At 59.8% G+C, this 230,686-nt stretch carries 193 protein-coding genes and 2 pseudogenes (2 of these 195 running past the window's edge); 75 read left to right on the top strand and 120 right to left on the bottom strand.

Annotated features, from left to right (window positions below):
- The 3 genes from xdhB to guaD all read left to right on the top strand — a co-directional run.
- A protein-coding gene (xdhB, locus tag AC3I65_RS08420) for a xanthine dehydrogenase molybdopterin binding subunit (RefSeq protein WP_419417326.1) crosses the window boundary here: on the top strand, positions 1–2,250 show its 3' portion. Its footprint begins 144 nt before the window's first position; 2,250 of the gene's 2,394 nt are visible here — the last part of the coding sequence; its start codon lies off the left edge, out of view; the stop codon is at positions 2,248–2,250.
- A 128-nt stretch (positions 2,251–2,378) separates the two neighbouring features.
- The gene (gene xdhC, locus AC3I65_RS08415) at positions 2,379–3,221 is read left to right on the top strand and encodes a xanthine dehydrogenase accessory protein XdhC (protein ID WP_139050735.1); all 843 of its coding nucleotides are present in this window, start codon (positions 2,379–2,381) and stop codon (positions 3,219–3,221) included.
- Positions 3,222–3,240: 19 nt separating this feature from the next.
- Positions 3,241–4,545, top strand: coding sequence for a guanine deaminase (gene guaD, locus AC3I65_RS08410; RefSeq protein WP_488523623.1), 1,305 nt, complete (start codon positions 3,241–3,243; stop codon positions 4,543–4,545).
- 131 nt (positions 4,546–4,676) lie between these two features.
- On the opposite strand, the gene AC3I65_RS08405 is transcribed toward guaD, so the two are convergent.
- A complete protein-coding gene (locus AC3I65_RS08405; RefSeq protein ID WP_003183531.1) occupies positions 4,677–5,441 on the bottom strand; it encodes a GntR family transcriptional regulator in 765 nt (254 codons plus the stop codon).
- Positions 5,442–5,681: 240 nt separating this feature from the next.
- Here AC3I65_RS08405 and AC3I65_RS08400 point away from each other — a divergent pair, with 240 nt between their 5' ends.
- Positions 5,682–6,872, top strand: coding sequence for a benzoate/H(+) symporter BenE family transporter (locus tag AC3I65_RS08400; RefSeq protein WP_488523622.1), 1,191 nt, complete (start codon positions 5,682–5,684; stop codon positions 6,870–6,872).
- Positions 6,873–7,031: 159 nt separating this feature from the next.
- On the opposite strand, the gene AC3I65_RS08395 is transcribed toward AC3I65_RS08400, so the two are convergent.
- Complete coding sequence (locus AC3I65_RS08395; RefSeq protein WP_047227158.1) at positions 7,032–7,376, bottom strand: YggL family protein; 345 nt, start codon at positions 7,374–7,376, stop codon at positions 7,032–7,034.
- Positions 7,377–7,608: 232 nt separating this feature from the next.
- On the opposite strand from AC3I65_RS08395, the gene dacB reads away from it, so the two are divergent.
- Positions 7,609–9,075, top strand: coding sequence for a D-alanyl-D-alanine carboxypeptidase/D-alanyl-D-alanine endopeptidase (gene dacB / locus AC3I65_RS08390; RefSeq protein WP_076385650.1), 1,467 nt, complete (start codon positions 7,609–7,611; stop codon positions 9,073–9,075).
- Between the two features lie 125 nt (positions 9,076–9,200).
- On the opposite strand, the gene AC3I65_RS08385 is transcribed toward dacB, so the two are convergent.
- Both AC3I65_RS08385 and rlmKL read right to left on the bottom strand, forming a co-directional pair.
- A complete protein-coding gene (locus tag AC3I65_RS08385) occupies positions 9,201–11,585 on the bottom strand; it encodes a sensor domain-containing diguanylate cyclase (RefSeq protein ID WP_076385652.1) in 2,385 nt (794 codons plus the stop codon).
- A gap of 143 nt (positions 11,586–11,728) precedes the next feature.
- Positions 11,729–13,999: a bifunctional 23S rRNA (guanine(2069)-N(7))-methyltransferase RlmK/23S rRNA (guanine(2445)-N(2))-methyltransferase RlmL gene (rlmKL, locus tag AC3I65_RS08380; RefSeq protein ID WP_139050738.1), complete on the bottom strand. Its 2,271-nt coding sequence runs from the start codon at positions 13,997–13,999 to the stop codon at positions 11,729–11,731.
- A 531-nt stretch (positions 14,000–14,530) separates the two neighbouring features.
- Between rlmKL and rmf the strand changes: the two genes are divergently transcribed.
- Entirely contained in the window at positions 14,531–14,746 is a 216-nt protein-coding gene (gene rmf / locus AC3I65_RS08375) for a ribosome modulation factor (RefSeq protein ID WP_003223300.1), read from the top strand.
- 307 nt (positions 14,747–15,053) lie between these two features.
- Here the strand turns inward: rmf and AC3I65_RS08370 are convergent, their stop codons facing one another.
- The gene (locus tag AC3I65_RS08370; protein WP_047227154.1) at positions 15,054–16,073 is read right to left on the bottom strand and encodes a quinone-dependent dihydroorotate dehydrogenase; all 1,020 of its coding nucleotides are present in this window, start codon (positions 16,071–16,073) and stop codon (positions 15,054–15,056) included.
- Positions 16,074–16,311: 238 nt separating this feature from the next.
- Here AC3I65_RS08370 and AC3I65_RS08365 point away from each other — a divergent pair, with 238 nt between their 5' ends.
- The 8 genes from AC3I65_RS08365 (at position 16,312) to cobA (ending at position 28,068) form a co-directional block, all read left to right on the top strand.
- Positions 16,312–17,523 (top strand): CmpA/NrtA family ABC transporter substrate-binding protein, encoded by a 1,212-nt coding sequence (locus AC3I65_RS08365; RefSeq protein ID WP_047227153.1) that lies wholly within the window; start codon positions 16,312–16,314, stop codon positions 17,521–17,523.
- 14 nt (positions 17,524–17,537) lie between these two features.
- Positions 17,538–18,113, top strand: coding sequence for an ANTAR domain-containing response regulator (locus tag AC3I65_RS08360; RefSeq protein ID WP_025212689.1), 576 nt, complete (start codon positions 17,538–17,540; stop codon positions 18,111–18,113).
- Between the two features lie 387 nt (positions 18,114–18,500).
- Entirely contained in the window at positions 18,501–19,712 is a 1,212-nt protein-coding gene (locus AC3I65_RS08355; RefSeq protein WP_047227151.1) for a nitrate/nitrite transporter, read from the top strand.
- Between the two features lie 9 nt (positions 19,713–19,721).
- A complete protein-coding gene (locus tag AC3I65_RS08350) occupies positions 19,722–21,392 on the top strand; it encodes a bifunctional protein-serine/threonine kinase/phosphatase (protein ID WP_445577670.1) in 1,671 nt (556 codons plus the stop codon).
- A gap of 425 nt (positions 21,393–21,817) precedes the next feature.
- The gene (gene nirB, locus AC3I65_RS08345; RefSeq protein ID WP_160891977.1) at positions 21,818–24,271 is read left to right on the top strand and encodes a nitrite reductase large subunit NirB; all 2,454 of its coding nucleotides are present in this window, start codon (positions 21,818–21,820) and stop codon (positions 24,269–24,271) included.
- Positions 24,268–24,585, top strand: coding sequence for a nitrite reductase small subunit NirD (gene nirD / locus AC3I65_RS08340; protein WP_047227148.1), 318 nt, complete (start codon positions 24,268–24,270; stop codon positions 24,583–24,585). Before nirB ends, nirD begins: the two co-directional genes overlap by 4 nt.
- Complete coding sequence (locus AC3I65_RS08335; RefSeq protein WP_076385659.1) at positions 24,585–27,302, top strand: nitrate reductase; 2,718 nt, start codon at positions 24,585–24,587, stop codon at positions 27,300–27,302. Before nirD ends, AC3I65_RS08335 begins: the two co-directional genes overlap by 1 nt.
- Before the next feature lie 10 nt (positions 27,303–27,312).
- Positions 27,313–28,068 carry a uroporphyrinogen-III C-methyltransferase gene (cobA, locus tag AC3I65_RS08330; RefSeq protein ID WP_047227146.1) on the top strand — a complete coding sequence of 252 codons (756 nt, stop codon included), beginning with the start codon at positions 27,313–27,315 and terminating at the stop codon, positions 28,066–28,068.
- Between the two features lie 203 nt (positions 28,069–28,271).
- Here the strand turns inward: cobA and AC3I65_RS08325 are convergent, their stop codons facing one another.
- The 8 genes from AC3I65_RS08325 to ppsA form a co-directional block, all read right to left on the bottom strand.
- Complete coding sequence (locus AC3I65_RS08325) at positions 28,272–29,306, bottom strand: OmpA family protein (protein WP_047227145.1); 1,035 nt, start codon at positions 29,304–29,306, stop codon at positions 28,272–28,274.
- A 107-nt stretch (positions 29,307–29,413) separates the two neighbouring features.
- Positions 29,414–30,004 (bottom strand): RNA polymerase sigma factor SigX, encoded by a 591-nt coding sequence (sigX, locus tag AC3I65_RS08320; protein ID WP_042729583.1) that lies wholly within the window; start codon positions 30,002–30,004, stop codon positions 29,414–29,416.
- Positions 30,005–30,095: 91 nt separating this feature from the next.
- On the bottom strand, positions 30,096–30,920 hold the full coding sequence (locus AC3I65_RS08315; RefSeq protein WP_047227144.1) for a mechanosensitive ion channel family protein: 825 nt from the start codon (positions 30,918–30,920) through the stop codon (positions 30,096–30,098).
- Between the two features lie 2 nt (positions 30,921–30,922).
- Complete coding sequence (locus AC3I65_RS08310) at positions 30,923–31,168, bottom strand: hypothetical protein (RefSeq protein ID WP_014337331.1); 246 nt, start codon at positions 31,166–31,168, stop codon at positions 30,923–30,925.
- Between the two features lie 63 nt (positions 31,169–31,231).
- On the bottom strand, positions 31,232–32,227 hold the full coding sequence (locus AC3I65_RS08305) for a zinc transporter ZntB (protein WP_047227143.1): 996 nt from the start codon (positions 32,225–32,227) through the stop codon (positions 31,232–31,234).
- Positions 32,228–32,252: 25 nt separating this feature from the next.
- Positions 32,253–32,744: a ribonuclease E activity regulator RraA gene (gene rraA, locus AC3I65_RS08300; protein WP_047227142.1), complete on the bottom strand. Its 492-nt coding sequence runs from the start codon at positions 32,742–32,744 to the stop codon at positions 32,253–32,255.
- Between the two features lie 127 nt (positions 32,745–32,871).
- Complete coding sequence (locus AC3I65_RS08295) at positions 32,872–33,861, bottom strand: alpha/beta fold hydrolase (RefSeq protein ID WP_419417329.1); 990 nt, start codon at positions 33,859–33,861, stop codon at positions 32,872–32,874.
- Between the two features lie 158 nt (positions 33,862–34,019).
- The gene (gene ppsA, locus AC3I65_RS08290; RefSeq protein WP_047227140.1) at positions 34,020–36,395 is read right to left on the bottom strand and encodes a phosphoenolpyruvate synthase; all 2,376 of its coding nucleotides are present in this window, start codon (positions 36,393–36,395) and stop codon (positions 34,020–34,022) included.
- Positions 36,396–36,574: 179 nt separating this feature from the next.
- Here ppsA and ppsR point away from each other — a divergent pair, with 179 nt between their 5' ends.
- Complete coding sequence (ppsR, locus tag AC3I65_RS08285; RefSeq protein ID WP_003199510.1) at positions 36,575–37,393, top strand: posphoenolpyruvate synthetase regulatory kinase/phosphorylase PpsR; 819 nt, start codon at positions 36,575–36,577, stop codon at positions 37,391–37,393.
- Positions 37,394–37,531: 138 nt separating this feature from the next.
- Here ppsR and AC3I65_RS08280 read toward each other — a convergent pair whose 3' ends face one another.
- The 5 genes from AC3I65_RS08280 to AC3I65_RS08260 all read right to left on the bottom strand — a co-directional run bounded on the left by AC3I65_RS08280 (position 37,532) and on the right by AC3I65_RS08260 (position 42,000).
- A complete protein-coding gene (locus tag AC3I65_RS08280; protein ID WP_047227138.1) occupies positions 37,532–37,759 on the bottom strand; it encodes an MbtH family protein in 228 nt (75 codons plus the stop codon).
- A gap of 84 nt (positions 37,760–37,843) precedes the next feature.
- Positions 37,844–39,256, bottom strand: coding sequence for an aspartate aminotransferase family protein (locus AC3I65_RS08275; protein WP_047227280.1), 1,413 nt, complete (start codon positions 39,254–39,256; stop codon positions 37,844–37,846).
- Between the two features lie 118 nt (positions 39,257–39,374).
- Positions 39,375–39,881 (bottom strand): GNAT family N-acetyltransferase, encoded by a 507-nt coding sequence (locus AC3I65_RS08270; protein WP_139050744.1) that lies wholly within the window; start codon positions 39,879–39,881, stop codon positions 39,375–39,377.
- Between the two features lie 116 nt (positions 39,882–39,997).
- The gene (locus AC3I65_RS08265) at positions 39,998–41,323 is read right to left on the bottom strand and encodes an ATP-binding protein (RefSeq protein ID WP_488523621.1); all 1,326 of its coding nucleotides are present in this window, start codon (positions 41,321–41,323) and stop codon (positions 39,998–40,000) included.
- Positions 41,320–42,000: a response regulator gene (locus AC3I65_RS08260; RefSeq protein ID WP_047227135.1), complete on the bottom strand. Its 681-nt coding sequence runs from the start codon at positions 41,998–42,000 to the stop codon at positions 41,320–41,322. The genes AC3I65_RS08265 and AC3I65_RS08260 overlap by 4 nt, the downstream gene beginning before the upstream one ends.
- A 175-nt stretch (positions 42,001–42,175) precedes the next feature.
- On the opposite strand from AC3I65_RS08260, the gene dsbD reads away from it, so the two are divergent.
- From dsbD to dsbG, 3 genes are read left to right on the top strand one after another with little or no spacing between them, the layout of a single operon-like run.
- The gene (dsbD, locus tag AC3I65_RS08255; protein WP_488523620.1) at positions 42,176–43,903 is read left to right on the top strand and encodes a protein-disulfide reductase DsbD; all 1,728 of its coding nucleotides are present in this window, start codon (positions 42,176–42,178) and stop codon (positions 43,901–43,903) included.
- Positions 43,903–44,772: a prolipoprotein diacylglyceryl transferase family protein gene (locus AC3I65_RS08250; protein WP_310662783.1), complete on the top strand. Its 870-nt coding sequence runs from the start codon at positions 43,903–43,905 to the stop codon at positions 44,770–44,772. Before dsbD ends, AC3I65_RS08250 begins: the two co-directional genes overlap by 1 nt.
- Positions 44,748–45,515 (top strand): thiol:disulfide interchange protein DsbG, encoded by a 768-nt coding sequence (gene dsbG, locus AC3I65_RS08245; protein WP_488523619.1) that lies wholly within the window; start codon positions 44,748–44,750, stop codon positions 45,513–45,515. Before AC3I65_RS08250 ends, dsbG begins: the two co-directional genes overlap by 25 nt.
- 122 nt (positions 45,516–45,637) lie before the next feature.
- On the opposite strand, the gene AC3I65_RS08240 is transcribed toward dsbG, so the two are convergent.
- Both AC3I65_RS08240 and AC3I65_RS08235 read right to left on the bottom strand, forming a co-directional pair.
- The gene (locus tag AC3I65_RS08240; protein ID WP_488523618.1) at positions 45,638–46,444 is read right to left on the bottom strand and encodes an alpha/beta fold hydrolase; all 807 of its coding nucleotides are present in this window, start codon (positions 46,442–46,444) and stop codon (positions 45,638–45,640) included.
- 199 nt (positions 46,445–46,643) lie between these two features.
- On the bottom strand, positions 46,644–59,630 hold the full coding sequence (locus AC3I65_RS08235; RefSeq protein ID WP_488523617.1) for a non-ribosomal peptide synthetase: 12,987 nt from the start codon (positions 59,628–59,630) through the stop codon (positions 46,644–46,646).
- Positions 59,631–59,955: 325 nt separating this feature from the next.
- Between AC3I65_RS08235 and AC3I65_RS08230 the strand changes: the two genes are divergently transcribed.
- Positions 59,956–60,504, top strand: a complete 549-nt coding sequence (locus AC3I65_RS08230) for an RNA polymerase factor sigma-70 (protein ID WP_025212663.1) — start codon at positions 59,956–59,958, stop codon at positions 60,502–60,504.
- A gap of 136 nt (positions 60,505–60,640) precedes the next feature.
- On the opposite strand, the gene AC3I65_RS08225 is transcribed toward AC3I65_RS08230, so the two are convergent.
- The 3 genes from AC3I65_RS08225 to AC3I65_RS08215 all read right to left on the bottom strand — a co-directional run bounded on the left by AC3I65_RS08225 (position 60,641) and on the right by AC3I65_RS08215 (position 63,254).
- Complete coding sequence (locus tag AC3I65_RS08225; RefSeq protein WP_488523616.1) at positions 60,641–61,654, bottom strand: GNAT family N-acetyltransferase; 1,014 nt, start codon at positions 61,652–61,654, stop codon at positions 60,641–60,643.
- Positions 61,655–61,724: 70 nt separating this feature from the next.
- Complete coding sequence (locus AC3I65_RS08220) at positions 61,725–62,507, bottom strand: substrate-binding periplasmic protein (protein WP_172833829.1); 783 nt, start codon at positions 62,505–62,507, stop codon at positions 61,725–61,727.
- A gap of 123 nt (positions 62,508–62,630) precedes the next feature.
- Complete coding sequence (locus tag AC3I65_RS08215) at positions 62,631–63,254, bottom strand: TetR/AcrR family transcriptional regulator (protein ID WP_047226408.1); 624 nt, start codon at positions 63,252–63,254, stop codon at positions 62,631–62,633.
- 181 nt (positions 63,255–63,435) lie between these two features.
- Here AC3I65_RS08215 and AC3I65_RS08210 point away from each other — a divergent pair, with 181 nt between their 5' ends.
- The 6 genes from AC3I65_RS08210 (at position 63,436) to ppnP (ending at position 71,125) form a co-directional block, all read left to right on the top strand.
- On the top strand, positions 63,436–65,226 hold the full coding sequence (locus tag AC3I65_RS08210) for an acyclic terpene utilization AtuA family protein (protein WP_288912856.1): 1,791 nt from the start codon (positions 63,436–63,438) through the stop codon (positions 65,224–65,226).
- A 43-nt stretch (positions 65,227–65,269) separates the two neighbouring features.
- Positions 65,270–66,886: a geranyl-CoA carboxylase subunit beta gene (gene atuC, locus AC3I65_RS08205; protein WP_076385681.1), complete on the top strand. Its 1,617-nt coding sequence runs from the start codon at positions 65,270–65,272 to the stop codon at positions 66,884–66,886.
- Positions 66,887–66,930: 44 nt separating this feature from the next.
- Positions 66,931–68,088: a citronellyl-CoA dehydrogenase gene (gene atuD, locus AC3I65_RS08200; protein WP_107322182.1), complete on the top strand. Its 1,158-nt coding sequence runs from the start codon at positions 66,931–66,933 to the stop codon at positions 68,086–68,088.
- An 81-nt stretch (positions 68,089–68,169) separates the two neighbouring features.
- Positions 68,170–70,140 (top strand): acetyl/propionyl/methylcrotonyl-CoA carboxylase subunit alpha, encoded by a 1,971-nt coding sequence (locus AC3I65_RS08195; RefSeq protein WP_488523615.1) that lies wholly within the window; start codon positions 68,170–68,172, stop codon positions 70,138–70,140.
- A 62-nt stretch (positions 70,141–70,202) separates the two neighbouring features.
- A complete protein-coding gene (locus AC3I65_RS08190; RefSeq protein ID WP_047226403.1) occupies positions 70,203–70,745 on the top strand; it encodes a 3'-5' exonuclease in 543 nt (180 codons plus the stop codon).
- Positions 70,746–70,840: 95 nt separating this feature from the next.
- Positions 70,841–71,125, top strand: coding sequence for a pyrimidine/purine nucleoside phosphorylase (gene ppnP, locus AC3I65_RS08185; protein ID WP_488523614.1), 285 nt, complete (start codon positions 70,841–70,843; stop codon positions 71,123–71,125).
- Positions 71,126–71,251: 126 nt separating this feature from the next.
- Here ppnP and AC3I65_RS08180 read toward each other — a convergent pair whose 3' ends face one another.
- Both AC3I65_RS08180 and AC3I65_RS08175 read right to left on the bottom strand, forming a co-directional pair.
- Entirely contained in the window at positions 71,252–72,061 is an 810-nt protein-coding gene (locus tag AC3I65_RS08180) for an MOSC domain-containing protein (RefSeq protein ID WP_076385687.1), read from the bottom strand.
- Positions 72,062–72,132: 71 nt separating this feature from the next.
- Complete coding sequence (locus AC3I65_RS08175; RefSeq protein ID WP_076385689.1) at positions 72,133–73,056, bottom strand: chemotaxis protein CheV; 924 nt, start codon at positions 73,054–73,056, stop codon at positions 72,133–72,135.
- Between the two features lie 480 nt (positions 73,057–73,536).
- Between AC3I65_RS08175 and AC3I65_RS08170 the strand changes: the two genes are divergently transcribed.
- From AC3I65_RS08170 to AC3I65_RS08160, 3 genes are all read left to right on the top strand, one after another.
- Positions 73,537–74,007, top strand: a complete 471-nt coding sequence (locus AC3I65_RS08170) for a hypothetical protein (protein WP_047226399.1) — start codon at positions 73,537–73,539, stop codon at positions 74,005–74,007.
- 233 nt (positions 74,008–74,240) lie between these two features.
- Positions 74,241–75,134 (top strand): sensor histidine kinase, encoded by an 894-nt coding sequence (locus tag AC3I65_RS08165; RefSeq protein WP_288912906.1) that lies wholly within the window; start codon positions 74,241–74,243, stop codon positions 75,132–75,134.
- Positions 75,131–75,790, top strand: a complete 660-nt coding sequence (locus AC3I65_RS08160) for a response regulator (RefSeq protein WP_047226397.1) — start codon at positions 75,131–75,133, stop codon at positions 75,788–75,790. The genes AC3I65_RS08165 and AC3I65_RS08160 overlap by 4 nt, the downstream gene beginning before the upstream one ends.
- Here AC3I65_RS08160 and yegS read toward each other — a convergent pair.
- Complete coding sequence (gene yegS / locus AC3I65_RS08155; RefSeq protein ID WP_047226396.1) at positions 75,774–76,691, bottom strand: lipid kinase YegS; 918 nt, start codon at positions 76,689–76,691, stop codon at positions 75,774–75,776. The genes AC3I65_RS08160 and yegS overlap by 17 nt on opposite strands.
- 343 nt (positions 76,692–77,034) lie before the next feature.
- Between yegS and AC3I65_RS08150 the strand changes: the two genes are divergently transcribed.
- Complete coding sequence (locus AC3I65_RS08150) at positions 77,035–77,343, top strand: hypothetical protein (protein ID WP_223194406.1); 309 nt, start codon at positions 77,035–77,037, stop codon at positions 77,341–77,343.
- Between the two features lie 62 nt (positions 77,344–77,405).
- Here the strand turns inward: AC3I65_RS08150 and AC3I65_RS08145 are convergent, their stop codons facing one another.
- Both AC3I65_RS08145 and moaB read right to left on the bottom strand, forming a co-directional pair.
- Positions 77,406–78,593 (bottom strand): molybdopterin molybdotransferase MoeA, encoded by a 1,188-nt coding sequence (locus tag AC3I65_RS08145; RefSeq protein ID WP_177513941.1) that lies wholly within the window; start codon positions 78,591–78,593, stop codon positions 77,406–77,408.
- A gap of 22 nt (positions 78,594–78,615) precedes the next feature.
- Complete coding sequence (gene moaB, locus AC3I65_RS08140) at positions 78,616–79,155, bottom strand: molybdenum cofactor biosynthesis protein B (RefSeq protein WP_047226393.1); 540 nt, start codon at positions 79,153–79,155, stop codon at positions 78,616–78,618.
- A 78-nt stretch (positions 79,156–79,233) separates the two neighbouring features.
- On the opposite strand from moaB, the gene mobA reads away from it, so the two are divergent.
- Positions 79,234–79,836, top strand: a complete 603-nt coding sequence (gene mobA, locus AC3I65_RS08135; RefSeq protein WP_047226392.1) for a molybdenum cofactor guanylyltransferase MobA — start codon at positions 79,234–79,236, stop codon at positions 79,834–79,836.
- 76 nt (positions 79,837–79,912) lie between these two features.
- Positions 79,913–80,134: a YgdI/YgdR family lipoprotein gene (locus AC3I65_RS08130; protein ID WP_047226391.1), complete on the top strand. Its 222-nt coding sequence runs from the start codon at positions 79,913–79,915 to the stop codon at positions 80,132–80,134.
- A gap of 79 nt (positions 80,135–80,213) precedes the next feature.
- Here AC3I65_RS08130 and AC3I65_RS08125 read toward each other — a convergent pair whose 3' ends face one another.
- The 3 genes from AC3I65_RS08125 to AC3I65_RS08115 all read right to left on the bottom strand — a co-directional run bounded on the left by AC3I65_RS08125 (position 80,214) and on the right by AC3I65_RS08115 (position 81,827).
- A complete protein-coding gene (locus tag AC3I65_RS08125; protein ID WP_488523613.1) occupies positions 80,214–81,104 on the bottom strand; it encodes a pseudouridine synthase in 891 nt (296 codons plus the stop codon).
- Between the two features lie 70 nt (positions 81,105–81,174).
- Positions 81,175–81,495 (bottom strand): transcriptional regulator, encoded by a 321-nt coding sequence (locus AC3I65_RS08120; protein ID WP_488523612.1) that lies wholly within the window; start codon positions 81,493–81,495, stop codon positions 81,175–81,177.
- Positions 81,496–81,587: 92 nt separating this feature from the next.
- Positions 81,588–81,827, bottom strand: a complete 240-nt coding sequence (locus AC3I65_RS08115) for a glutaredoxin family protein (protein WP_047226388.1) — start codon at positions 81,825–81,827, stop codon at positions 81,588–81,590.
- A 191-nt stretch (positions 81,828–82,018) separates the two neighbouring features.
- Between AC3I65_RS08115 and AC3I65_RS08110 the strand changes: the two genes are divergently transcribed.
- Positions 82,019–83,731, top strand: a complete 1,713-nt coding sequence (locus AC3I65_RS08110; RefSeq protein ID WP_305467882.1) for a cation:proton antiporter — start codon at positions 82,019–82,021, stop codon at positions 83,729–83,731.
- Between the two features lie 2 nt (positions 83,732–83,733).
- On the opposite strand, the gene AC3I65_RS08105 is transcribed toward AC3I65_RS08110, so the two are convergent.
- On the bottom strand, positions 83,734–84,942 hold the full coding sequence (locus tag AC3I65_RS08105; protein ID WP_274090268.1) for an ammonium transporter: 1,209 nt from the start codon (positions 84,940–84,942) through the stop codon (positions 83,734–83,736).
- 337 nt (positions 84,943–85,279) lie between these two features.
- Here AC3I65_RS08105 and AC3I65_RS08100 point away from each other — a divergent pair, with 337 nt between their 5' ends.
- The 7 genes from AC3I65_RS08100 (at position 85,280) to AC3I65_RS08070 (ending at position 95,434) form a co-directional block, all read left to right on the top strand.
- Entirely contained in the window at positions 85,280–85,594 is a 315-nt protein-coding gene (locus AC3I65_RS08100) for an ElaB/YgaM/YqjD family protein (RefSeq protein WP_047226385.1), read from the top strand.
- A 2-nt stretch (positions 85,595–85,596) separates the two neighbouring features.
- Positions 85,597–85,986 carry a phage holin family protein gene (locus AC3I65_RS08095; RefSeq protein ID WP_047226384.1) on the top strand — a complete coding sequence of 130 codons (390 nt, stop codon included), beginning with the start codon at positions 85,597–85,599 and terminating at the stop codon, positions 85,984–85,986.
- Positions 85,983–86,318 (top strand): hypothetical protein, encoded by a 336-nt coding sequence (locus AC3I65_RS08090; RefSeq protein WP_047226383.1) that lies wholly within the window; start codon positions 85,983–85,985, stop codon positions 86,316–86,318. Before AC3I65_RS08095 ends, AC3I65_RS08090 begins: the two co-directional genes overlap by 4 nt.
- A gap of 84 nt (positions 86,319–86,402) precedes the next feature.
- A complete protein-coding gene (locus AC3I65_RS08085) occupies positions 86,403–87,731 on the top strand; it encodes a deoxyguanosinetriphosphate triphosphohydrolase (RefSeq protein ID WP_047226382.1) in 1,329 nt (442 codons plus the stop codon).
- Between the two features lie 378 nt (positions 87,732–88,109).
- A complete protein-coding gene (locus AC3I65_RS08080) occupies positions 88,110–88,736 on the top strand; it encodes a response regulator transcription factor (RefSeq protein WP_047226381.1) in 627 nt (208 codons plus the stop codon).
- Between the two features lie 74 nt (positions 88,737–88,810).
- Positions 88,811–92,368, top strand: a complete 3,558-nt coding sequence (locus AC3I65_RS08075; protein WP_488523611.1) for a transporter substrate-binding domain-containing protein — start codon at positions 88,811–88,813, stop codon at positions 92,366–92,368.
- 117 nt (positions 92,369–92,485) lie between these two features.
- A complete protein-coding gene (locus tag AC3I65_RS08070; RefSeq protein ID WP_488523610.1) occupies positions 92,486–95,434 on the top strand; it encodes an HD domain-containing phosphohydrolase in 2,949 nt (982 codons plus the stop codon).
- Positions 95,435–95,503: 69 nt separating this feature from the next.
- Here the strand turns inward: AC3I65_RS08070 and AC3I65_RS08065 are convergent, their stop codons facing one another.
- Together AC3I65_RS08065 and AC3I65_RS08060 are read right to left on the bottom strand one after the other, a co-directional pair.
- Positions 95,504–95,986, bottom strand: coding sequence for a GAF domain-containing protein (locus AC3I65_RS08065; RefSeq protein ID WP_047226378.1), 483 nt, complete (start codon positions 95,984–95,986; stop codon positions 95,504–95,506).
- The gene (locus AC3I65_RS08060; protein ID WP_047226377.1) at positions 95,983–96,873 is read right to left on the bottom strand and encodes an ATP-binding protein; all 891 of its coding nucleotides are present in this window, start codon (positions 96,871–96,873) and stop codon (positions 95,983–95,985) included. The genes AC3I65_RS08065 and AC3I65_RS08060 overlap by 4 nt, the downstream gene beginning before the upstream one ends.
- A 163-nt stretch (positions 96,874–97,036) precedes the next feature.
- Between AC3I65_RS08060 and AC3I65_RS08055 the strand changes: the two genes are divergently transcribed.
- Positions 97,037–99,358, top strand: coding sequence for a hybrid sensor histidine kinase/response regulator (locus AC3I65_RS08055; RefSeq protein ID WP_288912843.1), 2,322 nt, complete (start codon positions 97,037–97,039; stop codon positions 99,356–99,358).
- Here the strand turns inward: AC3I65_RS08055 and AC3I65_RS08050 are convergent.
- The 3 genes from AC3I65_RS08050 to msrB all read right to left on the bottom strand — a co-directional run bounded on the left by AC3I65_RS08050 (position 99,342) and on the right by msrB (position 100,865).
- Positions 99,342–99,803, bottom strand: a complete 462-nt coding sequence (locus AC3I65_RS08050; RefSeq protein ID WP_047226375.1) for a MarR family winged helix-turn-helix transcriptional regulator — start codon at positions 99,801–99,803, stop codon at positions 99,342–99,344. The two genes, AC3I65_RS08055 and AC3I65_RS08050, sit on opposite strands and share 17 nt — an antisense overlap.
- Complete coding sequence (locus AC3I65_RS08045; RefSeq protein ID WP_488523609.1) at positions 99,800–100,285, bottom strand: glutathione peroxidase; 486 nt, start codon at positions 100,283–100,285, stop codon at positions 99,800–99,802. Before AC3I65_RS08045 ends, AC3I65_RS08050 begins: the two co-directional genes overlap by 4 nt.
- Before the next feature lie 184 nt (positions 100,286–100,469).
- On the bottom strand, positions 100,470–100,865 hold the full coding sequence (gene msrB, locus AC3I65_RS08040; protein ID WP_047226373.1) for a peptide-methionine (R)-S-oxide reductase MsrB: 396 nt from the start codon (positions 100,863–100,865) through the stop codon (positions 100,470–100,472).
- A 220-nt stretch (positions 100,866–101,085) separates the two neighbouring features.
- Between msrB and AC3I65_RS08035 the strand changes: the two genes are divergently transcribed.
- On the top strand, positions 101,086–102,297 hold the full coding sequence (locus AC3I65_RS08035; RefSeq protein ID WP_047226372.1) for a pyridoxal phosphate-dependent aminotransferase: 1,212 nt from the start codon (positions 101,086–101,088) through the stop codon (positions 102,295–102,297).
- 299 nt (positions 102,298–102,596) lie between these two features.
- Positions 102,597–103,484 (top strand): protease HtpX, encoded by an 888-nt coding sequence (htpX, locus tag AC3I65_RS08030; protein WP_047226371.1) that lies wholly within the window; start codon positions 102,597–102,599, stop codon positions 103,482–103,484.
- Between the two features lie 193 nt (positions 103,485–103,677).
- Here htpX and AC3I65_RS08025 read toward each other — a convergent pair whose 3' ends face one another.
- The gene (locus AC3I65_RS08025; protein ID WP_188251187.1) at positions 103,678–104,331 is read right to left on the bottom strand and encodes a thiopurine S-methyltransferase; all 654 of its coding nucleotides are present in this window, start codon (positions 104,329–104,331) and stop codon (positions 103,678–103,680) included.
- A 104-nt stretch (positions 104,332–104,435) separates the two neighbouring features.
- Between AC3I65_RS08025 and AC3I65_RS08020 the strand changes: the two genes are divergently transcribed.
- On the top strand, positions 104,436–105,203 hold the full coding sequence (locus AC3I65_RS08020) for a DODA-type extradiol aromatic ring-opening family dioxygenase (RefSeq protein ID WP_274090271.1): 768 nt from the start codon (positions 104,436–104,438) through the stop codon (positions 105,201–105,203).
- 184 nt (positions 105,204–105,387) lie between these two features.
- Here the strand turns inward: AC3I65_RS08020 and AC3I65_RS08015 are convergent, their stop codons facing one another.
- Complete coding sequence (locus AC3I65_RS08015) at positions 105,388–107,061, bottom strand: DEAD/DEAH box helicase (protein WP_047226368.1); 1,674 nt, start codon at positions 107,059–107,061, stop codon at positions 105,388–105,390.
- 338 nt (positions 107,062–107,399) lie between these two features.
- Positions 107,400–108,155 (bottom strand): spermidine synthase, encoded by a 756-nt coding sequence (locus AC3I65_RS08010; protein WP_047226367.1) that lies wholly within the window; start codon positions 108,153–108,155, stop codon positions 107,400–107,402.
- Between the two features lie 135 nt (positions 108,156–108,290).
- Between AC3I65_RS08010 and AC3I65_RS08005 the strand changes: the two genes are divergently transcribed.
- Positions 108,291–109,637, top strand: a complete 1,347-nt coding sequence (locus AC3I65_RS08005) for a class II 3-deoxy-7-phosphoheptulonate synthase (protein ID WP_047226366.1) — start codon at positions 108,291–108,293, stop codon at positions 109,635–109,637.
- Positions 109,638–109,770: 133 nt separating this feature from the next.
- On the opposite strand, the gene AC3I65_RS08000 is transcribed toward AC3I65_RS08005, so the two are convergent.
- The gene (locus AC3I65_RS08000) at positions 109,771–111,000 is read right to left on the bottom strand and encodes a winged helix-turn-helix domain-containing protein (RefSeq protein ID WP_281459418.1); all 1,230 of its coding nucleotides are present in this window, start codon (positions 110,998–111,000) and stop codon (positions 109,771–109,773) included.
- Between the two features lie 64 nt (positions 111,001–111,064).
- Positions 111,065–111,286 (bottom strand): DUF1127 domain-containing protein, encoded by a 222-nt coding sequence (locus tag AC3I65_RS07995; protein ID WP_047226364.1) that lies wholly within the window; start codon positions 111,284–111,286, stop codon positions 111,065–111,067.
- A gap of 97 nt (positions 111,287–111,383) precedes the next feature.
- On the opposite strand from AC3I65_RS07995, the gene AC3I65_RS07990 reads away from it, so the two are divergent.
- Positions 111,384–112,238 (top strand): LysR substrate-binding domain-containing protein, encoded by an 855-nt coding sequence (locus tag AC3I65_RS07990; RefSeq protein ID WP_171061402.1) that lies wholly within the window; start codon positions 111,384–111,386, stop codon positions 112,236–112,238.
- Here the strand turns inward: AC3I65_RS07990 and AC3I65_RS07985 are convergent.
- Positions 112,228–112,962: a sulfite exporter TauE/SafE family protein gene (locus AC3I65_RS07985; protein ID WP_047226362.1), complete on the bottom strand. Its 735-nt coding sequence runs from the start codon at positions 112,960–112,962 to the stop codon at positions 112,228–112,230. The two genes, AC3I65_RS07990 and AC3I65_RS07985, sit on opposite strands and share 11 nt — an antisense overlap.
- A 161-nt stretch (positions 112,963–113,123) precedes the next feature.
- Between AC3I65_RS07985 and AC3I65_RS07980 the strand changes: the two genes are divergently transcribed.
- The 3 genes from AC3I65_RS07980 to AC3I65_RS07970 all read left to right on the top strand — a co-directional run bounded on the left by AC3I65_RS07980 (position 113,124) and on the right by AC3I65_RS07970 (position 115,409).
- Positions 113,124–113,585 carry a MarR family winged helix-turn-helix transcriptional regulator gene (locus tag AC3I65_RS07980; RefSeq protein ID WP_316912816.1) on the top strand — a complete coding sequence of 154 codons (462 nt, stop codon included), beginning with the start codon at positions 113,124–113,126 and terminating at the stop codon, positions 113,583–113,585.
- 355 nt (positions 113,586–113,940) lie between these two features.
- Positions 113,941–114,360, top strand: a complete 420-nt coding sequence (locus tag AC3I65_RS07975) for an organic hydroperoxide resistance protein (RefSeq protein ID WP_047226360.1) — start codon at positions 113,941–113,943, stop codon at positions 114,358–114,360.
- Positions 114,361–114,395: 35 nt separating this feature from the next.
- Entirely contained in the window at positions 114,396–115,409 is a 1,014-nt protein-coding gene (locus AC3I65_RS07970; RefSeq protein WP_076385714.1) for an alpha/beta hydrolase, read from the top strand.
- A gap of 208 nt (positions 115,410–115,617) precedes the next feature.
- On the opposite strand, the gene AC3I65_RS07965 is transcribed toward AC3I65_RS07970, so the two are convergent.
- The gene (locus tag AC3I65_RS07965; protein WP_003199385.1) at positions 115,618–116,187 is read right to left on the bottom strand and encodes an elongation factor P; all 570 of its coding nucleotides are present in this window, start codon (positions 116,185–116,187) and stop codon (positions 115,618–115,620) included.
- A 48-nt stretch (positions 116,188–116,235) separates the two neighbouring features.
- Positions 116,236–117,369, bottom strand: a complete 1,134-nt coding sequence (earP, locus tag AC3I65_RS07960; RefSeq protein ID WP_281459419.1) for an elongation factor P maturation arginine rhamnosyltransferase EarP — start codon at positions 117,367–117,369, stop codon at positions 116,236–116,238.
- 124 nt (positions 117,370–117,493) lie between these two features.
- On the opposite strand from earP, the gene AC3I65_RS07955 reads away from it, so the two are divergent.
- Both AC3I65_RS07955 and AC3I65_RS07950 read left to right on the top strand, forming a co-directional pair.
- Entirely contained in the window at positions 117,494–117,880 is a 387-nt protein-coding gene (locus AC3I65_RS07955) for a hypothetical protein (RefSeq protein ID WP_488523608.1), read from the top strand.
- A 2-nt stretch (positions 117,881–117,882) separates the two neighbouring features.
- Complete coding sequence (locus AC3I65_RS07950; RefSeq protein WP_047226356.1) at positions 117,883–118,365, top strand: GreA/GreB family elongation factor; 483 nt, start codon at positions 117,883–117,885, stop codon at positions 118,363–118,365.
- A gap of 10 nt (positions 118,366–118,375) precedes the next feature.
- Here the strand turns inward: AC3I65_RS07950 and cysB are convergent, their stop codons facing one another.
- The 4 genes from cysB to AC3I65_RS07930 form a co-directional block, all read right to left on the bottom strand.
- Entirely contained in the window at positions 118,376–119,350 is a 975-nt protein-coding gene (cysB, locus tag AC3I65_RS07945) for an HTH-type transcriptional regulator CysB (RefSeq protein WP_018603112.1), read from the bottom strand.
- Positions 119,351–119,461: 111 nt separating this feature from the next.
- Positions 119,462–119,962, bottom strand: coding sequence for a universal stress protein (locus AC3I65_RS07940; protein ID WP_047226355.1), 501 nt, complete (start codon positions 119,960–119,962; stop codon positions 119,462–119,464).
- 96 nt (positions 119,963–120,058) lie between these two features.
- On the bottom strand, positions 120,059–120,964 hold the full coding sequence (locus tag AC3I65_RS07935; protein ID WP_047226354.1) for a 5'-nucleotidase: 906 nt from the start codon (positions 120,962–120,964) through the stop codon (positions 120,059–120,061).
- 21 nt (positions 120,965–120,985) lie between these two features.
- A complete protein-coding gene (locus AC3I65_RS07930; RefSeq protein WP_047226421.1) occupies positions 120,986–121,939 on the bottom strand; it encodes a putative 2-dehydropantoate 2-reductase in 954 nt (317 codons plus the stop codon).
- 293 nt (positions 121,940–122,232) lie between these two features.
- On the opposite strand from AC3I65_RS07930, the gene AC3I65_RS07925 reads away from it, so the two are divergent.
- Complete coding sequence (locus AC3I65_RS07925) at positions 122,233–123,309, top strand: 3-deoxy-7-phosphoheptulonate synthase (protein ID WP_003199364.1); 1,077 nt, start codon at positions 122,233–122,235, stop codon at positions 123,307–123,309.
- Positions 123,310–123,446: 137 nt separating this feature from the next.
- Here AC3I65_RS07925 and AC3I65_RS07920 read toward each other — a convergent pair whose 3' ends face one another.
- On the bottom strand, positions 123,447–123,728 hold the full coding sequence (locus AC3I65_RS07920) for a GNAT family N-acetyltransferase (protein WP_047226353.1): 282 nt from the start codon (positions 123,726–123,728) through the stop codon (positions 123,447–123,449).
- Between the two features lie 632 nt (positions 123,729–124,360).
- Between AC3I65_RS07920 and oprI the strand changes: the two genes are divergently transcribed.
- A complete protein-coding gene (gene oprI, locus AC3I65_RS07915; RefSeq protein ID WP_011335311.1) occupies positions 124,361–124,612 on the top strand; it encodes an outer membrane lipoprotei OprI in 252 nt (83 codons plus the stop codon).
- Positions 124,613–124,738: 126 nt separating this feature from the next.
- Here oprI and AC3I65_RS07910 read toward each other — a convergent pair whose 3' ends face one another.
- From AC3I65_RS07910 to AC3I65_RS07900, 3 genes are all read right to left on the bottom strand, one after another.
- Entirely contained in the window at positions 124,739–125,710 is a 972-nt protein-coding gene (locus AC3I65_RS07910; protein WP_047226352.1) for a L,D-transpeptidase family protein, read from the bottom strand.
- A gap of 243 nt (positions 125,711–125,953) precedes the next feature.
- Entirely contained in the window at positions 125,954–126,247 is a 294-nt protein-coding gene (locus AC3I65_RS07905; RefSeq protein WP_047226351.1) for a hypothetical protein, read from the bottom strand.
- A 56-nt stretch (positions 126,248–126,303) separates the two neighbouring features.
- Positions 126,304–126,909, bottom strand: coding sequence for an arylesterase (locus AC3I65_RS07900; protein WP_047226350.1), 606 nt, complete (start codon positions 126,907–126,909; stop codon positions 126,304–126,306).
- A gap of 10 nt (positions 126,910–126,919) precedes the next feature.
- Between AC3I65_RS07900 and AC3I65_RS07895 the strand changes: the two genes are divergently transcribed.
- Genes AC3I65_RS07895 through greB form a run of 3 tightly spaced genes read left to right on the top strand, consistent with a single transcriptional unit; the run spans position 126,920 to position 130,639 of the window.
- On the top strand, positions 126,920–127,603 hold the full coding sequence (locus AC3I65_RS07895; protein WP_092397715.1) for an ABC transporter ATP-binding protein: 684 nt from the start codon (positions 126,920–126,922) through the stop codon (positions 127,601–127,603).
- The gene (locus AC3I65_RS07890; protein WP_076385720.1) at positions 127,603–130,107 is read left to right on the top strand and encodes an ABC transporter permease; all 2,505 of its coding nucleotides are present in this window, start codon (positions 127,603–127,605) and stop codon (positions 130,105–130,107) included. Before AC3I65_RS07895 ends, AC3I65_RS07890 begins: the two co-directional genes overlap by 1 nt.
- 34 nt (positions 130,108–130,141) lie before the next feature.
- A complete protein-coding gene (greB, locus tag AC3I65_RS07885) occupies positions 130,142–130,639 on the top strand; it encodes a transcription elongation factor GreB (RefSeq protein WP_047226347.1) in 498 nt (165 codons plus the stop codon).
- A 47-nt stretch (positions 130,640–130,686) separates the two neighbouring features.
- On the opposite strand, the gene AC3I65_RS07880 is transcribed toward greB, so the two are convergent.
- From AC3I65_RS07880 to AC3I65_RS07870, 3 genes are all read right to left on the bottom strand, one after another.
- The gene (locus AC3I65_RS07880; protein ID WP_047226346.1) at positions 130,687–130,995 is read right to left on the bottom strand and encodes a hypothetical protein; all 309 of its coding nucleotides are present in this window, start codon (positions 130,993–130,995) and stop codon (positions 130,687–130,689) included.
- Positions 130,996–131,247: 252 nt separating this feature from the next.
- On the bottom strand, positions 131,248–131,682 hold the full coding sequence (locus AC3I65_RS07875; protein ID WP_047226345.1) for a DoxX family protein: 435 nt from the start codon (positions 131,680–131,682) through the stop codon (positions 131,248–131,250).
- A 99-nt stretch (positions 131,683–131,781) separates the two neighbouring features.
- Positions 131,782–133,203 carry an MltF family protein gene (locus AC3I65_RS07870; RefSeq protein ID WP_047226344.1) on the bottom strand — a complete coding sequence of 474 codons (1,422 nt, stop codon included), beginning with the start codon at positions 133,201–133,203 and terminating at the stop codon, positions 131,782–131,784.
- Positions 133,204–133,438: 235 nt separating this feature from the next.
- On the opposite strand from AC3I65_RS07870, the gene AC3I65_RS07865 reads away from it, so the two are divergent.
- From AC3I65_RS07865 to AC3I65_RS07855, 3 genes and pseudogenes are all read left to right on the top strand, one after another.
- Positions 133,439–134,245: a TatD family hydrolase gene (locus AC3I65_RS07865; RefSeq protein ID WP_076385724.1), complete on the top strand. Its 807-nt coding sequence runs from the start codon at positions 133,439–133,441 to the stop codon at positions 134,243–134,245.
- Between the two features lie 209 nt (positions 134,246–134,454).
- On the top strand, positions 134,455–135,936 hold the full coding sequence (locus AC3I65_RS07860) for a methyl-accepting chemotaxis protein (protein WP_047226342.1): 1,482 nt from the start codon (positions 134,455–134,457) through the stop codon (positions 135,934–135,936).
- Positions 135,937–136,173: 237 nt separating this feature from the next.
- A pseudogene (locus tag AC3I65_RS07855) lies at positions 136,174–136,392 on the top strand (terminase); the annotation flags it as partial.
- A gap of 8 nt (positions 136,393–136,400) precedes the next feature.
- On the opposite strand, the gene AC3I65_RS07850 reads toward AC3I65_RS07855, so the two are convergent.
- The 3 genes from AC3I65_RS07850 to AC3I65_RS07840 all read right to left on the bottom strand — a co-directional run bounded on the left by AC3I65_RS07850 (position 136,401) and on the right by AC3I65_RS07840 (position 138,589).
- Positions 136,401–137,198: an acyl-CoA thioesterase gene (locus tag AC3I65_RS07850; RefSeq protein ID WP_488523607.1), complete on the bottom strand. Its 798-nt coding sequence runs from the start codon at positions 137,196–137,198 to the stop codon at positions 136,401–136,403.
- A gap of 232 nt (positions 137,199–137,430) precedes the next feature.
- Positions 137,431–138,192 carry a CHAD domain-containing protein gene (locus tag AC3I65_RS07845; protein WP_076385730.1) on the bottom strand — a complete coding sequence of 254 codons (762 nt, stop codon included), beginning with the start codon at positions 138,190–138,192 and terminating at the stop codon, positions 137,431–137,433.
- 106 nt (positions 138,193–138,298) lie between these two features.
- Positions 138,299–138,589, bottom strand: coding sequence for a hypothetical protein (locus AC3I65_RS07840; protein ID WP_039588883.1), 291 nt, complete (start codon positions 138,587–138,589; stop codon positions 138,299–138,301).
- Between the two features lie 208 nt (positions 138,590–138,797).
- Here AC3I65_RS07840 and AC3I65_RS07835 point away from each other — a divergent pair, with 208 nt between their 5' ends.
- The gene (locus AC3I65_RS07835) at positions 138,798–139,835 is read left to right on the top strand and encodes a patatin-like phospholipase family protein (RefSeq protein WP_047226339.1); all 1,038 of its coding nucleotides are present in this window, start codon (positions 138,798–138,800) and stop codon (positions 139,833–139,835) included.
- Positions 139,836–139,955: 120 nt separating this feature from the next.
- Here the strand turns inward: AC3I65_RS07835 and AC3I65_RS07830 are convergent, their stop codons facing one another.
- The 6 genes from AC3I65_RS07830 to kdpF all read right to left on the bottom strand — a co-directional run bounded on the left by AC3I65_RS07830 (position 139,956) and on the right by kdpF (position 148,018).
- On the bottom strand, positions 139,956–140,654 hold the full coding sequence (locus AC3I65_RS07830) for a response regulator (RefSeq protein WP_047226338.1): 699 nt from the start codon (positions 140,652–140,654) through the stop codon (positions 139,956–139,958).
- 48 nt (positions 140,655–140,702) lie between these two features.
- Positions 140,703–143,354: a sensor histidine kinase gene (locus tag AC3I65_RS07825; RefSeq protein WP_047226337.1), complete on the bottom strand. Its 2,652-nt coding sequence runs from the start codon at positions 143,352–143,354 to the stop codon at positions 140,703–140,705.
- A 98-nt stretch (positions 143,355–143,452) separates the two neighbouring features.
- Entirely contained in the window at positions 143,453–143,998 is a 546-nt protein-coding gene (kdpC, locus tag AC3I65_RS07820) for a potassium-transporting ATPase subunit KdpC (RefSeq protein WP_047226336.1), read from the bottom strand.
- Between the two features lie 162 nt (positions 143,999–144,160).
- On the bottom strand, positions 144,161–146,215 hold the full coding sequence (gene kdpB / locus AC3I65_RS07815) for a potassium-transporting ATPase subunit KdpB (protein WP_076385736.1): 2,055 nt from the start codon (positions 146,213–146,215) through the stop codon (positions 144,161–144,163).
- A 10-nt stretch (positions 146,216–146,225) separates the two neighbouring features.
- A complete protein-coding gene (gene kdpA / locus AC3I65_RS07810; RefSeq protein WP_322834909.1) occupies positions 146,226–147,920 on the bottom strand; it encodes a potassium-transporting ATPase subunit KdpA in 1,695 nt (564 codons plus the stop codon).
- Positions 147,921–147,928: 8 nt separating this feature from the next.
- Positions 147,929–148,018, bottom strand: a complete 90-nt coding sequence (gene kdpF, locus AC3I65_RS07805; protein WP_047226333.1) for a K(+)-transporting ATPase subunit F — start codon at positions 148,016–148,018, stop codon at positions 147,929–147,931.
- 405 nt (positions 148,019–148,423) lie between these two features.
- Here kdpF and eat point away from each other — a divergent pair, with 405 nt between their 5' ends.
- Both eat and AC3I65_RS07795 read left to right on the top strand, forming a co-directional pair.
- Entirely contained in the window at positions 148,424–149,788 is a 1,365-nt protein-coding gene (gene eat, locus AC3I65_RS07800) for an ethanolamine permease (RefSeq protein WP_047226332.1), read from the top strand.
- Between the two features lie 119 nt (positions 149,789–149,907).
- Positions 149,908–150,075, top strand: coding sequence for a DUF2897 family protein (locus tag AC3I65_RS07795; RefSeq protein WP_014337248.1), 168 nt, complete (start codon positions 149,908–149,910; stop codon positions 150,073–150,075).
- A 93-nt stretch (positions 150,076–150,168) separates the two neighbouring features.
- Here the strand turns inward: AC3I65_RS07795 and AC3I65_RS07790 are convergent.
- The 34 genes and pseudogenes from AC3I65_RS07790 to mtnA form a co-directional block, all read right to left on the bottom strand.
- Positions 150,169–151,019, bottom strand: a pseudogene (locus AC3I65_RS07790) (urea carboxylase-associated family protein).
- Positions 151,020–151,179: 160 nt separating this feature from the next.
- A complete protein-coding gene (locus tag AC3I65_RS07785) occupies positions 151,180–151,515 on the bottom strand; it encodes a ComEA family DNA-binding protein (protein WP_076385744.1) in 336 nt (111 codons plus the stop codon).
- 114 nt (positions 151,516–151,629) lie between these two features.
- Positions 151,630–153,624, bottom strand: a complete 1,995-nt coding sequence (locus AC3I65_RS07780; RefSeq protein WP_488524301.1) for a polysaccharide biosynthesis protein — start codon at positions 153,622–153,624, stop codon at positions 151,630–151,632.
- 89 nt (positions 153,625–153,713) lie between these two features.
- Positions 153,714–154,763: an MraY family glycosyltransferase gene (locus AC3I65_RS07775; RefSeq protein WP_305467851.1), complete on the bottom strand. Its 1,050-nt coding sequence runs from the start codon at positions 154,761–154,763 to the stop codon at positions 153,714–153,716.
- Positions 154,764–154,871: 108 nt separating this feature from the next.
- A complete protein-coding gene (locus AC3I65_RS07770) occupies positions 154,872–156,050 on the bottom strand; it encodes a DegT/DnrJ/EryC1/StrS family aminotransferase (RefSeq protein ID WP_305467849.1) in 1,179 nt (392 codons plus the stop codon).
- Between the two features lie 110 nt (positions 156,051–156,160).
- A complete protein-coding gene (locus tag AC3I65_RS07765) occupies positions 156,161–156,802 on the bottom strand; it encodes an acetyltransferase (RefSeq protein ID WP_305467848.1) in 642 nt (213 codons plus the stop codon).
- 46 nt (positions 156,803–156,848) lie between these two features.
- Positions 156,849–157,442: a sugar transferase gene (locus tag AC3I65_RS07760; RefSeq protein ID WP_488523606.1), complete on the bottom strand. Its 594-nt coding sequence runs from the start codon at positions 157,440–157,442 to the stop codon at positions 156,849–156,851.
- Positions 157,442–158,656, bottom strand: a complete 1,215-nt coding sequence (locus AC3I65_RS07755; protein WP_488523605.1) for a glycosyltransferase family 4 protein — start codon at positions 158,654–158,656, stop codon at positions 157,442–157,444. Before AC3I65_RS07755 ends, AC3I65_RS07760 begins: the two co-directional genes overlap by 1 nt.
- A 421-nt stretch (positions 158,657–159,077) precedes the next feature.
- Positions 159,078–160,301, bottom strand: a complete 1,224-nt coding sequence (locus AC3I65_RS07750) for an oligosaccharide flippase family protein (protein ID WP_305467842.1) — start codon at positions 160,299–160,301, stop codon at positions 159,078–159,080.
- The gene (locus tag AC3I65_RS07745) at positions 160,285–160,782 is read right to left on the bottom strand and encodes an acyltransferase (RefSeq protein ID WP_305467840.1); all 498 of its coding nucleotides are present in this window, start codon (positions 160,780–160,782) and stop codon (positions 160,285–160,287) included. Before AC3I65_RS07745 ends, AC3I65_RS07750 begins: the two co-directional genes overlap by 17 nt.
- Positions 160,775–161,764: an O-antigen ligase family protein gene (locus AC3I65_RS07740; RefSeq protein WP_305467838.1), complete on the bottom strand. Its 990-nt coding sequence runs from the start codon at positions 161,762–161,764 to the stop codon at positions 160,775–160,777. Before AC3I65_RS07740 ends, AC3I65_RS07745 begins: the two co-directional genes overlap by 8 nt.
- A 229-nt stretch (positions 161,765–161,993) precedes the next feature.
- A complete protein-coding gene (locus AC3I65_RS07735; protein ID WP_488523604.1) occupies positions 161,994–162,563 on the bottom strand; it encodes a hypothetical protein in 570 nt (189 codons plus the stop codon).
- A gap of 17 nt (positions 162,564–162,580) precedes the next feature.
- Complete coding sequence (locus AC3I65_RS07730; RefSeq protein WP_488523603.1) at positions 162,581–162,910, bottom strand: hypothetical protein; 330 nt, start codon at positions 162,908–162,910, stop codon at positions 162,581–162,583.
- A 31-nt stretch (positions 162,911–162,941) separates the two neighbouring features.
- On the bottom strand, positions 162,942–164,003 hold the full coding sequence (gene pseI, locus AC3I65_RS07725) for a pseudaminic acid synthase (protein ID WP_305467834.1): 1,062 nt from the start codon (positions 164,001–164,003) through the stop codon (positions 162,942–162,944).
- Between the two features lie 11 nt (positions 164,004–164,014).
- Entirely contained in the window at positions 164,015–164,497 is a 483-nt protein-coding gene (gene pseH, locus AC3I65_RS07720; protein ID WP_305467832.1) for a UDP-4-amino-4,6-dideoxy-N-acetyl-beta-L-altrosamine N-acetyltransferase, read from the bottom strand.
- A 40-nt stretch (positions 164,498–164,537) separates the two neighbouring features.
- Complete coding sequence (gene pseG, locus AC3I65_RS07715; protein ID WP_488523602.1) at positions 164,538–165,650, bottom strand: UDP-2,4-diacetamido-2,4,6-trideoxy-beta-L-altropyranose hydrolase; 1,113 nt, start codon at positions 165,648–165,650, stop codon at positions 164,538–164,540.
- A complete protein-coding gene (gene pseF / locus AC3I65_RS07710) occupies positions 165,647–166,354 on the bottom strand; it encodes a pseudaminic acid cytidylyltransferase (protein WP_305467830.1) in 708 nt (235 codons plus the stop codon). Before pseF ends, pseG begins: the two co-directional genes overlap by 4 nt.
- Positions 166,351–167,511, bottom strand: a complete 1,161-nt coding sequence (pseC, locus tag AC3I65_RS07705) for a UDP-4-amino-4,6-dideoxy-N-acetyl-beta-L-altrosamine transaminase (protein WP_305467828.1) — start codon at positions 167,509–167,511, stop codon at positions 166,351–166,353. The genes pseF and pseC overlap by 4 nt, the downstream gene beginning before the upstream one ends.
- A 3-nt stretch (positions 167,512–167,514) precedes the next feature.
- Complete coding sequence (gene pseB, locus AC3I65_RS07700; protein ID WP_305467826.1) at positions 167,515–168,513, bottom strand: UDP-N-acetylglucosamine 4,6-dehydratase (inverting); 999 nt, start codon at positions 168,511–168,513, stop codon at positions 167,515–167,517.
- A gap of 83 nt (positions 168,514–168,596) precedes the next feature.
- On the bottom strand, positions 168,597–169,868 hold the full coding sequence (gene wecC / locus AC3I65_RS07695) for a UDP-N-acetyl-D-mannosamine dehydrogenase (protein WP_305467824.1): 1,272 nt from the start codon (positions 169,866–169,868) through the stop codon (positions 168,597–168,599).
- A 96-nt stretch (positions 169,869–169,964) separates the two neighbouring features.
- Positions 169,965–171,086, bottom strand: coding sequence for a non-hydrolyzing UDP-N-acetylglucosamine 2-epimerase (gene wecB / locus AC3I65_RS07690; RefSeq protein WP_305467823.1), 1,122 nt, complete (start codon positions 171,084–171,086; stop codon positions 169,965–169,967).
- Between the two features lie 573 nt (positions 171,087–171,659).
- The gene (gene rfaH, locus AC3I65_RS07685) at positions 171,660–172,142 is read right to left on the bottom strand and encodes a transcription/translation regulatory transformer protein RfaH (protein ID WP_305467822.1); all 483 of its coding nucleotides are present in this window, start codon (positions 172,140–172,142) and stop codon (positions 171,660–171,662) included.
- A gap of 1,483 nt (positions 172,143–173,625) precedes the next feature.
- The gene (locus AC3I65_RS07680) at positions 173,626–174,696 is read right to left on the bottom strand and encodes an LPS O-antigen chain length determinant protein WzzB (protein WP_305467820.1); all 1,071 of its coding nucleotides are present in this window, start codon (positions 174,694–174,696) and stop codon (positions 173,626–173,628) included.
- Positions 174,697–174,891: 195 nt separating this feature from the next.
- Positions 174,892–175,116: a LapA family protein gene (locus AC3I65_RS07675; protein ID WP_047226314.1), complete on the bottom strand. Its 225-nt coding sequence runs from the start codon at positions 175,114–175,116 to the stop codon at positions 174,892–174,894.
- A 26-nt stretch (positions 175,117–175,142) separates the two neighbouring features.
- Complete coding sequence (gene ihfB / locus AC3I65_RS07670) at positions 175,143–175,439, bottom strand: integration host factor subunit beta (protein ID WP_047226313.1); 297 nt, start codon at positions 175,437–175,439, stop codon at positions 175,143–175,145.
- Between the two features lie 146 nt (positions 175,440–175,585).
- On the bottom strand, positions 175,586–175,873 hold the full coding sequence (locus AC3I65_RS07665) for a hypothetical protein (RefSeq protein ID WP_488523601.1): 288 nt from the start codon (positions 175,871–175,873) through the stop codon (positions 175,586–175,588).
- Between the two features lie 275 nt (positions 175,874–176,148).
- On the bottom strand, positions 176,149–177,843 hold the full coding sequence (gene rpsA / locus AC3I65_RS07660) for a 30S ribosomal protein S1 (RefSeq protein WP_014337228.1): 1,695 nt from the start codon (positions 177,841–177,843) through the stop codon (positions 176,149–176,151).
- 120 nt (positions 177,844–177,963) lie between these two features.
- Positions 177,964–178,653: a (d)CMP kinase gene (gene cmk, locus AC3I65_RS07655; RefSeq protein ID WP_047226311.1), complete on the bottom strand. Its 690-nt coding sequence runs from the start codon at positions 178,651–178,653 to the stop codon at positions 177,964–177,966.
- On the bottom strand, positions 178,650–180,857 hold the full coding sequence (locus AC3I65_RS07650; protein ID WP_047226310.1) for a bifunctional prephenate dehydrogenase/3-phosphoshikimate 1-carboxyvinyltransferase: 2,208 nt from the start codon (positions 180,855–180,857) through the stop codon (positions 178,650–178,652). Before AC3I65_RS07650 ends, cmk begins: the two co-directional genes overlap by 4 nt.
- A 28-nt stretch (positions 180,858–180,885) precedes the next feature.
- Positions 180,886–181,998: a histidinol-phosphate transaminase gene (gene hisC, locus AC3I65_RS07645; protein ID WP_107322147.1), complete on the bottom strand. Its 1,113-nt coding sequence runs from the start codon at positions 181,996–181,998 to the stop codon at positions 180,886–180,888.
- Between the two features lie 13 nt (positions 181,999–182,011).
- The gene (pheA, locus tag AC3I65_RS07640) at positions 182,012–183,106 is read right to left on the bottom strand and encodes a prephenate dehydratase (RefSeq protein ID WP_003199233.1); all 1,095 of its coding nucleotides are present in this window, start codon (positions 183,104–183,106) and stop codon (positions 182,012–182,014) included.
- Positions 183,106–184,191, bottom strand: coding sequence for a 3-phosphoserine/phosphohydroxythreonine transaminase (gene serC, locus AC3I65_RS07635; RefSeq protein ID WP_076385786.1), 1,086 nt, complete (start codon positions 184,189–184,191; stop codon positions 183,106–183,108). The genes pheA and serC overlap by 1 nt, the downstream gene beginning before the upstream one ends.
- A gap of 233 nt (positions 184,192–184,424) precedes the next feature.
- Positions 184,425–187,088, bottom strand: a complete 2,664-nt coding sequence (gene gyrA, locus AC3I65_RS07630) for a DNA gyrase subunit A (protein ID WP_047226307.1) — start codon at positions 187,086–187,088, stop codon at positions 184,425–184,427.
- A 447-nt stretch (positions 187,089–187,535) separates the two neighbouring features.
- On the bottom strand, positions 187,536–188,612 hold the full coding sequence (gene mtnA, locus AC3I65_RS07625) for an S-methyl-5-thioribose-1-phosphate isomerase (protein ID WP_047226306.1): 1,077 nt from the start codon (positions 188,610–188,612) through the stop codon (positions 187,536–187,538).
- 106 nt (positions 188,613–188,718) lie between these two features.
- Between mtnA and AC3I65_RS07620 the strand changes: the two genes are divergently transcribed.
- The 5 genes from AC3I65_RS07620 to AC3I65_RS07600 all read left to right on the top strand — a co-directional run bounded on the left by AC3I65_RS07620 (position 188,719) and on the right by AC3I65_RS07600 (position 193,724).
- Positions 188,719–190,050, top strand: coding sequence for a TRZ/ATZ family hydrolase (locus AC3I65_RS07620; RefSeq protein WP_047226305.1), 1,332 nt, complete (start codon positions 188,719–188,721; stop codon positions 190,048–190,050).
- A 61-nt stretch (positions 190,051–190,111) separates the two neighbouring features.
- Positions 190,112–190,810, top strand: coding sequence for a bifunctional 2-polyprenyl-6-hydroxyphenol methylase/3-demethylubiquinol 3-O-methyltransferase UbiG (ubiG, locus tag AC3I65_RS07615; protein ID WP_047226304.1), 699 nt, complete (start codon positions 190,112–190,114; stop codon positions 190,808–190,810).
- A gap of 4 nt (positions 190,811–190,814) precedes the next feature.
- On the top strand, positions 190,815–191,486 hold the full coding sequence (gene mupP, locus AC3I65_RS07610; RefSeq protein ID WP_047226303.1) for an N-acetylmuramic acid 6-phosphate phosphatase MupP: 672 nt from the start codon (positions 190,815–190,817) through the stop codon (positions 191,484–191,486).
- 208 nt (positions 191,487–191,694) lie between these two features.
- On the top strand, positions 191,695–192,435 hold the full coding sequence (locus tag AC3I65_RS07605) for a YciK family oxidoreductase (protein ID WP_488523600.1): 741 nt from the start codon (positions 191,695–191,697) through the stop codon (positions 192,433–192,435).
- A gap of 362 nt (positions 192,436–192,797) precedes the next feature.
- A complete protein-coding gene (locus AC3I65_RS07600) occupies positions 192,798–193,724 on the top strand; it encodes a GGDEF domain-containing protein (protein ID WP_047226301.1) in 927 nt (308 codons plus the stop codon).
- A 147-nt stretch (positions 193,725–193,871) separates the two neighbouring features.
- On the opposite strand, the gene AC3I65_RS07595 is transcribed toward AC3I65_RS07600, so the two are convergent.
- Both AC3I65_RS07595 and AC3I65_RS07590 read right to left on the bottom strand, forming a co-directional pair.
- Entirely contained in the window at positions 193,872–194,642 is a 771-nt protein-coding gene (locus AC3I65_RS07595) for an iron-containing redox enzyme family protein (protein ID WP_370695177.1), read from the bottom strand.
- A 79-nt stretch (positions 194,643–194,721) separates the two neighbouring features.
- The gene (locus tag AC3I65_RS07590) at positions 194,722–197,181 is read right to left on the bottom strand and encodes an EAL domain-containing protein (RefSeq protein ID WP_274090367.1); all 2,460 of its coding nucleotides are present in this window, start codon (positions 197,179–197,181) and stop codon (positions 194,722–194,724) included.
- A 301-nt stretch (positions 197,182–197,482) separates the two neighbouring features.
- Here AC3I65_RS07590 and AC3I65_RS07585 point away from each other — a divergent pair, with 301 nt between their 5' ends.
- Entirely contained in the window at positions 197,483–202,147 is a 4,665-nt protein-coding gene (locus AC3I65_RS07585) for a hypothetical protein (RefSeq protein WP_488523599.1), read from the top strand.
- A gap of 10 nt (positions 202,148–202,157) precedes the next feature.
- Here AC3I65_RS07585 and AC3I65_RS07580 read toward each other — a convergent pair whose 3' ends face one another.
- The 5 genes from AC3I65_RS07580 to AC3I65_RS07560 form a co-directional block, all read right to left on the bottom strand.
- Positions 202,158–203,975: an ABC transporter ATP-binding protein gene (locus AC3I65_RS07580; RefSeq protein WP_047226298.1), complete on the bottom strand. Its 1,818-nt coding sequence runs from the start codon at positions 203,973–203,975 to the stop codon at positions 202,158–202,160.
- A complete protein-coding gene (locus AC3I65_RS07575; protein ID WP_171061403.1) occupies positions 203,968–204,570 on the bottom strand; it encodes a DsbA family protein in 603 nt (200 codons plus the stop codon). The genes AC3I65_RS07580 and AC3I65_RS07575 overlap by 8 nt, the downstream gene beginning before the upstream one ends.
- Positions 204,571–204,606: 36 nt before the next feature.
- A complete protein-coding gene (gene trhO / locus AC3I65_RS07570; protein WP_092397619.1) occupies positions 204,607–205,548 on the bottom strand; it encodes an oxygen-dependent tRNA uridine(34) hydroxylase TrhO in 942 nt (313 codons plus the stop codon).
- 150 nt (positions 205,549–205,698) lie between these two features.
- On the bottom strand, positions 205,699–205,998 hold the full coding sequence (locus tag AC3I65_RS07565; RefSeq protein WP_047226295.1) for a BolA family protein: 300 nt from the start codon (positions 205,996–205,998) through the stop codon (positions 205,699–205,701).
- A 12-nt stretch (positions 205,999–206,010) separates the two neighbouring features.
- A complete protein-coding gene (locus AC3I65_RS07560; protein ID WP_047226294.1) occupies positions 206,011–206,529 on the bottom strand; it encodes a DUF2059 domain-containing protein in 519 nt (172 codons plus the stop codon).
- A 190-nt stretch (positions 206,530–206,719) separates the two neighbouring features.
- Here AC3I65_RS07560 and AC3I65_RS07555 point away from each other — a divergent pair, with 190 nt between their 5' ends.
- Positions 206,720–208,114 carry a class II fumarate hydratase gene (locus AC3I65_RS07555; protein ID WP_047226293.1) on the top strand — a complete coding sequence of 465 codons (1,395 nt, stop codon included), beginning with the start codon at positions 206,720–206,722 and terminating at the stop codon, positions 208,112–208,114.
- A 161-nt stretch (positions 208,115–208,275) separates the two neighbouring features.
- On the opposite strand, the gene AC3I65_RS07550 is transcribed toward AC3I65_RS07555, so the two are convergent.
- Positions 208,276–209,238: a DMT family transporter gene (locus tag AC3I65_RS07550; protein ID WP_047226292.1), complete on the bottom strand. Its 963-nt coding sequence runs from the start codon at positions 209,236–209,238 to the stop codon at positions 208,276–208,278.
- A gap of 188 nt (positions 209,239–209,426) precedes the next feature.
- On the opposite strand from AC3I65_RS07550, the gene AC3I65_RS07545 reads away from it, so the two are divergent.
- The gene (locus AC3I65_RS07545; protein WP_488523598.1) at positions 209,427–209,624 is read left to right on the top strand and encodes a DUF6316 family protein; all 198 of its coding nucleotides are present in this window, start codon (positions 209,427–209,429) and stop codon (positions 209,622–209,624) included.
- A 185-nt stretch (positions 209,625–209,809) separates the two neighbouring features.
- On the opposite strand, the gene AC3I65_RS07540 is transcribed toward AC3I65_RS07545, so the two are convergent.
- Both AC3I65_RS07540 and pap read right to left on the bottom strand, forming a co-directional pair.
- A complete protein-coding gene (locus AC3I65_RS07540; protein ID WP_488523597.1) occupies positions 209,810–210,994 on the bottom strand; it encodes a thiolase family protein in 1,185 nt (394 codons plus the stop codon).
- A gap of 106 nt (positions 210,995–211,100) precedes the next feature.
- Positions 211,101–212,621: a polyphosphate:AMP phosphotransferase gene (gene pap, locus AC3I65_RS07535; RefSeq protein WP_047226290.1), complete on the bottom strand. Its 1,521-nt coding sequence runs from the start codon at positions 212,619–212,621 to the stop codon at positions 211,101–211,103.
- A 151-nt stretch (positions 212,622–212,772) separates the two neighbouring features.
- On the opposite strand from pap, the gene mnmC reads away from it, so the two are divergent.
- The 5 genes from mnmC (at position 212,773) to AC3I65_RS07510 (ending at position 220,380) form a co-directional block, all read left to right on the top strand.
- Entirely contained in the window at positions 212,773–214,755 is a 1,983-nt protein-coding gene (mnmC, locus tag AC3I65_RS07530; protein WP_488523596.1) for a bifunctional tRNA (5-methylaminomethyl-2-thiouridine)(34)-methyltransferase MnmC2/FAD-dependent 5-carboxymethylaminomethyl-2-thiouridine(34) oxidoreductase MnmC1, read from the top strand.
- A 282-nt stretch (positions 214,756–215,037) separates the two neighbouring features.
- Positions 215,038–216,810, top strand: a complete 1,773-nt coding sequence (locus AC3I65_RS07525) for an N-acetylglutaminylglutamine amidotransferase (protein ID WP_047226288.1) — start codon at positions 215,038–215,040, stop codon at positions 216,808–216,810.
- A 3-nt stretch (positions 216,811–216,813) separates the two neighbouring features.
- On the top strand, positions 216,814–218,550 hold the full coding sequence (gene ngg, locus AC3I65_RS07520; RefSeq protein ID WP_139050805.1) for an N-acetylglutaminylglutamine synthetase: 1,737 nt from the start codon (positions 216,814–216,816) through the stop codon (positions 218,548–218,550).
- 189 nt (positions 218,551–218,739) lie between these two features.
- Positions 218,740–219,930 carry an osmoprotectant NAGGN system M42 family peptidase gene (locus tag AC3I65_RS07515; RefSeq protein WP_076385802.1) on the top strand — a complete coding sequence of 397 codons (1,191 nt, stop codon included), beginning with the start codon at positions 218,740–218,742 and terminating at the stop codon, positions 219,928–219,930.
- Positions 219,931–220,152: 222 nt separating this feature from the next.
- The gene (locus AC3I65_RS07510) at positions 220,153–220,380 is read left to right on the top strand and encodes a YheU family protein (RefSeq protein WP_047226285.1); all 228 of its coding nucleotides are present in this window, start codon (positions 220,153–220,155) and stop codon (positions 220,378–220,380) included.
- Here the strand turns inward: AC3I65_RS07510 and csrA are convergent.
- From csrA to AC3I65_RS07495, 3 genes are all read right to left on the bottom strand, one after another.
- Complete coding sequence (gene csrA / locus AC3I65_RS07505) at positions 220,369–220,569, bottom strand: carbon storage regulator CsrA (RefSeq protein WP_047226284.1); 201 nt, start codon at positions 220,567–220,569, stop codon at positions 220,369–220,371. The two genes, AC3I65_RS07510 and csrA, sit on opposite strands and share 12 nt — an antisense overlap.
- Before the next feature lie 151 nt (positions 220,570–220,720).
- The gene (locus AC3I65_RS07500) at positions 220,721–221,053 is read right to left on the bottom strand and encodes a YnfA family protein (RefSeq protein ID WP_047226283.1); all 333 of its coding nucleotides are present in this window, start codon (positions 221,051–221,053) and stop codon (positions 220,721–220,723) included.
- 57 nt (positions 221,054–221,110) lie between these two features.
- Complete coding sequence (locus tag AC3I65_RS07495; protein WP_047226282.1) at positions 221,111–221,926, bottom strand: SDR family oxidoreductase; 816 nt, start codon at positions 221,924–221,926, stop codon at positions 221,111–221,113.
- Positions 221,927–222,293: 367 nt separating this feature from the next.
- Between AC3I65_RS07495 and AC3I65_RS07490 the strand changes: the two genes are divergently transcribed.
- Positions 222,294–222,446: a DUF3309 family protein gene (locus tag AC3I65_RS07490; protein ID WP_018606531.1), complete on the top strand. Its 153-nt coding sequence runs from the start codon at positions 222,294–222,296 to the stop codon at positions 222,444–222,446.
- 58 nt (positions 222,447–222,504) lie between these two features.
- On the opposite strand, the gene AC3I65_RS07485 is transcribed toward AC3I65_RS07490, so the two are convergent.
- The 8 genes from AC3I65_RS07485 to ccmE all read right to left on the bottom strand — a co-directional run.
- Entirely contained in the window at positions 222,505–224,598 is a 2,094-nt protein-coding gene (locus tag AC3I65_RS07485; protein WP_047226281.1) for an LTA synthase family protein, read from the bottom strand.
- A gap of 290 nt (positions 224,599–224,888) precedes the next feature.
- Entirely contained in the window at positions 224,889–225,764 is an 876-nt protein-coding gene (speE, locus tag AC3I65_RS07480; RefSeq protein WP_076385812.1) for a polyamine aminopropyltransferase, read from the bottom strand.
- Positions 225,765–225,931: 167 nt separating this feature from the next.
- The gene (locus AC3I65_RS07475) at positions 225,932–226,339 is read right to left on the bottom strand and encodes a lipoprotein (RefSeq protein WP_047226279.1); all 408 of its coding nucleotides are present in this window, start codon (positions 226,337–226,339) and stop codon (positions 225,932–225,934) included.
- Positions 226,340–226,353: 14 nt separating this feature from the next.
- Positions 226,354–227,556 carry a c-type cytochrome biogenesis protein CcmI gene (gene ccmI / locus AC3I65_RS07470; RefSeq protein ID WP_288913607.1) on the bottom strand — a complete coding sequence of 401 codons (1,203 nt, stop codon included), beginning with the start codon at positions 227,554–227,556 and terminating at the stop codon, positions 226,354–226,356.
- Positions 227,549–228,022 carry a cytochrome c-type biogenesis protein gene (locus AC3I65_RS07465; protein ID WP_047226277.1) on the bottom strand — a complete coding sequence of 158 codons (474 nt, stop codon included), beginning with the start codon at positions 228,020–228,022 and terminating at the stop codon, positions 227,549–227,551. Before AC3I65_RS07465 ends, ccmI begins: the two co-directional genes overlap by 8 nt.
- Complete coding sequence (locus AC3I65_RS07460) at positions 228,019–228,555, bottom strand: DsbE family thiol:disulfide interchange protein (protein WP_047226276.1); 537 nt, start codon at positions 228,553–228,555, stop codon at positions 228,019–228,021. Before AC3I65_RS07460 ends, AC3I65_RS07465 begins: the two co-directional genes overlap by 4 nt.
- Complete coding sequence (locus AC3I65_RS07455; protein ID WP_047226275.1) at positions 228,552–230,537, bottom strand: heme lyase CcmF/NrfE family subunit; 1,986 nt, start codon at positions 230,535–230,537, stop codon at positions 228,552–228,554. The genes AC3I65_RS07460 and AC3I65_RS07455 overlap by 4 nt, the downstream gene beginning before the upstream one ends.
- A gap of 3 nt (positions 230,538–230,540) precedes the next feature.
- Positions 230,541–230,686, bottom strand: partial view of a cytochrome c maturation protein CcmE gene (gene ccmE / locus AC3I65_RS07450; RefSeq protein WP_047226274.1) — the 3' portion only. The gene runs 310 nt beyond the window's last position; the window shows 146 of its 456 coding nt (coding positions 311–456); its start codon lies off the right edge, out of view; it ends in the stop codon at positions 230,541–230,543.

Genomic DNA, 230,686 nt, shown 5'->3' with positions numbered 1-230,686 from the left:
CGCCTGGAATTTCCGAACCAGTTGCACGTTTACGCCCGCCTGTCGGACCGCGCCCACGCCCGGATCTTGCGCATCGATACCGCGCCTTGCTACGCCTTCGAAGGCGTGCGCATCGCCATCACGCATGCAGACGTGCCGGGTCTCAAGGACATCGGCCCGCTGCTGCCCGGTGACCCGTTATTGGCCATCGATGACGTGCAGTTCGTCGGCCAACCGGTGCTGGCCGTTGCCGCCAGGGACCTGGAAACCGCGCGCAAGGCAGCGATGGCGGCCATCATCGAATACGAAGATCTGGAACCGGTGCTGGACGTGGTCGAGGCCCTGCGCAAGCGGCATTTCGTGCTGGATAGCCACACCCACCAGCGCGGAGATTCGGCGGCGGCACTGGCCAGCGCCGAGCACCGCATCCAGGGCTCGCTGCACATTGGCGGCCAGGAACACTTTTACCTGGAAACCCAGATTTCCTCGGTGATGCCCACCGAAGACGGCGGCATGATCGTCTACTGCTCCACACAGAACCCCACCGAAGTGCAGAAACTGGTGGCCGAAGTGCTGGACGTTTCGATGAACAAAGTCGTGGTGGACATGCGCCGCATGGGCGGCGGCTTTGGTGGCAAGGAAACCCAGGCCGCCAGCCCGGCGTGCCTGTGCGCGGTCATCGCCCACCTCACCGGCCAACCGACCAAGATGCGCCTGCCCCGGGTCGAAGACATGCTGATGACCGGCAAGCGCCACCCTTTCTACATCGAATACGACGTCGGTTTCGACAGCACCGGGCGTTTGCACGGTATTGCCCTGGAGCTGGCCGGCAACTGCGGTTGCTCGCCGGACCTGTCGGCCTCGATTGTCGACCGGGCGATGTTCCATGCCGACAACGCCTACTACCTGGGCGATGCAACCATCAACGGCCATCGTTGCAAGACCAATACCGCGTCGAACACCGCTTACCGTGGCTTCGGCGGGCCGCAAGGCATGGTCGCCATCGAAGAGGTGATGGACGCCATCGCCCGGCATCTGGGGCTGGATCCGCTGGCGGTGCGCAAGGCCAACTACTACGGCAAGACCGAGCGTAACGTCACCCACTACTACCAGACCGTCGAGCACAACATGCTCGAGGAGATGACCGCCGAACTCGAGCAAAGCAGCCAGTATGCCGAGCGCCGCGAAGCGATCCGCCGCTACAACGCCAATAGCCCGATCCTGAAAAAAGGCCTGGCGCTGACCCCGGTGAAATTTGGTATTTCCTTCACCGCCAGCTTCCTCAACCAGGCCGGGGCGCTGATTCATGTCTATACCGACGGCAGCATCCACCTGAACCATGGCGGTACGGAAATGGGCCAGGGCTTGAACACCAAAGTCGCGCAAGTGGTGGCCGAAGTGTTCCAGGTGGAAATGGACCGGGTACAGATCACCGCGACCAACACCGACAAGGTGCCGAACACCTCGCCCACCGCTGCCTCCAGCGGTGCCGACCTCAATGGCAAGGCTGCGCAGAATGCCGCCGAAACCATCAAGCAGCGCCTGGTGGAGTTCGCCGCGCGGCAGTACAAGGTCAGCGAAGAAGACGTGGCGTTCCACAACGGCCATGTGCGGGTGCGCGATCACATCCTGACGTTCGAGGCGCTGGTGCAGCAGGCGTATTTCGCCCAGGTCTCGCTGTCGAGCACCGGTTTCTACAAGACCCCGAAAATCTATTACGACCGCAGCCAGGCCCGGGGCCGGCCGTTCTACTACTACGCCTACGGCGCGGCGTGCGCCGAGGTGATCGTCGACACCCTAACCGGCGAATACAAGATGCTGCGCACCGACATCCTCCACGACGTCGGCGCCTCGCTGAACCCGGCCATCGACATCGGCCAGGTCGAGGGCGGTTTCATCCAGGGCATGGGCTGGCTGACCATGGAAGAGCTGGTATGGAACGACAAAGGCAAGCTACAGACCTGCGGCCCGGCCAGCTACAAGATTCCGGCGGTGGCCGACATGCCGTTGGATCTGCGGGTCAAGCTGGTGGAAAACCGCAAGAACCCGGAAGACACGGTGTTCCATTCCAAAGCCGTGGGCGAACCGCCGTTCATGCTCGGTATCGCCGCGTGGTGCGCCATCAAGGATGCCGTGGCGAGCCTGGGAAATTACCAGCACCAGCCGAAAATCGATGCACCCGCGACCCCGGAGCGGGTGTTGTGGGGGTGTGAGCAGATGCGTGGGTTGCGGGTGGCTAAGGTTAAGGAAGCCGAGCCCGAAGCCATTTGATGATCGTTCCCACGCTCTGCGTGGGAATGCAACCCCCGACGCTCTGCGTCGAAGTTTGAAGAGCGGACGCGGAGCGTCCAAAGATGCATTCCCACGCAGAGCGTGGGAACGATCAGTTGAGGTGAAATATGTACAACTGGATCAGCGCCCTCGCCGACCTGCAAGATCGCGGTGAACCCTGCGTGCTGGTGACGATCATCGAAGAGCTCGGCTCGACCCCGCGCAATGCCGGTTCGAAAATGGTGATCAGCGCCAGCCAGACGTTCGACACCATCGGTGGCGGCCACCTGGAATACAAGGCCATGGAGATCGCCCGGCAGATGCTCGCCAGCGGCCAGCAAAGCACCCATCTGGAGCGCTTCAGCCTCGGTGCCAGCCTGGGCCAGTGCTGCGGCGGCGTGACCGTGTTGCTGTTCGAACCCATGGGCCAGGTCCAGGCGCAGATCGCCGTATTCGGCGCCGGCCACGTCGGCCGCGCCCTGGTGCCGCTGCTGGCGAGCCTGCCCTGCAAGGTGCGCTGGATCGACTCCCGGGAAGCGGAGTTTCCTGAACACCTGCCCCACGGCGTGCGCAAGATCGTCAGCGAAGAGCCGCTGGATGAAATCGACGAACTGCCCGCCGGCAGCTACTGCATCGTCATGACCCACAACCATCAGCTCGACCTGGAACTGAGCGCCGCGATCCTCAAGCGCAACGACTTCGCTTACTTCGGCCTGATCGGTTCGAAAACCAAACGGGTCAAGTTCGAACATCGCCTGCGCGATCGCGGCTTCGACAGCAGCACCTTGCAGCGCATGCGCTGCCCGATGGGCATTGGCGACGTCAAAGGCAAGTTGCCTGTGGAAATCGCCATCTCCATCGCCGGTGAAATCATCGCCACCTATAACGCGGATTTCGGCCAGCACACCACGCGCGCCGAACCGATTGCCAAGCTGTTGCCGGCCTCGCGCCGCAGCCAGGCGAACCGTTGAACAATCGTTGAGAATTCCCATGCCCCTGACACGTAAAGCCTACCGCGCCGCCCTGCTCCACAGCCTCGCCGACCCTGCCGAAGTCGGCATTGAAGCGTCCTATGAATATTTTGAAGACGGCCTGCTGGTGGTGGAAAACGGCCAGATCAGCGCCATCGGCCACGCCAGCGAGTTGCTGCCGAGCCTGGCGGCCGACATCGAGATCACTCATTACCAGGACGCGCTGATCACGCCCGGCTTCATCGACACCCACATCCACCTGCCGCAGACCGGCATGGTCGGGGCTTACGGCGAGCAATTGCTGGACTGGCTCAACACCTACACCTTCCCCTGCGAAAGTCAGTTCGCCGACAAGGCTCATGCCGACGCCGTCGCCGATATTTTCGTCAAGGAACTGCTGCGCAACGGCACCACCACCGCGCTGGTGTTTGGCAGTGTGCACCCGCAATCGGTGAACGCGTTTTTCGAGGTGGCCGAGAAACTCGACCTGCGGATGATCGCCGGCAAAGTGATGATGGATCGCAACGCCCCGGACTACCTGATCGACACCGCCGAATCCAGCTACACCCAAAGCAAAGCGCTGATCGAGCGCTGGCATGGCAAGGGCCGCCTGCATTACGCCGTGACCCCGCGTTTTGCGCCGACCAGCACGCCGGAACAACTGGCCCTGGCGGGTCAGTTGCTGGGGGAATATCCCGACCTGTACATGCAGACTCACATCAGTGAGAACCTGCAGGAAGTGCAATGGGTCAAGGAACTGTTCCCCGAGCGCAAAGGTTATCTGGACGTCTACGACCACTACCAACTGCTCGGCGAACGCTCGGTGTTCGCCCACGGCGTGCACCTGTGTGACGACGAATGCGCGCGCCTGGCCGAGACCGGTTCGGCCATCGCGTTCTGCCCGACCTCGAACTTTTTCCTCGGCAGCGGCCTGTTCAACCTGCCAATGGCCGAGAAGCACAAAGTGAACGTGGGGTTGGGTACGGATGTGGGGGGCGGCACCAGTTTTTCGCTGCTGCAAACCCTGAACGAAGCCTACAAGGTGATGCAGTTGCAGGGCGCCCGCCTGAGCCCGTTCAAGTCGCTGTACCTGGCCACGCTTGGCGGCGCCCGGGCCTTGCGCCTGGAAGACCGGATCGGGACCTTGCAGCCGGGCAGCGATGCGGACTTTCTGGTGTTGGACTACAACGCCACGCCGCTGTTGAGCTATCGTCTCAAGCAGGCCCGGGACATTGCCGAGAAGTTGTTTGTGTTGATGACGCTGGGGGATGACCGGACGGTGGCGCAGACCTTTGCGGCGGGCCGGTTGGTGCATCAGCGCTAGATTTCTAGCGCCTGTCAGACTGCCAATCGCGAGCAGGCTCGCTCCCACAGTGGATTTGTGTCAATCACATAACCCTTGTGGGAGCGAGCCTGCTCGCGATGAAGGCAACTCGGTATGACTGATTCAACTCATCAAAGCTTGGCCGTCGACCGCCCTGGCTTCTTGCTCTGCAACAAATGCGAAAACACCGCATGCAAATCATCCGACGCGCTTTCTTCGTCGAGGTTGAGCTTGCTGTCGATGTGGTCCATGTGGTGCATCATCAGGTCCACCGCCAGGGTGGCATCGCGGGCCTCGATGGCGTCGATCAATTGGGTGTGTTCGTCGTAGGAACAGTGGGAGCGGTTGCCGCTTTCATACTGGGCGATGATCAGCGAGGTCTGCGATACCAGGCTGCGCTGGAAGCTGATCAGCGGGGCGTTCTTCGCCGCCTCGGCCAGCTTGAGGTGGAACTCGCCTGACAGGCGGATGCCGGCGCCACGGTCACCACGGGAAAAACTGTCGCGCTCGTCGCTGACCATCTGCCGCAGCTCGGCAAGCTGCTCGGCGGTGGCGTGCTGCACGGCCAGTTCGGTGATTGCCCGCTCCACCAGACGCCGGGCCATGAATACCTGGCGGGCCTCTTCAACACTCGGGCTGGCCACCACGGCGCCGCGATTGGGCCGCAACAGCACCACACCTTCATGGGCCAAGCGCGACAACGCGCGGCGAATGATGGTGCGACTGACCCCGAAAATCTCCCCCAACGCCTCTTCGCTCAACTTTGTACCGGGCGCCAGACGCTGTTCGAGGATGGCCTCGAAAATATGCGCATAGACAATATCGTCCTGGGTTCCGCTGCGGCCGGCTTTGCCTGCTCGCGGTTGTTTCTTGAGGGGCTGCAACTGTTCGTTCATGGGCACTCGAGTCGGAGAACTGCGGCGAATTGACCGTGACTGTAATACGCCTCAGCGGGTCGCTGACAAGTATCACGTAAATAATACGTCGATTGTACACAACCTCTGATGGCAACACGACTGTACGGCTGTTTACGGACGTGGCTGTATTGCAATCGGCAACGGGGTTGAGTTTAGGCTTAAACCCCGAACCTGTGGCCCCCGCCCTCCTGCAATTTATAACAAGGACCACCGCCCACCATGACCGAAGTCACGACCACGCCACTTCGTCCGTTGGCCGATACATCGCCATCGGCGATCGTCGCCGGTTTCATCGCCATGATGACCGGCTACACCAGTTCGCTGGTGTTGATGTTCCAGGCCGGACAGGCGGCAGGGCTGACCAGCGGGCAGATTTCTTCGTGGATCTGGGCGATTTCCATCGGCATGGCCGTGTGCTCCATTGGCCTGTCGTTGCGGTATCGCACACCGATCACCATCGCCTGGTCGACACCCGGCGCGGCGCTGCTGATCACCAGCCTGGGCGGGGTCAGTTATGGCGAGGCCATCGGCGCCTACATCACCTGCGCGGTGCTGGTAACGATCTGTGGCCTGACCGGCAGCTTCGAGCGCCTGGTCAAGCGCATTCCGGCCTCGCTGGCGGCGGCGTTGCTGGCGGGGATCCTGTTCAAGATCGGCAGCGAGATTTTCGTCGCCGCCCAGCATCGAACCGGTCTGGTGCTGGGGATGTTTTTCACCTACCTGATCGTCAAGCGCCTGTCGCCGCGCTACGCGGTGCTGGCGGCGTTACTGATCGGTACAGCTCTGTCAGGCTTGATGGGGCTGCTGGACTTCAGCAGCTTTACCCTGGAAGTGGCCACACCGGTATGGACCACGCCGCACTTCTCCCTGGCGGCCACCATCAGCATCGGCATTCCATTGTTCGTGGTGGCGATGACTTCGCAAAACATGCCTGGCATCGCGGTGCTGCGGGCCGACGGTTACAACGTACCGGCCTCGCCGCTGATCACCAGCACCGGCATCGCCTCGCTGCTGCTGGCACCGTTCGGCTCCCACGGCATTAACCTGGCGGCCATCAGTGCGGCCATCTGCACTGGGCCCCACGCCCATGAGGATCGTAACAAACGCTATACGGCAGCAGTCTGGTGCGGGGTTTTCTATGGGCTTGCCGGGGTGTTCGGCGCGACACTGGCGGCGTTGTTCGCGGCGCTGCCCAAGGAGTTGGTACTGTCCATCGCGGCGCTGGCGCTGTTCGGCTCAATCATCAATGGCTTGAGCATCGCCATGAGCGAAGCCCGGGAACGGGAGGCAGCACTGATCACCTTCATGGTCACGGCATCGGGGTTGACGCTGTTTTCCATCGGTTCGGCGTTCTGGGGGATTGTGGCGGGGGTGTTGACCTTAGTGATCCTGAACTGGCGTAACGCCTGAAGGCATCGCGAGCAGGCTCGCTCCCACAGAAGGATCTGTGTCGTTCACAACAATCCTGTGGGAGCGAGCCTGCTCGCGATGGCAGCCTGAAGGGCAACACCTACCCAACCGACAGGCACAAAAAAACCGGCACCCAAACGGGCTGCCGGTTTCAGACCATCAAGCGACCGGATTGATCGGCTTTTCCGGGTACCAGACGTCCATCAGCGGGCTGACTTCAACGCTGGTCAGCTCAGGACGCGCCTTGAGCCAGGCTTCAACGGCCGCACGCTGCTCTTCGGACACCGAGCCACGCTTCTGCAGGCAAACCAGACCGTAGTCGTCGCCGCCAACATAGCCCAGGCCATTGGCTTCCATGGCTTCTTTCAGGAAAGCGTCGAGGAAAGCGTCAACGGCCTCATCGGCCAGATCTTCTTTGAAATCCAGGTTCAGTTCGAAACCCAGCTCTTGAAATTCATCCACGCACAGTTTTTTGCGCAGACGCTGGGAACGGTTAGTCGCCATTGGAACAATCCTCATAAGTAATAACGGCCGGCACTCTACCAGTTTGGTGCACTGTTTGCCCGCCTGATCGGGTGTGTGGGCCTACCGTCGGTAAAAAATAGCGCCCCGAAGGGCTCAGGCACGGCACAAGCCGTTGCACCTTGGGGCATAATGCCGACACTTTCATGACGTTGAGGGCGTTCATTTTCATGTCCTCGTTTTTTCCCCCCTCGCCCGTAGGGTTTTATTTCAAATGATCAGATCTTTGCGTCCACTGCTTTTGGCCAGCCTTCTTCTTCCCCTGGCCCTGCCCGCATCCACCAGCGCCGCCACTATCAACACGGCCCTGACGCCCAATGTGCAAAAGGCCCTCAAGAACAGCAAGCTGCAAAACAACGCCTTGTCCCTGGTGATGATCCCGCTCAACGGCCCTGGCACCCCGACCCTGTACAACGCCGACGTCTCGGTGAACCCGGCCTCCACCATGAAGCTGGTGACCACCTATGCCGCCCTGGAGATGCTGGGGCCCAATCACCAGTGGAAAACCGAGTTCTACACCGACGGCACCCTCAGCGGCGGGATTCTCAACGGCAACCTGTACCTCAAGGGTGGCGGCGACCCCAAGCTGAACATGGAAAAACTCTGGCTGCTGATGCGCGACCTGCGGGCCAATGGCGTGCAACAGGTGACCGGGGACCTGGTGCTGGACCGTGGTTTCTTCATCAAACCGCAGTTGCCTGAATTCAACGACGACGGCAACGACAAGAACAAACCGTTCCTGGTCAAGCCCGACTCCTTGCTGGTCAACCTCAAGGCCCTGCGTTTTGTCGCCCGCAATGACGCCGGCCGGGTGCTGGTGTCGGTGGAGCCGCCGATTGCCAGCATTCGCATCGAAAACCAGGTCAAGGCACTCAACTCCAAGCAATGCACCGGTGGCGTGCGCTACAACCCGGTGCCCCAGGCAGACGGCAGCGTGACCGTGACCGTCGGCGGCCAGCTCGGTGACGGTTGCAGCTCCCAGACTTACCTGGCGCTGCTGGACCACCCCACCTACACCGCCGGAGCGGTGCGGGCGATCTGGAAGGAACTGGGCGGCAGCATTCAGGGCAAGGACCGCCTGGCGGCGACCCCGAGCAGCGCCAAGGTGCTGGCCCGGGCGTTCTCGCCGGACCTGGCGGAGATCATTCGCGACATCAACAAATACAGTAACAACACCATGGCCCAGCAATTATTCCTGAGCCTGGGCGCAGAGTTCCGCAACGAAGCCGACGGTGACGACGCCAAAGCGGCACAGCGGGTGGTACGCCAGTGGCTGGCCAGGAAAGGCATCACCGCGCCGCACCTGGTCATGGAAAACGGCTCCGGCCTGTCCCGCGCCGAAAGGGTGAGTGCCCGGGAAATGGCGGCAATGCTGCAAGCCGCGTGGCGCAGCCCGTACTCCGCCGAATTCATCAGTTCGATGCCCATCGCCGGCACCGACGGCACCATGCGCAAACGTCTCAAGACCACCGCCATGGCCGGCGAAGCGCACGTCAAGACCGGCACCCTGAACACCGTTCGCGCCATCGCGGGCTACAGCCGTGACATCAACGGCAACACCTGGGCCGTCGTGGCGATTCTCAACGATCCGCGGCCATGGGGCGCTTCGTCGGTGCTGGACCAGGTACTGCTGGACCTGTACCGCCAGCCGAAACTGCCGCAGACGGCTTCGGTGCTCTAAACCCGTACCAAATTGAATGTGGGAGCGAGTCTGCTCGCGATGCGTCAGCCAGTGAACAGCGATGTTGAATGGCACACCGTTATCGCGAGCAGGCTCGCTCCCACATCGATCACCGGCGCGAACGCCTACCCCAACTGCACCTCAACCCGATCCCGTCCGGCCTGCTTGGCCGCGTACACCCCCGAGTCGGCCCGCAGCAGCAGCGCATCCGCCCCCTCCCCGACCCGCCAGGTGGCGATACCGAAGCTGGCCGTGATGACACCCACGTCCTCGATCGGCGCGCTGCGCAGCCCTTCCCACAACCCTGTGGCCAAGGCCTGGGCACTTTCGCCGTCGGTGTCCGGGCATAACACCACGAACTCTTCACCGCCCAGCCGACAGAACACGTCGGTACGTCGCAGCCGCTGGGTGATGCGCTGGCAAACCGCCTGCAACACCCGATCGCCCACTGCATGACCATGCTGATCGTTGATGCGCTTGAAGTGATCGATGTCGAGCATGATGACCGCCAACTCGCCGGTGCCCCGCTCCACCCGCGCCATCTCCGTGGTCAGGCGCTCCTGGAAATAGCGCCGGTTGCGAATACCCGTCAGGGCGTCGGTCACTGACAAGGCTCGCAGTTCTTCTTCCACCCGCTTGAGATCGGAAATGTCGGAAATATAACCGTGCCACAACACCCCGCCGCCTGGCAGCTCCTCAGGCGTGGCCTCGCCGCGCACCCAACGCAACCCCCGCTGCGGCAGCTGCAGGCGATACTCCTCGCGCCATGGGCTCAGGGTGTCGGCCGAAGTGCGGATCGATCTGCGCACGCGCGCACTGTCCAGCGGATGGATGCGCGAGAAAATCGATTCGGCGTTGCGCACCAGTGTCTCGGGCTCCAGTTCATAGATATCGCGAATGCCATCACTGGCATAAATCACGCTGAAACGCCCATTGAAATCCATCTTGAACTGGTAGATGCCCCCAGGCACGTGGGCACTGAGCTTTTTCAGCAACAGGTCCCGGGCGGCCAAGGCCTCATGAACGCGCTTGCGTTCGGTGATGTCGATGCAGATCGCCAGATGCCCGACCCACAGCCCCTGATCATCGAGCATCGGTGTCGCCAGCATGTTCACGGTCAGATGGCTGCCATCGCGGCGCACCAGAGTCCATTCCCGGGCCTGCTGGCCACCCTGTTCGCCGCCCTCGACCAACATTGCGTGGCACGTGGGAATCGGTTTGCCATAACGCGCAGCAAGTTGTACGGCCCGGGCCTGGAGCTCGCGCGGCAAGTGAAGGCTTTCGAGGGTCATGCAGTGCAGAACCTCGCCGCTGTCGTAGCCAAGCATCTGCTCGGCGCCCGCATTGAACGTGGTGATCACCCCGCGAAGATCCGTGGCGATGATCGCAACCTGGGTCGCGGCATTCAGCACACCACGCAACTGACCATGAGTGCCCCGCAGTTCCTGCTCACGCTCGCGCAGCTCTCGGGTCCGCAGCTCGACCAACTGCAGGGCCCGCTGTCGCTGGCTGACCAGCACATACAGCAGCGCACTGAGGAGCAGGCTGAGCAAGCCCCCCAATACCACCAGGCTGGCCACCGAGGAAGGGTTGGTGGACAGGAACATGTGACTGGGCCGCAACTCTATCCGATAGTCACGATCGGCCAGGCGCAACAGGCGGGTCGCCGACAAGTCACTTTCGCCCGGTGGATCGAGTGACTCGAACAGCACTTCCTCCCGATCGTCCGTGGACAGGTCCATGACCCGCATCGAAAGGTTGTCCTGACCGGGCGCCGGCAGGCCATCACCCACCAGTTGGCGCATGCTGACGGCAGCCACGACGTAACCGAAAGGTTCCTTGGACCACGCCTTGGAGACCGGCGCGACCAGCAACACCCCGCGGGTGGCGGTGGCGGCCTCTCCCGCCAGGTCCAAAGGTTGCGATACCACTATGGTCTCCCGGTGGCGAGCGCGCTCAAGGGTGGCACGGCGCAAGGGATGGGCGAGCAGGTCCAAGCCCCGTGGAGCCTTGAAGGAAGGTTGATTCTGGAGGTACAACACCGGCACGTATTCGTCCCGTTCGGCGGCCAGACGCAAGCCACCGGAGTCGTCCGGCTCACGGATGGAAAACGTATCGCCCCCCTCGGTGCGGGCTTGTTGTTCGAACGATGATCGTTCGTCGCGCAGCACCCGAGGCGCCCAGGCGAACGCCTGAGTGCGCCGCAGCAACGCTTCGGCATAGCCATGGAATTCCCTCTCGGAAACCCCGGCCGAGTTGGCAAAGAAACGCCTCAGGCTGTCGAGACGTTGCTCCTGGTCCTGAAAACGTTCCTCGATGCGGCTAAAGCGTTCATCGGCTTGCAGTTCAAAGCGCTGGCGCAATTGCTGGTCAAACAGATTGGCCATCGCCCAGGTCAGCAAACCGGTCAGGAACGCACCGGCCAGCAGCACCAGCGAAGCCACCAGCCAGGCCGACACATCTTCGCTGATAAAACCCAGGATTCTGGGGCGTACCTGATGCAATGCCATAAATACAACTCAGAAAGGGGCAGGCAGTAGGTACTGCCCTGTCCACAGGCTTAAGTTATAGCTATTAGCCATCACTTTGACCAGCACAAAAACGCCTGAAAGCCTTGAGTTTCAAGGCTTCCATGGATCCAATCGGCTATAGGTCAGCGGGCCATGATTTTCCAGGCACGGTGAATCTTGCCATTGCGGGCAAAATCCGGATCGATGGTCTTGGCGGTGATTTCCTCCACCGCGTAACGCTCCGCCAGATTGTCCTCGAGCTGGAACTTGCGGAAGTTGTTGGAGAAGTACAGCACACCACCCGGCGCCAGGCGGGCCATGGCCAGGTCCAGCAGTTGGACGTGGTCGCGCTGCACGTCAAACACCCCTTCCATGCGCTTGGAATTGGAGAATGTCGGCGGATCGATGAAGATCAGGTCGTATTCGTCACGACTGGCTTCAAGCCAAGCCATCACGTCGCCCTGCTCCAGGCGATTCTTATCCGAAAAACCATTGAGCGACAGGTTGCGCCGCGCCCAGTCCAGGTAGGTTTTCGACAGGTCGACACTGGTGGTGCTGCGCGCACCGCCCTTGGCAGCGTGGACACTGGCGGTCGCGGTGTAGCAGAACAGATTGAGGAAGCGCTTGCCGGCCGCCTCTTTCTGGATCCGCAGGCGCATCGGCCGGTGGTCGAGAAACAGCCCAGTGTCCAGGTAGTCGGTGAGGTTGACCAGCAGCTTCACGCCGCCTTCGTTGACCTCGGTGAACTTGCCTTGGGTGCTCTGGCGCTCGTACTGCTTGGTGCCGCTCTGCCGCTCGCGACGCTTGATCACCACTCGGCTCTTGTCGACGTTCAGTGCCTGGGGAATCGCCGCCAGGGCGTCGAACAGCCGGGCCGAGGCCTTTTCCGGGTCGATGGATTTTGGCGCGACGTATTCCTGGACGTGAACCCAATCGTGGTACAGGTCGATGGCCATGGAGTATTCCGGCATGTCGGCATCGTAGACCCGGTAGCAGTCCACGCCTTCACGCTTGGCCCATTTACTCAGCAGCTTGAGGTTTTTTTGCAGGCGATTGGCGAACATCTGCCCGCCTTCGCTCAAACGGGCCTGCTCGACCACAGGAGCCGGAGCCGGAGCCGGCTTGATCGGGTTACCGTTCTTGTTGTACTGGCGCTCTTGCGGTACTTCCGGCGCCTGATCGTACTCAGCCAGCTCACGCTCGGCCTGGCGCTGTTCCGGGGTACGACGCTCGCCGGTGACGAACTGATCGGGCAGGACCTTGATCAGCAGCAATTTGCACGGCAAGGCGCCGTTCCAGAACGAATACTGCTTGTGACTGCGAATGCCCATGCGCTTGCCCAGGTCCGGCGCGCCGGTGAACACTGCGGCCTCCCAGTTCAGGCAGGCCTGGCGCAGGCGCTCGCCGAGGTTCTGATAGAGATAGAGCAAGCTGGCTTCGTCGCCCAGACGCTCGCCGTACGGCGGGTTGCAGATCACCAGGCCTTTCTGGTTCTGGTCCGGGCGGGGTTCGAACGTGGCGACTTCCCCCTGATAAATCTTGATCCACTCGCTCAGGCCCGCCCGCTCAACGTTGTTGCGGCCCGGCTGGATCAGCCGTGGGTCGGCTTCGTAGCCGCGAATCCACAATGGTGGCTTGGCCAGGCCGGCAGCGGCACGCTCGGTGGCTTCTTCGTGGAGCTTCTTCCACAACGCCGGCACATGGCCGAGCCAGGCGGTAAAACCCCACTGCTGGCGACGCAGGTTCGGCGCCATGTCGGCGGCGATCATGCCGGCTTCCACCAGGAAGGTACCGACGCCGCACATCGGGTCAGCCAACGCCCCGCCTTCAGCGGCAATACGCGGCCAGCCGGCACGGATCAGGATGGCCGCGGCGAGGTTTTCTTTCAGGGGCGCGGCGCCTTGCTGCAGGCGATAGCCGCGCTGGTGCAGGCTGTGGCCAGAAAGGTCCAGGGAAAGGATCGCTTCGCCGCGGTCCAGGCGCAGGTGGATGCGCAGGTCCGGGTTGAGCTTGTCGATGGATGGCCGCTCGCCTGTCGGGGTACGCAGCTTGTCGACAATGGCGTCCTTGACCTTCAAGGCGCCGAAGTGGGTGTTGTCGATACCCGAGCCGTGGCCGCTGAACTCCACCGCCAGGGTGCCATCGGCGAGCATGTGGTCTTGCCAATCCACATCCAGCACGCCGTGGTACAAGTCTTCGGCATCCTTCATCGGGAAGCGCTTGAGCACCAGCAATACGCGGTTGGCCAGGCGCGACCACAGGCACAGGCGATAAGCCGTTTCCATGTCGGCCATGCCGCGCACGGCCGAGGTGTGCTCACGCGCCTCTTCAAGGCCAAGCCCGACGGCTTCCTCGATCAGCAGGCCTTCAAGACCTTTGGGGCAAGTGAGGAAGAGTTCGAAACGATCGGACATGGGATTTCCAGAGCCTTTGGCTAAGTGGACCGGGCAACGCATTGCCGGGCCGGGTTCAATCAGGTGCTTTTCTCAAGAGCACCCGTGTGGCACGAAAGTGTGCCGTGCCGCCCTCGCCGCTCAGGTTAAAAGAGCTTAGAGGCGAGGGCAGATAAAAAATTCTGTGCAACAAATTGTGAAAACTCGACCCTTTCGTCGAATAGTACCCGAGTGCAACGGGGGGACATTCTCATTCGCCTGAGGGCTGCACCCTTCGATGCAGGGCCGATCATACAGGGGTCTTGCCTGAAAGCGGGTGACGAACATCATGTTACTTATCGCCCTAACATCTTTATTGTTACGTGCTTATGACAAAACGATCATTCCATCCATGTGACGCTTTGGTTAGAACTCAACACAGGTTGACGTCGCAACGGCGTCAACACCTCGGCTCGTCACGCCGGCAACGAGCCACCAACGGCAGAATGATTCTGCCCCGGCCTCAATAGAGGTCGACGCTAAGCAACAGTCAACAAGTGAGGGCAACACCCTATGAGAAGACTTAAGCGTGATCCGTTGGAAAGAGCATTTTTACGCGGTTACCAATATGGCGTTGGTGGTAAATCCCGTGAGCTTTGCCCCTTTACTCTACCGTCGGTACGTCAAGCCTGGATCAATGGCTGGCGAGAAGGACGCGGCGACAATTGGGACGGTATGACCGGCACTGCGGGTATCCATAGACTCAACGAACTTCACGCCGTCGGCTGACACAGGGCTTAACACTCAAGAACTCGACAATTTGATACTCACATCGATTTAACCACGCACGTCCCATCCGGACGGCGGGCTTCGGCCCAGGGGGCTCCTTCGAGGAGCCCTTTTTAATGCCTGGGTTTCATGAACACTGCAAAAAGCTGGGCTGTGAATACAGTTGTGGCGAGGGGATTTATCCCCGCTGGGCTGCGCAGCAGCCCCTCAGAGTGTCAGGTTTAACGAGTGAGCTGTTTGGGGCCGCTTCGCGCCCCAGCGGGGATAAATCCCCTCGCCACAGTTGAATCGCGTTGCACCTTGAGAATCAACGCAGTGCAGCAATCGCATCCACCGATTCCCGAATCAACGCCGGCCCCTTATAGATAAAGCCCGAATAAATCTGCACCAGGCTCGCGCCTGCGCTGATTTTTTCGGCAGCATGCTTGCCCTCGGTGATGCCACCCGCCGCGATGATCGGCAAGCGCCCCGCCAGTTCGGCGGCCAGCACTTTCACGGTATGGGTGCTCTTGTCCCGCACCGGCGCACCGGACAGCCCGCCCGCCTCGTCGGCGTGTTCCACCCCTTCGACGCCTTCGCGACCCAGCGTCGTGTTGGTGGCAATCACCGCGTCCATTCCGGTGTCGATCAGGGCCTGGGCCACCTGTGCGGTCTCTTCGTCGGTCATGTCCGGGGCGATCTTGATGGCCAGTGGCACATGCTTGCCATGGATCACCGCCAATTCGGCGCGACGTCGAGCCAGGTCAGCCAGCAGTTGCTTGAGCGAATCACCAAATTGCAGGCTGCGCAGCCCCGGAGTGTTCGGGGAACTGACGTTGACGGTCACATAACTGGCGTGGGCGTAGACCTTGTCCAGGCAGATCAGATAATCGTCAACCGCGCGCTCCACCGGTGTGTCGAAGTTCTTGCCGATGTTGATGCCCAGCACGCCCTTGTACTTGGCGGCAGCCACACGCCCCAGCAAATGGTCGACGCCCAGGTTGTTAAAGCCCATGCGGTTGATGATCGCCTCGGCTTGCGGCAGGCGGAAAATCCGTGGCTTGGGGTTGCCCGGCTGGGCACGCGGGGTAACGGTGCCGATTTCCACGAAACCGAACCCCAACTGGGCAAAACCGTCGATGGCCGCGCCATTCTTGTCCAGGCCCGCCGCCAGCCCGACCGGGTTGGGGAACTCAAGCCCCATCACATTCACCGGCAATTTAGCCGGCGCCTTGCACAGCAGACCATTGAGGCCCAAACGTCCACCCGCACCGATCAGGTCCAGGGACAGATCGTGGGAGGTTTCCGGGGAAAGTTTGAACAGCAGTTCACGGGCCAGGGTGTACATGGGCGGCTTGGACTCAGGCGACGAAATGAGGCGGCGATTATAGCCGGGCTACGACGACGCACGCGAGGCGCCTGCACAAAACAGCGGCGATGGCATATGCCTTGCACCACTTGCGTTCATCGGCACCCATGCCAACGACGGAATGAGTGCCACACTGTATTTGAAGGACAACGGCGTCGTCATCCGGCCTTGCAAACGTCCGGATACGGCGCCTTTTTTTGTGGAAAGGTGATGCGCGATGAATGAAGTTCCAGCCAACCCCCTGGCCTGGGTCAACGGCAGCGATGCCCCGGAAAAGAGCGCGATCAATCTTGGCTTCATGGCCTTGAGCGACTGCGCGCCGCTGGTGGTGGCCGCCACCCAGGGCTTTGCCCAGCCTTACGGGCTGACTTTGAACCTCAAGCGCCAAGCGTCCTGGGCCAACCTGCGGGACAAGCTGGTCAGTGGTGAAATCGATGCCGCCCACAGCCTGTATGGCCTGATCTACGCGGTGCACCTGGGCATCGGCGGGGTCGCGCCGACCGACATGGCGGTGTTGATGGGGCTGAACCAGAACGGCCAGAGCATCAACCTTTCCCATGGCTTGCAGGCCCAAGGCGTGACCAGTCCTGAGGCACTGGAACAGCATGTGCACCAAACTCGCCCGAAACTGACTTTCGCCCAGACCTTCCCCACTGGCACCCACGCCATGTGGCTCTATTACTGGCTCGCCGCTCAAGGCATCCATCCGCTGTCGGATGTCGACAGTGTGGTGGTACCGCCGCCGCAAATGATCGCCCACCTGCAGGCCGGACGGATCGACGGGTTCTGCGTGGGCGAGCCGTGGTGCGCCAGTGCGGTCAAACAGAACCTGGGCTTCACCCTGGCGACGACTCAAACCATCTGGCCCGATCACCCGGAAAAAGTCCTCGGCTGCACCCGTGCATTCGTCGAGCAATACCCCAATACCGCCCGCGCACTGGTGATGGCGATCCTGCAAGCCAGTCGCTTCATTGAGCAAAGCACCGAGAACCGCCGCAGCACCGCACAACTATTGAGTGCCCCCGAATACCTGGACGCACCGCTGGATTGCATCGAGCCGCGCCTGTTAGGGATTTACGCCGACGGGCTGGGCAACAGCTGGCAGGACCCTCACGCGATGCGTTTCCACGGCAACGGCGAAGTGAACCTGCCCTACCTGTCCGATGGCATGTGGTTCATGACCCAGTTCCGCCGCTGGGGCCTGTTGCGTGAAGACCCGGATTATCTGGCCGTGGCACAGCAAGTCCAGCAGCTCACGCTATACCGTCAAGCCTGCGCGGCACTGGACATCGCCGCCCCCCGCCAGGACATGCGCAGCAGCCAATTGATCGACGGCACCATCTGGGACGGCTCGGATCCGGCCGCTTATGCCAAAAGCTTCAAACTGCACGCTTTGAGCGATGCGGCTCCCCTCTTCGCCAGCCGCTGACAGGAGCCACGACCATGCTGCGTATCCTGCTGATCAACGACACCGCGAAAAAAGTCGGCCGTCTCAAAGCGGCCCTGATTGAGGCCGGGTTCGAAGTCATCGATGAATCCGGATTGACCATCGACCTGCCGGCACGCGTCGAAACAGTGCGTCCGGACGTGATCCTGATCGATACCGAGTCACCCGGACGCGATGTCATGGAGCAAGTGGTGCTGGTCAGCCGCGACCAGCCACGACCGATCGTCATGTTTACCGACGAGCACGACCCGGATGTAATGCGCCAGGCGATCAAATCGGGCGTGAGCGCCTACATCGTCGAAGGCATCCACGCCGCGCGCCTGCAACCGATCCTCGACGTGGCCATGGCCCGCTTCGAAAGCGACCAGGCCCTGCGCGCCCAGCTCCTGGCCCGGGACCAGCAACTGGCCGAACGCAAACGCATCGAACTGGCCAAGGGCATGCTGATGAAGATGAAAGAATGCAACGAAGAACAGGCCTACACCCTGATGCGCCGCCAGGCCATGAGTCGCCAGCAGAAGCTGATCCAGGTGGCCGAGCAGATCATTGCGATGAATGAGCTGCTCGGCTGAAAGCCTTGCAGCGCCTGGCCCGGCGCTATCGCGAGCAGGCTCGCTCCCACAGATCCTGTGGCCACTGGAACTCCAATGTGGGAGCAGGCCCGCTCCCACAGGTTTCATGGCCACTGAAGATCCACTGTGGGAGCGAGCCTGCTCGCGATAGGTCTCACACTGCTCCCCTGTTGGCACAGTTCTCGCTTTAGCAAAGCCACAGGTAACCAACGGCGGTTGCCCCACCTACGACAAAGACGTCGCACACCCTCCTCGCCCCCTGGCGATTCGGGTTGCGGCGTTTTTTTGTTTTGATCCCACAGTCCGGGGTCGGTGGTGCAGCCACAGGCGGCGCACTGCTTCAAGGCACTGACTCATTTCTCGAGACTTTTACAGCTGAGGTGCGCGATGAATTCAAGCTTCTGGAAATCCGGCCACACCCCGACACTGTTCGCGGCCTTCCTCTATTTCGACCTGAGTTTCATGGTCTGGTACCTGCTCGGTCCACTGGCGGTGCAGATCTCTGCCGACCTGCACCTGACCACCCAGCAACGCGGCCTGATGGTGGCTACGCCGATCCTGGCCGGTGCCGTACTGCGCTTGTTCATGGGCCTGCTGGCCGACCGGATTTCACCGAAAACCGCCGGTATGGTCGGTCAGGTGATTGTGATCGGTGCACTGTTCTGTGCCTGGAAACTGGGCATCCACAGCTACGAACAAGCCTTGCTGCTGGGGCTGTTCCTGGGCGTGGCCGGTGCGTCATTCGCCGTGGCCCTGCCGCTGGCCTCCCAGTGGTATCCGCCACAGCACCAGGGCAAGGCCATGGGCATTGCCGGCGCTGGTAACTCGGGCACCGTACTGGCTGCGCTGATCGCACCGGTAATGGCAGTGGCATTCGGCTGGAGCAACGTGTTCGGTTTCGCGCTGATCCCGCTGATCGTGACCCTGATCCTCTTTGCCTGGCTGGCCAAGAACGCTCCCGAGCGACCAAAAGCCAAATCCATGGGCGACTACCTCAAGGCCCTGGGCGACCGGGACAGCTGGTGGTTCATGTTCTTCTACAGTGTGACCTTCGGCGGCTTCATCGGCCTGGCCAGCGCACTGCCCGGCTACTTCAACGACCAGTACGGCCTGAGCCCGGTGACCGCCGGTTACTACACCGCCGCTTGCGTCTTCGGGGGCAGCCTGATGCGTCCACTGGGCGGCGCCCTGGCGGATCGTTTCGGTGGCATTCGCACCCTGTTGGGCATGTACACCGTGGCCGCTGTCTGCATCGCGGCAGTGGGCTTCAACCTGCCAAGCTCCTACGCGGCCCTGGCCTTGTTCGTCTGCACCATGCTCGGTTTGGGTGCGGGCAACGGCGCGGTATTCCAACTGGTGCCACAACGCTTCCGTCGCGAGATCGGCGTGATGACCGGATTGATCGGCATGGCCGGCGGCATCGGCGGTTTCGCCCTGGCGGCAGGCATGGGCGCGATCAAGCAAAGCACCGGCAGCTATCAACTGGCACTGTGGTTGTTCGCCAGCCTCGGCGTCCTGGCCTGGTTCGGCCTGTACGGCGTCAAGCGTCGCTGGAGGACCACCTGGGGTTCGGCCGCTGTCACCGCGGCTCGGGTATAAATAGCCTCCATGAGCCTGCAACTGAGTTTTGCCGAAGCCAGTGCCATTGGCCCTCGGGAAGAAAACCAGGACGCCCTGCGCCTGGTGACCCCGGCGCCGGCCCTGGCCGCGAGCAAGGGGTACCTGTTCGCCATCGCCGACGGTGTGAGCCAATGCGCCGATGGCGGGCTGGCCGCCCGTTCGACCTTGCAGGCCCTGGCCCTGGACTACTATTCCACGCCGCAAACCTGGGGTGTGGCCCAAGCGCTGGACCGGCTGTTACTGGCCCAGAATCGCTGGCTGCAAGCCAACGGGGGCGGGCAACCGCTGCTCACCACCGTCAGCGCGCTGGTCCTTCGGGGCCGGCGCTTCACCCTGGCCCACGTGGGCGATTGCCGGGTCTACCGCTGGCACGACAATCATCTGCAGCGGGTCAGTGAGGATCACGTCTGGGAACAACAGGGCATGCAGCACGTGCTCAAGCGTGCCCTGGGGCTGGATCAGCACCTGATCCTGGACTTCCTCGATGGCGAACTGCGCACCGACGAGACCTTCGTACTGCTCAGCGATGGCGTCTGGGCGGTTCTGGGGGACACGGCCATCGCCGGTATCCTTCGCGACCAGCCGGACCTGGACATTGCCGCGCAAACCCTGGTCAACGCTGCGCACCTGGCCGGCAGCCAGGACAACGCCAGCGCACTGCTGGTGCGGGTCGATGCGGTGGGCGAAGCGAGCATTGGCGATGCGCTGGCCCAGTTGCAGCAATGGCCCCTTCCCCCGGCATTGAAACCGGGGCAAGTGTTCGAGGGCTGGCAGATCGAAAACCTGCTCGGTCAGAGCCAGCAATCGCTGCTCTACCGCGTACACGATGGCCAGGGCCAACCATGGTTGCTGAAAACCTTGCCGGGGCATCTACGGGACGATACTCAGGCCGGGCAGTCGTTGCTGTCGGAAGAGTGGTTCCTCAGGCGGGTCGCCGGGAGGCAGTTTCCGGAAGTCCACGGCGTTGCCCAGCGTCAGCATTTGTACTACGTCATGCGGGAATATTCGGGCAAGACCCTGGCCGAGCTGTTCAACCAGGGCGGCCCGTTGCCTCTGCCCCAGTGGCAGGATCTGGCGCAGCGGCTGGTGCACGCGGTGGGCCTGTTGCATCGAAGACAGATCTTTCACCGCGATATCAAGCCGGAGAACCTGCACCTGGGCGAGGATGGGGAACTGCGCTTGCTGGATTTCGGCCTGGCGTACTGCCCGGGATTGTCCGAAGACCAGGCCAACGTGCTGCCCGGCACGCCCAGCTATATCGCCCCGGAAGCCTTCGGGGGTGCGCCGCCGACGGCGCAACAAGACTTGTATGCGGTCGGCGTGACTTTGTATTTCCTGCTCACCGGACACTATCCCTACGGCGAAATCGAGGCGTTCCAGCGACCGCGCTTTGGCATACCGGTCAGTGCCCATCGCTATCGACCGGACCTGGCCGAATGGCTTGGGCAAAGCCTGGAGCGTGCCGTGGCGGCGGATCCTGGGCAACGGTTTGAAACCGCCGAGGAATGGCTGTTACTGCTGGAACAGGGTGAACGGCGCAGCTTGAGCGTCAGGCCTCGGCCGCTACTGGAAAGGGAGCCGCTGAAGGTCTGGCGCACATTGGCGCTGGTGTCTTTGGTGGTGAATCTGGTGCTGCTGTATTTAGCGTTTCATGGCTGAAACCCAGTCGCGTCTATCGCGAGCAGGCTCGCTCCCACAGGTTTTGTGTCCATCGCAGATCCAATGTGGGAGCGAGCCTGCTCGCGATGGCGGCCTGATGGTCCCTGCAACTGCGCCTGCGGACGCTCCATTACCGGGCAACACGCTTTGATTCGGTGCAATAAATCCCGCTCCAATCCGCACAACCCGCCTCCCCTCCAATAAATCCGCGCCCTCAAGCCAGTTGGCACAACCACTGCATAACCTCTCTCACCATACATAAAGCAACGCCTCCAACGATGAGGGCGGTGCTTCCCGAGAGAACGGGACAAGGACAAAGGCGTCCTCGCTAGGCAACTAGCGGGACGCCTTTTTTTGTTTTCGTAAAAGTATCGAGCCAGTCCGAGCACCGTGATGAACCGGGCCTGAGCTTGTGGAGAACCCTGATGAAGAAACTCAAACTGGTGATGATCGGCAACGGCATGGCCGGGGTTCGAACCCTCGAAGAACTGCTCAAGCTGAGCAATGAGCTATACGACATCACGGTGTTCGGCGCCGAGCCTCATACCAACTACAACCGCATCCTGCTCTCGCCCGTGCTCGCCGGCGAGCAGACGTTTGAAGAGATCGTGCTCAACGACCTGAGCTGGTACCTGGACAACAACATCAAGCTGCTGCTCAACCGCAAGGTCGTGGAGATCGACCGAGTCAAGCGCCGGGTCATCGCCGAGGACGGCAGCGAAGCCGAATACGACCGTCTGCTGATCGCCACAGGCTCCACGCCATTCATCCTGCCGATTCCCGGCAACACCCTGGAGGGCGTCATTGGCTACCGCGACATCGCCGACACCCAGGCGATGATCAACACCGCCAAGACCCACAAACACGCCGTGGTGATCGGCGGCGGGTTGCTCGGCCTGGAAGCCGCCAACGGCTTGAAACTGCGGGGCATGGACGTGACAGTGGTGCACCTGGGTGAATGGCTACTGGAGCGGCAGCTGGACAAGACCAGCGGTCAGTTGCTGCAAACCGCCCTGGAAAATCGCGGGCTGAAATTCCGCCTGAGCGAACAAACGCAAGCCCTGCACGACGCCGGCAATGGCCGGGTCGGCTCGGTGCAATTCAAGAACGGTGACATCATCCCGGCCGATCTGGTGGTGATGGCCGCCGGTATCCGCCCCAATACCGAACTGGCGGAAAAGTCCGGCATCCCTTGCAACCGCGGGATTCTGGTCAACGACACGATGCAAACCTACGACCCGCGCATCTATGCCATCGGTGAATGCGCCAGCCACCGTGGAACCGCCTACGGCCTGGTGGCACCGCTGTTCGAGCAAGCCAAGGTCTGTGCCAACCACCTCGCGCAACTGGGCTTCGCCACCTACAAGGGGTCAGTGACCTCGACCAAACTCAAAGTCACCGGCATCGACCTGTTCTCCGCCGGGGACTTCATGGGCGGCGAAGGCACCGAGACCATCACCCTTTCCGACCCGATTGGTGGCGTCTACAAAAAACTGGTGATCAAGGATGACGTGCTGGTCGGCGCCTGTCTGTACGGCGATACGGCAGACGGTGGCTGGTATTTCCGTCAGATCCGTGAGAACCACACCATCAGCGAGATCCGCGATCACCTGATGTTTGGGGAAAACGCCCTGGGAGACGTAGGACACCAGGGCCAGGACAAAGCCATGAACATGGCCGACACCGCCGAAGTCTGCGGCTGCAACGGCGTGTGCAAGGGCACCATTGTCAAGGCGATCCAGGAGCATGGGCTGTTCAGCGTCGATGATGTGAAAAAACACACCAAGGCCGCCAGTTCCTGTGGCTCCTGCGCCGGTTTGGTGGAGCAGATCCTGATCAACACCGTGGGCGGCGCGGCGGACGTCAAACCGAAAAGCGAAAAAGCCATCTGCGGTTGCAGCGATCTCAACCACGGGCAGATTCGCCAGGCGATCCGCGACCAGCATCTGCTGACCATCGCTGCAACCATGAGCTACCTGAACTGGCGCACCCCAAACGGCTGCGCCACCTGCCGCCCGGCGCTCAACTACTACCTGATTTCCACCTGGCCCGGCGAAGCGCACGACGATCCGCAGTCGCGCCTGATCAACGAGCGTGCCCACGCCAACATCCAGAAAGATGGCACTTACTCCGTCGTCCCGCGGATGTGGGGTGGCGTGACCAATCCGTCTGAGTTGCGGCGCATTGCCGATGTGGCCGACAAATACAACGTGCCGATGGTCAAGGTCACCGGCGGCCAGCGTATCGACTTGCTAGGGATCAAAAAGCAGGATCTACCCGGAGTCTGGAAAGACCTGGACATGCCGTCCGGCCACGCTTATGGCAAATCCATCCGCACCGTAAAAACCTGCGTAGGCAGCGAATTCTGCCGTTTTGGCACGCAGAACTCCACCCAATTGGGAATCGAGCTGGAGCACGACCTCTTCAACATGTGGTCGCCCCACAAAGTGAAGCTGGCCGTTTCCGGTTGCCCCCGCAACTGCTCGGAAGCGGGCATCAAAGATGTCGGCATTATCGGCGTCGATTCCGGCTGGGAGATGTACATCGGCGGTAACGGCGGGATCAAGACTGAGGTCGCCGAATTCTTCGTCAAACTCAAGACCGCCGAAGAAGTGCGCGAATACAACGGCGCATTCCTGCAGTTGTACCGCGAAGAAGCCTTCTACCTCGAACGCACCGTGCACTACATGCAACGGGTCGGCATGGAGCACATCAAGAAAGCGGTACTTGAAGATCCGCAACGACGCAAAGCCTTGCATGACCGCCTGAAGTTCTCCCTGTCGTTGGAACAGGACCCATGGAAAGAACGCCTGGAACAGCCCCAGCTGAAGAAAGAGTTTGAAGTCATCACCGTGAAAAACCTGGAGGTACCGGCATGAACTGGCTGGATATCTGCGCACTGGAAGAGATCAACGCCCTGGGCTCGCGCATCATCAATGGCCCGAAAGGCGATATCGCGATTTTTCGTACCAGCGACGATGAGGTTTTCGCACTCGATGACCGCTGCCCGCACAAGGGTGGCCCGCTGTCCCAGGGGTTGATCTATGGCAAGCGCGTGGCCTGCCCGCTGCACAACTGGCAGATCGACCTGGAAACCGGCCAGGCCCAGGCCCCGGATGTGGGTTGCGCTCATCATCATGCGGCGCGGGTCGAAAACGGCCGGGTGATGCTGGCATTGCGGGAAGCAAGCTGATGAGCCGTCAAACCACCGCCTCGACCTGCTGTTATTGCGGGGTCGGTTGCGGCGTGCTGATCGAACATGACGACGAGCGTATCCTCGGCGTCAGTGGCGATCCCGCCCACCCGGCCAACTTCGGCAAACTGTGCAGCAAAGGTTCGACCCTGCACCTGACCGGCGACCTCGCCGCGCGCGCCTTGTATCCCGAACTGCGCCTGGGCAAGGGCCTGTCCCGCGCCCGCACAGATTGGGACAGCGCGCTGGATCACGCGGCCAGCATCTTCGCCGATACCATCGCCGAACACGGCCCCGACAGCGTGGCGTTCTACATCTCCGGGCAACTGCTGACCGAGGACTACTACGCCTTCAACAAACTCGCCCGGGCACTGGTGGGCACCAACAACATCGACAGCAATTCCCGGCTGTGCATGTCCTCGGCGGTGGTGGGTTACAAGCGCAGCCTCGGTGCCGACGCCCCGCCCTGCAGCTATGAAGACCTGGAGCTGAGCGACTGTGTGATGATTGTCGGCAGTAACATGGCCTACGCCCATCCGATCCTGTTTCGCCGCCTCGAGGACGCCAAGTCCCGCCGACCACAGATGAAAATCATCGTCATCGACCCACGGCGTACCGACACCTGCGACCTTGCCGACCTGCATCTGGCGATCCTGCCGGGCACCGATGTCGCCTTGTTCCATGGGATTTTGCACCTGTTGTTGTGGGAAGACTGGGTCGACCGCGGCTTCATCAAGGCCCACACCGAAGGCCTGGCGGACCTCAAGAACCTGGTGCGCGACTACACCCCGGCCATGGTCGCCCAGATCTGCGGCATCAGCGTCGAGCAACTGCACCAGTGCGCCGAATGGGTCGGCACGTCGCCCAGCTTCCTGTCGTTGTGGTGCATGGGCTTGAATCAGTCCACCGCCGGCAGTGCGAAGAACAGCGCGTTGATCAACCTGCACCTGGCCACCGGGCAAATCGGCCGGCCGGGCGCCGGGCCCTTCTCGCTGACCGGTCAGCCCAATGCCATGGGCGGTCGGGAAACCGGTAGCTTGTCGAACCTGCTGCCGGGTCATCGCGACGCCGCCAACGCCGAACATCGCGCCGAAGTCGCCCGCTACTGGGGTGTTGAGCAATTGCCCGCGACCACGGGTTTGAGCGCCATCGAACTGTTCGAACAGGTTCGCAGTGGCAAGATCAAGGCACTGTGGATTGCCTGCACCAACCCCGCGCAGTCGATGCCTGACCAGACGGCGGTCCGGGAAGCCCTGCAAGCTTGTCCATTCGTGGTGCTGCAAGAGGCCTTCCGGACCACCGAAACCGCCGCGTTTGCCGACCTGCTGCTGCCAGCGGCCAGTTGGGGCGAGAAAGAAGGGGCGGTGACCAATTCTGAACGGCGTATTTCCCACGTCCGCCGGGCGATTGCCGCACCGGGTGAGGCACGGCCGGACTGGGCAATTACCGTGGATTTCGCCCAACGCCTGGAGAAACGCCTGCGCCCGGGTCAACCCAGCCTGTTCGCCTTTGAAACCCCGGCCCAGTTGTTCGATGAATACAAACAACTGACCCGTGGCCGCGACCTGGACTTGTCCGGTATCAGCCATGCCCTGATCGATCAACTCGGTCCTCAGCAATGGCCCTTCCCGCAAGGCGCCAGCAGCGGAACACCGCGCCTGTATCTGGACGGGATTTTTCCTACCGACAATGGCCGCGCGCGGTTTGTCGCAGAACCGTATCGCGCCGCCAAAGAGTTGCGCGACGCCCGCTACCCATTGACCCTCAACACGGGTCGCCTGCGGGACCAATGGCATGGCATGAGCCGCACCGGCACCGCCGCGCAATTGTTCGGTCATGTGAACGAAGCCGTGCTCAGCCTGCACCCTGACGAACTGCTTCGCCATCGGCTGCAAGCCGGTGACCTGGTCAGCCTCAAGAGCCGTCGTGGCGCCGTGATCGTGGCGGTGGACAGCGACGACAGCGTGCGCCCCGGGCAGGCGTTTCTGCCCATGCACTGGGGCGATCGCTTTCTCAAGGGTGGGGTCAATACCCTGACTCAACCGGCCTTCGACCCCCTGTCAAAACAGCCGGAACTCAAACACAGCGGCGTGCGCCTGGAACCGGTGAACCTGCCCTGGCAGCTTTTCGCCCTGGTCGAAGGCGATGTTCAACAGCACTTGGAGACTTTGCGACCACTGTGTGAGGCGTTTGCCTACGTCAGCCTGAGCCTGACTGGGCGCGAACGTCCCGCGTTGCTGATTCGCGCGGCCAGCGCCGTCGCCCCCGAACCGCAGTTGCTGCAGGCGATCGACGAGCAATTGGGGCTGATCGAAGGGCCGGTGCTGGCCTATGACGACCCGCGTCGTTCCATCGGTAAACGGGTGCGAATCGAGAACGGTCGCATCACCGCCATTCGCCTGGCCGGCGAAACCCTGGCCCGCCACTGGCTGCAAAACCTCTGGCTGGAAGGCCGCGCCGATGAGCAATTGCGGCGCTGGCTGCTGGCGCCTTTGAGCGCCCCACCAGGCAATGCCGGCGCCGCCGTTGGCGGCAGCAAAACACTGTGCAACTGCATGAACGTCAGCCAGCGTGCGATCTGCGCCGGCATTGAACGTGGCCTGGACTTGCAGGGGCTGAAACAGGAACTGGGCTGCGGCACGCAATGCGGCTCCTGTGTACCGGAAATCAAACGCCTGCTGGTTGCCACCGCGCAACCGGTGGCCGCTGTCTCGTGAGGAAAACACTATGAACGCAAAAGTCTGGCTGGTGGGTGCAGGTCCTGGCGACCCTGAATTGCTGACCCTCAAAGCCGTGCGCGCCTTGGGCGAAGCCGACGTGGTGTTGATCGACGATCTGGTCAACGATGCGGTGCTGGAGCACTGCCCTGGCGCGCGGATCATCGCCGTCGGCAAGCGCGGCGGATGCCGTTCCACGCCACAGGCTTTTATCCATCGGCTGATGCTGCGTTATGCCCGTCAGGGCAAATGCGTGGTACGCCTCAAGGGCGGCGACCCGTGCATCTTCGGCCGGGGCGGCGAAGAGGCGCAGTGGCTGCGCGAGCATGGCGTCGAAGTGGAACTGGTCAATGGCATTACGGCCGGCCTCGCGGGTGCGACGCAATGTGATATTCCGCTGACGCTGCGTGGGATTGCCCGGGGCGTGACGCTGGTCACCGCCCACACCCAGGACGGTAGCAGCCTGAACTGGCAAGCCCTGGCACAAAGCGGGACCACCTTGGTGGTGTACATGGGGGTGGCGAAACTGAGCGAGATCCGCGAGCAACTGCTGGCCGGAGGCCTGGCGGCGGACACGCCGGTGGCGATGATTGAAAATGCCTCTCTGCCCCATCAGCGCGACTGTCGCAGTGACCTGACCTCGATGGAGGCCGATGCAGGCGCATTTCAACTCAAGAGCCCGGCGATCCTGGTGATTGGCGAGGTGGCCAGAGCTGCTGAGCTGGCAGGCGCGCAACCGGCCTGGGTCCAGGCTTCGGCGCTATAGCACAGACACCAGCAAACCTGTGGGAGCGAGCCTGCTCGCGATGGCGGTGGATCAGCAACATTGATGCTGACTGACACACCGCCATCGCGAGCAGGCTCGCTCCCACAGTTTTTTGTGTTTCTCCAGCCCCGCCCCTGATTTTCATAAATCGCAGGCAAAGAAAAGCCCGGCCTAAGCCGGGCTTTTCCAAAGCTGTGGGCTAATTACTTAGCTTCGGCTTCAACCTGCGCTTCTACGCGACGGTTAACAGCACGGCCAGCGTCAGTAGCGTTGTCGGCAACTGGGCGGGATTCGCCGTAGCCAACAGACTGAACGCGGGACGATTCAACACCGTACTGGTTGGTCAGGACTTGCTTAACGGCGTTTGCACGACGCTCGGACAGAGCCTGGTTGTAAGCGTCAGGACCGACGGAGTCAGTGTGACCTTCAACAGTAGTGGTGGTGGATGGGTACTGCTTCATGAAATCAGCCAGGTTCTTGATGTCGCCGTAGCTGTTATCTTTAACGACCGCCTTGTCGAAGTCGAACTTGACGTCCAGCTCAACACGTACGACTTCAGCAACAGCTGGGCAGCCATCAGCGTCAACGGTTACGTTGGCTGGGGTGTCAGGGCACTTGTCGACGTTGTCGCACACGCCATCGTTGTCGCTGTCGGAGCAGACTTCAGCCGGAGCTGGAACTGGAGCAGCAGCAGGCTTGGAGCCGCCACCGAAGTTCACACCGATACCGACGCTTGGAGCCCACTCGGTGTCGCCCTGGTCGATGTTGTACTGAGCTTCAACGCCGGCACGGGCGTAGAAGTTGTCAGTGAAGTACAGCTTGGCACCGCCGCCAACGTTGGCGAAGGTGGAGCCGTTGCGACCGCTACGGCCGTTCTGACCGATGCTCTGATCGGAGAAACCAGCCGATACGTAAGGACGCAGCATGTCGCCTGGGTTGTTGAAGTGGTACAGAGCGTCCAGAGCGGTGTTGGAGCCCTTGATGTTACGACCGTCTTCGGCACGTGCGTTGTGCACTTCGTCGTAGGCCAGACGCAGTTCTACGTCGTCGGTCAGGAAGTAACCAATCGAGCCGCCGAACAGGTTGCCGTTGTTCTTGAAGTCGCGAGCGCTGTCGAACATTTCTTTCTTGGCGAAGCCTTCGATTTCAACTGCGCCTTGGCCTTGTGCCAGAGCGCCGAACGAAGTGGCAGCAATCAAAGAACCAATGGCAAAGCCCAAGGTGTTTTTCAGTTTCATCCGTTAAATCCCCATCTGGTGATTGTAAAGCAGTCCCGCAAACCGGGGGACAACTCGGCGACAAGTCTATCAGAACTTGCCTACACGTAAGAGATATTTGCGCCGAACTAAGTTTCAGCAATACCCGCAAATTTCTCACGCAATTTATCAAGAGCGCGCTTGTAACGCATTTTTGTCGCGCTCAACCCCATGTGCATTATGTCTGCGATCTCTTGGAATTCCAGCTCTGCGACAAATCGTAGCACCAGAATTTCCCGGTCGATCGGGTTCACATGGACAAGCCAGCGATCCAGCCCACCCTTTTCCTCTGGTTTGGGCGCCTTTTCTTCAGACGCTTCCTCCAGAGGATCCAGGCTCAAAGCATCCATCAAGCGACGCTTTCGCCGTTCCTTGCGGTACTGCGTGATGCATTCGTTGTACGTGATGCTATAGAGCCATGTCTTGAACTTCGATTTCCCCTCGAAGTTCTTCAGGCCATACAGCACCTTCAACATCACCTCCTGACAGACATCGTCAGCATCACGATCGTTCCCCAGATAACGCGCACAAACGTTAAATAATGTTCTCTGGTAACGGCGCATCAATTCTTCGTAAGCACGCGTTACGTGGAAAAGTTCCGTATGCGCGCGCGCGACCAACTCCTCATCGGAGAGATCACGGGGGTCGTAGCGCGTGGATAGCGATTGGGGTTTGTTCAAAACAAGTCGGGCCGACAGTCTAGGTCAATGTGCGCCGCAGCCTGCGTTAACGGGCATTTTGCGGCGGCATACATTAGCAGGGTTTGCCGGGTTAGCGGCTACTCACATGCTGTTCCAGTAGGATCCGATTGGAGAGCGATACCAATTCACCCTCCTCGGTCAGCAATGTGGTCTTCACCGTGCCGATCTCTTCGATCTGGCCTTCGACCTCGCCAACACGCACTTGTTGCCCAACCTCATACAATTCACGCACATAGATTCCCGCAAGAATCTGGCCGGCGATTTCCCGGCTTCCCAACCCCATTGCCAGCGCAACCGCCAGACCAACGGTAATCAATACGATGACGATCACATGGTTGAGCAGGTCAGTCTTGACCTCCAACTGGCTGATCGCGACCGAAATACTGATGATGATCACCAGGCCCTGGGCAATTCGCCCCAAGCCCTGGGCGTAGTCAAGCCCGACACCTTCGGCCGCGCCGCGCACCAGCCCGTTGGCCAATTGCGCCAGCAGAACGCCCACCAGCAATACCAGCGCGGCACCGAAAACCTTCGGCAAATACAGCGCAAGCATATCGAGCGTAGCTGAAACTCGCTCAAGGCCCAGGGATTCAGCGGCAGAAACCAGGAAAATCAGCAGAACGAACCAGTAGACGATCTTGCCGACCAAGGTCGAGATCGGAACCTGAATGCCACCGCGCGACAGCAGCTTGGTCAGGCCGGTGCCGCCCATCAGGCGGTCGAGCCCCAATTTGGCGAGCAGTTTTGAAAGCAGGGTGTCCAGCAGCTTGGCCACCACGAACCCCAACAACAGCACCACCAGGGCGCCGAAGAGGTTGGGGATGAAATTAGCCACCTTGGTCCACAACGCGGTCATTGCCGTGACGAGGCTCTGGGTCCAGAGATCAAGTTCCATATTCAATCAGCCTTATCAGCGGTGCGAGTAACAGGTTTACGACGGGAAACCGGCGAAACGTGGGCCGACCCGTTATTCAGGGCGATCATCAGCGCGGGCAACCAGCGGCCCAGCAGGCTGAACAGATCGCCGGCGCCAACCTGGCGGTTGGCGGTTTTCAGTACACGTCCCAGGCATGCATCGTCGTCCCGGCTGGACGGCGAAGCCTTGAGCATGTCGCGCAAAGACTGTTCAAACGGATCGTGCATACGCACCTCTCGTGATGTCTGTGAAAGACGCGATCAAATTTCGGCAGGTCACATGGCGCCCCGTCAAACCCAGCGCAAACGGCGGAACAGCCACCACTGACCGAGGGCCACGCCGACCATCAACAGGCATGCAACCAGGAAGCCATAAGGGCTTTCGGAGAACGGAATACCGCCGACGTTGATGCCCAAAAGACCGGTGAGAAAACTCATCGGCAGAAAAATCCCGGTGATGATGCCGAAGCGGTACATGGTGCGATTCATACGCACCGACAGACGCCGGTCCTCGGCCTCCAGCACAAGCCCCACGCGCTCTCGGGTCAATTCCAGCTCTTCGAGGTAGCGGGTCAGGCTGTTGTTCAATTCATTCCAGTAATCGCCATCATCCTCGACAAACCACGGCAGTTTGAGCCGTGTCATCTGGCCGAAAATATCCCGCTGGGGGGCCAGGAACCGCTTCAGCCCGGCCGCCCTTCTGCGAATGTGCAAAATGGCATCATGCTCGGGGGTATACCGTTCGTCGGTATCAATCTTTTCTTCTTCGCTATCGACGATTTCCGAGAGCTGGGTGACCAGATCCTGCACCTTGTTGGTCAGGTACTGCGCCATATAAAGGATGAGTTCCGACGCAGTCCTTGGCCCCTCGCCCTCGGCCAGTTGCGTCAACAGTTCATCGGTGGCGCGCAACGGACGCAGGCGCAGGGAGATCACTCGCTGGGGGGACGCGAAGATCCGCACCGACACCATGTCCTCCGGTTCTGCGCCCGGATTGAGGTTGACGCCGCGCAGAAACAGCAGCAGTTCGGCGTTGGGCAGCGGCAACAGGCGCGGCCGGGTGTTCTCCTCCAGCAGCAGGTCGCAGTTGAATTCGCTCAGGCCACTGGACTTGCGCAGCCAGGTGTGGGTTTGCGGATGACTGCGATCCCAGTGCAGCCACAAGCTTTCGTGGGCCTGTAACTGCAAATCGTCGAGTTCTGTCCGGGCTATCGAACGCGCGCCACCATTACCGTCCAGCACCAGTGCATGCACCAGCCCCCATTGCGCGTTTTCTTCCTCGAACATCCTCATCCCTTATGGCTTTGACGCTTCATTCAGGCATTTTCAGCGGGCTGGGCGACACAATCACGCCGTTGTTGTCCGCATAGACATACTCGCCTGGACGAAACGTCACGCCGGCAAAGGTCACCGCGACATTGAGATCGCCGATGCCACGCTTGTCGGTTTTCATCGGATGGCTGGCCAGGGCCTGGACACCAAGGTCTGTCTGGGCAATGACGTCGACGTCGCGGATGCAACCGTAAATCACCAGCCCTTCCCAGCCGTTTTTCGCGGCTTTTTCGGCCAGCATGTCACCCAGCAATGCCCGGCGCAGTGAGCCGCCGCCATCGACCACCAACACTTTGCCGTTGCCCTTGAGTTCCACCTGCTCCTTGACCAGGGAGTTGTCCTCGAAGCACTTGATGGTCACGATTTCGCCGCCGAAGGAATCGCGGCCACCGAAATTGCTGAACATCGGCTCCAACACTTGCACCAACTCCGGGTAGGCGTCGCACAGGTCGGGCGTGAGGTAATGGTTCATTGAACAACTCCTGTAAAGGCTGGAACGTCAGGCTGAGTGAGCAACCGTTTGTGACCGGAACCGCGTATCGCGTCATATCTTAGCCGCAAGCCGACAAGAGCGAAATGCCCTTGTCAGAGCCTTCGCTTCAAACCGCTTCGGCCAGCCTGGATGGATCCGCCAGTAGCGGTGCATGCTGATCTGCCAGCCAACGCGCCACCAACGGCCAGACCTCAGCATGGGCCGCTTTGCTGACCAGCATCTCGACATGGCCGAAATCGTCGGTAAAGCCCTGCTCCCGGCCCAGGCAGACAAACTGCTTGTGCGCAGAGCCGACCTGCTCGAAGAGTTTGCGGCAAGCCCAGGTCGGATCCTGCTGGTCGCCGGCCGCGCTCACCGCCAGTACCGGCACCTGCACATCGGCCAGACCCGCCCACCAGTTCTTCTGCGCATCACCGAAACGCCCGAACAGGCCATACCAGCGCATGCTCTCCAGCGCCAGGCCGATGGGCTCGTCCTCCGGGCCGCGCTTGAGCCGCGAACCGGACAACTGGGCAAAACGCTTGAGAATGAAACGTCCGCTCCATTCCACCGGCGGGATCTTCAGCGGCCAATAAGTGCGGCTGACCTGGGTGCCAAAAAACGCCGCCGAAGCCACCGCCGGCTCGCCCAGATAGTGACCGCCCAACGCCGCCGCCAGGGTGATGCCGCCCAAAGAGTGGCCGATCCAGTGTGGCACCTGCCCGCTCTGCTCACGCACGAAGGCACCGATGGCCGGCAGGTCGTAACGAGCGTAATCGGCCACGCGGTTCTTGCGGTAGTCGTGATTGCGCTGGGACAGGCCATGACCGCGCATTTCGGGAATCCACACGTCAAAGCCCAGCCGCGCAAGATAGGCCCCCAGTCCCAGGCCCTTAGGCGAATACCAGAAGCGCCGGTTGGAAAAACTGCCGTGCAGCAGGATCACGGGAACGCCGCGAACCTCGCTGCCGTCGGCCATGCCCAGTCGGGTGACGGCCAGTTCAACGCTGTAGTCCGGGCTGTTGCCGGGCTTCAGACGATAGACGTCTTCGCTCAGATCACCACGCCGCTCGGCGCTGATCAGGGCGACAGGAAAAAGGTTGCTGCTGCTTTGCATAATGCTCTTGCACAAAAAAAGACGACTGTGGGAGCGAGCTTGCTCGCGATTGCGGTGGATCAGCAAAAATAATCTTGGCTGACACTCCGCTATCGCGAGCAAGCTCGCTCCCACAAAGGTTACCCGGCTTACATCACCGGTGAGGCCCCTTCACTCGATCAGACCGCAGCCTGACCTTCAGCCAGGAAGAACCAGGTCTCCAGTACGGAGTCGGGGTTCAACGAAACGCTTTCGATGCCCTGCTCCATCAGCCACTTGGCCAGGTCCGGGTGATCCGAAGGGCCCTGACCGCAGATGCCGATGTACTTGCCGGCCTTGTTGCAGGCGGCAATGGCATTGGCCAGCAGCTTCTTGACCGCCGGGTTCCGCTCGTCGAACAGGTGCGCGATGATGCCGGAGTCACGGTCCAGGCCCAGGGTCAGCTGGGTCAGGTCGTTGGAGCCGATGGAGAAACCGTCGAAGAATTCAAGGAATTCTTCAGCGAGGATCGCGTTGGACGGCAGCTCGCACATCATGATCACGCGCAGGCCGTTGTCACCACGGGCCAGGCCGTTTTCCGCCAACAGGTCGACAACCTGGCTCGCTTCGCCCAGGGTGCGCACGAACGGCACCATGATCTCGACGTTGGTCAGGCCCATCTCGTTGCGCACACGCTTGAGGGCGCGGCACTCGAGTTCGAAGCAGTCACGGAACGATTCGCTGATGTAACGCGAAGCGCCTCGGAAGCCCAGCATCGGGTTTTCTTCTTCCGGCTCGTAGAGCTTGCCGCCAATCAGGTTGGCGTATTCGTTGGACTTGAAGTCCGACAGGCGCACGATGACCTTTTTCGGCCAGAACGCAGCCGCCAGGGTGCTGATGCCCTCCACCAGTTTCTCGACGTAGAAACCGACCGGATCGTTGTAACCGGCAATGCGCTTGTCGACGCTGTCCTTGATCTCCGGCGGCAAGCCGTCGTAGTTCAGCAACGCCTTGGGGTGCACGCCAATCATGCGGTTGATGATGAATTCCAGGCGGGCCAGGCCCACACCCGCGTTCGGCAGTTGCGCGAAGTCGAAGGCGCGATCCGGGTTGCCGACGTTCATCATGATCTTGAACGGCAGGTCCGGCATGGCGTCCACGGAGTTCTTCTTGATGTCGAAGCCCAGTTCACCTTCGAAGATATAGCCGGTATCGCCTTCGGCGCAGGACACGGTGACGCCCTGGCCGTCCTTGAGCAACTGAGTGGCGTTGCCGCAACCGACCACAGCCGGAATGCCCAGTTCACGGGCGATGATCGCCGCGTGGCAGGTACGTCCGCCGCGGTTGGTGACGATGGCGCTGGCGCGTTTCATCACCGGTTCCCAATCCGGGTCGGTCATGTCGGAAACCAGCACATCGCCGGCCTGGACCTTATCCATCTCCGAGACGTCCTTGATGATCCGCACCTTGCCGGCGCCGATGCGCTGGCCGATGGCACGGCCTTCCACCAGCACGGTGCCGGTTTCCTTGAGCAGGTAACGCTCCATGACATTGGCCTGGGTACGGCTCTTCACGGTTTCCGGACGGGCCTGCACGATATACAGCTTGCCGTCGTCACCGTCCTTGGCCCATTCGATGTCCATCGGGCACTTGTAGTGCTTCTCGATGATCATCGCCTGCTTGGCCAGCTCGCTGACTTCGGCGTCGCTCAGGCAGAAGCGCGCGCGCTCGGCCTTGTCCACGTCGACGGTCTTGACCGAACGACCGGCCTTGGCTTCGTCGCCGTAAATCATTTTGATGGCCTTGCTGCCCAGGTTACGGCGCAGGATGGCCGGACGACCGGCTTCCAGTGTGCCTTTATGGACATAGAACTCATCCGGGTTCACCGCGCCTTGTACGACGGTTTCACCCAGGCCGTAGGCGCCAGTGATGAACACCACGTCACGGAAACCCGACTCGGTGTCGAGGGTGAACATTACCCCGGCGGTGCCGGTTTCGGAGCGGACCATGCGCTGAACACCGGCAGACAGGGCGACCAGTTTGTGGTCGAAGCCCTGATGCACACGGTAGGAAATGGCACGGTCATTGAAAAGGGAAGCGAAGACTTCCTTGGCGGCACGGATGACGTTTTCCACGCCACGGATATTCAGGAAGGTTTCCTGCTGGCCGGCGAAGGAGGCATCCGGCAGGTCTTCGGCGGTGGCCGAGGAGCGCACGGCGACGGCAACGTCGGGATTGCCTTCGGACAGTTTGGCGAAGGCGGTGCGAATTTCGGCGTTCAGCTTCTCGGGAAACTCGGCTTCCATGATCCATTGGCGGATCTGGGCGCCGGTCTTGGCCAAGGCGTTGACGTCATCGACGTCCAGGGCATCGAGCGCGTCGTGGATCTGTTTGTTCAGGCCGCTCAGTTCCAGAAAGTCACGATAAGCCTGAGCCGTCGTGGCGAAGCCACCTGGCACCGATACGCCGGCACCGGCGAGGTTACTGATCATCTCGCCCAGGGATGCGTTCTTGCCCCCCACATGCTCTACATCATGGACGCCGAGCTTATCGAGGGAAACTACGTACTCTACCAAGGTGATCTCTCCACTAACTGTGTTGGAAAAGCTCAAGGCACCGGTGGCTCCAGGGGAGCGAATACCGGCGATATGGCCTGGACCTGGAAAATAAGTGAGAATGCGGGCCACTGGCGGCCGGCAAATCGCGCCTATCATATCCAAGAATCGTCACTAGCTCACTAGGGCCCAAGGCGCAAATGAAACGATCTGCTTTCTTTATCTCCGACGGCACCGGCATTACAGCCGAAACACTGGGCCAAAGCCTGTTGGCGCAATTCGAAAACATTACCTTCGCCAAATTCATACGTCCGTACATCGACAGTGTCGACAAGGCGCGGGCCATGGTACAGCAAATCAATAAAGCCGCCGAAACCGACGGTTTCCGCCCGATTATCTTCGATACCATCGTCAATCAGGACATCCGTGAGATTCTCGCAACGTCCAATGGTTTCATGATCGACATTTTTTCCACCTTCCTGGCGCCTCTGGAGCAGGAGCTGAGCGAGCATTCGTCCTACTCGGTCGGCAAGTCCCATTCCATTGGTCATAACTCCAATTACATGGAACGCATCGAGGCGGTCAACTTCGCCCTGGACAACGATGATGGCGCCCGTACGCATTATTACGACAAGGCCGATTTGATCCTAGTGGGTGTGTCGCGCTGTGGTAAGACGCCGACGTGCCTGTACATGGCGATGCAATTTGGTATCCGCGCGGCCAACTATCCGCTGACCGAGGACGACATGGAGCGCCTGCAACTGCCCAGCGCCCTGCGCGCCCACCAGCACAAGCTGTTCGGCCTGACCATCGATCCGGATCGCCTCACCGCGATCCGCAACGAGCGCAAGCCCAACAGCCGCTATTCGAGCTACGCCCAGTGCGAATTCGAAGTACGCGAGGTAGAAAACCTGTTCCGGCGGGAGAACATTCCCCACATCAACTCCACGCATTTTTCCGTGGAAGAGATTTCGGCGAAGATCCTGGTGGAGAAAGGGGTGGAGCGGCGGTTCAAGTAACCCGCAACAACACAAAACCCTGTGGGAGCGAGCCTGCTCGCGATAGCGGAGTGCCAGCCAACATTAATGTCGCTGATCCACCGCTATCGCGAGCAGGCTCGCTCCCACAGGGGTTGAGGCGTCCTTACATGCTCTGCATTAATGGACTACCGCCACCTGCTCATCCATTTTCTTGCGCAGGCTCAAGGGACGCATGTCGGTCCAGACTTCTTCGATGTAGGCCAGGCAGTCCTTTTTGAAGCCGCTTTTGCCAACCGCACGCCAACCTTCGGGGATGGCTTTGTACTCAGGCCAGATCGAATACTGTTCTTCGTGGTTGACCACGACCTGAAAGACGATGTCCTCGCGGTCGAATACTGAAGTCATGGGTGTCTCTCCATCTTTGTTCGAGGTTCACTGCGGCGCATGCGCAGCCAGGGTATGAAAGGAACGTTTGGAGCCGGGTGAAAATCAGGCTTGGGCAACGGCAGCCTTCAAGGCGCGTCCGAAAATCTCGGCAACCCGGTCGATCTCCGTCGCTGTGATGGTCAGCGGCGGCAGGAAACGCACCACGCCGCCCTGCCGGCCACCCAACTCCAGGATCAACCCGCGTTTGAGGCATTCACGTTGCAACCGTGGCGCCAAGCGCGCATCTACCGGCGGGTGGCCCAAGGCATCCGGCATTCCGGCCGGGTCAACCAGTTCGACGCCAAGCATCAGCCCGCGTCCACGGATATCGCCCAGTTGCGCAAAATCCCGCTGCAGGACGTGCAGGTGTTCGCTCAAGCGATCGCCCATGGCGCTGGCGTGGGCCGGCAGGTTGTGTTCCACCAGATAGCGCATCACCGCGGAACCGGCAGCCATGGCCATTTGATTGCCACGGAAGGTCCCGGCATGGGCTCCCGGCAGCCAGGTATCGAGCCAGTCGCGATAAACCACCACCGCCAGCGGCAGGCTGCCGCCGATGGCCTTGGACAGCACCACCACATCTGGAATGATGCCGGCGTGTTCGAACGCGAACATTTTACCGGTGCGGCCAAAACCACTCTGGATCTCGTCGACAATCAACGCCACGCCCGCCTGCTCGGTGATGCGCCGCAACCCGCGCAACCAATCCAGATCGGCCGGTATGACCCCGCCCTCGCCCTGCACCACCTCTACGATCACCGCCGCCGGCAATTGCACGCCGGCCTCGGGGTCGGTCAGCAGGTTTTCCAGATAATGCAGATTGGCCTTCACCCCCGAGGCACCGCCCAAACCGAACGGACAGCGGTAATCGTAGGGGTAAGGCATGAATTGCACACCGTTACCGAGCAAGGCGCCCAAGGGTTTCTTCGGTCCCAGGCTGCCCATCAGGCTCAGCGCCCCCTGGCTCATGCCGTGATAACCGCCCTGAAACGACAACACGGTGCTGCGCCCGGTGGCCGTGCGCACCAGTTTGAGAGCAGCTTCCACCGCATCAGTGCCGGTGGGGCCGCAGAACTGGATCTTCGCCTCGGCGGCAAGGTCCGCCGGCAACAGGCCGAACAGGTCCTGAACGAAGCGATCCTTGACCGGCGTGGTCAGGTCCAGGGTATGCAAAGGCAACTCATCGCTCAGCACCTGCTGGATCGCCTCGATCACCACCGGATGGTTATGCCCCAGGGCCAGGGTGCCGGCCCCGGCCAGGCAGTCGATGAAAGTGCGACCCTCGACGTCCTCGACATACAAACCCCTGGCGCGCTTGAGGGCCAAGGGAATGCGCCGTGGATAGCTGCGGGCGTTGGACTCCTGCCGGCTCTGGCGGGCCAGCAGCGGCGACTCGTTGAATTGGTAGAGCGTCTCGGTCGGCGCGCAACTGACCCGCGCCGGCTGTGCTTCGATAAGACTATTGGCGACTGACATCTCTCGACCCCGCAATACACTGTAGTAGTGACCCAAATGGCACACCGGGCAGGTGCGCATCCGGTCGGGGCGCACGTGCAGGTTTCCTGTTGTGGAAACGCACCGGCGCGGCAAGGATTTACTCTGGAATCGAACTTTCCCCCGCAGGCTCGACCAGTGGCTTGTGCATGGCAATGGCGGTGACACCGCCGATGGCGAACGCCTCGGCGCTTTGCCTGAACCCCAGATGTCGATAGAACCCGTGGCTGCTGCGTGTGCTGTTGAGGGTCGCCTGGACGACCCCGCGACCGCGCAACCACGCCTCGATGTCCCGTACCAGCGCTCGCCCGGCACCGCGGCGAAACCATTCCGGTTGCACATAGCAGAACGCGATCCGGCCTGAAACCGAGGCCATGGCGGTGCCCACCAGCCGCCCCTGCAAACGCGCCAGAGTCAGGCGCAACCTTGGGTCGAGCAGTAAGGGTTGTAGGTGAGCGAGGGTGTTGTGGCGTATCCAGGCTGCCACGATGCGCGGGTCGTTACGGTGTTCGGCGGCACATCCTAGGCGGATGGAGCGTTCGGCGATCCGGCTGATGATGCCGGCATCGCTGGGGGTGGCGGTGCTGATTTCAATGAGTGGTTCCATGGCGCGGTGTTCCTCAGTCCTTGAGTCGAGCTGAGAAAAACATAGCCCCGGATGAGGTGGGTGCGCCAATGGCAGGTCGTTACAACGGATGTATGCAGCTCCCCGGTAGACCTGGGTTAACCCACCTGTACAGGCATCGTCAATTCAACCCGCAATCCGTCCGGACGGCTGTCGAAATGCAGACCGCAACCACAACGCTGGACGATGGCCTGGACAATCGCCAACCCCAGTCCGCAGCCGGTGCTCTGGCCATTGCGCCAGAAGCGCTGGGTCAGGTACTGGACATCGTCGGCGTCAATGCCGGGACCATGATCGCGAACCTGGAAGCGTACACGCTGGCCAATCATTTCCAGGCTCAATTGCACCTCGGTCCCGTCTGGCGTATGACGCAAGGCGTTGTCCAGCAGATTGCGCAAGGCGGCGATGGAAAGCACCGCCGGCATTTGCACCGGCGCGTCGGACACCCCGGGTGCCAAATGAAGCTTGATCCGCTGGGGAGCGCCGCCGGTCGCATCCTGGATCGCCAGTCGCGCCACTTGCTCGGCGTTGCACTGCACGCCATCGTCGAACGACAGGCTGCCCTCGACCCGGGCCAGCAGCAACAACTGTTCGAGGGTGCGGTGCAAGCGGTCGGCGCCCTCCTCGGCCCGGGCCAGGGACTGATCGCGGGCGACGCCTTCGGTCATGCGCGCCACTTGCAGGTGAGTCTTGATAGCCGTCAACGGGCTGCGCAGCTCATGGGCGGCATCGCCGGTCAGCCGGCGCTCGCGCTCAATGGTCTTGCCGATACGCTGGAACAGCTGGTTCTGGGTCTCCAGCAACGGCCGCAGCTCACTGGGCAGCGGATGGATCTGCAGAGGCTCCAGGGAGTCGGCATTGCGTCGCATCAATGCATCGCGCATGCGATTGAGCGGTGCCAGGCCCTGGCCGATGCCCAGCCATAACAGGCACAGGCAGCCCAGCAGCGCCACGCCGACCGGTACCGAGGCCGCCAACAGCACCGACATGTTCAAGGCTTCGCGTTCGATCTGGCGGTCGGCGGTGGTGATGCGCAAATCCCCTCGGGCCAGGGTGAAACTGCGCCAGGGCGCGCCGTCGATCATCTGGTCGTGAAAGCCCAGCTTCTCGGCTTCCAGGGTTTGGTCTGGGGTGCCATGGCTGCGGGCCAGGATCTCCCCCCGCAAGGAGCTGACCTGGCAAGCCATGCCCCCCGGAATGCTCACATGCTCGGTCCTCAGGTGCGTGCCTTCACCTTTGCTGGGCAATGGCGGCATCTGTTCCAGCAGCCCGGCGACCATCCGCGCCGAAGCCACCAGCCGCTGGTCAAGGGAAAACATCATCTGGTTGCGCAGATCACTGAGCATCCACGCCGCCGCCAGGGCCCAGATCAGGGCGAAGGCCGCGCCGAGGGTCAGACTCAGGCGCAATCGCAGGCTCATCACTTGGAGGACTCCCCGTCGTCGGCCGGCCCCAGCCGATAACCCAGCCCGCGGACCGTCTCGACAATGCCATTGCCGAGCTTGCGCCGCAGGTGATGGATATGGACGTTGAGGGCGTTGCTTTCCAGTTCGTCATTGAAACCGTAGACACTGTCCTTGAGTTGCTCGGTGGACAGGACCCGACCGCGACTGTGCAACAGCGCCTGCAACAGTGACTGCTCACGCCGGGAAAGGTCCACCGGCTGTCCGCCGAGGGTGGTTTCCCGGCTGCTGGGGTCGTAAGTCAGGCGACCGTGCTCGATCAGATTGACGCTGCGCCCCGCCACGCGCCGTAGCAAGGTGTGCAGGCGCGCCGCGAGCTCACGCAGATCGAAGGGTTTGAGCAGATAATCATCGGCACCGGCCTGCAAGCCGTCGACCCGGTCGGTCACCGAGTCCCGGGCGGTGAGGATCAGCACCGGTATTTCCAGACCTTGCTGGCGCAATTGGCGCAACAATTTAAGGCCGTCCTCGTCGGGCAGCCCCAGGTCCAGCACCATGACGTCGAACCGGGCCACGCCAACCATCGCCCGCGCCGCCGACGCCGTGGCGACGTGTTCGACGGTCAGGCCCTGGGCCGTGAGCCCGGCGACGATCCCGCTGGCGATCAACTCATCGTCTTCGCAGACCAGTACGTGCATGGTAAGCCCCGTGGAAAAAGGTACATTAGGCCGCCGGCCGATTAAGCCGACATTATGCGACGAGTACGGCAAACATGGGCGATCATTGCTACCTGCCGATCGTCGCCGGGTTAATCGACGGTTAATCGCCAGTCGCCATCGTGCATTCCACTTGCTTCGTTCTAAGGCTTTATCCATGCGTCGATTGTTTTTGCTGTGGCTGCTCCTGATCTCGGGCCTGGCCCAGGCCGCCAATCCGTTCGAGACCAAAACCGATTTCCTGCCGGTGGAAAAAGCCTTCGTGTTCACCTCCGAACGCCTGGACTCCGGTGAAACCCAGTTGTTCTGGCAGATTGCCGACGGCTACTACCTGTATCAGCAGCGACTCAAATTCGACGGTCTTGCCGAGGCGCAAAAACCGAAGTTGCCGGAGGGTGAAGCCCATAGCGACGAGTTTTTCGGCGATCAACAGGTTTATCGTCAGGCGCTGGAACTGAAAATCCCCGCCGGCGCCACCGGCAAAATCAAGGTCGGCTTCCAAGGCTGCGCCGACGCGGGCTTGTGCTATCCACCCCAGACCCAGGTGGTGGACCTGGGTGGCACTGCACCAGCGGTTGCCAATGGTGAGGCGCCGGACCAGGCCTTGGCCAGCGGCCTGCAGCAACGGGCCTTGGGCTGGAGCCTGCTGGTGTTCTTTGGCCTGGGCCTGTTGCTGGCGTTTACGCCGTGCTCGCTACCCATGCTGCCGATCCTGGCCGGGGTGGTGGTGGGCAGCGGCGCCAGCCCTCGGCGTGGATTGGCATTGGCCATCAGCTACGTGATCAGCATGGCCCTGGTGTATGCCGCCATGGGCGTAATCGCCGCGCTGCTGGGGGCCAACCTTCAGGCGCTGCTGCAGCAACCGTGGCTGCTGGGCACTTTCGCGGCGATATTCGTGGTGCTGGCGTTACCCATGTTCGGTTTCTTCGAATTGCAGTTGCCGGCCGCCCTGCGCGACCGCCTGGAAAGTGCCGGACGCCAGCGCCGCGGCGGCAGCCTGGTGGGCGCCGGCATTCTCGGAGCCTTGTCCGGCCTGTTGGTGGGCCCGTGCATGACTGCCCCGCTGGCCGGTGCGCTGCTGTACATCGCCCAAAGCGGCAATGCGTTGCACGGCGGGCTGATCCTGTTCGCCATGGGCGTGGGCATTGGCCTGCCGCTGTTGCTATTGGTGACCGTGGGCAATCGTTTCCTGCCCAAACCCGGCGCCTGGATGAATGTGCTCAAGGGCGTGTTCGGCTTTCTGTTCCTGGGCACCGCGATCCTCATGATCCGCCCGGTCATCGACGGCTCGCTGTGGATCGGCCTGTGGGGCACGTTGTTGTTGATTGCCGCCTATAGCGCCTGGCGGCAGACCGAAGGTTTCGGTCGCACAGCCTATGTATGCGGCAGCGCGTCGCTGCTGTTCGGTCTGTGGGGCAGCCTGCTGGTGATCGGCGCGGCGGGTGGCGGCGATGATTTCTTCCAGCCCCTGAAGGTCTATGCCGGCACCTCGGAAAGCTCGGCCGTTAGCGCCCATGATGCCTTTATCACGGTCAGCGAGCCTGCCGCCCTGCAGCGGGAACTGGATGCGGCCAAGGCCCAGGGCCAATGGGTCTTGCTGGACTACTACGCCGACTGGTGCGTGTCCTGCAAGATCATGGAAAAACAGGTGTTCGGCCGCACCGATGTGCTGGACGCCTTGAAAGACGTACGCCTGGTGCGTCTGGACGTCACCGCCGACAATGCCGCCAGTCGCGAACTGCTGGGCCGCTATCAAGTGCCGGGGCCACCGAGCCTGCTGTGGATTGGCGCCGACGGTCAAGAGCGGCGCAGCCAGCGGATCACCGGGGAAGTCAATGCCAAGGAATTCCTGGAGCACTGGAACATGACTCGGAACGCGCGCTGATGCTGACGTTTACCCTCGGCACCTTTGCCATTGCGCTTAACCATCTATTGCTGATCAGCGCGTTGGCACTGGCAACCCTGGTGGGCTGGCGAGTAGCCAAGCGCGGTGGCGAAAACCCGGAATCGGTGCTGTTCGTGCTGTTTTTGCTGGGGCTTCTGGCCGCACGGATCGGCTTCGTCGGCGCCTACTGGAACCATTACCAGGATGACCTGTGGCAGATCGTCGACCTGCGCGACGGCGGTTTTCTGGCCTGGCCGGGGATCGTCGCGCTGGTGATTGGCGCGTTGCTGTGGGGCCGGCACCGACCGGCCTTGCGCCGGCCGTTGGGTTTCGGCGTGGGCAGCGGTCTGTTGTTCTGGCTGGTGGCGACGATGTCATTGACGATCTATGAACAAGGCACCCGACTGCCGGAAATCAATCTGCGTAACGCCAACGGCGAGACGGTAAAACTCACCGATTACCAGGGCGGGCCCCTGGTGATCAACCTCTGGGCCACCTGGTGCCCACCCTGCCGGCGCGAAATGCCCGTGCTGGAAGAGGCCCAGCAGCAGCGCCCGGACCTGACGTTCCTGTTCGTCAACCAGGCCGAAAGCATGCAAAGCGTCAGCACTTATCTGGCCACCCAGGGCTTGAGCCTGGACAACGTGCTGTTTGATGGCAGCGGTCGCCTCGGTCAGGCCGTCGGTTCCATGGCACTGCCAACCACCTTGTTCTACAGCGCCGACGGCCGCCTGCTGGACAGTCACTTGGGCGAATTGTCAGAAGCGAGCCTGGCCCGCGCCCTGGAGAACTTCGAAACGCCGGATTCAACATCGGCTCCCCACTCCGCCACAAGGAAACCCTCATGCCCCGCCTCCGCCACTTGCTGACCCTGGCCGTCGCCGCCACGCTGTCGCAGGCACCGCTGCTGCACGCCGAAGAACTGCCCGCGGCCATCAAGAAAATCGAAGCCAAGGGCGCGAAAATCGTCGGCACGTTCGAGGCGCCGGACGGATTGCGCGGTTACGCGGCGCAATACCAGAACCGTGGGATGGCGCTGTACCTGACACCCGATGGCCAGCATGTCTTGCTGGGCAACCTGTACGACGCCGACGGCAAGGACCTGAGCGCCGAGCCGCTGCAAAAGCTGGTCTATGCCCCAATGGCCAAGGCCATCTGGGGGAAGATGGAAGCGAGCAACTGGATCGCCGACGGCAGCAAGGACGCGCCGCGCACCGTCTATCTGTTCAGTGACCCGAACTGCCCGTACTGCAACATGTTCTGGGAACAGGCACGGCCATGGGTCAAAGCCGGCAAGGTGCAGTTACGCCACATCATGGTGGGCATCATCCGTGAAGACAGCCCAGGAAAATCCGCCGCATTGCTGGCGGCCAAGGACCCTGAGCAGGCCTTGGAAACCCACGAGAAGGCCGGCAAGGGCAGCGCGCTCAAACCCCTCAAGAACATACCGCCGGCCATCCAGGCAAAACTGGACACCAACCTGCAGCTGATGGAAGAACTGGAACTGTCCGCCACCCCGGCGATTTTCTACCTGGATGACAAGGGCGAACTGCAACAGCAGCAAGGCGCACCGTCGCCGGACAAGCTGGTGAAGATTCTCGGGCAGAAGTGAGATCGACCTAGAGGGCCTCATCGCGAGCAGGCTCGCTCCCACAGGGGATGTGTGGCGACGACAAAATCAGCGTCAGGCACAGATCAAAATGTGGGAGCGAGCCTGCTCGCGATGGCGTCAGGTCAGCTGCGCAGAAACTCCAGCAAGGCTCGGGTCACGAATTCCGGGTTTTCCAGGTTGGAGATATGCCCCGCCTCTGGAATCAGCACATGCGGGCAGCCGATCAGCTCAGCCATTTCCAGCGCCTCGGACGGTGGTCGCGGTTTGTCCTGGTCGCCGCACATCACCAGCGTGCGCCCGGCGTCGAGCTCAGGCAGGCGCGGCAGGATGTCGTCCCGACCAAAAATGATCCGTCCCAACGGCACGACGCTGTCGCGCAGGCGGTCGGTCGGCAGTGCGGCCAGTGTGGTGCGAAACTGCTGGTAGAGCGCTGACTGCGGATCGATGCCCGGCCGGAAAAAGATCGGCACGACAATGTCCAGCAACGGCTCGGGGATGCTACCGCTGGCTTCGATCTTGTCGAACAGCGAAAAGTAATACTGGCGAGTCGGTTCAGGTTCGACCCCTACGTAAGTGTCCATCAACACCAACGCCTCAAGCCGCTTGGGCGCCATCAGCGCCAGCCGTGCGCCCCACATCCCGCCCACCGAAAGCCCCACCAGACTGAAGCAATCGACCTCCAGATGATCCATCAACGCCAGTGCCTGGCGAGCCAGATCGTCCAGGGATGTCATGCCCTCAGGCAAACGCCCGGACTGGCCGTGGCCCCAAAGGTCCAGGGCGATCACCCGGTAATGCCGGGACAGTGCCTCGATCTGCGGCGCCCACATGGTGTGATCCCACAGGTAGCTGCTGCCCAGCAGCACCACCGGGCCCTGGCCTTGGTCCAGGTAGTGAAGTGATTGCCCATCAAGGGTTGCAAAAGGCATTGATGACCTCCTTGTGTTGAATGGAGAAAAAGCCTTGGGAGACTGAGCCGTACGGGGCGAGGCGTCAACCGTGGGCTTTGCGGTGTTAGTAATGACGCCATCGCGAGCAGGCTCGCTCCCACCGGGGATTTGCGTCGATCACAAATCCATTGTGGGAGCGAGCCTGCTCGCGATGAGGCCTCTTATAGACGCCGCAGAACTACAATCCTTCCAATTGCGCCATCAAATCATTCAACCGATCCACCTTCTCCTCGGTGATTTCACTGGCCGCCAGCCCATCGATGTATTCGGCCAGTTCCTGCACCGTGCTGCACTCGAACATCGCCCGCAGCGGCACATTGCGTTGCAGGGCCTTTTGCACCCGCGAAGCGATTTGCGTCGCCAGCAACGAGTGGCCGCCCAGTTCGAAGAAATTGTCTCGCACCCCCACCCGCTCGACCTTGAGCACCTGGGCCCAGATGTCCGCCAGGGTCTGCTCCAGCTCATTGCCTGGCGCCTGGTAATCCTGGCTGTGCAACTGGCCGATTTCCAGGGCCGGCAAGGCGTTGCGGTCGAGTTTGCCGTTGGCGTTGAGGGGCAAGCGGTCAAGCCACAGCCAGTGCAGCGGTACCATGTACTCCGGCAGTTCGGCGCGCAGGCGCTGCTTGATGCGTTCCAGGCGTTCGGTCGGCTTCAATGCCGAATCGGCGGCGACCAGATAGCCCACCAGATGCTTGCCGTTGGCGCCTTCCTGTACCCCCACTGCCCCATCGCGGACCTCGGGCTGTTCATGCAGGCGCGCTTCGATTTCCCCCAGTTCGATGCGGTAACCACGAATCTTCACCTGATGATCGATGCGTCCAACGTACTCCAGCACGCCGTCGCGACGCCGCCGCGCCAGGTCGCCAGTGCGGTACAAGCGCTCCCCTGGCGCACCAAACGGGTTGGGCACAAACACTGGGGCAGTGCGCAATGGATCACTGACGTACCCGCGCCCTACCCCGGTGCCTGCCACGCACAACTCGCCCACCGCACCCAGCGGCACCAGGTCCAGCGCACCATCAAGCAAGTACAAACGGTTGTTGTCGGTGGGCGTACCAATCGGCAGGTAGCTGCCACGGGTCGAGGCCATGTCGACCCGGAAGAACGCCACGTCATCGGAGCATTCCGCCGGGCCATAGGCGTTTACCAGGCCAATGTCCGGGTAACGCAACAACCATTGATGGGCCAGCTCCGGCGGCATCGCTTCACCAGTGGGCAGCATCCAGCGCAGGCCGTCCAGGCCGATGCGGTCCTGGGCGAGCATGCCCTGGATCAGTGACGGCACGCTTTCCAGCACCGTGATGGCCTGGCGTTGCACATGCTCGAGCAGCCCTTGCGGGTCGTGGGCGATAACGTTGGGCACGATGTCCACCCGGGCGCCGAACAACGGCGCTGCGAGGAACTGCCAGACGGAAATGTCGAAACTCTGGGAGGCGGTCTGGGCGATCACGTCAGTCTCGCTCAAGGCCAGGTACGGCACCTTGCTGAGCTGGTTGTTGAGCATGCCGCGTTGTTCCACCATGACGCCTTTGGGCAACCCGGTGGAGCCCGAGGTGTAGATCACGTACGCCAGGTTGTCCGGGCCGCTGTAGATGCCAGGGTTTTGCTGCGAAACATCGCTGGCCTGGACGCTTTCCCACACCAGCAACTTCGGCCGCCCGGAACAGGCGGACTCGTCCAGCAGCGCCAGCGCCTGGGCATGACAGGCCTGGGTGCAGACCAGCAGCGGCGTGCGGCTCAGCTCAAGGATGCGGCTCAGACGCTGACTCGGCAGGCCTGGGTCCAGCGGCAGGTAACCGGCACCGGCCTTGAAGCTGCCGATGATCATGCCGAGCAGGTCCAGGTCGCGCTCGGCCAGCAACGCCACCGGTTGATCGAGGCCCACGCCCGACGCGATCAAGGCATGGCCGAGGCGGTTGCTCCGTGCATTCAACTCGGCATAGCTGTACGTCCTGTCCAGGCAGGTGGCGGCCACCCGTTGCGGATGGGCCGCGACCCGGGCCTCGAACAGCTCGACGTAACTTTGCTCCAACGCATAGGCACGCTCGCTCTGGTTGCAGCCTTCGATCAGGAAGTCCTGCTCCTGGGCGTCAATCAGCGGCAGCTCGGCCATGTCACCGTGAAAACCTTCCATCAGTGCCAGCAGCAAGCGCTTGAACTCACCCAGCAAGCCCTGGACAGTGGATTCATCGAAGTAACGCTGGTCGTAGGACAGATGCAACCCCAAGTCATCCCCCGGGTAGCAGACCGCCGTGAGCGGGAAGTTGGTGTGGGTGCGGCCCGAGTCAGAGGTGGCGTTGAGGCTTTGGGCGCGATCCAGCACCGAAACTTCCACCGGCGCGTTCTCAAACACGAACAGACTGTCAAACAACGGTTGGCCCTTGGGCAGTTCGCTGACTTCCTGGATGCTCACCAATGGCAGGTATTCGTACTCGCGCAGTTGCATGTTGCTGTCGAGCAACTCACTGAGCCATTGGCGCACACTGCAACGCTGATGATCGTCGGGCATCCGCACGCGCAAGGCGATGCTGTTGATGAACAGGCCGACGGTGCGTTGCATTTGCGGCAGTTCCACCGGGCGTCCAGCCACGGTGACGCCGAACAGCACGTCCCGATCGCCGCTCACCCGCCGCAGCACCAGCGCCCACGCGGCCTGAGCGAAGGTGTTGACCGTCAGTTGATGAGCCTGGGCCAGTTCGCGCAACCGGGCACCGTCGTGGACATCGAGGCGGGTGTAGCAATCGCCGACAATCATGCCGCCGCTGTCACCGGCGTGTTCACGCAGCAACGGCCGGTCGGTGGGGATCGGCGTGGTCCGTTCGAAACCTTGCAGGTTGCGCGTCCACCATTGCCGCGCCTCGGCCAGACTCTGGTGTTGTAACCAGCCGATGTAATCGCGATAACGCGGCGGCTCGGCCAGTCGCGGTTCGCGGTGTTCGCCAAGGGCGGTGTAGATCTCGAAGAAATCCTCCATCAGCAACGAACGGCACCAGGCATCGATCAGGATGTGGTGGTTGCTCATCATGAACCAGTAACGCGCCGCGCCAACCCGGATCAGGCGCAAGTGGAACGGGGCCTGGTTCAACAGATCGAAACCGGCCTCGCGCTCGTGCTTGAGCAACGCCTGGAGTTTGGCGTCCTGCTGATCCTCGGGCACTTCACACCAGTCCAGATAATCCACTGGCGTGCTGCCAGGCTTGTGGATGATTTGCAGCATTTCTTCGCCGACATTCCAGCAGAACGACGCGCGCAAGGCTTCATGACGAGCGATCACGGCTTGCCAGGCTTGAGCGAAACGTTGCCGATCCAGTTCGCTGTTGATGCGGTAGCGGTCCTGCATGTAGTACAGGCCCGTGCCTGGCTCCAGCAATGTGTGCAGCAGCATGCCCTCCTGCATCGGCGTCAGCGGGTAGACATCTTCGATCTGCGCGGCCGGCACCGGCAGGCTGTCGAGTTGGGCCTGGGTCAGTTTCGCCAGGGGGAAGTCCGAGGGCGTCAGGCCGCCCGCCGCGTCCGTCAGGCAATGTTCGATCAGGCCCTGCAGCTCATCGAGGTAGGCATCGGCCAGCGCAGCGATGGCCTGGCGGTCGTGCCGCTCAGCGCTGAACGTCCAGCGCAGCACCAGCTCGCCGCCGCTGACCTGACTGTCGACACTCAGCTCGTTGGGCAGCGGCGCATCGGGGTCGTGGATCGCCCCCAACGCAGCGTCCAGCGGCTGGAACAGCGCGTCGTGGCCCAGGGTCTGATCGAGCTGCCCCAGGTAGTTGAAGGTGATCGCCGCGTGCGGCAGGCCGGCCATCGCCTGGCGCGTCGCGGCGTCAGCCAGGTAGCGCAACACGCCGTAACCGAGGCCCTTGTGAGGCACCGCGCGCAGTTGTTCCTTGATGGCCTTGATCGAGGTGCCGAAGTCGTCACCCGCCGGGCTCAGGCGCAATGGATAAACGCTGGTGAACCAACCCACCGTACGGGTCAGGTCGATGTCATCGAACAGCGCCTCACGGCCGTGCCCTTCGAGCTGGATCAGCGCCGATTCGTGGCCGCTCCAGCGACACAGCACCCGGGCCAGGGCGGTGAGCAGCAGGTCGTTGACCTGGGTGCGGTAGGCCCGCGGTGCCTGTTGCAACAGTTGCCCGGTGCGCTCGGCGTCCAGGCGCACGCTGACGGTTTCGGCGTGACGTTCCTCAAGCCCGCCGTCAGGATGGGCGCAGGGCAGCGCCACATCCGGGCCGCTCAACCGCGCTTGCCACCAACCCAGTTCCTCGCGCAGCGACTCGCTGCCGGCGTAGGCCTGCAAGCGTGCGGCCCAATCCCGGAACGGGCTGGTCTTGGCCGGCAGGTCTGCGGTTTGCCCGGCACTGATCTGGCGGTAGAGCGTTTGCAGGTCATCCATCAATACCCGCCACGACACACCATCAACGACCAGGTGATGGATCACGATCAGCAGACGTTGGCGGCCATCGGGCAACTGCGCCAACACCGCGCGCAGCAAAGGCCCGCTCGACAGATTCAGGCTGCGCTGCGTCTGGGCAAACACCGTTTCACAGGCCTGCTCACTCTCCACGTCCACCTGCCGCAACAGCGCCGCTTCGGACAATGGTCGGTGCTCGGCGCGCCAATGCCCGGCCATTTCGGCAAAGCCCAGGCGCAACGCATCGTGCTGTTGGAAAACGCTGCGCAATGCCTGTTCCAGCACGGAGGGTTGCAGGGTAATGGCCGGCTCCAGCAACAACGCCTGGTTCCAGTGGTGACGGTTGGCAATCCTGCTATCGAAGAACCAATGCTGGATCGGCGTCAGCGCCGACTCACCGGCGAGCAGCCCCTGCTCAGCGCTCACTGACTGACTGTGGCTGGCAACACAGGCCAGGGCCTGCACGGTCTGGTGCTGGAACAGGTCGCGGGGCGTGAAGTGAATGCCCTGTTGCCGGGCACGGCTGACGACCTGGATGGACAGGATCGAGTCGCCGCCCAGTTCGAAGAAGTTGTCGTTCAGGCCGACCTGCTTCACGTTCAGTACGTCGCACCAGATCGCCGCCAGGGCCTGCTCCAGGGCACTGCTCGGTGCCAGGTAATGTTGGCGATTGAGCTCAGGATCCGGCATTGGCAAGGCACGCCGGTCGAGCTTGCCATTGGCGGTCAGCGGCATGCTCGCCAGCAGGATCAGGTGGGTGGGCACCATGTAGTCCGGCAGTTGAGCCTTGAGGTGATTTTTCAGCGCTTCGCGCAGGGCCGCTTGTTGCTCGGTTTCCTGTTCAACGACGTCGGTCACCAGGTAGCCGGCCAGTTGCTTACCGCCTGGCATATCGAGCGCCAATACCACTGCCTCGCGCACGGCGTCATGTTCCAGCAGGCGGCTTTCGATTTCCCCCAGTTCGATGCGGAAACCGCGGATCTTCACCTGATGGTCGATCCGTCCCAAATACTCCACCTGACCATCGACGCGCTGGCGCACCAGGTCACCGGTGCGGTACAGCCGTCCGCCATCGGCGGCAAACGGATCGGCGACGAAGCGTTCGGCGGTCATGCCCGGACGCTGGTGATAGCCCTGGGCCAATCCCGCGCCGCCGACGTACAACTCCCCGGTGGCGCCTTGGGGCACCAGGGCCATGTCGGCATCGAGGATATAGGCCACCCGCGCGCCGATCACGCTGCCAATCGGCACACTCGCCGCGCCCTCTTCCAGTTGCTCAGGGGCCAGGCTCGCCAGTGGCATGACCACGGTTTCGGTCGGGCCATAGGCGTTGAAGAACAGGCTCGGCTTGAACGCCGCCCGGATGCGTTGCAAATGCTCGCCGGTCAGGGCTTCGCCACCGGTGATGCACATGCGCACCGGCAGGGTTTGTCCCTGGGTCGCCAGCCATTGCGCCAACTGGCTGCCGTAGCTGGGGGTGAAGCCGAGGATGTTGATGCGTTGTTCGCGAATCAGCCCGCAGATCTGTTCGGCGTCCCACTGCCCTTGTGCGCGCAGCACCACCTGGGCACCGCTGAGCAGCGGCACCAGCAGGCGCTCGGTGGCGGCGTCGAAGTTGATGGAATAGAAATGCAGCTCGCAATCGTCCGGGCGCATGCCAAAACGCTGGATCACCGCCTGGCAGTGCATGGCGATTTCACCGTGGGACACCACCACGCCCTTGGGCTTGCCAGTGGAACCTGAGGTGTAGATCAGGTAGGCCTGATGCTGCGGCAGGTTGATCAGCGGCGGTGCCTGGTCCGGGTAGCCGGCCAGGGCCGGGCTATCGTCCTCCAGGCACCAGCCCTCTACACCGGCCGGCAATGGGCCCAAGGCCTGGAACATCGCCCGGTCGCTGAGCAGCAGACCGAGGCCACTGTCTTGGATCATGTAATGCAAACGATCCAGCGGATATTCCGGGTCCAGCGGCACGTAGGCGCCGCCGGCCTTGAGGATCGCCAACAGGCCAACGACCATCTCCAGCGACCGTTCCAGGGCCAGGCCCACCCGCACCTGCGGCCCGACGCCGCGCTCGCGCAGCATCCAGGCCAGGCGGTTGGCACGGCGTTCGAGTTCGGCGTAAGTCAGGGTCTGCCCAGCAAAGGTCAGGGCCGGTGCGTCGGGGCGCGCCAGGGCCTGTTCGCTGAACAGTTGATGGATGCATTGATCCAGGCGGTGTTCGCCGGGTTCGACGCCGAGGCTGTCGAGCATCTGTTGCTGCTCGCGGGCATCGAGCAACGACAATTCGCTTAGCCGCTGGGTTGGATCGGCCAGCAGTGCCTCCAGCAGATTGCGCCAGTGTCCGGCCATGCGGGCGATGCGCGGTTCGTCGAACAGGTCGGTGCTGTAGGTCAGGCAGCAACCCAGGCGATGGTCCAGGTCGGTGACTTCCAGATTCAGGTCGAACTTGGTGGCCCGGGCGTCGTTGGCCAGGTATTCGACGCTCATCCCGGCCAGCGTGCGGCTCTGCTGGAACTCCCAGCGCTGCACGTTGCACATCACCTGGAACAGCGGGTTGTACGCGGCACTGCGCGGTGGTTGCAGGGCTTCGACCAGATGATCGAACGGCAAATCCTGATGGGACTGGCCTTCGATCACCGTCTGACGCACCTGCTCGAACAACTCAGCCACCGACATTTGCCCGTCGAGCCGGCAGCGCAGCACCTGGGTATTGAGGAACGCACCGATCAGCCCTTCGCTTTCCGGACGGATGCGGTTGGCCACCGGCGCGCCGATGCGCAGGTCGGTCTGGCCGCTGTAGCGATAAAGCAGCACGGCCAGGGCGGCGGTCATGGTCATGAACAGGGTCAAGCCCTGTTGCGCGTTGAAGGCGCGGACTCGGGAGGCGAGATCATCACTGAGGTCGAATCGGAACAATTCACCGCGATGGCTTTGCACCAGCGGACGCGGACGGTCGCCCGGCAATTCGAGCAACGGCTGTTCGCGACCCAGTTGTGTGGTCCAGTAGTCCAGTTGCCGTTGACGCTCGCCAGACTCCAGCCACTGGCGCTGCCAGACGCTGTAGTCCAGGTACTGCACCGGCAAGGGTTCCAGTGGCGATTCACGGTCGTCGATAAAGGCTTCGTACAGCGCACTCAGTTCCCGGGCAAAAATATCCATTGCCCAGCCTTCGGTGACGATGTGGTGCAGGGTCAGCACCAGGTAATGTTCCTGCTCGGCGGTCTTGACCAGACAGACCCGCAGCAATGGCCCGGTTTCCAGGTCGAAGGGTTTGTGGGCTTCGCTGTCGGCCAGTTGCTGCACCCGCTGTTGGCGAATATCGACGGCCAACGTCGAGAAATCTTGCCAGTCCATGCGCAGGCCGGTGTTGGCGTGCACCTGTTGCCGGGGCACGCCATCGACGCTGGGGAAAGTGGTGCGCAGGGTTTCATGGCGCAGGACCAACGCCTGCAACGCCGCCTCGAAACGCCCGACATCCAGCACCCCGCGCAACCGCGCCATGCCGCCGACGTTGTAGGCCGGGCTGTCGGGCTCCATTTGCCAGAGGAACCACATGCGCTGCTGGGAATAAGACAACGGCACCGGTTGGCTGCGATCGACCTTCTCGATCGGCGGTTGCCGGTTGGTCTGGCCGCTGGCCTTTATCAAGCGCACCTGTTCGGCGAACGCACCCAACTCGCTGGCCTCGAACAAGGTGCGCAACGGCAGCTCGATATCGCAGGCCTGGCGGGTGCGGGAAATGATCTGGGTCGCCAGCAGCGAATGACCGCCCAGTGCAAAAAAGTCGTCCCGCAGACCGATGCGGTCGAGCCCCAGCACGTCGCGCCAAATGCCAGCGACCTGCTGCTCGAGGGCACTGACCGGCTCGACGTGTTCACGTACTTGCCAGTGCGGTTCGGGCAAGGCACGACGGTCGAGTTTGCCGCTGGGGCTCAGGGGCATGGCGTCCAGGCGCAGCAATTGCGCGGGCACCATGTAGTCCGGCAGTTCGGCGGCCAGGGCGGCGTTGAGTCGGGCGTTTTGGAGGTCCTGATCTTGCCCGACATCGCAAGCGGTGTAATAGCCGATCAGTTGCGGGCCGGCCGAGGTCTCGCGTACCAGCACCGCCACTTGGGCCACGCCGTCCTGGGCCAGCAGCCGCGCTTCGATTTCCTGTGGTTCGACCCTGAAGCCGCGCAGCTTGACCTGTTGGTCGAGACGGCCAAGGTATTCGATCACGCCATCGGCGCTCCAGCGCACCCGGTCACCGCTGCGATACAGCCGCGTGCCCGCCACGCCCAGCGGGTCGGCGATAAAGCGCTCGGCGCTCAAACCCGGACGTCCGAGGTAACCCCGCGCCAGCCCCAGGCCGCCGATACACAATTCACCCGGCACACCGGCGGGCACGGGATTGAGTTCACTGTCGAGCACGCGGCAAACCACATTGCCCAGCGGTCGGCCGATGGGCGAGCGCTCGCCGTCGGCGACGCTGCAATGCCAGTGGGTGACGTTGATGGCGGTTTCGGTCGGGCCATAACGGTTGTGCAATTGCGCTGACGGCAGCTGCGCCAGCACGCGGTTGCGCAGTTCGGCCGGCAAGGCCTCACCGCCACAGAAGACCCGGCGCAGGCTGGTGCAGCGGGCACTCAGGGGCTCGTCGATAAACAGGCTGAGCAGCGGCGGCACGAAGTGCAGCGTGGTCACGCCAAATTGTTGGACCAACTGCGCGATGCGGTGCGGGTCACGGTGTTCGCCAGGGCCGGCCAGCACCAGTTGGCAACCGGTGATCAGCGGCCAGAAACACTCCCACACCGACACGTCGAAACTGATCGGCGCCTTTTGCATCAACACATCGGTTTCGTCCAGCCCGTAAGTGTCGTGCATCCATTGCAGTCGCTCAGCCAGGGCGGCATGGGTGTTGCCGACGCCTTTGGGTTGGCCGGTGGAGCCGGACGTGTAAATCACGTAGGCCAGATGATCGCCATCCAGGTGCAAGCCCGGCGGGTTGCTCGGCCATTGCTCCAGGTGCAAGGCATCCATGGCGATGACGCTGACGCCCTCGCAGAGGGGCAAGCGTTCAAGCAATGCAGTTTGCGTCAGCAGCAGATCGACGCCGCTGTCCTTGAGCATGTAGGCCAGACGCTCGGCCGGGTAATCGGCATCCAGCGGCACGTAGGCGCCGCCGGCCTTGAGGATCGCCAGGACACCGATGAGCAACTGCGGCGAACGCTCGGCGGCAATCGCCACGCACACGTCCGGACCGACGCCTTTGTCGCGCAGGTAATGGGCCAGGCGATTGGCCTGGGTGTGCAGATCGGCGTAATCCAGGCAGCCATCGTCCCACAGCAGCGCAGTGCGTTGCGGCGTGCGCCGGGCCTGCTCGTTCAACAGCTCCGGTAGCCATTGGCCGGCCGGCGCGCACGGGGCCGCGCCCCACTGCTGCTGTTGGGTGTATTCATCGGCGCTCAATAACGGCACATCGCCGATGGCCTGCTGCGGATCGGCACAGACCGCGTGCAACAGGTTGCAGTAATGCATCGCCAACCGCGCGATGGTCGGAGCCTCGAACAGCTCGTCGGCGTAGTCGAACGACAGCGTCAGCCGGCCGTTGCGATCTTCTTCGCTGTGCAGTTGCAGGTCGAACTTGGCTTCGCGGCTGTGCCACGGCAACTCCTCGGCCAACAGCCCCGGCAAACGACGCAAGGCGCTCAGGTCTCGCTGTTGATGGTTGAACATCACCTGGAACAGACCTTGCTCGCGCGCCTGGGGGAACGCTTCGAGCAGTTGTTCGAACGGCAGGTCCTGATGGGCCTGGGCACCGAGCGTGGCCTCCCGGGCCTGGGCCAACAGCGCGGCAAACGGCTGGCGTGAATCGACCTGCCCGCGCAGCACCTGGGTATTGATGAAAAAGCCGATCAGCCCCTGGGTCTCCAGGCGTGGACGGTTGGCGTTGGGCACGCCGATGCGGATGTCGGACTGGCCGGTGTAACGCTGTAACAGCGCCTGGAAGGCCGCCAGCAACAGCATGAACGGGGTTGCATCGTGGGCCTGGGCCACTTGGCGCAAGGCATCGCCGAGGCCTTTGTCCAGGCGCAGGCTATGGCGGGCGGCGCTGCGCTGGCGTTGCGCACTGCGGGGATGGTCCGTGCTCAGGGCGAGGGTCGGATGTTCGTCGCCCAGTTGCTGTTTCCAGTACGTCAGTTGCCGCTCGGCCTCCCCTTGAGCCAACCACTGGCGCTGCCAACTGCCGTAGTCGGCGTACTGCAACGGCAACGGCGCCAGCGCGGCGACCTGCCCCTGGCATGCAGCAGCGTATAACCGGGAAAACTCATCGATCAGTACGCTCATCGACCAGCCGTCGGCGATGATGTGGTGTAGCGTGACCAACAATTGGTGGTCCCCCTCATCAAGACGCAACAAGGTGACCCGCCACAGTGGGCCCTTCTGCAAATCGAACAGCAGCGCCGCTTCATCGTCACGCATCTGCCGCGCCTGGACTTCGCGCTGGTCGGCGGGCAGGTCGCTAAGGTCGATCACGCGCAGCTTGAACTCACCGGCCGGATCGACCTGTTGCAGAGCGACACCCTCGCGCTCCAGAAATCGTGTGCGCAGGGCTTCGTGGCGTTCGAGCAGTTGCTGGAAACTGGCCCTTAGTGCGTCTTCGTCCAACTCACCGCGCAGGTGCAAGCCGCCGGGGATGGTGTAGGCGCTGCTCGTCGGATCCAGTTGCCAGGTGATCCACAACCGATTCTGGGCAAGGGATTGCGGCAACGCTTCGTGGCGCGGTAACGGGCTGATCACGCCTTGGGCCTCGCCCCCTGCCTGTTGCTGATTCGCCACCGCTGCCGTGAACGCTGCGAGGGTCGGCGCTTCGAACAACAAGCGCAGATTCACCGCCAGCCCCAGCCTTTCTTGCAGCCGCGCGACCACTTGAGTGGCGGCGATGGAGTTACCGCCCAACAGGAAGAAATGATCGTCGCCATGGACGTGTTCAATCTGCAACTGTTCGCACCAGACCTGGCCGATCAATGTTTGCAACGGCGATGACGAGCGAGCGTCAGGGCTTGCTTCAACCGCGACTGAGGGGAACAGCGCATAACTGTCAAGACTGCCGTCGGCCAATCGGGTCCGACAGGCCGAGCGTTGCAACTTGCCGCTGGAGGTCTTGGGCAACGCGCCCGGATTGAGCAACACCACCACACTCGGCGCTTGCTGACAGGCTTCGGCCACCGCCTGGCGAATGGCTTTGATCAACGCTTCGGGTGGCAGGATCTTCTGCACGCTGCGGCTGATTTCCGCCGCGATGCCGATGCCTTCCTCGCCGCCATCGTCGACCGCGAACGCCGCCACCCGGCCCTTGCGCACGACGTCCACTTCCCGCTCGATGGTTTGCTCGATGTCCTGGGGATAGAGGTTATGACCGCGCACGATCAACAGATCCTTCAGGCGGCCGGTAATGAACAGCTCACCCTCACGCAGGAAACCCAAGTCGCCGGTGCGCAGCCAGGTGCGGCCATCGTACTGGACGAATGTCTTGGCGCTGGCCTCAGGGTTTCGCCAGTAGCCATGCGCAATGCTCGGCCCGCAGGCCCAGACTTCGCCGACCCGGTTGTCGGTCAGCGGCTGCAAGGTGTTGGGCTCGACGATCAGCACCGCATGCCCGGGCTGGCTCACGCCGCAACTCATCACCGTACTGCCCTGCCCTGGCTCGGCACGGTGGTGCGCCAGTGCCGTGTCGTCCATTTGCAACGACGGGATGCCTTGACTGCGCGGTGTGCCCGCGACGAACAAGGTCGCTTCGGCCAGGCCATAGGACGCCATGAAACTGTCCGGTGTGAAGCCGCACGGCGCGAATTTCTCGGCAAAGCGTTCCAGGCTGTCGAGACGGATCGGCTCGGAGCCTGAATAAGCCACGCGCCAGCCGCTCAGGTCGAGGCGCTTGAGCGCCGACTCACTGACCCGCTCGCTGCATAGCCGATAGGCGAAGTCCGGGCCGCCGCTGATGGTGCCGCCGTATTCGCTGATCGCTTCCAGCCAGCGCAACGGCCGGGCCAAGAAGTACGCGGGCGACATCAGCACACAGGGCACACCGCTGAAAACCGGCTGCAGCAGACCGCCGATCAGGCCCATGTCGTGGTACAGCGGTAGCCAACTGACGATCACGTCGTCAGGGTTCAGATCGATGCCGAAGCCGTGGCGGATCAATAATTCGTTGGCCACCAGGTTGCCATGGCTGACCTGCACCCCCTTGGGCAATGCGGTGGAGCCGGAGGTGTATTGCAGGAAAGCGATGTCATGGTCCTGCAGATTCGGTTGCAGCCATTGCCCGGCGCGGGCCGGATCAAGGGTATCGACGCACAGCACCGGCGGAGCCGACTCGATGGCTTGCAGCGGCTCGCGTAGATCGCTGCGGGTGAGCAATAGACGCGGCTCGGCATCGGCAATGATCGACAGCAGGCGTTCCTGGTGGTGGCGACGGGCGGACTCCGGCGGATAGGCCGGCACCGCGATCACACCCGCGTACAGACAGCCAAAAAACGCCGCGACGTAGTCCGGGCCACTGGGAAACAGCAAAACCGCACGGTCACCAAACGCCGCTTCGGCCTGCAAGGCGGCGGCGATGGTCCGGGCACGCAGGTCCAGGTCGCGATAACTCAGTACAACACTTTGCTCCGGAACGTCGGCAAGGAAGCGCAAGGCCACACGGTCCGGCGACAACGCGGCGCGGCGCTGAAGGGCATGAGCCAGGGTGCTGGGGAGTTCGAACGCGTCGGTCATGAGGTTTCCTGCCTGAAATTCGGCTTGCTAGTGGTATCTGGTGGCCTGCGGAATGCGGTTCGGCATCGGGACTGCCGCCCGAAACCTTCATCCCTGAGAACGGATACCGCCGGCAAATAATTAGTCAGCGGCCTCTTGATCCAGACCCGCCGGAAAGCAGAACACCGCGGCAACGGGTCGCAGTTCTCACGCTGGACTTCTCAGCATCAATAATTCTTCTTCTCAATTGACAATCATTATCATTCAGCCTAATTTGTCGCTCGATATGCAGGACGAGTCGGACAGATCCCTCGTCCTGCTAACTTTTTGCAACAAGGTGAATTCCATGACGGAACAAGTATCCACAAGCAGGTGCGACTCACCGTTACTTCAGGCATTCGTGGATAACCGGATGATCCTGGTCAAGATCGCAGCACGAATCACCGGTTGCCGGTCCCGGGCAGAAGACGTGGTGCAGGATGCGTTTTTCCGGCTGCAATCGGCGCCCCAGATCACCTCGTCCTTCAAGGCTCAGCTCAGTTACCTGTTTCAGATCGTGCGCAACCTGGCGATCGACCATTACCGCAAGCAGGCGCTGGAACAGAAATACTCGGGGCCGGAAGAGGAAGGGTTGAATGTGGTGATCCAGGGGGCTTCGCCAGAAACGTCACACATCAATTTCTCGACGCTGGAGCACATCGCCGACGCGCTCACCGAACTGCCCAGCCGCACCCGCTATGCCTTCGAGATGTACCGCCTGCACGGTGTGCCACAGAAGGATATCGCCAAGGAGCTGGGGGTCTCGCCGACCCTGGTGAACTTCATGATCCGCGACGCCCTGGTGCATTGCCGCAAGGTGTCGGGAGTGCGTGGGGATACCTTTGCCCGGCGGTGATTTTGCACTGATTTTTCGGGCCTTATCGCGAGCAGGCTCGCTCCCACAATGGATCTGCGCACTCACAAAGTCTGTGCTGTGCGCAATCCCTGTGGGAGCGAGCCTGCTCGCGATGGGGCTCTAGGGGCTTACAACCTCACATCAACCCACACCGATCAAAAAACCGCTCACGCCCCAGAATCATCAGCGCCGCGCGCTTGTGGGGGAAATCGAATTCCTTTTCACAGTGGAAACACTGGTTGTGCAGATGACCGATCATCCGGGCGTTGTCGGCTCGAGGTTCGGCCACCACCCGCTCGGTGCGCGGGTCGTCGAGAAACAGGTAATGCACCAGCGCCGACAGCCAGCTCGCCACCTTGTGCGGGCCGCGGTGTTGCTCCTCGCCCACCAACATGTGAATGCCGCGATCATAATTGTGCACGTCATAGAACGGCGCGATCCGATCCTCCTTGGCCCAATAGGCTTCGAAGTAGGCGAAAGGCTGGTCGTCGAAACAACCGATCAAGGTCAGCACCCGGGGATCGCGCTGCAGTGTGCTCAGATACTCGCGATGTTGTTCCAGGCTGCCCTCCTCCTGCCAGAAACTCGCCACCCGAGGACTGTTCTGCCAGCGGTTGAAGCGCGTCAGGTCCTGTTCGATTTCCAGGGTGCGCAAGGACACCCAGGCTCCCAGGCGCGCATCGAAGCGCCGATACACCTCACCTCGCGGCTTCGTGGGCCGGCGCGGATGACGCTTGCCATCGGTGATGATCATCTGTTGCGGATAGCTGCCGTTGAACGACTCCCCCAGCCAGGGTTGCGGCAGTTGCCAGAACATCGTGCGCTCGCAGATGTATTCGTCGGCACACTCGCCGGGCGTCAGCAGTCCGCTGAGCAAGGCTTCACCGGGACGCTCGGACAGATGCCAGGTCAGGCGCCGGCATTCAGGATCGCGGGCGAACAGCCAATAGCAGGCCGCCCAAAGCGCCGGGCCTACGGGCCGATCGTTGATTTCCTGCAAATGCACATGCAGCTCGGTACCACGCTCCAGGCGCAGCCGGATCAGCGGCGCGCCCTCAAGCATCAGGCTCAGGTGGCGTTCGGTTTCATCGGCGCCGAGACGGCGACCGCCGGGTAAAGGCAGCGTCGTCGGGTGCTTGAGATTGGACATGGGCGGGGCTCACGTAGTCGTCGGTAGTCAACGTGTGACGTGAGCCAGGCAGGGAAATTTAGTGCCCCGTTCAATGATCGTGCGCTGGCACCAGCTGTATCTGGTAGGGCTTGAAAATCGCCAGCATCTGCCCGTCGTCCCGCAGCTTTTGCAGCAGTCGCTCGAACGCTTCGCCAGAGATCGGCGCCTGGGGGCGGATCAGCGCGTAATGGTGGTAAATCTGATCGATACGTTCGGATATCAGCAATTGAGGGTCGACGTCAGGATTGCGCAGCACGTAGTCGATGAGGTACGAACGGGTGACCAGCGCAATGTCCGCACGCCCGCGCAAGACCATCAGCAGGTTGCTGTCATGGGAATACGTCAGCGTGGCGTTGTATTGGCCGGTCAGGAACTTGGGGTCGGCGTTGAATTCGGCAAAGGCGTAGTGGTAGCCGCTGAAGAGCGCCAGGCGCTTGCCCCTCAGATCAGAGAAATAGTCTTGCTGACGATCCGGTTGACGCTGGGCAACGAAGATTTCCGCATCTTCCAGACCCATGTCTACCGCAGTATGAGGCACATCCTTCCAGCCCCAGTCCGGGTTCTCGAAAATGGCCATGTCGACCCGGCCCTGCTTGAAATCATTGAAGCGGCGCGGAATCGACGTCGGAACCAGCACGAATTGATAGTCGCTTTGGGACCGGTTCAAGGCCTCGACCAACTGCGGCAGCAAACCGGTATCCGCGCCAGTTTCGGGGCGTATCGTGTAGGGCGGAAAATGCGCTGCGCCAATCCGGACCAGTTGCGCAGCCGTGGCCGGCAACGCGAACACCGCAATAAACGCAGCCAGCAAGACGCGCGAGGCTATCCCCATCGTTGAAAACGTCAAGACAGCTCACTCCCCAGAAAGTTAATCATCAGTGAATCCAACCAGGCATCTCAATGCACATTACGCAGGGCACGCAAGGCGACCACTCAGCGGCATTGCTGCCTCTTTTTATTTTTCTTCAAGCACCAGAATCAAGGCTTGCTCGGCCAACTCATCAAGACTCAGGCTGCCCTCGGCGCGAAACCAGGTGGTGGTCCAGGACAGGGCGCCGGTCAGGAAACGACGGGTGATGAACACGTCGCCCCGAATATACCCCGCGTCCTTGGCCTGCCCAAGAACCTCAAGCCACAGGGCCTCATAAATATCACGCAAAGCCAGCACCTGTCTTTGACCTTGCTCAGACAACGAACGCCATTCGTAGACCAGGACCGCCATCGCCTCGCCGCTGCCGCCCATGATCGATTGCAACTCGCAGCGAATCAGCGCCAGGACCCGCTCGCGCACACTATCGGCCTCGGCCAGCGCCGCGCGCATCAACGCCGTGTTGTAGCGAATGGTCTCTTCCATCACCGCCCGCAGGATCTCGTCCTTGCTTTTGAAGTGATGAAAGATACTGCCCGACTGGATGCCCACCGCGCTCGCCAGGTCGCGCACCGTGGTGCGCTCGAACCCTTTGTTGCGAAACAGATGGGCGGCGGTCTGGAGCAGTTTGCCGCGAGCGCTGTCAGGATCGGTCAGTTGCCCGTTATCGACCAGCTCACGCATCACGTTCAGGGCTTTTTGCTCATCCACCCATTCTCTCCTACAGTCGATCGATCAACGTCGGGCCACGCTTGCGGAACCGACGAGGTGGCGCGGGCAATTTAAGCTGGCCGGGGCACCCAAGCAAGCGCTTGGATCGAAGAACCGGCGGTCGTTTACAAACCAAGCGCTTGCTTGGTAGTCTCGGGCGACGTCGGCCGGAGGGAGCACCATGCCAAAAACGATACGTATCGGTTGTGCCAGCGCCTTCTGGGGCGACACCTGTACCGCTGCGGCGCAACTGGTCGAAGGCGCCGAACTGGACTACCTGGTGTTCGATTACCTGGCCGAGGTCACGATGTCGATCATGGCCGGGGCGCGCATGAAAGACCCTCGGGGCGGCTATGCCACGGACTTCATCGAAGTGCTCTCACCGCTGCTTGCTCGTTTGCATGAACGCAAGATCCGCGTCATCAGCAATGCCGGCGGGGTCAACCCCCAGGCCTGCGCCGCCGCTCTGCAAGCGGCCTGCGACAAGGCCGGCGTGCCCTTGAAGATCGCGGTGCTGCTGGGAGACGACCTGCAACCACGATTCGAACAGCTCGCCAGCCAGGGCATTGTCGAGATGTTCAGCGGCGCGCCCCTGCCGGCGGTGTGCGTGTCCACCAACGCTTACCTGGGTGCCCCCGGCATTGTCGAGGCCTTGCGTCTGGGAGCCGACATCGTGATCACTGGCCGAGTGGTGGACAGCGCCGTGGTCAGCGCGGCCCTGGTGCATGAGTTTGGCTGGGCCTGGCACGACTACGACAAACTGGCCCAGGCCGCATTGGCCGGACACCTCATTGAGTGCGGGGCTCAATGCACGGGCGGTAATTTCACCGACTGGCGGGAAGTACCGGATTACGAGCACATCGGTTTTCCCATCGTTGAAGTCAGCGCCGACGGCCAATTCATCGTCACCAAGGCCGAAGGCACCGGCGGGCTGGTCACGCCGCTGACGGTCGGGGAACAACTGCTCTATGAAATCGGCGATCCCCAAGGCTACCTCTTGCCGGACGTGATCTGCGACTTCAGCCAGGTCAGGTTGATCCAGCAAGGCAAACACGCGGTGCGCGTCCAAGGCGCCAAGGGCTTGCCGCCCACCGATCAATACAAGGTCTGCGCCACCTGGGCCGACGGTTTTCGCTGCACCGCCCTGTGCCTGATCGCCGGCATCGATGCGGTGGCCAAGGCCGAACGGGTCAGCCAGGCGATCATCGCCAGGACTTCGCAGCTGTTCAGTTCGCGCGGCTGGGCGCCCTACAGCGAGGTGAACATCGAGCTTCTGGGCAGCGAAGCCACTTACGGCCAGCACGGCAGGCGCCAGGACAGCCGTGAAGTGGTGATCAAACTGGCGGTGCGCCACCCCGACAAACAGCCGCTGGTGCTGTTTTCCAGGGAAATCGCCCAGGCCGCCACCGGCATGGTGCCGGGGCTGACCGGCCTGATGGGCGGTCGCCCGACGGTGTATCCGTTGATTCGCCTGTTCTCGTTCCTGATCGACAAATCCGCTTGCCGGCTCGACATTGAACTCGACGGGCAGAGTCATCCTTGCCTGCTGCCCGCCGTTGAAGCGCTGCAAACCCGCGACTTGCCGGTCGCTCCCGACCCGCCCAAACCCCAGGGCCGGGCTGATGCCAGCGTGCCGTTGGTCAAACTGGCGGTGGCGCGCTCCGGCGACAAGGGCAACCACAGCAACATCGGTGTGCTCGCCCGCGCCCCCGAATACTTGCCGTGGATCGCCGAGGCGCTGACGCCCCAAGTGTTGGTTGACTGGATGAGCCACGTGCTCGACCCACTGCTGGGGCGCGTCGAGCGCTGGTATCTGCCGGGCACCCACAGCCTGAACTTCGTGCTGGAAAATGCCCTTGGCGGCGGTGGTGTCGCCAGCCTGCGCATCGACCCGCAGGGCAAGGCGTTCGCTCAGCAGTTGCTGGAGATCCAGATACCGGTGCCACAGAGCATCGCCGATCAGGTCAATTAAAGGACGATCGCCATGGCGTTCGGTTCGAGCACAAGGAACACCCATGCCAGTCATCGAATCGCACCTTGACCCACACAGCGCCGACTTCGCCCGCAACCACGCGGCCATGTTGGCTGGCGTCGCACACCTGCGTCAGATCGAACAGGCGGTGCTGGAGAAAGCCGCCCAGGCCCAGGCCAGGTTCGAGCAACGCGGCCAACTGCTGCCACGCGAGCGTCTGAACCTGCTGCTGGACCCCGGCGCGCCGTTCCTGGAACTGGCGAGCCTGGCCGGCTACAAACTCCATGACGACAAGGACGGCAGCCAGGCCGGTGGTGGTTTGATCGCGGGGATCGGCTACGTCTCCGGCGTTCAGGTCTTGGTGGTGGCGAACAACAGCGCGATCAAGGGCGGGACCATCTCCCCCAGCGGCTTGAACAAGACCCTGCGTCTGCAACAGATCGCCATGGAGAACAAACTGCCGGTCATCACCCTGGCCGAAAGCGGCGGCGCCAACCTCAATTATGCCGCGCAGATTTTTGTCGAAGGAGCACGCAGCTTCGCCAATCAGGCGCGGATGTCCGCCATGGGCTTGCCGCAGATTACTGTGGTGCATGGTTCGGCCACGGCGGGCGGGGCCTACCAGCCGGGGCTCTCGGATTACGTAGTAGTGGTGCGCGACAAAGCACGGCTGTTTCTGGCCGGCCCTCCGTTGCTCAAGGCCGCCACTGGCGAAGTCGCCACGGAAGAAGAACTGGGCGGTGCGCAAATGCATGCGCAGGTGGCCGGCACCGCTGAATACCTGGCCGAGAATGACGCCGATGGCATACGCCTGGCCCGGGAGATCGTCAGCCTGTTGCCCTGGAACGAGCAACGGCCGACACCGCCTGAACGCACCTGGAAAGAGCCACTCTACCCGGCCGATGAGTTGCTGGGGTTGATCCCCGACGACCCGAAAAAGCCCTATGACGTGCGGGAAATCGTCGCCCGCATCGCCGATGGTTCGGACTTCCTGGAATTCAAAAGCGAGTTCGATCAACAGACGATTTGTGGCCACCTGCGCATTCGTGGTCATGCCTGTGGCCTGATCGGCAACAACGGCCCGATCACGCCCAAGGGCGCGAGCAAGGCCGCGCAGTTCATCCAGCTGTGCGACCAGAGCCGCATACCGCTGCTGTTCCTGCACAACACCACCGGCTTCATGGTCGGCACCGAGTCGGAACAACAAGGGGTGATCAAGCATGGGGCGAAGATGATCCAGGCCGTGGCCAACGCCCGAGTGCCGAAGCTGACGGTTGTGGTGGGCGGCTCCTACGGCGCCGGCAACTACGCCATGTGCGGCCGAGGGCTGGACCCACGCTTCATCTTCGCCTGGCCCAACAGCCACACGGCGGTGATGGGTGGAGCCCAGGCCGGCAAGGTTTTGCGCATCGTCACGCAGGCGACGCAGATCAAGAATGGCCTCACCCCCGACCCGAAGATGCTGGACCTGCTCGAACACACCACCGCGCAGACACTCGACAGCCAGTCCACTGCGCTATACGGCAGCGCCAACCTGTGGGATGACGGGCTCATCGACCCGCGCGACACCCGCACGTTGCTAGGCTACCTGCTGGACATCTGCCACGCGGCTGAGCTTCGCCCGCTGCAACCCAACAGTTTCGGTGTGGCCCGTTTCTGAACGTGTGAAGGACTTTTGATCGCTGCTCACAGGAGAACAATAAAATGATCTTCACCCAGGAACACGCAGCTCTGCGGCGCACCGTTCGCCAGTTTGTCGACCAGCAGATAAACCCCTATGTCGACGAATGGGAGAAGGCTGGACGGTTTCCCATCCACGAGGTTTTCCGCAAGGCCGGTGAACTGGGGTTGCTGGGTATATCCAAGCCGGAGCAGTTCGGCGGCATGGGCCTGGACTACAGCTATTCGATCGTCGCCGCCGAGGAGTTCGGCACCATTCATTGTGGCGGCGTGCCGATGTCCATCGGCGTGCAGACCGACATGTGCACCCCGGCCCTGGCGCGTTTCGGCTCCGATGAGCTGCGTGAAGCATTCTTGCGCCCGGCCATCAGCGGTGAGCAGGTCGGTTGCATCGGCGTCTCGGAAGTCGGCGCCGGCTCTGATGTCGCCGGGCTCAAGACCACGGCCCGCAAGGATGGCGATGACTACGTCATCAACGGCAGCAAGATGTGGATCACCAATTCACCGAGTGCCGATTTCATGTGCCTGCTGGCCAACACTTCGGACGACAAGCCCCACATCAACAAATCACTGATCATGGTGCCGATGAACAGCCCGGGTATCAGCCTCGGCGGGCACCTGGACAAGCTCGGCATGCGCAGTTCGGAAACCGCCCAGGTGTTCTTTGACGACGTACGGGTGCCGCAACGCAATCGCGTTGGCCAGGAAGGTGCCGGGTTCATGATGCAGATGTTGCAGTTCCAGGAGGAACGCCTGTTCGGCGCGGCGAACATGCTCAAGGGGCTGGAGCACTGCATCGACAGCACCATCGAGTACTGCAAGGAGCGCAAGACCTTCGGCACCGCCCTGATCGACAACCAGGTCATCCACTTTCGCCTGGCGGAACTGGCCAGCGAGATCGAATGCCTGCGGGCGCTGGTCTACCAGGCCACCGAGCAGTACATCAACGGCCAGGATGTGACGCGGCTGGCGTCCATGGCCAAGCTCAAGGCCGGGCGCCTGGCCCGGGAAGTCACCGACAGTTGCCTGCAATACTGGGGCGGCATGGGTTTCATGTGGGACAACCCGGTGGCGCGGGCGTATCGCGACGTGCGACTGGTGTCCATCGGCGCCGGTGCGGACGAGATCATGCTGGGCATCATCTGCAAACTCATGGGCATTTTGCCGGGCAAGAAAAAATGACTGTGTTCACCCTCCCTTGTGGGAGCGAGCCTGCTCGCGATGAGGCCCTGACAGCCACCGAAAAACCCAGGAATGACCACCATGCCCGCCTTCAGCAAGATCCTCATCGCCAACCGCGGTGAAATCGCCTGCCGGATCCAGCGCACCGCCCAGGCCCTGGGCTATCGCACCGTGGCGGTGTTCAGCGAGGCCGACGCCGACGCGCTGCACGTGCGCATCGCCGATGAAGCAGTACTCATCGGCGCAGCACCGGTGCCGCAGTCCTACCTCAATCAGCCGGCCATCCTCGACGCGGCCCGGCGTACTGGCGCCGACGCCATCCACCCCGGCTACGGTTTTCTCTCGGAAAACGCCGGGTTCGCCAGAGCCTGCGAAGAGGCCGGTATCGTGTTCATTGGCCCCAGCCCCGACGCCATCGACCTGATGGGCAGCAAACGTCGCTCGAAAATCGCCATGATCGCCGCCGGCGTACCGTGCATCGCCGGTTACGAAGGCACCGATCAGGACGACGACACCTTGTGCCGTGAAGCCGAACGCATCGGCTATCCGTTGATGATCAAGGCCAGTGCTGGCGGTGGAGGCCGAGGCATGCGCCTGGTTTGGCGGGCTGAAGACCTGCTGGAACAGTTACACACCGCGCGCTCCGAGGCGTTGCATGGTTTTGGCAACGATGAGTTGATCCTCGAACAGGCCTTGATCAATCCACGGCATGTGGAAATCCAGATTTTCGCTGACCACCACGGCAATCTGCTCCATTTGGGCGAAAGGGATTGCTCGATCCAGCGACGCCACCAGAAAATCATTGAAGAAGCGCCCTGCCCGGTCATGACCGCCGATCTGCGCCAGGCCATGGGTGACGCCGCGCTCAAGGCTGGCCGTGCGGTCAATTATGTGGGTGCCGGGACCGTGGAGTTTTTGCTCGCCCCGGACGGCGGTTTTTACTTTCTGGAGATGAACACGCGCTTGCAGGTCGAACATCCGGTCACCGAGCTGATCACCGGACTGGACCTGGTGGCCTGGCAACTGGATGTGGCCGCCGGCCTGCCACTGCCCCTGCGCCAGGACCAGGTCCAGTTCAGTGGTCACGCCATGGAGGTGCGGTTGTATGCCGAAGACCCGGCTGCGAACTTTCTGCCGCAAACCGGCCATTTACTCAGTTGGGAACCCCCTATCCGCGACGGTGTACGAATCGACCATGGTTTGCTTGAAGGCCAGACCATCAGCCCGTTCTACGACCCGATGCTGGGCAAAGTCATCGCCCACGGCGCTACCCGTGAAGAGGCCCGACGCAAATTGCTGCGAGCCGTGGAGGACTGCGTGCTCCTGGGTGTACAGGCCAATCAACGCTTGCTGGCGGGGTTGCTGGCTCATCCACAATTCATTGATGGAGATTTCGGCACCGATTTCATCCACCAACACTTCGCCGATCATCCTGCCTTGCAGGCCCCCGCCCCCTCGGCTGAGCAGCTCGCCATCGCCGCAGCCTTGTTCTATCAGGCCATGCATGCACGTCATGCGCCCGGCCTGGGAGGATGGAGCAACAATAGCGGCGCGGTGCGGCGCTATCGCATTGGCCTGGGCGAGCGCGACTGGACCCTGACCCTGACCGCCGGAACCGGCGGCACGCTGCATATCCGGATAGCCGAGCGAGTGATCGAGTTGAAGTTGCTCGAGTCTGATCAGTGCGGCGCAACGCTGATGATCGACGGCATTCGCCAACGCCAGGCCTGGCACCTCGATGGTAACGACCTGTGGCTGTTCACTCGCCCAGGCGGCCTGCATTTGCAGGATCGGACCCAGGCCCCCGTCGCCGCCAGGGCCAGCGTCAGCGATGGCACCCTCAAGGCGCCGATGGACGGCGCTATCGTCGAAGTGCTGGTCAGCGAAGGGGCGGAAGTACGCCAGGGACAGCTACTGATGGTGCTCGAAGCGATGAAAATGGAGCACCCACTCAAGGCAGGTATTGATGGAGTGGTCAGGACCTTACACGTCAAGCCAGGCGATCAGGTGAAAAACCGCCAGTTATTATTGCAGGTTGAAACAGCGCACTAGGCGGATGCGCAGGGTTTGACTACGCTCAAACCCATCAGCACGCCGATACCGGGAACCTTGCGATGCCTCACTGGCTGGTGATTGATCTGGAGGCCACCACCGATGAAGGTGGCTGGCCGGTAACCGAAATGGAAATTATCGAAATCGGCGCCACGCTGGTGAATCGGGATGGCCGCGAGCTGGACCACTTCCAGCGGTTCGTAAAGCCGTTGAGGCGCCCGTTGCTCACACCTTTCTGTCGCGAGCTGACCCATATCACCCAGGCCAATATCGACAGCGCCGCGCCTTTGACCGAGGTCTGGCCGGCGTTCGAACGCTGGCTGGCGCAGTACCACGCGAACCTGGAGAGCTGGGTCAGTTGGGGCGATTACGACCGCAAGCAATTGCTTCAGGAATGGCAGCATCAGCGGTTGCACAGTTTTCTCGGCCAAGTGCCGCACATGAACCTCAAGCAGCGCTTCGCCAAAGCCCGCCGGCTGGAGCGCCCCCTGGGGCTCAACGGGGCGCTGCAACTGGCCGGCCTGCAATTCTGCGGTCAACAACACCGGGCCCTGGAAGATGCGCGCAATACAGCGCGGTTATTACCCCTGGTACTCCCAGGCTGAACGCGAGCCAAGACTGCGGCGCGGCAGATGACGAACGTTGAAGCCTTGTGCATACTGGCCGGCCTTTTCCAGCCCCTTTTTTCGAGGAATCGCCCATGTTTAAAGTCAACGAGTACTTCGACGGCACCGTCAAGTCGATCGCTTTCGGCACTGCCGAAGGCCCTGCGACCATCGGCGTCATGGCTGCGGGCGAATACGAATTCGGCACGGCCCAGCGGGAAATCATGCACGTCGTCTCCGGCGCCCTGACCGTGAAACTGCCCGACAGCACCGACTGGGAAATCTTCGAGGCCGGCAGCCAGTTCAATGTACCGGCCAATAGCAAGTTCCAGCTCAAGGTCGCCGTCGACACCGCCTACCTGTGTGAATACCGCGGCTAAGCCTGTGGCGAGGGGCGGTGCGACGTTTCGCTAAATCCCCTCGCCACAAAAGCCCCGGCGTGGTATCGGGTAATGAAAAATGCCCGTGTCCAGTGGACACGGGCATTGTTTTTTCAAAAGCGGTGTTTATTCGAGCACTTCAACCGGCATACCCACTTCAAGCCAACCATTGCTGTCATTGACCAGGTTCTGGCCGAACATCGCACCGTCCGGTGTCGAACGATACTGCTGCAGCGTGGCGAAGGGTTCGCGGTCAGGGTCGCGTTCGCCGGTTTGCGGGTCGACCGTGGTCATGATGCAGCGTGAGCAGGGCTTGACCAGCCGGAACTCCACATCGCCGATACGAATGCGCTTCCAGCCATCCTCGGCAAATGCCTCACTGCCCTCGATAACCAGGTTGGGACGAAAGCGCAGCATCTCCAAAGGGCGGCCGACCCGATCGGACACGTCCTGCAAAGAGGCCTGGCCGATCAGCAGCAAGGGGAAACCGTCCGCGAACGCCACCTTGTCGTCATCCTTGCCGTAACCGGCGGCGGTGGTGCGCGCCAGTTCCACCGGAACGTGAACCAGCCGGGTGGGCTTGCCGATGAACTCGCTGACCCAGGCCGCCGCCTCGTCACCGGCATCCGGTACGCGCAAGGTGTCGCGCCAGATGATCACACCGCGCCGTTGCTCTTCGTCAACAGGTGGCAGGGGCACATCCAGGGTGGCAAAACCTGGCGCACTGAGCGTCAGACCGCCGGCCTCATTCCACAATGCCGAGAGCTGGCTCATCTGGGTCACCGCCCGCTGGGTCAGGAAGCGCCCGGTGCCCTCGTCCACCAGCATCCAGCGCCGGTCACCGTCCAGGCCCAGCTTGTCCAGGCCTATGCCTTGCAGGAGCTGGCCTTTGCCGGACTTCAACGGATAACGATACAGCGCGCTCAGCCGCAACATGGTCGACTTCCCCGGTGACGAAAAAACGCCACCTTATACGAGCCGGCCATTGAAGCAAACCATGATCAGCCTCAGTCGAGCATCAGTCGCTGGCGCACCACATCAACCAGCTTGTCCGGCTGGAACTTGGAGAGGAAGTTGTCGCAGCCGACCTTCTTGACCATTGAATCGTTGAAGCTGCCGGACAGCGAGGTGTGCAGCACCACGTAGAGCCCGCGCAAACGTGGGTCGTTGCGGATCTCGGTAGTCAGGCGATAGCCGTCCATTTCCGGCATTTCCGCGTCGGTGAAAATCATCAGTAATTTGTCGGTCATCACTTCGCCAGTATCGGCCCAGGCCTTGAGCATGTTCAGGGCTTTCAAACCGTCGCTGGCAACGTGCATCTTCACACCCAACTGACCCAGCGTATCGCGCAGTTGAGAGAGCGCGACATTGGAGTCGTCCACCAGCAGCACTTCGCGTCCACGGGCGCGCTCCAGTACCGGATCTTCGAGCTTGTCCCGGGAAACCTTGGCGTTGTAAGGCACGATTTCGGCCAGGACCTTTTCCACGTCGATGATTTCCACCAACTGGTCGTCAACCTTGCTGATCGCCGTCAGGTAGTGCTCACGCCCAGCGCTGGTCGGGGGCGGCAAGATGGCTTCCCAGTTCATATTGACGATGCGGTCCACGCCGCCCACCAGGAACGCCTGAACCGAACGGTTGTATTCAGTGACGATAATGGTGCTGTTAGCTCCCGGCACCAGCGGACGCATACCGATGGCCTGGGACAGGTCGATCACCGGCAATGTCTGGCCCCTCAGATTGACTACACCGCACACAAACGGATGGCGCTGCGGCATCAACGTCAGCTTCGGCAACTGCAGCACTTCCTGGACCTTGAACACGTTAATGGCGAACAACTGCCGCCCTGCCAGGCGAAACATGAGAATTTCCAGGCGATTCTCACCCACCAGTTGGGTTCGTTGATCTACTGTGTCGAGAATGCCGGCCATCTATGACTCCTAGGCTTGTTCGGATGAATCCATGAAGGAGATATCGGCCGTGCAGACGGGATCTTGACCCCTGTATAAAATCTCGCGCAGGGCATTGATGTCACATTAGCATCATGCTTTACTTGCTTCACGGATTTCATCCCCCAGCTCTGCCGCTGCGCGACCTCAGTTTGCGCACAAAGTTCCCCCGCCTAGGGGTTTCCCCTAGGGACAATCAGGTCCAACCTGATATTCCCGCTATCCAATAGCCATTAATGTGACGCCATTCTCATTGCTGAACGGAGTCAGGCTTTTGTGCGCGACCGCAGGACACCGGACTTCCAGCCATTTGGCCGATCCCGCCAGTGCAATCGTTTGCGCGCATGCCTTTGTCTACGGGCGAAAGAGTGCCTGCGGGTCTTCGTTAGTTGCCGGCCGAGAAGTCCAGCCGTTCGCCACACGCGATTTTCTTGCGTCTGACATGATGTTGTGGAGATAAGCATGCCGAACGATCGTAAAAACTGGAATCAGCGCCTTCCCGAATTTCTGATCGAGGCCGAAACGCTTTTGGCCAAGTCAGAGGAATGCCTGACCCATCTGCAGCTGATCAACGACGACAGGGACGCCATTGATTGCATGCTCAGCACCTTGCTGAAGCTGGCAAACAAGGCCGACGCCCTGGCGCTGGAAGCCATTTCAGAATTTTCGCTGCATATCCATGGCTTGCTCAGCAACGCGCAGAGTCACGTTGAATTGCATGAGCAGGCGCTGGGCGCGCTGAAGGATTGCTTCACCCTGATGGCCTGGCAACTGGAACTGGTCGATCACACCACCGGCCAGCTCAGCCTGGACAGCAGCGAACAGACCTCGTTGATCGAAGCCTTTGCCTTCCAGGTAGGCCAGAGTCCTGGCCAGACATTGCCTGCTTCGCGCCCCCTGGGTTTGGTGCCCTACTCACAAAAGCAGGCCTGAGGCCGATGAGTGCGGTTCGACCCGATGCGGCTGACACTTGGCACTTTCACGCCACCATGCTGAACGCGACCAACGAAATATGAAGTGGTACTATCTCCCGCGTCAGAGGCTTCAAGATAGTGGCATTAAGCCGCCAACTGAGGCCATCTTCGACCTGAAACGTTTATCCGTCCCGGCCTGTCAGATACGCTGACCAGCCTGCCCGCAGCGAACATTCATTGGCTCCATCCGTCATGTACGCCAGCCTCAAGTCAATCATCACCTGGCCACCCTCCCGAGAAAATGCCCGCCGTTTCACGCTGTTGTTGTGCATCTGCTCGACCCTTGGCAGCCTGCTGGCCTATCTGTTCGCCTCGACCGTCCCGTTGAGTTTGCTGGTGCTCAATAGCGCAGCCATGACCTGTGTCTGGATCCAGCATCGCCTGTCACACAAATCCATCAAGTTCCAGCCCCAGGAATTGGCCGATCGGTTGCTTGAGGTCCAGGAAAACGAGCGTCACCGGCTCAGCCGTGAATTGCACGACGATATCGGCCAGTTGCTGACCGCGGCCAAACTGCAAAGCGAATGGCTCAAGCGCCGTATTCCGGAAGAACTGCACGGCCAGTGCACGATCCTCTGCGAGACGCTGGACGAAACGCTCAATAAGGTTCGCGACGTATCAGCCATTCTCAACCCAAGACAACTGACCAGCCTGGGACTTGAAGCCAGCCTGCGCGCGCACCTGCTCAAGACGCTGGCTAATACGCCGCTGAAATGGAGCCTGGACTGCCAACAACGCATGACCGGCATCCCTGAGGAAATGACGGTCGCCGCGTTTCGAATCACCCAGGAAGCCGTGACCAATATTTTGCGCCATGCCCAGGCGAAAAACCTGCTGGTGCGCCTGCAACGCTTGCCCGAAGGCCTGACCCTGTTGATCAGTGACGATGGCAAGGGATTCGTCCCGGCCTCCCACCCCGCTCACGAAGGACAACGCGGCATGGCCGGCATGTCGGAGCGGGTTGAACAACTGGGCGGCACCTTGAAGGTCATCAGCGAGGCCGGCAAAGGTACCCATATTGAGGCAAGCTTTCCCTGGACACCTCGCGCCCTGGAACGGGCCAGCAAGAATAAGGTTCTCCATTGATTTGTAATTTGCTTCTGATAGATGACCACTCGCTGATCAGGGCCGGTGTGCGCGCCCTGGTCATGGATCTGCCCGGATATGCCGTGATCGGCGAAGCCAGTGACGGGACGCAATTGCTGGAACTGGTTGAACGGCTGGTTCCAGATATCGTCTTGCTGGATATCTCCATGAAAGACACCTGCGGCCTGGACGCGCTGCAACAGCTCAAGCGCGTGCGTCCCCAGAGCAAAGTGCTGATTCTGTCGATGCACACCGATCCGGCGTTAATCATGCAGGCGCTGGAATCCGGAGCCCATGGCTATCTGCTCAAGGACACCACCGCCACCGAGCTGGAACACGCGCTGGAAGCGCTGCGCAACAACGAACGCTACCTGAGCCCTGCCATTGCCCACACCGTGATCAACCAGGCACTGACCCGTACCCAGAAACCGCAACCCGATCCTGGCCAAGCTCATAATCTGACCGCCCGCCAGTTGGAGATCCTGCGGCTGATCGTGCGTGGCAAGTCCACCCGGGAAATCGCTAACGGCCTGAGCTTGAGCATCAAGACCATAGAAACCCACCGGGCGCAAATCATGAAACGCCTGCAGATCCATGATGTGGCCGGGCTGGTGCTGTTCGCCGTGCGCGAGCAGATCATCAGCCTGGACGATTAAGCGCCACCGAGGTACTCAGCAAAGGCGAATCGGCGGGCAGGTGAACACGCAGCGCTTTGGCCTGCACAGTGAAACGCAAACTGTCGACCTGCAACGGTTCGCCATCAAGATTGATATCCAGGCCTTGAGCGACCTTGATTTCCACCCATGGCAGGCGTGCGCGCACGAACATGTTGTCGATCCCCAGGCCACCGGCCAGCAAATCCTTCAGGGTACTGACCACCTCCTGAGGCGCCGGCAGGACACTGATGTCCAGCAATCCATCATCGACCAGCGCCTCAGGGCACAGTACATGCCCCCCTCCGGCCTGCCGGCCATTGCCGATGCCCAGCGCCAGCAAATCGCCCTGCCAGTGGAAATCCGGGCCCTGCAGCTCACCGTAGGCCGCACTCAGTTCACTGAAACGTGATAAACCGGTGAACAAATAGGCGGCGCCACCCAAGACCTTTTTCAAGTCCTCGGAGGTGTTCGCCGTCACTTGGCTGCCAAAACCGCCCGTGGCCATATTCAGGAAGATCTGACCGCCCACTTCGCCCAAATCGATAGCCTGGGGCGTCACATCCAGCAGATCCAGGGCCTGCTCCGGCTCCAGCGGGATACCGGCGGCACGGGCAAAGTCATTGGCCGTACCCAGCGGCAGCAATACCAGGCTCACCTCACTCGATTTACGCACGATCGCCTCGGCGATATCACGCAAGGTCCCGTCCCCACCGCCGGCGATCAGCGTCGTGTAACCGGCATCCAGCGCCTCATCGACACAGCGTCGGGCATCGCCGGCCTCCCACGTCACTCGGACCGCAAGGTCCCAGCCCTGCTTGCGCTTGAGCATCACTGCGGCGCGAACCTCATCGTTGAGCGCTTGCTTGCCATGCAAAATCAACAGCGCCTTGCCTTTGCTCATTGTTATCTCCGTCATGGGAAGGTTCAGAGAATGGGACCACTCACACGGCCGAAAAAGCCCGGACCGATTCAAATTAAATAAAAGACTGCGCCGCGCGCCCATGGGGAAAACCGGCGGACAGCCCCCGCCGCCCACTTCTCGACTCGAAGAATTTTCTTACAAGAACTGGCGAATCAGCTCAATTGACCCGTCAAGGGTATTGAGACACTTTGGTGCTCTGTTGTGCTGGATCGTTTAAATGCTCATTACACAAGGATGTCTTAACCCATGGATGGATACATCACGGCCCGCAGGGGCCGGAACAGTGGTTCGAACAGTTATGGCCAAGGGGATGAAGCGCCCCATGCATAACCATAAATACAAGCTGTCGCCCCGGCAGCTCGCATCATTTGGAAGCGAACAGGCCAACGTTCAAAACGAATGCAAAAGTTGCAGTAATCCCGCAGGAGGAATTGATTTGGAACCGCGCGTCGTTGAACTGGAAACCCACCTTAAATACATCCGTAAAGACATGGATGAAATCCGAACCGATGTGAAGGTCATCCGCCACAGGCTCGCCTATTCAGCAGGCGCAGCAGCGGTGGTCTTTGGCCTGCTGGGCTGGATTGCGAACAGTCGATTCGATCAACTGGTCATGCTGCTCTCGCGATAAAGCCGATGGGCATGAAAAGCCCGAGCACTCGACTCGGGCCGGATACTCCCACTGCCGCAGCGCTAGCCCAGGACCTCGCTCAAGGGAATAAAACCCACTTCGTCGCCTTCGACCAGGGTTCGCCCCTCAAGCACCTCAACCAGTCCTTCAGCCCAGGCCGCGCTGCGCAGCACACCGGAGCTTTGATTGCGGTAGATGATCGCCCGACCGTTCTCGAGGCGACCTCGCAAGTATTCTCGTCGACCGCCTGCCTTCGGCCAGTCGAAGCCAGCCGGTACCTTGAACTTGAGCGGCGTTACCGCCTGAACACCCTGGCGGCGTAACAAGTAAGGCCGGGCTAACAATGCGAACGTCACCAAGGTCGAGGCAGGGTTTCCGGGCAGGCCGATCACAGGCACACCACGAAAATGCCCGAACGTCAGCGGTTTCCCAGGCTTGATGGCAAGCTTCCAGAGCGCGAGTTCACCCTCTTCGCGCAAGGCGGTCCCCAGGAAGTCAGCCTCCCCCACCGATACGCCGCCAGTGGACAGGATCAGATCGACATCCGACAACTGCCCCAGACGCTGGCGGGTGGCGGGCAAGTCGTCGGGCAGAATACCTGCGTCGACCACCTCACAACCCAGCTGCTGCAACCAGCCACAGAGCAGTACGCGATTGCTGTTATAGATCTGGCCAGGGCCCAGCGCCTGACCTGGCTCTACCAGTTCGTCACCGGTGGAGAGCACTGCAACACGCACCTTGCGCACCACCTCCAGCGACGCGCAGCCAAGAGACGCCGCCAGCCCCAGTTCAATCGGCCCCAGGCGAGTACCGCAGGAAAGAACCGTTTCTCCGACAGTTGTCTCCTGCCCCTGCGGGCGGATGTTTTGCCCGCTCACCATGGGCTCGGTAAAGCGTACGCGCAGGTCATCTTCAACCACGGCGTTTTCCTGCATCTCGACGCAGTCAGCGCCGGCAGGGACAGGCGCTCCGGTGAAGATCCGTGCACAGGTTCCTGCAGCCAGCGGCTCCGGGGCCTGGCCGGCGAAAATTCGCTGACTGACCACCAGCGGCTCACCTGTGCAGTCAGCCAGCCGCAACGCGTAGCCGTCCATGGCGCTGTTGGGCCATGGCGGCAAATCAAGGGTCGATACCAGATCTTCTGCAAGCACCCGGCCTTGCGCCGCGGCCAAAGGCAAACGTTCACGCTGGACAATCGGCGTAGCCGCCGCCATCTCGAGCAAACGCTCCAACGCCACCTCCACGGCCATCAAGGCACCGGCCTTTCCCGGTTTACCCACGGGATTCACAAGGCGCTGCCTGTTTCAGATGGGCCACGAAGTTACACGGACGATGCCGCGCATCCAGTTGCTCGGCCAGTATCCCGTCCCAGCCAGTACGCACCGCGTTGGTTGAGCCAGGCAGGCAACAAACCAGCGTGCCATTGGCCAGACCTGCCAGCGCCCGAGACTGGACGGTGGAAGTGCCGATGTCCGCCACCGATATTTGGCGAAACAGTTCACCGAAGCCGTCGACCTGTTTGTCCAGCAGGCACGCGACGGCTTCCGGAGTGCTGTCGCGCCCCGTGAAACCGGTGCCGCCAGTAATCAGCACCACTTGCACCACGTCCTCGGCGATCCAGTTCGCGACTTGCGCGCGGATCTTGTACAAATCATCTTTGAGCAGAACCCGCGCCGCCAGGTTGTGACCGGCCGCCGTGAGCCGATCGACAAAGACCTGCCCCGACGTATCGGTTTCAAGGGTGCGGGTATCACTGACTGTCAGCACCGCGATATTGAGCGGCACGAAAGGTACATCAGCCTTGGCTTTCATAGGCTCGTCCAGTTGTAGAGGAAACAGCCCGGTGTTATATCACAGCGCTTCATTTTTTCGCCCGTGCGGAGACACACCATGACCTCGAATACTTCCCCGCCATCATGCTCCATCCTGCTGCTGGCGGGGGGGCGCGGACAACGCATGGGCGGGCAGGACAAGGGCCTGTTGCAGTGGCAGGGCGAACCGTTGATCGCCCATCTGCATCGACAGACGCGCGCACTGAGCGACGACCTGATTATCTCCTGCAACCGCAATCCGGAACGCTATGCGCTGTATGCCGATCAATTGGTGCATGACGATGAAGGGGGCTTCCCCGGTCCGTTGGCAGGTATCCGGGCGGGCCTCAAGGTGGCACGATACCCTTCTCTGCTGGTGCTGCCGTGTGATGTACCGCAGATCGACTCCAGCCTGCTCGACAGCATGCTCAGCGAGGCGAGCCAGCATCCCGACAAGCCACTGATGGTACGTCATGGTGAACATTGGGAACCGTTGCTGTGCGTCATTCCTGTGGCGCTGGCCCCGGCTTTCGAACAGGCCTGGAGCGAAGGCGAACGCAGCCCGGGCCGCATCATGCGGGCGTTGCATGCGACTGCACTGCAATGCCCTGCCAACGATATTCGCCTGGCAAATCTGAACACGCCTGAACTGCTCAGCGGCCACAAAGGTGTGTCAGATTGACACTAGCCAGGAACTTGCGCGCGCTGTATACGTCTGAAGGTCAGTAACTTGAAGAATCCTATTTCGGAGAAACACCATGACTCAACGGACCCTCGCCACTTTCATGCTCGCACTGGGCCTCGCCACTCTCGCCGGGTGCGCATCGCCAACAGTGATTACCTTGAATGACGGTCGCGAAATCCAGGCCGTCGACACCCCCGAGTACGACGAAGACACCGGCTTCTACGAATTCGAGCAACTGGACGGTAAAGAGACTCGCGTGAACAAGGATCAGGTTCGTACCGTTAAAGACCTGTAACCTTCAACGCCACAGCCAGCTACAAAAAAGCCCGCGATACTTGCGGGCTTTTTGATGCCTGTTCGAAAGTCAGCTCCGATCACCACTGCAAGCTGATATCGCTTTGAAAAGCACGTTCCTGGCCGGTGACAGGATCGATAAAACTCAACCCCTGGGCCAGCAGCTTGAGCGGGTTGGCGTAATCGTCCTCCACGTCCCGCAGCACGTCCGGGTAGAACGGATCGTTACAGATAGCCGCCCCGAGGGCATTCATATGCACTCGCAACTGGTGCTTCTTGCCCGTGACCGGAGACAGACCGTAGCGCCACAACTCGCCGTTCTTTTCCAGGACTTCGATGGCCGTTTCGGTATTGGGCTCGCCCGGCCCTTCCTGCATCCGGAAGAACGGCTCGCCATCGATCATTCGGCTCTTATGCACCCGAGGAAAGGTCATCTGAGGTAACGCAGGGGCTATGGCCTGGTAGCGTTTCTCGATTTTGCGCGTTGGAAACAGCGACTGATAAGCCGAACGGGTCTGCGGGTTGGCTGAAAACAGCACCAGCCCCGCCGTATGCCGGTCGATACGGTGCAAGGGCACCAGATGGGGATTGTCCAGACGTCGGATCAGACGTCGCAACAGGGTCTGCTCGACATACTCGCCCGCTGGAGTGACAGGCAGAAAATGCGGCTTGTCTGCTACCACCAGATGTTCGTCGGCATACAGAATCGATTCCACGACCGGGATCGGCTTCTCGTCAGGCACCTCACGAAAGTAGTGGATGCGCAGGCCTTCCCGGTACGGCAGGTCGACAGCAATGGCCCTGCCCTCGCCGTCCAATACCCGCCCCCGGATGATCCGGTCCAGCCACTGCTCGCGACTGATGGTGCTGAAATGCTCGCACAGGCACTCCAGCACCGTCTGCCAGGAGCCGGGCGGAAGATACAAGGTGCTGGCCTGATGGTAAGCGGCGCAAAACGATGACCGGGACATTGAAAACTCTAATCTTTTGGCAGGGCGGCATTATCCGCCAGCCGCGCATGTCAGCCCAGCAATGATTGCTTCACGCTGGAATCGACGTCGTCTTTGCTGCCGCATCAGTGAACTCTTTCAACCAGCGCAGCACTTCCACCGCCTCCCAGCGACCCGGATCGTACAATGCATACAACAGGCCCTGGTAACCCACCACATCCAGTTGCTTGTGGTAGCCGGCACGCTGGAACAATGCTTCGATCTCGGCGAAGCAGGTGTTGAAATGCAGTTTGTTGAAGGGCGTCTTGCCTTCGGTTACCAGCCCGTCCAGGCGCAACTCCTGGACCGCCTCGCGCACAACGTCCACGGACATCCTGTTCACGCTGTTCTTCAGTTGTTCGACATTGACCAAGGGACGCACTCCAGATAGCTGTATGTGCATACAGTAACCGAAGAAGGGGATTTTCGCCAATGGCAGTGCCCGGACGCGACGTATGGCAGGCTTCAACTCAGGAAAGCGGCGACCTGATCAGCATCGTCAAAAGGCCAATCCAGTTCCGCGCCCGTATCGATCCGGCGCAGGACCGGGATTCGCAGCCCATAACGCTCGGACAAAACCTCGCTCTCGGCGATATCCACCAGCTCCACCAACAATCCATGCTCGACGAAAGACATCAATACACCTTCGGCAACTTCACAAAGATGACAACCCAGGGTGCCGAACAACTGGCATTCAGGAGGCATGGCAGGTAGACCCACTAAAGAGAGACGGTCATTCTAGGCCCACCCTGCAAAACCGTCGAGCCGGGTAGAAAATCTGACAGTGCTTCGGTAAAACGCTGTGCAAATCATTGAGCGCCAATACTTTTCCGGCAATGCCCGGCGCTTATTTTCCTTCTACGCTGTGTGGCGCAAACCTTGAAACGGAGTACCCCTTGTTTGCCAATCTGCTGATCATTCTTGCCTCGTCCCTGGTGGTCATCGCCCTGTTCAGGCGACTGCGCCTGCCGCCGGTACTGGGTTATCTCTGTGTCGGTCTGGCGGTCGGCCCCACCGCCCTGGACTGGGTGAACGACAGCGAGGAACTGCCAGACCTGGCCGAGCTCGGGGTGGTTTTCCTGTTGTTCTCGCTGGGGCTGGAGTTCTCCCTGGCGAAGATGATCGAACTGCGCAGGGTCGTGTTCGGCCTTGGCAGCCTGCAGGTGCTGTGCTCAGGGATACTGCTGGGCAGTCTGCTGCTGCTCTTCGGCGCCCCGCCTGTCGCGGCCATGCTGCTCGGCGCCGGGCTGGCCTTGTCCTCCACCGCTATTGTCAGCAAGGAGCTGACCAGCCTGGGGGAAATATTCAGCAGCCATGGCCAGAACGCAATCGGTGTGCTGCTGTTCCAGGATGTCGTCGCGGTGTTGCTGTTGACCCTCGTCCCCGTGTTCGCCGGCAGCAGCGAGCAACCATGGTACTGGGCGTTGCCCCTGACCCTGGGCAAGACCCTGGTGCTGTTCGGCGGTTTACTGCTGGCCAGTCGTCTACTGCTGCCACGGCTGTTCCATGAAGTGGCCGAATCCCGGTCCGCTGAGCTGTTCGTGCTGCTGGCCCTGGTGATCGTATTGCTGACAGCGTGGCTGACCCATCTGCTGGGTCTGTCACCGGCGCTTGGGGCGTTTCTGGCAGGCATGTTGTTGGGGGAAAGCCATTACCGACATCAGATCGAGGCAGACATACGGCCGTTCCGCGACATTCTGCTGGGGCTGTTTTTCGTCAGCATCGGCATGCTGATCGATCTGCAGTTGTTTGTGGAGGACGGCTTGCTGATCCTCGGGTTGACCCTGGGATTGATGCTTATCAAAGGCTGCGTGGTCGCAGTGCTGGTGAAATGGCAAGGGGACGACGGCGAAACCTCCTGGCGCAGTGGCCTGGCCCTGGCCCAGGGCGGCGAATTCTGTTTTGCCCTGATGGCACTGATGCAGCAGAACCGCCTCATGCCCGCCGACATCAGCGGCCTGCTGCTGGCAGCGACCTTCTGCTCGATGCTGCTGACGCCACTGCTGTTGCGTGCCGCGCCGCGCATTGCTGCCCGCCTGCACCGCAAACCCAACGAAGAGGCACAGCTGGACCAGATAAGCGCACTCAATGCCGATTTGTCGGGTCATGTGGTCATTTGCGGGTATGGTCGCGTCGGCCAGTCAATCGGCAGGTTTCTGCGCAGGGAACGCCAGGCGTTTGTGGCCCTGGACGACGATCCAGTCATCATTCAGGAAGCCAGCGTCGGGGAAAGCTGCGTGCACTATGGAGATTCACGCCGGGGCGACCTGCTGGCCGCCGTCGGACTGAGTCGCGCCAAGCTGCTGGTGATCGCCGTGGACAAAACCGACATCGCCATCAGCGTGCTCAAGGAAGCCCGCCGGCTCAATCCCCAGGTGCCGATTCTGGTGCGTACCCGCGATGACAGCCAATTGGCGGAGTTGCAGGCTGCCGGGGCCAGCGAAGTGGTCCCGGAGCTGCTGGAGTCAAGCCTGATGCTGGCCTCCCACGCCCTGATCATGCTCGGGCTGCCGAACCAGCAGGTCCAGCAGCATGTGGATCAGGTCCGCCACGACCGCTATCGCTTGCTACACGGTTTTTATCCTGGGAATCAGGACAAAGAGCCTTAGGATCAGTCCTGACTGACCGCGCCGATCTTGTGGATCGAAAGGTCGGCGCCGTAGTACTCCTGCTCCTGAGTCAGCCGCAGTCCCACCACAGCCTTGATCGCACCATAGACCGCGAACCCGCCGCACAGGGCAACGACAACGCCCAGCGTGGTGCCGATCAGTTGGCTGATCAAACTGACTCCGCCCAGGCCGCCCAGAGCGCTCTGGCCGAAGATCCCGCAAGCAATGCCGCCCCAGACACCACACAACCCGTGGAGCGGCCAGACACCGAGCACATCGTCGATCTTCCACTTGCCCTGGGCCGCGGTGAAAAACCAGACAAACAAGGCACCGGCAATAGCGCCGGTCACGAGTGCGCCGATCGGGTGCATCAGGTCCGAACCGGCACAGACCGCTACCAGCCCGGCCAACGGACCGTTGTGCAGAAAGCCGGGGTCATTGCGTCCGACGACCAACGCCGCCACGGTCCCGCCGACCATGGCCATCAATGAATTGATCGCCACCAACCCGCTCACCGCCGGCAGCGTCTGGGCGCTCATCACGTTGAAGCCGAACCAGCCGACAATCAGGATCCACGAACCCAAGGCCAGGAAAGGAATACTCGATGGCGCGAACGCCACCAGACGACCGTCGCGGTAACGGCCGTTACGCGGCCCCAGCAAGAGCACGGCCGCCAGCGCCAGCCATCCGCCCATGGCATGCACGACCACCGAACCGGCAAAATCATGGAAGCCAGCGCCGAACTGGGCTTGCAACCAGGCCTGCAGGCCGAAATTGCCATTCCAGACCACGCCTTCGAAGAATGGATACACAAACGCGACGATCAACACCGTGGCACACAACTGAGGGGCAAATCGGGCACGCTCGGCAATACCGCCGGAAATGATCGCCGGGATCGCGGCGGCGAACGTCAACAGGAAGAAGAACTTCACCAGGCTGTAACCATGATCGACGTTGAGCACCGCAGCAGGTTGCAGGAAGGTCACGCCGTAGGAAACCCAGTAGCCCACGAAGAAATAGGCCAGGGTGGAGACGGCGAAATCACTGAGAATTTTCGACAGTGCATTGACCTGGTTCTTCTGTCGGACAGTTCCCACTTCAAGGAACGCGAAACCGGCGTGCATCGCCAGAACCATGACCGCACCGAGCAAAATGAACAGCGTGTTGGAGCTGTGGACCAGAGTGTCCACAGCGCTTTGCATATTTTCCATGGTTGGCAGACCTGAAAAGTTGAAAAAAGCACCAAACCGGTTCGCCCGCCCAGACGACGCACCAAGTCGAGACATCTCATCTGACTACCGAAAAACCGATGAACCGAATGAGTGCACAAAAAATCGACAATGCGGTGTTGCGCTTGGAGTGCTTCGCGGATTTTGTTTTTCTGGGTTAAGGTTTTGCGGGCTGACGCCCAGCTTCAGCGCACAGGCGCAGGGGGACGCACCAGTACATGGCAAAACCCTGAGCAAAAGTTGTACCAGCCAGTTTCACTGAACCTTCCGGTATGGCTCATACTCGAACGCTTCAGACGTCACTTACGGAGATTCCCCCATGGCCAGAACCCAGGCAAAGACTGCTCAAGAAATCCTGATGGAAGATTTTCAGACGCTGGTCAGCGACACCGAACGGCTGTTGGATCACACCGCGACACTGGCTGGCGACCAGGCCGATGAGCTGCGCAGTCAGATCCATGAAACCCTTCTGCGCGCCCGCGAGACCCTGAAGTTGACCGAAGACTCGGTGCGTGAGCGCGGCCAGGCGGCGGTGATCGCCACCGAGGAATACGTTCAGGCCAATCCTTGGCAATCCGTCGGCATCGCAGCCGGCGTGGGCTTTCTGATCGGCCTGCTGGCGACACGGCGCTAATGATGGGCATTGACGAATCCGGCTCGTCCGAAGCGGGCACCCAACCTACAGCACGCCGCCTGGGCGCCGCGTTCCTTGGCTTGCTGCACAGTCATGTCGAATTGTTCGGCATCGAATTGCAGGAACAGAAAGCACGCACAGTCAGCCTGCTGTTGTTCGCCGGGCTGGCGCTGGTATTTGCGTTGTTGCTACTGGTGGGGCTGTCGGCGCTGGTACTGATCCTGGTATGGGATACCTATCGTCTGGCGGGGATTATTGGCTTGTGCCTGTTTTATCTGCTGGCAGCGCTGTTCTGCGGACTGCGACTCAAGGCAGCGATCTATGACGAGTCCTCCCCTTTCCATGCCACTTTGGAAGAATTGGCCAACGACCGGGAGCGCCTGTTGCCATGAGCCTGCCTGATATTCCTCAAGCCCGGACCCGCCAGGAAATGCGCAAGGCGCTGGTACGTCTGCGCATGGAAATGCACCGACAGGAAATCCGCCAGGAAACCCGTCAACTGTTGCAACCTCTGCAGCGGGTGCGCGGTTTCACGCAGAGTTGGCACGAGGGCTTCGGCATCAAGCACGCCCCGCTCTGGGGCGTGGCGGCGGTGTCCTTGCTCGGTTTTCTCACCGGCAAACGGACCCGTAGCGGCCGCACCAGCAGCCTGACGGGACTGATCCGGCTGGCAACGACCCTGCTGCCGCTCATCAAGCTGGCCAAAAGTGTGCGCAAACCCTGACGCAGCAATAGCCTATAGGCCTTGCGAGGTGCCCCGCGAACCGCGAAGCTAGGACATCGACCTTATCAAACGGAGCAACCAGCCTTGGATTGGCACACCCTGCTGACTCGCGAGCGCCTCGGAAAAACGCTGCATAGCCCGGAAGAGTTGGGCCGCAGCCCGTTCCACAAAGATCATGACCGCATCATTTTTTCCGGCGCGTTCCGGCGCCTGGGACGCAAGACCCAGGTGCATCCGGTCTCCAGCAACGACCACATCCACACACGCCTGACCCATTCGCTGGAAGTCAGTTGCGTCGGACGCTCCCTGGGCATGCGCGTGGGAGAAACCATCCGCAGCGCCCTGCCTGAGTGGTGCGAGCCAAGTGACCTGGGCATGGTGGTGCAATCGGCCTGCCTGGCCCATGACATCGGCAACCCGCCATTCGGTCATTCCGGTGAAGACGCCATCCGCTATTGGTTCCAGCAGGCCGCCGGCCGCGGTTGGCTCGACGCCATGACCGAGGCCGAGCGCAACGACTTTCTCAATTTCGAAGGCAACGCCCAGGGGTTCCGGGTGCTCACCCAGCTTGAATATCACCAGTTCGACGGTGGTACGCGGTTGACCTATGCCACCCTCGGTACTTACCTCAAATACCCATGGACCGCCCGTCACGCGGATTCCCTGGGCTACAAGAAGCACAAGTTCGGTTGCTACCAGAGCGAACTGCCGTTGCTGGAACAGATCGCCCACAAGCTCGGCCTGCCTCAGCTCGAAGACCAGCGCTGGGCACGGCATCCGCTCGTTTACCTGATGGAAGCCGCCGATGACATCTGCTACGCGCTGATCGACCTGGAAGACGGCGTGGAAATGGAGCTGCTGGAATACCCGCAAGTGGAGTCGCTGCTTCTGGACCTGGTGGGCGACGATCTCCCGGACACTTACCGTCAACTTGGACCACTGGACTCGCGAAGACGCAAACTGGCGATCCTGCGGGGCAAGGCCATCGAACATCTGACCAACGCCGCAGCCAGGGCTTTCGTCGAGCAGCAGCAAGCATTGCTGGCCGGTACGCTGCCAGGGGACCTGGTGGAACACATGCATGGCCCAGCCAAACGTTGCGTATTGAATGCCAAGGACATGGCGCGCAAGAAAATCTTCCAGGACAAGCGCAAGACCCTGCATGAGATCGGCGCCTACACCACGCTGGAAATCCTGCTCAACGGATTTTGCGGCGCCGCCCTGGAGCAACATGGCGGTCGCACGCCTTCGTTCAAGAATCGGCGAATTCTCGACCTGCTGGGTAACAACGCGCCCGATCCGAACGGTTCGTTGCATGGTGCATTCTTGCGGATGATCGATTTTATCGCCGGGATGACTGACAGCTACGCCAGCGAAATGGCTCAGGAGATGACGGGCCGTACTCGCCAATGAGAGGGCGTCGGCGGCAAGCCTGGATGCGAAGGCACAGTCATTGAGGTTTGGCAGGCCCGCCCCTCGGGGCGGGGTAAACGGCAATGAAGCGTCGTATTCGTTTCTGAAAAGTCGATGGCCTGCCATTTAATACTGAATAAAACCCTTGCTCTATTTGTTTGTATAAACAACATCCTGAAAGAAATCTCCCCTTCAAAACGGGCAACAATTCCCCTTCCTAGTTCATTCACCTACTAAAAACCCAATCACATCGTAGTACCCCGCCTCTTTTTTTGTAGGAAACTTCTGAAATTGAATATGTATGCCTGTCTCCTCATACGACCCCGGCATTAACTGGGCTAAGGTGCGCGCTTTATTAAGCTCGTAGGGACTTTATTCATGAACTCCGTTTTCATTGTCGACGACCACCCGGTCATCCGCCTCGCCGTTCGCATGCTCCTGGAGCATGAGGGCTATAAAGTCGTAGGGGAAACTGACAACGGTGTGGATGCGATGCAAATGGTGCGCGAATGCATGCCGGACCTGGTCATTCTGGACATCAGCATCCCCAGGCTTGACGGGCTGGAAATTCTCTCACGGTTCAACGCCATGACCACGCCCCTTAAAACATTGGTGCTCACCGCTCAGTCCCCAACGCTTTTCGGTATCCGGTGCATGCAATCCGGTGCCTCGGGATACGTTTGTAAACAGGAAGACCTCAGCGAACTGGTCAGTGCAATCAAGGCCGTGTTGTCCGGTTATAACTATTTCCCCAGCCAGGCACTGAATCCGGTCCGCCAGGATGATCCTCGCAGCATAGAGCTGGACCTGTTCAAAAGTGTCAATGACCGAGAGTTGATGGTGCTGCAACTTTTTGCTCAGGGCCGTACCAATAAGGAAATAGCCAAAGGTATGTTTCTCAGTAATAAGACCGTCAGCACTTACAAAAAAAGATTGATGCAAAAACTCAAGGTCAAGTCCCTGGTAGAACTGATTGAAATGGCGAAGCGCAACGCGCTGGTGTGAGAAAAGACCGGATGCTCAAATGCATAAGTAGATGCCTCCTGCTATTAAGCGCGGGGTTATATGCGCACGTCCTCATGGCGACGCCGGGCACGCCCGAGCACTACACGCTTTTGGGTCGTTCGACGGCGGCTCATGTCGAGGTCCTGCTGGATGACGCTCACCGTAGCCTGTTACAGGACCGGCAGGAATTGGTACTGGGAACGTCTGCCCCTGATTATCCGCCCTTCGATCTGTCCACCAGCGGGCAAGACTACGAGGGCATGACTGCCGACTACGCCGGCGTCATCGCCAGGGCGATCGGTCTGCCCATGCGGGTTTTGCGTTTCGCTTCCCGGGACGAGGCCATTGCTGCCCTCAAGAATGGAAAAATCGACCTGCTCGGCACCGCCAATGGTTTCGAAGCTCGCACCCCCGGCATTGTGCTATCGACCCCTTATGCAGTGGACCAGCCCGTTCTCGTCACCCGGACGAATGAAAGCCGTTCCCTGACCGAAGATCTCCAGGGATTGCGGCTGAGCATGGTTTATCACTACCTGCCGCTGCGGGAAATCGAAAAGCTTTACCCCAAGGCAATCATCAGCACCTACCCCTCCTACCAGAACGCCATAAACGCCGTCGCTTTCGGCCAGGCGGATGTCTTTCTCGGCGATACCATTTCCACCCACTACATGATCAGCAAGGGTTACCTGAGCAACATCCGCATGGCCAGCTTCGGCAAGCATGAGTCCTATGGATTCGGTTTCGCGGTTCGAAGTCACGATACCCGGCTGCTGGAGGCCATCAATGCCACGCTGAACCAGATTTCCATCACCGAGCAAGCGGCCATTTCCAAACGCTGGAGCGCTGGCAGCGACTTGTATCTCACGGAACACAAGATACAACTGACCGCCCGGGAGCAACGCTGGCTGGCACGGCACCCGGTGGTGCGAGTCGTGGTCAACGAAACCGCGGCGCCCTTCACTTTTTTCGACTCCGATGGTGACTTTCGCGGCATCAGTGCCGACCTGCTGGAGCTGATCCGGTTGCGCACCGGCATCCGCCTGGAGATCCAGCGCACTCAGAATGACAGCGAAATGATTGCCGCGGTCCTGAACGGTCAGGCCGACATGATTGCAGCGCTTTTGCCGAGCAGCGCGCGGCAGCAACAGTTGAAGTTCAGCCGCCCCTACGTCGACAGCTCATTCGTCCTGCTGACCCGCAAGCAAGCCGACACCCCGGCAACCCTCGACCAGTTCGGCGACCGAAGCCTGGCCATCACTCAAGGCAATCCGGTCATTGAATGGCTACGCAGCCAGTATCCGGACATCAAGATCATCGAAACCGACGACCCTCTCCATGCCGTTGAAATGCTCGCCAAGGGCCAGATCGATGGCAGCGTGAACTCTCTGGTCATGGCCAACTACTTCATCTCGTCGCACTCGTTGCGAGACACCTTGCAAATCAGCAGCACCGTAGGAACCCGCCAGGCCATGTTCTCGTTGGCCACTGCCAAAGACGCCGTGGAGCTGAACTCCATTCTCGACAAAGCCCTCACCAGCATCGACCCGGACGAACTGGGCGTGATCAATAATCGTTGGCGAGGTTACGTGTCGGCATCGGAACACGTGTGGCGCACCTATAACCGCCTGTTTTTTCAGATCGTCGCCGGCGTCGGCCTCTTGTTGCTGCTGTCGCTGGCATGGAATGCCTACATGCAGCGCCAGATCAGGCAACGTCAACGGGCGGAGCTGGCCCTCAATGACCAGCTTGAGTTCATGCACTCGCTGCTCAACGGCACCCCTCACCCGATCTACGTCAGAGATCGCAACGGTTTCCTGCAAAGTTGCAATGACAGTTACTTGCAGACGTTCAACGTGAAACGCGAAGAAGTCATCGGCAAGAACGTCATGCCTGGGTCCATGAGCAATGCTTTCGAAGCGCAGGAGTACCAGGCGGACTATCAGCGGGTCATGGCCGAAGGCACTCCGCTGGTCCTGGATCGCCCGTTACATATCGGGGCTGACAAGCTGACCATCTACCATTGGATTCTCCCCTATCGCAACTCAAACGCCGAAGTACAGGGCATCATTGGCGGCTGGATCGACATCAGCGAACGACGCCAACTGTTCGACGAACTGCGAGCAGCCAAGGAGCGGGCCGATAATGCGAACCGCGCCAAAAGCACGTTCCTGGCGACCATGAGCCATGAGATCCGCACCCCCATGAACGCGGTGATCGGCATGCTGGAGCTGGCTTTGAAACATGCCGACAAGGGCCATCTGGACCGTTCGACCATAGAAGTGGCGTATGAATCGGCTTCCGGCATGCTCGAGCTGATCGGCGACATCCTGGACATTGCACGGATCGAGTCAGGTCACCTGAGCCTGGCGCCCGAGCGGGTCAATCTCAGGGCCTTGCTGCAATCGGTCATACGGGTTTTCGAAGGCATTGCCCGACAAAAGAACCTGGCATTGTCGCTGCTATTCGACCCGGCCGAAGGCAACCCGGACGTCCTGATAGACCCCTTGCGATTCAAACAGGTGCTCTCGAACCTGATCAGCAATGCCCTCAAATTTACCGAACAGGGTCAAGTTCAAATCAAGGTCCAACTGTCTCCGACCGCCCCGGATGACACCCTGCACATGCAACTGGAGGTCAGCGACAGCGGCATCGGCATCAGTGCGGCAGACCTGCAACGTCTGTTCGAGCCGTTTTCCCAGGTTGACAACACCGGCCGGATGGCGCGAACGGGCGCAGGACTTGGCCTGGTGATCAGTCGCAACCTGTGTCAGATGATGGGCGGCAGTCTGCACATGAGCAGTGAGCCGGGCGTCGGCACCCGGGTCCAGATTTCACTGCAACTGACTACCCTGCCGACCACCACGGTTTGCGTGCCCCCGGAACCTGTCGTTGAAACGGCCACGGCCGCCTTGAGCGTCCTGGTCGTGGATGACCATCCGGCCAATCGCTTGTTGATGTCGCAACAACTGGAGTACCTGGGTCATCACCATCAGGTCGCCCATGATGGCGCACAAGGACTCAAAGCCTGGCATGAAGGGGATTTCGACCTGGTCATCGCCGATTGCAACATGCCCATCATGAGTGGCTACGAACTGGCCAGTTCGATTCGTCGCCATGAGTGCGAACGCGAACTGCCGCGCTGCACCATCCTGGGGTTTACCGCCAACGCACAACCGGAGGAAAAACAACGCTGCCGGGACGCCGGAATGGACGACTGCCTGTTCAAACCGATCAGCCTGAGCGCCCTGAGCCAATGGATGAAAACAGTCAGATCCACCAGCCGGCCCAAGGCTTTCAATGTGCAAAGCCTGCAGACCTTGACCGGTGGCAACCCCTTGTCCATCCGGCGCCTGTTGGAAGAACTGCTCAGCAGCAATCGCTCGGACCGCCGGGAGTTGCTCGATATTGCCCGCAGTGGGGACCGACAGGCACTGACCGAGGCCGCGCACAAAATAAAAGGCGTCGCCCGAATCGTGCAGGCGACCTCGTTGATACAAAGATGTGAGGCGCTGGAACACGCCTGCCACCAGGCACAGGGTGCGCAACCCATTGGCGAATGTACCGAGGCGCTCGACCAGGCCATGACCGAACTGGAGCGCGCCCTGGAAACAGAGATCGCCAAGGCAAAATAATCCAGCGTTTACTATGCTGATCGCTCAGCAGTGCGCACCAGGGGCGTTCTCGATTGGTTTCCCCCGGCGCGGCAGGGAATGAGTTGGGAACGCCCATCAACACTTGGAGTGACTGCAATGCCCAGCGCACCGCGTCCGCAACAACGCCGGTTCCCCTTGCACGTACACATCAGCGTGATGTTTACGTTGCTCCTGCTGCTGACCGGTGTGGTGCTAGGCATTTTCAACTATCACCAAACCACACAAATCATCCTGTCCAGCAGTGAAAAACTGTTCAACCGCATCGAGCAGGACGTACGCCTGGATTTGTATGACACCTATGAACCCATCCGCCACCTGTTGGGCCTGCTAGCCGATTACCCGGCGACACGTGAACCCAGGATCGCTCAGCGCCTGGCCCTGCTCGCCCCCTTCAGCCAGGCGCTGCGGGACAACCCGAACCTGGCGTCGCTGTACCTGGGCGACAGCAATGGCGACTTCCTGATGGTCCGTCCCTTGCGTACCGAAGCCCTGAAGACCGCGCTGAAAGCACCGGCCAACGCGGCCTACCAGGTCTGGACCGTGGATAGGACAGCTACCCCCGGCCAGGTTCGTGCCCAGTCGCTGTTCTACGACCAGAGCCTGACGCTCGTCAGCCGTCAGGACATTGCCGACGAATCCTACGATCCACGCAACCGAGGCTGGTTTCGCAGCGCGCTGGGAAGCGCCGAGCAAATCACCACCGAACCCTACGTATTCTTCTCCACCCAAAACCTGGGCACCACCCTCGCCCGGCGCAGTGGCGAACAGGCGGTCATCGCTGCCGACCTGACCCTGGCGTCCCTGTCCCAGACCCTGGCCAAGCACAGGGTGACCGCCGGCACCGAAATTGTGCTGCTCGACCCCCAGGGCAATACAGTCGCCTACCCCGACAGTCATCGGCTGATCACCGACATCCAGTCGGCACGCCTGATCAAGGCACGCGACCTCAGCCCGGCCATCGCCGCCGCACTCGACGACAACACCGACACCCCACGCCTGGAGGCTGGTGGACGCCAATGGATCGTTTCGCGCAGCCACATGCAGGAAGGCGGGCCGCAGGGCCTGGAACTGGCGTTGCTGGTCCCTGAGGATGAGTTGCTGGCCGATGCCTATCGCATGCGCTGGCAAGGCGCGCTGATTACCCTCGCCACTCTGCTCCTGTGCCTGCCCCTGGGCTGGTTGACCTCCAGGATTCTGGTCAAGCCCCTGCGCGCACTGGTGCAGGAGGCGGACGCCATCCGCAGCTTCGATTTCAACTACCCGGTGTCCCGTCGCTCCCCCGTGCTGGAGGTCGATCAGTTGGGCGTCTCGATGGCGCGAATGAAAGAGACCCTGGCAAGCTTCTTCGAAATCACCGCCAGTCTGCGCGCCGAAACCCGCTTTGCCCCGTTGCTGGAGCGGGTGCTGTTCGAAACAGTGAAAATCGGCCAGGCCCAGGCCGGCCTGATTTACCTGCGCGAGAACGATGACGATCAGGTCAGGCCCTATGGGTTGGTCATCGATGGAAGGCCTCGGGACCTTGCTGCCTTCGGCTTGCAAGGTCATGCGCTCAAGGCACAGGACAGCCCGCCATGGCTGCAGCAACTGGACGCCTCGGACAACCTCGTCACCTCGTTGGGCTTCGAGCAGGTCGGCGACCTCAAGAGTGTCCTGCTGGCACTGGATGCGCCACGGGTTCACCTGATCGGCATCCGCCTGCGCAATCGTCACCAGGAAACCGTCGGGGTTCTGGTGTTGCTGATAACCGACAGCGGCACCGAAGCCGACCTGGAAAAACTGCAGCCAGACCGCATCGCCTTCCTGCAGGCCGTGTCCGGCGCCGCCACCGTGAGCATTGAAGGCCAGCGCCTGCAAGCCCGGCAAAAACAACTGCTCGATTCGTTCATTCAACTGCTGGCTGGGGCGATCGATGCCAAGAGTCCTTACACCGGCGGTCATTGCCAGCGGGTGCCAGCCCTGACGCTGATGCTCGCCCAGGCCGCCGCTGCCAGCCAGGCGTCGGCATTCCAGGCCTACCGTCCCACGGAAGATGAGTGGGAAGCGCTGCACATCGCCGCCTGGCTGCACGATTGCGGCAAGGTCACCACCCCCGAATACGTGGTCGACAAAGCCACCAAACTGGAAACCCTGAACGACCGGATCCACGAGATCCGCACGCGCTTCGAGGTGCTCAAGCGCGACGCCTGGGTCGATTATTGGCAGGCCCTGGCAACGGGTGGCGAGCCGTCATCCCTGGCCCAGCGACGCGACGCCACACTGGCCAGCCTCGATGACGACTTTGCTTTCGTCGCCCGCTGCAACCTCGGCTCCGAGGCCATGGCCGACGCCGACCTGCAACGTTTGCAAGATATCGCCCAACGCCCCTGGACCCGGACCCTGGATGACCGCCTGGGGGTTTCCTGGGAAGAGAACCGGCGCCAGGCACGCACGCCCAAGCCTGCGCTTCCAGTCACTGAACGGTTGTTGGCGGACAAGCCCGAGCACCTGCTGGAGCGGCACGAAGCCGAGCTGATCCCGACAGACAACCCGTGGGGGTTCCAGCTCGACGTGCCGCCCTGGAAGTACAACCGCGGCGAGCTTTACAACCTCAGCATCAAACGAGGCACGCTGACGCGTGAAGAGCGTTACGTCATCAACCATCACATGGTGCAAACAATCCTGATGCTCAGCCAGTTACCCTTTCCCAGCCATTTGGGCAACGTGGCGGAGATCGCTGGCGGGCATCACGAGAAGATGGACGGCACGGGATATCCCAAGCGGCTCAAACGCGAGGAGATGAGCCTGCCGGCACGCATGATGGCGATTGCGGACATTTTCGAAGCACTGACGGCTGCCGATCGTCCTTACAAGAAGGCCAAGAAACTGAGTGAAGCCCTGGGCATCATGGCCATCATGTGCCGTGACGCCCACATCGATCCAGAGCTGTTCGGGCTGTTCATCGATGAAAAGATCTACCTGAGCTACGCCAACCAGTTTCTCGATCCGCGCCAGATCGATGAGGTCGACCCGGACAGCCTGTTGGACAAGGCCGGACTGAAGGCATGAAAGCCGCCGTTGTAGGCGCTGCCGAGCCGAACGCGGTCCGAGCTATGGCCAACTGCTACGGCAAGCGGGTCAGCAGTCTGTCAGGCGCAGGAAGATATCGGCCAGTTGCTCGATACCGGCCCGGTCATGCTCGGTAAAACGTGCCAGTTTCGGACTGTCCAGGTCGAGCACGCCGATCAGGCGCCCGCCCTTGACCAGCGGCACCACCAGTTCGCTGTTCGACGCGCTGTCGCAGGCGATATGCCCGGCAAAGGCATGGACGTCTTCAACACGCTGAGTCTGGCGGGTCGCCGCCGCTGTCCCGCACACACCACGGCCAAAGGGAATTCGCACGCAGGCGATCTGCCCCTGGAATGGGCCCAGCACCAGTTCTTCGTTGCGATTGAGGTAAAAGCCGGCCCAGTTCAAGTCGTCCAGCTGACTGAACAGAAAGGCCGAAAACTGCGCGGCATTGGCGATGAAATCACGCTCATCGGCCAGCAAGGACTCAAGCTGTGCCGCTAACAAGCCATAGCCGTCGAGACCTTCGCCGGTGCCTTTCAAATCGATCATGCCTTATTCTCCAGAAGTTTGAGGCCCACCCAATATCGGGCAAACTGATAAGCGCAACGTCCGTTGCGGTTGCCGCGCCCGGTGGCCCAACGCACTGCCTGCACATCCAGCGCTTCATCACGCTGCCAGGCCAGCCCGGCCTTGGCCGCCAGCTCGCCGATCCAGTGCTCCACCACGTTGAGGAAATGCTCCTGGGTAAACGGATAAAACGACAGCCACAACCCGAAACGGTCAGACAGGGCGATCTTGTCCTCCACGGCCTCGCTGGGGTGAAGCTCGCCATCGACCCGCTTCCAGTTCTCGTTGTCGCTTTCCTTTTCCGGCACCAGGTGACGGCGGTTGGAGGTGGCGTACAACAGCACGTTGTCCGGCGCCTGTTCCAGAGACCCGTCCAACACGCTTTTAAGAACGCGGTAATCGCCCTCCCCGGACTCGAACGACAGGTCATCGCAGAACAGCACAAAGCGCTGCGGCAGCTTTGCGATTTGTTCGACCACCCGCGGCAGATCGGCCAGGTGATCGCGCTCGATCTCGATCAACCGCAAGCCATGCTGGGCATGTTCGGCCAGCAACGCGCGCACCAGAGACGACTTGCCAGTGCCACGCGAGCCCCACAGCAACGCATGGTTGGCCGGCATGCCATCGATGAACTGGCGGGTGTTGCGACCCAGCTGTTCAACCTGACGATCCACGCCAATCAGGTCCGACAGGCGCATGTCGAGGCTGACTTCAAGCGGCAGCAGGTAACCACTGCGCCCGTCGCGCTGCCAACGGGCCGCCAGCGTTCGGGTCCAATCGATAGCCGGCCGTGGAGCAGGCAACAAGGGCTCTATGCGAGCCAGCACCGCATCGGCACGCTCAAGAAAAGCATTCAATCGAGAGTCCATGTCTTCTCCTCGGACAGGTTCACAGTGATGATGGCGCTACAGCGACGAAACGCCGTACCCAATGGCGGGTCTATCCCACACAACATAAACCGGCTGCATCGGTATTCAGAGATGATCAGCTATGCTTGAGCGGCGAAGGGAAACGTAAGTGGTTCATCATTCCATGGACATCAGATTCACCCAACGGCTGTCCTACAAGCAGGCCCGGCTGACCGTTCTGGTGGGTTTCGTGCTGGGTACTTTGCTCAGCCTGATGCAGATCGGCATCGATTATGCCAGCGAAGACGCGTCGATCAACCGTGAAATCCTGTCGCTGCTGGAAATCAGCCACAACCCGGCATCGCGTATCGCCTATAACATCGATGCCGAACTCGCCCAGGAGCTGTCCTTGGGCCTGTTGCGCTCACCGGCCATCATCGGTGCCCAACTGATCGATAACAACAACACCGTGCTGGCCAGCGTCAAACGCCCCGAACTGCAGAGCAGTTACCGGTTCATCAGCGACTTTCTCTTCGGTGCCCAGCGCCAGTTCGAAGACCGCCTCTATCTGGACCACCTGCCGGCCGAGTCCCTGGGCGTGCTGCGGCTGGAGGTCGACACCTATGCTTTCGGCAGCCGGTTCCTGCGCCGGGCCGAAGTGACGCTGCTCAACGGTTTCGCCCGCAGCCTGATCCTGACCGGTCTGCTGCTGGCGTTGTTTTATGTGATGCTGACCAAGCCGCTGGTTCGGGTGATCCGCGAACTGAGCAGCCGCGATCCCAGCAGCGGCGAGCAGAGTCGTCTGGAATGCCCCTCCGGCCACCAGCAGGACGAGATCGGTGTACTGGTCTCGGTGGCCAACCAGCAGTTCGAAAATATCGCCACCGAGATCCAGCAACGGCGCACGGCCGAAAATCGCCTCACCGATTACCTGGCGCAGTTGGAAAACATTGTCTCGGCCCGTACCGCCGAACTCAAAGCCATCAATGCCCGCCTCAGCCAGTCCAACGAGGAGTTGGAAGTGGCCCGGCGCACCGCCCTGGATATGGCCGAAGCCCGCTCCGTCTTTCTGGCCAACATGAGCCATGAGATCCGCACGCCGCTCAACGGTCTGTTGGGAATGATCGCGCTGTCACTGGATGGCCCCCTGACGGCCGAACAACAGCAACAGCTATCGATCGCCCATGACTCGGGCAAGGTGCTGGTTGAACTGCTCAACGATATCCTTGATCTGTCGAAATTCGACGCCGGTCAACTGGAACTCGAACGCATCCCGTTCGACCTTGGCTCGCTGGTCGAAGACACCGCCAACCTGCTTTCCCAGAACGCAGCTCCCAGCGTCGAGCTGGCCTGCCTGATCGACCCGGCGCTTCCAGCACAGGTCCTGGGTGACCCTACCCGGGTGCGCCAGATCGTCAGCAACCTGCTGTCCAATGCGCTGAAATTCACTCGCTTCGGCCGGGTCGACGTACGTTTGAGTCCACATGAAGACGGCGTGCGAATCGAGATCTGTGACACCGGCATCGGCATCCCCCAGGAAGCCCAAGCACGAATTCTCCAGCCGTTCACCCAGGCCGGTGTTGGCATTACCCGCCAATTCGGTGGCACCGGGCTGGGCCTGGCGCTGACCTACAACCTCTGTGAAGCCATGCAAGGCCAGTTGACGATCACCTCCGAGGCCGGTTTCGGCAGCCAGTTCTGCGCTGACCTGCCCCTGCCCTGCCATACCCCGGCGACGCCCGTCGAGCCCTTGCGCGGCAATATTGTGGCCATCACCGACCGCAGCAGCGGCCTGGCCGAATTGCTCAACATGCTATTGCCCGGCTGGGGGCTGGACTATGAAAGACGTTCGGTGGATGACGGATTGCTGGGCCTCAAGCCTGATGTCCTGATTACCGACTGCCCGGAATGCCTGTTCAATATGCGTCCCACTTTCGACGCGCCCATCCTGCTGGTCACCGCATATGGCAGTTTTCTGCCCAGCGAAGAAGCCGCCGCCCTCGCGCCCTTGTTACAGCAGGCCCGGCCCCTGGCGCGCCATGCCCTCTATCAGATCCTGCGTCGCGCCTTGCAAAGCGACGCCACCACCATCAATGACGCTCAGATCGAAACCCTGGCGCCGTCCAAACGCGGGCGGGTGTTGCTGGTGGAAGACAATCCGGTCAACCAACTGGTGGCCAAGGGCATGCTGGTGAAGCTCGGTTGCGAAGTCATCGTCGCGGCCCATGGCGCCGAAGCCCTGGACCTGCTCGAACAGAGGGATTTCAATTTGGTCCTGATGGATTGCAACATGCCAGTCATGGACGGTTACGAAGCCAGTCGCCAGATCCGTCGCAGCGGGCGCTGGCCGGATCTGCCGATTGTCGCACTGACAGCCAACGCCATGCCTGAGGAACGTGAGCGATGCCGGGCCGCCGGCATGAACGATTACCTGTCCAAGCCGTTTCGGCGCGAAGAGCTGGCGGCGTTGCTGGACCAGTGGGTGCCGCTTACGTCAGCGCTTTGATCTGCCCCAACAGATGATCGAGACCGTCTCGCAACTCTCCCAGGCGGTCCAGGTCAAGCCCGCTGTCGCATAACAGGCGGGCCTTGAGCGGACCGACCTGCTCACGCAATTCCCAGCCGGTTTGCGTAAGGCTCAGATGCACCTCCCGCTCATCGCGGGCCGAACGCTGGCGCTGAACCAGGCTCAGTTGTTCCAGGCGCTTGAGCAACGGCGTCAGCGTGCCCGAATCCAGCAGTAGCCGTTCGCCCAGCGCCTTGACCGTGGGTTGTTCCGGCGCATTTACCTGCCACTCCCACAGCACCAGCATCGCCAGGTATTGCGGATAAGTCAGGCCGAGCTGATCGAGCATGGGCTTGTAGCCGCGAATGACCGCCCGCGACGCGGCGTACAGTTTGAAGCACAACTGGCTGTCGAGTTTCAGCGCATCGACTGACAGATCATTCATTTGAGTAAGGCTTCGATCTCACCGGTCAGGTCCTGGGGTTTGGTGGTCGGCGCAAACCGCTTGACCACCTGGCCGTCCTTGCCGATCAAGAACTTGGTGAAATTCCACTTGATGCCCTTGGACCCCAGTACGCCGGGCGCCCGCTGCTTGAGCTGGACAAACAGCGGATGGGCATTGGCGCCGTTGACCTCGATTTTCTTGAACAGCGGAAAACTCACACCAAAGTTCAACTCGCAGAACTCGGAAATCGCCCCCTCGTTGCCCGGCTCCTGCTTGCCAAATTGATTGCAGGGAAAGCCCAGCACCACCAGGCCCTGGTCCTTGTAGGTCTGCCACAACGCCTCAAGCCCCTTGTACTGGGGACTGAAGCCGCACTGGCTGGCAGTATTGACCACCAGCACAGCCTTGCCGGCGAAATCGGCGAGGGTCTTTTGCTCCCCCTTGATCGTGGTGCACGGGATGCTCAGCAGGTTGTCGCTCATGGCAAGGCTCCAGATGGGAAGAAGAGGACACTGAAGATAGCGAGCAATTAAATTGCATGCAATTTAATTATCCAAAAATACCCGCATCACAGATTGTGGGAGCCAGGCTTGCCCGCGATGAAGGCGACACGGTCTTTCAGAGATCGAGGTGCCTTCATCGCGAGCAAGCTTTGCTCCCACAGAGTTACCCTCGGGGCACCAGATCCAGGCACACCGAATTGATGCAATAACGCAAGCCCGTGGGTGGCGGGCCGTCAGGGAAGACGTGGCCCAGGTGCGCGTCACATTTGGCGCAGACCACTTCGGTGCGGATCATGCCGTGGCTGACATCGCGCACTTCCACCACTGCGCTGCCTTCGATCGGCGCGTAGAAACTGGGCCAGCCGCAACCGGAATCGAATTTGGTCTGCGAATCGAACAATGGCTCGTTGCAGCAGATGCAGTGGTACACACCATCAGTCTTGGTGTCGTTGTATTTACCGGAGAATGGCCGTTCGGTGCCCTTTAGCCGACAGACGTTGTACTGCTCCGGGTCAAGCATGGCGCGCCATTCTTCAAGGGTTTTCTGCAACTTTTCCATCGTCCTACCTCGGCAATTGAAAAAGCCCGATCCGACGCTTTTCCGCAGATCGGGCGGCACGTATGATTGCGCCTCGTCAGACGCCAGTCTGGCAGTCACGTCATGCGCATTCAAACGGATTGTCACGCATGTACCGCGTCAAGCCTGGGCACAGACGCAGGATCCCCAGTACGGTAGTTCACTCGCCGCCTGGATCGTTCATTTTCGGGAACACATCGCCATGCAGGTCAGCAAATCGAACAAGCTCGCCAACGTCTGCTACGACATTCGCGGCCCGGTGCTCAAGCACGCCAAACGCCTGGAAGAGGAAGGCCATCGCATCCTCAAGCTGAACATCGGCAACCCGGCACCCTTTGGTTTCGAAGCGCCCGATGAAATCCTCCAGGACGTTATCCGCAACCTGCCGACCGCCCAGGGCTACAGCGACTCCAAGGGCCTGTTCAGCGCCCGCAAGGCCGTGATGCAGTACTACCAGCAGAAACAGGTCGAAGGTGTCGGCATCGAAGACATCTACCTGGGCAACGGCGTGTCCGAACTGATCGTGATGTCGATGCAGGCCTTGCTCAACAACGGCGATGAGGTGCTGGTGCCGGCCCCGGACTACCCATTGTGGACCGCCGCCGTGAGCCTGTCGGGCGGCAACCCGGTGCATTACCTGTGCGATGAACAGGCCAACTGGTTTCCCGACCTGGCGGACATCAAGGCCAAGATCACCCCGAACACCAAGGCACTGGTGATCATCAACCCGAACAACCCCACTGGCGCGGTGTACTCCAGGGAGGTCCTGCTGGGCATGCTGGAACTGGCTCGCCAGCATAACCTGGTGGTGTTTTCCGACGAGATCTACGACAAGATCCTGTACGACGATGCCGTGCACGTCTGCACCGCGTCACTGGCGCCGGACCTGTTGTGCCTGACCTTCAACGGCCTGTCCAAATCCTATCGGGTGGCGGGTTTCCGCTCCGGCTGGATCGTTATTTCCGGTCCCAAGCATCACGCCCAGAGCTACATCGAAGGCATCGACATGCTGGCCAATATGCGCCTGTGTGCCAACGTACCGAGCCAACACGCGATCCAGACGGCGCTGGGTGGCTACCAGAGCATCAACGACCTGGTCCTGCCCCAGGGCCGGTTGCTGGAGCAACGCAACCGTACCTGGGAATTGCTCAACGACATTCCTGGTGTCAGTTGCGTCAAGCCAATGGGTGCGTTGTACGCCTTTCCGCGGATCGACCCGAAGGTCTGCCCGATCCACAACGATGAAAAATTCGTCCTCGACCTCCTGCTGTCCGAAAAGCTGCTGGTGGTCCAGGGCACGGCGTTCAACTGGCCATGGCCGGATCACTTCCGCGTCGTGACCCTGCCTCGGGTCGACGACCTGGACCAGGCCATTGGCCGGATCGGCAACTTCCTCAAGTCCTACCGCCAGTAATCCAGGTGGCGTGCGAGGGGACGACTCGCACGCTGTTTGATTCAGCAACACATCCGTTTCGCCCGTTGCGGCAGGCCTTCTACACTGAAGGCGCGGCAGACGGTGCGCGGCGCGACTCAACGTTCACGGGGTACGGGCGCTCCTTTTCTTTTCCGCGGTCACTTTCAGAAAAGTCTTTCAAACATTTGCGACGCGTGTAGGACACAGTTTGAAATAGTCGGCGTGTTGAATAGCCTGCGGCGGCACCTTATATACCCCGCATAACGCTACATCTTTAGCATGAGGAGATTTCCACAACCATGATGCGCATCCTGCTGTTTTTGGCCACTAACCTGGCGGTCGTGCTGATTGCCAGCATCACCCTGAGCCTTTTTGGCTTCAACGGGTTCATGGCGGCCAACGGGGTTGACCTCAACCTCAGTCAGCTGCTGATCTTCTGTGCGGTGTTCGGTTTCGCCGGTTCCCTGTTCTCGCTGTTCATCTCCAAGTGGATGGCGAAGATGAGCACCAGCACCCAGATCATCACTCAGCCGCGCACTCGCCACGAACAATGGCTGCTGCAAACCGTCGAGCAGCTGTCACGCGAAGCCGGCATCAAGATGCCGGAAGTGGGCATCTTCCCAGCCTACGAGGCCAACGCCTTCGCCACCGGTTGGAACAAGAACGACGCGCTGGTCGCCGTCAGCCAGGGCTTGCTCGAGCGGTTTTCGCCGGATGAAGTCAAGGCTGTGCTGGCCCATGAGATCGGTCACGTCGCCAACGGCGACATGGTGACGCTGGCGCTGATCCAGGGCGTCGTGAACACCTTCGTCATGTTCTTTGCCCGCATCATCGGCAACTTCGTCGACAAGGTGATCTTCAAGAATGAAGAAGGCCAGGGCATCGCCTACTACGTGGCGACCATTTTCGCCGAGTTGGTATTGGGCATCCTCGCCAGCGCCATCGTCATGTGGTTCTCGCGCAAACGTGAGTTCCGCGCAGATGATGCCGGCGCACGCCTGGCTGGCACCAGCGCCATGATCGGCGCCCTGCAACGCCTGCGTGCCGAGCAAGGTTTGCCGGTACACATGCCCGACACCCTCAATGCCTTTGGCATCAACGGTGGCATCAAGCAAGGCCTGGCTCGCATGTTCATGAGTCACCCGCCACTGGAAGAGCGTATCGACGCACTGCGTCGTCGCGGCTGACAGGTTCAAGCTTCAAGAAAAAGCCCGCAGCGATGCGGGCTTTTTTTCTGCCTGATTTATGAGTTGCCGGGTCTGACCCCATCGCGAGCAGGCTCGCTCCCACAAGGGGCTTCAGCGAGTGCCAATTCATAGTTCGCAACGGATCAACTGTGGGAGCGAGCCTGCTCGCGACAAGGCCAGCGGGCACGCCACATCAACGACTGGAAACCCGATACACCCGCTCATCCAGCCTTTTGACCCCAGCCTGCAAGAACTTCCAGCTTTCCCCCAGCACATCCTGCTCCTGCAATACCTCCAGCCGCCAGACCTCGCCCAGCAGCCTCTGCACTTCGCCATCCCCTACGGAAAACGGCGGGCCAGGCATTTCATCCTGTGAGTAATCCAGAGTAATGAGCAATCCGACACACTGCGGCAGAATCTTCTGCAGATGAGCCGCATACCGCTCCCGCATCGGCCCAGGCAGGGCGATCAATGCAGCGCGATCGTACAGCGCCGTGCAATCGCTCACATCCTCCGGGCTCAGGGCAAAGAAATCACCGCAGCGGATTTCAATGTCAGCGGCACGGAACACCTTGAATGCGCCCTCTTCACTCACGCTCGGCTCAAGCTGATGCTCAAGGAAGAAATCCGCGGCGGCTTTTTCCGACAGCTCCACCCCCAGTACCGAATACCCCTGTTGGGCAAGCCACAAGAGGTCGAGCGTCTTCCCGCATAGGGGCACCAGCACCCGACTGCCCTGCTCAACCCCCAGTTGCGACCAGAAACGTTGCAGATAGGGATTCACCTCTGGCAGATGAAAACCGATCTGATTCGTTGACCAGCGCTTGTGCCAAAACTCAGGCTCCATCACTCACTCCAGAAAAACCGATTAAAACGGGCTAAAACTTATATTAGATTTAGATCATAGACCTGACAGAAGATGGCGACATCTTAACGCTCAGGAGTCCGTTCATGCTGCCCAGCCTGTTTATCTCCCATGGCTCACCGATGCTGGCCCTGGAACCCGGCGACAGCGGCCCGGCACTGGCTCGCCTCGCCGCGCAACTGCCCACACCCAAAGCCATCGTCATCGTGTCCGCGCACTGGGAAAGCAGTGAACTACTGGTCAGCGCCAATCCGCATCCACGGACCTGGCACGACTTCGGCGGCTTCCCGCCGGCTCTGTACGAGGTGCAATATCCGGCGCCGGGCGATCCACAATTGGCGGGGCAAGTGGCGGCCCTGCTCAACGCCGCACACCTGCCGGCACGCCTGGACACAGAGCGACCCTGCGATCATGGCGTGTGGGTGCCGTTGTCCTTGATGTACCCCAAGGCCGAGATTGCCGTCGTGCAGATCTCCCTGCCCAGCCGACAAGGGCCGGCCCTGCAAACCCAGGTCGGCCGGGCCTTGGCGAGCCTGCGCCAGCAAGGCGTGTTGCTGATCGGCTCAGGCAGCATCACCCATAACCTGCGCGACCTGGACTGGAACGCCGGCCCCGAAAGCATTGAGCCCTGGGCCAAGGCTTTTCGTGACTGGATGGTGGAGAAATTGGCAGAGGACGACGAAGCCGCGCTGCATGATTACCGTCGCCAGGCACCCCACGCCGTGCGCAGCCATCCCAGTGACGAGCACTTGTTGCCGTTGTATTTTGCCCGGGGTGCGGGAGGTGAATTCAGCGTTGCCCATCAGGGGTTCACCCTGGGCGCTTTGGGGATGGACATCTATCGGTTTGACTGATGAACCGAGTCGCGTTCAATCGCGAGCAGGCTCGCTCCCACATTTGACTGCATTTACCTGTGCCACTGTGGGAGCGAGCCTGCTCGCGATGGGCTCGCCCTGAAAAGACACCCAGCTTCAGGCAAAAAAAATCCCCGAACCAGTCGGGGATTTTTTATGTTCGATCAATCAGCCCGAGAGCGGATCAATCTTCGCGATAGCGACGCAGTTTAAGCTGCTTGCCGGCGACACGAGTGTCCTTCAGTTTGGTCAGCAACTTCTCCAGACCATCTTCCGGCAGCTCTACCAGGCTGAAGCTGTCACGTACCTGGATGCGACCGATGGCCTCACGAGCCAGACCGCCTTCGTTGAGGATGGCGCCCAGCAGGTTCTTGGCCGCGATGCCGTCACGGGCACCCAGCGCAGTACGGCAGCGCGCACGGCCTTCGGCCAGCGGGATCGGCGCACGACGCTCGCGATCACCACGGTCCGGACGATCACCGCTACGCTCTGGACGATCGCCACGCGGTGCGTTGTTCGGCACCAGTGGACGTTCTTTCTCGATCGCAGCGAGGGTCAGCGCCTGGCCATTGGTGGCCTTGCGCAGCAGAGCAGCGGCCAGGGCACGTGGGGTGCAACCGATGTCGGCGGTCAGGCGATCGAGCAGATCACCGTGGGTCGATTCGGCGTCAGCCACCAGTGGCGACAGGCTGTTGGTGAGCTTCTTGATGCGGGCATCGAGAACTGCCTGGGCGTCCGGCAGGCGAACCTCGGCGACCTTCTGACCGGTTACACGCTCGATCACTTGCAGCATGCGGCGCTCACGCGGGGTGACCAGCAGCAGTGCACGACCTTCGCGACCGGCACGGCCGGTACGGCCGATACGGTGAACGTAGGATTCCGGATCGTACGGCATGTCCACGTTGAACACGTGGGTGATGCGCGGAACGTCCAGGCCACGGGCGGCAACGTCAGTGGCCACAACGATGTCCAGACGGCCATCCTTGAGGGAGTCGATCACACGCTCACGCTGGTTCTGGGCAATGTCACCGTTCAGCGCAGCGGCTTTGTAGCCTTTGGCTTCCAGGGCGCTGGCCAGGTCCAGGGTCGCTTGCTTGGTACGTACGAACATGATCAGGGCGTCGAAATCCTCGACTTCCAGCAGGCTCAGTACGGCCGAGGTCTTCTGGTCGGCGTGAACCAACAGGTGAGCCTGTTCGATCGCGGTGACGGTCTGGGTCTTGGTCTGGATCTTTACGTGTTGCGGGTCGCGCAGGTGGCGCTCGGCAATGGCGCGGATCGACTGCGGCAGAGTGGCCGAGAACAATACAGTCTGACGGGTCGCTGGCAGGGCCTTGAAGATGACTTCCAGGTCATCCATGAAACCCAGCTTGAGCATTTCGTCGGCTTCATCGAGAACCAGGTGGTTCACGGTGGCCAGGACTTTTTCGTCACGACGCAGGTGGTCGCACAGACGGCCCGGAGTGGCGACAACAATCTGCGCGCCGTTACGGATGGCTTTGAGTTGCGGGCCCATTGGAGCGCCGCCGTAAACAGCCACAACGGTTACACCAGGCATCTGCTTGGAGTAGGTTTCAAAAGCGGTTGCTACTTGCAGCGCCAACTCACGAGTTGGCGCCAGGATCAGGGCTTGCGGTTCGCGCTTAGCAGGATCGATGCGATGCAGGATCGGCAGGGCGAACGCGGCGGTTTTACCCGTACCGGTTTGCGCCTGACCAATCATGTCGTGACCGGCCATGATGATCGGGATCGATTGCTGCTGAATAGCCGAAGGTTCTTCGTAACCGGTCGCAATGACGGCTGCAAGAATGTTCGGATTAAGATTAAAAGCGACGAAGCCGCCGGTTTCCTGGGTCATGGGTCTGCCTCTAAGTGCATCCGCAAAGACCCATGCTCCAAAGCTGCGCATGCCGTGTTGAGACTCAAGAGTCGCCCTGGCTGCTTTGTCGGCGGGGATTTGCGAAAACGAATGAATGAAAAAGAACGTCGTGGAAGCATCCGTTGTGCGGACATGCAACCGAAGCTGGCTTCGGGGAATTGCGCTACCTTGACGCGGCCCGGCTAAAGGCCGGCGCGCACTATACCGGAAATCGCCCGAAAAGGGAGATTTTTTATTGCCAAACCCGGTTATGGGACTGGCTGTCATGGGCGTCGGGACAGCCGGCTTAAACGATTTACCTTCCGACAGCTTGCCTATCAAGTCGCCGGACGAATGGCCTTGATCAACGACTGCAACGAATAACCCAGCCGCGGCGCCAGCCCTTCGGCCCGGGCGACCAGTCCTTGCATGTCCAGTTCCTGGTCCAGATCCGCCGGCACGATCAGGATGACATTGCCTTCTTTAACCGGCAGCTCCCAGTAATGCCGGTGGTACAAGCCGCGCAGCAGCGCCGCGCCCAATGGCTTGCCGTCGTCGGTGGCCCATTGGTTGATCACCAGCCAGCCGCCGGGGTTGAGGCGTTTCTGGCAGTTCTCCAGAAAACCCCAGGCCAGGTGCCCGACGCCAGGGCCGACGTCGGTATAGAGGTCGACAAAGATCAAATCCGCAGGCTCGGCGGTTTCAAGCAGCTCCAGGGCATCGCCGACGCGGATGTACAGCCGCGGATCGTCGTCCAGCCCCAGGTATTGGATGGCCAGGCGCGGCACATCGGGGCGCAGTTCGATGGCTTCGACATCTTCCAGCGGCAGAAACTTGAGGCAAGCCTGGGTCAGCGTCCCGGCGCCCAGCCCAAGAAACAGCGCGCTTTCCGGCTGCTCGTGGCACAACGCGCCAATCAACATGGCGCGGGTGTAATCATATTCGAGCCAGCTCGGGTCGGCCGTGAACACGCAGCTCTGTTCGATGGCATCGCCAAATTCCAGAAAACGGTAGTCCGCCACTTCGAGAACCCGGATAACACCGAACTCGTCATGCACTTCGGCGAGCAAATGCTCGACGCGCTCCTCTGTCATTTCATCTCCTGTGGCTGCGCTGACCCTGAACATAACCGGGGCAAAAGCGCGATTGTCCGCGAAGCGACGCAAACAGGTCACGCACTAATTTGCTGATAACATGGCAGCCCGAGCGTAAACCACCTAGAGATCATGATGAGCCAACCCTGGAGCCCTGACAGCTGGCGCGCCCTGCCGATCCAGCAGCAACCCCAATACCCCGACGCGGCGCATTTGCTGCAGGTCGAGCAGACCCTGGCCAGTTATCCGCCGCTGGTGTTTGCCGGTGAAGCCCGGGAGTTGCGCCGTCAGTTCGCCGAAGTCACCCAAGGCCGGGCCTTCCTGCTGCAGGGCGGCGACTGCGCCGAGAGCTTTGCCGAGTTCTCGGCGGCGAAGATCCGCGACACCTTCAAGGTGTTGCTGCAAATGGCCATCGTCATGACCTTCGCCGCCGGTTGCCCGGTGGTCAAGGTCGGTCGTATGGCCGGACAGTTCGCCAAACCGCGCTCGGCCAACGATGAGACGATTGGCGGGGTAACCCTGCCGGCCTATCGCGGCGACATCGTCAACGGCATCGGCTTCGACGAAAAAAGCCGCGTACCGGACCCGGAGCGGCTGCTGCAGTCCTACCATCAGTCCACCGCCACCTTGAACCTGCTAAGGGCCTTCGCCCAGGGCGGATTCGCCGATCTGCATCAGGTGCACAAGTGGAACCTGGACTTCATCGCCAACTCGGCCCTGGCTGAGAAGTACAGCCACCTGGCCGACCGTATCGACGAAACCCTGGCCTTCATGCGCGCCTGCGGCATGGACAGCTCGCCGCAATTGCGCGAAACCAGCTTCTTCACCGCCCACGAAGCGCTGCTGCTCAATTACGAAGAAGCTTTCGTGCGCCGCGACAGCCTGACCAACGACTACTACGACTGCTCGGCCCACATGCTGTGGATCGGTGACCGCACCCGTCAGTTGGACGGTGCCCATGTCGAATTCCTGCGCGGGGTGAACAACCCGATCGGCGTCAAGGTCGGCCCGAGCATGAACCCCGACGACTTGATCCGTCTGATCGACGTGCTCAATCCGGACAATGATCCGGGGCGGCTTAACCTGATCGCGCGAATGGGCGCGAACAAGGTCGGCGATCACCTGCCGCAGCTATTGCGCGCCGTGCAACGAGAAGGCAAGCAGGTGCTGTGGAGTTCGGACCCGATGCACGGCAACACCATCAAGGCCAGTAGCGGTTACAAGACCCGGGACTTCGCGCAAATCCTCGGGGAAGTGAAACAGTTCTTCCAGGTTCACGAAGCCGAGGGCACCTATGCCGGCGGCATCCACATCGAAATGACCGGGCAGAACGTCACCGAGTGCATTGGCGGCGCGCGGCCGATCACCGAGGACGGGCTGTCGGACCGTTACCACACTCATTGCGATCCGCGGATGAATGCCGATCAGTCGCTGGAACTGGCGTTTTTGATTGCCGAGACGTTGAAGCAGGTGAGGCGGTGAGTCAGTAAGTCATTCGCCGTTTGTTGGATTGCTATCGCGAGCAGGCTCGCTCCCACATTGACCGCGGCGTTCACAAATCCTGTGTTCACCAAAGGTCAACTGTGGGAGCGAGCCTGCTCGCGATGAGGCCAATTCAGTCACCCCCCACCTCAGCCAACGCCCCCGCCAGCCGAACCCCACCCGCCCGAGCGCAATTGAGCTGGACCCGCGCCAACCCCAGCCAGTCGGCCAAGCGTCGCAGGCTCACCGCCAAAGCCTGCATCCCCTCCTCGTCCAGCCCCGGTTCCTCCTCGTGCACGGCATGCACCGCCAATCGACCCAAAGCCCGCTCCGCCCGCAGATCCACCCGCGCGGCGATACGTTCGTTGTGCAGGAATGGCAGCACGTAGTAGCCATATACACGCTTGTGAGCTGGGGTATAAATCTCCAGCCGATAACGGAAATCGAACAGCCGCTCGGTACGGCTACGCTCCCAGACCAATGAATCGAAGGGCGACAACAACGCACTGGCCGCCACCTTGCGGGGAATCTTCGCGGTGGGTCGGCACCAGGCCGGTTGCTTCCAGCCTTGCACCTGGCAGCGCACCAGTTCACCGGCCTCCTCCAGTTCGGCCAGTCGTCCACGGCTATCGGCCGGATCGAGTCGAAAATAGTCGCGCAAATCTTTCTCGGTGCCCACACCCAAGGCTTGGGCGGCATGCAGCAGCAAGGCGCGCTGGGCCTGGGGCTCGTCAGGCAGCGGTTGTTGCAGGACCGAGGACGGAAACACGCGTTCCGGCAAGTCGTAAAGCCGCTCGAAGCCCCGCCGCCCCGCCACCGTCACTTCACCCGCCGCGAACAGCCATTCCAGCGCATGCTTCTCGGCGCTCCAGTCCCACCAGGGGCCGGCCTTTTCCTGGCGCGTGGACAAGCTGCCCGCCCCCACCGCACCTTGCTCGCGGACCGAAGCCAGTACGCGGCGAATGACATCCTGACGCTCCTGACCGAACTGCGCCAACTGTCGATAAATGCCCTCACCGCGGGACGCACGCTCCATGCGCCAGCGCATCAGCGGATACATCGCCAGCGGCAGCAATGAGGCTTCATGACCCCAGTATTCGAACAGCGTACGACGTCGACCCTGGCTCCAGGCTGCCTGGTCGAGCAAATCAGAGGTGTAGTGACCGAGACGGGAAAACAGCGGAAGGTAGTGCGAACGCACCAATGCATTGACCGAATCAATCTGCAGGACGCCGAGGCGCTCAATCAGGCGGTTAAGGCGCGCCGGTTGCACCGAAGCTGACGTCGGCCGCCCGTCGAATCCTTGGGCGGCCAGCGCCAGACGCCGGGCCTGTTTGAGGGTAAAGGACAGAGTCGCGGGCATGAAGATCTCCTTGTCTGCTCGCAACCTACCTCACCATTAAGCGGTTTGTGTAGGGAAGGATCGCTCATTTGTGCATCGGGTCATCCCAGAATGGCCGAACCACTTCCTTTTCGACGTCGGCACGGCTGACGCCGATGTCCTTGAGCGCCTCATCGCTCATTCCGGCAAGCAGTTCACGTTCGTGGTGCAATTCGTACCAGCGGCTAAACTTGTGCAGCAGAGCGCTGATGGAAAAGCCATGGGATGAGAGTTTTTCTATCAGTAGATAACCTTTTTGACCTTTCATCGTGATGTCCTCCGTTGGGGATGGCTCAAGTCTCACGCTAACGCTAAGATCAATCCAACGAATGTTTCTTATGCAATACATCTCGGAGATTGATCAATTGTCGAGTTACCCGAGCATCGATACGGAAGTGCTGCGTACCTTTGTCGCCATCGCTGACCAGGGCGGTTTCACCCGTGCCGGTGAGTTGGTCAATCGCACCCAGTCCGCCGTCAGCATGCAGATGAAGCGACTGGAAGAAGATGTATTGCAGCGGCGGCTGTTCGAGCGTGACGGGCGCCAGGTCAAGCTGACCGCCGAAGGCCAGGTGTTGCTCGGCTACGCCCGGCGGATCCTCAAGCTGCACAGCGAAGTGTTCAACACCCTGCGTGAGCCGCACATGGTCGGCACGGTGCGCATCGGCACCCCGGACGATTATGTGATGCGTTTTTTGCCGGGGATCCTGCAGCGCTTCGCCCAGTTCTATCCCTTGATCGAAATTGAAGTGCACTGCGAGTCGTCCAAGCAGTTGCTGCTGCGCCAGGATCTGGACCTGTCCATCGTCACCCGCAAACCGGGGGACGAAATCGGCCAGTTATTGCGCAAGGAGCGCTTTGTCTGGGCCGAAGCGGCATGCTTCAACGTCCACGAACAAACACCGTTGCCGCTGGCGATGTTCAACAGTGATTGCTTCTGCCGGCAATGGGCCTGCAATGCACTGGATGCCATGGGCCGCGATTATCGCGTGGCGTACAACAGCTCGAGCCTGTCGGCGCTCATGGCAGTGGTTGGCGCGGGCCTGGCGATCACCGCGCAACTGGAAAGCCTGCTGACCCCGGACATGCGCGTGCTGGGCGAGGCGGAAAACCTGCCGCAGTTGCCCGAAGCGAGCATCATGCTGATCCGCAACCTGCATAATCCGTCGCCGATCACCGAGTGCCTGGCCGAGCACATCGTCGAAGGTTTCAAACTTTAAAGGCGAGCAAGATCGCGCACAGCACCAGGAAACCGCAGAACAGCCCGCGCAGCAGCCGCTCCGGCATGGCGTGGGCGACTTTTACCCCCCAACTGATACTGAGCAGGCCACCAGCGGCCAGCGGCAGGCCGATCCACCAGTCCACTTGGTGATGCACCGCATACGTGGCGAGGGTCACACCAGTACTGGGCAAGGCCAACGAGAGAGACAATCCCTGGGCGACCACCTGACTGGTACCGAACAGGCTGGTCAGGAACGGCGTCGCGACGACCGCCCCGCCGACACCGAACAATCCGCCCATGGTCCCCGACGCCGCCCCCAACACGGCGAGCCACGGCCAGCCATAACGCATCTGCGCCGAAGCCGGGGGGCTGGCGGCGAACATGCGAATCAGGTTGTAGGCCGCCAGCACGATCAGGAAGGCCACGAAGCCGATTCGCATGCTTTGCGCGTCGATACCCACCGCCCAGATCGAGCCAAGCCAGGCAAAGCAAAAACCCATGGAGGCCAGTGGCAGTACATGACGCATTTCAATGCGATTGCGCTGGTGGTAGCGCCACAAGGCGAGCATCACGTTTGGCACGACCATCACCAGGGCCGTGCCCTGGGCGATCTGCTGATCGAGGCCGAACAACAGGCCCAGCACCGGAATGGCGATCAACCCGCCACCAATCCCGAACAATCCCCCCAAAGTGCCCAATGCGGCACCGAACGCCAGATACATCACACCTTCGATCACAGCCGATTCCCCCTTGATCAGGGCGCTTATCCTACGCAGTCGGCACTCGCGGGGGAACGCAACTTCCGATCAGAACGTCAGAATTATCTGGCGCATTAAAGGTTCGCCCGCTAGATTCGTAGCGATCATTGATTGAAGGTTCTGCCATGAGCACCCAACGCGACACCTCCGACCCCTGCGAAGCCCTGTTGCTCGACAACCAGGTGTGCTTCGCCCTGCACTCCACGTCGCTGCTGATGACCAAAGTCTACAAGCCGCTGCTGCAAGCCCTGGGCCTGACTTATCCGCAGTACCTGGCGATGATGGTGCTGTGGGAAAAGGACGGCCTGACTGTCGGGGAAATCAGCAACCGCCTGCTCACCGATCCGGGTTCACTGACCCCGTTGCTCAAGCGCCTGGAGGCCGAGGGCTTGCTGAGCCGCACCCGCAGTCGTGAGGATGAACGCGTGGTCATCGTCGAGCTCACCGAACAGGGACGCGCCCTGCAGGAAAAGGCCCTCAACATTCCCCAGTGCATTCTCGGCGCCAGTGGCCAGACCCTGGAGCAATTGAAGAAGCTGCAGCATGACCTGCAAGAGCTGCGCGGGAATTTGCAAGACAGCCTCTGAAACGCAGCCTGTCCAGCAGCACCGTCAACTGCCCCAACGCTATCGCGAGCAGGCTCGCTCCCACATTTTGATCTTTGGTGGACGCACTTTTTGTGTTCAACACAGATCGTTGTGGGAGCGAGCCTGCTCGCGATGGCACCAGTCCGATCACCTCCTGCCCCCTCTCTTAAAAAAAAATTTTCAGCTGATGAAACCGCTCTAACTCAAGGGATCTACGCCGTTTGAACGAGCGAAATTCAATTCCCCTTAAAAATTTATCTTGCGCGCAAAATATTAGCGCTATACATTTGCCTCACACCTAATTAGCGCACAAACATTTAGCGCTGCAACAGCAACCAAAACCGAGGCTCTCACCATGCAAACGCTCTACACCGCAATCGCAACTTCCACCGGTGGCCGTGATGGTCGTGCAATCTCCAGCGACAACATCCTGGACGTCAAACTCGCCACCCCCAAAGAACTCGGCGGTGCAGGCGGCGCGGCAACCAACCCGGAACAACTGTTCGCTGCCGGCTACTCGGCCTGCTTCATCGGTGCCCTGAAATTCGTCGCAAGCCAAAGCAAGCGCAAGATTGCGGATGACGCCTCGATCACCGCCCATGTCGGTATCGGCCAGATTCCCGGTGGTTTCGGCCTCGACATCGACCTGCACATCAGCTTGCCCGGTCTGGACCTGGCCGATGCACAGAGCCTGGTGGACGCAGCTCACCAAGTCTGCCCGTACTCCAACGCCACTCGTGGCAACGTCGATGTGCGCCTGCACGTCACCGTTTAACCAACGCCTTCCAGCCTGCACTTAAGGAGATGCACATGAACACCTTCAGCAAAGCCTTGACCGGCACCCTTCTGGCACTGAGCGTCGGCAGCGCGTTCGCCGACGGCATCGTGGAACACAACACCCAGGCGTTTCTCGACGCGCTGAATGCCGGCACCGGCAAGCCATTGGAGCAACTGTCGCCCAAGGACGCCCGCGCGGTACTGGTCGGCGCCCAGGCCGGGGTGAAACTGAGCTTGCCCAAGGCCGACGTCAGCGAGAAAACTATTGAGGTCGATGGCCAGCCGATCAGCCTGACCATCGTCCGGCCGGCCGGCGTCAAGGGTGAACTGCCGGTGTTCATGTTCTTCCACGGCGGTGGTTGGGTATTGGGGGATTTCCCAACCCACGAACGGCTGGTTCGGGATCTGGTGGCCGGATCAGGTGCCGTCGCAGTGTTCGTCAACTACACGCCTTCGCCGGAAGCGCATTACCCGGTAGCGATCAATCAGGCCTACGCCGCGACGAAATGGGTGGCCGAGCATGGCAAGCAAATCAATGTCGACGGCAAGCGCCTGGCCGTGGTGGGCAACAGCGTCGGCGGCAACATGGCAGCGGTCGTGGCGTTGATGGCCAAGGACAAAGGTACCCCGGCGATCAAATTCCAGGCCTTGTTGTGGCCGGTGACCGATGCCAGCTTCGAGACGGCGTCCTACAACCAATTCGCCGAGGGACACTTCCTCAGTAAAAACATGATGAAGTGGTTCTGGGACAACTACACCACCGATGCCGGGCAACGCAGCGAGATCTATGCCTCTCCGTTACGCGCCAGCACCGCGCAACTCAAGGGCCTGCCGCCCGCGCTGGTACAGACCGCGGAGGCCGACGTGTTGCGCGATGAGGGTGAAGCCTACGCCCGTAAACTGGACGCGGCTGGCGTGCCGGTCACGGCGGTGCGCTACAACGGCATGATTCACGATTATGGTTTGCTCAATGTGGTGAGCCAGGTGCCAGCGGTGCGTTCGGCGATGTTGCAGGTATCCCAAGAACTGAAACAACATCTGAAGTGACTGGTGGCGCAACCCTGTGGGAGCAAGGCTTGCCCGCGATGAACACAGCGCGGAACCGAGGCGTCTGGATCGCGAGCAAGCTTTGCTCTCACAAGGCAGGATTAAATCCCCTCGTCACCGTCTCCATCCTGCCCTCTGTCTGAACATGATCCGCAGGCATGAAAAAGCCCGACTCAATGGTCGGGCTTTTTCATACACAAGACTTCGCTTATTTAGCGCGGCCTTTGTAGGAACCGCCTTCGCGGGTATCGATCTCGATCATGTCGCCGATTTCGATGAAGTCAGCAACCGACAGCTCGGTACCGTTCTTCAGTTTGGCAGGCTTCATTACCTTGCCGGAAGTGTCACCGCGAGCGGAACCTTCGGTGTAGTCAACCTGACGCACGATGGTGGTCGGCAGTTCTACGGAGACCAGACGCTCTTCGAAGAACACGGCTTCGCAGACGTCGGTCATGCCTTCTTCGATGAACGGCAGAACGCTTTCGATGTCTTCGGCGTTCAGCTCGTACATGGTGTAGTCAGTGGTGTCCATGAACGTGTAGGTGTCGCCGCTGATGAAGGACAGGGTCGCTTCTTTGCGGTCGAGGATCACGTCGTCCAGTTTGTCATCGGCGCTGTAGACGATCTCGGTTTTGTAACCGGTCAGCAGGTTCTTCAGCTTGGTCTTCATGATCGCGCTGTTACGACCCGACTTGGTGAACTCAGCTTTCTGAACCAGCCAAGGATCGTTTTCGAGACGGATCACGGTCCCGGGTTTCAGTTCTTTACCAGTTTTCATTGCGAATATCCGAATTTGGATGGGATTTACAAAAATCTAGGCCGCGTATCATATCCAATTTACATAAAACTTCACCAGCGCTGCGGCAAGATCGGGTCGCGAGGCCTGTTCCAGACACCATGCCTGGGCATGATCAAGCAGTTCCTGCTGCTGTTGATCGACCATTTTCCAGTGTTCGGCCATGTCCTGGCCAGCATTCCAGGATCGCCAGAGACCGCTGATCGCTTTTTCAGCCGGCTCCGAAAGGCCGTGGGTGTACAGCCGGAGGAATGCCTCGAGTTTTTCCAGGTGGACGTCTTCTTCCTGCTGGTAGATATGCCAAAGCAGCGGCCGACCCGCCCATTGGGCGCGCACGAAGGAGTCTTCACCCCGCACGGCGTTGAAATCGCAGCACCATAGCAGTTGATCGTACTGATCCTGGCGGACGAACGGCAGCACCTGCACCGTCAGGGCACCACGTTGTTGTACCGCACCGGCCTTCAGGCCATCGATGCCCAGCCAACGCTGGACATCGCCGAGCACCCGACCTTCGGGGATCAATACATGAGAGGCCTGGGTATCGGTCGCCATGGCATCGAACCAACTGGCAAGCCCGGCGTTTTCGTAGGCAAACAGCGAGATCAGACGCGAGCCCGGCGTCCGATGGACGCCCAACGCCTCCAGGAAAATCCGTTGCGCCTGGGCATCCTGCTGAAACTGCCGACGCCGCTCCAGCAGGCCGGCTTCACGCAGCAGCCCGCCCGTGCCCTCGCGGAAGCCCGGAAAAAAGAAATATTTCTGCACGTGCTTGTATTTGACCGAGGGTAATCCGTGGCACCCGATCACCCAATCTTCCGCACTCAGGTAATCGAGGTTCATCCACAACGGCGTGGTCTGCCGCTCGGCCATCGCATCCATGTAGGCGCTCGGCAACTGGCAGGCAAACGCGGCGATGACTACATCGGCGGCGTCGGTGGACGGCCAGACCTCAGGCCAATGGCAGACTTGCACACCCTGCTGCCATTGCTCGCACAGCGTGATGTCGATTTGCGGACACAGTCGTTCAAAGGCCCGCAGGTCATCGACCCATAGCCGCACCGCACATTGATGCTCGGCCACCAATTGCCGAGCCAGGCGCCAAGTGACGCCGATGTCGCCAAAGTTATCGACGACGGTGCAAAAAATATCCCAGCGCACGGTCATTCCCGAATCCCTGTGGCAAAGGCCTGATTGTCCCGCATTAAACCGATGATGCAGAAGAGCCGACGGCGATTAATCTTCATGCGACAATCGCCGCCTATCACGTGTTCATTGCCAGGAAGCAGCCATGTCCGATCACCCGCCAGCGCCACGCCTTACAGCCCTGCAATTGACCGTCAGCATTGCCCTGGGCCTGTGGCTGGGGTTTCTCGCCATCGTATTGACCGGTTGGCTGCTGTCCAGATTCCTGTTCAACGAACAACTGGCGCCAGTGGCCGCGGCCGTGCAGCAACTGGGGCAACCGCCAGCGATGCAACCGACCCCGGAGCCGCCAACCCCCATGTTCGAGCAGTACCAGCAAAATTTGCAACGAAACGAACAACGACAAGCCCTGGATCAAGCCCGCAGCGATCCTCGCAACCTGTCCAACCCCAAGTGTCAGTTCTGGTTGCAACAGGACCAGAACGCGCCCAGTGAAAAGAGCCGGGCCAACGTTTTGCAGTTTTGCGATTGATCATGAACAAACAGATCGTCCACCAACTGATTCTCGACAAACTCAGGATTGACCTGGGTATCGCCGAGCGCGCCGCGCAGACGGCCTACGAAACCGCGACCCACGAGGAAAACATCGCCGAGAACAAATACGACACCCTGGGTCTTGAAGCGTCTTACCTCGCTGCCGGGCAAGCCAGGCGTGTCGAAGAAATCCGCCAGGCCCTCGCCCTCTGCCAGAACCTGATACTCCGGCCCTACGACGAACAGCGCGGCATTCAGATTGGCACCCTGATCGGGCTGGCGGATGAAGATGACCGCCAGCAATGGTTGTTTCTGGGACCGGATGCCGCGGGCTTGAAAGTGTCGCTGGTGGGCCAGCCGATCACCGTCATCACCCCTCGCTCGCCGCTGGGACGAAGCCTGCTGGGCAAGTTCGAAGGGGATGAAGTAGAGATCGTCGTCGCAGGCGCCCGGCAACAGTTCGCTGTCACCGAGGCGATCTAGCACTCACTGTTCAGTGCACCGGTAATTCCACACCGTCGAACAGCTCTTCGAGTTCCTGCTTGTTGTGGCACTGGATGGCCTTGGCCATGACTTCCCGGGTCAGGTGTGGGGCGAACTTTTCGATGAAGTCGCACATGAAACCACGCAGGAAGGTGCCACGCCGGAAACCGATCTTGGTCACGCTGGACTCGAACAACTCGCTGGCATCCAGCACCACCAGATCGCCGTCCAGCTTGGTATCGACGGCCATTTTCGCCACGATGCCCACGCCCAGACCAAGGCGGACATAGGTCTTGATGACGTCGGCGTCGGCGGCGGTGAACACCACTTTCGGGGTCAGGCCGCGATGGCTGAAGGCTTCGTCGAGTTTCGAACGGCCGGTAAAACCGAATACGTAAGTCACGATGGGGTATTCGGCCAAGGCTTCAAGCGTCAACTTTGGCAGCTTGGTCAGCGGATGGCCCTGAGGCACAACCACGCAGCGGTTCCAGCGGTAGCACGGCATCATCACCAGATCGCCGAACAGTTCCAGAGCCTCGGTGGCGATGGCGAAATCCACGGTACCGTCCGCCGCCATTTCGGCGATCTGCATCGGCGAGCCCTGGTGCATATGCAAGGCCACGTCCGGGTATTGCTTGATGAAGTTGCTGATCACCGGAGGCAGTGCATAACGGGCCTGGGTGTGGGTGGTGGCAATCGACAGCGTGCCTTTTTTCTCGTTGGAAAATTCCTGGGCAATCTGCTTGATGCTTTCGACCTTGCGCAGGATCTCTCCGGCCGTGGTGATGATGCGCTCACCGGCCGGGGTCACGCGGGTCAGGTGCTTGCCGCTGCGGGCGAAAACTTCGACACCCAGCTCATCCTCCAACAGGCGGATCTGCTTGCTGATGCCGGGTTGCGACGTGTAGAGGCTTTGGGCAGTAGCGGAAACGTTGAGGTCGTGGTGCGCCACTTCCCAGATGTAGCGCAGTTGTTGAAGCTTCATATGTATCCCTCAAAGCAGTTGGACGCCACGGGCATCAGCGACGGTATATAACTATATGAATGGTTGCATCAATTAATCTAGAACTTTTTATAAAAAAGCCACTACTTTGCCTCAAGCCTCCCCCTGACGTCGCCGCTGCACCAACGGCACCAGGTAGACCGGTACCCGGGATAACTGCAATACCCGCGCAGCGGTCCTGCCCAGCGGCGTTTCACCGCTGGCCCCTTGGCAGTGACTGCCTACGATCAGCAAATCCACAGAGAGTTTCGCAGCCTGATCGAGAATGACCTGGGATGGATCGCCCTGGAAAACCCGCACCGACTTGATCAGCTTCAAGTCCTGCTGCCCCTCGCCCAACTCTTCGCGAAAGCTGTCGAGCACCCGCTGCTCAATGTTGGCCATCACCGTATTCAGACCCTGGCGATGAAATTCGTTCAGCGCTTGCTCATCGAGATAACTTTGCAACACCGACTCCGCGAACAGCCCCATTGGCTCTACCGCGTGCACCACATACAACTCGGCTTCGAACGTCCGTGCCAACGCCAAGGCATGCTGCATCACATAAGGGGCGTAAAGTCCCAGGTCTGTGGCGTACAGCATCGAACGAATCATGTGACCTCCTCGCGTGCCAGAATGGCGGAGATGGATTCAGCTTAGCAGCGCCTTGAGGAGTACGACGTCCAGCGTAACGCCCTAAACAACGGGCAGTCAGAGCTTCACTTCATTGCTGATGCCGTGAGGCACATGCCCCGTGGCGACCACCTCGCGAGCCAGTTCGCAGTGGCCGGTCTGGTCGTCGAAAAAGACGTCGGCGGCGAAGGCTTCGAGAAATGCCGATTTGGTCAGGCCACCGAGAAACAGCGACTCATCCAGACGAATGTCCCATTCGCGCAACGTCCGGATGACGCGCTCGTGGGCCGGTGCCGAACGGGCAGTGACCAGCGCCGTGCGAATCGGGCAGGCGTCTTCGGGGAACTCGCGTTGCAGTGCATTGAGTGCCGCCAGAAACCCCTTGAACGGCCCGCCTCGCAGCGGCTCACGAGCCGCTTGCCGTTCGCTGGCCTGGAATGCAGCCAGGCCGCCGCTCTGATAGACACGCTCGGATTCGTCGGAAAACAGCACCGCATCGCCGTCGAAAGCGATACGCAGTTCCTCGCTGGCGGCGCGGCTGGCGCCACCCGACAGAATGGTCGCAGCGGCGAATCCGGCGTCCAGGGCACTGCGCACATCTTCAGCGTGGGTGGACAGAAACAGATCACAGCCGAACGCCTTCAGATAGGGGTAAGGACTGCGGCCGCCGACGAACGCCGCGCGGGAAATCGCCAGCCCGTAATGATGAATCGAGTTGAACACCCGCAGGCCGGTGTCGGCGCTGTTGCGCGAAACCAGAACTACCTCGACTCGCGCACGCCCCAGATGCTCGTTGAGATTCAGCAGCTTTTGTACGAGAGCGAAGGCGTCGCCGGGTTCGAGGACTTCGTCCTCATGCTCAATCTGATATTGCCGGTAAGCCTCGACGCCGCCCGACAGATACACCTTATGGCTGTCACTCAGATCGAACAGCGCCCGCGAGGAAATCGCCAGCACCAGTTTGTCGTCGATGTTGTTTGCCATGTCGCTCCCCCTTTCGCCTGATCAGCGGTTTCGTCGGTCCATAAATGCCAACGCCTGATACAAGGCTTCGATTTTCGGCAGCTCACAACCGGCTTTTTTCGCCGCCGCCAATGGTCGGCTGTAAATAGCCTCCAGCTCCAGCGCGCGCTGGTGGGAATAATCGTGATACATACTCGGCCAGTAGTCGGGCATCTTTTCGGTCATCGCAAACAGATACTCGGCATAGCCCGGCGCAATCTGGTGACCGCAAGCCTGAGCACCCCGCACCACCTCCCCCATCAGGGCCTGGATCAAGCCTCGGCTGTCACTGTCGGCCATCAACGGCGTGGTACTGGCACCCAACAGAACCGAAAGACCGTTGTAGGGCACGTTCCACACCAGTTTCTGCCAGCGCGCCTGCCGCAGGTCGGGCATGGCCTGGGAATCCAGGCCGGCGGCACGGAACAGCCCGGCCCCCTGCTCGACAATCGCCATGCGTTGCGCCTGATCGTGGCAAGGACCGCTGTGGTAACCGAGGTTGACTGCACCGAGGGCCTGGTGGGCAATGACGCCAGGACCGACCCGATGCACACAGATCAGGCACAGGCCGCCCAGCAGATGCAGCGAATCGGGCAGCAACGGTCGGAGGTCGTCCTCAACATCCAGGCCATTTTGCAGCAACAGGACTTTTGCACCCTGAGCGGCAGCTTGAATGATGGCCGGGGCCAGGTCGGCATTGCTGGTGGTCTTGGCACCGACCAGTAGCCAGTCGCAGGGCGGCATGTCCGCCGCCGAACGATACGCCTGGACCGGGTTGAGCGTCAGGGCGCCGTGAACCGCGCTGTCGACTCGCAAGCCGCCCTCGGCCACCGCCCCAAATTCGCTGCGCAGTAAAAAATGCACGTCAAAACCGGCGCGAGCCAGCATCACGCCATAGAACCCACCGATCGCACCGGTGCCGATCATCCCGATCCGCGGTTTAACGCCTGCCTGCATCATTGCCACTCCTCAGCTAACAGTCCCTGCGCATCATTACATAGGTGCGGGCCAACGTGGCGAGACAGCCGGGTTCCGCCGGGCCGGTTCACGTTCGGGCGCAGCAGGTCCTTTTGTGAAGGCTGCGCCGTCAAGCGCGAGCAAGCTCCCCCGCCGCAATTAACCCGTCCCTGCCCATTGTCGAGCAACCTCGTAACGCGCTAAGGTTCCGCTCCCCGACGCGCTTAAATCCGCTGTGCACCGCCGCGCGGGGATCGCTGGCGGCCGGCACCCGTGACCTGACGAGTAACACGATGGCTGATTTACCGATCAATGACCTTAACGTCGCCTCCAACGAGACCCTCATCACGCCTGACCAGCTCAAGCGCGATATCCCCCTGAGCGACGCTGCACTGCGCACCGTGACCAAGGGCCGGGAAGTCATTCGCAACATTCTCGACGGCACCGACCATCGCCTGTTCGTGGTCATCGGGCCCTGCTCGATCCATGACATCAAGGCCGCCCACGAATATGCCGAGCGCCTGAAAGTGCTGGCGGCGGAAGTTTCCGACACCCTGTACCTGGTAATGCGGGTGTATTTCGAAAAGCCGCGCACCACCGTCGGCTGGAAAGGCCTGATCAACGACCCGTACCTGGACGACTCCTTCAAGATCCAGGATGGCCTGCACATCGGTCGCCAATTGCTGCTGGATCTGGCCGAAATGGGCCTGCCCACCGCCACCGAAGCCCTGGACCCGATCTCCCCGCAATACTTGCAGGACCTGATCAGTTGGTCGGCCATCGGTGCGCGGACCACCGAATCCCAGACTCACCGTGAAATGGCCTCCGGCTTGTCCTCGGCCGTGGGTTTCAAGAATGGCACCGACGGCGGCCTCACCGTGGCGATCAACGCCTTGCAGTCGGTTTCCAGCCCTCACCGCTTCCTGGGCATCAACCAGGAGGGTGGCGTCTCGATCGTCACCACCAAGGGCAACGCTTATGGTCACGTGGTGCTGCGCGGTGGCAACGGCAAACCGAACTACGATTCGGTCAGCGTCGCGCTGTGTGAGCAGGCACTGAACAAGGCCAAGATCAAGCCGAACATCATGGTCGACTGCAGCCACGCCAACTCCAACAAGGATCCGGCGCTGCAACCGCTGGTGATGGAGAACGTGGCCAACCAGATTCTGGAAGGCAACCAGTCGATCATCGGCCTGATGGTCGAAAGCCATTTGAATTGGGGCTGCCAGGCGATCCCCAAGGATCTGGCGGACTTGCAGTACGGTGTGTCCATCACCGATGCCTGCATCGACTGGAGCGCAACCGAGAACACCCTACGCAGCATGCATGCCAAGCTCAAGGACGTGTTGCCTAAACGTCAGCGTGGCTAAAAGGATCGCAGCCTCGTGGCACTCGACGGCGCCTAGGCCGGCTATGTGTAGGCGAAGGCTGCGACCTTTGCTCTTTTCAAGGCTAAAAAAAACGCCGGGCTTTTCAGCCCGGCGTTTTTATTGGGGAATCCGTAAGGTCAGAGCTTGGCCGCGTGACGCTGGTGACGCTCCATGTAGCGCTCCACGTAGGAGCAGGACGGGATCACCGTGTAGCCCATTTCGTCGGCGTATTGCAGCGCCCTTTCGGTCAGCGCCGCCGCAATGCCGCGTCCGCGCAAGGCGTTGGGCACGAAGGTGCGATAGATATCCAGGGTCTGTTTGCCCAGGTCCATATAAGTCAGATAGGCACGATGACCGTCCACATTGGTCTCGAACTGATGACCAGCCTGGTCATGGTGGATGGACAACGCCTCGCTCATCACTACTCCTCGCGGGTCTGAATGCTGACCCCTACCTTACCGATGTTTTTCCGGCGAAGGAACATCTACGCCACCCCGTGCCTGTCTGGTCACCGAGCGCCAACACCCACCGCTCAACCCCGAGCACGTCGTGAATAGTAGGCACCAATGACGCAAATGCTCAAGGCACGCCCGTCAATGGGGGTAAAACCCGGTCGGGTTTATCGATTGAGCGCCACCGTCACGCGCTAGTCGGCCAAGGCGCAATAGCTGAACATCGCCAGTTGTTGAGTCGTGAGACGAGCGCCGGTTATTAAAGTCACCGCCAACACCAATAAAGATAGCCGCCCCCCTGAGCAAAAAACGCTCAAAAGTGTAGACGAATCAATAAACAACGACGTTAACGGCTTAAGGAAAGTTCTCCCGCGCACGGAACTTTTGCTCAATGACGCGCTCAAGCCAGGTGCCGGAGGCTGCATATTTTTTAAACAACACCCCAAAAAGTTGCTCGAAAAAGAATCACCGCCTACAATTTTTTTGCTTCTTGCGCGACGTCAGTTTACTTACTACAAGTAATGGGTAGTATGTACGCCGGCTAACTCCTCGCTGTGAGGAGACAGTCACTTAATAGAAAGTCCTTGAAGGGGAACACGATGAACAACGTTCTGAAATTCTCTGCTCTGGCCCTGGCCGCAGTTCTGGCTACCGGTTGCAGCAGCGCATCGAAAGAAACCGAAGCACGTCTGACTGCTACCGAAGACGCAGCAGCTCGCGCCCAAGCTCGTGCAGACGAAGCTTACCGTAAAGCTGATGAAGCTCTGGCTGCTGCTCAAAAAGCACAACAGACTGCTGACGAAGCTAACGAGCGTGCTCTGCGCATGCTGGAAAAAGCTAGCCGCAAGTAATAGTCCTCCGGGATTGTTATCGAGCCGACCCATTTTTTGGGTCGGCTTTTTTATTGCCCGGCGTTTCCCCAGGCGATAAAAAACCCACCGACATCGCGAAACGCCGGCGGGTCTCTATTGCAGGTTTTACTGTTGCAGATCGATCGGCGCGCTGGAGACCATCGGTGCCGACGTATTCGGAACGGCGATCTCGACCGGCAGGCCGTCTTCGGCCGCCACCACATCACGCACAACATCCCAGTCCATGCGTAGGTTGCTGGTGATGTCCTCACGCTTGAGCATCGTGTTGATCACCGCGGTGTGCTTGTCCACCACCGATGGGTTGCCGTTGTCGTCCAGCGGCGTGTGGGCCTCCAGATAAACCTTCCCGCCGCTCACACCCAGCTTGTAGGGATCGTTGATGATCCGTACCGAGGTGCCCACCGGCACCATGCCGGCCATCTGCAGTACGTTGTTGTTGAACATGCGGAAGCAGCCGTGGCTGGTGCGCATGCCGATGCCGAACTTCTTGTTCGAACCGTGGATCAGGTAACCCGGGGTGCCCAGGGTGAACTTGAACGGACCCAAGGGATTATCGGGACCGGCCGGCACCACGTTCGGCAACGGATCGCCGTCGGCGGCATGCTCAGCCTTGATCGAGGCCGGCGGAGTCCAGGTCGGATTCGGGGTCTTGGCAATGATGCTGGTGTGGGCAATCGGCGATCCCCAACCTTCACGGCCAATGCCCAGCGGGAAGGTGTAGACCACATTCCGGCCCTTGGGGAAGTAGTAGAGACGGTACTCGGCGAGGTTGATCACGATGCCTTCGCGCGGGCCAGGCGGCAGGATGAAACGGGTCGGCAGCACGACCTCGGTGCCCGCACCCGGCAACCAGGGATCGACGCCCGGGTTGGCAGCGACCATCTCGGTGTAGCCCAGGTCGTAGGTAGTGCCCAGGTCGGCGAAGGTGTCTTCGTATTTGGCCTTGATGACCTGCACCTGGCCAACAATGTCTTCGCCTGGCGGTGGCAGAGGCAGCTCCAGGGCGGCAACGGGACCAGCCATGCACAGGGCGGCAAGAGACAGGCAGCGGGTGACGGCAGGCAAGCGCAGCAACATCCGGGAAATCCTTTGCAGGTCGAACAGAGGGTATGAAGACTGTGATTGTACACCGCCCCCCGTTATTTCGGGGAGGGCGACAATGAGGCGTCCGATGCCTAGCATGTCTGGTGACTGAAATAAAAACCTGTGGGGGCGAGCCTGCTCGCGATAGCGGCGGCACATCCAACATCAATGCAAGCAGGCCCACCGCCATCGCGAGCAGGCTCGCTCCCACAAGGGGCATGCCGGGGATCTGGGGAATTACAATTCGAACCGCAGTTCCGGCCAGATCGGCGAGGTGCCGCGCTTCTGGGACTCCAGGATCGCCCGGCACAATGAACACAGGCGATGGTCCTGGAATATCTTGCGGTCAACAGCCGACCAGCGCGGCTGGGCCGGCAGCAGGCTGCCGCACAGGGTCCGGTCGGCCGAGCCACCGAGTTCCAGTTGCCGGGTCACCAGATGCACCCGCACTTCCTGGCAGGCGAACAGGTCCAGCTGTTCGTCAGGCTCGATCAGTTGGTAGGCAAACAGGGACCAGGCGGGACGCGGCATCGGGGGCTCCAAATCGGGGGCGCCACATTAGCCGAAAGACCGCCTGTAGAAAAGCTTCACAGCAGCGGTTTTAGCGTCGGCCAGACATTTTCCAGCAACTTGCCCTGGGCCGCGACGGACGGGTGCAAGCCATCGCCCTGCATCATCCCCGGAACACCACCAACGTCCTGAAGGAAAAACGGCACCAGCGGCACGTTTTTCTCCTCGGCCAGGGTGCTGTAGACCCGGGCAAAGGCATCGGTGTAGCGCTGCCCATAATTGGGCGGCAACTGCATGCCCAGCAGCAGTACCTTGGCACCGCTGGCGCGGGAGCTGTCGATCATCGCTGCAAGGTTTTGTTGCAATTGCGTTGGCGGCTGTCCACGCAAGCCATCGTTGCCACCCAGTTCCAGGATCACCAGGTCCGGCTTATGGGCTGCAAGCAGCGCCGGCAGCCGCGCCTGGCCGCCTGCACTGGTGTCACCACTGATAGAAGCATTGACCACTTTGTCGTCGAAACCTTCGGCCTTGAGCCGTTGTTCGAGCAAGGATACCCAACCTTGCCGGGTATCCAGGCCGAAAGCGGCGCTGATACTATCGCCAACGATCAGGACTGTACCCGCCGCTGCGTTCTGGGCCATGCACATCAGGGCCAGGCCGGCACTCAAAAACCACACACGCATCGGATTCTCCATGGGCTCAAGCATTCTCACCGCGAAGGACCTTAGCAAAGTGGTTCCCAGCGCGGAAGGTGAACTGACTATCCTGCACGAACTCAGCCTGGAACTGAACAAGGGCGACAGCCTGGCCATTGTCGGCGCATCCGGTTCCGGCAAATCCACCCTCCTGGGCCTGCTGGCCGGCCTCGACCTGCCCAGCAGCGGTGAAGTGACCCTCGCAGGTCAAGCCCTCAGCGTTCTGGATGAAGACCAGCGGGCCCGGATCCGCGCCGAGCATGTCGGCTTTGTCTTCCAGTCGTTCCAGTTGCTCGACAGCCTCAATGCGCTGGAAAACGTCATGCTGCCATTGGAGCTTGATGGTCGCCAGGATGCCCGCGAACGCGCTACGGAATTGCTGCAGCGGGTCGGCCTGGGCCAGCGTCTGACCCATTCGCCCCGCCAGCTCTCCGGCGGCGAGCAGCAACGCGTGGCGATTGCCCGTGCCTTTGCGGCCGAGCCGGACGTGCTGTTTGCCGACGAACCCACTGGCAACCTCGACAGCCACACCGGTGAGCGCATCAGCGATCTTCTGTTCGAGTTGAACAAGGAAAGCGGCACGACCCTGGTGCTGGTCACCCATGACGAACGCCTGGCCCATCGTTGCCGGCGCCTGATTCGACTTGAAGCCGGCCAGATGGTCGCCCCCCTGGAGCCTTGATGGCACGCTTGCCGCTGTTGCGTCTGTTCAGTCTCGCTGTCCGCCAATTGCTGCGCGACGCCCGCGCCGGCGAACTGCGGGTGTTGTTCTTCGCCCTGCTGGTGGCGGTGGCGGCGAGTACCGCCATCGGCTACTTCGGAGCCCGTCTCAACGGCGCGATGATGATGCGCGCCACCGAATTCCTTGGCGCCGACCTGCTGCTCGAAGGCAGCTCGCCTGCCCGTCCCGAACAGATTCGCGGCGGCACCGATCTGGGCCTCGAACATGCCCGGGTGGTGGAGTTTTCCAGCGTCGTGGCCACCGACAATGGCATTCAGCTCTCCAGCGTCAAGGCCGTCGATGACATCTACCCCCTGCGCGGCGAACTGAAAAGCGCTCCTGCCCCGTTCGCCCCGGAAGAAACCGGCGGGCGACCGAACCCTGGCGAGGCCTGGGTTGAAGCACGGCTGCTGACGGCACTGGACCTGAAAATAGGCGACAGCATCGACGTCGGCAACCAGCCCCTGCGCCTGAGCCGTGTGTTGACCTACGAACCGGATCGCGCCGGCAATTTCTATAGCCTCACGCCCCGGGTCATGATCAACCTCAAGGACCTGGACGCTACCGGCGTCGTGCAGCCCGGCAGCCGCGTCAGTTATCGCGACCTGTGGCGCGGCCCGGCACCAGCGCTGCAAACCTACCGCGACCTGATCAAGCCGGGCCTGGAGCCCAATCAGCGGCTGCAGGATGCACGCGATGGCAACCGGCAGATCGGTGGCGCCCTGGGCAAGGCCGAACGGTATCTGAACATGGCCAGCCTGGTGGCGGTGCTGCTGTCCGGCGTCGCCGTCGCCCTCTCGGCCAACCGCTTTGCCACCCGACGCTTTGATGCCAGCGCACTGCTGCGTTGCCTGGGGTTGTCACGCCGGGAAACCATGGTGCTGTTCAGCCTGCAATTGACCGTGCTGGGCCTGCTGGCCAGCCTCAGCGGTGCGCTGCTTGGCTGGGTCGCCCAACTGGGTCTGTTTGCACTGCTGCATGACCTGTTACCCACGACCGTCCCGCCGGGTGGCCTGCTGCCGGCCATTGCCGGAATCGGCACCGGAATGGTGGCGTTGGCCGGCTTCGCCCTGCCCCCTCTGGCCGCGCTGGGACGGGTACCCCCCTTGCGCGTTTTACGCCGGGACATGCTGCCGATTCCTTCCAGCACCTGGGTGGTCTATGGGGCCGCCCTGGGTGCCCTTGGCCTGATCATGTGGCGCTTGAGCCTGGACCTGGTCCTGACGTTCGCCCTGCTCGGCGGTGGCGTCATCGCAGCACTGGTGCTCGGCGGCCTGCTGTTGCTGCTGCTCCAAAGCTTGCGCAGGATGCTGGCCCGCGCCTCGTTACCCTGGCGGCTCGGCCTGGGCCAGTTGCTGCGCCACCCCTTGGCGGCGGCCGGCCAGGCGTTGGCATTCGGCTTGATTCTGTTGTCCATGGCGCTGATCGCCCTCTTGCGCGGCGAGCTGCTGGACACTTGGCAAAACCAGTTGCCGAAAAACGCCCCGAACTATTTCGCCCTGAATATCTTGCCCAACGACAAGCAGGCCTTCACCGACAAGCTGCTAGCGTTGTCGGCGCAATCGGCGCCGCTCTACCCCGTGGTACCGGGACGCCTGATCAGTATCAACGGCGAGCCGGCCAAGGAGTTTGTCACCAAGGACTCGGCTGGTGACCGGGCCCTGCAGCGCGACCTGAGCCTTACCTGGGCTGCGGACCTGCCGGCGGGCAACGTCGTCACGGCCGGGACCTGGTGGCCGCAGCAACCGCCGGACGATATTCCGGGCGTTTCGGTAGAAGGCAAGGTGGCCGAGAACCTCAAGATCCAGCTGGGGGACCGTCTGGTTTTCAACGTGGGCGGCGTCAATCGTGAGGCGAAGGTCACCAGCTTGCGAGAAATCAACTGGGACAACTTTCAGCCTAACTTTTTCATGATCTTCCAACCCGGCACGCTGAAGGATCTACCGGCCACCTATCTGACCAGCTTCTATCTGGCGGCAGGCCACGACCAGCAGATTGTCGACCTGTCCAGGGCCTTCCCGGCGGTGACGATCCTGCAAGTCGAAGCCCTGCTCGAGCAGTTGCGCAGCATCCTGGCCCAGGTCACCCTGGCCGTGGAATATGTGTTGCTGTTTGTACTGGCTGCGGGAATGGCCGTGCTGTTCTCCGGCCTGCAAGCCACCCTCGATGAACGGATCCACCAGGGTGCGCTGCTCCGCGCCCTGGGTGCCGAACGAGCCCTGTTGGTCAAGGCCCGGCGCATCGAGTTCGGGCTGTTGGGTGCGGTCAGTGGCTTGCTCGCGGCCTTGGGTTCGGAACTGGTGAGCCTGGTGCTTTATCGTTACGCGTTCGACCTGCCCTGGCATCCGCATCCATGGCTGCTGGTACTGCCTTTGGTGGGAGCGTTATTGATCGGGGCTGCCGGTGTGTTCGGTACGCGTCGAGCCCTCAATGCCAGCCCGCTGACAGTCTTGCGCGAGGGTTGATAGACTCCCGGCTTCGCCACCACAAGAAGTTGCCATGAGCCGTTATCGCCCACCCCGCACCGCCGGCACCGCGTTGATCACCCCTGAGGGCGAGGCGCGGATGCGCGCTGAATTTCATGAACTGTGGCATGTGCGCCGCCCTCAGGTGACCCAAGCGGTCAGCGAGGCGGCGGCCCAGGGGGATCGTTCGGAAAACGCCGAATACACCTATGGCAAGAAAATGCTGCGGGAAATCGACAGCCGCGTGCGTTTCCTCACCAAGCGCCTGGAAGCCCTCAAGGTGGTCAGTGAAAAACCCAGTGACCCGAACAAAGTGTATTTCGGCGCTTGGGTCACGGTTGAAGATGAGGACGGCAAAGAGTCTCGCTATCGCATCGTCGGCCCCGACGAACTGGACCTGAAAAAGAACCTCATCAGCATCGACTCGCCCTTGGCGCGGGCGTTGATCGGCAAAGCGCTGGATGCTGAGATCAAGGTTCAGACACCCGCAGGTGAACAACTTTTATATGTCACTCACATTGAATACATATAAAGCTTCACCGGCCCAAGGCCCGAAAAACCCAGTCATCTCAGCTCACCTCAGCGGCGGGTAATCAGCCCCTGTCGGGCCACGCGGGTCAATTGCCGGATCATTTCGCTGGCGTGCGCCGCACTGGGGGACTGGATAACGGCCAGATCGAAACTGTCATCGGCAAAACGCGCCAGAGACTCACCGTCTTCGACAAACTGGATAAGGAACGCCGCCGGCCCGTGGTTGCGTCGCGGCCAGCCGTCGAGATAGCGCAATAGCGTAGGCTGGTGAGTACCGCCCAGAAGGATTTTTGGATTGCGTTGCAGAAGGTTCGCCGTGATCGGCGCAAGACGTACAAGGGGGCTGGATGCGTTCATCGTGTCGTGTCTCTGCCTCAAAAGTCTGCATGGCAGGTGAGAGGCAACACCGAACCAGCGCTTTAGCGGTATTTCGAAGCCCCGTGTAACCGGCTTCTATCGGTGACTGAATGAGTCACCTGGCGCCCCGCAAGTAGCTGTTTAAATCGGCGCATGAGCGGCATCCTAGAGAAGCTGACCGGCCAGTGTCAAGAATCTGCGCGCACAAAAAAGGCCCGTTCCAGACGGGCCTTCAATGATTCAGGTATGCAATCAGCGGGCGATGGCCTGGTCGACCGACAACTTGCCAGCACCTTCGATCAGCACCGCGACGCTGCCTGCCAGCAAAGCCAGGGCAAACTCATAACCGTTGTTGGCCATGAACAGACCGTTGCCAATGTGCACGGAGAAAATCGCCACCAGCGACAGGAAGGCCAGTCCCAGCGCCGCTGGACGGGCCAGCAGACCGATGATCAAGGCCAGCCCGGCGAAAAACTCGGTGCCGCCGGCCAGTGTCGCCATCAGATAACCTGGGGTCAGACCAATGCTTTCCATCCACTGCGCCGTCCCCGTCAGGCCGTAGCCACCGAACAGACCGAAGAGTTTCTGGGAGCCGTGGGCGGCGAAGATGATCCCGACAACGATGCGCAGGACAGTCAGGCCATAGCCAGCGCGAGTAAACAGAACTTTGTTGATGAAAGTGCTCATTAGGTTCATTCCTTGGGATAAGTGGGTTGGCCGCTATATTAATCAACAAAATGCATGATAAAAGCGGAAAAAATCCGTGATACCAATCAGTTTACTCGATCATTTACGCACAACAACCTTTTGTTCCCTGGGTTCCAGCGACTCCCGTTCACGATCAAATGCCAGATAGTATTTGTTCACACTATTAACGTAGCTTACTGCGCCCATTCCCACCTGCTCCATGGCGATGCGTTCGACCTGGAAGAACCACTGATTGGGATTGAGTCCCCGCCGCCTGGCCTCGGCCCGCATGCCTTGGACACGCTCAGGCCCCATGTTGTAGGCGGCCAGGACGAAGGCCATTCGCTCGCGCTCATTGAGCTTGGGGCTGGCGAAAAACTTTCGGCGTATCAAGGCCAGGTACTTGGCGCCAGCCTGCACGTTGGCGTCCAGGTTCTGGATGTTGCGCACCCCGACCCTCTGGGCTGCTGAAGGGGTAATCTGCATAAGACCCGTAGGGCCGCTGCCACTGCGGGCATTGGGTTGCAGGGAAGACTCCTTGAACGCCAGTGCCGCCAGGTTCAGCCAATCCATGCCTTGGGCCGTAGCATGTTTTTGCAACACCGGGCGCAGTTTCTCAAGACGCTGGCGATTGGCACGGGCCAGCGGATAGTGAACCCGGTACAAGCGGCGATAGATGCGCAGAAACGCCGCGTCCTGATTGGAAGGCGCCTTATAAGTCGTCAGGAAGCGGTCGATGCTCGCTCGCAGCATGGCGGCGTCACGACGGACAAACCAATACTCGTCAGCCGGCTCGCCAATGAGCACCTGCCGGTCGAAACGCAGCTTGGGCAGGATCTTGCTCCAGCGTTCGGCAATGGGCTGCTCGACGATGGTCAGATGGAAAATCCCGGCCTGAACCATTTCCAGCACATCTTCCACCGCCAGGGTCGGGTCGACCCACTCGATCTTCACCGGCGGTAATTTACGCAGTGCCAGCTTCTGGTTGATCTGACTCAGGGCTTCCCCTGCGGCGCTACCGTTGGGCAGGGCCAGGGTCTTGCCCGACAGTTGCTCTACGCGGGTGTAGCGCCGCTGGCCCTTGGCTCCCACCAGAAGCAACGGCACGTCGGTGCGAATCGGATTGCTGGCGCTGACCGCAAGGCCAGCCAGGGGCTCGAGCAACTCGCCGGGCGCGACCAGATCGCCTTCTCCGCGCTGCAAGGCGCCCAGCAGTTGGTCCTTGGCCTTGGGAATGATCTTGAGGGTGATTTTCTGGTCATCCCGAGCGTGGCCGTTGAGGTATTGCTCGAAGGCACGTAAGCGATGATATTCGACGCCAATGGGTTGCCCCTTGACTTCGCCAGAGCTGTTGCGGCTCTGGTTGACCAAAACTTTCAGCACCCGGCTGCTGCGGATTTGCGCAAGGTCGCGCACCGTAGTCGGCGCTACCACCTGTACCGGGCCGGGCAGCCGCGCCTCGGCCGGCATCGGCAGCAACAGCGAACAACACAGCAGCAACAACACTTGGGGACGTGTCATCCACTCTCCGAAAGGATACCGCGGCCCGCAGCCTTGAAATATCGAAGCTGGGGTCGACAGAAACAGAGCACCTGGGGCGCTGAAAAGTGCGAAAGACTGGCACAGTGCTGGCGTTTATACCAACCCGACCGGTCTGGCGGCCTCAACAGACAGCCTCAACTCGTTGTAGTTCTTGGCTTTTCTTATAAATCTACAGCTCTGATATGCTTTGCGGCCTTTGGGTCGAGGTAGCACCATGCAACTCATCGATATCGGCGTCAACCTGACCAACCCCAGTTTTGCCGACAAACATGAGGCCGTGCTTGAGCGCGCCTATGCAGCCGGTGTCTGCCAACTGGTCTTGACCGGTACCAGCGTCGACGGCAGCGAACAGGCGTTTGAGCTGTGCCAGCGCCTCGATGACACCGGGGAGCGGCTGTTTTCCACCGCCGGTGTTCACCCCCATAGCGCCAGCGACTGGACCGCCGATAGCGCCAGGCACCTCAAAGACCTGCTGAAACAAGACCGCGTTCGCGCAGTGGGTGAATGCGGGCTGGATTTCAACCGGGACTTCTCCCCGCGCCCGCAGCAGGAAAAAGTCCTGGAAGAACACCTCGCCCTGGCGGTGGAGTTGCAATTGCCGGTCTTTCTTCACGAACGTGATGCCGATCAGCGACTGCTGGAAATCCTGCGGGATTTTCGCGACCAATTGCCCGCAGCGGTGGTGCACTGCTTTACCGGTGAGAAAAAGGCCCTGTTCAGCTATCTCGACCTGGACTTGCATATAGGCATCACAGGCTGGATCTGCGACGAGCGCCGGGGCACCCATCTGCATCCATTGGTACGGGAAATTCCTCGCACTCGCTTGATGCTTGAAAGCGATGCACCGTACCTGTTGCCTCGCACACTGCGCCCCAAACCCAAGAATGGTCGTAACGAACCGGCCTACCTGACGGAAACGTTGCGCGAAGTCGCCTTGCACCGGGGCGAAAGCCAGGAAGACCTCGCTGCCCATAGCACCGCCTGTGCCCGCGCGTTTTTTGGCTTGCCCACCCTCTCCTGACCCAATGAAAACCTGTTGGAGCGAGCCTGCTCGCGATAGCAGTGGATCAGCTTGCCCATAGGCCGACTGATACACCGTTATCGCAAGCAGGCTCGCTCCCACAGGGGATAGGCGTTGTCTGTTGACCCATATCAACACCCCGCACCTTGGATAGCGGCACAATAATGGCACCTTGCCAAAACTGTTTCCGCTATCAGAGAAGACCTTCCATGGGTGCCTGGCTTAGCAATATCTCACTGAAGTACAAATTCTGGGCGGTCAATGCGGTCGCCTTTGTCACAACCTTGCTGCTCGTACTCTACGCGGTGCAGCTTGAACAACAAGCGCGCAACCATGCGGCCCAGGCAAACGCCCAGGCCCAGGCACGCTTGCTCAGTGCCTGGCCTGCCGGGCAGCCATTGCCCAAGGCCGATCACCTGCTGGCATTCCAGCGCGGCCAAATTCCCACATTGAACGATCAATCATTGCCTTCAATAGCAGAGGCCAACGGCTGGGTAGCACTCTCGGCCAGCCCCCTGTTGGGCGACAACCCACTGCTGGGCGCCGAAGTAATCCGTGGCGGTGACGGCCAACAGTTGGCCGTGCTGGCCCAAGGCGCAAGCCTGAGCCAGGTTTTCAGGGAACGCTTCAGCCAATACGCCGTGGCGGTGTTCGTGTTGATGCTGGCCATGCTGGGCGCATCGCAGCTGCTAATCCGGTTTCTGCTCAGCCAGCTCAACACCCTGAAGGATGTGATGCTGCACGTGGAAAAAACCGGTGACCTGTCCGCCCGCGTCCCCTTGGCCTGCAAGGACGAAGTGGGCCAGATGGCGGCGGCGTTCAATGCCATGCAAGCCGGATATCAACGTGTGGTTGACACCGTTGCCAGCACTGCTCGGCAACTGGACAGCGGTGCAGCACGCCTGGCATCGAGCATGAACGATGTTCGCCACGGCATGCTCGGCCAGCAAAGCGAAACCGATCAGGCGGCGACGGCGATCAACGAGATGTCCGCTACGGTTTATCACATCGCCCAACATGCCGGCGCCACCCGCGACCTGTCGAAAAGCGCCGATACCTTGGCCGGCAATGGCCGCGAAGTAGTCAGCCGGGTGCAACAGTCGATCACCGGGCTCTCCCGCGGCGTGCAGCAGACCGCCGAAATGATCCAGCGCCTGGCCGAGGACAGCCAGAAGATCAACAGCGTGGTCAGCGTGATCCACAGCATCGCCGAACAGACCAATCTACTGGCGCTCAACGCGGCCATTGAGGCGGCGCGAGCCGGGGAAATGGGTCGAGGGTTTGCAGTGGTGGCCGACGAAGTACGCAACCTGGCCAAGCGGGTACAGACCTCCACGGATGAAATCACCGCCATGGTGTCGGCCTTGCAGGCGGGAACCCGGGACGCGGTGGATTTCATGCAGGAAAGCTCCTACAAGGCCGACGATTGCGTGCAACAGGCCCGGGAAGCCGGTGAGGCTCTGGAGCAAATCACCGGGGCGGTGGCGCAGATGCGCGAGAGCAACACCCAGATCGCCGTGGCGGCCGAGCAGCAAAGCCAGGTTGCCGAGGAAATGAACCGGGCGGTCGTGAGTATTCGTGACGTGACTGAAAACACCGTGCGCCAGACGGTGGACTCGGCCACCACCAGCCATGAGCTGGCGACGTTGGCCGGTGAGTTGAACAAGGCGATCGGGCAGCTCAGGCTCTAGGGCCCCGCTGCCAATTGACCTGGCCTGGGGGTTATCTGTGGGAGCAAGGCTTGCCCGCGATGAAGACAATATGGCCTCCCTGGGGAACGAGGCGCCTGCATCGCGGGCAAGCCTTGCTCCCACAACGGTGAAAGGCTATGGCCACCTATCACGTCGATAGCCAACCGCGATTCGTCGCGCTGCCCGGCCGGGCTTACGCTTGGGTTATTCGGTTTATCGAACTCAAGGATCAGCATCATGGGCAAACGTCACCCCCACTTCCCGGCCTGGCAATGGCGCACCTGCCTTGACCATCATGGTCACCCGAGCAATCCGGTGTTGCACCAGATTGCCGTGCCGCTGTTCATCGTCGCGTTTTTGCTGATGGTATCGGGGGTGTTCAGCCTCAGCCTGGCCAATGTCGCCATCGGCTCCCTCGGCATGATTGCCGCACTCGTGTTGCAGTGCCACGGTCATGAAGAGCCTTAGGCGAAAACTGTCACTGTCTGCCGGCTCAGGGCGATCAAGCGACCATCCGCGCTCCAGAACCTGGCGGCGACATGGCCGTAACCGTCCTGAGCATGCTCGATCTCGGCCAGGTATTTACACCAGTCCAGTGTCGTGAGTTCCAGCAGTGGCTGGACGAACTCAATGGTCCAGGTGAGCGTACTGCCCGGTGCCATTTGATTGAGATGGGGTAGCAACGCCGGAGGCCAGGCATCGACCAATGCCAGGATGTGCCCCTCGTTCAGCGGCTCCTCTTTGACATCACCACGCAAGCGCACCCAGCCCCCCATGCTGCGGGATTTGTTGCCCGTAAACGGCAGGCCACCAACACTCCAGCACAGCGCCAGGTGACGCATGAATTCCGGCGTAGCGCCCTTGATGTAGGGCAGCTCCTGGCATTGCTCCACGCTTTTGAACTCAGGCGCGGGGTCGGCCTGGACCGCCACCACGGAAGAGCGCGAGGCGCCGAAGCTGCCTTGTACCACGGTCACTACCTGACCGTTCTGTACCGCTCGCCCCAATACCTGGCTGACCGCCTTGCCTTCACGCAATACGTCGACTTCGAAACTGACGGGTACGTCGGCCTCTACCGGCCCGACGAAGGTGATCGCCAGCGAACGCACCGGGCGATCCGCCGGAACCCGCGCACGCATCGCTTCATATTGCAGCGCCGCCACCAGCCCGCCAAAACTGGCGCGTCCCTGACCCCATTCAGGCGCGATGATCACGCAGTCAGGCTGACGGCGCACGGCATCGATCAAATCGGAAAAGCGCATGACAACCTCGAAAACATGGGAAAAAGATGCAGGAATCTTAACCAGCCCAGACGGGTGGCACAGCGCTCATTCTGGCCAAAGAGACTGACAGATAGGCCGCGGCATCCCAACCCCGCCAATCTACTGTGGGAGCGAGCCTGCTCGCGATAGCGGTGAGTCAGCTTGAATAACTGGTGACTGACGCGGCGCTATCGCGAGCAGGCTCGCTCCCATAAGGGAATATCTGCAGGGCTCAGGATTTTTTGAAGCAACTGGCAACGAGTTTATCGAGCACTTTATCGGACTTGGCCTCGGCCTTTTCCATGGTGCTGAGCCAGACCGGCACGCAGGATTGCAAGTCACTTTCCTGCTTGGCCCTGGCCAGCCATTGCCAGCAATCGTGCCAGTCCCCCAAGGCGCCTTGGGCGGACTTGAGCCGTGGCATGGCCGCTTCGGGTAGGCGGTCAAGTTCGGGGTAGGCTTCGATGGCATAGCGCACACGCTTGATCAGCAGCCGCAAACGGTGGCGATCATGGGCCGGATCGCCCAAGGCTTCGCCGAGTTTCTTCCATTGTTTGTCCAGGCGCTTTTCGATGCGTTTGCGCAGACCTTTAAGCAGGTCCTGACGTTGCGCCGCGCGAATGAAGCGCGGGAAAGCATCGAGCACCATCAGCAATTGGGCCAGCTCCGGGCTGCCGGCAACGGCGGGATAAGCATCGGCCATTTGCACCTGGCGCCGCCGCGCGGCTTCGATCTTGCCGTGCTGCTCAAGGTAGGCGGCCAGCACTTCCCGGTCACGCAGGGGCGTGGTCAGCGCGCCGACCGCCGAGGCCGCCGTTTCCAGCTGCTCGACACCGGGCAAACCGCGCAACGGACGAAGCAAGCTGCGCAAACGGCGAACCGTGGTCCGCAGGTCATGCAGGGCTTCACTGTCGGTATGGGCATTGAGGCGGGCCTGACAGGCCAGCAGCCGGACTTCCAGGCCCAGTATCCGGGCCACCAGCCGATCAATCATGGGGACGTACTCCGTACGTAGCGTTGAGCGTCAAGCGGCAAGCTTCAAGTGAGGAGCAGAGTGCTCCCTTAACTTGTAGCTTGCCGCTGACAGCTTGTCGCTGCTATTAACGCCCTGCGCGGGATTCGCGGATGTAGAAACGGGCCTTCTCGGCCTTTTTGGTGCACCCCTCAAACGCTTCGAACTGCTGCTGGGTCTTGGCGCCGGTCAACAACGACAGGGCCTTGGAATAACTCACGGTGCCGGCAAAACCTTCGGCCTTGGCCAGGTCCAGTTCGCGCCAGGCGCTGTCGAGCTGGCTGCCGCAGCTATCGCGGTAAGCGGTCTTGCCGGCACAACCGGCCAGAGCCAAAACCATCAAGGATGCCACCAGGGGCAGACAAATCCGGGCTTTCATCAATTACACCTCAAGTCAGGTCAACAGTCGTGCAAGTAAGACGGTCCAGCCCGCAAAAAGTGCCAATGCCCGACCGCGTAAATACAAGTGTGGGCGAGCATACGCAAATGCCGGCACGGCGTATCAAAAAACGACACCTGCGCCACAACGATTGAGCCCAGCCGTCGATAAGTGCATTGTTAAAGTCTGTTTTACAAGAGGCCGGGTCATGACAAAACGTGTCGCATTGGTACTGGGATCGGGTGGCGCCCGGGGCTACGCCCATATCGGGGTGATCGAAGAAATCGAACGACGTGGCTACGACATCGCTTGCATCGCCGGCTGCTCCATGGGTGCCGTGGTGGGCGGAATCTATGCCGCGGGCAAGCTCGACGATTATCGTAACTGGATTGAAAGCCTGGATTACCTGGATGTGCTGCGACTGGTGGACGTCAGCTTTCGCCTGGGGGCGATTCGCGGCGAGAAAGTCTTCGGGCAAATTCGCAAGATCGTCGGCGAACTCAATATCGAAGACCTGCGTATTCCCTACACTGCCGTGGCCACCGACCTGACCAATCAGCAGGAAATCTGGTTCCAGGAAGGTTGCCTGCATCAGGCAATGCGCGCCTCGGCGGCGATTCCCAGCCTGTTCACCCCCGTGATGCAAGGCAACCGCATGCTGGTGGATGGCGGCCTGCTCAATCCGTTACCCATCGTGCCGGTGGTGTCGAGCCATTGCGACCTGATCATCGCGGTCAACCTCAACGCCACCAACCAGAAACAGTACCGACTGCCGGTCATCCAGCGCCCGGCAGCGTTCAAGCGTCGCTTCGACACCCTCGTCAGTTCCCTGGGCTCGCGTCTACCGTTCCGTCGCAAGCAAGCCGAGCAGTTGCTGCTGCTGGAACAGGAGGCGCTAAAAGCTGAAGCCGCCGAGATCAATCCATGGCTGGAATCCGCCGAGCCCGAGGGCCAACAACCGGCCGCCGCGCCGGAATCCGAAGGTGCGCCGAAATCGGCGACCGGTTCGTTCATCATCGACAACGTTGGCCCGGCCTCGCTGCTGGATCTGATCAACCAGAGTTTCGAGGTGATGCAGACGTCCCTGGCCCAATACAAAATCGCCGGGTATCCACCGGATGTGCTGATCAACGTGCCGAAACGGGTGTGCCGGTTTTTCGAGTTCTACAAGGCGCCGGAGCTGATCGCCCTGGGGCGGGAGATTGCCAGCGATACGCTGGATCGCTATGAGAATGAGCAGAACTGATAGAGCGCTCGTGGCGGTGAGGGCCTCTTCGCGAGCAGGCTCGCTCCCACACTCAAGAACATCACAACGCCTGTGGGAGCGAGCCTGCTCGCGATGACGGCAGCTCAGCCAACATCAAACTCAAAGTCCACCCTCCCCCAACAACCGATACCCAACCCCCGCCTCGGTCGCAATGAACCGGGGCCGGGTCGGGTCGTCCGCCAGTTTTTGCCGCAGATGACCGACCACGATCCGCAGGTAATGGGTGTCTTCGGTGTGGGTCGGGCCCCAAATGTCCTTGAGCAATTGCTGCTGGGTAATGACCCGCCCGGGATGGCGCGCCAATTGCGCCAGCACGGCGTATTCCTTGCGGGTCAGGGCCACTTCGGTGCCATCGAGCAGGACCCGGCGATAAGCCAGGTCCACCGTCAGCGGACCAAACGTCAGCGCCGCTTCCCGCGCCTCGCCTGCCGGGGCCTGACGCAACAAGGCACGAATGCGCGCCAGAAACTCCTGGATGCCGAACGGCTTGGTGACGTAATCATTGGCGCCGTTGTCCAGTGCCTCGACTTTCTGCGCTTCGCTGGCCCGCACCGAGAGCACCAGCACCGGCACCGTGGACCATTGGCGAAACTCGCGCAGTACCTGCTGGCCGTCCATGTCCGGCAGGCCCAGGTCGAGCACCAGCAGATCGGGCTTGTTCAGCGCCGCCTGGGCCAGGCCTTCGGCGCCGGTGCCGGCTTCGAGCACCTTGTAGCCTTGGGAAGTCAGGCTGATGCGCAGGAATTTGCGAATCTGCGGTTCGTCATCGATGACCAAAAGGGTCGCGGTCTGGCTCATGAGGTCCGTTCAATGCAATCAGGTGGAAAGAGAGTAACCCAGCGCCGCTCAGGCTTCATCGTCCAGGCCCGGTTGTGTCTGTAATGGCAGGTGCAGGGTGATGCAGGTACCGCGTCCGTCCAGGCCGGTGTCCACGCTGATCCGCCCGCCATGGGCACCGACCATGCCCTGACAGATCGCCAGCCCCAGCCCCGTGCCCTGCCCGCCGCGATCCCCGCGCGCAGCGGTATAGAACATGTCGAAGATTTTCTCGCGCTCTTCTTCAGGGATCCCGGGCCCCTCGTCGGCCACGGCGAAAAAAACTTCGCTGTCCGTCGCCCCTGCGCTGAGCAGCAATCGCCCGTGAGTCGGTGAAAATCGTGCGGCGTTCTCCAGCACGTTCACCAAGGCCTGTTCGATCAACGCCGCGTGAACATACAACAACGGCAACTCGGCCGGCACTTCGATGCCCACCGTCAACGGTGCCAGCACCGCCCGCAACCGGTTCAACGCGCTGCCGACAATATCGGCCGGCGACACCCAGTCCCGCGCCAGCTTCAGAGCCCCATGGCCGAGACGAGTCATGTCCAGCAAGTTCTGGATGTAGCGATCCAGGCGCTCAGCTTCATCACGGGTGCCTTCCAGCAGTTCGCGGCGATCGGCCAGCGGGATCGCCTCTCCCAACGCCAACAGGCTGTCGATACTGCCGCGCATGGAGGTCAGCGGCGTGCGCAAATCGTGGGACACCGACGCCAACAACGCACTGCGCAGTTGCTCGGTTTCGCCGTGCAGGCGCGCTGCTTCCAGATCCTGGGCCAGTTGCGCCCGCGCCAGGGCCTGCGCCAGTGGCTGACTGAGAGCTGCCAGCAGACGACGCCGCTGGCCGCTCAACGGCTTGCCTTCTTTCGGGCAAACGCCCAGCAACGCCAGCGGGCCCTCCTCTGTCGACAACGGCCACCACCACCAGCGCCCGGACGGCAGTGTCCCGGTGCCGGCGCCGGCCGGTTGGTCGTGTTGCCAAGCCCAATCGGCGGCCGCGCGCTCAGCTTCAGTGAAGGTCAATGGTTCAGCTGTCTCAACCTTCCAGCCGTCCTGGCCGTCACGGTTGAGCAGGCACAGTTGCAGGTCGTGCCAGCCGTTGAGGTGTTGCGCGGCGGCGCTGATCACCGCCTGGCGGTCGGTCGCGGCGGTGAGTTTGCGGGACAGATCAAGCAGCTCGCCGGTTTCCTGCTGGGTCTCGCGCAGCGCCTGCAACTGTCGTCGCTGGCGGGCCGCAAGGTTGCCGGTCAGGGCCGCCATGAGCAAGAAGAACACCAGGGTGAGTACATCTTCTTCACGCTGGATGGTGAAGGAAAAATTCGGTGGGATGAACAGAAAGTCATAGGCCAGGAACGACAGCGCCGCGCAGGCCAGCGCAGGGCCGAGGCTGCTGCGAACCGCCACCAGCAACACCGCCATCAGAAACACCAGGGAGATATTAGGCAAGGGAAGAAGCCCGGAGACCCCCCAAGCCAGCGCACTGGCCGCCGCCGTCGCCAACAGCGCCAGCACGTAGTCGAAACCAGCCAGGGCGGCGTTTGAACGCTCACGGGCCGCAGGGGGCTGTTCATCGCGATCCAGTACGTTGATTTCCAGCCCCCTGGCATCGCGCAGCAAACGCGCAGCCAAGCCACCACCGAACAGCCGCCGGCGCAGACGCCTCCTGGACTGTCCCACCAGCACCAGCGTAGCGCGACGTTCGGTGGCGTGCTGGATCAAGGTCCTGGCGACTTCACCGGCCCGTAGCAGCACCACTTCCCCACCCAGGCGTTCGGCAAGTTGCTGGGCATTTTGCAGGCGCTGGCGCGATGGCTCGTCCCGCGTGCTGCCGTTGTCCACATGCACCAGGCTCCAGGGAAGATGCCGACGCTGGGCGACGCGGCTGGCGTGGCGTACCAGACGTTCGGCCTGGGCATCACCGTCAACCCCCACCAATAATCGTCCCCGCACCGCCGGAGCCGCCTGGCCCAGTTGGCGATAGCCCTGGGCAAGATCGTTGTCCACCTGTGCAGCGGCAGTTTGCATGGCCAGCTCACGCAATGCGGTGAGGTTGGTCTGGCTGAAAAATGCATCGATCGCAGCGCGCGCCTGTTCCGGCACATAAACCTTGCCATCGCGCAGGCGCTCCAGCAGCTCGCGCGGTGGCAGGTCGATCAACAGCAGTTCATCGGCCTCCTGCAGGACCCAGTCGGGCAGCGTCTCTCGAACTTGCACGCCGGTGATACCGCGCACCTGATCGTTGAGACTTTCCAGGTGCTGGACATTGACGGTGGTGTAGACATCGATGCCGGCGGCCAGCAACTCCTGAATGTCTTGCCAGCGTTTGGCATGTCGGCTGCCGGGCGCGTTGCTGTGGGCCAGTTCGTCCACCAGCACCAAGGCCGGTCGAGCCGCGAGCAGACCATCAAGGTCCATTTCCTCGAGCATCACACCGCGATACTCCGAACGCACCAGCGGCTGCTGCACCAGACCACCGAGCAGCGCTTCAGTCTCACTGCGGCCGTGAGTCTCCACGACGCCGGCAACCACCCTGACACCTTGGCGCAGTTGCGTGTGGGCCGCCTGCAGCATGGCGTAGGTCTTGCCGACACCCGGCGACGCACCCAGGAAGACCTTGAGCCGGCCCCGGTCATTGCGGGGCAGCTTGGCTAACAGTGCATCGGCGCGGCCGGAGTCGCTCATGTGTTCGGGTTCTCTTTCAGATGTTGATCAAACGCCCTGTGGGAGCAAAGCTTTGCTCCCACAGGTGCCACTCCCACAGGTGCCACTCCCACAGGGGTCTACAGTTTTTCCAGCGCCAGGTTCAAGGCCAGCACATTTACCACCGGCGGCCCCACCAGCGGTTGTTCGATGTGAGCGTCGAGCAGTTGCTGCACGGACGATACCGGCAGATTGCGTGCGGCGGCGACACGCGCCAGTTGATAGGCAATCGCTGCTGGTGGCAAGTGGGGATCCAGTCCGCTGCCCGAGGTGGTCAGCAGCGCCAACGGCACTGGGCCTTGACCCGGCACTTGCAAGGCCTGGGCGTCACCGATCACCCGTGCGGCCAGGGCCGGATTGCTCGGGGAAAAGTTGCTGGCGCCGCTGGCTACCGTGGCGAAAGCACCCGCCGATGGACGTGGATGGAACCAGGCATCGCCCTGGAAATCCTGGGCGATCAACAGAGAGCCGCGGACCTTGCCGTCGGCATCAACGATCAGGCTGCCGTTGGCCTGGGCGGGAAACGCGACTTGCGCCACGCCCGTAACCAGCAAGGGGTACGCAACGCCGGTGATCAGGGTCATCAGAAGCAATAGGCTCAAGGCCGGGCGTATCAGAGTGAACATCCAGAAATCCTCGAATTGAATGAAAAATTACCTGTGGGAACCACTTTGTGGGAGCAACGCTTGCTCGCGATGCGGTCACCTCGGTCTGAACCAACACCGCGTCATCGTTCATCGCGGGCAAGCCTTGCTCCCACAAGGTGAAGGCGAGCGTCGGTTATCCGCTCAAACCAACCCCAACGCCGTCAGCAACATGTCGATCGCCTTGATCCCCACGAACGGCACCACGATCCCACCCAGGCCATAGATCAGCAGATTGCGCCGCAGCAGCGCCGCCGCGCTGGCGGCCTGCACCCGCACGCCACGCAACGCCAACGGGATCAGCACCACGATGATCAAGGCGTTGAACACAATGGCCGACAGAATCGCGCTTTGCGGGCTGCTCAGGTGCATCACGTTCAGCACACCCAGTTGTGGATAGATCGAGGCAAATAGCGCCGGCAGGATAGCGAAGTACTTGGCGATGTCGTTGGCGATGGAAAACGTCGTCAAGGCCCCACGGGTCACCAGCAGTTCCTTGCCGATTTGCACCACGTCCAGCAACTTGGTCGGATCGCTGTCCAGATCGACCATGTTGGCCGCCTCTCGCGCCGCCTGTGTGCCGTCGTTCATCGCCATGCCGACGTCAGCCTGGGCCAGGGCCGGCGCATCGTTGGCACCGTCACCACACATCGCCACCAGACGACCGTCATTCTGCTCATGACGGATGCGCGCCAGTTTTTTCTCCGGTGTGGCCTCGGCCAGCACGTCATCGACGCCGGCCTCGGCAGCAATGGCGGCGGCGGTCAGTGGGTTGTCGCCGGTGACCATCACCGTGCGAATCCCCAACTTGCGCAGCTCGGCAAAGCGCTCACGGATACCGGGCTTGACCACGTCCTTCAGATGAATCGCCCCCAGCAGCTTGCCGTCAACGCACACCAGCAAGGGGGTACCGCCGCTCTGGGCGATCTTGTCCACCTCCCGTGCCAATGCAGGTGGCAGTTCGCTTTTCGACAGGCCGATAAAACTCAGCAACGAATCCACGGCCCCTTTGCGGTACACCCGGCCCTGGTAATCGACACCGGACAAGCGGGTTTCAGCACTGAACGGCACAGCGGTCAGCAGTTCGGCGCCAGGCTCGGGTTGCGAGTGCAAACCCCGCAGGTACTCGACGATGGACTTGCCCTCCGCCGTGTCGTCGGCCAACGAAGCGAATAACGCGCCTTCAGTCAGTTCCTTGACGCTCACACCGGGCGCGGCGTGAACCGCGGCACAACGACGATTGCCGAAGGTGATGGTGCCGGTCTTGTCCAGCATCAGCACATGCACGTCCCCCGCCGCTTCCACGGCGCGGCCGGACTTGGCGATCACGTTCAGGCGTACCAGTCGATCCATCCCGGCGATGCCGATGGCCGACAACAGCCCGCCGATGGTGGTGGGAATCAACGTCACCAGCAGCGCCACCAGAAACACCAGCGGCAAATTACCGTTGGCGAAATGCGCGAACGGCTGCAGCGTCACCACCACCAGCAGGAAGATCAGCGTCAAGCCGATCAGCAGAATATCCAACGCCACTTCGTTGGGCGTCTTCTGCCGCTTGGCGCCTTCGACGAGGGCGATCATACGGTCCAGGGTGGATTCACCGGGGTTACTGGTGACGCGCACCAGCAGCCAGTCGGAGACCAGGCGCGTGTTGCCGGTGACGGCTGAACGGTCGCCGCCGGACTCGCGGATGACCGGGGCCGATTCGCCAGTAATCGCCGCCTCGTTCACTGCGGCGATGCCTTCGATCACTTCACCATCGCCAGGAATCATCTCCCCCGCCTCGACGCGTACCACGTCGCCTTTTCGCAGGCGGGTGGCGGCTATCACCTCAAAGCCGTTGGCCGTCTGGCGACGTGCGCTGAGGCCTTCGCTACCGGCCTTGAGACTGTCTGCCCGAGCCTTGCCACGACCTTCGGCCAGGGCTTCGGCAAAGTTGGCGAACAGCACCGTGAACCATAGCCACAGGGCAATTTGCGCGGCAACAAAAGTCGGTACGCTGCTGTCCGGAACGAAACACAACACCGTGGTGAGAATTGCGGTCAGCTCCACCACCAGCATCACCGGGGCGCGGTGCAACTGGCGCGGATCGAGCTTGACGAAAGCTTGCACCAGCGCTGGCCGCCACAAGGCCGAAATCGCGGTTTTCGGTTGCTCCGACGCCTTGGCGACGACGGTTTTGCTCATTGGCATATTCATCATCAGATCCTCAGAAACCCAGGCTCAGGTGTTCGGCAATCGGCCCCAGGGCCAGGGTCGGCAGGAAGGTCAGGCCGCCCACCAACAAAATGGTCACGGTGAGTAGGGTCACGAACAGCGGGCCGTGGGTCGGGAAGCTGTTCGGGCCGATCGGCGCGGTTTTCTTCAGCGCCAGGCTACCGGCCAAGGCCAGCACCGGCAGGATGTAGCCAAAACGACCGATCAACATGCCCAGGCCCAGCATCAGATTGTGAAAGGGTGTGTTGGCACCAAAGCCGGCGAAGGCCGAGCCGTTGTTCGCACCCGCCGAGGTGTAGGCATACAACAACTGGCTGAAACCATGGGCGCCAGGGTTGCTCACCGCTGCAGCAGGTCCGGGCAGGCTCGCAGCAATGGCCCCCAGCCCCAACACGCTCACCGGCATGACCAACAGGGTTATCACCAGCAGTTGCACTTCCCTGGCAGCGAGCTTTTTGCCCAGGTATTCCGGGGTACGGCCAATCATCAATCCAGCCAGGAACACCGCGATCAGCACGTTCAGCAGCATCCCGTAGAGCCCCGCGCCGACGCCGCCAAAAATGACTTCGCCGACCATCATGTTCACCAGCGAGACCATGCCGCTCAGAGGATTGAGGCTGTCATGCATGCCATTGACCGAGCCATTGGATGCCGCCGTGGTGGTGACGGACCACAGCACCGTGGCCGTGGTGCCAAAGCGCGCCTCCTTGCCCTCCAGTGGCGCGGTCTGCTCCACCGAAGCGTTATACAGCGCCGGATTGGGTTGGGATTCGGCCCACAACGAGGTGGCGCCGCCGATCAGAAACAGTACGAGCATGCAGGCGATGATCGCCCGACTCTGGCGCAGGTCCTTGACGTAATGGCCGAAGGTGAACACCAGCGCGGCGGGAATCAGGATGATCGAGGCGACTTCGAACAGGTTGCTCCAGGCCGTCGGGTTCTCGAAGGGGTGTGCCGAATTGACGCCGAAGAAACCACCACCGTTGGTGCCCAGTTGCTTGATCGCGATCTGGCTGGCGGCCGGGCCCAATGGAATCACTTGATCCGCGCCTTGCATCGTCAACCCATGCACATAGTGCGCGAAGGTTTGCGGCACGCCCTGCCACACCAGGAACAGGGCCAGCAACAGGCACAGCGGTAACAGCCCGTAGAGGGTGGCGCGGGTCATGTCGACCCAGAAGTTACCCAGCGTTGCAGCGGATTTGCGCCCAATTCCGCGACACAGCGCCACCAGCACGGCCAGGCCGGTAGCAGCGCTGACAAAGTTCTGCACAGCCAGGCCAAGCATCTGGCTCAGGTAGCTCAACGACGCTTCACCACTGTAGGACTGCCAATTGGTATTGGTGGTGAAACTCACCGCCGTATTGAATGCCTGGGTCCATTCCATACCCGGCACTTTTTCGGGGTTGAGTGGCAAATGTCCCTGTAACAACAGAATCGCGAACAACAGCGAAAAGCCGGCCAGGTTGAAAGCGAGCAAGGCCAGGGTGTATTTCTGCCAGCTCTGCTCAACGGTGTGATCGACGCCGGCCAAGCGATAGCAACCACGCTCCACCGGGCCAAGAACAGGTGAAAGCCAAGTGCGCTGGCCTTCCATCACCCGGTAGTAGAAACGCCCCAGAAACGGTGCAGGGATCAGCACCAGCGCAAAGAAGGCGAGGATCAGCCCGTAGTCATAACCGTGCATAGCCACTCCTAGTTCCGATCCGCGCGCAGCAGCGCAATCAGTAGATAAATGAACAGCGCCGCTGCCAGCAGCAGCGACACCCCGTCCAGAAGGCTCATGGGATTTCTCCGTCGTACGGCGTCATGCCGTGTGTGGAGTGATTGTCGGCAGGGAGGGCGTAAAGGAACGAGATCGAGAGAGGGGGCGAGGGATAAAGAATGTGTAAAAAAGGGGTTGGTGATTGGCTGGGTGGGCCTCATCGCGAGCAGGCTCGCTCCCACATTTGATCTGTTGTGAATAGAGAATTTGCCTCCACTGAAGATCCCCTGTGGGAGCGAGCCTGCTCGCGATGAGGCCCGCCCTGGCGCTGACGCTCCGAACTGGAGCACAAAATCGAGCCATCAGGCAGCGAACATCCCCGATACGACACAATTTCACCCATTACGACCACAACTGCCACACTGGCACGCCCACTGCACTGCCCCACCCCAGCGCTTTTGCTATGGATCGAGGGGGAGCCACCGATGAACACACAACTCAAACCCACCCTGGGCACCCTGCATTTATGGGGCATTGCCGTCGGGCTGGTGATCTCCGGCGAGTACTTCGGCTGGAGCTACGGCTGGGGCGTTGCCGGAACGCTGGGCTTTCTGGTGACATCATTCATGGTCGCGGCCATGTACACCTGCTTCATTTTCAGCTTCACCGAGCTGACCACCGCCATCCCCCACGCTGGCGGACCGTTCGCCTACAGCCGCCGGGCCTTCGGAGAGAAAGGTGGGTTAATCGCCGGCCTGGCGACGCTGATCGAATTCGTCTTCGCCCCACCGGCCATCGCTCTGGCCATCGGTGCCTACCTGAACGTGCAATTCCCGGCCCTGGACCCGAAACACGCAGCGGTCGGTGCCTATATCGTGTTCATGGGCCTGAACATCCTCGGGGTGAAACTGGCGGCGACCTTCGAACTGATCGTCTGCGTGCTGGCGGTGGCCGAACTGCTGGTGTTCATGGGCGTAGTCGCCCCGGCGTTCAGCTTCAGCAGCTTCGCCTTGAACGGCTGGGCCGGTTCCGATGTGTTCGGCGCGCCGGCCATCGCCGGGATGTTCGCCGCAATCCCCTTCGCCATCTGGTTTTTCCTGGCCATCGAGGGCGCGGCCATGGCCGCCGAAGAAGCCAAGGACCCGAAACGCACAATTCCCAAGGCCTACATCAGCGGCATCCTGACCCTGGTGTTCCTGGCCATGGGCGTGATGTTCTTCGCCGGTGGCGTAGGCGACTGGCGCACCCTGTCCAACATCAACGACCCGCTGCCCCAAGCCATGAAAACCGTAGTCGGCGAAAGCTCCGGCTGGTTGCACATGCTGGTGTGGATCGGCCTGTTCGGCCTGGTGGCAAGCTTCCACGGCATCATCCTCGGCTACTCGCGCCAGTTCTTCGCCCTCGCCCGCGCCGGCTACCTGCCCGCCTCCCTCGCCAAACTCTCACGTTTCCAGACCCCGCACCGGGCCATCATCGCCGGCGGCCTGATCGGCATCGCGGCGATCTACAGCGACGGCCTGATCAACCTCGGCGGCATGACCCTGACCGCCGCCATGATCACCATGGCGGTGTTCGGCGCGATCGTCATGTACATCATGAGCATGCTCAGCCTGTTCAAACTGCGTAAAACCGAACCCAACCTGGAACGCACCTTCCGCGCGCCGGGCTATCCGATCATCCCGGGTATCGCCCTGGTACTGGCAGTGGTGTGCCTGGTAGCGATGGCCTGGTTCAATGCCCTGATCGGGCTGATCTTCCTCGGTTTCATGGCGGTAGGCTTCCTGTACTTTGTGCTGACCGCACAACTGCGCGCCGATGCCCCGGCCGATGCGATGCTCACCGGGCTTTGAGGTGAACCCGGCACAACGGGCGTAATATGGAACCACTGCGAACAACCTTCGCTCATAAGTGGTAGGTGCGGTGGACAGGCGAAACGTTCGTCGTCCATCGCCCCCTCAAGGAGAACCCTATGCCCTGGTACGCCTGGTTAATTCTGATTGTTGCAATCGGCTCGATCGTGGGTGGCTTGATGATGCTGCGCGACACCGCCCACAAGGTCGAACTGACGGATGAACAACGCAAGCGTGTTGCCGAGCGCAATGCCGAGATGGATGCGAAGGAGGCCAAGGATCGTTGATTGCGGCCCTGCCCAACACTTTGGCGGTGAGTTTGTGGCGAGGGGATTTATCCCCTCGCCACAACGGCCTGCACATAGACGGCCAACGCCGCGCTACTTCTCCCAATCAGCCTTGGCAATCTGCAAGCCATGCAGCCCCTTGTACGCCGCCCTCTCAGACTGGCTCCAGCCCGACAGCAATGAATCCTCCAATCGATAGATCTCCACCCCCAACGGACGACAGACACTGAGGGGATCCTGCGCATCCGGCCCCCACATCGCGAGCGACAGATCGCCGCCGGGGCAAGTGGCAAGGCACACAGCAAATCGATCTCGGCAAAAAACTCCAAATAATCGCCCTTCTTCGCCGGACAGGCCTTCATGAAGTACATGTCGTCATGATTGAGCCCAGTACACTGGAAAATATTCAGCACATCGTGCACATCGAACTCGGTCAGCCCATGGGGTAATACCGCACGGGTCAGGTTCGAGTGGCAGTGATGGTGAAAATCCTCGCCGGTCAGCATCCTGTTCACGTACGGATCACAGCGCGTCCCCAGCAGGTCGTGCAATCGTCCACCATGCTCGTCGATGCCATAATCGGCCAGACTGTCATCGGTAATGGTCACCAATGGACGCAAGAATGGCAGGTTCGACCACAACCGATCATGAGTGCTGACATGAGCGCCCTGCAGCTGACGCGTGCGCGCAGCCCACAGGCGTTCCCGTGGATCGTGGGCATTCCACACGTTGAAGTCCCCCACCTGCGGGCCCACCGGAGTCGTAACGCGGAACACATGCCCGGCGGGTACGTGCCAAGCGCGGCCGGTACGGATGGGGACCTCGAACTGTTCGATCAGGGTGCGCTTGTCCTGCTGGGTTCGGATGCGGTCGTAGAAGGGTTTGTCCACTTGCAGGGCCGAGCCTTTGCTGACTTGGTAGGCGGCTGGGTAGTTTTTATGCATGGGGTGGGTCCTTGATCTGAGGTGGTTGGCGGGGACGAAGCTCCAAAAGGCGGATGGTCGAACCTAGACCAAGACGCATCCGATCATCGTTTTAAGTGGCATTGAGCCAAAATGCAAAAAGGCCAGTCATATTTCGACCGGCCTCTTTCACCATCACACCTCAGTTCACTTCCAGCTTGTCACGATTCCTGTCGAGAATCGCCTTGCCAATCCCCTTGACCTCCAGCAACTCCTCTACTGAAGAGAAGGCTCCATTACTCTCGCGATACGCAACAATCGCATCAGCCTTGGCCTTGCCTATCCCCGCCAGCTCGCGTTGCAGCGTAGCGGTGTCCGCCACGTTCAGATCCACCTTGACGCCTTGCGGTTTAGCCGACAGTTCCAGTGCCTGCGGCGCCGCCGTCGTCTCGGGCTTGACCGCGGGCGCAGCGATAACAGCTATAGAGGCGCTGGTCAGAAGGGCAAAAACCAGAGAGTAGAAATAGCCTGTACGCATAAGTGACGCTCCATGACATCGTTAAGAGAGAAGCAGCTTTTCCGAAGCTGCTTCTCAAACTTAGGCGATGATGGGGGGCTGTCAAAAGTGTGTACGTTACAGCGTGTGTAACAATCAGGGTTCCAGTCGGCGTTGCTGGTAGATCCAGTCGACAATCTCACCGTCTGGGGCGTAGCCACTAACGGTATCGCGCAGCAACTGACGGACTCTCGCGTAATCATCGTGTTCGATTGCAGCCAGCAGCTCCGTCAGCCGGGCCTTGAGCACATCCCAAGGCAGGTGATCTTCGAGCGCACTCATAATCATCGGATGCGGGGTCGCGACAACGTTATCGCCAATCAGCAACTCCTCGTAAAGCTTCTCGCCAGGACGCAGACCTGTGAACTCGACTGAAATGTCGCCATGAGGGTTCTTTTCCGAACGAACACTCAAGCCAGACAGGTGAATCATCTTCTCCGCCAGCTCGACAATCTTCACCGGCTCGCCCATGTCCAGTACAAACACATCCCCACCCAAGCCCATGGAGCCAGCCTGAATCACCAACTGTGCGGCCTCGGGAATGGTCATGAAATAACGCGTGATCTTGGGATGTGTAACGGTTAATGGGCCGCCGGACTTGATCTGCTTATGGAACAGCGGAATCACCGACCCTGACGAGCCCAGCACATTGCCGAACCGGACCATGGTGAAGCGAGTTTTATTAACACGCGAGACATTGGCCTTATCGCCGAACAGCACTGGCGCCAGTTCACGGCTCAGGGCTTGCAAGGTCAGTTCTGCGAGGCGCTTGGTGCTGCCCATCACGTTGGTGGGGCGCACGGCTTTGTCGGTGGAAATCAATACAAAATTCGAGACGCCCGCTTGCAACGCAGCTTGCGCGGTGTTCAACGTCCCGATCACGTTGTTCAAGACACCTTCGGCAATATTGTGCTCAACCATGGGCACATGCTTATAAGCGGCGGCGTGATAGACCGTGTCGACATTCCAGGTTTTCATCACGTCCAGCAACTTGTGCTGATCGCGCACCGAACCCAGGATAGGCAGCAAGCGGACAGACAACGATTCCCGAGCGATTCGCGGCTCAAGTTCAGACAGAATACTGTAGAGATTGAACTCACTATGCTCGAATAGCAGCAGCGTAGTGGGCTTGAGGGCTACGATTTGCCGACAAAGCTCAGAACCGATTGAACCTCCCGCCCCCGTCACCAAAACCGACTGTCCGGCGATGCAATGCTCAAGCAAGTCAGCTTGTGCAGGCACAGGATCGCGCCCAAGAAGATCCGCAATATCCACTTCCTGGATGTCGTCGACCTTGACCCGGCCACTCGCTAGATCCATGAAACCGGGAACACTGCGCACATGCAGCGGAAAACCTTCCAGCAACGTCAATATTTCACGCCGACGACCTCGTGACGAAGACGGGATCGCCAGCAAAATCTCTTGCGCACCGGTCGCATCGATCATCTTTTGAATATGCTTGGGTTGGTAGACCTGCAGGCCGGCGATCACCCGGTCTGCGATACTGCGATCATCATCGATGAACGCTACAGGACGCATCACCCGCCCCATGCGCAATGCAGCGACAAGTTGATTACCGGCGGCACCAGCACCGTAAATAGCGACTTTGGGTAAGCCGTCGTCACGGTTGGTGAAGGGTACATGCTGGGCTGCGGTGAACCAGTCACCGAGGAAATATTGCCGCATCATCAGGCGCATCCCGCCAATCATGATCAGGCTGAGCCACCAATAGTTGAAGATGATGGAGCGTGGCACCACATTTTTATGGTTGCTGTACCAATATACCAAGAGAGCCAAAAGCAAGGCAGATAGACTGACTGCCTTGCAGATAGTGATCAGCGCGTCATTGCCGAAATAACGCATGACAGCGCGGTACATGCCAAAGCGGATGAAAATCGGGATAGCGACCAGCGGAGCAGATGCGAAAAGCCAAAGATGCGTTTCGATCGGGCTCGCCAAGGCGTCGATACCGAGTCGAACGACGAATGCCAGCCATAGGGCCGCCCAAACCAAAAGCACGTCTGTGGCTACCTGGATTGCGCGTTTGTGGCGTCTCGGTAAGCCTAACAAAGCCGATCTTATTTTATCCATAACCCCTTCACGCACCTTGGCCTGCTCCTTAAACAAAATCCGCTTCCATTGTACGTTTCCTCCACGTCAAACACTCGACAAAAGCACCACTAAAGGGGACCTGCCTCATCTCCAAAATGAGATGAGCGCGTCTCAGGCCCTCCAGCGTGAAATCTGAGGGCCATTATTACCAGAGGAACATACGCCAGAATCAGACCCAACGCACCATCAAGATCCCAGAACACCACACATGCAGCGATAGGCAACAGCCATAGCAGGTTAATCGCGACCACTGCCAATGTCACTGGTAAGTGACGTCTGTATTGACGTGAAGCAAATTGGTAAGCGTGGCTACGATGGGCCTCATATACCTTCTCACCGCGTAACGCACGTCGTATCAACGTAACAGTGGCATCGACAATAAAAACGCCAAGTAAAATCAGCCAAACCCAAAAAAATTCGGATGAAACCCAAGCTGCTTGTAACGAGATCAAACCCAGAGTGATCCCTAAAAAACCACTTCCGCCATCGCCCATAAAAATTCGCGCTGGAGGAAAATTCCAGTAAAGAAACCCCGATACAGCCATAACAAGTACTAGAGGCACAACGATCAAGCTGTCAAAGCCAGCAGCCCAATAAAGAACACAAGCGCAGAGACAACTACAAATAGCTTCGACACTTGCAATGCCATCGATACCGTCCATGAAGTTATAAAGATTTAGCATCCAGACCAGATAAAAGACAGTGAGGATATGTCCTCCCCAGCCAAAATCCATCACAAAACCAAATACCTCCAAAGGTGGCAGCCCGCCCAACCAAAAAAGAGCCCATATGGAACCCGCAAAATGTCCAAATAGCCTCCAGCGGACGGAAAGGTGTCGATGATCATCGAAAAAACCGATTAATGCAATTCCGCCTCCTGCGCCGAACATAGCCCATGCGAACGGCCAAGCTAGTAAACTGTCCAACACCAGTATAATCATAGCGAACAAAAAACTAAGTACGATCGCAATGCCGCCACCACGTGGAATCACGCTGGTATGCGAACTGCGTGCATTAGGTATATCTAAAATTCTTTGACGAATGGCATAGCAACGCAACAACCAAGTAAGTACTACAGACAAGCCTATTGTCAATATCAGAACAAATAAGAGCTCCATAACCAGCACACCTTGGCAAACCGTTCAAATTCGTCTTAGGCAGCCCTTAAAACACTCCAAAAATAGCAACCTATAATGTCATCATCTATTCATCAAGCAATACAGTCCCTAGCCGTGAGATGCCTGTTTCATAACATCGCTCAAAACATCACATGTCTTGGTTATTTCATCATCTGTTAAGGTCGGATGCACAAGGAACATCAAGCTTGTTTCGCCTAACTCCTTAGCTGTTGGCAAAAAGCTGGACGGACGCCAATTTGTTCCATCAAACGCCTTCTCTAAATAAACCTCGGAGCATGATCCTGAAAAAACAGGAACACCTTGAGCGGAGATCTCTTGTAAAATGCGATCACGGTCCCAGCCAGCCGCAAGCTGATCCAGCCTCAAGAATACGTAACATTTATATGCAGCATGGATACTCTCGGAGGAAATCATTGGAACGCGCAAACTATCTATTTTCTGAGCGCAGGCCCAAATGCGATTGGCATTACTCAGGCGTCTTTCGTGCCATTCAGCCATACGTCGTAACTGTATGCGTCCAATGACCCCCTGAACCTCAAGCATCCTCCAGTTGGTACCGAAGCTATCATGCAGCCAACGAAAACCAGTTGCATGTTTACGCTCGTAAACTGCCTCCCAGCTTTTTCCATGATCTTTGTAAGACCACATTCTTGACCATAAAGCGTGGTCGTTTGTCGTCACCATGCCACCCTCTCCACCAGTGGTCATGATTTTGTCCTGACAAAAGGACCACGCTCCGATATGCCCAATAGACCCAACCGGGCGTCCTTTGTAACGGGCACCATGCGCCTGGGCGCAATCTTCGATTACCTTCAAACCGTGCTTAGCCGCAAGCCCCATAATCGGATCCATATCACAGGGCCACCCAGCCAAATGGACACAAATCAGAGCCCGTGTCCGAGGGGTCAGCACCGCCTCAATAGAGTCGGCAGTAATGTTTTGCGAATTACGGTCAACATCAGCAAACACTGGTATCGCGCCAGCATTGACAATGCAAGAAACAGAAGCGAGAAAAGTACGAGAAGTTACAATGACCTCATCGCCAGCACCGATATCTAACGCTAATAATGCCAAATCCAAAGCGACGGTACCATTGGTAACAGCAACGGCATAACGGGTGTCAGTCCAGGCGGCAAACTCCTTCTCAAATTCTCGACATTCAGTACCGGTCCAATAATTTACCTTATTGGAAAGAATGACATCACGGACTGCATCACCTTCTTCTTCGGTGAAAGATGGCCAGGGAGCAAAAGGAGAGTTAAGCATTCTAAATCCATTCTATTAGCATTCTAAGAAAACCGCCAGTTACTTCGCGGCCACATGTCTTAAATAACAAACCCTAGCAACAATGAGAAACCAACAAAAACAGACAGCCTTTATCCAATATTTTTTATATATCTTGCAGGATTACCGAAAAAAAGCTCGGACTCCGGAATATTTTTCGTCAAAACACTTCCCATCCCTAACATCGAACCAGCACCAAGATCAAGCCCCTGACGAATACATGAGCCAGTGCCTATTTCTGCTAACGAATCAATATGCACGTTGCCCGAAATAGCAACCTTAGGCGCCAATGTAACAAAATCTCTAATAACGACCTCATGCGCAACAGAACAACTTGGATTAATTACTACATGAGCACCTATATTAATTTCAACAGTACAGGTCGTCCCAGCGCAAATCAAACTACCTTCCCCCACAGAAACCTGAGTGAAATCGACAACAGCACTAGGATCAACCAACGTAGCGAAATTTGGCACGCCATACTGAAGCATCTTATCTCGAATTCTCATACGAATTCTAGGGTTTCCAATCGCGATTATGAACTCACACTCGCTATAGGCCTTCCAATCACTTACAGTTCCCAGTACGGTGGCATTACAAAACTCCGCGCCGAGCAGATTGGGATTATCGTCGAGAAAACCGCGTACGTGAACTCCTAAACGCGCGGCCAGCCAATGTACCTCTTTGCCTAGACCACCAAATCCTATGACAATCAAACTTTTGGCTGGTACCACTTCGACCTCCTACAGCACAATGAAACACATTACCGGCATACAAAAATCATTTCGTGCCAGTAAATTTAGACATAGAGGCTTCGCCCGCCTCATTTATATCATCACGAAGAGCAACTTTTTTGATTGTAAGAAACACAATCCTCACATCTAGCCAAAACGATTGATTATCAACATACCAAGTATCCAGCTCAAACTTTTTCTCCCAACTTAAAGAATTCCTCCCATTAACTTGAGCCCACCCCGTGACACCAGGACGAACCAAATGACGCCTATATTGTTCAGGAGTATAAAGAGATAAGTACTCCATTAATAATGGTCTGGGGCCTACCAAACTCATATCACCCTTTAAAACATTCCACAATTCCGGTAACTCGTCCAAACTACTAGAGCGCAGGAAACTGCCAAATGGTGTCATGCGTTCGGCGTCTGGCAATTGATTGCCTACAGCATCCACAGCATCGCGCATGGTACGGAACTTGATCATCTCGAATGGTTCACCATTCACGCCGGGACGCACCTGACGGAACAACACAGGAGTACCAAGCTTGCGGCGAACCAGCCATGCAACGACAGCAATGACTGGGGCTAACAGTAAAAGACCGAAAAAAGAGGCGACGATATCGGTAAGACGCTTGATCATCACTTTACCCCCTCCAACCAATCGACAAAGCGACTCGCCAGAAGCTCGCGGTCAAATTCTCGCTCAGCCAACTCACGGCTCCGTTTGCCCATTTCCTTTGCTTCCGCCCTATCATTCGCAGCCTGCTCCAGCGCATCGGCAAAAGCGTGTCGATTTTCTGGTTCAACTGAATAGCCGCACAGGTTGTCGCGGATCATCTCGGCTAACCAGCCGGGGTAATTGTTCAGTACCGGCAAACCAGCCGCAATATAGTCGAAGAACTTGTTCGGTGAGGTACCAACGTAGAAAGCAGGCACATTTGCCAATACCTGTAACCCAACATCCGTACTTGCCATCAGACCAGCAAGCCGAGACTTGTTAACTGGCTCGTGGAATACAACACAATCTAACGCCTCATGCTGCGCCCGTGCCTGCAGAGCTGGTTTGAGCTTTCCCTGGCCGATCAAAAGCAACTTGATATTGTCACGTCCACGCTGTTTCAGTTCCGCTGCTGCATCGAGCACCGCATCCAGACCATTGGCCACGCCATGGGTACCCGCAAAGACAGCCAGCAGATCGTCCGGTTTTATCTGCTCGGGGCGCCAGGGTTCGACGTCGCCAGCAAAAATATCGAGATCGCAGCCATTGGGGATCAGAGCAATCCGCTCGGGCGGGACCCCACGTTTAGCGATGCCCGCAACTATCCCGGGGGACAAGCCAATCAACCTATGCGCCGACCGATAGCTCATCCATTCCAGTATCGACATGGCACCCAACACTAGAGGATTGCGGATCACCCCCATAGCCTTGGGCAATTCCGGCCACAGATCACGCACCTCGAATACAAACGGTTTAGCCCTTAACCAACGAGCGAAAATTCCGGGAATACCCGCCGTCAATGGTGTAGTAGTTGCAAATACTAGATCGTAGCGCTCAGTCAGCGCCAAACCGACACTGCGCAGAGCAAACTTGGCGAAGGTCACAACTCTCTTTGCTAAGCCATCACTATTTGCATACGCCAGATCGAACTCAATAATGTTGATACCTTCGACTGTTCCGCGTCGTTTACCACCAATAAAAGGCAGACTCAGACCTGTCTCCCCGCCACTATAACTCCCGCACACCATCGTCACTTCATGACCACGCGCAAGTAAACGGCGAGCCATTTCATAAGAGCGGGTGCCGACCGCACCTTTCGGGGTTGAAAAGTGTTGATGAAAGTACAGAATTCTCATAGGATCCAGCGATACTCCGTAATTAACGATCCCGGCTGATGGACTTCAACTTCCAATACCGGTACTTGTTCTTTGTCCAGATAATAACGCGACTCCCCCTCCTCTGCCAGCGATAGGTATTGAAGCCGCCAATGGCGGCGTGTGCTGACCATTGCAAGAGTTGGAGCCCTCCACTCGGCTCACCGGATTCGAGCCACCAGCGAAATATAGCCTTCTTGACGAATCCCCGACATTATCGATCACCCTAAACGCTCTTCCACCAGGCGGACACTGCGCTGATGACAGGCTTACGCCCACATTGGTAGTCAACGATAAAGATTGTCATACCACCCAAGAAAATAGCTTTATCCGTTAGTCTCATCAAAAATCGATACGACTGCTGAGTCCATATCCAAAGCATTACTATTTATTTGATACAGGTTCATACCCGAAGAACTCTTTCTCGTACAACCCAGAACGAAAGAATGGAAAAGATAAAAAATGAAATCCAGGTTGCTATAGCAGCCCCTACACCACCCCAAAAAGGAATCAAAGCAAAATTCGCAACAATCCCGCTAACCGCACCAGCAAAAGATAATTTCGCGACAACACCTGTAAGATCATAGGCACTCAGCACGGGTACAAATATCTGATACCCCACACGAGCCATAAATGCAGACAGCACAATAATCGCCGTTACCCAAAAAAGGTAATCAAAAGAAAAAAATGAATTCTTATAGACAAAAACAAAGCCAGCCCCAGACAGCAAAAGTAAAGACAGTAAGTTAGCAACTCCAAAAACAAGCAAGGTCTTAGGATACAGATCAGTCTTAAAATCACCGATTCTTCTGACGACTAGCGGCGCCCACAATAAGGAAAAACTATCAATGAGCATTCCCGCAGCCGACCCAATAAGATAGGCTTTACCATACTTACCAAGCTCCTCCACAGTTACAAAGGCACTCAAAATATATCGATCACCAACATTATTGAGCAAGGCCATCAACTGAACCATCACCAACGGAAATAAATACAGCACAACCTCCTTCTCACCCAAGGATGACTGCGACTTATTAAACAACTTTGAACGAAGATGAAAGACCGAAACAGAAACGACCAACAGCAAAGAGGAACAAAGGACAACCAAATATACCGCTACAGCTGAAAATTCGAACTCCATCAACAGAAAGGCAGTCAACGAAAGAAAAACCAGAAGGGGCCTTCCCAGCTCAGCGAAAGCATAACCAGAAAAGTTATTTGAACACCTATATATTGCATTAAAACTAGCAATATGTGCTGCCAAAAAGCCAGAAACGGGAAGCAACGCAAACCAAACGAAATATTTGTGATCTATAAACACAAAGTACAACAGCAACCCAGATAAAACAGAAATAACAAAAAGCAGTAAATAGATCCGTTTTAATGCCTTATAAATGGCAGAAATTCCTTCGCTATAAAAATACCTGACATACGCCGCAGAAGAGTTAAACCCCATCAAAGCAACTGAAGTAACGAACAGAGCTTGAGCAAGTGAGAAATAGCCGAACTCGGTGTTACTCACAGAGAAGGCAACCATATAACTTACCAAAAGGGTAAGTCCTTTTGACATTAACAAGACCGATGAGTAACTAAACACTAAGCCAAAATTTTTATAGATAGCAGGCATCTTGTTTCATCTTAAAATAATGGTCCTGATCACGAAATCGAATAACTTCGGCTGGATTACCGCCCGCAATGGCTAAATCAGGTATTGACTTTGAAACCACCGAGCCGGCTTGAATAATTGCTCCCTCCCCAATTCGCACGCCTGGCAGAACCATTACCCCCATACCAAGCCACACATTATCACCGATAACGACATCTTTCACTATAACCGTTTTGTCATAGGGGATAGACTCGCCGTTATAGTTATGACTCTGAGTCAGTATCTTCAACCCCACACCCGAGTGAAAGTTATTCCCAATATAAACCTTACCACCCCCATATGTTCTAGCCCCATTAAAATTGGCGTTAGTTCCCAAAATCAACTTCGCTCCGAATTTACAGAAGCCGTTTATCTTAGGGCGTCCTGCTGGCGCATTAAAGTTACGCCCCGATGCCAGATAATAAAAACCAGAAAGAGTCTTCTTAATCACGCGCTTAAACATTAATCACCTTTGATCCCCGGGCAACTTCATCAACATTAATTTTTGGGGACTTCGATCTTAATAGATAGAACATCAACCCAAAAAAGACTACATCATTAAACACCAGCCCCCAAAGCAACCCATATTGAAACACCGAATAGATCAATATGGGTAACGCTGCCAGCATTCGCCCTCGTAACACCAGAAGATAATAGCCCGAAAAAAACACAAGCGAGATGAAGATACCGTTCGACACCAAAAACTCAAGATACGAACTATGAGCATGATATAGACCATCATTAATCTCTAGCCAAACTTTTTGCGCAGCGTTACCGAAAAATGGACTTTGATCCAGAACATTAAAAAACTCATAAAAAATAAAATCCCGGCCAGACAAATCCAGCTCACCCCTGCCACGCGTAAGATTATCAACTATAGTGGATAGGTAGAACGCGCCCACCGCACAACCCACCACACATCCGGAAAGCACAACCCTCCAATTAGTCACGTAATAGAAAATAAGGCTAATCGCCGCAGCAACAATGGCAGTCCTATTGAACGACGTAATAAACCCGACAGAAAGTACCACCGAACAAACTAGAAAAACCCGCCGAGACAACTCAGACTTTATTGCCATCAGAATAACAAAGCCAACCAAGACCTTGAACGCATAAACACTGGAGTTCATACTCAAACCGAAAACCCGATTATAGTAGAGCAACTCAGTGTCACCTATTTGAGTCAGCCCTTTCGACTCAACCGAAAAAAACGAATGAACCCCAACAATATATTCAGCAAAACCTACAGCTATTTCAAAAAAAACCAGCAGAAGCACCACTATCAAATCGTGCCTGCGAAATGCCATGCCCACGAATAAAGAAATCAGTATTAGCACTACATAGGGGAAAGCACCTAATATTGACTTTTCAAAATTACCAATCAAAGGCTCCATAAAAACAAATACAGCAACTGACAGAAACGCTGACAACAGCAACAGCATCATTCCGATCTTATGCCCCACCTTCAAATAACTCAAACTCCTCCCATAGCGAGTCAAAAACAATCTATAGAGGACAATCGGGAGGAGCAATAGATTAACGACTGGAGAAAAAAACACAATCGTCGAAAGAAAAGTGAGCAAGCCAAGCATTTAGAGGCCTATAGATAATTTTACTGTTAACGCAAGAAGCCTACGCCACCATACAACACGACATAAATTTTATTGCAAATAACTATGAAACATAATCTATCACGATAGATTTATGTTTTTCAAAAGACTCCATTATCAGATCATGATGCACAAACATTTGCGTCTTCAATGTACTCGGAATCATGGCAACGGCCCTTGAGTCAGGAAACAGGCTCGCCAGCGTGAAAAGTGCCGTAGAGTTAACTGAATATATTTTCTGCGGACGCCACTTATTCCGTAACATGAAGTACTCCACAGCCACATTCGCATGTAATAACTGGAGACCTTTTACTTCCTTCACAGCCTCCAGACACTCTAAACTTTCAGTGCGATGCGGGATATAATGCACAATTGACCCAGGCGCCCCCCTTACTGCAGCCTCTAGAACTCTAATATAGGCAGCCATATCCATAGCACCGATATCAACCAACTTCTGCCCTATAAAGAAAACAGAATAATCTTCATTTTCCTTGCAATCATATTCACCGGCAATTGAATCAAACCGGTTCACCTCACAATTAACATAATTCTTTCTATTCAAATCAAATATGCTAAATACTGAATATTTCCCTCCTCGCTCACTTATTATTCTATCAGCCAATAAAGTCGCCACACCATCGTCCAAAAGGACTATTTCTTTTTTTGAACAATAGAAGAAAGCACCTTTTGGAAGCCAGAAAAAAAACTACCTAGAACAACCTTATCATAACGATGAAAACCGCTAAACCAGAAGCTTAAGACCGATAAAATATAATCCGCCTTATTGCCAGGCCTAACCAAGAATTCCTTCTTTACTTGAAGTTTTAAATCCCTGACCATAGCGTTCATCTGCTGGTCATTACTGCCGACACCGCTATTCCTTATATATAAAGAAATATTAGCTGGATTTTTACGCAAATACTCATAAGCGCATAAGAGTTGAAATGGCGTTTCTACTAGAATCAACACCTTATCGTTCATTTATTTAAACTCAGAAATTATAAAATATCGCTTATGCATCTCTTAGCCCTTCCAGAACAACAGGACTGTTAGCAGAAACATCAGACATTACTTTCTTACCAAGCACATAGCCTAAATACTTCGGAGCAGCACCATATCCTGGCCGCACACTTCGCACTGCATCTTCAGTAATCACATCGCCAGCCTTCAAATTTTTCACAAAATAAAGAGATCGGCGGAATTTTGCGTTACTTTGCTCGCTGGACTTGCGACCATAATCCACTCTTCCTAGCGCAGCCCACGCGGTCTTACTGTCACGACAAAGCGCAGTGAGTTCAGCGGGCTCTAGAGAAAAACTATCATCAGCCCCTCCACCGTTGCGGTCTAGGGTGAAGTGCTTTTCAATCACACAGGCGCCCAGAGCAACACTTGTAATAGCGGTAGTATTATCAAGCGTGTGATCAGACAATCCCGTAACCAAGCCGAAGCGCTGGATCATGTCGGGAATAGTCCGTAAGTTGTAGTCTGCTGCTGGGGCAGGATAACCACTCACACAATGCAATATAGCCAACTCCTTGCATCCTCCGTCGCGCGCAGCCACTATCGCTTCCTGAATCTCTTCCGCATCGGCCATACCGGTAGAGATGATCATCGGTTTACCAGTGCTGGCGACATATTTGATCAGAGCCAGATCAATGGCCTCGAAGGAGGCGATCTTGTAGGCTGGAGCTCCGAGGCTTTCCAGCAGGTCAACAGCGGTGTTGTCGAATGGCGAACTGAAGATGGTGATACCTAATTTACGCGCATGCTCGAACAGCGGGGCATGCCAGTCCCAAGGCATATGGGCTTCCTGGTAAAGCTGATAGAGACTTTTACCGTCCCACAATCCACCGTGGATCTGAAACTCTTCCGAATCGCAATTCAAGGTAATGGTATCGGCAGTGTAGGTCTGGAGCTTGATGGCGTCGGCGCCCGCCTTTTTTGCTTCTTCGATTATCTTCAGTGCCGTTTCCAGCTTGCCATTATGGTTAGCGGAAAGTTCGGCAATTATGTAAGGCGGCGCATCGAGAGCGATGCGCCGACCGGCAATGCTGATACTTGGGATAGTTGCCATACGGTTATCTCTCAGAGGTTCGATTGCCATTCAGAGGCAAGTAGGCCAAAGCACACAACATCGTGATAGCTCTGGCCGTCAAAGTGTTGCTCACGCAGAACTCCTTCCTGCTGGAAGCCAAGTCTCTGATGAAACTTGATGGACCGCGTATTGAAGCACAGCGCCTGGCCACAGAGCTTGTGCAAGGCTAGATGAGTGAAAGCATGTTGCAATACTGCATACCCCAGTAGACGGCCTGTTCCTTTCGGCGCGTCAGGAGCAACATAGAAACCCCAGTCAGCCACACCACCGGGAGCAATTTGATGAAGGTTTATGAAGCCAAGAGGCACCGCATTACTTTCAAATATCAGCAGGTGGCGGCTGGAGTCTTGGGATGTCCGCTCGAACCAGCGTGAATGCTCGATGAGGCTAATCTGGTGCTGAGTGTACATGTAGCGGCGCACTTCTTCGTGGTTACGCCAAGCAAGTACCCGCTCGAGATCCTTGTTTGTCATCGGGCGTACTCGTTGCGGAGCCGATGCTGTTACGGTCACTTCAAGACTCCAGATGCTGGATTACAGTAGACATCCCATTGCCGTCTGCAACGCGCTGCGCAGCTTGGCTCATGGAAGCCCGAAGGGCTGACGATGAAACCAGTGAAGCCAGTGCCTGAGGGAGGTGCGCCGTGATCAACCGTGGTTCCTGCACGACATGGACCGCGCCCGCTTGTTCCAGACCTTGTGCGACCTGTTGTTGATTGGCGGCAAGAACCACCAGCACCGTCGGAAGTCCTAGACAACAGCGCTCCCAAGACGTCGAGCCGGCGGCGCCAATCGCCAAGTCGCTATCGGCCATCAACTGTGCCATATCGTCGACGTTTACGCGAACGTCGACAGCCCATGGCATTTGCTCAGCCAGCTGACGAACCTCAGCTAGCCAAGGCGCGGTTGCCCCCATCACCACAGTGATGCAGCAATTGGCGGGCAGTTCGCTGGACAGGAGGGCATGCAGTACCTGCCCGGTCGCATTGTCCTTGTCGACACCGCCCATGGTGATTAGCAGGTGCCTTAGCTGCATATTTACCCGCCGAGCCAGACTGTAGGCTCGCAGTGCGGAAAACTCGGGACGTAGCAGGGCGTATCGCGAGCCGCAGAGGAGCGTGCATGTAGCTGGCACCCACGGAGCATAGTCTGCTGGATTACGACCGAAGGTCTGGTCCAATAGCAGGTGGCCTTGATGGGGCCGATCGGCTAGGTCATCAATCACCATCAACTTGTGGTAGTACCGCTTGAGTGCAACTTCCCAGCGAGCATCGAGGGCGTAGTGATCGACGACTAGCCAATCGGTGTTCAGCTCGCCAAGGATGACAGCACACTCGGCGACATCCTGCTCCTGAGTGGTGCCGAGCCAATCAGTGTGGGGCAATTCCTGCCCACCACCAGCTTCACTGGTCACGAGCAAGCTTGCTTTTTGCGGTTCACTGAAAGGTAAGCCATGGACTAAATAGCCCTTGCTACGAATGAACTCAATCAGATTGCCGGGGTGCTCGCGACAGATAAACCGGCACTCTGTACCCCGGGTACTGAGAGCATCGGCCAGGGACAGACAGCGCATGACATGGCCGGTACCGATCTGTTGCGAGGCGTCGGCGCGGAAGACAACCTTCATAGCTGATTTGTACCCTGTTGCGCCTGCATAGCTTTGAACAGCCACTCAGCTCGCATCCAGTCCTCCGGCGTATCGATATCTTGCACACGATGGCGCGGCAAGAGGACGGGTGCCGAGCCGGGATTGAAAATCATTTTGCCTTGCAGCCAAGCGCTGGCGCGACCCCAATAAAACTGGCCTGCATCATGGAAGGCTTCCTCCAGATCCTGCGAGCGGGTATTGAAATATTCGGGATTGAACATCTCGACTCTACCCTGCTCGGTGAGGCGAAGGGCCCGCTGGATCGGGAAGGCGTAGGTGGTCACCGAAAAGGCATAGTCGCTACCTGTCTCTTCGAGGATCTGCAACCCTCTTTGAATGTCATCAACTCGGACAAAAGGGGCCGTCGCATACAAGCAGCAGACTTGTTCAACCGCCTGCCCTCGGGCGTTGAACCACTCGATGACATGCCGAATCACCGGGAGAGTGCCGGTGTAATCGTCGGACAGCTCGGATGGACGCGTGAATGGTACGCTGGCGCCATACTGGCGAGCGACGTCGGCGATCTCCGCATCGTCGGTGGAGACGATGACCTGATCGAAGCAGCCACTTTGCAGCGCCGCCTCAATGGACCAAACGATCATCGGTTTGCCACAAAACGGTTTGATGTTCTTGCGCGGGATGCGTTTGCTGCCCCCTCGTGCAGGGATGACTGCCAGTCTCATTCGTTGAGCACCTCACGCAGAGCGGCAATAACCGTGTCCTGCTGTTCTTCGCTCATAGTCTGGAACATCGGCAGGCTAATAGCTTCGCTGTAATAGCTTTCTGCCGAGGGATAGTTGCCGACCTCGAATCCCATACGTTGGTAGTAAGGTTGGGTATGCACAGGGATGTAGTGCAGGTTGACCCCAATACCCAGCTCCCGCAGGGAATCGAATACTTGGCGATGACTCTTTTGGAGCTTGCCCAATTGCAGGCGGATGACATACAGGTGCAGCCCCGAGTAGCTGTCCGGATGCTGCCAGGGCGTGATGACCGGTAACTCAGCCAGCAACTCGTCGTAACGGCGAGCTAACTGGTGACGACTCGCCACGTACTGATCCAAACGTGTCATCTGACTGACACCCAAAGCAGCCTGCAACTCGGTCATGCGGTAATTGAAGCCGAGGTCGACCTGCTGGTAGTACCAGGGGCCGTCGGCCTCGTGGGTCATCAGTGCCGGATCGCGGGTGATGCCGTGACTACGCAACAAGGCCATCTTGCTGGCCAGTTCGGCATCATTGGTCAGCGCCATGCCGCCTTCGGCGGTGGTGATTATCTTCACCGGGTGGAAGCTGAACACGGTGATATCGCTGTAGCGGCAGTTGCCAATGAATTCGCCTTGGTATCTGCCGCCGATAGCATGGGAGGCATCCTCTATCACTTTGAATCCATAGCGCCGGGCCAGCGTATGAATGGCTTGCATATCGCAGGGTTGCCCGCACAGATGCACGGGCACCACGACCTTGGGCAGCTTGCCTTCATGCTTGGCACGCTCCAACTTACGCTCAAGGGCTTGCGGGCAGAGGTTATAGGTTTGCGGATCGATATCGACGAAGTCTATCTCCGCTCCGCAGTACAAACCACAGTTGGCCGAGGCGACGAAAGTGATCGGGGTGGTCCACAAGCGGTCGCCGGGACCAAGCCCAAGCGCCAAGCAGGCGATATGCAGCGCCGAGGTGGCGCTGTTCACAGCCAACGCATGACTAACGCCGACATGCTGCGCCACACTCTGCTCGAAACGCGGCACCATGGGGCCCTGAGTCAGGAAGTCAGATTTCAATACTTCCAGAACCGCATCGATATCGGTCTGGGTGATGTCCTGGCGACCGTAAGGGATCATGGATCAGATGCTCCCTATCTTTTCGCGGTTCGTATCAATCCAGACCTGCAACTCCTCGTCGCTCATCCACTCGGCATTATTGTCGCTGGAATAGACAAAGCCATCAGGGACTTTTGTGCCATCCTTGATACGCTTGGCGCATGTCGACCAGTTATTGATGACCGGCAGGATTTTGTAATGCTCGGGGTAGTCATAGGTGTAGTACGAGTCCTCTGCGCTGATCATCTGCTCATGCAGCTTTTCACCGGGACGAATGCCGATGATTTCCTGCCGGGCTTCGGGCGCGACCACACGTGCCAAATCCGTGACCTTCATGGACGGAATCTTTTTCACATATATCTCGCCGCCCTCCATATCTTCGAAAGCGTGCCAAACCAGTTCAACACCTTCTTCGAGGGAAATCATAAAGCGGGTCATGCGGTCGTCGGTAATAGGCAGCACTCCCTTGTCCTTGATTGACATGAAGAACGGAATCACCGAACCACGCGAGCCCATTACATTACCGTAGCGGACGACGGCAAAACGGGTGTCATGCCCACCGGCATAGGAGTTGCCAGAGACGAACAGCTTGTCCGAAGCCAGCTTGGTCGCACCGTACAAATTGATCGGGCTGCTGGCCTTGTCCGTGGACAGTGCGACCACGCGCTTGACGCCTTTGTCGATACAGGCATCGATCAAGTTCATGGCGCCATTGATGTTGGTCTTGACGCACTCGAACGGGTTGTACTCGGCGGTCGGCACGATTTTGGTGGCGGCAGCATGCACGACGTAGTCGACACCATCCAGGGCACGGTAGAGACGGTCCTTGTCACGTACATCGCCAATGAAAAAACGCACGCGGGGGTCACCCTCGAATTTCTTCGCCATGTCCCACTGCTTCATCTCATCACGGGAGAAAATGATGATTTTCTTCGGATTATACTTAGCCAGGGTCATTGGTACGAAAGTGTTGCCGAAGGAGCCAGTTCCGCCAGTGACGAGAATTGTTTGGTTAGTGAACATTTGATCAATCCCGCTTAAGTTAAACTTTTAAATAAGTTCTATTGGGTAGATTTACATCTCGACACCCATGAACAATTTACCAATCAAGAGATCCAGACACCCCTGGTGTCAATGATCTTATGGTCCCGAAGCGCAGCCACAGGAATACTTCTAAACACCTTGTGATCGACCAACAACACCAATACATCAGATTCGGCAAGTGCTTGATCAATACTTTTCAGGACTAATTTTTTACCCGCCAGCTTAATCGGCAGCGCTTCAATGTTTGGTTCAACCGCCAATACACAACCGGGGTGGGCTGCGGCAATCTTCTGGGAAATTGCCAAAGCGGGGCTTTCACGCAGATCATCGATATCAGGCTTAAAAGCCAGGCCAAAACAGGCAATAGTCACATCCAAAGCAGTCCTCTCTGGATTCTGCTGTAAGAATTCAGCTACGGCCAATTTCACTTTATCCTCAACCCAGTACGGCTTGCTGTCGTTAACCTCGCGGGCAGCGCGGATGAGCCTTGCTTCTTCTGGAGTGCTACTAACGATAAACCAAGGATCCACAGCAATGCAGTGTCCACCTACCCCGGGACCAGGCTGCAAGATGCTCACCCGCGGATGACGGTTAGCTAGGCGGATTAGCTCCCAGACGTTGATGTCCAGCTTGTCGCAAATAATCGATAACTCATTGGCGAAGGCGATATTCACGTCGCGAAAGCTATTTTCGGTGAGCTTGCACATTTCTGCTGTGCGTGCGTTGGTAATGACGCACTCACCTTCTACGAAAGTTTTATAAAGCTTGACCGCTGCCTCGGAGCATTTGGCTGTCATGCCGCCAATCACTCGATCATTCTGCACAAGCTCTCTCAAGACATGGCCTGGCAAGACCCGTTCCGGGCAGTGCGCTACGCGAATGTCTGAGTCTTCCCCATGAGTCTGCGGAAAACTCAGATCGGGGCGGGACGCAGCCAGCCAGGCTGCCATCTGTTCAGTCGCGCCCACCGGGGAGGTAGACTCTAGAATCACCAAGTCACCCTTCTTCAGAACTGGCGCAATAGACTTACTCGCTGATTCTATATATGAGAGATCCGGTTCGTGATCGCCCTTAAACGGAGTTGGTACCGCAATTAAAAACGCATCCGCTGGCTCTGCCTGTGTCGTAGCACGCAGATAACCTTCAGTGACCGCAGCATGCACAACCATATCTAGATCGGGTTCGACGATATGAATCTCCCCCCGGTTGATGGTATCCACCGCCTGCTGATTGACATCAACACCAATCACTTTCTTCTTGCGGGATGCAAATACTGCAGCGGTAGGTAGACCGATATAGCCGAGACCTATGACTGAAATGGTTTGGAAAAGCATCGTGCGTCCTTGAATATTCTTAAATAAATATGTTTGCATTAGAGTCAGACTATTGCGAGCGAACTCGCTCTACAACCGCTAATGTGTGATGCAAGCTCAGAATGTTTGGCACAAGGCGTCAATGATTCGACCACAAGCATGGCCATCACCATAGGGGTTATGGGCATAACTCATGGCGCGGTATGCGTCTTGATCAGTTAGCAACCGATTCAGCTCGCCAACTATGTTGCTGGTATACGTACCCACCAGTTTAACGGTACCTGCATCTACGGCTTCGGGACGCTCAGTGGTATCGCGCATGACCAACACTGGTTTACCCAACGACGGGGCTTCCTCTTGGATGCCACCCGAGTCGGTCAGGATGATGTGCGCGCGGCTCATCAAGGAGACGAAGGGCAGATAGTCCAACGGCTCGATCAAATGGACATTACTGATACCATTGAGCAGACGATTGACCGGCTCACGCACATTGGGATTAAGGTGAACCGGGTAAACGATATCAACATCAGGTTGTTGCTGGGCAACTTCCATCAGTGCCTGGCAAATACGCTCGAAGCCATCACCGAAACTTTCACGGCGATGCCCGGTAACCAGGATCAGTTTGCGAGCAGGATCCAGGAATGCCGAAGGCGCAGATGCTATGGCGTTCAGCTCTTCATCATGGTCGAGGCGCTTAACAACATCCAGTAGTGCATCGATCACAGTATTGCCCGTGACGATGATTTTCGCGGGGGCAACGCCCTCTCGCAGCAAGTTGGCCTGGGAGGTTTCAGTGGGAGCGAAATGAAGATTCGCCAAAGCGCCAGTCAGTTTGCGGTTGGCTTCTTCGGGCCAGGGGGAATAAATATTACCTGTCCGCAAGCCCGCTTCTACGTGTGCGACCGGGATTTGCTGGTAATAAGCCGCCAGAGTGGTAGCAAAAGTTGTAGCCGTATCGCCATGAACCAATACGACGTCTGGCTTGAACTCAGCGAAAACCGTTTTCATACCCTGAAGAATCGAAGTCGTTACATCTGTCAGATCTTGTCCGGGCTTCATGATATTCAGGTCAAAATCTGGCTCGATGGCAAACAAACCCAAAACTTGATCAAGCATTTCTCGGTGCTGGCCAGTCACGCATACTTTGGACTCGAAGCGCTCGTCAGCAGCCAAAGCCAAAGCCAAGGGTGCCATTTTGATTGCTTCGGGGCGGGTACCAAATACACATAGAGTTTTCATCTAGTAAATTTCCTTGGCCTGAATATACGACGGGCCTTTTTAAGCTCAAAAACCACAGCCTTAACTCGGAAGTTATCAAGCTTTTTTAAGCGACGATTTGTTCGATTTTTCCCAGCTGCTCTGTTACGAGAGCAACGTCAACACCAAGGCTATTAACGACGCAGTTGAATTCATCACTAAGGATGTTCCGTCATACGCTCCACCCCCCATTTGCGACAACGACTTGCCCCGGCTGCTTATTCGTTCGGCTACCAGCGCCTTAGGACAAGAGCTCTAGACACGCAAAGAATCGCGCCCGGACGGCCCTACGGACAGATGTAAATAACGCATTGCCTGTAGGCTCCCACGAAACAATGACGGCCAGCTCCCGCCCAAAACTAAACCTGCAAAAATAAAAATATCGCCCTAGGGACCGAAAACAGCCCTAACCTTCCTGAGCGTGTTGAGGTTTGATCTGCACCAGACACGCTACCGCCCCAGGATTTACCGTTGGTTCCCTGAGAACGTCGCAGGCTTTAAATTTTACTGGCACAGCCAGGGTGTAGCTTTGACCTCGGCCGAGCCGAGGCTGATTCAATTCTTGATTATGCTCACCAACGGCATGCTGATCTTTTGCTGGCGGTTGAGCATATTAAGCAGCAGTATTACGCGCTGCTCGCCATCCATTGCTACGAAGATGGCGTCCAGCTCTGCAAAGCCGCCCTGGGTAATGCGTACGCTATCCCCTGCCGCGAGTGCCGGTTTAGTAGCTGTTGCCGTGCGTTGCCGCAAATGCGTAATCAGGCGGTCATCAAGCCGTAGCGGAATGCCGCCGAAGCCCACTATACGGTTGACCCCGCGAGTCGAGCGCAGGGGAGCCCAGTTTGCATCGGCAGCCAGCTGAATGAATAGATATCCAGGGAACAGCGATTCGGCGACGATTAGCCGACGGCTTCGCACTATCCGCTCGCAGCTGTGTTGCGGCCGATAGCAAGTGTAACCCTGGCGTAGCAGGTTCTCTTCCGCACGCTCATCCTGGCGAGGCTTGCAGTGCACGAGGTACCAGGCCGGGGCCATATCTGCAATGCTTATGGGATTCTCAGAGCTTACATTCATAGGGTGACAAGCAAATCGGCGCGATATTTGCGCACCGACAGTTTACTCCTGTGTGCAGCTGGCTCGAATAGGCCGGTTGCGGGATTCGTTTTAGCCTAGCCAACGGTTTGGAGTGGATAGGGAGGACTTTTGTTGTTGAAACCACATCCATCTGCGTTACCAGGTGCCGGTTAAGTGGCGACCCGTTTGAAGTCATTTTAACCCCTTTGAGGGGAACGTCTCTCCCGCGGGAGCCAACTGCCGGCGCTCCGCTGTGGTCGCAAAGCTGGTGATAGCCCCAAAGCAGCCAAGACAAACCCTCTCCAGATTCGTACAGTCTAACATCGTTGGTGCCACTGGGAATTAGTAGCTCCGGTTGAGTTGCGCCGTAGCCCACGGTACCAGACATGCGGGCCGTTCGATCCAGGCTTGTCCGCATTGCCGGCCTTATCCCCACGAGAGACAGCGCTTTTTCGCTCCCCCGCAAGACGTAAGGTTTCTGCTGTTGATGAGGCCCTAAAAAACGGGACTCCTGAATCGCAAAACTAGAGAGAGCCCTTACCTCTTAGTAATACCTATATCTTCTAAAATAGAATCGATTTTTAAAGGCTGCCGCTCATCCAGCCAAAGATTGAGCATTGTCCAAAAACACAACCTATTATAGTGTATATAATAATTAGGGTTTGAGGCGGCACCATTGATAAAGTCAGTCAGCCATTTCGCCGTCTGGGACATAGCCGTAGACGCTCTCACGAAGCAAATGACGAACCAGCGCATAGGCATCACGCTCAACGGCGGCTAGCAACTCCGTCAATCTTTCCTCATGCAAATCCCCGCCAATATATCTTCATAAGTGCGCACAGCTATAGAATGCTGAGTTACGACTATGTAGCAACCATTAAAGACAGAGCTCCATCCATACTCAAGAAGACAACATCTACAGCCAACCCAGGTTGATTTAAGCGCCCGTGAAGGGTACGGAGAAATTTCAACCGAATTTTCGCAAAGCGAACTGATAGGCGCGATAGCAATGGACCGGATTCATTTTATCGCACCAAAATAGCCAGCCAATTAACTTTACCACTGCATCAACTATAAAAAACATCAAGTAAAATTAGCTGTAACAAGCAGCTTAAATGCAGCCAAGGCCATCTCCTGCGACAGCAGCCGTAGCTTTACGCCAACAGACCCACTTCTGCGTGTGCATGAAAATTCGCACACTAGTAGAGGATATCTACCACCACTATTGCGAATACCTACAACGCCTTGACCAGTGTTTAAAATTACCCAACAAATACTCAGACCAACTCCAAAGAGACGAACACCTTGGAAGTTGGCAAAAACGTTAAATAGCCTCCCACCATCAAAAAACCAAATTTGATGAAGAAAGGCTATTCAGGTCACACCGCAGCTATGCTTCCCACATTTAAAATTTCAATATTCACTGAGATTTATGGAACGGCGCTCAGCCTCTCCCAGCCTTTCCACCCCATCGACCATCTTGATTGCGGAAAAATACAAAGTAAACCAATGCCATAAATACACCCAACACAAGCCCAGCAAAAAAACCAAACCCGACGATCAAGCTTTTCCTGGGTTTTATCGGACTCTCCGGCACCTCAACACTACCATCCTGCCGATAAACCGAAATTCTTTCAGGATCAACATTCAACTTACGATAAAAACCGTACTGCATCTGAAGCGGCCGTAAATCAGTGATAAATGCATCATCAGAAGACCTGGACTCCAGCGCATTGATTTCCGCTGCCAATGCTTTGCTACCCCGCTGGTAATCCATTTTATCGCCGGTCTCTACCGTGATATCCACCGCTGCAGAAGAGTTGATTATCGGCGAGGTCAAACCGATCGTTTCAGCGATCTTCAACGCCTCCCGCAGCTGCTGAATGCGGTCCTCGCGAACTCGCTGGGCAGTCTCGCGCAAGCTCACAATTTGCTGCTCAAGGTTACGCGCATTTACCGACGCCTCGGTGGTCACGTTCTTGACCAGCTCCGACTCAGCAGCTTCGCTGGCGTGTTGGACGTAGATCTTTGCCCATTCGGTGGCCCGGACAGGGTCTCCACCTTGAACGGTCACCGAAAAGCGATCTGGCGTATCTTTTCCCGGCCCCTTGATCACCAGCTCCCGGGAAAAGCGCGCGTACAAACGGTCGAGAGCGCCCTGTCGTTGAGACTCTTCAAGGGAAGGAAGATAAACCTCATCGAAAAATTTCCGACGAAGGGATTCACCTTGGAGGTTTCTGGCAAAAACGTCATAAACATACTTGATCGAATAAGGTTCCAGCTCAGTGCTTTTCCCACGACCAAAATTCAGCTCGGCTATATCATTCTGCGTTGGCGGCATGATGAAAAGCTTGGACTCATAGACCGGCTTACTGAGAAGCGCATACGCAGCCGCACCTACCGTGACTAAAAGAGTCACACCAATGATCAGCCATTTTTGGGACCAAAGCCCCTGAGTAAGGGCGATAAGGTCAATCTCATCAGAGCGATGGGTTTCGACTTGATTATTTTGCATCTGAGGCCTCGTGTCCTTTTTTTGACATAGCGCCCGCACACAAACTGGACGCGCTAAAAGGCAGAACGATCAGCCCCTCGGCGGATACCGCAGTAAACTGAGTTAAATTAAACACGATCAAAACGCACCCAAAAGCCAGAAAAAAGTTGCAGACAGTGATCCTTTTACACAAAGACTTCCGGGCTCACACATCCATTATTTAAACCGCCGGCGCAGGCCCATGAACCATGCGAGTAGCGGGCCCAACATCATACCAGCGAGAAATGCCAACAGCACGAAAACCGAAACAGGAACCTGCGGCGTCGACCAGCCCAAGAACAACAATGCGACAGAGTGGGTATTTTCAAGCACAAACAGAACGATGACTGCAGCCACTAGCAACGCGAGCAAGACGAGGGCAAAACGTTTAAAGCGGTGCATGAAATTCCCCTTGCATAAACGCCTCCTTACAGGTCATCCCCCTCCTCCTCATTGACGCGATCCCTGAGTTCCTTGCCCGGCTTGAAATGCGGAACAAATTTACCGTCCAGGCTCACGGATTGGCCGGTTTTGGGATTGCGACCGACACGCGGCGCACGGTAATGGAGAGAGAAGCTGCCGAAGCCACGGATCTCGATGCGGTCTCCGGTCGCCAGGCACTGGGACATTTGCTCAAGCATGGTCTTGATGGCCAGCTCCACATCTTTAGATGAGAGTAGCCCTTGATGGGTGACAATTCGTTCGATCAACTCCGACTTCGTCATATTTTTCCCTTCTTTTTCAAGCAGCTAGGAAAATCGCTTGAAAAGGTTTTAGCATGACCGGAAGAATTTGAACAGCCCAAGTCTTGACATATCTTCATCCTGTCGTATTTGCCCCGCTTCTGCACAAGCCTTGCACTTGAGCGCATTCAACGACAAATGACCAACATCGTGCGGGTCAGGTAGCCTGCCGGATTGAAGCCTAATGGATACTGATCTTCATCCTTGGCATCATCGGAGCGAGTGATGACTTTGTACCCTGCGCCCTTGCACTCCTTCGCAGCGCGCTTGTGGCATTTTTCCCAGCCCGATCCCAGGCCGGAACAATCGACCTCGATGCCACTGACGCCACGCACCGCGTGGGTCTTGGCACTTGTGGTGCAACCTGCCAAGGCCAATACCGCGAATACCGCGAATACCAGGATGAGCCTGTTCATTCGTCTCCTTAAATAGCCAGCACCCGACTGGGTGGTGTCTGACCTGACGCTATCGCGAGCAGGCTCCCCCCACATTGGCCCGGGGAGACCAGGGCATCCACAGTCTAACCTTGAACAGGTGATTGATCTGCTTAAAGAAAGAGACAGTTAGGTTGCAGGATTGGTTTCACTGCCGAGTCAGACAGAGGAGCCAACTTACAAACAGGCCAGTTTTCCCGAATCACGCCCACAAAAAAGGGCGACCGAAGTCGCCCTTTTTTATGGTCTGACAGAACTCAGTTCTGCTTTTCCATCTGTGCACGCAGCAGGTCGCCCAGAGTGGTAGGACCAGCAGCAATGTCAGAGGTAGCTGGCTTGTCGCGCAGGCTCTGGATTGCTTCTTTCTCTTCAGCATCGTCTTTCGACTTGATGGAGAGCTGGATTACGCGGCTCTTGCGGTCAACGCTGATGATCTTGGCTTCTACTTCTTCGCCTTCTTTCAGAACGTTGCGCGCGTCTTCAACGCGGTCACGGCTGATTTCAGAGGCTTTCAGAGTCGCTTCGATATCGTCGGCCAGGGTGATGATGGCGCCTTTAGCGTCAACTTCTTTCACGATGCCCTTAACGATTGCGCCTTTATCGTTCTCTTGAACGTACTCGGAGAACGGATCGCTTTCCAGTTGCTTGATGCCCAGGGAGATGCGCTCGCGCTCTGGGTCAACCGACAGGATAACGGTGTCCAGCTCGTCGCCCTTCTTGAAGCGGCGTACGGCTTCTTCGCCCACTTCGTTCCAGGAGATGTCGGACAGGTGAACCAGACCGTCGATGCCGCCGTCCAGACCAATGAAGATACCGAAATCGGTGATCGACTTGATGGTGCCGGAGATTTTATCGCCCTTGTTGAACTGGCCAGAGAAATCTTCCCATGGGTTAGATTTGCACTGCTTGATGCCCAGGGAGATACGACGACGCTCTTCGTCGATGTCCAGAACCATAACTTCCACTTCGTCGCCGACTTGTACGACTTTCGAAGGGTGGATGTTCTTGTTGGTCCAGTCCATTTCGGAAACGTGTACCAGACCTTCAACGCCTTCTTCCAGCTCAGCGAAGCAGCCGTAGTCGGTGAGGTTGGTAACACGAGCGGTGACGCGGGTGCTTTCTGGGTAACGGGCTTTGATAGCAACCCATGGATCTTCACCCAGTTGCTTGAGGCCCAGGGAAACACGATTGCGCTCGCGATCGTACTTCAGAACCTTGACATCGATCTCGTCGCCAACGTTGACGATTTCCGAAGGATGCTTGATACGCTTCCAGGCCATGTCGGTGATGTGCAGCAGGCCATCGACGCCACCCAGATCGACGAATGCGCCGTAATCGGTGAGGTTCTTGACGATACCTTTGACCTGCTGGCCTTCCTGCAGCGATTCCAGCAGAGCTTCACGCTCGGCGGAGTTCTCGGCTTCCAGGACACTGCGACGGGAAACGACAACGTTGTTGCGCTTCTGGTCCAGCTTGATGACCTTGAATTCCAGCTCTTTGCCTTCCAGGTGCGTGGTGTCGCGCACTGGACGGACGTCAACCAGGGAACCTGGCAGGAACGCACGGATGCCGTTAACGTCGACAGTGAAGCCGCCTTTAACCTTACCGTTGATAACGCCCTTGACCACTTCCTCAGCTGCGAAAGCCGCTTCCAGAACGATCCAGCATTCAGCGCGCTTGGCTTTTTCACGGGACAGCTTGGTTTCACCGAAGCCATCTTCAACCGAGTCCAGCGCAACGTGAACTTCGTCACCGACGTTGATGTTCAGTTCGCCAGCGTCGTTGTAGAACTGCTCAAGCGGGATGAGTGCTTCAGACTTCAGACCAGCGTGAACGGTTACCCAGCGAGCTTGGTAATCGATATCAACGATAACACCGGTGATGATGGAGCCTGCCTGAAGGTTCAGGGTTTTCAGGCTTTCTTCAAAGAGTTCCGCAAAGCTTTCGCTCATTTTAATTCCTGTTGATTAGGGCGAAGAATACGCCCGCCTCCACACCCCAGACGGTGTGGGTTAGTTTCATATAAAAGAAGCACCGCAGGACTATGACTGGTCCCCTGCGGAGCTTCCTGGTCACCCGGCGATATCGCGGATGGCGATTTCGCTCATGATGCGTTGCAACACCTGATCGATGGACAACTCCGTGGAATCCAGCTGTATCGCGTCAGCCGCCGGCTTGAGCGGGGCTACTGCGCGCTGGGTGTCACGCTCGTCGCGTGCACGGATCTCATCTAGCAGACTCGACAGACTAACATCCTCGCCTTTGCCCTTCAACTGCAAATATCGGCGACGAGCCCTCTCCTCGGCACTGGCGGTGAGGAAAATCTTCAGCGGGGCATCGGGAAACACCACGGTCCCCATGTCGCGCCCATCGGCCACCAATCCGGGCGGCTCCTGGAAAGCGCGCTGGCGCTGTAGCAACGCCTCGCGCACCGCCGGCAGCGCGGCGACCTGGGAGGCCCCGGCCCCGACGCTTTCGGTACGAATGACATTGCTGACTTCGTCACCCTCCAGAATGATGCGCTGCAGCTGACCGTCGGTCGCCGCGATGAACTGCACGTCCAGATGCGCAGCCAGGGCCTTGAGCAGCTCTTCGTTGGTCAGATCGACGCCATGATTGGCCGCGGCGAACGCCAGCAGACGATACAAGGCGCCCGAATCAAGCAGGTTCCAGCCCAATTGTTTGGCCAGTATTCCGGCGATGGTGCCCTTGCCCGAACCGCTTGGGCCATCGATGGTGATAACCGGTGCCTTGATGTTCACGACTGTGCCTCTTGTGCTACTCGAATACCGACCTGGGCACACAGCGCCAGGAAGTTCGGGAACGACGTCGCGACGTTGGCGCAATCATGGATGCGGATCGGCGCACTGGCGCGCAAAGACGCAACACTGAAGGCCATGGCGATACGGTGATCACCGTGACCATGGACTTCGCCACCGCCGATCTGGCCGCCGTCGATAATGATGCCGTCCGGCGTCGGCTGGCATTTCACGCCCAACGCGATCAGGCCGTCAGCCATCACCTGGATACGATCCGACTCCTTGACCCGAAGTTCTTCAGCGCCGGTCAGCACGGTGCGCCCTTCGGCACAGGCCGCCGCCACGAACAACACCGGGAATTCGTCGATGGCCAGTGGCACCAGCGCTTCGGGAATCTCGATACCCTTGAGTTTAGCTGCTCGTACGCGCAGGTCTGCAACCGGCTCGCCGCCCACTTCACGCTGGTTTTCCAGGGTGATGTCAGCGCCCATCAGGCGCAGGATGTCGATCACACCGGTACGGGTCGGGTTGATGCCCACATGCTCAAGCACCAGCTCGGAGCCTTCGGCAATCGAGGCGGCCACAAGGAAGAACGCCGAGGACGAGATATCGCCCGGCACCTCAATGTGGGTCGCGGTCAGTTTGCTGCCGGACTCGACGGAGGCCGTGGCACCGTTGACCGTGACCGGGTAGCCGAAGCCGCGCAGCATGCGCTCGGTGTGGTCGCGGGTCGGGGCCGGCTCGGTGACAGTGGTCTTGCCTTCGGCATAGAGACCGGCCAACAGCAGGCAGGATTTCACCTGGGCGCTGGCCATCGGCATGGTGTAGGTCAGGCCCTTGAGCTTGTTGCCACCGCGAATGGTCATTGGCGGACGACCTTCGGCCGCCGTCTCGATCACCGCACCCATTTCCCGCAGGGGGTTGGCCACGCGATTCATCGGCCGCTTGGACAGCGAAGCGTCACCGGTCAGGGTGCTGTCGAAGTCCTGGGCGGCCAGCAGGCCGGACAGCAGGCGCATCGACGTGCCGGAGTTGCCCAGGTAGATCGGCCCCGGAGCCGGCTTGAGGCCGTGCAGGCCGACACCATGAATGGTCACGCGACCGTGATGCGGGCCTTCGATGACCACGCCCATGTCGCGGAACGCTTGCAGCGTCGCCAGGGCGTCTTCACCTTCGAGAAAGCCTTCCACTTCGGTCACGCCTTCAGCCAGGGAGCCGAGCATGATCGAACGATGGGAAATCGATTTATCGCCCGGTACACGAATACGCCCACTCAGGGAGCCACCAGGTTGTGCCAGGAAAATCAGATCGTTGGAGTTCATAGCGTCCACATAGGCCCGACGGGCCAGGATTTTACTGAAATGCTCGCGGGCCACCCTGGCGCGTGTGAAAACGCCCAGCAATTGGTGCCCGTCCCCTGCATCGACCGCGTCGCGCAAGGCGTCGAGGTCGCTGCGAAATGTATCGAGTGTGCGCAGGACAGCTTCGCGGTTGGCGAGGAAGATGTCGTGCCACATGACCGGGTCGCTACCGGCGATTCTCGTGAAATCGCGGAAACCGCCGGCAGCGTAACGGAAGATCTCAAGATTTTCATTGCGTTTGGCCAATGAATCCACCAGACCGAACGCCAACAGGTGTGGCAAATGGCTGGTGGCGGCCAATACTTCATCGTGGCGCTCGACCTGCATGTGCTCGACGTCCGCACCCAGCTCGCGCCACAGGCGATCCACCACTGCCAGCGCAGCCGGATCGGTCTGGTCCAGTGGCGTCAATATCACTTTGTGACGACGAAACAGTTCGGCGTTGGAGGCTTCCACCCCGCTCTGCTCGGAACCGGCAATCGGATGACCGGGCACAAAGCGCGCCGGCATCCCGCCGAAGGCTTCGGTGGCCGCCCGCACGACATTGCCCTTGGCACTGCCGACGTCCGTGAGAATCGCCTGCCCCAGGTCCATGGTCGCCAGGCGTGCCAGCAGCTTCTCCATGGCCAGGATCGGCACAGCCAACTGGATCACGTCCGCACCCTGGCAAGCAATCGCCAGGTCGTCCTCACAGCGATCCACCACTCCCAGTTCCACCGCCAGCCGACGCGACTGCGGGTCCAGATCGACACCCACCACTTCACGACACAGACCGCTTTCGCGCAGGCCTTTGGCGAAAGAGCCGCCGATCAATCCCAGACCGACCACCACCAGGCGACCGATCATAGGTGCAGCAGATTGCAGTGAAGTGACATCAACCACGAGCCAGAACCTTGCTCAACGCCTCGAGAAAGCGGCTGTTTTCCGCTGGCAGGCCAATGGTGACGCGCAGGTGGTTCGGCATGCCGTAGTTGGCCACCGGACGCACGATCACACCCTCGCGCAGCAAGCCCTGGAACACCGGGGCAGCGACACGGCCCAGGTCGACGCAGATGAAGTTGCCTTTCGATGGAATCCAGCTCAGGCCCAACTCACGGAACCCGGCTTCCAACTGCTGCATGCCAGCCTCGTTCAGGCGGCGACTTTCGGCCAGGTAGGCGTCGTCCCCGAGCGCAGCACAGGCAGCGGCCAGGGCAAAGCTGTTGACGTTGAACGGCTGACGCACGCGGTTGAGCACATCGGCCACCACGGCGGTGGACAGGCCGTAACCAACCCGCAGCGATGCCAGGCCATAGGCCTTGGAGAACGTGCGCGAGACCAGCAGGTTCGGGTAGGCGGCGAGAAAATCCAGGCCATCGGGCAAATCGCTGCCTTCGGCGTATTCGATGTAGGCCTCATCCAGCACCACCAGCACGTGCTCGGGCACGTCCTGCAGGAAGTCGTCCAACGCCTGGGCATCGAACCAGGTGCCGGTCGGGTTGTTTGGGTTGGCGATGAAGACGACCCGCGTGTTGGCGTCAATGGCCGCCAGCATGGCGGGCAGGTCGTGCCCCCAATCCTTGGCCGGCACCACATGGGCGTCGGCGCCGACAGCCTGGGTGGCGATCGGGTAGACCGCAAACGCATGCTCGCTGAACACGGCGTTGAGGCCCGGCGCCAGATAGGCACGCGCCACCAGCTCGAGAATGTCATTGGAACCGTTGCCCAGGGTGACCTGGCTCAACTCCACGCCACAGCGCTCGGCCAGCAGGCTCTTGAGGGCGAAACCGTTGCCGTCGGGATAACGGGTCAGCTCGGCCAGCTCGTCCCGGATCGCCTCCAGCGCCTTGGGGCTCGCCCCCAAAGGGTTTTCGTTGCTTGCCAGCTTGACGATGCTGGCCGGGTCCAGATCCAGCTCACGGGCCAATTCGTCCACCGGCTTGCCTGGAACGTAAGGCGAGAGTTGTTGCACGCCTGGCTGAGCCAGAGCGAGGAAGTTGCCACTCATTAGCTATCCGCCCTTAAAGAACTGCTTTGGGGTAGGAACCCAGCACCTTGAGTGCCACTGCTTCCTGACTGATTTTTTCCAGCACACCTTTTACCAGTGGATCGCGGTGGTGGCCGACAAAATCGATGAAAAACACGTAGGTCCATTTACCGCTGCGCGACGGACGGGTCTCGATCCGTGTCAGATCGATGCCATTGTCATGGAACGGCACCAGCAGCTCATGGAGCGCGCCGGGCTTGTTGCTCATGGAGACGATGATCGACGTCTTGTCGTCGCCGGTCGGCGGCACTTCCTGGCTGCCAATCATCAGGAATCGCGTGGAGTTGTCCGGGCGATCCTCGATTTTTTCCGCCAGGCGGGTCAGGCCGTAGAGGCCGGCCGCCATGTCGCCGGCAATCGCCGCCGAGTTCCATTCACCCTTGACCCGCTTGGCCGCCTCGGCGTTGCTGGAGACCGCCACGCGCTCGACATTCGGGTAATGGGCATCCAGCCACTTGCGGCACTGGGCCAGGGACTGGGCGTGGGAGTAGATTCGGCTGATGCTGTCGGTCTTGGTGTTCTCCCCCACCAGCAGGTGATGGTGGATGCGCAGCTCGACTTCGCCGCAGATCACCATGTCGTGCTCAAGGAAACTGTCCAGCGTGTGGTTGACCGCGCCTTCGGTGGAGTTTTCCACCGGCACCACGCCGAAGTTCACCGCGCCCGCCGCCACTTCACGGAAGACTTCGTCGATGGCCGCCATCGGCTTGCTGATCACGGCGTGGCCGAAATGCTTCATGGCGGCCGCCTGGGTGAAGGTGCCTTCAGGGCCCAGGTAAGCGACTTTCAGAGGCTGCTCGAGGGCCAGGCACGAAGACATGATCTCGCGGAACAACCGCGCCATTTCTTCGTTGCCCAGAGGCCCCTTGTTGCGCTCCATGACACGCTTGAGTACCTGCGCTTCACGCTCCGGGCGATAGAACACCGGCACTTCGCCTTCGGCCAGGGAGGCCATTTTCACCCGCGCCACTTCCTGGGCGCAGCGCGCGCGCTCGCTGATCAGCTCCAGGACCTTTTCGTCCAGGGCATCGATGCGCAGGCGCAGCGCCTTGAGTTCTTGCTCAGACATCAACCATGTTCCTTCTCGAACTCTGCCATGTAGGAAATCAACGCATTGACCGCGTTGATATCGACGGCGTTGTAGATGGAAGCGCGCATGCCGCCGACCGAACGGTGACCCTTGAGGTTCAGCAGCCCGCGCTCGTCAGCACCGGCCAGGAACGGCTTATCGAGACGATCGTCGGCCAGGCGGAACGGTACGTTCATCCACGAACGATCGGTCTTGTTGATCGGGTTGCTGTAGAGGCCGCTGGCGTCAATGAAGTCATAGAGCGTGCGCTGCTTCACTTCGTTGAGCTTGCCGATGGCCTCGACACCGCCCTGTTCTTTCAGCCACTCGAATACCAGGCCGGACAGGTACCAGGCCAGGGTCGGCGGGGTGTTGTACATCGAGCCATTGTCGGCGGCGACCTTGTAGTTGAGCATGGTCGGGCACAAGGAACGGGCGCGTCCCAGCAGGTCTTCGCGAATGATGCTGACCAGGATGCCGCTGGGACCGATGTTCTTCTGGGCGCCGGCGTAGATCATGCCGAAACGGGAGATATCCACAGGGCGCGACAGGATGTCCGAAGACATGTCAGCCACCAATGGCACGTCGCCGGTTTCCGGAATCCAGTTGAATTCCAGGCCGCCGATGGTTTCGTTCGGCGCGTAATGAACGTAGGCCGCATCCTTGGACAGGTTCCACTCGTTCTGGCCGGGAATGGCGAAATAGTCGTAGGGCTTGGCCGTGGCCGCGACATTGACGTGGCCGTAGCGCGAGGCTTCTTCGATGGCTTTCTGCGACCAGATCCCGGTGTCGATGTAGTCGGCCTTACCGCTTTCGGGCAGCAGGTTCAGCGGGATCTGGGCAAACTGCTGGCTGGCGCCGCCCTGCAGGAACAGCACCTTGTAGTTGGAGGGGATGTTCAGCAGATCACGCAAGTCCTGCTCGGCCTTGGTGGCAATGGACACGAACTCATCGCTGCGATGGCTCATTTCCATGACGGACAGGCCCTTGCCATGCCAGTCGAGAAGTTCACCTTGGGCACGCTTCAGGACCGCTTCAGGAAGCGCCGCCGGGCCGGCACAGAAGTTATAGGCTCTCTTGCTCACATCCAATCTCGCTCTGATCTGGTGGTCACATCAATCTTCAATCAACACATGACCCAAATGTGGGAGCGAGCCTGCTCGCGATAGCGATGTAACAGTCAGCATCCATGTTGAATGTCAGTCCGTCATCGCGAGCAGGCTCGCTCCCACAGTTGCGCGTCATGTGCAGTGTCGCAAATTTTCAAACGGGACAAACAACAAGGGGGCGAATCTTCATCCGCCCCCTGCATGTCCGCTTAGTCCTGCGGTTCTTCTTCGTCTGCAGCAGCGTCGAGCGGTTGGTCGCCGGTCATGTCGTCAACGTCGGTAGCAAGAGTGCCGTCGAACGCCACGCCCTCCTCGCCTTCCAGCTCCTCGCCTTCGACTTCCGATGGCTCCTGCACGCGCTCAAGCCCGACCAGCGTTTCGTCGCTGGCCAGCTTGATCAGCGTCACACCCTGGGTGTTACGACCCAGGCTCGACACTTCGGCCACCCGCGTGCGCACCAAGGTGCCCTGGTCGGAGATCAACATGATCTCCTCGCCATCGAGCACCTGGACAGCGCCGACCAGACGACCGTTACGGTCGTTGCTGACCATGGCGATCACGCCCTGGCCGCCACGCTTGTACTCAGGGAATTCGCTGATGGCCGTGCGCTTGCCATAACCACGCGCCGAAGCGGTGAGGATCTGGCTGCCTTCTTCGGGGATCAGCATGGAAATCAGCTTCTGGCCTTCCGGCAGGCGCATGCCGCGCACACCGCGGGCGGTACGGCCCATGGCGCGAACGTCGGATTCCTTGAAACGAGTAACCTTGCCGCCGTCGGAGAACAGCATGACCTCACGCTCACCGTCGGTGATGGCAGCGGAAATCAGCACGTCACCTTCGTCCAGCTCCAGGGCGATCAGGCCGACACTGCGCTGACGACTGAAGGATTCCAGCGGAGTCTTCTTCACGGTGCCCTTGGCGGTGGCCATGAAGATGTAGTGACCTTCGGTGTATTCCTCCACTGGCAGCATGGTAGTGATGTACTCATCGCTATCGAGCGGCAGCAGGTTGACCAGCGGACGACCACGGGCGGCACGAGACGCTTCGGGGATTTCGTAGGTCTTGAGCCAGTACACCTTGCCCTTGCTGGAGAACAGCAACAGCGTGGTGTGGCTGTTGGCAACCAGCAGGTGAGCGATGTAGTCCTCGTCCTTGACGCCTGTGGCCGACTTGCCTTTGCCGCCGCGACGCTGGGCCTGGTAGGCGGCCAACGGCTGGGTCTTGGCGTAGCCGCCGTGGGAAATGGTCACCACGCGCTCTTCTTCCGGGATCATGTCACCCAGGGTCAGGTCCAGGCGCGCATCGAGAATCTCGGTGCGGCGCACGTCGCCGTATTCGGCGCGGATCACTTCCAATTCTTCCCGGATCACTTCCATCAGGCGCGTGGCGCTGTTGAGGATGCGGATCAGCTCGCCGATCTGGTTGAGGATTTCCTGGTATTCAGCCAGCAGCTTCTCGTGTTCCAGGCCGGTCAGGCGGTGCAGACGCAGTTCCAGGATGGCTTGCGCCTGTTCCGGGGACAGGAAGTACTTGCCGTCGCGCAGGCCGTATTGCGGGTCGAGATTTTCCGGACGGCACGAGTCGGCGCCGGCACGCTCGACCATCGCCACTACTGCGGTGGATTCCCAAGGCGTGCTGATCAGCGCTTCCTTGGCTTCCGACGGCGTTGGCGAGGCCTTGATCAGGGCGATGACCGGGTCGATGTTCGACAGGGCAACGGCCTGGCCTTCGAGGATATGACCACGCTCGCGGGCCTTGCGCAGCTCGAACACGGTGCGGCGGGTGACCACTTCGCGACGGTGACGCACGAAGGCTTCCAGCAGATCCTTGAGGTTCAGGATCCGCGGACGGCCGTCGATCAGCGCCACGATGTTGATGCCGAACACCGCTTGCAGCTGGGTCTGGGCATAGAGGTTGTTGAGGATCACCTCGGGCACTTCGCCGCGACGCAGTTCGATCACGACGCGCATGCCGTCCTTGTCGGACTCGTCCCGCAGCTCGGTGATGCCTTCAAGCTTCTTCTCTTTCACCAGCTCGGCGATCTTCTCGATCAGACGGGCCTTGTTCAGCTGGTATGGGAGTTCGGTGATGACGATCTGCTGGCGACCACCGACCTTGTCGATGTCTTCGATGGTCGAGCGGGCGCGCATGTAAATGCGGCCGCGACCGGTGCGGTAGGCTTCGATGATGCCGGCGCGACCGTTGATGATCGCAGCGGTCGGGAAGTCAGGACCGGGGATGTACTGCATCAGCTCATCGACCGTCAGCTCGGGATTGTCGATGAGGGCCAGGCAACCGTCGATGACTTCACCTAGGTTGTGCGGCGGGATGTTAGTCGCCATGCCCACGGCGATACCGCTGGAGCCGTTGACCAGCAGGTTCGGGATACGGGTCGGCATGACCGCCGGGATCATTTCGGTGCCGTCGTAGTTCGGCACCCAGTCCACGGTTTCCTTATGCAGGTCGGCCAGCAGTTCGTGGGCCAGCTTGGTCATGCGCACTTCGGTATATCGCATGGCCGCGGCGTTGTCGCCGTCCACGGAACCAAAGTTGCCCTGGCCGTCTACCAGCAAGTAGCGCAGGGAGAATGGCTGGGCCATCCGGACGATGGTGTCGTACACGGCGGTGTCACCGTGGGGGTGATACTTACCGATCACGTCACCGACGACACGGGCTGATTTCTTGTACGGCTTGTTGAAGTCGTTGCCCAGCTCGCTCATCGCGAACAGCACGCGCCGGTGCACGGGCTTCAAGCCATCGCGCGCATCCGGCAGCGCCCGCCCGACGATTACGCTCATTGCGTAGTCGAGGTAGGACTGTTTCAGCTCGTCTTCGATATTGACCGGGAGGATTTCTTTGGCCAGTTCGCCCATGAGAAGCCTGATTCCTTTTTCTGGTGAAACCTCGTCACATCCAGATGGGACGAACGAAGCTCGCCGCTGCAGAACAAGTGCCATGCAGCGACTTACGACAAATCAACGAGTTATGCCATGGATCTGCGCAGTAAAGGCCACCTCGTGAGGCAGCCCTGGAAACCGCCGGATGTTATCACAAGAGCCGCCACGCACCTATCCCCCTGATGCGCATGGAGCATAGTTAGTTGACCGGTGACAGGCTGATATGGGACGAGAGGGGCTTAGAGGCTTGCCGAAAGCAGATTTGAGGTTCAATTCAGGCTCATTTGCTGACTTTCAAGGCCTCATCGCGAGCGGGCTCGCTCCCACGGGGGATCTGTGTATGCCGAAGATTCCGGCCACAACACCGATCCAATGTGGGAGCGAGCCCGCTCGCGATAGCGGCAGACCCGCCACTCAAAGCCTTCAGTGCAACCGCTTGCGACACATCAACTGCGCCATCTTCGCCGTATCCGGGCGCTCGACGATGCCTTTCTCGGTGACAATGGCGTCGATCAGGTCCGCCGGGGTGACGTCGAACACCGGGTTGAAGGCATCCACCTCCGCCCCGACCCGCTTGCCGCCAACCTCCAGCAGTTCGCGCCCGTCGCGCTCTTCAATCGGAATGTCTTCGCCGCTGGCCAGGTTCATGTCGATGGTCGAACTCGGCGCCACCACCATGAAGCGCACGCCATGGTGCATGGCGCAGACCGCCAGTTGATAGGTGCCGATCTTGTTCGCCACGTCGCCATTGGCCGTGATGCGGTCGGCGCCGACGATGACCCAGGTCACGCCCTTGGTCTTCATGATGTGGGCGGCGGCGGAATCGGCATTGAGGGTCACCGGGATGCCTTCATTGGCCAACTCCCACGCGGTGAGGCGCGAGCCTTGCAGCCACGGACGGGTTTCGTCGGCGTAGACGCGCTCGACCATGCCCTCGAGGAACGCCCCCCGGATCACGCCAAGGGCCGTGCCAAAGCCGCCGGTGGCCAGGGCGCCGGTATTGCAATGGGTCAGGATGGCCTGGGCGTTGCCCTGATGCTTGCGGATCAGGTCGACACCCAACTGAGCCATGGTCAGGTTGGCTTCGCGGTCGCTTTCATGGATGGCGATGGCTTCGGCCTCAAGGGCAGCCAGCGGTTCGGCATGCTCTTTCAAGCGCCCCAGCCGGTCGCGCATCCGGTCAAGCGCCCAAAACAGGTTCACCGCTGTCGGCCGCGAGTTGGCCAGCAGGGCAAAATCAGCTTCCAGCGCCGCCTGCCAGTCCCCGCCCTCGGCCACCCGCGCCCGCGCTGCCAGCACCACGCCATAGGCCGCACTGATGCCGATGGCCGGCGCGCCCCGCACCACCATCGAGCGAATGGCCTCGGCCACGCCGGCCGCCGAGGTATAGGCGATCCAGGTTTCCTCGAACGGCAAAATACGCTGATCCAACAGATAGAGGGCGCCATCACGCCAATCGATGGCCTTCACCTTCTCCGCAGCCAACAGTCGATCGCGCATCCCACACCCCGCACTCATGAACAAAAGCCGCCGATTATAGCGATCCCTCCGCGAAGACGCTCGGGTATACTTCGCCATCCTTTATACGCCATGGAACCGTTCCACGATGCCCAAGCCTGCCGTTGCGCTCGACTTATTACTGCTGCCGACCTGGTTGGTGCCTGTCGAACCCGCCGGTGTCGTGCTCAAGGATCATGGCCTGGGCATCCGCGACGGCTGCATTGTGTTCATCGGTCCACGGGCAGAAGCCCTGAAGTGTGACTCAGCCCAGGTCCGCGAACTGCCGGGCATGCTCCTGAGCCCCGGATTGATCAACGCCCACGGCCATGCGGCGATGACCCTGTTCCGCGGGCTGGCCGACGACCTGCCCTTGATGACCTGGCTTGAACAACACATCTGGCCGGCCGAGGGCAAATGGGTCGACGAAGATTTTGTTCGCGACGGCACTGACCTGGCGATCGCCGAGCAGCTCAAGGGCGGCATCACGTGTTTCTCGGACATGTATTTCTACCCCAAGGTTGCCAGCGAGCGTGTGCACAACAGCGGTATCCGCGCACAAATCGCCATTCCGATCCTCGATTTTCCGATCCCCGGTGCCGCCAGCGCCGACGATGCCATTCGTCAGGGCATCGAATTGTTTGGCGACCTCAAGCATCATCCACGGATCAAAGTGGCATTCGGCCCCCATGCGCCCTACACCGTCGGCGACGAGAACCTGGAAAAAATCCGGGTGATCGCCGAAGAACTGGACGCGGCCATTCATATGCATGTTCACGAAACCGCCTTCGAAGTACAGCAGGCTGTGGATAACACCGGTGAGCGCCCCATGGCCCGGCTGGGGCGCCTGGGCCTGCTGGGGCCACGCTTTCAGGCGGTGCACATGACTCAGGTCAGCGATGAAGACCAGGCGTTGCTGGTAGAAAGCAACTGTAGCGTGATCCACTGCCCGGAATCGAACATGAAGCTGGCCAGCGGGTTCTGCCCGGTGGAGCGCTTGTGGCAGGCCGGGGTCAATGTCGCGGTCGGCACTGACGGGGCGGCGAGCAACAACGATCTGGACCTGTTGGGCGAGACGCGTACCGCCGCATTGCTGGCCAAGGCCGTCGCCGGTTCGGCCACGGCCCTGGACGCCCACCGGGCGTTGCGCATGGCCACGCTCAATGGCGCCCGGGCGCTGGGCATCGAAGCGACGGTCGGCTCGCTGGAAGTCGGCAAGGCCGCCGACCTGGTGGCCTTTGACTTGTCGGGACTGGCCCAACAGCCGGTCTATGACCCGGTGTCGCAACTGATCTACGCCACCGGTCGCGACTGCGTGAAACATCTGTGGGTGGCCGGCAAGCCCTTGCTTGAGGACGGCCGCCTGACCCGCCTGGACGAATCGCAGCTCAGTGCCACGGCACAGGCATGGGGTCGTCGCATCAGCGGCCACAACGAATAACCAGGCCCCTTGAGCCACGGCTCGGGCCCTACGATTTTTCAAGTTTTTCGAGGATCTGCACATGAGCAACGTCGACCACGCTGAAATCGCCAAATTCGAAGCCCTGGCCCATCGCTGGTGGGACCGTGAAAGCGAATTCAAACCGCTGCACGATATCAACCCGCTGCGGGTCAACTGGATTGACGAGCGAGTCAGCCTGGCTGGCAAGAAGGTGCTCGATGTCGGCTGCGGCGGCGGCATCCTCAGCGAAGCCATGGCCCAGCGCGGAGCGACGGTGATGGGCATCGACATGGGCGAAGCACCGCTGGCGGTTGCGCAACTGCATCAACTGGAATCCGGCGTCAGCGTGGAATACCGGCAGACCACCGCCGAAGCCCTGGCCGAGGAAATGCCCGAGCAGTTCGATGTGGTCACTTGCCTGGAAATGCTTGAACACGTACCGGATCCATCATCGGTCATCCGCGCGTGCTTTCGCATGGTCAAGCCCGGTGGCCAGGTGTTCTTCTCCACCATCAACCGCAATCCGAAGGCCTACCTGTTCGCCATCATCGGCGCCGAATACATCATGAAGCTGTTGCCACGTGGCACTCACGACTTCAAGAAATTCATCCGGCCTTCGGAGCTGGGGGCCTGGAGCCGCATGGCCGGGCTGACCGTCAAGGACATCATCGGCCTGACGTACAACCCGCTGACCAAGCACTACAAGCTGGCCGCCGACGTTGATGTCAACTACATGATCCAGACCTTGCGCGAGGAGTAAGTCGATGCGTCTCAAAGCGGTTCTCTTCGACATGGACGGCACGCTGCTCGACACCGCGCCGGACTTCATCGCCATCTGCCAGGCCATGCGTGCCGACCGTGGCCTGCCACCGATGAACACGCAGCATATTCGCGACGAAATTTCCGGCGGCGCCCGGGCGATGGTCGCGGTGACCTTCTCCATGGACCCGGAGTCGCCGGGTTTCGAGGAACTGCGCCAGGAATTCCTCGACCGCTACCTCAAGGGCTGCGCGGTGCACAGCCACCTGTTTGACGGCATGGCCCAGGTGCTGGCCGACATTGAGGCCGCCAACCTGATCTGGGGGGTGGTCACCAACAAACCAGTGCGCTTTGCCGAGCCGATCATGCAGCAGCTAGGCCTGGCCGAACGCTCGAAAGTGCTGATCTGCCCCGACCATGTAAAGAACAGCAAGCCGGACCCCGAACCGCTGACCCTGGCGTGCAAGATGCTCGACCTGGATCCGGCCAGCGTATTGTTCGTGGGCGACGACCTGCGGGACATCGAGTCTGGCCGCAGCGCCGGCACCAGGACCTGCGCGGTGACCTACGGCTACATTCACCCGGACGACAACCCGAACCATTGGGGCGCAGATGTGGTGATCGATCACCCCTCGGCGCTGCGTGAAGTGCTGGATAACGCGCTGTGCAGTTGCTGAGCTGACCGTACTCACTGTTGTCGATGCTTTTGTGGCGAGGGGATTTATCCCCGCTGAGGCGCGAAGCGCCTCCTACAGCATCAGGCCAAGCTGCAAAAACTTGGGGCTGCTTCGCAGCCCAGCGGGGATAAATCCCCTCGCCACAGATCAATCCCTTCGCCACACGTGCGCATCACCACGCATTTGTTCTGTTTCGTGAGGTTTTTTTATGTTTGAGTATTCCGCCCGCCCCGACCTGCTCAATGGCCGGGTCATCCTGGTCACCGGCGCTGGTCGCGGCATCGGCGCCGCAGCCGCCAAGACCTATGCCGCCCACGGCGCTACTGTATTGCTGCTGGGCAAGACCGAAGCCAACCTGACCCAGGTCTACGATGAAATCGAAGCGGCCGGGCATCCACAGCCGGTGGTAATCCCGTTCAACCTCGAAACCGCCCTGCCCCATCAGTACGATGAACTGGCGGCGATGATTGAAACCGAATTCGGCCATCTGGACGGCCTGCTGCACAACGCCTCGATCATCGGCCCGCGTACGCCGCTGGAGCAGTTGTCCGGCGAGAACTTCATGCGGGTGATGCAGGTGAACGTCAACGCCATGTTCATGCTCACCAGCACCTTGCTGCCGCTGCTCAAGCTGTCCAAGGACGCGTCCGTGGTGTTCACCTCCAGCAGCGTCGGGCGTAAGGGACGGGCTTACTGGGGGGCTTATGGTGTCTCCAAGTTTGCCACCGAGGGGCTGATGCAAACCCTGGCCGACGAAGTCGAGACCGTCGCACCCATGCGCGCCAACAGCATCAACCCCGGCGCCACCCGCACCAGCATGCGCGCCCAGGCCTATCCGGGGGAAAACCCGCTCAACAACCCTACGCCTGAAGAAATCATGCCGGTCTACCTGTACCTCATGGGGCCGGATAGCACAGGCGTCAACGGTCAGGCGTTCAACGCCCAATAATTGTTCACCTTCGCGTCGCGTCGGTTTACCGTCGCGACGTCCCTGCGCCCGATACGTAGCCAGGCGAACCGCCAAGTCCATGTCGCCCCATGCCGACGACGCGCTCGCCGTTTGTAGTCAATACATTGATTTACAATCGGTTTTTATTCTACTGAACCGAATGGCACGACTTTCGCTCTAAAGATCCTCAAACACGCCATGTTCGGCGGGTAATGGATGTTGAGATGAGACTTATGCCTGCCAGGTAAAGCGGACTAAACTCAAATCAGATGTCCTACGGGACTGAAGGACCAGTACGACGCGCCGCCCAAAGCCGCCTCACCCAACCTGTCAGGACAGATTTGCTTAGGGGCTCACGCCATATGAAAACGCCAACCCAGATCAACGCGATTGATTTCGACAGCGCCAAACTGCAGCGCCTGGGCTTTGGCCAGCCGTCACCGCTGGTGGCACGCTCTGTCAATCTTTCGCAGTTGCGTCAGCAGCTGAGCCAGCAATTGCAGACCAGCCTGGAGCCGCAACGGATCCTGGGGCTGTTTTTTCGTGAGGTTCAGCGGCTGGTGCCGCTGGACGCGCTGATCTACCGCCACAGCCCCAGCGATCTGCGCCTGGAGCTGGGGCAACGCGGACATCACACCCTCACCTACAACCTCAGCCATGAAAGCGAGTATTTGGGCGAGCTGGTGTTTCGCCGCAACCAGCGCTTCACCGAGACCGAACAAGCCGATCTTGAGTCTGTGTTGTCAACGCTGCTGTTTCCGTTGCGCAATGCTCTGCTCTACCGCGCCGCGACCCAAAGTGCCCTGCGTGACCCACTGACCGGCACCGGCAACCGCATCGCCATGGACCAGACGCTGATCCGTGAAATTGATATGGCCAAGCGTCATTTGCAACCGCTGTCACTGTTGATGCTGGACATTGATCATTTCAAGCGCGTCAACGACAGTCATGGGCACGGTATCGGCGATGAGGTGTTGAAGGGCGTAGCCGAGGCCATCAAGAATCAGCTGCGCAATGTGGACATGGTGTTCAGGTTCGGCGGCGAAGAATTCCTGATTCTGCTCTCGAACACCAGCCGGGACGCCGCGGCCTTGGTCGGAGAACGACTGCGTCATGCCGCCCAGGCGCAGGATTATTTTGCCGCAGGTACGCGGATCGAACTGACGGTGAGCCTGGGTTGCGCGACGTTGCTGCCGGGTGAGTCAGTCGAAAGCCTGCTGCGCAGGGCCGACAACGCGTTGTACGTGGCCAAGCGCGAGGGCCGCAACCGGCTGGCGATGGCGGGTTGAAAACCAGCAATGACAGATTCTGTGAACACCGTCGAAAAATGTGGGAGCGAGCCTGCTCGCGATGGCGATCAGGCAATCAACCTCCCCGTTGACTGTCCTGACCCCTTCGCGAGCACGCTCGCTCCCACCTGGGTTGGCTATCGGGTATCAGCTCCCGGCCAACGCCAGGCGCTCACGGGTCGATGAGGTTTTCCCCACCGATTCCGATTGCTCCAGTTGCATGCAGCGCTCCAGGAAGAGGTACATGTAGTCGTAGCTCTTGCAGACAGCCTGGCGCAGTTCGATCTGCAAGGCCTTGCTCGGGTTCATGCCCGCCAGGGTGCAGATGATTTCCAGGGCTTCCCAGGGATGGGCATCATCGTACTGGGCGTGCATCTTCAGCCACTTCATGGCTCGCTTGCGGTCTTCCTCGGCGAAAGCCGCCGCGTAGATACCACTGGAACACACCAGTGCCGACCACTCCCCGGTTGCCCCCTCGATGGCATAGTTGGTCGCGGCGATGGCCACGATCAGCGAGTCAGAAGAACTCGTATGCCAGCACCAGTGGCTCAGCGCATGGAGTTCGGGTGGCACTTGCTGCGCTTGCAGATCTTCCAGGGTCACGCCATGGGCGGCGCTCCAGTTGACCCAGTAATCGGCATGGTTGAGTTCGACACGAATGTTGCGCATCAGCCAGCGACGCGCCATGTCCTCGCCGGGATGGCGGGCAAAGCGTGTCTTGGTGAGGTTCTGTGCCATGTATAAGGCGAACTGTTCAACGACCGGCCAACCACCAATAAGGTAGTGGCGCATGGTCTTGGCACTGAGCTTGTTATCGCGCATGCGTTGATACAGCTCGTGTTCGACAACCCGGCGCTTGCTCTCGCTGCAATCGGTAATGAGCTGTTGTGCCCATTTCGGATAGCTTGTGGCGTCCATGAGCGGGCCTGTTCGGTTGAATGTGTCGATCACTGTCGGGCTCCTTTTGATTGTGATTTTTTCCGGATCAACAAGAGGTTCAGCGGAACGTGCCGGGGGCCTTGAATAACAGCGGCTGCGGCCGGGCCGGCCTGCATTGCAACGTATCACAGGTAAACAACTGCGGGCGTTCAATCACATACCCTTGAGCGTAGTCCACCCCAATCTCCAGCAACGCCTGCTCGATCTGGGTAGTTTCAACAAACTCGGCAATCGTGCGCTTACCCATGACGTGGCCGATGTGATTGATCACCTCGACCATTGCACGGTTAATCGGGTCGTCCAGCATATCCTTTACGAAACTCCCGTCGATCTTCAGGAAGTCTACAGGTAAATGTTTCAGGTAAGCGAATGAAGACATTCCGGCACAAAAGTCATCGAGCGAAAAGTAACAACCCAAGCTCTTGAGTTCATTGATAAAGCGGATGGCGCTGCCCAAATTCGAAATAGCACTGGTCTCGGTTATTTCAAAACAAATCATTTCTGGTGGAATCGAGTAGGCCGCGAACTGTTTACGCAGGAAATCAAGGAATGCCTGATCTCCGATAGTTGTGCCTGACAGATTAATCGCACACATGGCCATCGGTCCCTGTCGCGAATCGTTCAGGCACTGGCGGATGATCTTGAAGACGTTTTCCACCACCCAGCGATCCAGGGAAGTCATCAAGCCATAGCGTTCTGCCGCGGGAATGAAACTGTCCGGCAGAATCATCCTTCCGGCTTCATCATGCAGGCGCAACAGGATCTCGATATGCCCACCGCCATGGTCGCCCGGACCCAGCGCGGCAATTTCCTGGGCATAAAGACAGAAGCGATTCTCCTCCAGGGCCATGTGCAAGCGCTGGACCCAAGCCATCTCGCCAAAGCGCAGGGACAGCTCCGAGTCGTCGGCGTGATAGACCTGGACGCGATTGCGGCCCTTTTCCTTGGCCATGTAACAGGCCATATCGGCGGCACGCAGGGACGCCTCCAGCGTCGTCGGGCTTTGAGCGATATGCACCAGACCGATGCTCACGGTGGTCACGAATGGCCGGCCCTTCCAGACAAAATGCAGGTTCTGTACGGTCTGGCGCAGCCCTTCGGCGATCTTTTCCGCGGCCTCCGGCGAGCAGTTCTCCAGCAAGATACCGAACTCATCGCCCCCCAGTCGGGCCAGGGTGTCGTTTTCCCGCAGCCCCGATTGCAACAGTGCGCATATATGCCGCAACAGTTCGTCACCCGCCGCATGACCACAGGTGTCATTGACCAGCTTGAATTGGTCCAGGTCGAGGAACATCAATGCATGGCGCCCCACCTGGCGCGTCAGATTGTGCAGGGCTTGCTCAAGGCGATATTCAAATTCCCGGCGATTGGCCAGGCCGGTCAGCGCATCATGGGTGGCTTGCCACGACAGGTTGGCGATGTATTGGCGTTCCTGGGTCATGTCGTGCAACACCAGCACCGCTCCGCTGACCTTGCCGGCATGGCGGATCGGCGCACCTACGAGCGTGACGGACACAGTGCTGCCATCCAGACGCTGGATCAGTTTGGAATGCTCGCTGCCACCACCGAGCCGGCCGCTGAGAATATGCTCGATCAGGGTCAGCCCTTCACTCTGGGCGTTGTCATCGAGCAAATTGAACAGGGCGGCCAGAGGCAATCCCGTGGCGTGCTCGGCCTTCCAGTGAGTCATCGCTTCGGCGGCGGGATTCATGTAGGCGATTGCCCCGTCCACATCAGTGGTGATCACGCCGTCGCCAATGGACTGCAAGGTGATCTGCGCCCGCTCCTTTTCCAGTTGCAGGGCATTGGCGAAGACCTGCCGCTGGGCCAGCAGTTTATGCGTGCGCAACAGCGCCAGCACGATCAACCCCAGTGCGGTGGCGAAGTTGGTCACCAGCAACAGGCGCAGGATGAAGCGCGACCCCTCCCCCAGCGCATCGCTGAAAGCTTTGGCTGCCGGGGTGACGGAATCGTTGATGGCAAAGATTTTCGCCTTCCAGCCGCGAATATCGGCCTCAGAAGCCTGACCTGCGGTAATCCGGCTGTGCATCTGGCGGGCGACGTCATCCAGTTCAATCAGGTAGCCGTCGCCCACCGTCCAGAGATCGATAGCCTCTTCCAGGTAACTGAAGTGTCGAAAATTCAGGTAGAGCCAGATCAGACTGGACACGTCGTCCGGGTGGTTGCCGCCCTTGAGGATTCCCGCCCGTGCAGCCTCCAGATCCGGCGGCTGACGGTCCAGGGCCACCCGTAGCTCATGCCCACCCTCAGGTACGGCGATAGCCCGCTGGTACTTCTGAAAGATTGTTTCGTCACGACTGTCGGCATAAAGATTGAGGTAGTAAATGGCGTCTTTCTGACCCTTGGACCAAAGGCTTTCTCCCGCCACGTAGCCGCGCACCGCAGACAACACGTAAAGACTGACACCCCCCAACAATGCCTGAAACAGGACGACGGCGATAAAAGGCCAGACGATGCCCAACAACCGGGGGGTTCCGAGAGTCCGCGCTTGAGTCATGAGATCCCTTGCATAGGCGTAGGCGATCAGCATTCAGACCGCTCATTCCCGCAAGACTAGGAGGCGTAGCAGCTCCCCGCAAGAGGCCGGACACTATTTGACACCCCATGCCCCTGGATGCCTGAGACAACAGCGGTGATAAAGCCCTGGTAATTGCCAAACGCCGTTACAACTTTCCTGCACCCCATACATATCTACCACCCCGGGTTTGCCTGGACTGTTTTGATACGGAACTTCTCTAGACCTTGCACTTTATCGAGGCGCGTAGAGAAACGTTCGTTAATCACCAGGAAACCTCCATATGCAATCTACCGCCGCCCCCGGCCTTTCAACGAGTCTGAGCCCGACACCCTCTTATGCCGAGAAACATCAGGGTTTGCTGGGCGATTACGAGGCCATGCTATCGCTCGTTCGAAACCATCAGATACCGCTGCAGACGTTGGCCGACAGCCTGATCAAGCCCAGGCTTTGTTCACCCATGGCGTTGGAAAATGAAACCGGACAACGAGCACTGCACACGCTCATCCAGGATAAAAACTATCAGGCGCTGTGCAAAACGCTAAGCGCCCCTCATTACCACTTGATCGTCACTTTAAAAGACGGCAAAGCCCTCTACGAGACACTGTCAAGGAACAGAGAAACCACCATTCAGATTCCACTGAACAACGACCCCTCTTGGAACGGGCTGCGTGCAAAGATTGAAAAAACTGCTCGACTATTAGGCGGGCAAATTCGTTTCGACGGCCAAGTAACATTTGCACGAATGACCTGGTTTTACGGTATTACCCCATGCAATCGGCAAAACACCGAGCAACGCCACGCCACGATGAATGCGCTGGAAGAGAAACGCGCTCACCACACGCTGGGGCTTGGACATGGAATAAACATCGACGCCCTGAGCCCCCACACTGAGAACCTGATCACTGACACAGTGCGTCAATTCCTGCCTACGCCGCACACCCCATTGCTGGCCTACCTCGGCGCTTCGGATATCGACACATTGACGACGACGCAAATCCGGGCGAAGCCTTCGGCGTATCTGGAGGCTATTCTGCAATCGACGAACGCCCGGAAACTGGCAACCAGGTTATTGCAAGTGCTGGGCTGGTTTGGCGGCAGACCCGGTGAGGACACGGCTGCAGGGATATGCACCAAGCTGCTCGCCCACGCCATTCGTCTTTGGCTTGAAAAGGAGCAAAACGAGAGCCCGGACAGTATCGCCGGTTACCCGTGGCAACGTTCGTCCAACTGGGGGAAAAGCTATGGGCAGATTCGGGCCGAGTTCGAGGCGCATCTGCTGTCTTCAAAACGCGCCGCGTCAGTGAACGAATCCATTCTGCTCGCGCGTCTTTATCAATCCTTGTTCCCGCCGCACTTCCAGATTCACGATATACCGTCGCAACTGCCTTACCGAAGCTCCACCGTCTGGGTAAATTTTGCTCATGGTGTGGGTCTTGCTGACGCGATCGACCCGACGCTGCTGCAAAGACTGAGTTTCCAGCAACTGGTCGACTTCCCTGGCCAATACGCCAGTGAAGCCACGGCTGATGACCTGAAACTGGTCACCCTGACCAGATTGAAACCCATGCTGGAATGGGCCGTGACAAACGGCCTGGTTGCCCATAAGGCCGACGAGCACTACACCCTGCAGGACATACAGACTGCTGCAGAAAAGCTCGACTTCACCATCGATAGCTTGACCCGGGCGGTCAACTGGCTGGATAGCCGCCCCCCCGAGAGGCTGAACATCGCCCGGCTTAAAATGGCGAAGCTCTTCGCAGACGGCCGGTTCGTGACGGATGGCAGGAAGCTGGTGAAGGAGGCCAGCACTTATGCCGCCCCCGTGACTCGGCTCAGCGGCCCCATCGCAAAACTCGCCCCCCAAACCTACACATTCACGGATGTGTATGCAGCCGGCCAACTCACTGAGCATAAATGGTTCGTCACCCGGCCCGATGGAAAAGTCATCACCGATGTCTGGTTCAAGATCGACCACGATACGACCCTACAGACTAACTTTGCCGGGCCCGGCTTTAGCGCTATTGCCCAGCAGGACAGGAAGCTCCCCGATATCGAGCAAACGTTCAAAACCCATTTCGACATCTACCTCAGCTTCATCAGAAGTTCCTATCGCACGTTGATCACCCACCTGCTCGCATCCCTACCCCTGGCTGATCGCCAAGCCCTGGAGTACGGCGTGACAAAGGTCTACACCCTCAGAAAAGAAACCACGGGCATTGAAGCAAACAATGAATCCGAAGATAAGACGCTGCCCCTGCGCGCGCGTAATGGCTTCATCCTGGAAACGACGAGCCAGCGCAAAACCTCGTACTACGAACTGCTCCCGCGGGCTGGGGTGATCCGCCCACGACCGGATATTCAGCCACACCATATTGGCGCAGAGCGCAAAATCGAAAAGTGGAGAATCAGCCGCGGCTCGGCAGTGAGTGTGGATGTTCTTCGCCATAAAACCCTTCCGTTCGATTGGGATGCCCACGTAAAAGGCACCCTCCCCGGCGCTCACAAAGAATGCCAAGCCATCCTGGACCCACTTGGCGGCACGTTCGGCGAATCGAACAATAGCGACGCCAACCACACTCTACCGCGGACATTGGAGTCGAAAGTCACCCTGGACCTGGCCCGGTACATTTGCGAGAAGCTGCTTTTCGTTGACGAAAAACAGCTCTACGACAGTTGTTATGGCGAAACCGAATTCGACCGTCAAAAGGCCAGGCGTGAAAAAAACCTGGAAATCCTCAAAATGTTTGTGCCCTTCTGGGGCAGTATCGAAGACTTGGCTTCGGGGGACCGTGATCGCCTGGTGAGTGGAGCCTTTGGCCTGTTCACAGATTTTGTTGCATTCGCCCGACCCATGGGCAAGTTTGCGTCAGGCTCGCTGAAGTTGGTCAGCGCCGCGGGCAAGTTGAGCATTGGCAAAGCACTGCCCGCCTTTGCAACGCTGACAGGTAGTTTGCTCAACGCCACCCTGAACCCGCTCGACGGCATTGCGTCCTTGCTACGGGCAGGCAGCCAGAGCGTGTACAGGTTCAGTAAAAAGGGCTATCTGAGTCTCAAGACGTTGTCCGGGCGCGCCGGCCAATACGATTTCGTCCAAGGCATGGCCCAAGCCACGGACCCGGGCCGCTGGCGTCCACTGACAATGAATGACCAGTTGAGCACTGTGCGCGGAGTTGACGATGTTCCTGTGCGCAACACCACAGCCACAGGCAGCGCCGATTACCGTTTGATTGACCCTTTATCGTCCAGGCCTTACGGCCCTGGGCTGGGTGCTGACGTGTCACCGGGCCGCTCCCACTTCAACACACGGGCGCAAACCGACACCGAGACCCTCGTTGAGTTACCGGAAAATGCCCGGGTACTAGAAGTGCTTGAAGCCGATGGCAGCCGCCTCTTCTATGTGGATGGCGTGCCCTATCGTTTGAAGGCCGGAACCCTGCGTCGCATCAGCCACCCGGATGACAGTCCACCCTTCAGGAAACTGGCGTGCCGTGTTCGTCGTGCGCCGGATGAGGTGTGCAAAACCAGGTATGTAGTGCAAGACAAACCTGCCGAGCGCCCACCCGCGGGCGAGTTCAGCACTGAGTTAAGCTGGGCGCCCTGGTTTGGTGACGCAACGTTCTATCCCTCCACGCCCAAGCATCCCAACGATCGCGCCCTGCTCGCCTTCGAAGGGAAAATCTATGAACTCAAGGACGGCAAGCTCAACACCTACAAAGGCAAACCGCAATGGATCGGTCTCTCCAGCAGAGTCCCCATCCCCAGAGAAACCATTACGGCGACCCTGGAATTTCAAACCGGTCTGTACGGTGGCATCAAAGTAACCGGTTCGGCAGAAAAAATTGACGATATCCATCAAACCGGCGCGCTCATCATTCCCTCGATCGATGAGCAGTTCACGTACATATTCACCCGCTTGAACACGGATGATTATTACATGACCAGATTGCTCTCCACTGAGAGTGTCGAGGCTGCTCTGAGCCTGAAAAGGCTTGGCCCAAGCGACCTGACGCCCGGCTCTTTGGGAGAAGAGCTGCAACGGGTTTATATCGGTTCGTTGAACGCCAACAACGCCGCGCGAATCTACGGCAGAGACCAGGTCGAACGGGCACTGGACAAGATCGATGAAATTTCGATACCCATTGGCGCACCGAGCCATCCACCCTCCAATATGAAGTGGTTGAAAGTCAGTACCTACCCCGCCGAGGCGGTGTTATTCGATCGTCGCACCAGAATGATTGTCTCTGATTTGCCTAACGGAGCAGCCGTGTGGCAACCCACCACGCAAGCGCCCGAAGCCATACAAAAATCAACCGCAAGCATCTTCAACGCGCTTTTTACATCGCCGTCCATTGCCGGCCCGTCTCAATCCACCACCCGAGCGGTGACCATCAATGACGCCATGCGAGAACTGCAAAAAACCCTTCCGACCAAAAATCAAAAGAACATAGCTTTTGCCCACGTCATCACGGCATCCGGAAACAACGAAATATATGTCAGTGTTTCCGGAATCGAGGACTACACCCAGCACCTGCCGCTGTTCAAATCCCACAGTGGCTATACGCAAGTCAACGTCAAAGAGGCCACTTACTTCAATGTTGATGGCATCAGGAACGCGATTGACCCTGCCTCCCTCACTCTGAGCGCCGATGGAAAATTGCTCGCTATCCCTCATCTGATGGATGCTCCGGGCACCTCGGACAGGCTCAGTCGAGTGACCTCTGCGGACAGTGAAAGCAAACTGATTGCCTACATCAGCGAAAAGTATCCAAACCCTGAAGACATCAAGTCGATCACGCTTGCCACCACCCTGCCTCCTTGCGAATCCTGCGCGATTGTCATGAAGGAGTTCGGTCATGAGCGCGGAGCCGCTGCGTTGAACGTCATCTGGGGACAGCGCCGTAAGCGTCCGGCAACTGAAATGAGCTCTTCAACCGAATCCGATTGATCCCTGGCGATCAATGCTGCTGCAGATGCCCGTAGAGCTTGGCGTATAAACCACCGTCAGCAATCAGTTGCTGATGGTCGCCATCCTCGGCGATTTGTCCGCCGTCGAACACCAGCACGCGGTCGGCCTGCTTCACGGCCGACAACCGGTGCGCGATGATCAAGGTGGTCCGGTTGCTCAAGAACCGCGCCAGCGCCTGGTGCAGGTTGTACTCGGTGGCGGCGTCCAGCGCCGACGTCGCCTCGTCGAGGATCACCACCTTGGGCTCGGCCAGCACCATCCGGGCAATGGCCAGGCGCTGGCGTTGCCCGCCGGACAGACGCACGCCGGAACGGCCGACGATGCTGTCCAGACCGTTGGGCAAACTTATGATCGTCTGGTGCAGTTGGGCGATTTCCAGTGCCTGCCAGCAGGCCTCGTCCGTGCGCTCGCGGCCCATGGTCAGGTTGGCCCGTACCGTGTCGTTGAACAGCGCGGGATGCTGCAGGACCACGGCAACATTGTCGCGCACGGTTTCCAGGCCGATTTCCTGCTGAGTCGAACCGCCGAAACGGATGGTCCCGGCCAGCGGCGTGTACAGCCCCAACAGCAACTGGACCAAGGTACTTTTGCCACCCCCGCTGGCCCCGACAATCGCGACTTTCTCACCGGGGGCAATCGACAGGTTCATCTGGTTCAGCACCAGTTCGTCGCCGTAGCCGAAACTCAGCCCCTGAACTTCGATACCCACGGTGGCACGCCCCTGGAACGGGTTAACACTGCCGGTGTATTGCGGTTCGTCGGCACGGGCCAACAACTCGTTGATCCGCGACAATGCGCCCCCGGCGGCATAAAACGCGTACTGCAGATTGAGCAGTTGCTCCACCGGTCCGATCATGAACCACAGGTAGCTGAACACCGCCAGCATCTGGCCGATGGAGAGGTCGGAGAACAGTACGGTGAGCATCGCCGCTGCGCGGAAAATATCGATACCAAACTGAAACAGCAAACCGCTGGCGCGGTTCGAGGCATCGGTTTTCCACTGTGAACTCACTGCGTAATCACGGACCTCCCTGGCCCGTGTCCCCAATCGACCCAGGAAATAACCCTGGCGGTTACCGGCACGCACCTCCTGGATGGCATCCAGGGTTTCGGTCAGGGCCTGGGTGAAGCGCGAGGTGCTGTCATTCTCCAGCTTCTTGAGGTGCTTGACCCGTTTGCCCAACTGGACCGTGGCGTAGATCACTAACGGGTTGAACAACAGGATCAGCAGCGCCAGTTGCCAGTGCATCCACACCAGAATGCCGGCAGTGCCCACCAGTGTCAGCATCGCCACCAGGAAACGACTGAGGGTTTCGCCGACGAATTTGTCCAGGGTGTCCAGGTCGGTGACCAGGTGTGTGGTCACGGTACCGCTGCCCAGGCTTTCGTACTCGCCCAGGGAAATACGTTTGAGCCGTTCGATCAATCGGACGCGAATGCGATAGACGATGTCCTTGGCCAGCCTGGCGAACAATCGCGCCTGCAGCACGTTGAACAGCAAAGCGCCGCATCGCAGGACCAGGGTCACCACCAGCATCAGGCCAATATAACCGGCCGCGCTTTGCCAGCCGCTGGGCAACGCATGGTTCATGACCTTCAATGCCGCGTCGCCCTGGCCCAGCAGCACTTCGTCCACTAAAAGCGGCAGCAGCAGCGGGATCGGTACGCTGCACAGCGTCGCCAGCACGGCCACGCCGTTGGCGATCCACAGGGCTTTCTTGTGTTTAAGGGCCAGACGGCGGATTTCTGCCCAGCTCAAGCGGTCGACGCGCTGCCCAGGGGATGCGTCATCCGCCCGGTCAGGCACAGGCCGCGCGCTCCAGCCAGCGGCCCAACAGCGGAGACAACTGGCTCAGGGGCTGGTAGCCGTTGGTAAGCAAGGCCAATTGACCGTCACGCTCGGCCAGCAGCGTAGGAAAACCCGCGATGCCAAGATCCTGCACCCAGGTGAAATCCGCGGCAGTGGCCGCATGTTGCTCGGCGCGGTCAAAGGCTGCGGCGAACTCGATGCGTGGCAGTCCAGCCTGTTCGGCCAGTTCCACCAGGACGCTGGCGTGGGTCACATCACGACCCTCGACATAAAACGCCTGCTGGATCAGCTTCAACAGTTTCCAGGCCAGGTCCGGCGCCAGGCCACGGGCCGTCACCAGTGCCCGGCAGGCCGGTTCGGTGTCATAGACAAAACCGTCCGGCAGCGCCCCTTCAAGCTTGAACGTCTGGCCGGTGGCCTGGGTGACGGCCTGCCAATGCTCGAGGATGTAGCGTCGGGTGGTCGGCTCCAGGGCCGAACCGCTGCCGGTGCGCAAACCGCCCACCACCAGGTGCAGTTCTACCCCGGCGGCCTGCGCCTGCTCGACCAGTGCCTCGGCAACCGGCGCAAAACCCCAGCACCAGGAACACATCGGGTCCATCACATAGAGCAGGCGTGGCGCCATGGTTCAAGCCTCGGAAGGTGATTGCTTATAGTTGTAGCCGATCGGATGCGGCATGTTGCGGGCCTTGGCCAGTTCGATCTGCTTTTGCCGGTCGATGGCGCTGCGCCGGGTCTTCTCGCTCAGCTTGTCCCAGCAATGCGGGCAACTGATGCCTGGCACGTAGTGCTCCGAAGCACGGTCCTCTACGCTCACCGGTGTACGACAGGCATGACACTGATCGTAGTCGCCTTCGCTAAGGTCATGGCGAACGGTCACGCGGTTATCGAACACGAAGCAGTCGCCGCGCCATTTGGTTTCTTCCTGAGGCACCTCTTCGAGGTACTTCAGGATGCCGCCCTTGAGGTGATAGACCTCGTCGAAACCCTGGCCGAGCATGTAGCTGGAAGCTTTTTCGCAGCGAATGCCACCGGTGCAGAACATCGCGACTTTCTTGTGCCTGGCCGGGTCGAAGTTGGCTTTGATGTACTCGGGGAACTCGCGAAAGCTGGTGGTCTTGGGGTCGATCGCGCCTTCAAAGGTGCCGATGGACACTTCGTAGTCGTTGCGCGTGTCGATCAGCAAGACTTCCGGATCGCTGATCAGTGCGTTCCAGTCCTGCGGTTCGACATAAGTGCCAACCTGTTTGTTGGGATCCACGCCTTCGACGCCGAGGGTGACGATTTCCTTCTTGAGCTTGACCTTGGTGCGATAGAACGGCTGCTCATCGCAGTACGACTCCTTGTGGTCGATGTCGATCATGCGCGGGTCGTTCTTGAGCCAGGCCAGCAATCCGTCGATGCCTTCGCGAGTGCCGGAAACGGTGCCGTTGATGCCTTCTTCGGCGATCAGCAGCGTGCCTTTGATGCCGTTGTCGAGCATGGCCTTGAGCAATGGCTCACGCAGCTCGACGTAATCTTCAAGGGTGACGAACTTATACAGTGCCGCCACGACAATGGATGGTGTCATGGGTATTTCTCCAGGTGGCTACCCTCGCAAAGGGTGAACCGGATGCGAAAAAAAACGCGCCCCGTGAGGCGCGTTGCGGATTCTAACAAAAAACAGAGGGGTTGCAGGAGTGCAGCGACAACAGCCACAACAGCAGTCATTCTCTGCAGATCAGTGCTTGCTGCCACCGGCACAAGTCGGCGAAGCCGGGGCTGTATCGATCTGCGCCCATTCCTCGGGGGTATAGGTGTGCAGCGCCAACGCATGGAACTCACCCATCAGCTCGCCCAGCGTGCCGTAGACCTTCTGATGACGCTTGACGCGATTGAGCCCCTCGAACTGGTGGCTGACCACCACGGCCTTGAAGTGGGTCTGTAACCCACGGCTGTGCATGTGGCTTTCATCCAGCACTTGCAGGTGCTCGGGCTGCAACAGCCCGAGCGTCGATTCGATGCGTTGTTGCATGCTCATACCGGGCTCCGCTTACGGCTTTTTCTTGGCAGGGGCGGCTTTGGGCTCAAGCTCGGCGGTCATGTCTGCCAGCAGCTTGTTGACCACCGGCACCGCGCTTTCCAGCTTGGCTTGGGTCAACTGGGCCGATTGCTGGGTCAGCTGGGGCATTTTTTCCAGGACTTTCTTGCCCAGAGGCGAACGGTAGAAGGACACCAGTTCCTTGAGCTCCGGCTCGCTGAAGTTGGAGGTGTAAAGCTTGACCATGTCCGGCTTGAGCTTCTTCCAGCCGATGGCCTGGTCCAGCGCGGCGTTGGCCTTGGCCTGGTAGGTTTCGAGGGTGGCTTTTTTCGACTCGGGAGCCTTGGTCTGTTCAAAGCGCTGGGCAAACATCTGCTGCACTTGCATGTACACCGGGGTACCCAGTTTGTCGGCGTGCGCCAGGGTCAGGAACTCTTCGGCACTGGCGTTGTGGCTGGCGGTATCGGCAAAAACAGGACTGCTGGCACACACCAGAGCAACTGCGGTACAGATGGCACGAAGACGGGTCATCGAGTTTCCTTTTCTACAGGCGAGGTAAAACCCCAAGGGCGATCATTCTGCGCCTAATAAACACCGAGCCTCAACCCCATTGCTCTACGCGTCCGATTGACGGGCCGAAACGATCGAAAAATGATTGAGGGAACCCGTGTCGCCCTTCAGGGCCTAAACTGCGCATTCAGACCTACAGGAGTTTGACCCGATGAGCCGTATCGAAACCGACAGCCTTGGCCAGGTTGAAGTCCCGGATGAAGCCTACTGGGGCGCCCAGACGCAGCGCTCCATGATCAACTTTGCCATTGGCAACGAACGCATGCCGCTGTCGGTGCTGCACGCCCTGGCGCTGATCAAGAAAGCCGCCGCGCGGGTCAATGACCGCAATGGCGACTTGCCTGCCGACATCGCGCGCCTGATCGAACAGGCCGCCGACGAAGTCCTGGCCGGCCAGCATGACGACCAATTCCCCCTGGTGGTCTGGCAGACCGGCAGCGGAACCCAAAGCAACATGAACGTCAACGAAGTGATCGCCGGGCGCGCCAACGAGCTGGCGGGCAATCCCCGCGGCGGCAAGAGCCCGGTGCACCCGAACGATCACGTCAACCGCTCCCAGAGCTCCAACGACTGCTTCCCCACCGCCATGCACATCGCCGCCATCCAGGCGGTCCATCAGCAATTGCTGCCGGCGATCGCCGAGTTGTCCGGCGCACTGGCGGAACTGGCGGCGCGCCACATGAAACTGGTCAAGACCGGCCGCACCCACATGATGGACGCCACGCCGATCACCTTCGGCCAAGAACTGTCAGCCTTCATCGCTCAACTCGATTACGCCGAACGGGCGATCCGTGCGGCACTGCCGGCGGTTTGCGAACTTGCCCAGGGCGGCACGGCAGTGGGCACCGGACTCAACTCGCCCCACGGCTTCGGCGAGGCGATCGCCGCTGAACTGGCGGCGCTGTCCGGCCTGCCCTTCGTCACCGCGCCAAACAAGTTCGCGGCGTTGGCCGGCCATGAGCCCCTGACCACGTTGTCCGGCGCGCTGAAAACCCTGGCCGTGACCCTGATGAAGATTGCCAATGACCTGCGCCTGCTGGGCTCCGGGCCACGGGCCGGGTTCGCCGAAGTGAAGTTGCCAGCCAATGAACCGGGCAGCTCCATCATGCCCGGCAAGGTCAACCCGACCCAGTGCGAGGCCTTGTCGATGCTGGCCTGCCAGGTCATGGGCAACGACGTGACCATCGGTTTCGCCGCCAGCCAGGGTCATTTGCAATTGAACGTGTTCAAGCCGGTGATCATTCACAACCTGTTGCAGTCGATCCGTCTGCTGGCCGATGGCTGCAGCAATTTCCAGCAGCACTGCATCGCCGGGCTCGAACCGGATGCCGAGCAGATGGCGGCGCATCTGGAACGTGGCTTGATGCTGGTCACCGCCCTGAACACACACATCGGCTATGACAAATCCGCCGAAATCGCCAAGAAAGCCTACGGCGAAGGGCTGACCCTGCGCGAAGCGGCCTTGCAGTTGGGGTATCTGACCGACGAAGAGTTCGATGCCTGGGTGCGGCCGGAGAATATGCTGGAGGCCGGAAGCCAGGGCTGAGATGTGTGCTTGGTTGGACGCAAAGCGTGCGCTCAACACAACCCACCTGTGGGAGCGAGCCTGCTCGCGATGAGGCCGCTCGGCTCGACATTATCGACGACCAGACCGCTATCGCGAGCAGGCTCGCTCCCACAAAAGAGCGGTTCTTTTTGTGGTCGCGGTCATCGCCCGACAGCCAGTCGCTCACGCCGGGCCCTGAGCCCGGCAATCAGCGACGGCCCGAGGGCAACCAATGCCGATCCCAACACCACCAGCACCGCCCCGCCATACCCCAACAGATTGATCTGCTCGGCGTGCACGTAGTCAGGCCACCACCAAGCTGCCAACGCCACCGCGGCGAAGGTCACCAACGGCGTGATCGCCAGGGTCGCGCTGACCCGCGACGCTTCCCAGTGAGCCAGGGCCTCGGCAAAGGCGCCGTAGGCAATCAGGGTATTGAGGCAGCAAGCAAGCAGTAGCCAGCCTTGCAGCGGACTCAGTTGCAGTGCCTCCAGCGGATGCACCCAGGGCGTGAGCAGCAGCGCGCAGAACAGGTAGATCACCATCATCACCTGCAACGAATTCCACACCGTCAGCAGTTGCTTCTGGCCCAGGGCATAGAAGGTCCAGACCGTCGACGCCAGCAACACCATCAAGACCCCGGCGGTGTAGTCGCTCAGGGACGTCAGCAGCTCGCCGAGGCGCTGGTTGAAAAACAGCGTGAAGCCGATCAACAACACCAGCAGGCCGATGCCCTGCCCCACGCTGAAACGCTCCTTGAACACAAACAGGCTGGCCACCAGCAACATGATCGGCCCCATCTGCACCACCAGTTGCGCGGTGCCGGGGCTCAAGCGATTGAGGCCCATCAGGTACAGCACGTAGTTGCCGACCAGCCCCAACACCGCCATCGCCACCAGCCAGCCGCCCCGGGGGCCCAACACCTTGCGACTGGGCAAACGGCCAGTGGCCGTCAGGTAGATGAACAGCAAGCCACCGGACACCAGCAAGCGAAACCAGGTCACGGTGACCGGATCCATCACCTGCAGCACTTGCTTGAGCTTGATCGGCAGGATGCCCCACAGCAGGGCGGTCAGCAGGGCAAGGAACAGGCCGTAGACCCAGCGACCGGACGATATGTGCATGCAACCCTCGCAGCTCAAGACAAAGAGCCCCCATTCTAGGCGCGGATCGCTTCAGGACACAGGGACAGTTAGGCCGTGGACGTCCATGGGACTGTACGGGTCGTTGCCGTCGATCGCCTGGCCAGGCGCAAACCAAGGACTGCGCATAAGCTCAAATGACATTGCCCCCGCTGCCTTTGGAGACCGCCATGTTTGGCAAACGCGCCCAGGATCCCGCCCCTACGACGATTTTTCGCAGCGACCGGATCTGCCGGGTAAACGGCGAGTTTTATTTCAATACCCGAGAAGGCACGCAGGAAGGCCCGTTCGCCAGCCGCGAGGCGGCAGAACGGGAGATAAAAACGTATATCGCGCGGATGCAGCAACTGACCCAGGTTGCCAGCTAGCGCAGCTGACGCAGCCCCCCCTTGTGGCGAGGGGATTTATCCCCGCTGGGCTGCAAAGCAGCCCCAAAGCAAACCACTCTGTCAGCCTGATATACCTCGGTTGTAGATTTTAGGGTTGCTGCGCAACCCAGCGGGGATAAATCCCCTCGCCACAAATAATCATCTCGCTAACTGTCAGCGCCCGGTTATCTCACCGCCTCAAACAACCCCGTCGCCCCCATCCCGCCGCCCACGCACATGGTCACGATGCCGTAGCGCAGGCTGCGCCGTTGCAGCTCGCGCACCAGATGGCCGACCTGGCGCGAACCGGTCATGCCGAACGGGTGACCGATGGAAATCGAACCGCCGTTGACGTTGTACTTCTCGTTATCGATTTCCAGCCGGTTACGACTGTAGAGACACTGGGATGCGAAGGCTTCGTTGAGTTCCCACAAGTCGATATCATCGATATGCAAGCCCTTGGCCTTGAGCAGTTTGGGCACCGAAAACACCGGACCGATGCCCATTTCGTCCGGCGCGCAACCGGCCACGGTAAAGCCACGGAAAAACGCCTTGGGCTTGAGCCCCAGGGCCAGGGCTTTTTCCAGGCTCATCACCAGGGTCATCGAAGCCCCGTCGGACAACTGTGATGAGTTGCCCGCTGTCACCGAGCCGTCTTCGGCGAACACCGGCTTCAAGCCCGCCAGACTTTCATAGGTGGTGTCGGGGCGGTTGCAATCGTCGCGATCAACCACGCCGTCGAGAATCTGCACCGCACCGGTGTTCTTGTCCTCGACCTTGTACTTGACCGCCATCGGCATGATCTCGTCGTCGAACAGCCCGGCCGCCTGGGCCTGGGCAGTGCGCTGCTGGCTCTGTAAGGCGTAGCGGTCCTGTTCTTCACGGCTGACCTGATAACGGCGGGCGACGATCTCGGCGGTCTGGCCCATGGGGAAATAAATCCCCGGCACTTGCTCCTTGAGCAGCGGGTTGATCAGGTGATCGGTATTGACGCTTTTCATTGTCAGGCTGATGGATTCCACGCCACCGGCAACAATGATCTCGCTGCAACCGGAGGCGATCTGGTTGGCGGCGATGGCGATGGCTTGCAGGCCCGAGGAGCAGAAGCGGTTGAGGGTCATGCCGGCGGTGCCGATGCCCAATTGCGAAAGCACCGCCACGTTACGGCCGATGTTATAGCCCTGGGCGCCCTCGTTCGAACCGGCGCCGACGATGCAGTCCTCGACGCTGGCCGGATCGATCCCGTTGCGCGCCAACAATGCATCGACACAATGGGCCGCCATGTCGTCCGGACGGGTCATGTTGAACTTGCCGCGAAAAGACTTGGCCAGGCCGGTCCGCACGCTGTCGACGATCACCACTTCACGCATGGCTGTACCTCAATTGTTATTGTCGGTTAGGAGTCAATTGAGCATAAATCCACTGCATAACCGACCGCGACGATCATTCACCCCGCGTATGCGTTCCCATCGCCCACTATTTGCCCTTGCTCGCCTTGCGAGCCTGCTTTGCTGAGCGCTCGAAGGCCTCCTCCAACGCTTCATTAAGCGTGCGCAACACCTTGACCCGCGCCCAGCGCTTGTCGTTGGCCTCCACCAGGGTCCAAGGAGAAATCTCGGTGCTGGTGCGGTCGACCATGTCGCACACCGCTGCCCGGTAGGCATCCCATTTGTCACGGTTGCGCCAGTCGTCCTCGGTGATCTTGAAGCGCTTGAAAGGAATTTCCTCGCGTTCCTGGAAGCGCTCCAGTTGAGTCTCCTTGTCGATGGCCAGCCAGAACTTGACGACCACGACTCCGGCGTCGGCAATCTGCTCCTCGAAATCGTTGATCTCGCCGTAAGCCCGCAGCCAGTCGGCCTTGCTGCAAAAACCTTCGACCCGCTCCACCAGCACCCGGCCGTACCAGGAGCGATCGAACACGGTGAACTTGCCCCGCGCCGGGATATGCCGCCAGAACCGCCACATGTAGGGATGGGCGCGCTCTTCCTCGGTGGGTGCGGCAATCGGTACGATGCTGTACTGGCGCGGGTCGAGTGCTGCCGCGACCCTCCGGATCGCCCCCCCCTTGCCCGCCGCATCGTTGCCTTCAAACACGGCCACCAGGGCATGGCGGCGCATGCGTTTATCGCGCAACAGGCCGGAAAAACGCGCCTGCTCGGCGATCAGTTGCTCTTCGTAATCGGCCTTGTCCAGACGCAGGGTCATGTCCAGGCTGTCCAGCAGCGTGACCTGGTCGTCCAGCGGCGGCAGTGGCGCCACATTGACCTTTTCCGCTTTGATCCTCGAGCGGTGCAAGGCTTGGCGCATCCCGTCAAGCAGGATCCGTCCGACCGTAAGGCTTCGATAATAACTGTCCATGCCTTCGATCACATGCCACGGGGCGTAGTCTCGACTGGTGCGGCGCAGGACCCGCTCACCGTATTTGACGAACTTGTCGTAGGTCTGGGACTGCTGCCAGTCCAGCGGGCTGATGCGCCAGCTGTGCAGCGGGTCGTCCTTGAGCCCCTTGAGCCGGGCTTTCATCTGTTTCTTGGACAGGTGAAACCAGAACTTGAAGATCAGTGCGCCTTCATCGCAGAGCATTTTCTCCAACCGTTCAGCGCCATTGATGGCCTGGTCGAGCCGTGGATCCTTGATCTGGCCATGAACGCGCCCCTGCAGCATCTGGCTGTACCAGTTGCCAAAAAAAATCCCCATGCGTCCCTTGGCCGGCAGCATCCGCCAATAACGCCAGGCCGGTGGCCGCGCCAGCTCCTCGTCGGTCTGCTGGTCGAAGGTACGCACTTCGATCAGCCGCGGGTCCATCCACTCATTGAGCAATTTCACCGTTTCGCCCTTGCCGGCGCCTTCGATGCCGTTGATCAGCACGATGACCGGAAAACGGCTCTGCTGGTGTAGCTCGTACTGGGCTTCGAGCAACGCTTCACGCAGTGCCGGGACTTCGGCGTCATAGGTGTCTTTATCGACGGCGTGACCGATTTCAGCGGATTCGAACATGGACAGCTCCTTCCAGGGAATGGGGCAAGACTAGCGGATTGGACGCGGGCCGGTGCAGCAGATTCCATCCAGACGAACGCTGTATTGCGATGGGTCAAGCAAGCCCATACCGATCGGTTAGAATGGCCTCCCAGTTTTGACCGAGCCTGCCATGACACCCGTACAGCACCACGCCCAACTCGACTGGGACGATCAGGGTCGCCCGCGCTCGCGGGTGTTCGACGATGTGTATTTTTCCGATCAGTCGGGCCTGGAAGAAACCCGCTATGTGTTCCTTGAACAGAACAACCTGACCGAGCGTTTTGCCGCGCTGCCGGACGACGGGCGGCTGGTGATCGGCGAGACCGGGTTTGGCACCGGGCTGAATTTTCTCTGCGCCTGGCAGTTGTTCGAGCAGTGCGCACCGGCCGGGGCGCGGCTGCATTTTGTCAGTGTCGAGAAATTCCCCTTGAGCCCCCCCGACCTGCGCCGGGCGCTGGATTTGTGGCCGCAACTCAAGCTTCAGGCGGATCAATTGCTTGCGCAGTACGTCGCCATCCATCAGGGCTTCCAGCGCCTGACGCTGGGAGACGGCCGGGTGACCCTGACCTTGTTGATCGGCGACGCCCTGGAGCAATTACCGCAGCTGGATGCGCAAATCGATGCCTGGTTCCTGGACGGTTTCGCGCCGGCGAAAAATCCCGAGATGTGGACCGCCGAGCTGTTTGCCGAACTGGCGCGCTTGGCTGCCCCCGGCGCGACCCTCAGCACCTTCACCAGCACCGGCTGGGTGCGACGGTTGTTGAACGCGGCAGGCTTCAAGATGAAGCGTACGCCGGGCATCGGCCATAAATGGGAAATCCTTCGCGGGGTGTTTCTCGGCTGGCCGCAACTGACACCCGCACCGCCCCCAGTAAAACCCTGGTACACCCGCCCCACGGCGCACAGCGGCGAGCGGCGAGCCCTGGTGATCGGTGGCGGCCTGGCCGGTTGCGCCAGCGCGTCCAGCCTCGCGGCCCGTGGCTGGCAGGTGACGCTGCTGGAACGGCATGCCGGGTTGGCCGAAGAAGCGTCCGGCAACCCGCAGGGCGTGTTGTATCTCAAGCTTTCGGCCCATGGTACGGCGCTGTCGCAGATGATCCTCAGCGGTTTCGGTTACACCCGGCGCCTGCTCGAACATCTGCAGCGAGGTGTGGACTGGGACGGCTGTGGTGTCTTGCAACTGGCCTTCAGCGCCAAGGAAGCCGAGCGCCAGGCGCAATTGTCCGAGGCCTTTGCCGAAGATTTGCTACACCTCCTGAATCAGTCCCAGGCCGAGGCGCAGTCCGGTATCGGCCTGGCCTGTGGCGGTCTGTTTTACCCGCAAGGCGGTTGGGTCCATCCGCCCGCGCTGTGCCGCTGGCAGGCATCCGCCCCCAAAATTGAGGTACAAGCCCACCATGAAGTCCTCGAGTTGCGCCGCATCGACGGCCAATGGCAGGCCTGGGATGGTGAACGTTGCCTGGCCAGCGCACCGGTAGTGATCCTCGCCAGCGCCGCCGAGATCAAACGCTTCGATGCGGCCGCCGACTTGCCCCTCAAGCGCATTCGCGGGCAAATCACCCGCCTGTCGCAAACCGCCCACAGCCAGGCACTGCGCACGGTGGTCTGCGCTGAAGGCTACGTGGCTCCGGCACGGTTGGGCGAGCACACCCTGGGGGCCAGTTTCGATTTCAAGAACGACGACCTGACCCCTACCGCCGCCGAGCACGCCGGCAACCTGCAGATGCTGGAGCAAATCTCCGCTGATCTGGTGGAACGCCTGGACGCCAGCACCCTGGACCCGGCACACCTCCAGGGCCGCGCGGCGTTCCGTTGCACCAGTCCGGACTATCTGCCGATTGTCGGCCCGTTGGCCGAGAGTCAGGCCTTCACCCAGGCATACTCGGCGCTGAGCAAGGACGCCCGCCAAGTTCCGGACTGCCCATGCCCCTGGCTCGATGGCTTGTACATCAACAGCGGCCACGGCTCCCGGGGCCTGATCACCGCGCCATTGTCGGGCGAGTTGATTGCCGCCTGGCTGGACAACGAACCTTTGCCCCTGCCCCGAAGCGTGGCCGAGGCCTGTCATCCGAACCGGTTTGCGTTGCGGGCGCTGGTTCGGGGCAAGGCCTAATGCAGATTGCCGGTATGCCACAAAAACCTGTGGGAGCGAGCCTGCTCGCGATTGCGCCAGATCATCTGGCATCCAAGTGACTGGCACACCGCGATCGCGAGCAGGCTCGCTCCCACAGGTTGGTGTTTGCCGTGGTTTTTCAGCCGCCCGAGCGCCCCTACTTCAGCTGCTTATAACGCATTGATCTAAAACTCACACCAATCCCACCGGTCAGTTTCAAAGTACCCGCCATTTTGGCGTATGGTGTTTGACCCTCCCCAACGGAAAAACCGGTAAGGACTTATGTGCGGATTAGCTGGAGAGTTACGTTTCGATCAACAACCTGCGGACCTTGCGGCCGTAGAGCGAATCACCCATCACCTGGCTCCTCGCGGCCCCGACGCGTGGGGTTTCCACAGTCAGGGCCCCATTGCCCTGGGCCATCGGCGCCTGAAAATCATGGACTTGTCCGACGGTTCGGCCCAGCCGATGATCGACAATCAACTGGGCCTGTCCCTGGCCTTCAACGGCGCGATCTACAACTACCCTGAATTGCGCGCCGAGCTGGAAGGCCTGGGCTACGCCTTCTATTCCGGTGGCGACACCGAAGTGCTGCTCAAGGGCTACCACGCCTGGGGCGAAGCACTGTTGCCCAAGCTCAACGGCATGTTCGCCTTCGCCATCTGGGAACGCGACGCCAAGCGGCTGTTCATCGCCCGCGACCGCCTCGGTGTCAAACCGCTGTACCTGTCGCGCACCGGCCAGCGCCTGCGCTTTGCCTCGGCGTTGCCGGCGCTGCTCAAGGGCGGCGACATCAGTCCGATGCTCGACCCGGTGGCGCTGAACCATTACCTGAATTTTCATGCCGTGGTCCCGGCGCCTCGCACCCTGCTGGCCGGCGTTGAAAAGCTGCCGCCTGCCACCTGGATGCGGGTCGAAGCCGACGGCACCACCGAGCAGAAAACCTGGTGGACCCTGCCCTACGGACCACGGGCCGACGAACAGCACCTGAATCTGCAAGACTGGATCGACCGCGTGCTCGACAGCACCCGTGAAGCGGTCGCCATTCGTCAGCGTGCCGCCGTGGATGTCGGCGTGCTGCTTTCCGGCGGCGTGGACTCCAGCATGCTGGTGGGCCTGCTGCGGGAGGTCGGTGTGGAAAACCTTTCCACATTCTCCATCGGCTTCCAGGATGCCGGTGGCGAGCGCGGTGACGAGTTCCAGTATTCGGACCTGATCGCCAAGCACTACGGCACTCATCACCACCAGTTACGCATCGACGAAAAAGAAATCATCGAGCAACTGCCGGCGGCGTTTCGCGCCATGAGCGAGCCGATGGTCAGTCATGACTGCATCGCCTTCTACCTGCTGTCGCGGGAAGTGTCCAAGCATTGCAAAGTGGTGCAAAGCGGCCAGGGCGCCGATGAACTGTTCGCCGGTTACCATTGGTATCCACAAGTGGACGGCGCCAGTGACCCATACGCGGCCTATCGCGCCGCATTCTTTGATCGCAGCTACGAAGAATATGCCGCTACCGTGCAGCCCAAATGGCTGACGGCCAATGACGCGGCCGGTGATTTCGTCAAGGAACACTTCGCCCAACCGGGCGCCGACGCAGCGGTGGACAAGGCCCTGCGTCTGGACAGCACGGTGATGTTGGTGGACGACCCGGTCAAGCGCGTCGACAACATGACCATGGCCTGGGGCCTGGAAGCGCGCACGCCATTCCTGGATTACCGACTGGTGGAACTCTCGGCACGGGTCCCGGCGAAATTCAAGCTGCCCGACGGCGGCAAACAGGTCCTGAAGGAAGCCGCTCGACGGGTGATCCCTGGCGAGGTCATCGACCGTAAAAAAGGCTATTTCCCTGTACCCGGTCTCAAGCATCTGGAAGGCAACACTTTGGCCTGGGTCCGCGAACTGCTGCTGGATCCGAGCCAGGATCGCGGCCTGTTCAACCCGGCGATGCTTGATCGACTGCTGACCGACCCCAACGGCCAGCTCACCCCGTTGCGTGGCTCAAGGCTGTGGCAACTGGCGGCGCTGAACCTGTGGCTCAGCGAGCAAGGAATCTGATCGATGAAACCCCACAATCAACGCCTGCTGCGGGGCCAGGCGCCCTCCTACGAACGCCTGCAGGCGCGACTGGCCGAAGACGGCAGCGAACTGGGCGCCGACCCGATCGCGGTGCACTGCGGCTGGGGCCGATTGCTGATCGGCCACACCTTCCCGGACCCGGCAAGCCTGGCGCAAGAGCTGCTCAATGAGCAATCGGGTGAGCGCGACATTGCCTTGTACGTCGCCGCCCCCCAGCAAATACTCGGGCTGGAGCCGGCGCAGCTGTTTCTCGACCCATCCGACACCTTGCGCCTGTGGTTCAGCGACTATCGCCAGGCCACCCGGGTATTTCGCGGTTTCCGGATACGCCGGGCCCAGAGCGACGCCGACTGGCAGGCGATCAACCTGCTGTATCAGGCCCGGGGCATGTTGCCCATCGATCCGCAACGACTCACACCGCGCCATGAAGGCGGGCCGGTCTACTGGCTGGCCGAAGATGATGACACCGGCGCGGTGATCGGCAGCGTCATGGGCCTGAATCACCAGAAAGCCTTCAACGACCCGGAAAACGGCAGCAGCCTCTGGTGCCTGGCCGTGGATCCGCAGTGTTCGCGGCCCGGTGTCGGTGAGGTCCTGGTGCGCCACCTCATCGAGCACTTCATGAGCCGGGGCCTGAGTTACCTGGACCTTTCGGTGCTGCACGACAATCGCCTGGCGAAAAGTCTCTACGCCAAGCTCGGGTTCCGCAATCTTTCGACGTTCGCCATCAAACGCAAGAACTGCATCAATCAGCCGTTGTTCCTGGGGCCGGGCCCCGAGGCGCAGTTCAATCCTTATGCGCGCATCATTGTCGAAGAGGCTCACCGCCGGGGCATCGAAGTCCAGGTGGACGACGCCGAAGGTGGATTGTTTACCCTGGTCCACGGCAGCCGCCGGATCAGGTGCCGTGAATCCCTCAGCGACCTGACCAGCGCCATCAGCATGACCCTGTGCCAGAACAAAAGCCTGACCCACAAGGTGCTGAAAAACGCCGGCTTGAACTTGCCGGCCCAACAGTTGGCTGGCAACGCCGATGACAACCTGGCCTTTCTCGATGAGCACGAACGGGTAGTGGTCAAGCCTCTGGACGGTGAACAGGGCCAGGGTGTAGCGGTGGATCTGCGCACGATTGAAGAGGTGCAGAGCGCGATTGAAACGGCCCGCCAGTTTGACAGCCGGGTGCTGCTGGAAAGCTTCCACGAAGGCCTGGACCTGCGCGTCCTGGTGATTGGCTTTGAAGTGGTGGCAGCGGCGATCCGGCGGCCGGCGGAGGTGATCGGCGACGGTCGGCACACCATCGGCGCGCTGATCGAAGCCCAAAGCCGCCGCCGACAAGCGGCCACGGGGGGTGAAAGCAAGATTCCCATGGACGCCGAGACCCAACGCACATTGAGCGCGGCAGGTTATGACTACGACAGTGTGCTGCCCGCTGGCAAACACCTGTTCGTACGGCGTACGGCGAACCTTCATACCGGCGGGGTGCTGGAAGATGTCACGGGCATCCTCCATCCGACCCTGAGCGAAGCTGCGGTACGCGCCGCGCGGGCCCTGGATATTCCCATGGTTGGCCTCGACCTGTTAGTGCCGGCGGCCGATCAGCCCGAATACGTGTTCATCGAAGCCAACGAACGCGCCGGCCTGGCCAACCACGAACCGCAACCCACTGCCGAACGCTTTGTGGATTTGTTGTTTCCCCATAGTCAGGCGGTGGCCCAATAGAGGTGTAGTGCCTGGGCGGGCCTCATCGCGAGCAGGCTCGCTCCCACCCGGTGGTATGCACCGCCGCAGAAACCTTGTGGGAGCGAACCTGTTCGCGATGGCGGCTTGAAGGACACCAACCTTTCATAGGTCAGACACATTCCCTTCCTCATCGAAACCATCGATGCGCTCAACTCATCAGGAGTTTCCATGATCAGCAAAATTCCCGAACCGGATCTCGAATACCTGCAAAAGGTCCTGCTGGAAATGCTCGCCATTCCCAGCCCCACCGGCTTCACCGACACCATCGTGCGCTATGTCGCTGAGCGGCTCGAAGAGTTGGGTATCGAGTTTGAAATGACCCGGCGCGGCACGATCCGCGCCACCCTCAAGGGCCGCAAGAGCAGCCCCGATCGGGCCGTGTCGGCTCACCTGGACACCATCGGCGCCTCGGTGCGCGCCATCAAGGACAACGGGCGCCTGACCCTGGCTCCGGTGGGTTGCTGGTCCAGCCGCTTTGCCGAGGGCAGTCGCGTCAGCCTGTTTACGGACACGGGGGTGATCCGAGGCAGCGTACTGCCGCTGATGGCGTCCGGGCATGCATTCAACACCGCCGTGGACGAAATGCCCATCAGTTGGGATCACGTCGAACTGCGCCTGGACGCCTACTGCACCACCCGCGCCGATTGCGAAACACTGGGGGTGGGCATTGGCGACTATGTGGCGTTCGATCCTTTGCCGGAGTTCACCGAGAGTGGCCATATCAGTGCTCGGCACCTGGACGATAAAGCCGGGGTCGCGGCGCTGCTGGCGGCGCTCAAGGCGATTGTCGACAGTGGCGAAGAACTGCTGATCGACTGCCACCCGCTGTTTACGATTACCGAAGAAACCGGCAGCGGCGCGGCGGCTGCACTGCCTTGGGATGTCAGCGAGTTCGTCGGCATCGACATCGCGCCGGTCGCACCGGGCCAGCACTCGAGCGAACACGCAGTGAGCGTGGCGATGCAGGATTCCGGGGGACCCTATGACTATCACCTGTCACGGCACTTGCTGAAGCTGGCCAGGGAAAACGAACTGCCGGCGCGCCGCGACCTGTTCCGTTATTACTTCAGCGATGCCCATTCCGCCGTCACCGCCGGCCACGATATCCGCACCGCCCTGCTGGCCTTCGGCTGCGACGCCACCCATGGCTACGAACGCACCCACATCGACAGCCTGGCCGCCCTGAGCCGTCTGCTGGGCGCCTACATCCTCAGCCCACCGGTATTCGCCAGCGACGCCCAACCGGCCCAGGGTTCGCTGGACCGCTTCAGCCATCAACTCGAACACGATGCGCAGATGGAAAGCGATACCCGGGTGCCGTCGGTGGATAGTTTGATTGGGCAGCGGTCGGATAACTGAGCACAGTTCCAGAATCTCAGTGCCCGTCATGACGCCATCGCGAGCAGGCTCGCTCCCACAAGGAGACCTTCGTTGAGCATAAAGTTCGTGCCCGACGCAGGCCCACTGTGGGAGCGAGCCTGCTCGCGATAGCGCCGCAGCAGACACCGCAATCCCCAAGCCAGGCTAGCCGCAAAAGCCCTTTGGTCGTAGCATCGCGACATTGTCTAGCCGAGGTACCCCATGCTGATCCCTTACGACCAACTCGAAGTCGACACGCTCACTCGCCTGATCGAAGATTTCGTGACCCGCGACGGCACCGACAATGGCGATGACACGCCGCTGGAGACCCGCGTATTGCGGGTCCGGCAAGCCTTGACCAAAGGCCAGGCGATGATCGTCTTCGACCCGGAAAGCGAACAGTGCCAGTTGATGCTCAAGCACGACGTGCCCAAGCATCTATTCGACTGAGCAGACCTTGCGACTGGCCAGGGCCCTTTTTTTCTGAATCTTTTCGTATATCTCGGAGCGATGAACGTCGATGTGCCGTGGCGCTTCCACGCCAAAACGAACAGTGGTGCCGTTGACCGAGAGCACTCGGACGGAAATATCATCACCGATGGAAATCAGTTCACCCACAGCGCGGCTAAGTACGAGCATGGTTCTTGTCCTTAAGAATATCTGGAACTTGACCATGCCCGCCCCGCCTGAGGTTCTCAAGACACCTTCAAGAATTCAGTAACGCCCTACAAGCAACACTCTGGCAACTGAAGGAAACGTCCTGCAAAACCCTGTCAGCTAGCGGACTTATTCAAGAGGCGGAAATCCGCGGACCGAACAGAATCACACTCGCCCCCAACACGCAGAGCGCCACCCCCACCCAGTCGGAAGTCAGCGGCCGCGCTCGCTCCACCACGGCCAGCCAGCCGATCGAGGCGATGATATAGATACCGCCATAAGCGGCGTAGGCACGACCGGCGTAGGTCGCTTCGATGCGGGTCAGCAACAGGGCGAACAGCGTAAGACTCAACAGGGCCGGCACAATCCACCAGGCGCTCTTGCCCTGGCGTAGCCACATCCAGAACGCGTAACAGCCGGCGATTTCAAACAGCGCGGCGAGAAAGAACCAAAAATAGTTGAGCATGTGAGCGTCCATCAGGAGGGCCGAATGCGGCCATCCTGAGGACGCCGGACACTCAGGTCAACTCGGGTTCTGTCGAGCCTTGGCGCGCATCTTGTCGGCCATGACGGTCATTTCGTCGTACAGCAATTGCGGATTCTTCTGCTTGATGGCCCAGGCCATGCGCCCTTGCTCGTGGGGCAGGATCATGAACTGGCCCTGGGCGACCTGTTCATAGATGTAATCGGCAATCTCGGCAGCGCTGATCGGCGAGCTTTCCAGCAGCTTGCCAACCTGGGCTTTCATTGCCGGCGTCGGGCCGCGGAAGGAGTCCAGCAGGTTGGTCTGGAAAAACGACGGGCACACCACATGCACACCGATTTCCTGCTGTGCCAGCTCGATCAACAGGCTTTCCGACAGCGCCACCACACCAGCCTTGGCCACGTTGTAGTTGCTCATGGCCGGGCCTTGCATCAGGGCGGCCATGGAGGCGATGTTGATGATCTTGCCGTGGCTTTTTTCCAGCAACGGCAAGAACGCCTTGCAACCCTTGACCACGCCCATCAGGTTGATTGCGATCTGCCAGTCCCAATCCTCCAAGGACAGTTCACTGAAGAACCCACCCGAGGCCACACCGGCATTGTTGACGATGATGTCGATGCCACCGAGCTTCTCTTCGCAGGCCTGGGCAAACGCCGTCAGTTGGCTGTAGTCGCGCACGTCGCAGCGCTGGACAAAACCGTCGCCGCCAGCGTCACGCACCAACCTGAGGGTTTCCTGAAGGCCCGGCTCACTGACATCCGACAAGGCCAGGCGCCAGCCTTCGCGGGCCCAGCGCAGCGCGATTTCGCGACCCAGGCCAGAACCGGCACCGGTAATCATCATGCGATTTTGCATAGGAAACAGCCTTGTTGTTCCGGGAGAGATGCGCCGAGTGTAGCGAAGGACCCCGCCGCACCCACGCTCCATCAGAGTGCTGAATGGCGAGGGCAAACCTTAATAGGTTTTGAGGGGAACAACCCAGTGGAACCGCCTGTGGGAGCAAAGCTTGCTCGCGATCGGCGCGACGCAGTTCTGGAAGATGGTGTCGTTTGCAGCGCGAGCCCGCTTTGCTCCCGAAGACGGGTTCTTTCACGCCTCAAAAAGACTTTGAATTTTTTACAGGACGTTACGGTCGTACTTATTAAGCCGCCCGGATTTAACGCATGCGTGCTGGTAGTTGAAAGTTGCATCACTCCAGAACTGACCAATAAGGAAATCAACAATGGGCACAATACTCATCATTATCCTGATCCTCCTGCTGATCGGTGGCCTGCCGGTCTTCCCGCACTCTAGAAGTTGGGGTTACGGTCCGTCCGGAATCATCGGTGTCGTACTGGTAGTGCTGTTGATCCTGCTATTACTGGGCAAGATATGAACCACTAAGTGACAAAAAAAGAGGCCCGTTAAGGCCTCTTTTTTATGGGCGGAACTTCTCAGTCCGGAACACCTTGTGTCACGCCGGCGGTGTTATCCAGCAGGCTCTTGGTAGCGGTTTGCAGAAACGCCTCCAGCTTGAGTTTCATTTCGAGAGCCTGCGGCGCGTCGGAGATGACATCCGCGCGTGGCTGGGCACCCAGTTGGTAGCGGTACAGCTTCGGCGCCATTTCCTTTTCCCTTGGCAGTACCAGAATCTTGTCGTCGCGGATAATCGCCGTGGTCTGATCACTGCCCGACGGTTTGATCACGCCAAATCCACTGTCGCCTGGCGGCAGGTTCAACAGATCGCGGCCCCAGCACTGGTTACGCACTTGCCCGCCGATCCGGCCCATGATGGTCGGGACGATATCGACCTGTGTGCCCACGGTGTGGTTGCGCTGGCCGAACTTTTCCTGGATACCCGGGCCGATCAACAGCATCGGTACGTTGAAACGGCCCAAGTCCATTTCGGTAATCTGGCGCTCGTTACCAAAGCCGTGGTCTCCGACGATGACAAACAGCGTCTCCTTGAAATAAGGCTCCTTGCGGGCCTTTTCGAAGAACTGACCCAGGGCCCAATCGGAATAGCGCATGGCAGTCAGGTGCGCATTCAGGCTGCCACGGTCAGTGACCGGTTCCACCGGCAACGGTGTCGGCAGCGCATACGGCGTGTGGTTGGACAGGGTCTGCAGCAACGCATAGAACGGTTTGCCGTTTTCCCGTGCCTTGAGTTCGATCAGGCTGCGGTCGAACATATCCTGGTCGGACACGCCCCAGGTGGGGTCGGAGAACACCGGGTTCACATAATCATTGCGCCCGATGAACGTGGTCATACCCTGGCCGCTGAAGAAACCCGACTGGTTGTCCCAGGCGAAATCACCGTTGTAGACATACACGTCGTCGTAGTTGCGGGCACTGAGCAGTTGCGGCAGCCCCGAAAACTTGTGGCTGCCTTCAGGTGTCTGCATCAGGTACTCGAAGCCCGGCAGGTTCGGGAAGCAGGCCATGGTGGCGAACATGCCCTGATGGGTGTGGGTACCATTGGAGAAGAAGCGGTCAAACAGCAGACCTTCCTTGGACAGTTTGTCCAGATAAGGCGTGATATTGCCCGGCGCGCCCAAGGCACCTACCGAGTGCCCCGCCATGCTTTCCATGAGAATCACTACCACGTTCTTGATCGGCAAAGTCTTGTCGGCCGGTGGCGTGTAGTCGCGACGTACGGCGGCGGTGTCTGCATCGACCAGTTTGTCGTCGGGCATCACCAGCATGTCCCGCACCGTCTGCTGGGCCAGCGGTTGCTCGAGGGTGGCTTTCCAGATGTTGTCGCGGTGTTCGGACATCCGGCTCTTGGCCGCGGCCACCAGTGACAACGTGCCATTAAGGCCCAACTGGTTGGCAAAGTTCGAATCGGTGGTGTAGACGTCACCCCAGCGCAGCGGCGGCCCCTGGCGCAAGGTACCCCGGGCGGCGCCCACGGCCACGACCAAGCAGACCATGAACACCGCGACACGCCCGTACCACGGAGCCACCTGGCGTGTGCCAATGGTGCCGCCACTGAACGGCCCGCGCGGTCGAGTCGCGCGGTCGGCGCCCTTGAACGCCATCGTGAGGATCAGCGTGCCCACGGCCCACGCCAACAGGTAGCGCACCACCGGGAACCCATACCAGAGCATGCTCATCACGGTTTTCGGGTCTTCCTGCACATACTGGAAGACCAGGCCGTTGAGACGCTGGTGAAACTCGCGGTAGAAGTCCATCTCCATCAGACCGAGGAACAGCGCGATGCTGGCGGTCACGGTCAGCCAGAAACGAAAAAAACCACGAGCCGCCATGGCCCGCGCGCTGAACAAGGCCAGCAGCAGCGGAATACACAGATAGACCACCAGACGCAGGTCAAAACGCAGACCGTTGACGAACGCCTCGACGAAGGTCGAGGCCGGGGTGTCGAGGATCATTTCGCGGTTGTAGACCAGTAGCGCAACGCGCAACAGGCTGAACATGATCATCATCACCAAGGCACAGAGCAACGTGTAGGCCAGGTGAGATTTGACGGTCGGTTGCAGCAGGCGATGCGTGGTGCGTTGCTGACTCAGGGCGTCCGGGATTGCCATGTCGTGTAAGGACCTAATGGGGTTGAGGGCGAATAGAACAACGGCGCGTCCTATGCCGACCATCACCCGGATCCCTGGGTCTGCGCGAGTGCGCGAGCGTTGAATGAATGGCTGAGCATCGCCATTCATTCACCGACGGCAACAGGCGCCGGGATTGTCCGCAAGGTCCTGTGAAAATTTTGTTCAATAACTATTAGCAAACACAAAAAACTCCGGATTGCCCGATGAGTCTGTGTCGAACCTCTCTGTGGTCAGGGGATATAACCCCCGCCACAGCTTGTGAGTCCTGATCAGTCGTTGCTTGGCTTGTTGATCGCCTGCAAGACGTACTGCGGCATGGCGAACGCGCCGATGTGAACTTCAGGGTTGTAGTAGCGGGTAACAATGCCGCTGCCAATGAAGCGCTCACGCAGGGTCTCGCGGGTCAGCTTGCGATAGGCAGTATCCGTCGAGCCCCAGGCGAAAGTCATGGCGCCGCCAATGTAGGTCGGCACGGCGGCCTGGTAGAAATGCCAGTCGGCAAACAGGCCACGCAGACGCCCGGCAGTGGTTTGTACTTCGCCCAGTTGCATGAACGGCGTGCCGTTCTGGGTCACCAGAATGCCGCCTTCGTTCAGGCAGCGATGACAGGCCTGGTAGAAGTTTTCCGAAAACAGCACTTCACCCGGGCCGATCGGGTCGGTGGAGTCGGAGATGATGACGTCGAACTTCTCCTGGGTGGTGGAGACGAAACGCATGCCGTCATCGATCACCAGGTTCAGGCGCGGGTCGTCGTAGGCGCCCTTGGAGTGGTTGGGCAGGAACGCCTTGCACATGTCCACCACGGTGCCGTCGATTTCCACCATGGTGATGTGCTCAACGCCCAGGTGCTTGGTCACTTCACGCAACATGCCGCCGTCGCCACCGCCGATGATCAACACGCGTTTGGCCGCGCCGTGGGCGAGGATCGGTACGTGGGTCAGCATTTCGTGGTAGATGAATTCATCGGCTTCGGTGGTCTGGATCACGCCATCCAGCGCCATCACCCGGCCCATGCGCGGGTTCTCGAAAATCACCAGGTGCTGGTGCTCGGTGCGCACTTCGTGCAGCAGCTTGTCCATCCGAAAACGCTGGCCGTAGCCTTCGTAGAGGGTTTCCAGGTAGTCGCCGGTCGGGGTAGTCGTCATGGTCAGGTGCTCCGATAAATACGCGGTTGGCCGGTGAAGGCTCGCAAAGGCGCGCATTCTACGACGCCGGGCATGACAGGTCGAACCTTGAACTCATCACCGGCCAAACTGCGTAGCAGCTGTCGAGCCCAGCCGGGGCGAGCCGGTTCGCCACAGGCTGGTCTCTCTTAGTGGAATTGACGCCCCAACCCCGCCGGAACGCCTTCGATGGTGGTTTCTTCCCACGGCCCGTTCGGGCTGATGGAGCGGCTCCAGCCGTTGCTCCAGCGGTAATAGGTGCGCTGGCGATAGAAGGTGTTGGTGTGATTGTCCAGCACATAGACCCCAAGTTTGGCGTCCCAGTGGCTATTGCCGCCGGGTGGTGGGGCGAAGCTGGCGGAAGTACGAGGCAACGGCTTGGCCGGTGTGTTCGGTGTGACGGGCTTGCTTGGGGCGGTCGACGGCCCCGGCTTGGTGGCCGGGCCTGAAGACGGGATGGGAGGCAGCGGCGCCGACGGCTGCGGCGGACGCTGGACCGCACAAGCACTCAGGCCCAGGACGAGCGTGAGCAGGGTGATACGAGCGATGGCGGTCATGGTGCGAATTCCTGTTATTTATCCGGGCTGTCGATAGTCAGTTGTTGCTGCGCCGTGGTGCTGCTCGCCAGAGGCTTGCTGCGGCCGATCCATTCACCGGCGGTCGGTTGACCGGCCCGGGAAATGCGCGCCACCAGTTGGACTTCAGGGAAGTTCGACAGTTTCAGTTGCGGCATCATGGCGTCCGCGTCGCCCAGCTCCACGGTAACAGGCAGGTCAGCGACGGTCAGGCGCTTGGCCGCCAGCGGCGCCGGCGGGCCGGAAGCGGCGCGGGCAAAGATGAACACGCTGTCGCCCGGCTGCACCTTGGCCTTGAGCGCTGGCGCCAGCTCGACGCGCACCTTGAGCAATGCCGCAGCCTTGCTCACTGGCGCTTGGGCGACCTTGCCGCCGCTGGCCTCAAGCTTCTCGGTGGCGCGGTTGATACCGCCCTGCAGCGCCTCACGGGACTTGTCGCCTTCCGGCAGTTGCGCGAGCAGGCGGCCCCAATAATCAATGGCTTGCTGATAGCGCTCGCCTTCGAACGCGGCGATTCCCAGCAGGCCCAGGCTGGTGACTTCCTTGGGATCGAGCTTGAGCGCTTCGTCGGTCAGGGCCTGGACCTTGTCCGACCATTTCTTGCCATCGGCGAAATACTGCGCCTGAGCCCATTGCCCGAGCAGCTCGGGTTGCCGGCCGGCCACCACCACGGTGCGCTCGAAGATCTTCGCCGCATCCGCCGGTCGGTCCTGGGCCATGTAGGTGCGACCGAGGAAATACAAGCCCTCGGCGTTATCCGGTTGCGCGGCCACTGCGCGCTCCAGGCGCAGGGTCATTTCTTCCATCGACTGCGGTGCCTGGGCGAACTCACGGGTCAGCTCGACCTTGTCGCTGGCGCCGAAATGCAGATACAACCCCAGGCCCAACACCGGCACCAGCACGGCGGCGAGTAACGGCAACGGTTTCCCCAAGCGAGACTCGCGCGGCGCATCGGCGCCTTCGGTGTCGGCGAGCAGTTCACGCGCGGCTTCGGCGCGGCCGGTGTCCAGTTGCGCGGCGTTCAGCACGCCCTCTTCCTGCTCGGCCTGCAACTCGGCGACACGCTCCTGGTACAGCGCCACGTTGAGCGCGGTACGGTCCTCCTCGCGCTGGGCGCGGCGACCGCGCAATACAGGGATCAACAGAAAACTCAGGGCAATCAGGAGAAGCAGACCTGCGGCGAGCCAGAAATCAATCATGCTTGGTTTTATCCAACAGTTGGTCGAGGCGCTGGCGCTCTTCGACAGAAAGCGTGTCCGGGGCAGCCGTGCGCTGGACCCGGCGGCGGCGCACAATCACCGCGATGACAACGAAACCACCGAACAACAGCCCGGCGGGGCCAAACCAGAGCAGCGCGGTCTTGGAGGTCAAGGCCGGGTTGTAGCGCACGAACTCCCCATAGCGGTCCACCATGAAATCGATGATCTGCTGGTTGTCCTTGCCTTCGCCGAGCATGCGGAAAATTTCCTTGCGCAGGTCGGCGGCAATCGGTGCGTTGGAATCGGCGATGTCCTGGTTCTGACACTTGGGGCAGCGCAGCTCCTTGGTCAATTCACGAAACCGCTCGCGCTCGCCCTCGTTGGCGAATTCATAGGTATCGATGGCAGCGTGGGCAACGCCCGCCAGGCTCACCCCGAGGATGAGGGCTGCTAACCAGCGCTTCATGGCTTGGCCTCGTCGACCAGCGCCTGATACTTGGCGGCCAGCTTCTCGCGCCAGACCTGTTCGTCGATCACGCCGACGAACTTGTCGCGGATGACACCCTTGGCGTCGATGAAAAAGGTTTCCGGCGCCCCGTAGACGCCCAGGTTCAGGCCCAGGGAGCCCTCTTCATCGCGGATATCCAGTTGATACGGGTTGTGGAATTCGGCCAACCACTTCAAGGCATCGGCGTTGACGTCCTTGTAATTGACGCCGTAGATCACCACGCCATTCTGGGCCAGTTTGTTCAATACCGGATGTTCAACCCGGCAGGAAATGCACCAGGTGCCCCAGACATTGACCAGTGCCGGTTTACCCAGCAGGTCCGCCCGCGTCAGTGTCTTGTCGCCCTGCACCGACGGCAGGGAAAACTCAGGGAACGGCTTGCCGATCATCGCCGAGGGCAATTCGGCCGGGTTCAGGTAGAGCCCCCGGTACAAAAACACCGCCATCAACAAAAACAGCGCCAGCGGCAACAGCATCAACCAACGTTTCATGCAGGGGCTCCCGTCATGCCCAGGGTTTCACGCACCCGGGTTTTTACCTTGACCCGATAACGACGATCCAAGGCCGCCAGCACGCCACCCAGGCCGGTCAGCAAGCCGCCGAACCAGATCCAGCGCACGAACGGCTTGACGTGGACCCGCACCGCCCACGCGCCATCGCCCAGGGACTCACCCAGCGCTACGTAGAGGTCGCGGGTGAAACCGGCATCGATCCCGGCTTCGGTCATCACCGAATTCTGCACGGTATAGAGGCGCTTTTCCGGATGCAGCACGGTCACTTCCTGGCCGTCGCGGAGCACCCGCACGGTGCCTTTGTCGGAAGTGAAGTTCGGGCCTTCGTAATGTTTGGCACCCTCGAAGACAAACTGATAGCCACCCAGATCCATGGACTCTCCGGGCGCCAGGCGCAGGTCGCGCTCGGCGCTGTTCTGGCTGGACAGCACCACGCCCAAGGCGCAGACCGCGATACCCAGGTGGGCGAGCTGCATGCCCCAGTAGCTGCGGGTCAGGGTTGGCAGGCCCTTGATCAAGCCCTTGTGGCGGGTCTTGTCGAAGATATCCCTGACCCCGGCCAGCAATACCCAGGCCGCCAGCACGAAGGTCGCCAGCACCGCCCAGTTGAAATCGCCATACGCGATCCCGGCGATGACGGCCAGGGCAGCAGTGCCCAGCAGCACGGGCGTCAGCATGCCCATCAGCCATTTGACCGGTGTGTCTTTCCAGCGCACCAGCATGCCGACAGCCATCACCACCATCAGGATCGCCATCAGCGGAATGAACAAGGCATTGAAGTACGGCGGGCCGACCGACAGCTTGGCGCCGGTCAGCGCGTCGAGCACCAACGGGTACAACGTGCCCAGCAGGATCATCGACGCGGCAACCACCAGTACCAGGTTGTTGCCCAGCAGCAGGGTTTCCCGGGACCAGAGGTTGAAGCCGACCTGGCTTTTCACCACCGGCGCGCGCACAGCGAACAGCGTCAGCGAGCCGCCGACCACGAACAGCAGGAACATCAGGATGAACACGCCACGCTCAGGGTCAGAGGCAAAGGCATGCACCGAAGTCAGTACGCCGGAACGCACCAGGAAGGTTCCCAGCAGGCTCAGGGAGAATGCGGCGATGGCCAGCAGCACCGTCCAGCTCTTGAACACGCCGCGTTTTTCCGTGACGGCCAAGGAGTGGATCAGCGCGGTGCCCACCAGCCAGGGCATGAAGGAGGCGTTTTCCACCGGGTCCCAGAACCACCAGCCACCCCAGCCCAGTTCGTAGTAGGCCCACCACGAACCCAGGGTGATGCCAATGCCCAGGAAGGCCCAGGCGACAATGGTCCAGGGACGCGACCAGCGCGCCCAGGCGGCATCGAGACGACCGCCCAGCAACGCGGCAATGGCGAAGGCGAAGGCCACGGAGAATCCAACGTAGCCCATGTAGAGCATCGGCGGGTGAACGATCAGGCCGATGTCCTGCAGCAACGGGTTGAGGTCGCGACCGTCCATCGGCACCTGGGGCAGGATGCGCTCGAACGGATTGGAGGTAACGATCAGGAATAACAGGAAACCGATGCTGATCATCCCCATCACCGCCAGCACCCGGGCCAGCATTACCTGGGGCAACTGCCGGGAGAACACCGAGACCGCGAAGGTCCAGCCGGCGAGGATCAACGCCCAGAGCAACAGAGACCCTTCATGGGCGCCCCACACCGCGCTGAACTTGTAGTACCAAGGCAAGGCGCTGTTGGAGTTACCGGCAACGTAGGCCACGGAGAAATCATCAGCCATGAACGCGTAGGTCAGGCAACCAAAGGCGAACAACATGAAGGCGAACTGCCCCCAAGCCGCCGGCTGGGCCAGGCTCATCCACAAACGATCGCCACGCCAGGCACCGAGTAAAGGCACCACCGCCTGAACGATGGAGAAACACAAGGCCAGGATCATCGCCAGGTGACCCAGCTCGGGAATAAACAGACCGGTCATCGATCAACCCTCCTTCACGGGAGCGGGCGCCGACTGGCCGCTGTCTTTCAAAGCCTTGGTCACTTCCGGCGGCATGTATTTTTCGTCGTGCTTGGCCAGGACTTCATCGGCCACCACCACGCCTTCGGCATTGAGCTTACCCAGGGCGA

It is taken from the genome of Pseudomonas sp. N-1-13 (assembly GCF_057787095.1).
This window is presented reverse-complemented; position numbering and strand designations above follow the sequence as displayed.

Excerpts from the sequence above, each read along its gene's own strand:
- mtnA (WP_047226306.1), bottom strand. The coding sequence starts at position 188,612 with ATGCGCGATCGACTGTTGGCTGCGGAGAAGGTGAAGGCCATCGATTGG.
- atuD (WP_107322182.1), top strand. The coding sequence starts at position 66,931 with ATGATCTTCACCCAGGAACACGCAGCTCTGCGGCGCACCGTTCGCCAG.
- AC3I65_RS07930 (WP_047226421.1), bottom strand. The coding sequence starts at position 121,939 with ATGCAGGCAGGCGTTAAACCGCGGATCGGGATGATCGGCACCGGTGCG.
- csrA (WP_047226284.1), bottom strand. The coding sequence starts at position 220,569 with ATGCTCGTACTTAGCCGCGCTGTGGGTGAACTGATTTCCATCGGTGAT.
- yegS (WP_047226396.1), bottom strand. The coding sequence starts at position 76,691 with ATGAGCAAAGGCAAGGCGCTGTTGATTTTGCATGGCAAGCAAGCGCTC.
- AC3I65_RS08315 (WP_047227144.1), bottom strand. The coding sequence starts at position 30,920 with ATGGAACTTGATCTCTGGACCCAGAGCCTCGTCACGGCAATGACCGCG.
- AC3I65_RS08060 (WP_047226377.1), bottom strand. The coding sequence starts at position 96,873 with ATGGACTCTCGATTGAATGCTTTTCTTGAGCGTGCCGATGCGGTGCTG.
- kdpA (WP_322834909.1), bottom strand. The coding sequence starts at position 147,920 with ATGCACGGTTATGACTACGGGCTGATCCTCGCCTTCTTTGCGCTGGTG.
- AC3I65_RS07590 (WP_274090367.1), bottom strand. The coding sequence starts at position 197,181 with ATGACTCAAGCGCGGACTCTCGGAACCCCCCGGTTGTTGGGCATCGTC.
- AC3I65_RS07895 (WP_092397715.1), top strand. The coding sequence starts at position 126,920 with ATGGGCTCAAGCATTCTCACCGCGAAGGACCTTAGCAAAGTGGTTCCC.
- AC3I65_RS07545 (WP_488523598.1), top strand. The coding sequence starts at position 209,427 with ATGTTTGGCAAACGCGCCCAGGATCCCGCCCCTACGACGATTTTTCGC.
- AC3I65_RS07770 (WP_305467849.1), bottom strand. The coding sequence starts at position 156,050 with ATGCTTAACTCTCCTTTTGCTCCCTGGCCATCTTTCACCGAAGAAGAA.
- AC3I65_RS08360 (WP_025212689.1), top strand. The coding sequence starts at position 17,538 with ATGCTGCGTATCCTGCTGATCAACGACACCGCGAAAAAAGTCGGCCGT.
- AC3I65_RS07650 (WP_047226310.1), bottom strand. The coding sequence starts at position 180,857 with ATGATCGGTCGCCTGGTGGTGGTCGGTCTGGGATTGATCGGCGGCTCT.
- AC3I65_RS07565 (WP_047226295.1), bottom strand. The coding sequence starts at position 205,998 with ATGAGCATGCAACAACGCATCGAATCGACGCTCGGGCTGTTGCAGCCC.
- AC3I65_RS08355 (WP_047227151.1), top strand. The coding sequence starts at position 18,501 with ATGAATTCAAGCTTCTGGAAATCCGGCCACACCCCGACACTGTTCGCG.
- AC3I65_RS07900 (WP_047226350.1), bottom strand. The coding sequence starts at position 126,909 with ATGCGTGTGTGGTTTTTGAGTGCCGGCCTGGCCCTGATGTGCATGGCC.
- AC3I65_RS08190 (WP_047226403.1), top strand. The coding sequence starts at position 70,203 with ATGCCTCACTGGCTGGTGATTGATCTGGAGGCCACCACCGATGAAGGT.
- ccmI (WP_288913607.1), bottom strand. The coding sequence starts at position 227,556 with ATGATTGATTTCTGGCTCGCCGCAGGTCTGCTTCTCCTGATTGCCCTG.
- ppsR (WP_003199510.1), top strand. The coding sequence starts at position 36,575 with ATGAAACGATCTGCTTTCTTTATCTCCGACGGCACCGGCATTACAGCC.
- AC3I65_RS08240 (WP_488523618.1), bottom strand. The coding sequence starts at position 46,444 with ATGCCTTTTGCAACCCTTGATGGGCAATCACTTCACTACCTGGACCAA.
- AC3I65_RS08260 (WP_047227135.1), bottom strand. The coding sequence starts at position 42,000 with ATGCACGTACTGGTCTGCGAAGACGATGAGTTGATCGCCAGCGGGATC.
- ngg (WP_139050805.1), top strand. The coding sequence starts at position 216,814 with ATGAAACCCCACAATCAACGCCTGCTGCGGGGCCAGGCGCCCTCCTAC.
- AC3I65_RS08385 (WP_076385652.1), bottom strand. The coding sequence starts at position 11,585 with ATGGCATTGCATCAGGTACGCCCCAGAATCCTGGGTTTTATCAGCGAA.
- pseG (WP_488523602.1), bottom strand. The coding sequence starts at position 165,650 with ATGAAGGTTGTCTTCCGCGCCGACGCCTCGCAACAGATCGGTACCGGC.
- AC3I65_RS08100 (WP_047226385.1), top strand. The coding sequence starts at position 85,280 with ATGGCCAGAACCCAGGCAAAGACTGCTCAAGAAATCCTGATGGAAGAT.
- dacB (WP_076385650.1), top strand. The coding sequence starts at position 7,609 with ATGATCAGATCTTTGCGTCCACTGCTTTTGGCCAGCCTTCTTCTTCCC.
- AC3I65_RS07555 (WP_047226293.1), top strand. The coding sequence starts at position 206,720 with ATGAGCCGTATCGAAACCGACAGCCTTGGCCAGGTTGAAGTCCCGGAT.
- AC3I65_RS08025 (WP_188251187.1), bottom strand. The coding sequence starts at position 104,331 with ATGGAGCCTGAGTTTTGGCACAAGCGCTGGTCAACGAATCAGATCGGT.
- AC3I65_RS07845 (WP_076385730.1), bottom strand. The coding sequence starts at position 138,192 with ATGATTGATCGGCTGGTGGCCCGGATACTGGGCCTGGAAGTCCGGCTG.
- AC3I65_RS07675 (WP_047226314.1), bottom strand. The coding sequence starts at position 175,116 with ATGCACCGCTTTAAACGTTTTGCCCTCGTCTTGCTCGCGTTGCTAGTG.
- AC3I65_RS07865 (WP_076385724.1), top strand. The coding sequence starts at position 133,439 with ATGCAACTCATCGATATCGGCGTCAACCTGACCAACCCCAGTTTTGCC.
- AC3I65_RS07730 (WP_488523603.1), bottom strand. The coding sequence starts at position 162,910 with ATGAACGATAAGGTGTTGATTCTAGTAGAAACGCCATTTCAACTCTTA.
- AC3I65_RS08395 (WP_047227158.1), bottom strand. The coding sequence starts at position 7,376 with ATGGCGACTAACCGTTCCCAGCGTCTGCGCAAAAAACTGTGCGTGGAT.
- guaD (WP_488523623.1), top strand. The coding sequence starts at position 3,241 with ATGCCCCTGACACGTAAAGCCTACCGCGCCGCCCTGCTCCACAGCCTC.
- AC3I65_RS08075 (WP_488523611.1), top strand. The coding sequence starts at position 88,811 with ATGGCGACGCCGGGCACGCCCGAGCACTACACGCTTTTGGGTCGTTCG.
- AC3I65_RS07905 (WP_047226351.1), bottom strand. The coding sequence starts at position 126,247 with ATGCCGCGTCCCGCCTGGTCCCTGTTTGCCTACCAACTGATCGAGCCT.
- AC3I65_RS07975 (WP_047226360.1), top strand. The coding sequence starts at position 113,941 with ATGCAAACGCTCTACACCGCAATCGCAACTTCCACCGGTGGCCGTGAT.
- AC3I65_RS08325 (WP_047227145.1), bottom strand. The coding sequence starts at position 29,306 with ATGAAACTGAAAAACACCTTGGGCTTTGCCATTGGTTCTTTGATTGCT.
- AC3I65_RS07600 (WP_047226301.1), top strand. The coding sequence starts at position 192,798 with ATGAAAACGCCAACCCAGATCAACGCGATTGATTTCGACAGCGCCAAA.
- AC3I65_RS07560 (WP_047226294.1), bottom strand. The coding sequence starts at position 206,529 with ATGACCCGTCTTCGTGCCATCTGTACCGCAGTTGCTCTGGTGTGTGCC.
- AC3I65_RS07780 (WP_488524301.1), bottom strand. The coding sequence starts at position 153,624 with ATGGATAAAATAAGATCGGCTTTGTTAGGCTTACCGAGACGCCACAAA.
- AC3I65_RS07870 (WP_047226344.1), bottom strand. The coding sequence starts at position 133,203 with ATGACACGTCCCCAAGTGTTGTTGCTGCTGTGTTGTTCGCTGTTGCTG.
- AC3I65_RS07475 (WP_047226279.1), bottom strand. The coding sequence starts at position 226,339 with ATGACCGCCATCGCTCGTATCACCCTGCTCACGCTCGTCCTGGGCCTG.
- eat (WP_047226332.1), top strand. The coding sequence starts at position 148,424 with ATGAACACACAACTCAAACCCACCCTGGGCACCCTGCATTTATGGGGC.
- pap (WP_047226290.1), bottom strand. The coding sequence starts at position 212,621 with ATGTTCGAATCCGCTGAAATCGGTCACGCCGTCGATAAAGACACCTAT.
- AC3I65_RS08280 (WP_047227138.1), bottom strand. The coding sequence starts at position 37,759 with ATGACTTCAGTATTCGACCGCGAGGACATCGTCTTTCAGGTCGTGGTC.
- AC3I65_RS07875 (WP_047226345.1), bottom strand. The coding sequence starts at position 131,682 with ATGAGCACTTTCATCAACAAAGTTCTGTTTACTCGCGCTGGCTATGGC.
- htpX (WP_047226371.1), top strand. The coding sequence starts at position 102,597 with ATGATGCGCATCCTGCTGTTTTTGGCCACTAACCTGGCGGTCGTGCTG.
- pseB (WP_305467826.1), bottom strand. The coding sequence starts at position 168,513 with ATGTTCACTAACCAAACAATTCTCGTCACTGGCGGAACTGGCTCCTTC.
- AC3I65_RS07925 (WP_003199364.1), top strand. The coding sequence starts at position 122,233 with ATGGCTGATTTACCGATCAATGACCTTAACGTCGCCTCCAACGAGACC.
- AC3I65_RS07935 (WP_047226354.1), bottom strand. The coding sequence starts at position 120,964 with ATGGCAAACAACATCGACGACAAACTGGTGCTGGCGATTTCCTCGCGG.
- AC3I65_RS08035 (WP_047226372.1), top strand. The coding sequence starts at position 101,086 with ATGCAGGTCAGCAAATCGAACAAGCTCGCCAACGTCTGCTACGACATT.
- xdhC (WP_139050735.1), top strand. The coding sequence starts at position 2,379 with ATGTACAACTGGATCAGCGCCCTCGCCGACCTGCAAGATCGCGGTGAA.
- hisC (WP_107322147.1), bottom strand. The coding sequence starts at position 181,998 with ATGAGTGGCAACTTCCTCGCTCTGGCTCAGCCAGGCGTGCAACAACTC.
- AC3I65_RS07970 (WP_076385714.1), top strand. The coding sequence starts at position 114,396 with ATGAACACCTTCAGCAAAGCCTTGACCGGCACCCTTCTGGCACTGAGC.
- AC3I65_RS07745 (WP_305467840.1), bottom strand. The coding sequence starts at position 160,782 with ATGTTTAAGCGCGTGATTAAGAAGACTCTTTCTGGTTTTTATTATCTG.
- AC3I65_RS08045 (WP_488523609.1), bottom strand. The coding sequence starts at position 100,285 with ATGAGCGACAACCTGCTGAGCATCCCGTGCACCACGATCAAGGGGGAG.
- dsbG (WP_488523619.1), top strand. The coding sequence starts at position 44,748 with ATGCCCCGCCTCCGCCACTTGCTGACCCTGGCCGTCGCCGCCACGCTG.
- AC3I65_RS08005 (WP_047226366.1), top strand. The coding sequence starts at position 108,291 with ATGAGCCAACCCTGGAGCCCTGACAGCTGGCGCGCCCTGCCGATCCAG.
- AC3I65_RS08250 (WP_310662783.1), top strand. The coding sequence starts at position 43,903 with ATGCTGACGTTTACCCTCGGCACCTTTGCCATTGCGCTTAACCATCTA.
- AC3I65_RS08210 (WP_288912856.1), top strand. The coding sequence starts at position 63,436 with ATGCCAAAAACGATACGTATCGGTTGTGCCAGCGCCTTCTGGGGCGAC.
- AC3I65_RS07500 (WP_047226283.1), bottom strand. The coding sequence starts at position 221,053 with ATGCTCAACTATTTTTGGTTCTTTCTCGCCGCGCTGTTTGAAATCGCC.
- mnmC (WP_488523596.1), top strand. The coding sequence starts at position 212,773 with ATGACACCCGTACAGCACCACGCCCAACTCGACTGGGACGATCAGGGT.
- AC3I65_RS07760 (WP_488523606.1), bottom strand. The coding sequence starts at position 157,442 with ATGATCAAGCGTCTTACCGATATCGTCGCCTCTTTTTTCGGTCTTTTA.
- AC3I65_RS07950 (WP_047226356.1), top strand. The coding sequence starts at position 117,883 with ATGAACAAACAGATCGTCCACCAACTGATTCTCGACAAACTCAGGATT.
- AC3I65_RS08305 (WP_047227143.1), bottom strand. The coding sequence starts at position 32,227 with ATGTTCGAGGAAGAAAACGCGCAATGGGGGCTGGTGCATGCACTGGTG.
- AC3I65_RS08015 (WP_047226368.1), bottom strand. The coding sequence starts at position 107,061 with ATGACCCAGGAAACCGGCGGCTTCGTCGCTTTTAATCTTAATCCGAAC.
- rlmKL (WP_139050738.1), bottom strand. The coding sequence starts at position 13,999 with ATGTCCGATCGTTTCGAACTCTTCCTCACTTGCCCCAAAGGTCTTGAA.
- AC3I65_RS08180 (WP_076385687.1), bottom strand. The coding sequence starts at position 72,061 with ATGTTGCGGCTGAGCGCGCTGTATCGTTATCCGTTGAAGTCCGGCAAA.
- ihfB (WP_047226313.1), bottom strand. The coding sequence starts at position 175,439 with ATGACGAAGTCGGAGTTGATCGAACGAATTGTCACCCATCAAGGGCTA.
- AC3I65_RS08125 (WP_488523613.1), bottom strand. The coding sequence starts at position 81,104 with ATGTCCCGGTCATCGTTTTGCGCCGCTTACCATCAGGCCAGCACCTTG.
- AC3I65_RS07495 (WP_047226282.1), bottom strand. The coding sequence starts at position 221,926 with ATGCAAAATCGCATGATGATTACCGGTGCCGGTTCTGGCCTGGGTCGC.
- pseF (WP_305467830.1), bottom strand. The coding sequence starts at position 166,354 with ATGAGACTGGCAGTCATCCCTGCACGAGGGGGCAGCAAACGCATCCCG.
- pheA (WP_003199233.1), bottom strand. The coding sequence starts at position 183,106 with ATGTCTGAGCAAGAACTCAAGGCGCTGCGCCTGCGCATCGATGCCCTG.
- AC3I65_RS07680 (WP_305467820.1), bottom strand. The coding sequence starts at position 174,696 with ATGCAAAATAATCAAGTCGAAACCCATCGCTCTGATGAGATTGACCTT.
- AC3I65_RS07910 (WP_047226352.1), bottom strand. The coding sequence starts at position 125,710 with ATGTTGCTGCGCTTGCCTGCCGTCACCCGCTGCCTGTCTCTTGCCGCC.
- AC3I65_RS08165 (WP_288912906.1), top strand. The coding sequence starts at position 74,241 with ATGTACGCCAGCCTCAAGTCAATCATCACCTGGCCACCCTCCCGAGAA.
- wecC (WP_305467824.1), bottom strand. The coding sequence starts at position 169,868 with ATGCTTTTCCAAACCATTTCAGTCATAGGTCTCGGCTATATCGGTCTA.
- AC3I65_RS07465 (WP_047226277.1), bottom strand. The coding sequence starts at position 228,022 with ATGAAGCGCTGGTTAGCAGCCCTCATCCTCGGGGTGAGCCTGGCGGGC.
- oprI (WP_011335311.1), top strand. The coding sequence starts at position 124,361 with ATGAACAACGTTCTGAAATTCTCTGCTCTGGCCCTGGCCGCAGTTCTG.
- AC3I65_RS08275 (WP_047227280.1), bottom strand. The coding sequence starts at position 39,256 with ATGTCAGTCGCCAATAGTCTTATCGAAGCACAGCCGGCGCGGGTCAGT.
- nirD (WP_047227148.1), top strand. The coding sequence starts at position 24,268 with ATGAACTGGCTGGATATCTGCGCACTGGAAGAGATCAACGCCCTGGGC.
- pseC (WP_305467828.1), bottom strand. The coding sequence starts at position 167,511 with ATGATCCCTTACGGTCGCCAGGACATCACCCAGACCGATATCGATGCG.
- AC3I65_RS07985 (WP_047226362.1), bottom strand. The coding sequence starts at position 112,962 with ATGTATCTGGCGTTCGGTGCCGCATTGGGCACTTTGGGGGGATTGTTC.
- AC3I65_RS08235 (WP_488523617.1), bottom strand. The coding sequence starts at position 59,630 with ATGACCGACGCGTTCGAACTCCCCAGCACCCTGGCTCATGCCCTTCAG.
- AC3I65_RS08400 (WP_488523622.1), top strand. The coding sequence starts at position 5,682 with ATGACCGAAGTCACGACCACGCCACTTCGTCCGTTGGCCGATACATCG.
- AC3I65_RS08150 (WP_223194406.1), top strand. The coding sequence starts at position 77,035 with ATGCATAACCATAAATACAAGCTGTCGCCCCGGCAGCTCGCATCATTT.
- cysB (WP_018603112.1), bottom strand. The coding sequence starts at position 119,350 with ATGAAGCTTCAACAACTGCGCTACATCTGGGAAGTGGCGCACCACGAC.
- AC3I65_RS07965 (WP_003199385.1), bottom strand. The coding sequence starts at position 116,187 with ATGAAAACTGGTAAAGAACTGAAACCCGGGACCGTGATCCGTCTCGAA.
- ppnP (WP_488523614.1), top strand. The coding sequence starts at position 70,841 with ATGTTTAAAGTCAACGAGTACTTCGACGGCACCGTCAAGTCGATCGCT.
- ubiG (WP_047226304.1), top strand. The coding sequence starts at position 190,112 with ATGAGCAACGTCGACCACGCTGAAATCGCCAAATTCGAAGCCCTGGCC.
- AC3I65_RS07955 (WP_488523608.1), top strand. The coding sequence starts at position 117,494 with ATGTCCGATCACCCGCCAGCGCCACGCCTTACAGCCCTGCAATTGACC.
- AC3I65_RS07755 (WP_488523605.1), bottom strand. The coding sequence starts at position 158,656 with ATGAGAATTCTGTACTTTCATCAACACTTTTCAACCCCGAAAGGTGCG.
- AC3I65_RS07830 (WP_047226338.1), bottom strand. The coding sequence starts at position 140,654 with ATGAGCCAGACCGCGACCCTTTTGGTCATCGATGACGAACCGCAGATT.
- earP (WP_281459419.1), bottom strand. The coding sequence starts at position 117,369 with ATGACCGTGCGCTGGGATATTTTTTGCACCGTCGTCGATAACTTTGGC.
- AC3I65_RS07460 (WP_047226276.1), bottom strand. The coding sequence starts at position 228,555 with ATGAAACGTTGGTTGATGCTGTTGCCGCTGGCGCTGTTTTTGTTGATG.
- AC3I65_RS07825 (WP_047226337.1), bottom strand. The coding sequence starts at position 143,354 with ATGAGCGACTCCGGCCGCGCCGATGCACTGTTAGCCAAGCTGCCCCGC.
- AC3I65_RS08270 (WP_139050744.1), bottom strand. The coding sequence starts at position 39,881 with ATGGAACCACTCATTGAAATCAGCACCGCCACCCCCAGCGATGCCGGC.
- AC3I65_RS08365 (WP_047227153.1), top strand. The coding sequence starts at position 16,312 with ATGAATGAAGTTCCAGCCAACCCCCTGGCCTGGGTCAACGGCAGCGAT.
- AC3I65_RS08145 (WP_177513941.1), bottom strand. The coding sequence starts at position 78,593 with ATGGCCGTGGAGGTGGCGTTGGAGCGTTTGCTCGAGATGGCGGCGGCT.
- rmf (WP_003223300.1), top strand. The coding sequence starts at position 14,531 with ATGAGAAGACTTAAGCGTGATCCGTTGGAAAGAGCATTTTTACGCGGT.
- AC3I65_RS08000 (WP_281459418.1), bottom strand. The coding sequence starts at position 111,000 with ATGCCCGCGACTCTGTCCTTTACCCTCAAACAGGCCCGGCGTCTGGCG.
- AC3I65_RS07850 (WP_488523607.1), bottom strand. The coding sequence starts at position 137,198 with ATGCGCTTTTCCGATTTGATCGATGCCGTGCGCCGTCAGCCTGACTGC.
- AC3I65_RS07880 (WP_047226346.1), bottom strand. The coding sequence starts at position 130,995 with ATGAACGCATCCAGCCCCCTTGTACGTCTTGCGCCGATCACGGCGAAC.
- rraA (WP_047227142.1), bottom strand. The coding sequence starts at position 32,744 with ATGAACCATTACCTCACGCCCGACCTGTGCGACGCCTACCCGGAGTTG.
- AC3I65_RS08310 (WP_014337331.1), bottom strand. The coding sequence starts at position 31,168 with ATGCACGATCCGTTTGAACAGTCTTTGCGCGACATGCTCAAGGCTTCG.
- AC3I65_RS08220 (WP_172833829.1), bottom strand. The coding sequence starts at position 62,507 with ATGGGGATAGCCTCGCGCGTCTTGCTGGCTGCGTTTATTGCGGTGTTC.
- AC3I65_RS08350 (WP_445577670.1), top strand. The coding sequence starts at position 19,722 with ATGAGCCTGCAACTGAGTTTTGCCGAAGCCAGTGCCATTGGCCCTCGG.
- AC3I65_RS08065 (WP_047226378.1), bottom strand. The coding sequence starts at position 95,986 with ATGATCGATTTGAAAGGCACCGGCGAAGGTCTCGACGGCTATGGCTTG.
- AC3I65_RS07585 (WP_488523599.1), top strand. The coding sequence starts at position 197,483 with ATGCAATCTACCGCCGCCCCCGGCCTTTCAACGAGTCTGAGCCCGACA.
- AC3I65_RS07840 (WP_039588883.1), bottom strand. The coding sequence starts at position 138,589 with ATGAAAGCCCGGATTTGTCTGCCCCTGGTGGCATCCTTGATGGTTTTG.
- AC3I65_RS07940 (WP_047226355.1), bottom strand. The coding sequence starts at position 119,962 with ATGATTCGTTCGATGCTGTACGCCACAGACCTGGGACTTTACGCCCCT.
- kdpB (WP_076385736.1), bottom strand. The coding sequence starts at position 146,215 with ATGAATATGCCAATGAGCAAAACCGTCGTCGCCAAGGCGTCGGAGCAA.
- nirB (WP_160891977.1), top strand. The coding sequence starts at position 21,818 with ATGAAGAAACTCAAACTGGTGATGATCGGCAACGGCATGGCCGGGGTT.
- kdpF (WP_047226333.1), bottom strand. The coding sequence starts at position 148,018 with ATGAGCCTTCTGGACGGGGTGTCGCTGCTGCTGGCAGCGGCGCTGTTC.
- gyrA (WP_047226307.1), bottom strand. The coding sequence starts at position 187,088 with ATGGGCGAACTGGCCAAAGAAATCCTCCCGGTCAATATCGAAGACGAG.
- AC3I65_RS08130 (WP_047226391.1), top strand. The coding sequence starts at position 79,913 with ATGACTCAACGGACCCTCGCCACTTTCATGCTCGCACTGGGCCTCGCC.
- AC3I65_RS08055 (WP_288912843.1), top strand. The coding sequence starts at position 97,037 with ATGGACATCAGATTCACCCAACGGCTGTCCTACAAGCAGGCCCGGCTG.
- pseI (WP_305467834.1), bottom strand. The coding sequence starts at position 164,003 with ATGGCAACTATCCCAAGTATCAGCATTGCCGGTCGGCGCATCGCTCTC.
- AC3I65_RS07920 (WP_047226353.1), bottom strand. The coding sequence starts at position 123,728 with ATGAGCGAGGCGTTGTCCATCCACCATGACCAGGCTGGTCATCAGTTC.
- AC3I65_RS07550 (WP_047226292.1), bottom strand. The coding sequence starts at position 209,238 with ATGCACATATCGTCCGGTCGCTGGGTCTACGGCCTGTTCCTTGCCCTG.
- AC3I65_RS08175 (WP_076385689.1), bottom strand. The coding sequence starts at position 73,056 with ATGGCCGGCATTCTCGACACAGTAGATCAACGAACCCAACTGGTGGGT.
- rfaH (WP_305467822.1), bottom strand. The coding sequence starts at position 172,142 with ATGGCCCCGGCCTGGTACCTCGTGCACTGCAAGCCTCGCCAGGATGAG.
- AC3I65_RS08020 (WP_274090271.1), top strand. The coding sequence starts at position 104,436 with ATGCTGCCCAGCCTGTTTATCTCCCATGGCTCACCGATGCTGGCCCTG.
- AC3I65_RS07515 (WP_076385802.1), top strand. The coding sequence starts at position 218,740 with ATGATCAGCAAAATTCCCGAACCGGATCTCGAATACCTGCAAAAGGTC.
- AC3I65_RS08230 (WP_025212663.1), top strand. The coding sequence starts at position 59,956 with ATGACGGAACAAGTATCCACAAGCAGGTGCGACTCACCGTTACTTCAG.
- AC3I65_RS08105 (WP_274090268.1), bottom strand. The coding sequence starts at position 84,942 with ATGGAAAATATGCAAAGCGCTGTGGACACTCTGGTCCACAGCTCCAAC.
- mupP (WP_047226303.1), top strand. The coding sequence starts at position 190,815 with ATGCGTCTCAAAGCGGTTCTCTTCGACATGGACGGCACGCTGCTCGAC.
- AC3I65_RS08195 (WP_488523615.1), top strand. The coding sequence starts at position 68,170 with ATGCCCGCCTTCAGCAAGATCCTCATCGCCAACCGCGGTGAAATCGCC.
- AC3I65_RS08295 (WP_419417329.1), bottom strand. The coding sequence starts at position 33,861 with ATGCAAAGCAGCAGCAACCTTTTTCCTGTCGCCCTGATCAGCGCCGAG.
- mobA (WP_047226392.1), top strand. The coding sequence starts at position 79,234 with ATGACCTCGAATACTTCCCCGCCATCATGCTCCATCCTGCTGCTGGCG.
- AC3I65_RS07995 (WP_047226364.1), bottom strand. The coding sequence starts at position 111,286 with ATGAAAGGTCAAAAAGGTTATCTACTGATAGAAAAACTCTCATCCCAT.
- AC3I65_RS08010 (WP_047226367.1), bottom strand. The coding sequence starts at position 108,155 with ATGACAGAGGAGCGCGTCGAGCATTTGCTCGCCGAAGTGCATGACGAG.
- AC3I65_RS07835 (WP_047226339.1), top strand. The coding sequence starts at position 138,798 with ATGACAAAACGTGTCGCATTGGTACTGGGATCGGGTGGCGCCCGGGGC.
- atuC (WP_076385681.1), top strand. The coding sequence starts at position 65,270 with ATGCCAGTCATCGAATCGCACCTTGACCCACACAGCGCCGACTTCGCC.
- AC3I65_RS07510 (WP_047226285.1), top strand. The coding sequence starts at position 220,153 with ATGCTGATCCCTTACGACCAACTCGAAGTCGACACGCTCACTCGCCTG.
- AC3I65_RS08090 (WP_047226383.1), top strand. The coding sequence starts at position 85,983 with ATGAGCCTGCCTGATATTCCTCAAGCCCGGACCCGCCAGGAAATGCGC.
- AC3I65_RS07795 (WP_014337248.1), top strand. The coding sequence starts at position 149,908 with ATGCCCTGGTACGCCTGGTTAATTCTGATTGTTGCAATCGGCTCGATC.
- AC3I65_RS07575 (WP_171061403.1), bottom strand. The coding sequence starts at position 204,570 with ATGTGTTCCTGGTGCTGGGGTTTTGCGCCGGTTGCCGAGGCACTGGTC.
- moaB (WP_047226393.1), bottom strand. The coding sequence starts at position 79,155 with ATGAAAGCCAAGGCTGATGTACCTTTCGTGCCGCTCAATATCGCGGTG.
- kdpC (WP_047226336.1), bottom strand. The coding sequence starts at position 143,998 with ATGTTCACTCTGATACGCCCGGCCTTGAGCCTATTGCTTCTGATGACC.
- AC3I65_RS07785 (WP_076385744.1), bottom strand. The coding sequence starts at position 151,515 with ATGCGTACAGGCTATTTCTACTCTCTGGTTTTTGCCCTTCTGACCAGC.
- AC3I65_RS08095 (WP_047226384.1), top strand. The coding sequence starts at position 85,597 with ATGGGCATTGACGAATCCGGCTCGTCCGAAGCGGGCACCCAACCTACA.
- wecB (WP_305467823.1), bottom strand. The coding sequence starts at position 171,086 with ATGAAAACTCTATGTGTATTTGGTACCCGCCCCGAAGCAATCAAAATG.
- AC3I65_RS08070 (WP_488523610.1), top strand. The coding sequence starts at position 92,486 with ATGCCCAGCGCACCGCGTCCGCAACAACGCCGGTTCCCCTTGCACGTA.
- AC3I65_RS08370 (WP_047227154.1), bottom strand. The coding sequence starts at position 16,073 with ATGTACACCCTGGCCCGTGAACTGCTGTTCAAACTTTCCCCGGAAACC.
- AC3I65_RS08050 (WP_047226375.1), bottom strand. The coding sequence starts at position 99,803 with ATGAATGATCTGTCAGTCGATGCGCTGAAACTCGACAGCCAGTTGTGC.
- AC3I65_RS08170 (WP_047226399.1), top strand. The coding sequence starts at position 73,537 with ATGCCGAACGATCGTAAAAACTGGAATCAGCGCCTTCCCGAATTTCTG.
- msrB (WP_047226373.1), bottom strand. The coding sequence starts at position 100,865 with ATGGAAAAGTTGCAGAAAACCCTTGAAGAATGGCGCGCCATGCTTGAC.
- AC3I65_RS07980 (WP_316912816.1), top strand. The coding sequence starts at position 113,124 with ATGAGCACCCAACGCGACACCTCCGACCCCTGCGAAGCCCTGTTGCTC.
- speE (WP_076385812.1), bottom strand. The coding sequence starts at position 225,764 with ATGACGACTACCCCGACCGGCGACTACCTGGAAACCCTCTACGAAGGC.
- AC3I65_RS07665 (WP_488523601.1), bottom strand. The coding sequence starts at position 175,873 with ATGAACAGGCTCATCCTGGTATTCGCGGTATTCGCGGTATTGGCCTTG.
- AC3I65_RS07525 (WP_047226288.1), top strand. The coding sequence starts at position 215,038 with ATGTGCGGATTAGCTGGAGAGTTACGTTTCGATCAACAACCTGCGGAC.
- AC3I65_RS08335 (WP_076385659.1), top strand. The coding sequence starts at position 24,585 with ATGAGCCGTCAAACCACCGCCTCGACCTGCTGTTATTGCGGGGTCGGT.
- cobA (WP_047227146.1), top strand. The coding sequence starts at position 27,313 with ATGAACGCAAAAGTCTGGCTGGTGGGTGCAGGTCCTGGCGACCCTGAA.
- AC3I65_RS07750 (WP_305467842.1), bottom strand. The coding sequence starts at position 160,301 with ATGCCTGCTATCTATAAAAATTTTGGCTTAGTGTTTAGTTACTCATCG.
- rpsA (WP_014337228.1), bottom strand. The coding sequence starts at position 177,843 with ATGAGCGAAAGCTTTGCGGAACTCTTTGAAGAAAGCCTGAAAACCCTG.
- AC3I65_RS08405 (WP_003183531.1), bottom strand. The coding sequence starts at position 5,441 with ATGAACGAACAGTTGCAGCCCCTCAAGAAACAACCGCGAGCAGGCAAA.
- AC3I65_RS07775 (WP_305467851.1), bottom strand. The coding sequence starts at position 154,763 with ATGGAGCTCTTATTTGTTCTGATATTGACAATAGGCTTGTCTGTAGTA.
- AC3I65_RS07490 (WP_018606531.1), top strand. The coding sequence starts at position 222,294 with ATGGGCACAATACTCATCATTATCCTGATCCTCCTGCTGATCGGTGGC.
- trhO (WP_092397619.1), bottom strand. The coding sequence starts at position 205,548 with ATGACACCATCCATTGTCGTGGCGGCACTGTATAAGTTCGTCACCCTT.
- AC3I65_RS07605 (WP_488523600.1), top strand. The coding sequence starts at position 191,695 with ATGTTTGAGTATTCCGCCCGCCCCGACCTGCTCAATGGCCGGGTCATC.
- AC3I65_RS07595 (WP_370695177.1), bottom strand. The coding sequence starts at position 194,642 with ATGGACGCCACAAGCTATCCGAAATGGGCACAACAGCTCATTACCGAT.
- AC3I65_RS08115 (WP_047226388.1), bottom strand. The coding sequence starts at position 81,827 with ATGCCTCCTGAATGCCAGTTGTTCGGCACCCTGGGTTGTCATCTTTGT.
- pseH (WP_305467832.1), bottom strand. The coding sequence starts at position 164,497 with ATGACAAACAAGGATCTCGAGCGGGTACTTGCTTGGCGTAACCACGAA.
- AC3I65_RS07540 (WP_488523597.1), bottom strand. The coding sequence starts at position 210,994 with ATGCGTGAAGTGGTGATCGTCGACAGCGTGCGGACCGGCCTGGCCAAG.
- AC3I65_RS07485 (WP_047226281.1), bottom strand. The coding sequence starts at position 224,598 with ATGGCAATCCCGGACGCCCTGAGTCAGCAACGCACCACGCATCGCCTG.
- AC3I65_RS08225 (WP_488523616.1), bottom strand. The coding sequence starts at position 61,654 with ATGTCCAATCTCAAGCACCCGACGACGCTGCCTTTACCCGGCGGTCGC.
- AC3I65_RS07890 (WP_076385720.1), top strand. The coding sequence starts at position 127,603 with ATGGCACGCTTGCCGCTGTTGCGTCTGTTCAGTCTCGCTGTCCGCCAA.
- AC3I65_RS07740 (WP_305467838.1), bottom strand. The coding sequence starts at position 161,764 with ATGATGCTGTTGCTGTTGTCAGCGTTTCTGTCAGTTGCTGTATTTGTT.
- AC3I65_RS08080 (WP_047226381.1), top strand. The coding sequence starts at position 88,110 with ATGAACTCCGTTTTCATTGTCGACGACCACCCGGTCATCCGCCTCGCC.
- greB (WP_047226347.1), top strand. The coding sequence starts at position 130,142 with ATGAGCCGTTATCGCCCACCCCGCACCGCCGGCACCGCGTTGATCACC.
- AC3I65_RS07860 (WP_047226342.1), top strand. The coding sequence starts at position 134,455 with ATGGGTGCCTGGCTTAGCAATATCTCACTGAAGTACAAATTCTGGGCG.
- dsbD (WP_488523620.1), top strand. The coding sequence starts at position 42,176 with ATGCGTCGATTGTTTTTGCTGTGGCTGCTCCTGATCTCGGGCCTGGCC.
- AC3I65_RS07455 (WP_047226275.1), bottom strand. The coding sequence starts at position 230,537 with ATGACCGGTCTGTTTATTCCCGAGCTGGGTCACCTGGCGATGATCCTG.
- AC3I65_RS07620 (WP_047226305.1), top strand. The coding sequence starts at position 188,719 with ATGCCCAAGCCTGCCGTTGCGCTCGACTTATTACTGCTGCCGACCTGG.